This window comes from Shewanella sp. YLB-07 (assembly GCF_009377275.1).
Genome location: NZ_VOQB01000010.1, coordinates 1 through 230,686, shown reverse-complemented (window position 1 = coordinate 230,686; position 230,686 = coordinate 1). Strand labels below are relative to the sequence as shown.

The following is a 230,686-nucleotide window of genomic DNA, read 5'->3' as shown; positions in this document are numbered from 1 at the left end:
TAGAGTAAATAAGATGTACAACGAAAACCCGATCAAAAGACGTGCCTCTACCCGTATATATGTTGGAAATGTGCCCATTGGTGATGGTGCGCCTATTGCCGTTCAATCGATGACAAATACCCGTACGACCGACGTGGCAGCTACTGTGGCCCAGATCAATGCGCTTGAAAAAGTCGGTGCCGATATTGTGCGTGTTTCTGTTCCTACCATGGATGCCGCCGAAGCGTTTAAGTTGATTAAACAGCAGACCAATATTCCTTTGATTGCCGATATTCATTTCGATTACCGTATTGCGCTTCAGGTCGCCGAATATGGTGTCGATTGTCTGCGTATTAATCCAGGTAATATCGGTAACGAAGAGCGAATTCGCAGCGTTGTCGAATGTGCACGGGATAAGAATATTCCTATCCGCATAGGTATCAATGGCGGCTCGTTAGAAAAAGACTTGATGGATAAGTACAAGGAGCCGACGCCGGCAGCCTTGCTCGAATCCGCCATGCGTCATGTGGACATTTTAGATAGACTCAATTTCGATCAGTTTAAAGTCAGTGTAAAAGCTTCCGATGTATTCTTAGCCGTCGAAGCCTATCGCTTACTCGCAAAACAAATAGTACAACCATTGCACCTGGGGATCACCGAAGCCGGTGGCGCCAGAGCGGGTTCTGTCAAGTCTGCCGTCGGTTTGGGCATGCTGTTAGCCGAAGGTATAGGTGATACCTTACGTATCTCATTGGCCGCCGATCCTATCGAAGAGATCAAGGTCGGTTTCGATATCTTAAAATCTTTGCGAATTCGTTCCCGCGGTATCAACTTCATCGCGTGTCCATCATGCTCTCGTCAAGAGTTCGATGTTATCTCGACAGTCAATGAGCTTGAGCGGCGTTTAGAAGATATTGTCACTCCTATGGATGTCTCTATCATAGGTTGTGTGGTAAACGGTCCCGGTGAAGCTCTGGTATCAGACATAGGCCTGACAGGCGGCAATCGCAAGAGTGGTTATTTCGATGATGGTGTCAGACAGAAAGAGCGTTTCGATAATGACAACATAGTCGACTCACTGGAAGCTAAGATTAGAGCCAAAGCCGCTATGATCAACGAGAGAATTCCAGCCAAAGACCTCAGCAAATAAGTTCTCCCATTAGGCAGATTCAGCACGGTTTATTCTTGAGTCTGTCCTTTTGTTTCGAACAGTTTGCAAATTAACAGTTTTGAGTTTGATAATACTGCCCTGCAGGATATACTGCGGGGCGTTTTAATTTTTTAGCTAAATCGGACGAGTCTATATCGTGGCAAAACAGATCCAAGCGATTCGTGGAATGAATGACATTCTGCCTACCCAAAGCCCTCTATGGCAAAAACTAGAAGCCGTACTTCGTGAAACCGTGAGTGCCTATGGTTATAGTGAGATCCGTACTCCAATTGTAGAGAGTACTGACCTTTTTAAACGTTCGATTGGTGAAGTCACCGATATTGTCGAAAAAGAGATGTATACCTTCGATGACAGAAACGGTGATAGCTTGACCTTACGCCCAGAAGGTACAGCATCTACTGTTCGTGCGGGTAATGAACACGGTTTACTTTATAACCAAGAGCAACGCCTCTGGTATATGGGTCCTATGTTTAGACATGAGCGACCACAGAAAGGGCGTTACCGTCAATTTAATCAGTTTGGTGTTGAGGTTTATGGCATGGGGTCTGCGGATGTAGATGCCGAAGTCCTGATGCTTTCTGCCCGTCTGTGGGAAAAGCTGGGTATCACAGACCATGTGACCCTGGAGCTTAATACTTTAGGCGACCCTGCCGAGCGCGCCGCCTACCGTGAAGCGCTTATTGCTTATCTTGAGCAGTTTAAAGAGCAGCTGGATGAAGAAAGTCAGCGCCGTATGTATACCAATCCTCTGCGTGTGTTGGACACTAAGAACCCTGATGTACAGGCACTTCTGGTCGATGCACCTGAGTTGATGGATTACCTTGGTGAGGAAACTCGTACACATTTTTCACATTTATGTGAACTCTTAGACGCAGTTGGCATCAAATACGTCATTAATCCACGTCTGGTTCGTGGTTTAGATTATTATAATCGCACTGTTTTTGAGTGGGTTACCACAAGTTTGGGCTCTCAGGGCACCGTCCTTGCAGGCGGTCGTTATGATGGACTGGTCGAACAGTTAGGTGGTAAGAACACGCCAGCTGTCGGTTTTGCTATGGGGCTGGAGCGTATCGTCTTGATGCTAGAGACGCTTGAGTTGACTGATGATATTCCGGCTACTGTCGATGTGTATGTCACCGCCATGGGCGATGCGAGTAAAGTCGAAGCGATTAAAATTGCTCAGGCACTTCGCAGCGACTTACCTGGCTTGAAAGTGATGAGCCATTGTGGCGGCGGAAACTTTAAGAAACAGATGAAACGCGCAGATAAGAGTGGTGCACTCATCGCCTTAGTTATCGGTGAAGATGAATTGGCCAGTAACCAAGTCGCGGTTAAATACCTGCGAGAGAAGAAAGAACAAGCATTAGTTGCCCGTGACGGATTGGCAGCTTATATCGCAGAACTGATTTAAAGAGGAAGATTACGTGGAAATTTATAGCACAGAAGAACAACAAGTAGATGCTATCAAACAGTTCTGGAAAGATTATGGCACCTCTATCGTTGTAGGTGCCGTGGTTGGTCTGGGTGGTTTATTTGGCTGGAACTATTATTCCGAACACAAAATTGCACAAGCTGAGTTGGCATCTGAAGCTTTTCAGGCCGTGAGCGCCGGCAATATTTCTGATACCAGTATGTTAGCCGCGGCAGAAACGTTTGCCAAAGATCACAGCCAGAAAGGTTATCAGTCTCTGCTCGAGCTTATCGTTGCTAAAGCGGCCGTTGAAGCCGGCGATTTGGAGAAAGCAGAAGCCACACTGAAAAGTGTTGTCTCTTCAGCACCCGATAAAGGTTTAGTCATGGTTGCTACCATGCGCTTAGCTCGCGTTCAAGCGGAGCAAGGGCAAATCGCAACGGCTATCACGACGTTAGACCAGGTTTCTGATCCTGCCTTCACGGCACAGAGAGATGAGCTGAAAGGTGATTTTTTGGTGCGTAAAGGGGATGAAGAGCAGGCTAAAGCTGCTTATCAGGCCGCCGTTAAAAACGGTGGAACGAGTGCAAGCCCTGCGCTACAGATGAAGTTAGATAATTTGAACAAGGCATAAGGAAACGCCCATGAAGTCTTGGTGCAAAACACTAGTCGCATGTAGTCTGAGTATTGGCTTGTTATCTGCCTGTTCATCCAGCGATGTTGAAGAAGAGCCGATAAGTCCATTACCCGAAATAGAAGCAAGCGTATTTCCTGAAATAAGTTGGAGTGCGAGTGTTGGTAGTGGCGTCGGTGACTATTATTCTCGTCTTCGTCCTGCAGCCAGATATGACAAGCTGTTCGTTGCCGATAGATATGGCCAAGTCGTCGCTTTCGATGAAGCGACAGGTGATAAGGTTTGGAGTAAGAATTTCAGCTCGGCATTTAAAGATAATATCTTGGCCAAGAACAAAGGCGCTAAGCTAGCGGCCGGAGTCACTGCCGCGAGAGACATGGTCTTTATCGGTGGCGAAAGTGGTCTACTCGGTGCACTGGACGCTGAAACCGGTGATACTAGGTGGTCCAGTATTGCCAGCGGAGAGCTACTCTCAGCCCCCACGGTTGCAGAAGATGTTGTTGTCGTCAGCACCAGCTCAGGTACCTTGGAAGCCTTTAAAATTGAAGATGGTGAAAAGCTGTGGACCTATGAGTCTAAGCTGCCAACATTGACCCTTCGCGGCACAGGTTCAGCTACCTATGAAGCCGGTGGTTTCTTCGTTGGTACTGCCGATGGCAAGATTGCCGTGGTGATAAAAAATAATGGTCAGGCTGCTTGGGAACAAGCTATTTACACGCCAAAAGGGGGGAACGAGTTTACCCGAATGGCCGATGTAGATATGAAGCCCTTGATCATCGGCGACAACCTATATGCAGTGAGTTTTAACGGTAACTTGGTCTCTATGGAGCTGAGAACCGGACGTGTTGTTTGGTCACGTAAGTACTCTAGTTTCCATGAGTTGGCTGACTCAGGTGTGAACCTCTTCCTGGTGGACGATTATAGTCGCATCTACTCTGTAGATAGACGAAATGGTTTAGAGACTTGGAGTAATATCGAGTTAACTAACCGTAATTTAACATCGGCAGCCGTCTTTAAAGATTATCTTGTTGTCGGTGACTTTGAAGGTTACTTGCACTTTATAGATAAGTCGACGGGAAAACTTGTTGGTCGTATCGAAGTGGACAGTTCTGGCTTGTATAGCCAGCCCTTGGTTGTCGGCGATAGCATTTATGTTCAGACTCGTGCGGGAAAAATTGCTAGAATAACGCTTCCGTAAGCTTTATCTGAATTGATATTTAGCCCCCGGAGATTGTTCTGGGGGCTTTTTGTGTTAAGTACTTTATATTAAACACAATAAGCAAGATGTAGTATCGGCTTGGGCTAGTCATAATTAGGTCAAGACCCGAGTTATTGATATTTTATAGATTTAAAAACAGTAGATTAGAGGCAAAAAAATGATTCCAGTTGTGGCCCTTGTTGGGCGACCCAATGTCGGTAAGTCGACCCTATTTAATCGCCTTACCCGCACCAGAGATGCTTTGGTTGCCGACTTTCCTGGGCTAACTCGGGATCGTAAATATGGTCGCGCCTCCCTATCAGGCTATGAGTTTATCGTAGTCGATACCGGTGGTATCGACGGTACCGAAGAGGGCATAGAAGTTCATATGGCCGAACAGTCCTTAGCCGCGATTGAAGAAGCCGATGTGGTTCTGTTTCTGACCGATGCCAGAGCGGGTTTAACCGCCGCCGACCAGGCGATTGCGGAGCATCTTCGTCGACGTGATAAGACCACTTTTGTGGTGGCCAACAAGGTCGATGGTATCGATGCCGACTCTGCTTGTGCCGAGTTTTGGGCTTTGGGTCTGGGTGAAGTCTATCAAATGGCGGCATCACAGGGACGCGGCGTCACGAACATGATCGAGTATGCTCTGGCACCCTATGCCGAGGCGCTCGGCCTGCATCGCGACACTGACGATAATATAGAGGTTGAGGAGAGAGAATACAGCGAAGAGGAAGCCGAAGCCGAGCAGAAGCGTCTTCAGGATTTGCCTATAAAGCTGGCGATTATTGGTAAGCCGAACGTGGGTAAGTCTACCTTGATTAATCGCATCTTAGGTGAAGAGCGTGTGGTCGTGTACGACTCGCCGGGAACCACTCGAGATAGTATTTATATCCCTATGGAGCGAGAAGGGCGTGAGTATGTACTTATCGATACCGCCGGTGTTCGCCGCCGTAGTAAAGTCCATGAAACCGTCGAGAAGTTCTCTGTCATTAAGACACTAAAAGCGGTCGAAGACTGTAATGTGGTGCTTTTGGTCATCGATGCCCGCGAAGGTATTGCGGAGCAAGATCTTGGTTTGTTGGGCTTCGTGCTTAACGCTGGTCGCGCTTTGGTTATTGCCGTTAATAAGTGGGACGGTATCGATCAAGAAATTAAAGACAGAGTTAAGAGTGAACTGGATCGTCGCCTCGGCTTCATCGATTTTGCTCGCATTCATTTCATCTCTGCACTCCATGGTACAGGTGTTGGTCACTTGTATGAGTCGGTAGAAGAAGCCTATGACAGTGCCACGCGTCGCGTAAGTACGTCTATGCTGACACGCATCATGCAGATGGCGCAAGACGATCACCAGCCACCATTGGTGAATGGCCGCCGTGTTAAGCTTAAATATGCTCATGCTGGTGGTTACAATCCACCAATCGTAGTGATCCATGGTAATCAGGTTAAGAAGCTTCCTGATTCCTACAAGCGTTACATGATGAACTACTATCGTCGTTCGCTTAAAGTCATGGGCACGCCTATCCAGGTGCGTTTCCAGGACGGTGCTAACCCGTTTGAAGGCTTGCACACTAAGAGGCTTACCGTGAGTCAAGAACGCCGCCGCAAGCGCATGATGAGTCACATCAGAGATAAAGATAAGAAATAAGTTGTAGGGACTAGGTTATAGTCTCTAGGAGCTTGTTTTATCGAAGAGGCCAGTTAATTCATTTTAACTGGTTTTTTTTGCATATGGATATGCTTATCCGTGATCGCCATGGACGGTGAAGGAGGGGGTTTGTATATGGACTTTGGTGGCTTTGAATGAAGGCTTAATGCATTTTTTGATTTAGCTTCTGGCTGAAGTAGGTATTCGGAAGTGACTGTTAACTTCTACCTTCATGGTTATCTATCGCTTACCAGCGGGGGATGTGCAGAGACTTTTGCGAAACGCCGTGAATCCGTCCATGTGGGCTCTGCGATGGCATTCATGCCATCGAAGATCGCAGCCGCATTTACACTTGATTATTTTTGACTTCGTCTGTCGTTTTCTTGGCCAAGCCGCTTAAATGAGGTTTTCTAAAAATGTGTAAAATGACCCCGTTAAATCATTTATGCAATGGGTACGCTAAGGCTGTATTAATAAATATGATTGATAATGGCGATAGTCTCATGAGTAACTCTTTGCTTGTTAGGTAAATTTACAGCAAGTGGACACTTTAAAACCTCGAAAATAACTGGGAATTGTTTGTAAACACTATTTAGACATCAAAGGACTTTGATAATGATAATTCAAATTATTGCTTTATTTTGCTGCGGCACTTTTTATGGAGCCGCACTTTATATTTCTCTAGCTCAACATCCTGCAGCCTTAGAGGCTGGAGTTTCAGTTGGTGGGCGATTTTTTCCACCTATGTACAAACGTGCGGCCCCTTTGCAGATAGCATTAGCATTGTCTGGCTTTATTGCAGGTGTCTTAGCTTGGTTTAGTGGTATGGGAGTATTATGGCTAGTTGGCAGCCTGATGCTAATTTCAGTCGTGCCGATAACGTTGATACTTATCAAGCCTATCAACGATATACTCTTAGCGCCCGAAAATGACCCCGAATCCGAAAATACTCAAAACTTGCTTTCACGTTGGGGACCAAAACATTGGCTACGCACAATAGTAAGTGGGGGAGCATTTTTAGTGTATTTATTTGCAGCAGTAGGCCAGAATAATTAACTAATCTGATCGTAAATCGCCCGTCAGTAAAGGCTCACTTATTAGAAGCTGGTTAGGTAATCTAACCAGCTCAACCGAAGAGGTAACTTTCTTAAAACCTTAATTAGGTGTGAAGGCTCTCGCTAGTGATGTTGTCACAAAGACGATAATGGGATCGCTTCAGTGAATGAGAGAGGGGGCCATATCACTATCTCTGTAGGTTAACTAAGTACCAAAGCAACCTAACAAAAGATACTGAAATACTGCTTATTACACAAGTGATTCGAGTTCTCACCCAAAATCAACATTAAAGTGGTTAAACCACTTTTGATTGAACCTCTCCCTCGAGTAATCGAGTCGTTAGCATATCCCCGACGCTAACGTCTGAGGCATTCAGTAGCACTTTGCCATTTGAATCTTGAGTAATACTGTAACCTCGGCTCAGTGTCGCTAACGGGCTGACTGTCTGTAATTGGTGAGCACTGACGCTTAGGCTGCTCTCGCTGCTGGCTAACTTCTCTTTGATGGAGTCTTTGAGTCTTGACGTTAAATAGCTGAGTCTCTGGCTCTCCAATTCAAGTTTGTTTACAGGCGATTGCTGATTTAAACGATGGCTCAGTTGCTGCTGTTTGAGCGCCAGGCTGGACAGTTTCTTGTCGATAGCGGCATCTAGCCTAAATTGCATCTCATCGAAACTCTGGCCGTATTGTTGTAGACGACGCTTGGGATCTTGTCGTTGCAGGCGATGGGTTAAGGTGCTCATGCGGCTGTTGGTTTTTAGCTGGTAATGCTGCCAGCTCTGTCTGAGCCTTGAAATAAACAGCTCGAGTTTCTCACCCTTATTTTCAGCATCTTTAGATAGCAGTTCTGCGCCTGCCGAAGGTGTGGGTGCTCTAACATCGGCGACATAATCGCTGATAGTGGTATCTATCTCGTGGCCGACAGCCGAGATAACAGGTAGGGCGCTGTTATAGATGGCATGGGCGAGATCTTCACTGTTGAAACACCAGAGATCTTCGAGGGAACCACCGCCTCGGGTTAGCAAGAGCACATCGACTTCCTGTCTGGCATTGGCGATGGCGATGGCGTTACAAATAAGCTGAGCGGCAGGCTCTCCCTGTACCTGAGTCGGGTAGACCACCACTTCGATAGAGGGGTCACGTCTGGCTAACACATGGAGTACATCTTTGAGCGCAGCCCCTGTTGCCGAGGTGATGACGCCTATCTTCTGAATATTAGATGGGATAGGGCGTTTGGTATCGGCAGCAAATAAGCCCTCAGCCGCAAGCTTCATCTTAAGCGCTTCATATTGCTGCGCTAACAGGCCGTCGCCGGCGGGGAGCATGGATTCTATGATGAGTTGATAGTCGCCTCTGGGCTCATAGACACTGATTGAGCCCTTTACCAGTACTTGCTGGCCATTAATTGGCTTGAAGGTCACCGAGCGGTTGCGGCCCTTGAACATGGCACAGCGAATTTGGGCCTGATTATCTTTGAGGGTCAGGTACCAATGTCCCGACCCCGGCGCTGCGAAGTTTGAAATTTCGGCATTGAGCCATATTTTACCCAGCTCGCCTTCCAGAAGTTGACGAACTTCACCGTTGAGGCGTGAAACGGTATAAACATTATTTTTTGGCATTTTCATAGGGATTTTGCGGTTAACCGTACTTTTTTACTATTTTCCATTTACCAAGGCCAATATGCAAGGTATAATCTCGCCGCAATATTTCACTCGAAACTTACTCTATTTGGGAGATGTTGCCATGCTACGTTTAAAGAAAGAAGCACTCACTTTTGATGATGTGTTACTTGTTCCTGCACACTCGACCGTACTCCCTAATACCGCCGTTCTCAAGACTCGTCTAACTAATAAAATAGAACTTAATACCCCTATAGTGTCTGCAGCCATGGATACCGTGACTGAAGCTCGTTTGGCTATTGCCATGGCACAGGAAGGTGGTCTAGGTTTTATTCATAAAAATATGACGATTGAGCAACAGGCCGAAGAAGTCCGTAAAGTTAAGATTTACGAAGCCGGTATCGTTCAACAACCTGTGACCGTGACTCCTACTACTACCTTGGCCGATCTTAAGGTTCTGACCCTGAAGAATGGCTTCGCCGGTTACCCGGTTGTCAACGATGCTAATGAACTTGTCGGTATTATTACTGGCCGTGACGTTCGCTTTATCACTGACTGGAGCCGTACTGTCGATCAGGTGATGACACCTAAAGATCGTCTGGTCACTGTTGCTGAAGGCACTAAGCTGGATGAAGTGCAGAAGTTGATGCATTCTCATCGAGTTGAGAAAGTGCTGGTTGTCGATGGTAACTTTAAGCTCAAGGGTCTTATCACAGTAAAAGATTTCCAAAAAGCTGAGCAAAAACCTAATGCTTGTAAAGATGAGCTAGGTCGCCTTCGCGTCGGCGCAGCCGTCGGTGCCGGTCCTGGTAATGAACAGCGTGTCGATGCATTGGTTATTGCCGGTGTTGACGTTCTGCTGATCGATTCATCACATGGTCATTCTGAAGGTGTTCTTCAGCGTATTCGTGATACTCGTGCTAAATATCCTGATTTACAGATTGTTGGTGGCAACGTGGCAACAGCCGAAGGTGCACTGGCGCTGGTTGAAGCCGGTGTTAACGCTGTCAAGGTGGGTATTGGACCTGGTTCAATCTGTACGACTCGTATCGTTACCGGTGTGGGCGTTCCTCAAATCACCGCCGTTTCCGATGCTGCCGAGGCCGTTAAACATTTAAATATTCCGGTTATTGCCGATGGCGGTATCCGTTTCTCAGGCGATTTAGCTAAAGCCTTAGCCGCTGGTGCATCTTGTATCATGGCGGGCTCTATGTTTGCCGGTACCGATGAAGCGCCGGGTGAGACTGAACTGCACAATGGCCGTGCCTATAAGTCATACCGTGGTATGGGGTCTTTGGGCGCCATGAACCAAACACAAGGTTCATCGGATCGTTACTTCCAGAGCGACAATGCTGCCGATAAGCTAGTGCCGGAAGGTATCGAAGGCCGCGTTGCTTATAAGGGTAAGCTTAAAGAGATCATTCACCAGCATATGGGCGGTCTACGTTCATGCATGGGCTTGACTGGCTGCGCCACGATCAAAGAGCTGAATGAAAAAGCAGAGTTTGTGAAAATCACCTCGGCTGGCATGGGTGAGTCCCATGTACATGATGTGACTATCAGCAAAGAAGCGCCTAACTACAGCCCTGGTTCATAACTCAGCTGGCTACAATTGTTTAAAAATGGGCGGCATTGAGCCGCCTATTTTAAATATCCCATTTATGCCGATCTTAGTTGACGTAATTAGCGTTAAATTAAGATTGATACCGAAAATTAGATAAACAAATAAGGTTCCCCATGAGCAATATTCATGAGCATAAGATCCTGATTTTAGATTTTGGATCTCAGTACACACAACTCATCGCCCGCCGCATTCGTGAGATAGGCGTTTACTGTGAGTTATGGGCCTGGGATGTGAGTGAAGAGCAAATTAAAGGCTTTGCTCCAAACGGTATTATCCTAGCCGGTGGACCCGAGAGTGTGACAGCACAAGGCTCCCCTCGTGCACCTGAGTACGTCTTCAATGCTGGCGTTCCTGTACTTGGGATCTGCTATGGCATGCAGACTATGTCTGAGCAGCTTGGTGGCAAAGTTATTCAAGGTGTAGGCGAAGGTGAATTTGGCTATGCTCAGGTAGAAGTTCAAGCAGATTCTGCTCTGTTCAAGAGCATAGAAGACGCTGTCAGTGACATTGGCAAGCCACTTCTCGATGTCTGGATGAGCCACGGCGATAAAGTCTCTGAAATCCCTGAAGGTTTCGTCAGCGTTGCCAAGACCGAGACTTGTCCTTTTGCGGCCATGGCAAACGAAGAGAAAAAGTTCTACGGTGTGCAGTTTCACCCTGAAGTGACCCATACCCGTCAGGGCAAGCGCATGCTTGAGCACTTCGCTTTAGATATCTGCCAGTGTGAAGCAAACTGGAAGTCTTCTTCTATCATCGAAGATGCGATAGCTAAGCTTAAGCAACAGATAGGCGATGATGAAGTTATCTTAGGCTTGTCTGGTGGCGTCGACTCATCGGTTGTTGCCATGTTGCTGCACCGTGCTATCGGCGACAAACTGACTTGTGTATTTGTCGATAACGGTCTGCTGCGTCTCAATGAAGCCGAGCAAGTGATGGACATGTTTGGCGATCATTTCGGACTGAACATCGTTCATGTTAATGCTGAAAACCGTTTCCTCGATGCCATGAAAGGTGAGGCCGATCCCGAAGCTAAGCGCAAGATCATAGGTCGTGTGTTTGTCGAGATTTTCGATGAAGAGTCGAAGAAATGTGCTAACGCTAAGTGGCTGGCTCAGGGCACCATCTATCCTGATGTCATTGAGTCTGCCGGTAGTGCTACGGGTAAAGCCCATGTGATCAAGTCACACCATAACGTCGGCGGATTGCCAGATGATATGGAGCTAGGTCTTGTTGAGCCACTGCGTGAGCTGTTTAAAGATGAAGTGCGTAAGATAGGTCTGGAACTGGGTCTGCCATACGACATGCTTTACCGTCATCCATTCCCTGGACCGGGTCTGGGTGTTCGCGTACTTGGCGAAGTGAAGAAAGAGTTCTGTGATCTGCTACGTCTTGCCGATGCTATCTTCATCGAAGAGCTGCATAAAGCTGACCTTTATAACAAAGTGAGCCAGGCATTTACTGTGTTCCTTCCTGTACGCTCTGTTGGCGTGATGGGTGATGGCCGTAAATATGACTGGGTGGTTTCATTGCGTGCGGTGGAAACCATTGACTTTATGACTGCAAATTGGGCACATCTTCCTTATGACTTCTTAGGGCTGGTGTCTAATCGTATTATCAATGAAATCGATGGTATCTCACGAGTCGTTTACGATATCTCGGGTAAGCCACCTGCGACTATCGAGTGGGAATAGTTGACGCTTAACTCACACTTAGGTGTAAAATAGAAAGGGCGCTTCGGCGCCTTTTTTGATCCTTGAAAAAGGACGTTAATAGAACTGGTATTATCTGGTGGAATCCCCCTTGTCTGAGCAGAAAAAAGAGTTCCAAGATCAGCCCGATGAACACGCTTCACAGCTGGCATTAGATAAACGCTTCATGTCAATGGCGATGGAGATGGCCCGTAAAGCCGAAGCGGTCGGTGAGGTGCCTGTAGGGGCCGTGTTAGTCAAAGATGGCCAGGTGATCAGTGCGGGTTTCAATTACTGTATTGGATTACACGACCCTTCCGCTCATGCCGAGATGCAGTGCTTGCGTCAGGCTGGAAAGGTGATCGAGAACTACCGTCTACTGGGTACTACTCTTTATGTAACCTTGGAACCGTGCGCCATGTGCGCCGGCGCTATCGTTCATTCCCGTATCGAACGTCTGGTTTTTGGGGCAAAAGATGAGAAGACAGGGGCGGCAGGAACGGTTATCGATCTGGTCAGACACCCGGCTTTTAATCATCAGCTGCAAGTCAGTGACGGAGTGTTAGCCGATGAATGTAGTGAGCAACTGAGTCAGTTTTTCAGGCGTCGGCGCAAAGAGAAAAAAGAGCTAAGGAAGTTAGAGAAGAGGCTTGAGGCTGAGAAGTAGTAAACTCTGAATACTAAGCTTAGGTGTTTGCCTGTTTAGATTAAGGGCAAACACCTTTATTACTCAGTTGGCTGGATAAACGAGAAGAACATTTTCTGTCGGCTTAAAGTGCGTAGATGTTTGGATTTTTGCTGGGTTCTGCGTCTGGTGGTAGAGCTAAATTTCATTTGTTTCTTTTTCATTATATTTCCGTCAAATCCATTAGTACTAGTGAAAAGCATGGGTGTGCTGATTATTCTGTGTCAGTGTTTCACTTGAGTGCGTAACTTGCTTACTGAGGTTGTGCACCCGATAGTTCACTATTCTCTTTATTAGAAAGCTCGACCACTTGAGTTTCTTCGGCTCGAGCTTTCTCATCTTCTATCATTTGATTCTGATTATCTACCCAGACTAAGGTGTCATAGTAGCGGCGAATGCTGTCAACATAATGGACCGCTTCGTTACCACGAGCATAACCATATCGGGTACGCTTATAGTATTTACGTTTCTGCAGCAATGGAAGCACTTCTTTAAGATCTCTCCATGCACTGGGGTTGAGTCCCATAGACTCGGCGAGCTTACGCGCATCTTCCACATGTCCATAGCCGATGTTATAGGATGCTAAGGCAAACCACATGCGCTGATTTTCCGGAATAGAGTCCGGTAAGCGCTTTAAAATATCATTGAGGTATTTAGCGCCTCCCTTGATGCTCTGCTCTGGATCTAGCCTATTGGCGATCCCTACCTGCTTTGCTGTAGGCAAGGTTAACATCATCAGCCCCCGGACTCCTGTGGGAGAGCGAGCATTAGGGTTCCAGTGAGACTCCTGATAAGCGGTCGCGGCAAGTTTACGCCAATCTATACCACCAGCATAAAATTGGAATTTTTCTTTGTATCTCGGCAACTTGTTATCTATGGCTCGCAGAAATGCACGAGTATCGACATAATCGAAGCGCTTAACATGGGCAAAATACTTTTCGTTGAGATGTGCCAGCGTGCCAGTGCGTTTCTCTTGGTGCCAGAAGGTCAAGAGATCACTCATCAACTGATCACTTTGATGTGGGGGCAGTAACCAAACTATGGCTTGTCTTTCCTTCAATATGGGACCAGCGCGGAGCTCTGGCATAAATCGGCGGTTGATATCGAAAGTGGTCGAGTCGGCGATGGTGTAAGTTATATCGCCTCTGGCAATCATGCTCATCAACTCTTCGCTGTCTTTATCTTTTTCCTGATCCCAGAGGAGATTCGGGTATAGTTTCTGCAGTTGAGACAGGGTCTCAACAAAAGATGAGTCTGTGATGACCGTGATATTTTCTTCTAATTGAGAGATATCTTTGGGCACTCTTGTGCCTTGCTTATAAACTAAAACTTGATTAACACGATAAAGAGGCGGACCTAGACGAAACTTTTCCCGTCGATTCTGTGTGTCTGCAAGACCCGCCGCAATAAAGTCGATGTCACCATTATTAAGTGCAGTGTAAAGCTCACCTATGTTGGGGTAAGGTTTCATCTCTAAATCGAGTTGCAGATACTCGGCGAAACGTGAAGCCATCTCATAATCGAAACCAGCTTCACCTTGTCCTGTGGTGACGAAAATTTGTGACCCATAGAGAGTACCTACATTTAATGTTGTTTTAGCTGCAGGTTCTGGCATCACTTCAGTTTGTTCCACAGCCACTTTCTGGCAGCCAGCCAGTAAAGTAAGTGTAAGTAAAACAAACAGAATATTTTTCATTTATCGCTAAATCATCTCGTTCTTTTCATGGGCATAGCGGGCAATTATATCATATTGCTCGCGAACTGAATAAAAACAGTATTTTCGGTACGAAAAGTAATCGCGTCAAGGCGAAGTGCTAGTTAAGATTATGATCTAAATACTCGATTAATTCCCGTTTAGGAACCGACTGAGAACAAAATTCATACAGGTCTATTTTTCGTTACACAGAACACTGTTTTCTCCAGTAACTACGGGTGCTTTGTCTGTCATCTTTCCCTATAATGTCGCCAGTTCTGACCCTGCAATTATAATATATAAGGTGAAATGACGTGATGGAGATCATCCGCGGAGCCCCAGCTTTATCGGCGTTTAGAGTTCAAAAGTTAATGGAAGCTTGTGAAACCGCTTCGCTTCCTGTTTCTGGCATCTATGCTGAGTACGTACATTTAGCAGATTTAACTGAGTCTCTCGGCGAGAACGAGACCCAGCAACTTGCAAAACTCCTAACCTATGGCCCGGCTATCGAAGCCCATGCGCCACAAGGCACACTTCATTTTGTCACACCACGCCCAGGTACAATTTCTCCTTGGTCTTCTAAGGCTACCGATATTGCCCATAACTGTGGTCTCAATAAAGTTAAGCGATTAGAGCGTGGTATTGCTTACTATGTAGAATCTGATGTGCTAACGACCGAGCAAGAGCAGTCTCTGACTGCACTCTTACATGACCGCATGGTCGAAGTCATCCTTACTGGCTTCGAGCAGGCGGCTATGCTGTTTGTGCGTACAGAGCCAGCAGTCGTCAAGAGTGTCGACATTTTAGGTGAAGGCCGCAGTGCGCTTGAGCTTGCCAATACACAGTTTGGTCTAGCCTTAGCGAACGATGAGATCGATTACTTAGTCGAAAACTTCGTTAAATTGGGTCGTAACCCAAATGATGTCGAGCTGATGATGTTTGCTCAGGCAAACTCAGAACATTGTCGTCATAAAATTTTCAATGCAGATTGGACCATCGATGGTGAAGTTCAGCCAAAATCCTTGTTCAAGATGATCAAGAATACCTTCGCCGTTACTCCTGATGGTGTGCTTTCTGCCTATAAAGATAATGCCGCTGTGATGGAAGGCTATACTGCGGGCCGTTTCTTCCCGGAAGATGATGGTGTGTATAGTTACCACACAGAGCCTATGCATATCCTGATGAAGGTTGAAACTCATAACCATCCAACGGCGATCAGCCCATATCCAGGTGCCGCTACAGGTTCTGGCGGTGAGATCCGTGATGAAGGTGCGACTGGTCGTGGTTCTAAGCCAAAAGCCGGTTTAACGGGCTTTAGTGTATCGAACCTTAAGATCCCAGGTTTTGTTCAGCCTTGGGAAGCCGATTACGGTAAGCCTGAGCGTATCGTAACGGCTCTGGATATCATGACTGAAGGCCCATTGGGCGGCGCGGCATTTAACAATGAATTTGGTCGTCCGGCAATATTAGGTTATTTCCGTACCTACGAGCAGGAAGTAAGCAGTCATAACGGCATCGAAGTGCGCGGCTACCATAAGCCGATCATGCTTGCCGGTGGTCTGGGCAACATTCGTGGAGAACATGTACAGAAAGGTGAGATCACCGTCGGCGCTAAGCTGATTGTACTGGGTGGTCCGGCGATGAATATCGGACTCGGAGGCAGCGCTGCCTCTTCGATGACATCCGGCGAGTCAAATGAAGATCTCGATTTTGCTTCGGTTCAGCGTGAAAACCCCGAGATGGAACGTCGTTGTCAGGAAGTGATCGACCGTTGTTGGCAGATGGGTGATAACAATCCTATCCAATTTATCCACGATGTGGGCGCGGGTGGTTTGTCTAATGCGTTCCCTGAGTTGGTTAACGATGGCGAACGTGGTGGCAAGTTCGAATTAAGAGATGTGCCATCGGATGAGCCTGGCATGAGCCCGCTTGAGATCTGGTGTAACGAGTCTCAAGAGCGTTATGTGATGTCAGTCGCGCCAGAGAACCTAGATACCTTCATTGCTATATGTGAACGTGAACGTGCGCCTTTCGCTGTCGTTGGCGTCGCAACACAAGAGCGCCACTTATCATTGAGTGATGCGCATTTTGATGATAAGCCAATCGATCTTCCACTGGAGCTGTTATTAGGTAAAGCACCTAAGATGAGCCGTGATGTGGTCAGTGCCAAAGCCGAGTCTCCTGCAGTCGATCAAAGTAAGATTGATATTAAAGATGCTGTTCGCCGCATACTCAGATTACCCACCGTCGCCGAGAAGACCTTCCTTATCACTATCGGCGATAGAAGTGTAACGGGTCTTGTTAACCGCGATCAGATGGTGGGCCCTTGGCAGGTCCCTGTTGCCGATTGCGCCGTGACGGCCGCGAGTTTCGATTCATATACCGGTGAAGCCATGTCTCTGGGTGAGCGTACTCCGCTTGCACTGTTGGACTTTGGCGCTTCTGCACGTATGGCTGTTGCCGAGTCCATCATGAACATAGCCGGTACCGATATCGGTTCATTCAAGCGTATCAAATTGTCTGCCAACTGGATGTCTGCTGCGGGTCACCCTGGTGAAGATGCCGGCCTCTATGAAGCCGTTAAAGCCATCGGCGAGGAGCTGTGTCCTGAGCTTGATTTGACTATTCCCGTCGGTAAAGACTCGATGTCGATGAAGACAGCATGGCAAGAGGAGGGCGTCGATAAGTCGGTGACCTCTCCTATGTCGCTGGTCATTACCGCGTTTGGTGCAGTACAAGATATCCGCAACACAGTTACGCCAGAGCTTCGCACCGATAAAGGTGAGACTGAGCTGTTATTGATTGACTTGAGCGCTGGCAATAACCGCCTCGGTGGTTCGTGTCTTGCGCAAGTTTACAGTGAGCTTGGCGATAGTGCGCCGGATCTGAAAGATTCAAGTTTACTGCGTGGTTTCTTCGAGGTGATACAGCCGCTAGTCGCGCAGCGTGATGTTATTGCCTATCACGATCGCAGTGATGGTGGTTTATTTACCACCTTGGTTGAGATGGCGTTTGCGGGCAACACAGGTCTTAATATCGACCTTGCCGATGTAGACGGTACTGATATTGAGCGACTCTTTAATGAGGAGCTTGGTGGTGTCATTCAGGTTAGCAGTTCACAAAGTGAAGCCATCATTGCTAAGTTCAATGCCGCGGGCGTTGCCTGTCACGTTATTGGCAGCCTAACGGCTGACGATACTATAACGATCAATGATGGTGACAGAGCAATACTGGTCGAGTCGCGTACCGAGCTAAGGACTATCTGGGCCGAGACCACGCATAAGATGCAATCACTGAGGGATAACCCTGAGTGTGCCGATGAAGAGTTCAAGCTTAAGCATGATGCAAGCGAGCCTGGTTTGACTGTCGACCTTAAATTCGACCCGAGTCAAGATGTCGCCGCACCATTTATCTTGAAAGGTGCAGCACCTAAGATGGCTATCTTACGTGAGCAAGGGGTTAACTCGCATCTGGAGATGGCTGCAGCCTTCGACAGAGCAGGTTTTGAGAGTCGTGATGTTCACATGAGTGACATTCTCAGTGGTCGTGTCACCTTAGATGAGTTTCAGGGCTTAGCGGCTTGTGGCGGCTTCTCTTATGGTGACGTGCTGGGAGCTGGTGAAGGTTGGGCTAAGTCAATCTTGTTTAATACTCGAGCCCGTGAGCAGTTTACTCAGTTCTTCGAGCGTGAAGACAGTTTCTCTCTGGGTGTATGTAATGGTTGTCAGATGCTATCCACACTGAAAGAGATCATTCCTGGCACCGAACATTGGCCGCGCTTTGTACGTAACCGTTCCGAGCGTTTCGAGGCTCGTGTTAGCTTAGTGGAGATACAGAAAAACCCTTCAATCTTCTTCGAAGGCATGCAAGGCTCGCGTATGCCGATCGCTGTATCACATGGAGAAGGCCGCGCCGAGTTTGCAACGCCTGAAGCCATGGCATTAGCCGAATCCTCCGGCACTATTGCTCTGAGATATGTGAATGGTCAAGGCAAGATTGCCACCAAGTACCCACAGAATCCTAACGGCTCGCCAAATGCACTATCGGGGATCTGTAGCACCGATGGTCGCGTGACCATCATGATGCCTCACCCTGAGCGTGTGTTTAGAACCGTGGCAAACTCATGGCACCCTGATTCATGGGGTGAAGACAGCCCTTGGATGAGAATGTTCAGAAACGCGCGAGTAAAACTGGGTTAAACTGATATTTAGCAAGGTCTAAACTTAGCTTAGTTTTTTAAATTTTAACTTAAGCAAATCTTGTAAAAAAGAGCATCGAAAATTTCGATGCTCTTTTTTTATGGAAAAAAACCTATAATTTATTCACTACTAAATAGAGAGTTATGAGTGTATTAGAGAGTTAGGATGTACTAAACAGTGATAAATACATGCTTAGCTGCAGATCTGTTGGCAAGAGTGTAAATGCTGAGCTAGCGATTAGTAATAGACTCAACTAGTATATAAGTTGTTGCTTGATTAGGCTTTGGCTAACCTGTGCGGGCAGGGGTTTTTGATAGGTTTAGATATGAAAAAGCCACCTAGCTGAATCAGCTAGGTGGCCGTTTTGCGCTAACAAAACTTCAAGTAAATCTGTCTAGTCTAGTGGAAGTTTAAAGTTCTCTAGCAGTATAAAGTTCAACAAAAACACGCTTATAGTTGTTTGCTAAACGATTCAAAAATTTTTTCATAATGGTATCTCCACACAGTTAAAGGGTTATGTGAGCGGAGTTTGACTAGACCGGGCTACTTCACCGGATTACATTAGTCGCTCCTGAGCACAAGACGTATATTATTCTTGTATGGATTAATCATCAAGCGAGAAAAATTATACTTAATCATTACTAAAACTAATCAACATTGGTTTTTATTTATGGTTTATTTATATATCTTTAATGTAAACTTGATTTAAAACAATTGGTTATGATTTATTGGTTGGTTTTTAAGCCTAAAATTATTTGATGTTAATTGATGTTTGTTTTGTTTTTATTAAGGTTTGTTTAAAAAATTATTGTAAGAGGGTGAAATTCTGATTTATATTAGAGGTGGCTGACTTCCTAGCATGGTATTAAGGCTTGGTCAACAAAGTCGTGTAGTGAACTGTGTCCTTAGCCACAAAACCCATGTTAACCCTAGTGATTGATTGATTTGAATCAAATTTGAATGGTATAAAATAGCGGTGAGAATAGTCTGTGTTTTGGTTAAGTTTTTGATAATAAAGATTTAGCTTCTAGTTTGTTATTTTTTAGCCATGTACTTATCGCAAATATATATTTTGTTGTGAGCTTGGTCATGGAATTGGCTTGATTTGAACATTATCGTGCTTATTTCGAACATTTTGTAAAAAACGATATTTAGCCTCTCTTTACCGCTGCTGAGTGAGTAAAAGGCTTAAAATAAAATTCCTCAATAGGCATTAACTTTGATTGATGGGGATCTAATCTTAGTTGATGGTTGCACCACCTAAGGAGTCACTAATGATTTTAGAAGAAGTTGTTGAGCTCTCTCGCTTTCAATTTGCGATGACAGCCATGTATCACTTCTTGTTTGTTCCCTTAACTTTGGGCTTAGCTTTCTTGCTGGCTATCATGGAGTCACTCTATGTGATGACTGATAAGCAGGTTTATAAAGATATGACCAAGTTTTGGGGTAAGTTGTTTGGTATTAACTTTGCTTTGGGCGTCGCTACCGGGCTAGCTATGGAGTTCCAGTTCGGCACTAACTGGTCATATTTTTCCCATTACGTCGGCGATATTTTTGGGGCGCCACTGGCAATTGAAGGATTGATGGCCTTCTTCCTCGAATCCACCTTAGTGGGCATGTTCTTCTTCGGTTGGGATAGATTCAGCAAACGCCAGCATCTGGCGGTTACCTGGTTAGTCGCCTTTGGCTCTAACATGTCTGCTTTGTGGATCTTGATTGCCAACGGTTGGATGCAGAACCCTGTGGGATCGGTATTTAACTATGAAACCATGCGAATGGAGATGACGAACTGGGGAGAGGTGTTATTTAACCCGGTTGCTCAAGTTAAGTTTGTTCATACCGTGGCTTCTGGTTATGTTGCCGGCGCCATGTTTGTCTTGGCTATCAGTTCTTATTATATCCTTAAGAAACGAGACTTACCGTTTGCTCGTCGCTCGTTCGCGATAGCCGCGAGTTTCGGCTTAGCATCAATTCTGTCGGTTATCGTGCTCGGTGACGAATCAGGTTATAAAGTCGGTGAAGTGCAGAAAGTCAAACTGGCTGCAATCGAAGCCGAGTGGCATACAGAACCGGCTCCGGCTTCATTTACTGTTGTAGGCTTCCCTAATCAGGAAACTATGGAAACCGATTATGCCATTAAGATCCCATTTGCAATGGGGATCATAGCCACACGTTCTCTAGATGAAGAAGTGACTGGGTTACATGATCTTATTGCCGACCACGAAATTCGTATTCGCAATGGTATGAAAGCTTATGCCATGTTGACTGAATTACGCGAAGGTAATAAGTCACCTGAATTACTTGCAGCTTTTGAAGAAGCTAAAATTGATCTAGGTTACGGATTCTTGCTGAAACGTTATACCGATAAGGTAGTCGATGCGACAGAAGAGCAGATAATCGCAGCGGCTAAGGATTCTATTCCAAGCGTTGCACCTATGTTCTGGACCTTCCGAGTCATGGTGGGATCGGGGATCATTATGCTGTTCGTGTTTGCTGCTGCTTTCTGGCAAAGTACACGTCATCGTATCGAAGAGAAACCTTGGGTACTGAAAGCGGCGCTGTATAGCTTGCCTTTGCCCTGGATTGCCATCGAGTGTGGCTGGTTTGTGTCTGAATATGGTCGTCAACCTTGGACTATTTCAGAGATTTTACCAACCTTCATGTCCGCATCGAGTGTTACCGTAGGTGATCTTTGGTTCAGTATCATCTCAATTACGACTTTTTATACTATTCTGTTGGTGATCGAAGTGTATCTAATGCTTAAATTTGCTCGCATGGGACCCAGTAGTCTAAAGACGGGTCGTTATCATTTTGAAAATCTGGACGCCTAAAAGGAGATCTGATTATGTTTGATTATGAAATGTTAAGATTTATCTGGTGGGCGCTGATAGGCTTGCTCTTTATCGGTTTCGCCGTCACAGATGGTTTCGATATGGGGGTGGGTGCTCTCTTGCCTATTCTGGGTAAAGATGACACCGAACGTCGTATTATGATTAATACCATTGCCCCTCATTGGGATGGTAATCAGGTATGGTTCATCACCGCCGGTGGTGCCTTGTTTGCAGCTTGGCCTATGGTTTACGGCGTGTCGTTCTCGGGCTTCTATGTGGCGATGATGTTGGTGCTGTTTGCCTTATACCTCAGACCCGTAGGTTTCGACTACCGCTCTAAAATCGAAGATCCAAGATGGCGTTCAGCATGGGATAAGGCGCTGTTTATCGGTGGCTTCGTACCGCCGCTGATCATAGGTGTCGCATTTGGTAACTTACTTCAAGGTGTACCATTCAACTTTGATGAGTACTTGCGTGCGACTTACCATGGTGGCTTCTTCGGCTTGTTGAATCCTTTCGGTATCATCGCGGGTCTTATCTGCGTCAGCATGTTTATGATGCAAGGGGCAACCTGGTTACAGATGAAGACTGAGAGTGATTTGAGAGCCCGTTCTGCGAATGCGGCTCAGGTACTCGCTTTATTATTGTTTGTCTTGTTTGGTGCTGCCGGTGTTTGGCTGGTCAATGGTATTGACGGATATGTGATCACCTCAGCTCTCGATACTTATGGGGTTTCGGATCCAACCATGAAGACAGTTGCTGTCGAATCTGGAGCCTGGTTGGCAAACTATGACAAGTATCCTGTGACTATGATGTTCCCTGTTTTAGGACTTCTCATGCCACTCTTAGTCATCGTCGCCAGTCGCCTGAATCGTTCTGGTTTCGCCTTCTTGTTTAGTTCATTGGCTATTGCAGCCGTGATCTTGACCTGTGGTGCAGCTATGTTCCCATTCGTCATGCCTTCATCTTTGGAGCCAAACGTGAGCTTGACCATGTGGGATGCCACGGCGAGTGAAACGTCTCTGACTGTGATGACTTGGGCTGCGATTATCTTTATCCCGATAGTGCTTTCATACACTATCTACACTTACTATAAGATGTTCGGCCGTTTATCTCGCAGTTTCATCGAAGACAATAAGACGTCACTTTACTAATAAGGAGTTTAATCTATGTGGTATTTTGCTTGGATACTCGGAGTATTGCTGGCGTGTTCATTCGGCATTATCAATGCCCTTTGGCTTGAGAACACCGAGAATATGGACAGAGATACAGAGAATAAAGATTAATTATTTTTCGCTCTAGTCGATACTAAAAAAGCCCCGCCCTTGAGAAAGGAGCGGGGCTTTTTATTTATTGGAGCTATAGAAGGCTCAAGATAGAGCCAGAAGGCTCAAGGTACACGTCATTCCGGCATGCTTGTGGCCGGAATCCAGCTTGAATGATTTACAGTTTGTTTGCTTTAAGCAAGAGTCGCCTTACCAGCTATTTAATTGATATTAGATATGATATTGGCAGGTTTAGAGTAACGAGAAGTAGTAGGGGGTATGAAGCGTCCCTCTTTGTTATCTCGTCACTCGTTTATAGTAAGTCAGTAACTTATTTAGGCCCTAAATATGCTGATCTGTTGCTTTATTTCGGCGGCTATATTCGACAACTCCATGGCTGAATCGACAGTCTCGCCGGCTCTTTGTTCGCCGTCTCGGGCAAGTTCTGTGATTTGATGCAGATTGCGGGTGATCTCCTCAGCGACGGCGCTCTGTTGTTCTGTAGCACTGGCTATGCTGCTCGAGGCTATGGCGAGCTCTCCTATGCTGTTAGTGATCTGATTGAGTTGACCACTGGCCTCTTCACCTTGAGTTGCCGATGACACCCCTAGTTGCTGGCTCTGTGCCATCTGAGATGCGGTTGTTTTCACTTGAGACTGGAGTTGATTGATGGTCAGCTCTATTTCTGTGATAGACGCTTGTGTTCTCTGGGCTAAGGTGCGTACTTCATCGGCGACGACGGCAAATCCTCTGCCTTGCTCTCCGGCCCTGGCGGCCTCGATGGCGGCATTGAGCGCCAGCAAGTTAGTCTGTTCGGCGATGCCATTGATGACTTCGGTCACCTTGCTGATGGCCTCGCTCTCTTTAGTGACACTCTCGACACTGGCATGGCTTGAATTTAGCTGTTGGCTGAGTTTTGCCAAGCCTTGGACTACTAGGTTGAGTTGTCCATGACCTTCACGTGATGCCACATCGACTTGTTGGCTCTTGGATGCCCCTTCGCTGGCATGGCTGGCCACATCTCTGATTGACATCGACATCTCTTCGATGGCGGTGGCGATTTGATCTGTTTGTGTCATCAGAGATTGAGCTTCCTCACCGTTGAGTCGTGCGGTTTGCTGAGCATGTGATGCCTGAAGCTCGAGGGTGCTCACGGACCTTTGCAGCGCCAATATTAACTCTTTTAGACCATCGGCCATCTGAGAGGTACTTACAGTGATCATATCAACTTCATTTTTACTGTCTAAGTTTGGTTTGGCAAAGTCCTGGTTTAGCTCTCCTTTGCCCAACATATCCAGTTGTTGCTGCAATTTTTGTAAAGGCTTCAAGGTTCTGACGAGTACCAAAGAAAGCAAGAAGGTGATCACTATGATGCCCACGCCCGCCACCATGGCGTTAATACTGAGTAATTTAAGGCTCTCTTCATTGAGTTCACTCATTTTTGCTATGCCCACAAGATCCCAGTTCCAGCCTGGGATCTTGACGCTATAGGCATACATAGCTTGACTCTGTGAATTGGTATATTCCCATGAGCCCTTATGAGTGAGTGCCTGAGTCATGGTCAGGCCATCTAACATGTGGGCAGTCACTTTTGTGCCGACTTCATAGTGTGGGTGGGTGACGATAGATTGATCACTTTCCCGAATAAGCATGAAATAACCGGACTCTTCGAGTTTTAGTTGGTTCATTGATCGCTCAAGCTCAGTTAATGACTCTGTGATATCAAAGCCGATATATAAAATACCTATGACTTCGCCTTGGATATTTTTAATCGGGCGATACACAGTCATATAATCTCTGCCAAATAACTTGGCATAGCCTTCGTACTCTTCACCCTTGATTAAATGTGAATATCCCGGATGCTTCTTGCCCAGATATGTCCCTAAGGCGCGTTTGCCATCGGCCTTCTTCAGTGAGGTCGAAATCCGCAGGAAGTCATCACCATCGAGGACAAACACAGTGGCATTACCACCAGTGAGATTTGAGTAACGGTCGACCTTACTCTTAGAGGCATTTATCTGCTCTCTTTCGTGAGCCAGTGCCGGTGTGGCTTTTCCTAACACGCGAACGGTTTTATCTGGTTTCCTAAACTGGCCCGGGTACATTGCTCGTAAAACATCGGCGTTACGCCTAGCTAGGGCGAGTAGGTTACTGTACTGCAGCTCTATCAAGTCTGAAGTGCCATGCATTTGTGCCTGTATGGCACTGATCCCTTTGTCTTCCAACACATTGGCGGCTGTGAGATAGGAGATACTACTCAATATTCCGAATACGACGACGGTCAAAATTGACGCTAATGTCCCTATCTGTTTCGCAATTGGCCAGTTTTTATAATTCATGTAGAGGTCCACTCTTATTTTTTTGTAGTGTTAATCTAAATCACTTTAACAATCAATGAATTGATATAGATCTAAAAGCGACATGAATCAGTGTGACCTAAGTTATATTTTTCTTTTCTGTGAAGGCTAAGGGCAATGATGAGGTTAGCTCTGCATGGGGTAAAGGCAAAGAAGCCGACTTAGCTGAAGGCTTCTATAAAGATCAGTTCAGAGTATTAGAGCTTGGCGGCGATACTTGGTTAATTACTTTCATACAATCATTCCAGCGATAAAAGCCAACATCAAATAAATAAACATAAAGGCCGCAATTTAGCGGTCTTTTATACCTACCTGATAAGGGCTGTTAAACACTAAGAGACACCAATTGCTTTAATGATGAATCATCATTAATTAGGGTGTTTAATGGGCACATACAAAACGCAAACCATACAATTTTGAGGTAGACATGAAAAAGTCACTAATCGCACTATTAGTACTTTGCACAGTATTTACATTCACAGCTCAGGCTAAACTATTTCAACATACTGACCAAATCGCTGAAATACAGTTTAACGGTTCGTCTTACGAACTTGGTAAGCATGTTGGTGAGGTTGCTAAAGATCAGATATTAGATTCAATTGACCGTTTTGATTCTACCCTTGGCATGATGCTAGACGGCTTAAATGTTATCTCAATCTCAAAGAGCTTTGAGGCTAAAGATGTATTTAATCGCCTTAAGGTTGCCAGTCCTGAAGCCGCTGCTTATATCAAAGGCCTGTCAGAGTCGCTAAACCGCACTCCTGAGCTCTTATTATCAGTAGCAATGTCTGATGAGGCTATTTTAGAAAGTCAGATGAATGGCGGTATGGGATTCCTACAAACAGAAACAGAGCCTGCTTATAACCCCGCTGCACCAGCAAAATGCACTGTCGCAGCTCAAGACCAAAAGAATGGTTACGCCATGGGCGCGGCTAACTTCGATTACATGGCCGCTAACTACACTGGCTTAATTGTGCTTAAGCATACTGGCCTTGATGGTAAGACTAGTGTTATCCAAACATGGGCTGGACTTATCCCGTTCGGCGGCATCGCTAAAGGCGGTCAAATGATGCTAATGACCACTAATGCTACTGAAGGTACTGTAAGAGAAAAAGCAGGCGGTGAGATAATCGGTGATGGTGTTACACCTTCATTTTATCTCTCATGGGATGCCTACAATATTGAGAAAACTGCAGATCTAATTGATATCTTCAAAGCTAACGATAAGTACTCAGCCTATTTCTCATATACCGTTGCTGATGGCTCTGGCAAGGTTCTCAGTCTTGAAAATGGTTATCCTGCAGAAGTGCATTACTCATATGGCAATGCTAAGGCGCACACTAACCACTCGCTATACGTTGATTATGACTTTGTAGATGAAGCCTTTGCCGCTAACTCTCTGAAGCGTCAGAAAGCCGCTGATTCGTTCTTAGGAGCCAATGACAAGTTTACAGTTGAGCAGGCTCAGGATTTCTTAGGCTCTGATAAAGTTTGGAAAGGACGTGGTGATCTAATGGGTACAGTAACTTCAACTGTATTCAGTGTTACACCGACTAAAACAACAATGATCATTCAAACTGACAGTGTCGGTGCAGGTAAAGGCTCTGTAATTATTGATAACACGCCAGTACCAGCAAGCTAAATCAACACCAATGTTAAAGGCCGCAATTAAGCAGCCTTTAACATTTCCTTAATAGTCCCATATAAAACACAAATCATATTAATCCCGAGGTAGACATGAAAAAGTCAGTAATCGCTTTGTCAGTTCTTTTTGTTGCATTTGGTGCGTCTGCAAATGTGACTTATCATGAGCCTAATGCTCAGTATGAGGCGAATTTGAATGAGTTTGGCGCTGGTGTTAAGAATTGGGAGGAAGCACGTCTAGTGCCGCTTACATTGGCCGATTCACACCTTTATCATTACCATGCAGTGATCAGTGCGCCAACTGAAAAAATGCCAATGAAACTTGTTGGCGGTTTGGATGTCAGCAAGATCATGATTGATGACCTTATTCCAAACAGAAAGATTAGTTTGTATGACGTAATGCGCGATAGAGCCTCAATGCAGAATTACGTGGTAATGAATAAAAAGGGTGAGATCCTTGCCGAAGATTACTGGAATGGCACCGACAAGAACACTAAGAATCACTTAATGTCAGCTCATAAATCATTTACCTCAATGGCTCTATTTATTGCTCAGGAAGAGGGTTTTTTAAAGCTTTCAGATCCAGCGGGCAAGTACGTAACAGAGTTTAAGGGAACGAAGTTTGAAAACATCCCGCTTCAAAACTTTGCAGATATGACAACTGGTATTATAGATCTTCCTGCTAACCGTCCTGATTACCATTGGGGTAGCTATGGAGCTGGTACCACTGGCTCATGGGATAGCTCAATGCCTTCTGTTGTTGGTTACAGTGGCCTTGTAAGAAATGATGATGGTGATCTGGTACCGCCTGCGGATGCACTTGGGAATCTTGAAACATTTAGCGATTATCTAACCGAGTTCGTTAAGCACGTCGAACCTAAATATCCAGCTGGTGAAGTTTACGAGTACAAAGATATCAACACAGAGATTTTAGGTGTTGCTATCACCCGTAGCTCAGGCCTCACACTTTCTGAGTTCTTCGATAAGTACCTATGGTCAAAAGGTGGCTTTAACTCTGAAGCGACCATGTATGTGAACCAAGCTAAAGAAAGTGCAGCTTCTGGCTCTTTAAATGTCACTGTGCGTGATTTTGCCATCGGTTCTTTCTTGATGGTTAATGACGGTAAAAACTGGAAAGGCGAACAAGTACTTCCAAAAGCTTACGTAGATGCTGTTAAAAATGGCGATGATGGAGTTAAGCAGGCATGGCCAAAGGTCTCTTATGAGCATATGCTTTTTGAAAATGCTTTCTATAAAGACCAGTGGCGCACAGCTACGCATCCAGTAACAGGCCGCAAGATCTCTATGATGGTTGGTGTTAATGGCCAGTTCTCAGCCTTCGACCATGTTACAGGCAATATTGTCGCTATCTCTGGCGCATATCGTGAACCTTCAGGACTAGGCATGATGAAGCTATATTTGCTGGATACAATCTTCACTATCTTCGACACATTGGCAGTACAGCAAGCTAAGTAAGTCGAGACACTCATTAAAAGGCCGCAATTAAGCGGCCTTTATTGTACCTGTAAATAGGTGATTACTATGATTATTGGTTGTATTTAGTGTTGGATTGAATGATTTAATGCTTGCTGATGAACATGGTTCACATATCTACAATGGCTAAGAAATCATTTTCTATTCATAATCTAAGGTCTATTTATTTTCATGAGAAATCTAAGTTTTTGCTCTATCTTCCACTGTTTTAAAGACTTTGCTCACTCTAAACTTGCTTGGGGTATTTTGGCTGGCTCAGCTTTATGGCTGGAAACCAGTGCCCTATTTTTTCAGCATGTCATGGATATGGCACCATGCCTTATGTGTGTCTATCTGCGTTTAGCGACATTTTGTCTCCTTATCGCTGGTCTAATTGGCTTCTATGGTCATAGAAATAGATTCATGAGGTTTACCGCTGTTTCGATATGGGGTATGAGCGCCTTTCAGGGGCTAAGCGTGGCGCTTGAGCTCCTAGATATGCAAACTAACCCATCGCCATTTGCAGTTTGTTCATTCGTGCCTAACTTCCCTGCATGGATGCCACTGCATGAATGGCTTCCATCTATGTTTTTGCCAGTCGGATCATGCTATGAGATACCGATATACATTCTAGGTCTGTCTATGGCTGAATGGATGGTAGTAGCCTTCTGTGTGTATGCTGCATTATGCATCGCGTTTTTCATCCCTGCACTATCTCGAACGGTGGAAAAATAATCGAATGTTCATTCCAAGGTCGCAATTAAGCGGCCTTTTTTGTATCTAGCTGAAAACCTCTCCTTATACTTAAACACTCACCAGATTTTGCAATCTTATTGCCGAGTTCTCGCAGGTAACGACTCGCAAAACTTGCAGTGATAACGAAGGCGTTGAATTTGGTGTTGTCAGTCAAAGTCCTGAGCTCTATTTTGTTACTCGTGCTATCGATAAGTGTCGCGCTGCCGGCCTTGTGGTGTTTACGAGCGTATTAAAAGGGAAGGTTTCGACTTTCAAACAGCAAGTGCTGAGTTTTCTAAGCTAAAGGCTGAACAGAGTAAGAAATAAGCAGAAGGGTGATTAAGTGAAACATATATTCAAAGTTGTGGTGTTGGCAAGCGTTTAACCCCAATGGCAGCACTAGCAGATGCAGTGACAATACTATCAGTGAAGCAGATTGAACTTGGTGCTTTATTGATACAAAAAGCCCCTGCCAATTCTCTATTGGCAGGGGCAGGTATTAGGAAGCCTAAAACTTTACATTTCGCCTACTGCACTGATAACGTCATTAGCTGCAAAATCGACCCAGTCTGCAACAGAGCGCTGACGATAACCGCCTACGCCATTAGCGACATAAGATTGATATTTACATCCAATCATTCCAGCAATGCCTTTCATCATGCGATCATCACAAGCGATATCTTGTAAAAACTCTGATGAATAGTCACCACCACGGGCACCGATATAAAGCATAGAGCCCTTACAAAGACCTTCAGTGCGACCTTGTTCATTATATCTGAAGGTAATATTAGGAATTATGACGGTATCCCAGAATGCCTTAAGAGCTGATGGAACTGTCAAATTCCACATTGGAGCTACAACAATAAAATAATCGTAACTAACAAAATCAGTTGCAGCTAGACCACATAAACCATGCGGGTTCATGTAATCTTTGAGGGTGTCACCATTGATATGTGCATATTCATTGGCACATACATCAAGAGTCGTTACCTCAACTTGCGGATGCTTAGCTTTAAATTCATTTAGAGCAACTTCGCCTAATGATAGGCAAACTGAATCTTTAATTTCTTTGGAGTTAGCAGTGATATACAGAACTTTCATTGACATGCCTATTTGGTTTAAGCTTAAACTTGAATCGCACAGTATAGATAAATTTGCACCAAATCAAGTTTAAGGTTAAATTACTTTGGGTTTAATTATACTTTTCACATGAGAAAACATGAGAGCAGAATCAAATATGGGTGGATTGCTTGGGATTAGCAGTCGATTACTGAACAAAAAACTAGAAAGTATGTTCGTAGAATCAGATCTTTCAATCACTCAAATGCAGTGGGTTTTATTGCTAGAGCTAGAAATAGGGGAATATAAAACACCTGCAGCACTCGCTGACAGAATGATGAAAAGTAGAGGTGCTATAACCCAATTGATCAAAGCATTAGAACGAGCTGGAATGGTAGAGAAAAAACCAGACATAGATGATGCGCGTAGTTATTCGTTAGCCATAACAAAGCAGGGGATCGAAACTGCATCCAAAGGGAAAGCTCTGGCTCATTCTTGTTTGGAAAATGTGTTCGATAACTTTTCTAAAGATGAACTTGCTACTTTTTCTTCATTGCTAAAAAAAACTGTAAAAAACCTGAGTTAAAATATCGTGGGGAACTCTGTTCCCCGTTGCTATCATCAAGACCTTCCCTGTAAGATCTAAATTCCTTCGCTTACTTCGTTAATGCAGCAGGTATTCAAGGTATTTAACCCAAAAGATAGAGATGATCACAGCCTACATATCTTATCAATCGATCGCAATACAGGCTCTGAACATCTTCTGCAAAACACTAATAGTAACTATTAATCCTAGTGTGTTTTTGAGAAAATTAATGGTGTTTAATACCGTCATACCGCAAACAAATAACATTTAAGAGATGAGAATGACAAAATTAAACACCACTTTAATAGCTTCTATGATTGTTCTATCTACCTCAGCAGTTGCTTCTGAAGAAGTTCATGTAAATCCCAGTGATTTAACTCAAGTTAATACATTCATCAGTGGTTCTACATCTAACGAAGGTGATCTTAACGTTATGGGCGGCATTGCTGGCCAGTATTCAGAGGGTAATAACTTCATTGGCCTTGTTGAGCACACTTCAGCAACTAAGCCATCAGACGATGATCGCCTAGCTCAAAATACTCGTTTACGTTATTTCCAAGTGTTCGATGTAAGTGAAGGTGTACTTCCTCAAATAGGATTCAGTGTTGATTATATGAAGTCTTGGAAGATGAGCAGCACTGAAGATGCTAGCCTTGGTACCGATTTAATTGCTCTAGGCGCAATTGCTAAAATTCAGATAAGCGAATCAATCAGCGTGTTCCCGAATGTCGCTTATGTTGTCGGCAATGCCAAGGCTGGTGTTAATAATAGCGAGTTCGACCTTAAGGGCTATCAGTTTAACTTATTTGGTTCATGGGAACTTGATGATACAGGCTCATATATCGTGGTTCAGCCCCAATTCATGCAGCTTGATATCGATAGTAAAGATAGTAAAGATGGTAAATCAGGTGGCGCTAAGGTCGATGTACTCAAGATTAAGACTGGTGCAGGAATGGCGTTTACCGATAACGGCAAATGGTGGGTAGAGCTTAGCCATACCTACACAAAAACTAAAGGTGATGTTGAGCACGTTGGTAATAAGTTTGACATTATCGACAACGATAATAAGGTTGAGTTAGCAGTTAGTTACTACTTTTAATCGGAGCATACTCCCCCAGTCATTCAATAGTAATCGTGAAAAATCAATGATTAGTAAGAGTAATAAGGTGATTTAGATATTGTTAAATCAAGAGTCTTGCCAGCTTTATTGCTGGCTTTTTTATAGTCGAGACGCCACGACACATTTTTATTAACCTTGTTAGCATGAGACTATAACACTTGGCAGAGTTATTTTATGTGGTAGCAAGGGAGCCCAAAAATGACTCCCTTGGATGTAGTGTACTTAATTGTTTTCGGTGACTAACTCTCTTGGGTTTATGTGTGTTTTAGATTTTCTTACTGGCCTCATAATGAGTTTATACATAGTAGGTACCCAGATTAGCGAGAGTAAGGTGGTGAGCAAGGTACCTCCGGCAATCGCGATGGCGAAGGGGGGCCAGAAGCCACCACCGGCAATAATCAAGGGCAGGAAGCCGCCGATTGTGGTAATGGTTGTGGAGCCGATATGACGGCCACAGCCCGATACGACTCTGACTATGGTGTCTATATTGCCTTCTCTGGCGTCACTTTGGTCCTCAAGCTCGGCCAGGATGACGATAGCCGCATTAATGGCTAAGCCCATCAGGCCCAATAGGCCGATGATCACGGTGAAGCCAAAGGGATAGCCGAACAGGTAGACAGCCAGTAAACCGAGTCCCGCCGACTGCATCGCACTAAACAGAATAATGGCCGTTAGCCTGAATGAGTTAAATGACAAGACAACCGTTGCTAATAGTAAGGTGACGACCAACACCAAATTAGACAGTAGGTTACCTACGGCCTCATTGCGTTTAGCACTCTCACCGCCGACTTCTATATGATAGCCCGCAGGCAAGTTAAGCCCGTCTATTCGCGCCTTAGCATCATCGAGTACCTGTTGAGGCAGCACGCCGCTGACAATATAGGCTTCTATGGTATTGACCCTCTGGCCATCACGGCGAGGAATCGCACCGCGGCTGACTTGGATCTGGCTTTCGGCGAGGGCCGATAAGGGAATGCCTGCTCCGGATGAGGATACCAGGTTGATCTCAGATAGCTTGGTCTGCTGCTCCCGAGTACTGTCTTGTAGCCTGACTCTCACGGGGATCGATTCAGTTTGCTCTAAGATACTGCCGCCATTGATGCCAGTCGTGGCCATTTGGATCTGCTCGGCTATCTCAGTCAAATTGAGGCCGCTCATCAAGCTGGCATCTTCATTGACCTGAAACCATATCTTGGGGGCTCCAGCGCTTAGCGTGGCTCGCGTGTGTATCACATCCGGGGTATCGCTTAAGATGCGCCTGACTTCATCGCCTATCAGCCTGAGTTGATCTAAGTTAGGGCCAAATACCCTTAGTTCAACCGGGGCATTGAAGGGAGGGCCTTGCTCCAACTTTCTGACTAATATCTGCGCCTCCGGATTGGCGAGATCGAGGGCTTGTTGCAGCTGAGGTATGAGACGGTTAGCGGTGTCGAAGTCTTCGACTTTGACCATGGCCTGAGCGTAATTGCTCGCGCCTTGCTGGCGTTGAAGTAGATTGTAATAAAAAGAAGGTGTATTGCCACCTATGACCCAGTCTATACGGGTCACGCCCTGAGTCTCTCTTAGCTGTTGATCCATTTGTTCAACGAGATGGCGGGTACTCGCCACGCTCGCATGGGGGGGAAGATAGACTTCAATTTGGAACATATCCCGGTCTGAGGGCGGGAAGAATTGTTCTGTCATCTGACCCGAAGCAATGAAGCCTGTGATAGGTAAGATGCCTATTAACAAGCCTGATAGCAGAGGGCGCTTGAGCGCCAGGGTCAGCGAAGCGTTAAATAGCTTACTGACTTGTGGCAAACGTATGCCTCTTTGATACCATTTGTCTTGATCTCCTTCTACACCGAATCGGCCCGCTAAGCCGGCTATCAAGGTGTGAGAGATGATGTATGACCCCAGCAGGGCAAACATGACCGAGATGGCGATACCACCGACAAATTCCCCGGCTGCACCGGGCATAAGAACAATCGGGGCGAAGGCGAGCATGGTGGTGATGGTCGAGCCAGCCAGAGGTAACCATAGGTGTTTCAGCGTCGCGCCGACCGCCTCGACTCTCGATAAGCCCTGTTGTCTTCGCTGGGCGATGGCATCGACGATGACGATGGCATTATCGACCATGATCCCCAGCGCAACTACCAGGCCGGTGACAGACATTTGGTGGATAGGCAGGCCGATGTACTTCATGCACGTTAAGGTGAAGAGTGCTGTGAGAGGCAGAGATAGAGATACGATGAGGGCATTGCGCAAACCTAAGGTCAGCATCAAGACCACCAGAATAATGAGGAAACCTAAGAGTAGACTCCCTACCAAGCCGCCGAGCCTGTCACTGGTATAACTCTCTTGATCGAACAGCCATTGGATCTCGATATTGGCCGGAACCGATGCCTGCATCGCCTCGACTTCAACTCTGACTTTGGCTAGCCAGAGGTCCACCCGGGTATTATTGAGCATGCGGGCAGCCACCATCACACCTTGCTCCAGCTCTATGAGGGCAATGGAATTGGCTGGTGTCTTAGCTTGTTTTTCTATGGTCGCGATATCGCCTAAGCGGATAATCTGGCCCTGATCATCCACTTTCAACGGTACTCGGCGGATCCTCGAGAGTGAGTCGAGCTCTCCGGAGACTTCAATCAGGGCTCTGAAGTTATTGTTATTAATCTCTCCGGCAGACACCTTAGTATCGGCGTTACTGAGAATACGGGCTATGGACGCCGGGGTGAGTCCAAGCTGATTGACCTTGTTGCCATCGAGTTGTACCAATACCTCTTCGGTAGGGGCACCATAAAGCTTGACGAAATCTGTCCCGCTGAGCAGCCTGAGCTTACTCTGTAACTCTTTAGCGTAACGGTTGAGCATATCGGTACGAATTTCACCGCCGCCTTTCCAAACCAGTCCTAAAATGGCGGTGCTGGCATAGCCAATTTGATCGTCCAGTAGTGGATTCTGTGCGGCCTTGGGTAATATCGGCTTGGCATCGGCGATGAGATCTCTCGCCCTGGACCACACAGGAGCTGTATCTTGTACACTGTCTTTAAGTTCGAGTTGAATAACCGAAATGCCTGGTCTGGATGTAGATTGGATCAGTTTCAGCTCTTCTAACCTGCGTAGACGATTCTCCAATACTTCGGTGACTAAGGCCTCGACTCGTTCGGCCGATGCTCCCGGATATTGAGTGATCACCGAGGCGAAGCGGTTGGTAATATCGGGATCTTCCATTCGCGGTAAGCTGGATATTGCGCCTAAACCAGCCACTATCAAGAGGGCGATAAATAAGCTTGCTAAGCGTCCATTCTCTACTAAAGCTTTAACCATCTTGTTTACCTCGCAGCCGTGGCAGCTGTAGATGTGGGTTTGACACGCTGACCTACGACCAACTTATGCAGACCTCGATCGATATAAGCCTCATCGACATGGACCGCGCCTCGAATGAAGGCCATGTCATTCTTGGTATAGAGGATCTCTATGTCCCTTCGTTCAATATTGAAGGTTTCACGATTATCCAGGTTTAGCTCTGAACTCAGCACATACAGGTTCCAAAGCCCCCGAATGCCATCGGTGAGCGCCGAAATCGGTACCCAGAATCCTGCTTGATGGATCTCTTTCTCGTAGGCCAAATAGGCTATCTCGCCATTGAGTACCTTTGAGTCTTTCGGCAAAGAAAGACGTACCGGTACGGTTCGGGTCACTGAATTAACTTCGGCGCCAATGCCTTCTATGTGAGCCTGATAATCTGTATTGGCCACACGGAGTGATATTGTTTGTTGGGGACTCAGGTGTTGTGCCACATTAACTGGCACCCCTATGATGGCTTGAGGGTTGTTATTCTCGACTAGGGTAAAGATGGCGCTGCCTAAGTTGATGACTTCGCCTAGGTTGCTACTTCTTTTACTGATCACACCATCGAAAGGGGCGAGCAGTGATGATTTTTCTATTCTCAGAGCATTGGCATATACGGCTGCCTTGAGTCTTTTCTGACCGGCAATCAGGCTATTGAGCTGGCCCTTGAGCTCATCGAGTGTCTGCTCAGAGGTGTATCCCTGTTTTTTTAGCTCCAGACTTCTGTTTAAGGTACTCTTTGCCAGTTGCAGATCGGCGCTATTTTGTAACACGCTGGCATTGAGCTCATCTCGTTCGGCTTCGAGCAGTCGAGTGTCTAGCTGAGCCAGTAATTGGCCGAATTGAACCGAGTCGCCGCTGTCCACGGCAATGAGTTTAATCTTCCCCGCTAACTCGAAGCCTATGCCTGTGGTGTTACCGGCCTTAATCTTGCCGGTAAACTCTTGAGTATGATGATAAGAGGGGGAGAGGGTAAGCGTGGCGGTAGTCACTGTTTGCACTATTGGTGACCCAGCATGCTGAGTCACCTCACCCTGACACGCAGCAAGAGAAATGGTAAGCAGTAGGCTTATTGAAACTCTCGAGTTTGAGACGGCTGTTATAATACTCATCCTGACACGCTTCCTTGGTTAATCTGGAGTTGCAAAAAAGTTAAACTAGACTGCCTAGTCTATTTACAAAGAACTGGACTGTCTAGTCTACTTTGTGATTAAATGTGTCTGAAATATAAAAACCTTGTTAAAAGAGGCTAGTGCATGGAATCGGTTACTCCGAATGAAAATTTAACTCGAAGCGAGCAAAAACGTCTGCAAATACTCGAAGCGGCCATGGAGCTTTTTTGCGGTCAGGGCTTCCCCAATACCAGTATGGATGAGGTCGCTAAGTTAGCCGGTGTCTCGAAACAGACTGTGTATTCTCACTTTGGCAGCAAGGATGAATTATTTGTCGCATCGATAGAGTCACGATGTGTGGTTCAACGCTTAGCCGAGGATGTGTTTACCGATCCTAGTCAGCCTGAAATAGCCCTGAGTTGTTTTGCCGAGTATTTCGGTGACTTGATTGTCAGCCCGGAAGCGCTGAAAGTGTTTACTACTTGTGTGGCTCAGTCTGAGACCCACCCAGGAATATCGGCGCTCTTCTTCGATGCCGGTCCACAACACTTACTTAACTTATTGACCGGCTATTTTGAAGACGTGCACAAGCTAGGTGTTTACCAATTTGATGATTGCCGCAGCTGCGCGGTGCGACTCTGTTTGATGATGTATGGTGAGATGAGATTAAAGTTGGAGTTAGGCTTAAACGTAGATGATCTGGTCGAGGGGCGTGCTGACTACTTAACAGGTTGTATTACTATGTTCTTAAAGGCTTATAAGGTTTAGTCGCTAGAAGCAGCTTAATCCTAGGGCTTGAGGCCCAGGATTAAGCCAGATATAACTATTTGCCTAACATGGCTTTTTTGAGACTGGTTTGTGCCGGGCTGTCACCCAGCCAAATTTTCAACAGGGCTTGTCGAAATGCTTCACCTTCAATGGTGTCCTGTGGGACGCCATTTTTATAGGCTGTGACACCTGAAACCTTACTGGTTACCAGAGTAAACTGGTCACCCTCTTTTATCTCGTCACTAAATAGCGCCATAAAGGCATCTATTTGAGCTTGGATGTCTTGGGTATTGCCATCGGTCGCGTCATCGAAACCATCTATGATGGCATCACGCATCTTATCTGAGGTGATCATGCCCGAGGTGATATTTAATCGAACCGCAGACTCCTCAGCTGATATAACCCTAGCCAAATCAGCGGAAGGGGCCGTTAGGTATAAACTTCCCACATAAAGATCGATAAAAAATTTACTGCGAACGCCTGCACCATTGAGCTGAAGCTGGCTGTCATTAATAACAATCTGCTCGGCGATATCGACGCCGGATATTTCACGTGCGCTAACCTGGCTGCTTAAAGCCCCGCTTAAGACAATGGCACTCATGAGCGTGGCTAGTGTGGTTGTAGTTAAAGAATCACTGAGGGACTTCATATAACCTCTTATTTTTTGTTATTTGGTTATGGGGGGGAGCCCAAGTTAAAACAATAGCATTAACCTCTATGACCAATCTGATATTGACCATCTTGATGGATCAGTGCCGCTTGTTTGTGTTTAGGGGATATTAGCAGGGGTCCATCATCGAAGAAAAGAAAACATTTCCAATTGCGAACAAACACATCCCAACGAGTCTCGATAACCTGATACTTCTCATAACAGAAATAGACGGGAGTATTATCGGCCCAATCGAAATGAGCGGCAAATATCTCAGGAAGTGCCACTTCTTCACTGTCCCAGGCACTCTGCCAGTCATCGGCTTCAACCCAGGCTTTGTCTTTCGCGGCCCAGTCGCCTTTAGAGAACTGCTCTGCACTACTGCTACGATTACTGATCCATTTGTTCCAAACTTCCATCGCCCCTTTCTGATCCAGCGGTTTGATAAACGCCTTATCTTCATCGGTCACAGGTAGATCTTTATGGTTAAAAATCCATTTACGTTGGTATTGCTCTAGGGGGATGTAGGTATGTGCCACAAGGCCTCGCTGTCGGGGGGAAGAGATATTCAGCGGCTATTATACGGTTTGGTAGGCAACAAGGGAAACGGCGCCAGCCGATAGTCTATCCTGCTGGCGCTTATTGGTTAATTTATCTGTTAATCTGCTGCATGTAACTCAGCGCCGCTTGGTTATCTGAGTCTAAATCCAATATATTTTGAAAGCATGATTTTGCTCCGTTGATTTGGCCAACTTCAGCCAAGAAAATACCAAGCTTAAGCAGCACTGGAATATCTTCAGGATATTTCTCTAAATAATCAAGGTACACATCTAAGGCTTCTTGTGGTTTACCACTGAGCTTTAATACTTGAGCATAGTGAGGGAGGTATTCATCGCTGTATTGAATAATTTTAGTGAGATTTTCTGTTGCTAACTCGAGCTTGCAGAGTTTAAGAGCAAGATGGATTATCTGTTTAAATTCAGCCTCATGACGAAGCTCTTCTGGGGTCATTAATACTGTTTCAAGTGCCGATTCAGGTTTGTTTTCTAACATCTGCTGGTAACTCAGCGTGAGATGATAAAGCCTTTTTATTTCATGGTCAGTATCAATAAAAGGGTAGGTATATTGCACTATTTTGGAGATGCCCAATAGGTGTTTGTTGTGTAATAAAATTTGTAATTTATTAAAAGCATTGTCTATAAATGGAACAGCGGAGTCATCGCTCTTATCAATGAACTCTTTGACAATAAATTGTTCATTATACTTTTCTTTAGCAGCCTGAAGTTGGGCAAGGTTATTTGATGCTAAGTTCGCATATTGCTGTGGTTGTTTCTCTTGCCACAACAAGGCTCTTCCCCATTGTTGGTCGTCATTCCACTGTTGGAATAATGTGTTAATGTCGCTCGAGGGTTGGCACTCATTCATTCTAGAGTTTAGGCGGGTAATTGCAGAGGTGATTAGCCCTGACAACTCGTTGGCGATAGTTTCAAATGCCTTGTAATAGATACGAGTCTTCTCGTTGACATCTTGTTGTGACCACTCTTCGTTTTTCTTGGTTGAGAAAAATGAAGAGAATTCATAGTAACCGTAGAATTTTATTAAATTAGCTAAGTTTTCAAATTTTGTATTGATTTTTTGTTCTACTTTGTCGATTTTCTCCGCCAAAATAGCGATGCGTTTTGGGTTGCCATCGGCTAATTCAAGTTTATCAACAAGGCTGAGTGCGCTTGTTACTAGAGTGTTGAGTCGTCCGAGGTTTTCCTGAGTTTTTGTTAGTTCACCCAGAGTGTTATGTAGAAGGTCTAACTTTTGCGATAGGGGAACTTGATAGGTCTCAGGTTTCAACATTTGACGCTGACAATCTGTTATAGGCTCAAGAGAGACATGTTGTGGTGCGATGTAATCTATGCCATCGACTTTAGCTGCATCTTTCGATAGATTTATGTAAGTAGTGTTAGGAGCATCAGCAACGGACGCTTGCAAAGATTCTATGGCATATAAGAGTTGTTTAGGGGTCTCAGCCATTTCTTCTGAATAGGTTTCAACCCATTCAAACATCTCGCCAATATCAGGGGCTAGGCTTGCACCGTAGGTGCCTTGTGTGTGAGTTATACCTGTTTGAGAGTGGCAAAAGTCGACGCCACAAAGGAGCACCTGTTTAAATCCCATCTCGACAGCGATTTCAATCGCACTATTAGTTACGGTTGGACCAACAGATTTTATATTATCGTGATCGCAGGAGCTATTCCAAGGGAAACGTGTCCCCGTGTACAGCGAGCCCCCTCTCCATTGGCCCAAAATCTGTGGCGCCACATGATAGGAATTGATCAGTAATGCATCATGTTCTATTTGCATCAGCTCTTTGTTAACATCGAAGCTAAGGGATTGAGGATCGACAGACACGACGATATCGGTTTTTATATTCAGTTTAGCGAGCTTACCTACGACCCGAGATGCAGCAATGATCACTAATTTGTTTGCGTTCGTCTTTATCCATTCAATACTATTATCGAGTGATGGGCCGCCGCCTAATACGATGCAGGTTTTGCCGATAAACTTCTGTTTTAAGACCCTTGCTGGCAGTAAGTTTTCAGCAAGGTTGTGCAGCTGTGCTTTTACAAAAATTTTCTGTGTAAAGCCAATAGAATGTTGAAAGTATTCACTTTCAATCGCTTTTACTACCTGAGCATTAAGCGTGCAATAGGATTCGAGGTAGTTGCCCTCGACAGAGATCGCCCTGTGTATTTTGAATTTTTGTTTAACGATATAGATATTATTTTTATGTTCTGCAATAAGAGTTGTAAACTGCTTGAGTGATGTAATGTTAAAGTCGTTTTCAAGTTCCTTTGGAATATCGATATTAAGCAGAGTTAACACTTCTGATAATTCAATGAAAATATACTTACAGCCAGCAGTTAGAGGGCGCTCCATTACGTAGTTAGCCAATAGTCCTGAGTCTGATCCTATGATGATGTGCAGCGTATCTGGAGTAGATAAGGCATTTTTAAACTTTTCATCATAGAGAGAAATCGAGTCTATTTTTTCAAATGTATGACGATTCACACTGGGAAGGTAGCACTCGTTAAACTGACTAATTGCAAACGTTTTGGATATTTCAGATTGGGTATCAAGCATTATCGCCTCGTTAGTTCCATGGGCACAGACCTTGTCAATTAATTGTCATTTCTTGGCGATTAATTAAACAATCTTAAGCTGTTTACCTCATATTTCATTTCAAAAGCGATAATTGTGCCAATCGCGGAATGAAACATTAATCTATCGCAGTTTTATACAAATTTGTACAAATAGTTGATTTTCCTTCCCGAGAAGCAAAATAAGGTTAGACAATTAAAATTAAGTTACTAAAATTACAGATGTTTATAATATTAAAAATGCCAGTATTTTACCTTTAATAATTTGCTTCATTAATGCTTGCAGTCGAAAGTCATCAATTGTGGTGTAAGACTTGCAAAGACACTCGTAGGGCTAACATTAAAAATTGGCTTTGGCCAGCTGGCATAAACGATTGAATAATCGAGCCGGACTGCTTAAGCAACAATTTGGAGAGTACATGTTTGACAATAAATCGATCCTGATAACTGGCGGCACTGGCTCGTTTGGTCAGAAATATACTAAGACGATTTTAGAGAGATATAAGCCCAAGAGGTTGATTATCCTTTCCCGTGATGAATTGAAACAATATGAGATGCAGCAGATTTATAATGCGCCTTGTATGCGATATTTTCTTGGCGATGTGCGTGATGGCGATCGTTTGATGCAGGCTTTTAATGATGTAGATTATGTGATCCATGCTGCTGCTATTAAACAGGTTCCAGCCGCAGAATATAATCCCATGGAATGTATTAAGACTAACATTCATGGTGCTGAAAATGTGATTAAAGCCGCTATAGCGAATAAGGTGAAACGAGTCATTGCACTCTCAACAGATAAGGCTGCAAACCCAATTAATTTGTATGGGGCGACCAAACTTGTTTCCGATAAGCTATTTGTAGCAGGCAATAATATTGTCGGTGAGGAAGAGACGCGATTCTCCGCTGTTAGGTATGGTAATGTGGTGGGATCGCGCGGTTCTGTAGTACCTTTTTTTAAGTCTCTTATCGCTAATGGCGCAACTTCACTTCCAATCACTCATCCTGATATGACTAGATTCTGGATAACGCTGCAAGATGGTGTTGATTTCGTATTAAAGAATTTCTCGCGAATGCAAGGTGGAGAAATTTTTGTGCCTAAGATCCCATCTGTGCGTATTACTGATTTAGCACAAGCCTATGGACCTGGCCTTAAGCATGACATCGTTGGGATTCGCCCTGGTGAAAAAATGCATGAGATTATGTGCCCTGCTGATGACTCACATCATACCATTGAATTTGACGACCACTTTGTTATCACTCCCAGTATATCTTTTTTTGGCAAAGAGCATGACTATCAAAATAACCTTTTAAATGAGCAAGGCAGCCTTGTTGAAGAAGGGTTTGAGTACCATTCCGGTAATAACCCAAATTTTCTTTCAATTGAGCAAATAAAAAAACTCGAAGAGGGTGAGTGTTAATGATTCCATACGGCCATCAAAACATTAATCAAGATGACATTGATTCAGTCGTCAATGTTTTAAAGTCGGACTATTTAACTCAAGGGCCTCAAGTTCCTCTGTTTGAATCTAGTATTGCCACTTTAACTCAGGCGCGTTTCGCTGTGGCGTCTAGCAGTGCTAGCGCTATGTTGCATGTAGCGTGTCTTGCGCTAGGCGTGAGCAAGGGAGATAGGGTATGGACCAGTTCTATTACTTTTGTTTCTTCTGCAAATTGTGCGCTACATTGCGGTGCCGAAATTGATTTCGTTGATGTCGATATCAGTACAGCCAATATGTGCCCAAAGGCACTTGAACTAAAATTACAGCTCGCCGAGCAAGGCGGTACTTTGCCTAAGGTCATTATTCCTGTTCATATGGCTGGGCACAGTTGCAATATGGAGGCGATTGGTCGCTTAGCTAGACAATATAATATCAAGGTGATAGAGGATGCAGCTCATGGTATCGGAGGCTATTATCAAGGCAGAGCAATAGGTTGCTGCCAGTATAGTGATATTACAGTATTTAGCTTTCACCCTGTAAAGATAATCACGACTGCAGAGGGCGGCGTGGCGACCACTAATGATGCCGAGCTTGCTAAACGCATGAGGTTATTTAGCAGTCACGGCATCACTAAAGAGATTGAACAGCTTGTGAGGCCTGATGAGGGCGATTGGTATTATGAGCAGCAACATCTAGGTTTAAATTACCGTATGACTGATCTGCATGCAGCCTTAGGTAATAGCCAGGTGCATCGTATTGGTGACTTTATTGAACGAAGACATCAGCTGGTTGCGCGTTATCAGCAACTATTTGTAGCGATGAACCTAAAGGTTGTGACGCCACTGTCTGACAGTGTCAGTGCTTACCATCTATTAATCATTCAATTACCTGACTGTGTAGACCGAAAATTTGTTTTTAATCGCATGCGTGAGATGGGGGTCTGTGTTCATGTTCACTATTTTCCTGTGCATCTTCAACCCTACTTTATGGATCTTGGATTTAAAGCGGGCGACTTCCCTAATGCTGAACATTATTATCAGCACTGTTTAACTCTTCCCCTATTCCCGGATCTTACTTTTGAGCAGCAAGATGAGATTGTTACCAGCTTAAAAGGGCTTGTTTAATGAATGTTGCAATTATCCCTGCCCGTGGTGGCAGTAAGCGCATACCCCAAAAAAATATTAAAGATTTTTGTGGTAAGCCAATGCTTTCGTATGCAATCGAAACGGCCCTAATTAGTGGATGTTTTGATGAGGTCGTCGTCTCTACAGATTGTCCTGTAACAGCCACTTTAGCTGAGAAGTGTGGAGCAGTAGTGCCCTTTATGAGGCCCGCATCTCTCTCTGACGATCACACTGGCACAACTGATGTTATAAGGCATGCAATTAAGCAGTTAAGATTGTTAGATTATGACGTTGAGTTGGTATGCTGCCTATATGCAACAACGCCTCTTTTGCAAGGTAAGACTCTCAAGCGGGGGCTAAAGTTATTAACTTCTGATGACTCAGTGGATTTTGTTTTTAGCGCTTGTCATTTTAGCTTCCCGATCCAAAGAGCCTTGATTGAAAATGAGTTCGGAGGAATTGAGCCTTTTGATCCTAAGAGTATAGGCCAGCGCTCTCAAGACTTAACACCAACATATCATGATGCTGGCCAATTTTATTGGGGGAGGGCTGAAGCGTTTTTAGATCCAACTCGGTCAGTTTTTGGTTCTAACGGAAGAATGCTTTTATTACCTACTCATAGAGTTCAAGATATTGATACTATCGAGGATTGGTATCGAGCAGAGATTTTATATCAATTGTTAAAGGTGGAAGAAAGTAAAGGTAACCATCACAATGAGACAGCGTAATTGCATTATTTGATCCGTACGGATGCTTCAGACTCCATTGGCTCAGGCCATGTAATGCGTTGCCTTACTTTGGCTAATGCGATAATAGCCGAGGCGAAGGGTTTAGGTGAGAAGGCTCAAATTACATTTGTGTGCGCCAGTCATTCAGGTCACTTGCAGAGGATGATTCGTGAGCAAAACTTTACTGTGATAGCCATAAAACCATGTGACACTCAGCTTAAAGATGCCGAGGCTTGCCTAAGCAAACTAAATCAAAATTATGACCTGTTGATTGTTGACCATTATGGATTAGGAGCCGAGTTTGAAGTCCTGATGAGACAACAATGCCATCATGTTATGGTAATTGATGACTTAGCTGATAGGCATCATCATTGTGATGTTTTGCTAGATCAAAATCTTTTACCCAATTCAATTAACCGGTATCACTCTTTCATCAATTTTAATTGCACACCTCTATTGGGGCCTAAATACTCCATACTACGCGCTGAATTCTACAATATAAGAAGGAGTATGGTGACAGATAGCCAGCGTTTGTTAGTTTTCTTGGGTGGCTCAGATCCCGCTAATTTTAATTTAATGGTACTGCAATCTATAGCTATGATACCTGAGCCTATGAATGTTGACTTAGTACTCGGTGAGCATAACCCGTGGAACGATGAGATCATTGAATTGTTTAAAGAGGCAGATTGGCTGACTGTGCACATTCAATGTAGTTATATGGCCAAACTCATGAGTGAAGCACGCATGAGTATCGGTGCTGGTGGAAGTAGTCATTGGGAGCGGTGCACTTGTAGCTTGCCAGCTTTAGTCATGACAGTGGCAGCGAATCAGTTGGCTACCACTGCATATTTAGCCAGCTTAGGGGCATGTATCAACCTAGGAAAAGCGAAAGATATTAGCGTTATAGAGCTATCTAGGCTGTTAGTTGATCTATGGCAAGATGAAAAAAGATTAATTAACTTAAGTGATGTGGCACGGCAACAGGTTCCTACAGCTGGCACTCAGCGTGTTATTGAGCAGTTAAATAGATTTAAGCCAAGTGTGGTCCATCTAGGATATATTGGAGATCGTAATGAATAAGCAGCCTGCTATTGTAATTGGCAGCCATATCATAGGTGTAGGCAGTGCCCCTTTTGTTATTGCCGAGTTATCAGGAAATCATAGTCAGTCTATTGAAAAAGCGAAGGAGATGATTCGGGTCGCAAGTGCGTGTGGAGTTCATGCCATAAAGTTGCAAACCTACACGGCTGACACTATGACACTCAATGTCCAAAAAGGGGAGTTTGTCATCAATGATGAAGATAATTTGTGGAAAGGCGAGTCGTTACATTCACTTTATAAAAAGGCAATGACGCCATGGGAGTGGCACAAACCACTGTTTGAATATGCCAAATCCCTTGGTTTAGTGGCTTTTAGTTCGCCATTTGATGTCACTGCGGTTGAGTTTCTTGAGGCGCTTGAAGTGCCTTGTTATAAAATTGCCTCCTTTGAGAATACCGATCATGAATTACTTACAGCAGTTGCCCGCACTGGTAAGCCCGTTATCATGTCGACAGGTATGGCAAGCGAAGAAGAGTTGACTGAATCAGTACAGTTACTGCGGCGCGAAGGTTGTGAGCAACTTATTTTGTTAAAGTGCACTAGTCACTACCCTGCGGATCCAGTGGATGCCAATCTACAGACTATCCCAGATCTTGCTAATAAATTTTCTTGTCAGGCGGGGCTGTCGGATCACACCTTAGGCATAGGTGTTTCGATTGCCGCAGTAGCTTTGGGTGCAAGCGTACTAGAGAAGCACTTTGTTCTAGACCGCTCGCTCGGTGACGTCGATGCTGAATTCTCCATGGAGCCTAATGAGTTTGAGTTATTGGTGTCAGAAAGCCGCCGAGCACAGTTAGCATTAGGCAAAGTCAATTATGGGCCTGTCGGACAAGAAATTGAGTCGGTAAAGTTCCGTAGGTCGTTATACGTGGCTCAGGATTTACGTAAAGGTGATACATTTAACCGTGAAAATATCCGCTCGGTTCGCCCTGGCTTAGGCTTGCCTCCAAAGCATCTAACAACATTTATTGGCAAAGTGGTGAGCTGCGATGTTAAAGCTGGCACGGCATTAAATTGGGATATGCTCGCAAATGAGCAATAACAAGGACACGTGGCCCCCTAAGTTTGAACGTTATGGTGTGACGTTATCGCCTATTGAACCTGAACATTTAGAAATGATAAGGCAATGGCGAAATAGTCCTTCAATACAACAGTATATGCTGGATCAGCGAGAGATATCTCAAGTGCAACAGCAGGCTTGGTATTCTGGGCTAATCAAGGATAAAAGTAGACTTTATTGGTTAATTATATTCAAGAATACACCAATTGGTGTAGCTTCTATTTTAGGGGTCGATGAGACAAGGGATTCTGGAGAGCCGGGTTTGTATATTTACCCTGAACAATATCGTAGCAATATTGTGCCATTTTGTGTCGCTTTTGCATTAAATGATATGGCTTTTTTTGAGTTAGGACTTAAGCGGCTAGATGCTATTGTACTTAGCGAGAATAGTGCGGCGCTTCGATTTAACGTTAAATGTGGCTATCAGCAAAATGGTGAGCAAACCAAGGGGCAAATAGGCATGACTCTGAAACCTGACGCCTACATAGCTGCTCGCGATCCATTAGCTAGGTTTATTCGGTATTAAGGATTCAATGATGAATGAAATGTTAGCTGGCAAGAGTGTGCTGGTAACGGGGGCTAGCCGTGGTATTGGTCGAGCTATTGCTCTTACCTTTGCCGAGCAGGGCGCAACGGTTTACCTCAATGGTCGCGATCAGGCCTGCTTAAGTGACCTTAAAACCGAGTTAAGGGCGCTGTACGGTGATAGAATTCATACACTGGTGTTTGATGTCAGTGATGCAGCTCAGGTTAAACAAGGATTCCAGGCACTGTTTAAATTAACTAAAACCTTAGATGTTTTAGTTAACAATGCTGGCATTTTAGAACATGCACTGGTGGGCATGGTGTCGGACGAGCAGATACAGAAAAGCTTTGCTTCTAATACTTTTAGTGTCATTTACACTAGCCAATATGCCAGCAGACTAATGACGAGAAATGGTGGTGGCAGCATTATCAATATGGCCTCAATCATAGGCTGTGTTGGCAGCAGTGGTGACAGTGTTTACAGTGGCAGTAAAGCGGCCGTGATTGGGATCACTAAATCTCTTGCTAAAGAGTTGGCGGCAGCACAAATACGGGTTAATGCTATTGCTCCTGGGTTTATTGATACCCAGATGAATCATTCTTTGTCGGTAGAGAAGCAAGACCAAATCTTGCAATCGATTGCTATGGGGCGTAAAGGCAGCCCTCAAGATGTTGCTAATACCGCTTTATTTCTCGCGTCAGATTTGGCGCAATACGTCACGGGCCAGGTTATTGGTGTCGATGGCGGAATGTTGATTTAGTAGAGAATAATATGAACCAAGAAAAATTGATCCAATGTTTTGTTAACGCGCTGTCTGTAGATGCTACGCAAATTACTGATGAATTGGCGTATAACAGTATTCCTCAATGGGACTCAACGGCTCATATGATGCTAGTGGCTGAACTGGAAGCTGAGTTCGATGTTATGCTCGACACTGACGATATTATTGATATGAGTTCAGTGATAAAGGCAAAAACTATTTTGGCTAAATATCTGGATTAACCAGTATGGGGCGCAATATGTATTGGCAAACGCAATTTGATAGCCATATAGCTGCCGGTCGTGGAGGGAGCCCTGCATTACTGTGTGGGGATATTGAGCTTAACTACCGGCAGCTCAAGTTGGCGATACAAGCCCGACAGAAGGCGCTAACGGTAAATATTCAGTCTGGTCAGGTTTGTGCACTAGCACTGCAACCTAGCCTGACATCTGTTATCAGCTATCTGGCCTGCATGGATGCAGGTATTCCGTTGTTACTACTTGATAAACAACAAACAGATTCAGTGAACGATCGCCTTATGGATCTTTATAGGGTTGCTTGGCTATTGGATGTGACTGCTGGTGAAGATAAGGCAATTGCCCCAAAAGAAGCGCCTGTGCGGAAAGATCTTGCCCTGCTGCTCGCCACGTCGGGCAGCACTGGAGCTCCTAAAGCCGTCATGCTAAGCCGTAAAAACATTGTCAGTAATGCCTGCTCGATAGCTGAATACCTCCCAATGCGAACTAACGATATAGCGATTACCTGTTTACCTTTGCATTACAGCTTTGGCTTATCGGTACTGAATTCACATCTTTGGCTGGGGGCGTGTGTCTTGCTATCGGATGAGGCCATGTTGAGTCGGACATTCTGGCAACATGTGATCAAATATAGAGTGAATTCTCTATCTGGCGTGCCTTTTAGCTATCAGATGTTGAAAAATTTGCGAATTGAGGGAATGGATTTACCTGATTTGCGCTATCTAACACAGGCTGGTGGCAAGTTACCACATACGTTAGTCACTCACTTTACTGCTCTGGCTAAGGATAAGGGATGGTCATTTTATATTATGTATGGGCAGACAGAGGCCACCGCCCGCATCGCGTATTTGCCACCTGAGCATCTTGAGTCTCATGGTGATTGCATCGGCAAGGCTATTCCAGGGGGGGAGCTTTTCCTTAAAGATGAGCAGGGGTTGCGTATTACCAGCTCAGAGCTGGCCGGAGAGCTGTATTATCGGGGGGACAATGTGATGTTAGGTTATGCCGCTTGTTATCAAGACTTACATGGTATTGATTGTTGTAACGAGTTGGCGACAGGTGATATTGCTGAGCTGACTCCGTCCGGTTTGTATCGTATTAGTGGCCGAAAACGCCGCTTTATTAAAGTTAGAGGCAAGCGATTGTCGTTGGACCATATCGAAACTTTACTGGCTGCAAGCGTTGGCAGCAATGTATGGGCACTGGGTAAAGATGAAGAATTGCAATTAGCTTATGAGCAAGCTGAAGATATACAGGTTTTGACAAATTTTGCGATGGATCAGCTCGGGCTTCATCCTAGTTTATTTAAGCTAAAACATGTCGCTGAATTGCCTCGTTTGTCGAACGGCAAGCCCGACTATCAGGCACTTTCTACTCTAATGGAATACCAATGAAGCTGCTGCAACAGCCACCCTATGAATTGATGGCAGGGGAAAAAGAACCAGCGTTAGCTGCAGAACTTAGTGCATTATGCAGGCATCATATACTCGCATGCTCGGCTTATGCCAAGTTGGTGTCTGTACAATGGCCTGAACTGAATATTGGCGATCAAGAGTGCGCTTTAGCAGATATTCCCTGGTTATCGGTCAGATTATTTAAACAGTTTGCACTGCAGTCAGTCCCAGACAATCAAATATTCAAAACTCTCTACTCCAGCGGTACCACAGGGACGCCCTCACGCATTGTATTGGATGCAGATACTGCGGCAGTGCAGTCGCGTATCTTGGTTAAAATCATGCAGCAATGGTTAGGGAAAAAGCGTTTACCTATGCTCATTATAGATTGTTCTTCCGTGGTAAAAGATAGGGCTAATTTCAGTGCTCGCGGGGCGGGCATTCAAGGCTTATCTTTTATGGGCCGTCATCATTGTTATGCTCTTAATGATGATATGAGCCTCAATTGGCCTGCCATTACTGAATTTTGTGAACGCTTTGGCGGTGGACCTGTATTAATCTTTGGCTTTACTTTTATGGTTTGGCAGCATTGGCTGCAGCAACTGCGCATGGAAAGTAGGCAACTCAATATTCCTGAAGGTATATTAATTCATAGCGGTGGCTGGAAAAAACTAGAACAGATTTCTGTCAGTAATACTGTATTTAAGCAGCAGGTAACAGAGCTAACAGGGGTAAAACGGGTACACAATTTCTATGGTATGGTTGAGCAGGTGGGCGCTATTTTCGTAGAGTGTGAACAGGGCTTCTTACACTGTCCGAGTTATGCTGACGTTATGGTACGTACGCCAGGAAGTTGGCAGCTAGCACAAAATGGACAGGAAGGCGTGTTACAACTCTTATCAATTCTACCGCATAGCTATCCGGGTCATAGTATTTTGACCGAAGACCGAGGAGTCATCCATGGCGAAGATAACTGCACTTGTGGCCGTAAAGGCAAGTATTTTAGTGTGTTAGGGCGTTTGTCAAAGTCAGAAGCCCGTGGTTGCAGTGATACCTATCAAACAGCAGGTACAGTATAAGTATGCAGTGGCTTAATCAGAGTGAATTTCCCCCACAGGCCAGTGTCGCTTTTGCTGAGCAGGATCTGAAATATTGCCAGGCTCTTAGTCGGGCTTTATTGACACACAAGCAGAGCCGGGCGTTTCCTGACTTGGTTGCGCTGGGGTATTGGCTCAGGCGCAGTAATTTGACAAGGCTACTTGCACCATATAGACAAGGGGATGTTATCCATCGACCTTTAGGGACTGTATATCATTCAACTCCAAGTAATGTCGATAGCCTATTTGCCTATTCAGGCGTTATCAGCCTGTTGTGCGGTAATGCTAATATTATCCGCTTGTCGAGCCGAAGTGGAGGCAGTACAGATATTTTAGTTGATGTTATCTGTACATTAGCAAAAGACTTTCCCCTGCAAAATGCCAGAATTCAGCTACTGCGTTGTGACCGTGAGGCAACTGAACTTAGCAAGCTTATTGCAGGAATCGATGCCAGAGTATTATGGGGGAGTGATAATGCAATACAGATGCAGCGTAAACTTCCTATACCTGCCCATGCTCGCGAGTTAGCCTTTGGCCACAAATTCTCTTTGTGTGTACTCGATTCTATAGCGCTACTCGCTGCGAGTGATTCAGATTTAGCTGAATTGGCTCAAAATTTTATTAAGGATCAGCTGACATTTGCACAACAGGGTTGCAGTTCAGCAAAGACACTTGTTTGGTTAGGGAACACAGCTTCGATAAAGCGAGCCCAGCAACGACTTTGGCTACAATTGGACGTAAGTGTAAATAAAAAGAAATGGTTTAAAGAAAGTCATTTTTATGATGCATTTGCTAATGCCCAACAACTACTTCTACTTGATGACTGCATAAAGGGCTACCGGCAGCATGATTGGTGTTGCCGTCTACTGGCCAGCCGCTTAACAGATATACAAGCTAAAGAGCATTGTGGTAATGGTTTGTTTATTGAAATAGCGCTGACTGAGCTTAGTCAGTTAACGCCCATGTTAAAACATTATCATCAGACGCTGAGTTACTGGGGCGTTGATCACGTTAAGCTACAAAGTTGGTTAGCAGAGCAGATAATAGGAATTGACAGAATCGTACCTATTGGGCAGGCTCTGGCTTTTGATCTGCTGTGGGATGGTATGGATTTGATAGCCATGTTATCTCGCCAGTCGAGAGCCCTACGTTCGCAGATAAATTAATAGGGAAGACTGTGAAAATATTAGTGACAGGCGGTGCAGGTTTTATTGGTAGTGCTGTTATTAGACATATTTTAGATAACACTTCAGACAGTGTCATTAATGTCGATGTGCTGACCTATGCTGGTAACCTCGAATCAATACCTGGTGTCGAAAACCATTCACGTTATTGGTTTGAACCTATCAATATCTGTGATAGATCTGAGCTAGAGCGCGTTTTTAGTGAGCATCAGCCAGATGCTGTGATGCACTTGGCAGCAGAATCTCATGTTGACCGCTCAATTGACGGTCCTTTAGTTTTTGTTCAAACAAACCTGATGGGCACCTTCAACCTAGTTGATACCGCTTATCACTATTGGCAAAGTCTAACGAATGCACAGCAGTCCAGCTTTAGGTTTCATCATATTTCTACTGATGAAGTGTATGGTGACTTGGGACATACGGCTGCTCTTTTTACTGAAGCGAACTCATATCAGCCAAGTAGCCCCTATTCAGCAAGCAAGGCTGGCTCAGATCATTTGGTGAGTGCCTGGGGACGCACTTATGGCCTGCCAACGATTATCACAAGTTGTTCGAATAACTATGGGCCGTATCATTTTCCAGAAAAACTAATCCCACACATGATATTAAATGCCTTGCAAGGTAAAGAGCTGCCAGTGTACGGCAGGGGCCTGCAAGTCCGTGATTGGCTATATGTTGAAGACCATGCAAGGGCTCTTTACACAGTGCTTACTCGTGGTGAGGCTGGCCAACGCTATAACATTGGCGGCCATAATGAGAAAACCAATATCGAGGTGGTTGAAACCCTTTGTGTGCTGCTGGAAGAGATGGCACCGGATAAACCGGCAGGTATTAAACATTATCGGGATTTGATTAGTTATGTTGCAGATCGTCCTGGTCATGATATGCGTTATGCAATCGATGCATCAAAAATTCAGCGTGAACTAGGCTGGATACCACAAGAGAGTTTTGACAGCGGTATGCGCAAAACTGTGAGATGGTATTTGGATAATAGCGGATGGTGGCAAAGGGTGCTTTCCGGCGCGTATCAACTAAAGCGACTGGGGGCTAAGTGATGAAAGGAATTATTCTTGCGGGCGGTTCTGGTACCCGTCTTTATCCTATTACTATGGGTGTATCTAAGCAGTTATTGCCAGTGTATGACAAACCAATGATCTACTATCCTTTGTCGGTTTTGATGTTAGCGGGAATACGTGAAGTATTGATCATTACCACGCCAGAGGATAAGGACAGTTTCCAACGACTACTAGGCGATGGTAGTCGGTTTGGTATTGATCTGAGCTATGCTGTTCAACCCGAGCCAGAAGGGGTGGCACAAGCCTTTATCATAGGCGCTGATTTTATCGGTAGTGATAGTGTCTGCTTAGTACTTGGAGACAATATTTTTTATGGACAAGGTTTTAGCCCAAAATTAAGGCAAGCGGCAGCCTGTTGTGAAGGTGCTACAGTATTTGGTTATCAAGTAAAAGATCCTGAGCGTTTTGGGATCGTCGAATTTGACGAGAATAATTGTGCAATTTCGATAGAAGAAAAGCCTAATAAACCAAGGTCATACTATGCTGTCACAGGTCTTTATTTTTATGAAAATCAGGTTGTTAATATTGCCAAGACTATTACGCCTTCAGCGCGTGGTGAGCTAGAGATCACTGCAATTAATCAAGTCTATTTGCAACAAGGTAAACTTAAAGTGGAATTACTTGGCCGTGGTTTTGCTTGGTTAGATACTGGAACACATGAAAGTTTATTAGAAGCTGCGCAATTTGTTGAAACAATTGAAAAAAGGCAAGGCTATAAAATAGCCTGCCTAGAGGAAATTGCTTTGCTTCAGGGCTGGCTAACAGCATCAGATATTAAACAGTTGGCTAAGCCCTTTAATAAAAATAGCTATGGACAGTATATGCTCAGTTTAATCGAGAATGAAAAATGATTCAGGTAACTAAAACTTATTTACCAAATAAAGATAAGTATAAAGCTTATGTTGACCGAATATTCGAATCAGGCCAGTTGACCAATGCTGGCTCCTTGGTGCAGGAGCTAGAGCTACGACTGGCCGAACATTTAGGGGTTAAGCATCTTATATGTGTCGCGAGTGGCTCGCTGGCTCTACAAGTTGCATACAAAGCGCTTGGGTTAGAAGGCGAGGTTATTACCAGCCCATTTAGCTTCGCAGCAACGACGAGTACTTTGTTATGGGAAGGGCTTACTCCCAAATTTTGTGACATAAATCCGCAAACATTTAACCTAGCCCCTGAGCTTATTGAGTCTCACATTACGGATAAAACCAGTGCAATTGTGCCTGTGCATGTATTTGGTAATCCCTGTGACGTTGAGCAGATCCAAGCGATTGCCGATAAGCATAAGCTGAAGGTGATTTATGATGCCGCCCATGCATTTGGTGTGACATATAAAGATCGCAGTGTACTGCAGCATGGTGATATAAGTACCTTAAGCTTTCATTCCACTAAGATATTTCACACAATCGAAGGTGGAGCTATTATCACCTCGTCCAATGAGGTTGCAGCAAAAGTCAGGCTAATGATCAATTTTGGGATTTCAGGCCCCAATAAGACTGAAGGCTTGGGAATTAACGCCAAAATGAATGAGTTTGAAGCCGCAATGGGTTTATGTGTTCTGGATGATATTGCAAAAATCAGCCAAAATCGCTCTAACCATGTAGCTGAATATACTGAGGTTATTGGTGATAAGCTCACATTTCAAAAAACTAATGCTTTTTCTTCCAAATTATTTTCATATATGCCAGTGTTATTTGATACTGAGGCAGAATTGTTGCAAGTTAAGGAAGCTTTAGAGGTTGAAGGCATTTTTGCTCGGCGATATTTTTATCCATCATTGGATGTTGTTTATTCCAAAGGGGTTTTGTGCCCGGTCTCTAATGCGATTAGTCAAAGAGTTTTATGTTTCCCCTTAATGGCAGACTTACCTAAGATTGTGTTAGAAATCTTAGGTAAACTGCTGCAAAAAGTTTAGTTCATTTGTGCCAATAACGGTCTTTTTTTACAGGGATTATTGTGAAAATTTCTATTATTATTCCAGTTTATAATCAAGAGAAAAGTATTCAACATTGCCTTACTAACCTATTGCAGCAGTTACACTCTGAAAAACTAGAGATACTGGTTGTTGATGACTGCTCTACGGACAATACTTTTGCTAATGTTGCAGCCATGGCAGCGTGTTCACCGAGAGTAAAGTTATTCAAGACTGTGGCTAATGGTGGCCCTGGGGCGGCGCGAAATGTCGGCTTAGAGCAGGCATCTGGTGAATGGATAATGTTTGTTGATAGTGATGATTTACTGTCAGACAACGCAATTGAATGCTTATTACGACATTTGTCTAGAATAGAGGCTGATCTATTACAACAAAATCAAGTTGATATCCTTGGTTTTGACTTTAAATACAGTGAGAACTCAACTAATAATAGCCGTGTCTCGGGGAGAAGGGATTTAGCATCATTAACCAAGACTAAACAAGCGCTTTTGAATGATTATATTTCTCTTACGATGGATGGTTCGGTGATTTATTCGTTATTCAGTCACAAGTTAATTATGACTAATAACATCAGGTTTAGAGATGGTTTGCACGAAGATGTAGACTTCACGTTTAAGGCTTACTTTTACGCCAAGCGGATCTCTGTACTACCAGAAACCATTTATCTGAAAAATGATCGCCTAGGTTCAATCGTAAATACCTTAACGGTTGAACATATAATAGGTTTTTTTAACGCTTACCGAGAAATGTTGCGCTTCATGGTTGAGCGTAGCGCCAATACGGCGGACTTTACCCAGAAATATAATATGGGGCTGATAGGCTTAACAGCAACACGAGTGCTACTAGCTGTAGAGCAAAATAATACTGATCAAGCGCTTTATCAGACTCTTTTTGAACAAGTAATCAGTACCATGCAGCACACTGATTTGGACGGAAAGGCCTGGGAAAAGCCTGCGTTTGAAAGTAAGTATATTAAGTTATACCAGGGCTTTATCTCTTTGTTTAAACAAGGTACTGCGAATATAGTTACTAATGTAAGAGCACTGGTTGACGACTTAAAGCCTAAGTCTTGGAGTTGCTATGATCTACACCACTCTATTTATTTAGCACCTAATCAAATAAGAACATGTTGTAAACGTTATTTTGTTGAAGACAAAATAAAAGGCGATGTGGTGCTATTAGATAATAGTCAATATTCGTACGATTCCTTCAATATTGATAATGTACTTAAGGAAAAGCGTAAGCTGTATGTTGATATTAATAAAGGGGCTTCAGATGATTGCGATCAGTGCCCATTTTTAGAGTTTAAAGCATGGAGTGATATCAAAATTGAGCATGTTTCACTAGAGTATCATAGCGTTTGCAATATGAAGTGTAGTTACTGCAGCGAAACATATTATGACGGTAAGAAATGTAACTATTCTATTGAAGGCATAATCGGTGAATTAACTGCTAGACCTGAAGACTTTCAATGTAAGTCGATTGTTTGGGGCGGTGGAGAACCAACGCTAGATAAGAACTTTTCATTATTAATTAATAGCTTATTCGATGCATTCCCTAGCGTAAAGCATCGAGTTATTTCTAATGCTACTGTACTAAACGATGCATTGGCCTTAGGTATCGAGCAAGATAAAGCGATTTTAGTGACAAGTATTGATGCTGGTGATGCTGACGTTTTTTTCCAGGTAAGAAAATACCGACAATTTGACAAGGTACTAGCAAACTTAGCTCAGTATGCAACTCACCGCCCAAAGAACATCACTATTAAATATATTTTTCTGCCTGAGAATACCAGTTTGCAGCAGGTCACTGGTTTTGTTGAGAAGATAAAACAATACGGTTTACAACAGTGTAACTTTCAGATTAGTTATGATTTTAATGAATCGACTATTGATGATGATTCATTAGTTTATGTGTATATTTTGCATGGATTATTAACCCGAGCCAAGGCTTCACTCGTTTTCCTTGACGATCTATTTATGGCGAGATTGAAACCTACAAACATAAACTACCAGTATATCAGTGATAAGCTAAGTACATTGGGTTACTCATCGTTATCACCCTCCGTTAATAAGCAGACAAATATAGTTATTTGGGGGGCAGGTAAACAAACGGAATATTTACTGAACAATACACATTTCAGGGAGCAATACAGGGTGAATTATATTGTTGATGATACGCCAAGTAAAATAGGCACTCAGTTTGGGGGATTTGATATCTTATCACCTGAGGAGTTGGTTCATAACGATTACCCAATACTTATTTCCGCCTCTCAAAGCACAAGTATTATAATGCAAAGATGTCAGACGTTGGGGCTTAAACCGACACGTATAGTGCGTGATCTTATTGTTTAAGGAAGTATGACGATGCTGAGTATATCGACGAGCGAGCAATAATTGATATGTTAAAACTATTGGTGATAGGCCCTGGCCTAATTGGTAAAAAACACATAGCGCTGATTTGTGATAATCTGCGATGTAAGTTAGAAGCGATTGTGACGGCACACCCAGCCAAACATAAAGACTTGTCAGAAGACTTATGCGTTCCTATTTATAATCTGTTAGATGAGGCTCTATCACATCATCAGTTTGATGGAGCTATTATTGCGAGCCCAAATAACCTTCATGTCAGTCAAGCCAAGGTGCTGTTAAAGAACCAAATTCCGCTATTGATTGAAAAGCCTTTATCTTCGACCATTGAAAGTGCAGAAGAGCTGGTACATTTATCACAAACTGAACAAGTTCCGGTATTAGTTGGACATCATCGTACATACAGTAGCTATGTTGATGCGGCTAAAAAAATCATTACTAGTCCACAATTTGGTCGTTTAGTGAGTGTGCAAGCTAGTGCGTTATTTTATAAGCCAACTCAGTACTTTTTAGATGGTCCTTGGCGTACTGAGCTCGGTGGCGGTCCGATACTGATTAACCTTATTCACGATATAGGAATGTTACGTTCTTTATGTGGTGAGATTGCCACCGTATTTGCTTTTGGCAGTAACAGTCAGCGTCTATATGAAGTAGAGGATACCGTGGCGATTTCATTTAGGTTTACGAATGGCGCTTTAGGTACTTTTTTATTATCAGATTGTGCTGCCAGCTATAAAAGTTGGGAGATGACAAGTGGGGAAAACCCGGCTTACCCCTTTTTTCCTAATGAAGCAAGTTATCACTTCTCCGGCACAAATGGCTCGTTAGATTACCCTAATATGAAATTTAACTTCTTTGCCGACAAAGAGAAAGCATCGTGGTGGAATGGATTTGTTAAGCAAGAAAAGCACATAGATTTTGTTGACCCTCTAGAGAAGCAATTGGATCACTTTATTGATGTTATTAAGCGTAATGCTAAACCTATTGTTAGCGCCGAGAACGGCCTTATGAATATGTACGTCATAGAGGCTATTAGTCAATCAATCACTCAGCAACGACCCATCTCACTAAGGGAATAGCCTTTATGCACACACCCAAAAAAGTATTATTAGTAGATAGTGCATTTTCGGCTGTACCAATCTACCAAGCACTGTGTAAATCAGGCTTTGATGTTTGGACTATAGGTAATAGAGAGAGTGACGCTTTAGCATTAATCTCTGCAGAGCGCTGGATAAAACAAGACTATAGTGATGTAGCTCAGGTACAGGCCATAGTGGAAGAGCAAGCTTTTGACTATATCGTACCAGGCTGCACAGACTTATCTATTGAGGTTTGTCAGCAACTTAGGGGTTATAGGAACTTTTTTGATTCCGAGGAGGTGTACGCCAACTTAGGCAATAAAAAAGCATTTCGTAACTTATGTCAACAAATGGGATTATATTCTCCAGTTGAAATGAAGTTAGCAGATTTTCCTCGTGCGGGTTGTTTTATTGTTAAACCCGTCGACTCCTATAGTGGTCAAGGGATCTCTATTGTTGATGGTAATAACTTACAGGTTTTATCAACAGTTGTTGAACAGGCCGAACAGGTGAGTCGAAGCGGGCATTATATAATAGAAAGCTACATTGAAGGGCAACTTTACAGTTTTAGTGCATTATTGACAAGTCACAAAGTAGTGGAAAGCTTTATTGTCAAAGAAGGCTCATCTACAAACCCCTATGCGGTTGATACCAGCTATATTGATGAAGGTTTTCCAGAAGAGGTAAAGGCTTATTTAACCGTTGCAATGGCTAAGTTATCAGCGCATTTACAACTAAAAGATGGCTTGATTCACTTACAGTTTATACTTCGTGATAATTGTGCATATTTAATTGAAATCACTCGTCGCTGTCCAGGTGATCTGTATTCATTATTAATTGAATACAGTACAGGCATTCCTTATAGCCAGTTATATGCTGCTTATTTTACTGAGACTAAAATGGATAATTTATGTAGTCCGAGGGAGTCGAATCATATTGTTCGGCATACGGTAAGTGCAGATAAAAACCTCCCTTTTACAGGACTAGAACTGTCACATCCAATATCGTGCAAAGCCATTTTTCCACTTTCTTCGTTAGGTGAGCCGTTAGCGATAATGCAGCAAAAGCGAGTGGCGATAATTTTCGCTGAAGCTACAGATGAACAACAAAAAATCGCACTATATGATAACTTTATTGATAGAAGTCGGTATCAAGTGACAGCTAAGTAATAAATAACTTGGCTCTTGCCATATTAGGGTTTTCTCTCAACTCCCAGGCCAAGTGATGACGTGCATCGAAGAACTGATTAAATGTTGCTGACTCAGTAATAAATCGGGTGAATCGTGCATCTTCATGTAGTTTTAAAAAATACATTGCAGTGGCAAAGTAGTGGTGTGCTTTACCCTTTGCTACTGTATCGTTATCCATACCGAGTGCTAAAGCTTTGTCACATGCCCATATCTGTGAATCCAAACATGCCTCACGGCGATTGAGGTCACTTTTTATGCGACTTGTACAGTTGTTATTGTGCACACGGTATCGGCCATAAACTTGGTTAATAAAATCGATACTCCCTCCGGCATACATAGTATTGAGAATATGCCACGAATAATCGCCGACTAAACCGTATGATCCATCTATAGCATCTACCATTTTGTCATGCCGTCTAAACCCAACGGAGCTAGTGTTTAAAAAAGTGCCATACTTTACTAAATGCTCAGCATTTGCTTGCTGTGGAATGTATTGCCAATTATAAAAGTCTCGGCTCCAATAACCCAATGTTTGATTGGTGGCGCTATCAAAACTCTCTGCTTCATGGTAAACAAGCGCGCACTCTGGATGTTGCTCAAGATAATTGACCATGGCTTGGAGCTTTCCAGGTAGAGCCAGATCATCACCATCCATGAATATCAAATAATGACCAGTAGACGCCTGCATTATTTTAATTAACGAGAGCTTACCGTCCAGGTTTACTTTATTTTCAAAGAAATGCAGATTTGTATGCTGCGTAGCTAATGCCTTAATAACGCTTGCACTGTTGTCTGAAGATGCATCATCAATACAGAGTACTTCAAAATCGAAGTCAGTGATCTGGGTCAGCACACTGAGCAAACATGCTTCTATGTACGGTTCAAAGTTATATGACAGAATTAAAACGCTAACTTTCAAGATTGTATTCCTTTATTGCTTACCTCTAACTGTTTTAGAGGTGATTCTGAGAAAACTCTAGCGACTAGTTATGCTGATTGAGCTGGTAAAGGGATAGCGTAAAGTACGGTTTCAAACCAATTATCGAGGTGATGGCCGATATAAAATGTATATTCAACATCTAGGCTATCTATGAATCTAGGTAAGCGCCATAGGTCATCAAAAAAGTGGTACAAACAAATTGCTAAGACGGGTCTATGCTGCTTAATAGTGTGCTGTGCCCCCTGTAGAGCTTGATGTTCAGCTCCTTCAATATCCATCTTGATCATGGAAACAGAGTAGTTTTTGGCGGCGCTAAAGGAATCGATATCAATGACCTTAACCTTAATGTCACCTTCTGCAGTTAATGCACAAGCGGCGCCTTGTACTAGGCTTGAAGAATTAAAGCTGAGAACAGTTTCTTCGTTCCATAGTCCTTTTTCAATGAGCTCAAAACGGCAGGAGTCTTCACGCAGAGCTACGTTTTTCATAAGGTGTTTGAGATTTTCTATATCGGGCTCAAATGCAACAATTTTTGCGCTTGAGGTAAGCTTGTCAGCTAGCTCTATTGTTGAATCGCCATCGAAGGCGCCGCCATCAATGATAACACCTTGCTTATTTAATACCGATTTAGGGTGAATATATTGTGGGTAATCAGACATCGGGAAGTGGCCGCCGTGCTGATGTAGATAGTTAGCTATGTTTTGTAACACATTTAAACTGGCATCGTCTGCAACGCGGTTGGTTAGCCAATCTAATTGTTCAAGCCAGTTTGGCGATAATGGCGTGTTTGATAAGCCTGTTATACTAGCATCTGTCACATGCTTGCAATCTAGCAGTTCTAGTTGTTTGACTATCTCTTTATTCCATGTGCTGGCAATGACCACCGGGTGGTCGTTAATGATTTTCATGGTTGGGGTGCAGATTTCTATTCCAAGAACTTGCTTCCCCTGTTTCTTTTCATCATTATCATAAATGCGTACAACTTCAATATTGGATTTATGTAACCACTCGATAACTTGTTGACCACCATTTCCAGCGCCAAACACTGCTACTTTTTTATGCTGCTCAAAAAATGATAATTGTGTTGATACAAAGTTTTGAAGACTTATATTCATGAATTTAAATTCCCTTATCTCACTATATAGCACTCGGTGGCTTACTCACATTAATGATCAAATTGATTGTTTGTATTTGATGTTATCAGTTCGCAATAGCGAATCATGATGCAATTAGGTGAACATCTCAGTTGAAAGCATATGTATAAAAAACGTCCTTATCTAAGCAAGATCTCTATATAAAAAGCTTTCAGCTTCCTAGGCTAATCTAAATCGGTAAATAGTAAAGAGCAACTCTTAACAAACGTATTTAATTTCTCGGTAATGCTGACGCCCCTGTATAAGCTATGGTACTGGCTAGCTGACAAGTAGACGTGGTAACTCATACTCTAAGTCATCGGCTAGCCCAAGCCAGTCATGTCGCTCTTGAGCTGCCAACATAAGAGGCACTAGTTGTATTACTTGATTAGCTTGTTGCAGCGTAGGAAGCATCGGCTCTAGGTGGTCGATACACTCTCGTAATCGCTGGGAGCCTTCAGCTTCCTGCCCTAAGCGAAATCTATGGGCTGTTTCAATTAACTTTTCTATTAGTGTGTTTACTGTACAGTTACTCAAACTTTACACTCCCTATATTGAGCACCGTTAATACGAGCTCCGTCTAGACTTGATTGATAGAATTTTACCTGTGGTTTTAAGCGAATATAGTGCTCTAAACTTCGAAGGTATGCTCTAAAGTTGAGATCGGTGGCTACTTTGTCACCATGGCCATTTATCACCCAGTGTTTCGCTTCGGAGGCCTTTGGTCCAAGTAAGCCATCTTCCCAAAAAGCATGAGTTTTATTATTTGGATAACTAAAATCGCAACCGAAGAGAGTAATTTCCCAACTATTGAGAAAGGCCGCGAGATCAACAGCCGGGTGAATAACACTACCGTTAGTGAATAGCCTTAACTTGGGATGTTTTGCGTCCAACTCATCATAAAGTGTCGCTTTAGAGTAGGCATTGAACCTAGGCCCTGTCCAATGCTCTATAACACTTGAAGGTACTCTTGGGAAGTATACGAGTGTCACTGAGTCAGGTATCTCCTCTGGTAGGTGGGACAGAGTAATATTAGGGTCGATGCTAACTAATATATCGGGAATAATACTTTGGCTTGATAGCGCTTTAAATGCAGTATCTACCGCTATCATTAATGGCCGCTTTCCAATAGGGAGTGCTCTTTGTACTCTCAAATAGTCATAATGATCTTCTAGAGTAGGTCCTGCTCCAATGACTAAGGTGTTATGTTGGGTATGAGTCAGTCTTAATGTCGATGCATCAGGATCTAGTTCTAAATACTTTATATTTTCATTGAAGCGTTCAATCAGTTGAGGATCATCAACCTGATGTTGTTTGTTGGCATACTCACGGTTATTTTCCAGTACTAATAAATCTCTTAATATCGCATTCTCATTGTCAGCAAGAAGAAGATCTGGAGTTATTGAAATAAATGATTCGGCTATTTGATGTTGATTGGGGATCTCTATAATCGTTATGCGTCTGTCAGTTAGCCATTCCCGTTGGTCTGTGTAAGAGAGTAACAGAGCAAATAGACCTAGATTGAGCGGACAGACAGTAATGTTTGTTATCAGCTTACTATCAGTCAATAAACTGGGGACATCCCCCATTCCTATGCCATAAACGGTAACTTGTTTACAGTCTAACGGGAGCTGACTTATAAAGAGTTGGGCTTCGGACATTCGATTGTGGCGGCTGCTTAATTGGATGCCATTAACGCTGATAGTTTGATTGCTACCAGTGACAAGATTGGCATCGAGATCGTCAAAAGATTGAAACTTTAATGCTGAAGCAAGCACAGGCCAGCGCTGCTGGATAATTTGAAGATTTGTCGAAAATAGTTCAGTCATTGATTCTATCCTTGAAAGTATTACTCATCACAAGATATTAGATCACTAACTGGTCTCCCCACAGGGACTCGAACCCCGATCGATCGCTTAGGAGGCGACTGCTCTATCCTGTTGAGCTATAAGGAGACGCCTGTGATTATACTGGTTTTCGCCTCAATGAAAAGAGGGGATGAAAAGCTAATGAGTTCAGTTGCTTGTTTATCATGCGATTTAAGTCAATAACTCAGGTTTTAGCTACATTTTGATCGCAAGGTCATTAATTTGGACGTTATAAGAGGCATTCTTATCGATTAAAATCGCCGTCGCTGTTTTTTCAGTGACTTGATCGATTTTTATTTCCGCACGGCTTTTCCCTGCAATGGCGCGCATTTTATCGAAACGGTCGTTGATGTTTTGTTGCAGTATTAACTGAAACTTATCGCCGACTCGGATGCCGTGGCGTCGACCTAGGTTTAAAATGACTCTGTCATGCTGTCTGGCGACGACTTGTCCTAATACCGGTCGGCAACTCAATGTGCTATCTATGTCTTCAACTACATTGGCTAATACCTTATCGATACTCTTGCCGTAGGCTGAAGCCCAGAATCTTTGGTGATTCGAGGGGACGGTTTCTTGGCGTTCAAACTCCCAGGGAGAGGAGGTGGTGTAAGAATCGCTCCAAATCTGTTCTCCACTGATGCCATGGTATAAGGAAAGCCTGATGCGGAATTGGCGAATGGGATCACTATGCCATAGCCCCAGCATTTGGCTTTCGGCGGGATCGGTCGATATATCGAGAATCTCAGGCAGGAGTACGTATTGGCTATCGGTGATTTCGCTGAGCCAACTGGGTAGACGATAGCCACGGATATCGACGAGTTCTTGTTCAACATCTAAGCGCTCGTTGGCATGGATATGAACAAAGCTGGTCAGTGACTGAGCTTCTAGTGCATCACCGAGTCGCTGGGATAGGTCTTTCTCAAACAATCCGATATTGCCGTAGCGTAATTGAGCCCTGTCCTGAATTAAAAACTGAGGAACCAGTATTGCGGCTTTTAGCTGTTGGCTATCACATTGTGAGCCTTGTGATTGCATAACATCGACTCGGAGCATGACAGTTAGTTTTTCGCCGTCAATGAGCTCGTTGACTAATTCGACTCTGCTGGCTTGGGCTTGGTTTGTTAGCGAAAAACTGTCTTGAACGAGTTGTCCGTTACGGACTCTTTGGGTGCTGGTGAAATTGGCACCATTTTTGAGTGTGGCATAGGTCAGTGCCTGTTCTATTGCATCTTCCCTGGCTTTGCTTATGTTACCGTTGATAATATTTGCCTGGCCTTTGACCACAACCCATGCGGCATCGGCGGTTGAGGAAAAAGCGATTAAAAAGAGCCAAATTATTACAGCGATAATTTTCATGTAAGATGTCCACGTCTAAATCTATGATGGCATTTTCAAGCACACAATGGGCGTCAATAATGGGCTTTAATATTGAGGCCTGACACTATTAGCGTCGCATTTCTGACACTTGGTTAGCTCAAACTGTCTATTATCATGCTTGTAGCAAGGATTAAGACACTATTGATAAACCAAGCAATTAATATGCCATTATCCTGTCTAGAGTTTATGTCAAGAACATGTTCAAGAGCTGGTGTCGCTCATCTCTTGCTTTGTGAGTAATAACTTAGCTTAAGCTTTGTATTATTGAGCCGATAAACACCTAATAGGCAAAACAAATCTCTACTTATATTCTATATTTTGACCAAGGTGGCTTAATATTTGCTTTAAATCTTATGAAGCGTCATCGATTAACCCGAACAGTCTCATGGCACATAGGTAAATTCAGTGTCGGCAGACTTGGGTGATATTACAGCTTTGAAATAGTCAGAGACTTGAGTTAGATAATTGATATTGAGTGTTTATCCAGGAATTAAGTATGCGTAAAGCACTAGTGTTTACAGCAGCGTTACTCTTGAGTGCGTGTGCGAATAGCGGTGAAGGCCTGTCAAAAGATAACCTTAGTCAAGGCAATCAATTGCCGTCGACATCGGCCATCAACCACTTGTCTGAGCAAATTGTCAGTGAGTTGGTTGAGCAGAATGATGAGCTCGGGAGTGATCAGCCTCTGCTGGTAGCAACGCCTGTGTTACTGGAGTCTTTTAATGAGACAAATGCAGTTGGATTACAGTTGCAGCAAGGTTTAATTGCCGCCTTACATGGGCGTAAGTTTAATCTGGTAGATATCAATGTCGGCGATAACATCAGGGTTACCCCCAATGGGGACTTCCTATTGACTCGTGATTGGAAGCAACTCCCTTCTGGGATCGCCGTTGAGCATGTTCTTGTGTCGACGATGAGTATCAATACCAGAGGACTCGTGGTTAATTCCAGGATAGTGAACATAACCAATAATCGAGTGGTTTCGGCGTCACAGGGAGCATTTAATATCAACGAATTACCTGGGTACCTGAAAAAATCTGAGAAGATCACCTCAAGAGATGGTCTGTTATATAGAGATCCCGTCGGCGGATTGCAGCAAGTTCAAGTTATAGGTGGTGCACAATGAAAACATGGATAATCTTATCTTTACTGTTTATCTCAGGCTGTGCGTCACAGGACAGGTACATAGAGTGGGAAACTCAGGCTCCCGAAAGTTTTCCTAAATTAACGGCGATAGGCTATGCGCCATTAGACACTCAGCCAGCCCAGTCTCAGGCGCAAAAAGTGGTGATGGCGATGCAAGCCTCGAAGATTGCCGCATACAGAGAGTTAGCCGAACAGGTTTTTGGCCAACAGTTGTCAGCAAGCAGCAGTGTCAATGATTGGATGTTATCAAACGATAGCATTCAAGCATCTGTATCTGGTGTGATACGCGGCGCTAAAGTGGTGAAGAGTTATCCTGCCGGGGATCATTATGTGACCGAACTCGAGTTAGACTTCTCTCTAGTGTGGGCCTTGTATGAACAGCAAAATAGACCACAAAAGATAAAAGAGATCACTTACTTTTAAGCGTTAACTATTGGAGGCAGGAAAGCAGTAGGCTTGCTGTCTTTAATTTCCTTTTCGATTTCACATGACTTTCTTACCATTACTCGTTCCCTTCATGGCTTCCTGCCATTTTCTGGCACATGGCTCATGACTGTCTAGCTTAGAAAGTTCCTGTTCTGCCGAGCCGTATTTCTCTTCATAAGGTGAAGGTCTAGCTGTGTTTGGGGTCAGAGTGATGTGGGAGTGGTCTAGGTATCTCTTGGCCATTATGGGATAGGGTATATTTATCTGGCTGATAAGGCTCTTAATCGCTATCTTGAGGCTTAGTCACCGTGATGCTTAAGTTGGGGCGTTTATAGCAGAGCAGAGTGTTATGGCTGGGGAGCATCAGATGGGCTGTTAGGCTTGTATATCATTGCCCAAGGTAGATATTGTCGAGGTCTTTCCCTTGTCATTATAGGTCAAGCTAGATGCATTGCGGCTAACTTGCAGAGCCTGGGAAAAACGATTCATGCTTGCGATATTCAGTTCTATCAGGCTGGAGTTTTCACTATTCAATTGTTTACATTCATCCAGCAGCATTTTGGCCGATGCCACTCGAGCTGATAAGTGTACATCATTAATGAGTAAAGCCTTATCAACATGGAGGGATAAAGCTTCATCTTTACTTTTCAACTCATCGAGTAATCCTGCCTTGGCGCTCGCCAACGAAAGTAGAAAGTCTGCATCTTGATTGGTCAGTGCAGCTTTCTCATCTGTAATGATTACTTTAAGCTTATTAAGCAACTCGAACTGAAGTTCGACGATGTCGTTTATCTTGCTCATAAAATTACTCGTTCATTCCCTTTAGGTCATTTTCAAACTGAGCTATGTTGATAGCCAGCTTTTCTGGATCAATTTTATAGCGACCTTCTGCGATTGCCAGTTTTATTTCTTGAACTTTTTGTTCATTAATTTCTGGGAAATCAGTCATTTTTGCTTGAGTGCTCTGCAGTTGCTGTGCCTGAGAAGTCAAAGAGACTGAGTCACTCTTAGGTGGTGTACTCAGAGAGTTGACCGAGTCATCATTGGATTTTTCACTGCTTTTATTGGCAGGAGACTTTCCAATGTGAGTGTTTACTGCAGTGTTTACTTGCTTAATATCAATAGCCATATTCGGCTCCAACAATTAAAAAATAAAAGAACATAATGGTATATCGGCAGTGATACCCTGAGCTTTAATAAAAATTAAGCAAAATTACATTCTAACTTCGACCTTGCCAACATCAATGACCCTTGCGTTGACAGCTTTATTCGAATAGGTGTTCTTTATACGAATTCTATCACCTAAATTACCATCTTGCAGTGCTTCTCCGACGGTTTTTATTTCAAAGTTATCAGTACGTGCAAAAATTGAGACTGAATCTCCTTTGCAGACGAAGCAGAGATTATTACTGAATATTGGTTGATCGGGAGCCATTCTTCTTTTTACTCGGGTACCAACGACCTCGTCCAGATTGTTGAATTGCTGACCTCGTAGAAGTGTTTGCTCTACATACTTGATGACAATGTCGCTTTTAGCGATTAAATCCCCTGGGCCCAATGTTGCTCTGGCGACGACAACCGGGTAAAGAATGTCGACTCTTACGGAGATAAATATTTGCCATGGGTATTGAAGTTGTGGACTTTTACAGGTTATTTTTACTGTATTGTTGCGTTTAATGGCTCTGTTACTGGCCAATTCCGCTGTTATTGGTGGAAAACATAATGGTGGCTTAAGTCGAGTGTCTAAACTTTGCGGGGTAATATTTACTCTTGCATGCTCTGCGACATCTATTTTTTCTTCTACAGCCCCTATAGCTAATTGGGATATGGCCGATAGAGTAGGCACACTCGCAGCTTGTGTGCTTAGCGCGTGATTTGACAAGAATATCAAAGAAACGAGGACATATTTTACTTTCATAATGAATAGACTAGCTTGATGGGCTAGATTACACCTATACTTTCTTAGTGACCGAAAATTTCGCCTTTCTCTGTAATAAACTTAAGGCGCCATAAACTTGACTATAAAGGGTCAAGTTGTGAGATATTTAACACTTAAAAGTAAATAAGCAATTAGTATGCCTAGTATTCGTAAAACCATGAGTATTAGGTGACATTTAAAAGACGACAAGGCAAGCGCATTATGTCAAGTATTCTTGAGTCAGTGAACAAACGAACACAGTTAGTCGGTCAGAACCGTTTAGAGTTATTGTTATTTAAACTCAATGGTCGTCAAAGGTACGGTATTAATGTTTTTAAAGTCAAAGAGGTACTGCAATGTCCTCCTCTTACCAGCCTTCCTAAGTTAAACCCTTATGTGAAAGGGGTCGCCCATATTCGTGGTCAAACGATTTCGGTAATCGATTTGAGTGCTGCTACAGGGGGGCGTCCAGTCGATAGTATCGATAACTGTTTTATCATCATCTCTGAGTACAACAGGAGTGTTCAAGGTTTCTTGGTATGCTCGGTTGAGCGGATTATCAATATGAACTGGGAAGCCATCTTACCCCCGCCAAAGGGAGCTGGTAAGTTCTCATATCTCACGGCTGTGACTGAGATTGAAGGCGAGCTTGTAGAAATACTCGATGTGGAGAAGATTCTTGATGAGATCTCGCCGGTTAAAACTGAGATAAGTCAAGAAGTCGATGAGCAGTTGACCTTAGATAGGGAAAAACATTTCCATATTATGGTCATAGATGATTCGGCTGTAGCCCGTAAACAGATCATTAGGGCATTAGTATCATTAGGTTTGCAGATAGATACTGCCAAAGATGGCAGAGAAGCGCTGGAGAAGTTGAAAGCTATTGGCGCTGAAATGGACGATGTATCGACCGAGATCCCGCTTATTATCTCAGACATTGAAATGCCTGAGATGGATGGCTATACCTTAACTGCAGAGATTAGAGACAACCCTAAGTTGAAAAATATTAAAGTAGTGCTGCATACATCTTTAAGTGGGGTATTTAACCAAGCTATGGTTGAGAAAGTAGGAGCAAATGATTTTATTGCTAAATTTAATCCAGATGAACTTGCAGCAGCAGTAAATAAGCATTTGAGTCTATAATGATTATTAGTAGAGCGCAGTAAGTTACATTAAGCTTGTTTCTTGTGGCTCTCTCGTGTATAAAACTGCGCTCGAATTGATCTCGTTATGCTGAGTTTAGTTAAGTCGTTATAGCTGTTTTTTTGATACTAGGATATCAAGGTGCCGAATAAATCACTCGCTGAAACCGAATATACACAATTTAGACTTTTTCTGGAGCAACACAGCGGTATAGTGCTGGGCGATAATAAGCAGTATCTTGTGCGTAGTAGGTTGGCGCCTTTGATGGGCAAGTATAATCTGCCGTCGCTTTCTGAAGTTGTTAGGCACTCGATGAAACCCACTGAGCGTCAACTCAGGGCTGCTGTGATCGATGCCATGACGACCAACGAAACCTTGTGGTTCAGAGACCGTTATCCTTTCGAGCTACTATCGAGTGTACTCTTACCTGAATACGCCAAACTGGGTCGGCCTCTTAAAATTTGGTCGGCTGCTTGTTCGTCGGGGCAAGAACCTTACTCATTAGCTATGACTATCTTAGAGTATCAACAGAAGAGGCCTGGTACTTTACCTGGCAGTGCATCAATCCTAGCCTCAGACTTGTCCCCCTCTATGCTAGAGAAGTGTAAAAATGGCGAATACGATAATTTAGCCTTAGGCCGTGGCTTGTCAGATCAGAGAAAGCGTCAGTTTTTTGATTCTACGAGTTCCGGGACTATGGTTATTAAAGATAACGTGAAGAGATTCATTAACTTCAGAGCTCATAATTTGCTTGAAAGTTATACCTTACTTGGTAAATTTGACATTATCTTCTGCCGTAACGTGCTGATTTACTTCGCGCCGGAGGCAAAGGCAAAAATATTGCGGCAATTTGCTGCCGCTTTGAACCCCAAAGGGATACTTTTTCTTGGCGCTTCCGAGTCCATCGCCGGCTTAACCGAAGAATTTGATATGGTCAGATGTAACCCTGGCATCTATTATCAGAAGAAAACTTAATAGCGGACTGGACTCAGTGCCGCTAGATGGGCTGACCAGTTCTGTTCGTCATCCATTCCTCTCTCATTAGTTTGCGGCAGCTCTACGAAGACGCCATCTATCTGGCTCGCAGGGCGTTCACAGGCTCATTTCGAGCAATATTCATATCAAATTCGAGCTATCCAACTTCAAATGGCCAGCTAAGTTTTAACTTGTCAGTTTTCGGGCGTCCTTGTCGCTAGTTTGTGAGCGTCAAGCTGCCAAGTACCCATGCTGGGTACTCCTCCTTTTTTATGGCACAACTATTGCTTTATCTATGACATCGAGTTCAGGAGGCAATTTTATGGCGATTAATTTTGATAATGCATTGGGTGTGCATCAATACACACTAGGGATCAGAGCCCAGCGTGCTGAAGTTATCGCGTCTAATATTGCCAATGCCGATACTCCCCATTATAAAGCTCGTGATGTCAATTTTGATAAGGCATTACAAGCCGCAACGAGTAGGCAAGGTGGCTTGGCTATGAGCCGTAGCGATAGTCGACACTTTGATCTCGCAGCGTTATCACAACAAAATTATGGATATAGAGTGCCAAATCAGCCTGATACCGGTGATGGCAATACGGTTGATATGCAAAAAGAGCAGTCAGAATTTATGCAGAATGCACTCGAATATCAGATGTCACTCGGCTTTCTCGATGGTAAGTTTTCTGGTCTGAAGAAAGCATTAAGAGGAGATTAATCATGAGTCTATTTAATATCTTTAATGTTGCAGGCTCTGGGATGTCGGCTCAATCAATAAGATTGAATACTACAGCCAGTAATATTGCTAATGCTGATTCTGTTTCAAGTAGTGTCGATAAGACCTACCGTGCTCGTCACCCCATTTTTGAAGCCGAAATGGCCAAAGCCAGCCATCAACAGCAATCATCACCTTCAGTAGTAGTGAAGGGCATCGTAGAAAGTGATGCGCCCTTGTTAAAAGAGTATTCCCCAAATCATCCAATGGCTGATGGGGATGGTTTCATCTACAAACCTAACGTCAATGTGATGGAGGAGATGGCTAACATGATTTCGGCATCCAGATCATACCAAATGAATGTTCAGGTGGCAGAAGCGGCAAAGTCTATGCTTCAGCAAACCCTAAGAATTGGCAAATAATAGGAGGTAAAAAGTGAGCCTCATTAACCCACTTAATAATGCTCAACCCCTCGGTGGACAGTCACAAACGTCGACTCAGTCAGTTGCGCCGTCGAAACAAGCTACATCCGGTACTGTGCAGTCGGCCGCAACTCAGTCTACTGATCAGACATCAACGGGAAATCCGTTTCTTGATGCAATTCGTCTACCTGATGAGAAATCAATACCAGAGGCAAATAATCAAGAGCTGACCCAAGAGGATTTTTTCTCTCTCTTGAGTCAACAGTTGTCGATGCAAGATCCATTTAAACCTGTCGATAACGACCAGATGATTGCGCAAATGGCGGCATTTTCTACCGTAGATGGCATTAGTAATCTCAATGATGAGATTGTCAATCTTAATGCCGTAATGACCTCTAGTCAGGCACTGCAAGCTTCAGGACTGGTGGGACAGAAAGTACTGATCCCATCGGATACCGGTCATCTCTCGGAGGAAGACCCAGTGCTGAAGGGGGTCGTGAGTACGCCAGAGGCTATCGATACCATAGTAGTCCGTATCGAAGATGAGAAAGGGCAACTGGTCACTACTTTTGAAATTGATGGTAGTCAAGGCGGTAATGTTGATGTGTCCTGGGATGGATTGGATAAGAATGGCGAGGCGATGCCAAGCGGCACTTATTCGATTAAAGCCAGCGGTAGAGTCGATGGTCAGAGTGAAGAACTTGCAGTCTCTACCTATGCTCATGTTACTAGTGTCTCACTAGGTACAGCGTCTACGGGGTCAATCTTGAACTTACGTGGTATCGGTGGCATTAAACTCGGTGACGTCTTGGCGGTTTCTGAGGTGTGATATTGCTTTCTTGGCGTGCAGTAATGAATTGAATGTCAGTGGTTGGTGCTATTGGCTGAAATAAAGAATTTGAATTGAATGTCGATGGTTAATTCCATCAGCTGAAAAAATGGATTTTAACTGGGTGAATATGTTCTTGCCTGCAGTTATGAATTGAATGTCAGTGGTTGGTGCTATTGGCTGAAATAATGAATTGAATCGAGGTGAATTATGTCGTTTAACATTGCATTGAGTGGCATCGCAGCTGCGCAGAAAGATCTAAATACCACGGCAAATAATATTGCCAACGTTAATAGCATAGGTTTTAAAGAATCCCGTGCTGAGTTCGCCGATGTGTACGCAAATTCCATCTTTGCTAACGGTAAAACGGCGGTCGGTGGGGGGGTAACCACTAGTCAGGTCGCTCAGCAGTTTCATCAAGGTAGCTTACAGTTTACTAATAATGCCCTGGATTTGGCGATCAATGGTGGCGGATTCTTTGTGACTTCGTCAGAGCTCGAAGCTCAAGATCACTCTTTCACCCGAGCGGGCGCATTTAAAGTCAATTCCGCAGACTACCTGGTTGACTCACAAGGCAATTTTCTGCAGACATTTCCTGTCGATAAGGATGGAAACTCGACATCAGTTAGTTTAACCACGACTAAGCCCGTTAGGATCCCTGATACGGCGGGTAGTCCCAAGAAGACGGAAAATATCGGTATTCAGATGAACTTAAATGCCGCTGATTCTACGTTAGATCCCGCCTCGTTTGATCCTAACGATCGTGATACCTATAACAACTCCACCGCTGTGACCATGTATGACTCCTTGGGCGAGCCACATATCTTGACGACCTATTTCGTGCGTCCACCGAATGCGGCTTATACCGGTGAGAGCAACTGGGTTGCCTTCTATGCCGTGGATGGCCAACAAGTTGACCTGGCAGGCGCAGCAGGAACATATAATCAAGATACCACAGGCGATGGTGTGGCAAATGTTATAGGTACAGCTGCTGTTACAGCTGGCGGCTGGAAAGGTGCGGTGATCAAGTTCAACGATACCGGTGCTCATACCACTACCAGTCCAGATCCTATTACCACTGTGCAATTAGGAGTCGGTGGTGCCGGTGTGCTGGGCCCTGGTACCGATGGCACGCAAACTCTGACGATAGATTTTAATAATCCGACTCAATATGCCTCGACGTTCGAGGTGACAGAATTAAACCAGGATGGCACCACTGTGGGTCGTCTAACCAATGTTGAAGTCGGCGCCGATGGTTTGATTAATGCCAGTTACAGTAATGGCACAACAGTCGCTCTGGCTCGGGTGGCATTGGCGCGTTTTGCCAATGAGCAAGGCCTGACTCAAGTGGGGAACACTTCCTGGAAGGCTAGCCAAAGTTCGGGCCTGGCACTGGCTGGTGAGGCAAATAGCGGTACTTTTGGCAGCATTCGTTCGTCTGCGTTAGAACAGTCGAATGTAGATTTAACCACAGAGCTGGTGGATCTAATTTCTGCTCAACGAAATTTCCAGGCGAACTCGAGAACACTGGAAGTCAATAATACTCTGCAACAGACCATATTGCAGATCCGATAATCAGCTTCTTATTTTCCTATATGCACAAAGGTATTGCCGCTCGGCAATACCTTTGTGCAATGTGGCTACCAGTAATCTGGTTAAATCAGGAAAGACATTAACGTAAAAATTTGAATACCGATGGGAGATACTCTCATTGCCTGTTGTTATGAATTGAATTTTGGTGGTATTTAACATTCCACCTGCTGTAATCGATTGAATATAGGTAAATCATGTCATTTAATATCGCGTTGAGTGGAATTGCTGCTGCTCAAAAAGATCTAAACACCACTGCGAACAACATAGCTAACGTTAACAGTATAGGCTTTAAAGAGTCTCGTGCTGAGTTTGCCGATGTGTACGCAAATTCCATTTTCTCTAATAGTAAGACTGCCGTTGGAGGAGGAGTTACAACCAGCCAAGTTGCTCAGCAATTTCACCAAGGGAGCATGCAGTTTACTAATAATGCTTTGGATATGGCCATTAATGGCGGTGGTTTCTTTGTCACTTCTTCGGATCTTAATGGCAAGGAGCAATCCTTTACTCGTGCAGGTGCGTTTAAAGTGGATTCGAGTAACTATTTAGTTGATTCACAAGGAAACTATTTGCAAACTTTTCCTGTGGATAAGGATGGCAACTCGACATCTGTCAGCCTTACTACGACTAAGCCAGTAACGATTCCTGATACCGCAGGCAGCCCGCAGAAGACAGAGAACATTGGCATACAGATGAACTTAAATGCCGCTGACTCTACATTAGATCCCGCCTCGTTCGATCCCAACGATCGAGATACCTATAATAATTCGACTGCTGTGACCATGTATGACTCCTTGGGTGAGCCGCATATCATGACGACCTATTTCGTGCGTCCACCGAATGCGGCTTATACCGGTGAGAGTAACTGGGTCGCTTTCTATGCGGTGGATGGTAAACAAGTTGATCTGGCAGGCGCAGCTGGCACCTATCAAACGGATACCAATGGAGATGGTGCCCCAAATGGAACCGGTACCGCTGTGACTGCCGGCGGCTGGAAAGGTGCGGTGATCAAGTTTAATGATATAGGGGCTCATACGACTACCGACCCAGCCACTATTACCACTGTGCAGTTAGGAGTCGGTGGTGCTGGTGTGCTGGGTCCTGGTACCGATGGCACGCAAACTCTGACGATAGATTTCAATAATCCGACTCAATATGCCTCGACATTCGAGGTGACCGAATTAAATCAGGATGGCACTACCGTGGGTCGTCTAACCAATGTTGAAGTCGGCGCCGATGGTTTGATCAACGCCAGTTACAGTAATGGCACAACAGTCGCTTTGGCTCGGGTGGCATTGGCGCGTTTTGCCAATGAGCAAGGCTTGACTCAAGTGGGGAACACTTCCTGGAAGGCTAGCCAAAATTCGGGCCAGGCACTCGCAGGTGAAGCCAATAGTGGTACCTTCGGCAGCATTCGTTCATCTGCGTTAGAGCAGTCGAATGTAGATTTGACCACAGAGCTGGTGGATCTCATCTCTGCTCAACGTAACTTCCAGGCGAACTCGAGAACACTGGAAGTCAATAATACTCTGCAACAGACCATATTACAGATCCGATAATGTGCTCGGTATTGTGTCATTGATACAAAAAGGCATTGCCGCCCGGCAATGCCTTTCCGCCTTATAGCCTATCTTTTTGACGCCTCTTTACTCCAGCGCCAATTATTTGTGTTTATTCTGGCATGATGTTTGCTTCTGTTTTCTTACTCAGAAGTATTAAACAAATGATTGACGGAGGAACCCAGTGGATAAATTACTCTATGTCGCCATGAGTGGCGCAAAACAGAATATGAATTCGCTGGCTGTACGCGCAAATAACTTAGCCAATGCCAATACCGATGGTTTCAAAGCGGATATGGAGCAAGCTCGTTCGATGCAAGCATTCGGTGAAGGGTTGCCGACACGCGTATTTGCCATGACAGAGAGCCCATCGGCTGATTTTACTGCGGGTCCTATCAAGACTACTGGAAGAGATCTCGATATTGCCGTCAAAGGTGATGGTTGGATTGCGGTGCAGAGCGCCGATGGCGGAGAGGCATACACTCGCTCCGGCAGTTTAAGTTTTGACACTACCGGTCTACTGCGTAACGACCGCGGAAATCCCATCATGGGTGATGCTGGTCCTATCGTGTTACCTCTGCCTATCGAGAAGATAGAAATTGCTCAAGATGGCATTATCTCAGTCAGACCCTTAGGTTCTACGGCGGAAGTCATCGAAGAAGTCGGTCGCATCAAGTTAGTTAATCCTGGTAATCAGAATTTGATGCGCGGGGAAGACGGTCTGTTCAGATTGATATCTGGCGACAATGCCCCTGCGGATCCTTTTATTACATTAGAGAGTGGGGCAGTGGAAGGCAGTAATGTTAACGCCGTCTCTGAGATGGTGGCTCTGATTGATATACAACGTCAATTTGAGATGCAGGTCAAGATGATGAAAACAGCAGAAGAGATGGACCAAGCCTCCTCTTCATTAATGCGTATTAGCTAGGAGTAATATTATGCATCCCGCGTTATGGATTAGTAAGACAGGCTTAGATGCTCAGCAAACCGATATTGCAGTGATCTCTAACAACGTGGCCAACGCGAGTACGATTGGCTATAAGAAGAGTCGTGCGGTGTTTGAAGATCTCCTTTATCAAACCGTTAACCAAGCTGGCGGCATCAGCGCGTCAAATACCAAGTTACCCAACGGTTTAAATATCGGTGCTGGTACTAAGGTTGTCGCGACTCAAAAGGTATTCACCCAAGGCAACATGCTGACAACTGATAACTCCCTGGATTTGATGGTTGAAGGCCCAGGATTTTTCGAGATACAACTTCCCGATGGCACCGCGGCTTATACCCGCAATGGCCAATTTACGCTAGATGATACCGGGCAAATTGTCACTCCTGGTTCGGGTTATGTAGTTCAGCCAGCAATAACTATCCCGGATAATGCGACAAGTATAACCGTGTCTGCCGAAGGCGAAGTATCAGTTAAAACGCCTGGAACGATAGAAAACCAAGTGGTGGGCCAACTGAGCATGTCTGATTTTATCAATCCGAGCGGGTTAGACCCCATGGGACAGAATTTATACCTGGAGACCGGTGCCAGTGGCACACCCATTCAGGGGACGGCTTCACTCGATGGAATGGGGGCTATTCGACAAGGTGCACTGGAAACGTCGAACGTTAACGTGACGGAAGAGCTGGTTAATCTTATCGAAAGCCAACGTATCTATGAGATGAACTCGAAAGTTATTTCGGCTGTCGATCAGATGCTGTCTTATGTTAATCAGAATCTGTAGAGGCAAGGTTATGACCAAGCAAGGCTCATTATTAGCGTTATTACTTGGTTTCTTGTTGAGCGCTTGTAGTTCAACGAGCGGTCAGAAACCGATCCCAGACGATCCCTATTACGCTCCCGTATATCCTGAAGCGCCACCGACTAAAATCGCCGCTACAGGCTCCATGTATCAGGATAGTCAGGCATCTAGTCTATATTCTGATATTAAGGCACTTAAAGTCGGCGACATCATCACAGTTATTTTGATGGAGGAGACGCAAGCGACAAAAAGTGCCAGCAATGAGATCAAGAAGGGGACGGATTTAACACTCGATCCCATCTATGCCGGTGGCGGTAATATCACCATAGGCGGACAACCCTTGGATCTGAGATACAAGGACAGCATGAATACCAAGCGTGAATCCGATGCCGATCAGAGTAATAGTTTGAGTGGCAGCATTTCGGCCAATGTGATGCAGGTTCTCAACAATGGTAACTTAGTTATTCGCGGAGAAAAGTGGATAAGTATCAACAATGGTGATGAATTTGTGCGCATAACCGGAGTGGTGCGCTCACAAGATATACGTCCTGATAACACTATTGATTCACCAAGAGTAGCCAATGCACGTATTCAATACAGTGGTACAGGTACTTTTGCGGATGTGCAGAAGGTTGGTTGGCTCAGTTCATTCTTTATGGGGAGTTGGTGGCCTTTCTAAGGCTGCTATTGAACCTAGTCGTGATTAAGGAATTAACGCTATGAAATATAAATTTATCACTCTTTTATTGCTGATTTTTGTGGCTGCTCCAAGCCAGGCACAACGGATAAAAGACATTGCAAACGTTCAAGGTGTGCGCCATAACCAACTCATAGGCTATGGTATGGTTGTCGGCCTGCCTGGCACGGGTGAGAAGACGCGTTATACCGAGCAGACGTTTAAGACTATGCTGAAAAACTTTGGCATCAATTTGCCCGATAATTTTCGGCCCAAGATTAAGAATATCGCCGTTGTCGCGGTTCATGCGGATATGCCGCCCTTTATCAAACCCGGACAAACTATGGATGTCACTGTGTCGAGTCTGGGCGAAGCCAAGAGTCTGCGCGGCGGAACCTTAATCCAGACCTTCCTCAAGGGGGTCGATGGTCATGTCTATGCCATTGCACAGGGGAGTATGGTGGTCAGTGGTTTCAGCGCAGAAGGTCTAGATGGCTCAAAAGTCATTCAAAATACGCCTACCGTTGGCCGAATTCCTAACGGCGCCATTGTCGAGCGTACTGTTGCTACGCCTTTTTCAACTGGCGACTACCTCACATTTAACCTACGTCGCGCCGATTTCTCGACGGCTAAACGATTAGCCGATGCCATCAATGAGTTGCTGGGTCCAGGAATGGCGAGACCCTTAGATGCGGCTTCAATACAGGTGAGTGCGCCAAGAGATGTGTCTCAGCGAGTGTCGTTTTTGGCAACATTAGAGAATATTCAGGTTGAACCGGCAGCAGAATCTGCCAAGATCATCGTTAACTCACGTACCGGGACCATAGTGGTGGGCGAAAATGTGCGTCTGCTACCTGCGGCCGTGACTCATGGTGGCTTAACTGTCACGATTGCCGAAGCGACTCAGGTATCACAGCCAAATGCCTTGGCAGGTGGTCAAACCGTTGTGACTACAGACAGCACCATAGATGTCAATGAGTCAGACAGACGTATGTTTATGTTTAACCCTGGCACGACACTGGATGAATTGGTTAGGGCCGTTAACTTAGTGGGCGCAGCCCCCTCGGATGTGCTCGCTATTCTGGAAGCCTTGAAGGTGGCTGGAGCACTGCAGGGTGAACTCATCATCATCTAGTTATATGGCTAGATCTTGTTAGTCTTAACTTCCTTTAAAGATGTTCAGTTAGGGCCTGGTTCCAGGCCCTAACACTTTCTGTTCATTAGTGTATTACTCTTCAATACTTCCCCAAAAAAACCGATGTTTATTGGATTAAAACTCAGCATGCTGATGATCTGGCATGTGCTTTGCTTTATAAAAACAATACCGTCTGTTTATTGTCGGCACAACCGGGAACTCTTATGGAAAAGCTGTCAAATTCATCACACTTTTTGGACATTGGAGGTCTTGACTCGTTAAGAGCCAAGGCCCTGAAAGATGATAAGGCCGCTTTAAAGGAGGTGGCACAGCAATTCGAAGGGATCTTCGTGCAGATGCTGATGAAAAGCATGCGCTCTGCCAATGCTGTGTTCGAATCCGATAGCCCGATGAACAGCGAATACACTAAATTCTATGAGCAGATGCATGATCAGCAGATGTCGGTCAACTTATCAGAAAAGGGCATGTTAGGGCTCGCGGATATGATGATGCAACAACTGTCTCCCGAAACTAGCAATGTCACACCTGCATCTGTGCTTAGAGGCGATATGCATTCGGGTTTATCTCAAGCATCTTTCAAATCTCATGTGATGAACCGGGCAATAATGCCTGATGAAGCCATAAAAGCCGAGGACAGGGCAGATGCTAAGCCCATGAATCCCTTAGACAGTATTTTGACAGGCAAGAGTTTGCCATCTGAAGTAAGAAAGGCGGAAACGACCTTCACCGATAGAGATGATTTTGTCGCTAAGCTCTACCCCCATGCAGAAAAAGCGGCGCTAGCTTTAGGCACTAAACCCGAAGTCTTGATAGCACAGTCGGCTCTGGAAACGGGTTGGGGTCAGAAAATGATAAAAGGGGCTCGAGGCGAATCTAGCAACAACCTTTTTAACATCAAAGCGGATAAACGTTGGCAGGGTGATAAGGCCTTAGTCAGTACGCTCGAGTTCGAACAAGGTATTGCGGTACAGCAAAAAGCCGATTTTCGTGTCTACGAAGACATAAAGCAAAGTTTTGATGACTTTGTCAGCTTTATTTCTGATGGACCTAGGTACCAAGAAGCGATGAAGAAAGCCGCCAATCCCAACGAATTTATCAAAGCATTACAAGATGCTGGCTATGCAACTGATCCTCACTATGCCGATAAAGTGATCAAGGTGATGGAATCAATTAAGCCGGATATTAGGCTGCCATCTTTGGGAGCAAGGTAATGATTTTTATTTGTAACAGATATGAGTTTTCCTTTGCGCAGCAGAGTATGCAGCAAGGTGAACGGCAATTAGATAGGAGTCGAGTGTAATGTCTATGGACCTTTTAAATATTGCCCGCACCGGTGTCTTGGCTTCTCAGGCGCAGCTTGCTGTGACCAGTAACAATATCGCTAACGCTAATACCCAGGGATACCACAGGCAAGTTGCCGAACAGTCCAGTCTGGAATCCCAGCGTATGGGGGATAACTTTTATGGTGCTGGGACCTATATTTCTGATGTAAAACGCATCTATAACGAATATGCCGCTCGTGAGTTGAGGATTGGTCAAACCGGTGTCAGTGAAGCTCAGACCACTCAGATTAAGATGAGTGAACTCGATCAGCTGTTTTCACAAATTGGCAAATCCATACCACAGAGTCTGAATGACTTGTTTGCTGGTTTAAATAGTCTAGCCGATCTGCCTGCTGATATGGGCATTCGTGGCACTGTGTTAGGTTCGGCAGGCCAACTGGCGAATAACCTGAATCAGATGCAAAAGCACCTCGATGGCCAGATGAAGCAGACCAATGATCAAATCGCCGGCATCACCGACCGAATCAATGAGATTAGTAAAGAGCTGGGTCAACTAAATCAAGAGTTGATGAAGTCCCAGGGTGAAGATGCTCAGCTGTTAGATAGGCAAGATGCGCTCATTCAGGAGCTTAGCCAGTACGCACAAGTCAATGTCATCCCACTCGATACTGGTGCTAAAAGCATCATGTTAGGTGGCTCTGTGATGTTGGTTTCCGGTGAAGTATCCATGTCCCTAGGAACTATAGCTGGAGATCCACATCCGGGTGAGTTGAGAGTCGCCGCTAATGTTGGCAGTCAGAGTCAGGTCATAGATCCAATTAAGATGGGCGGTCAGCTAGGTGCGCTATTTGAATTTCGTGATGAAACGCTTATTCCGGCAGAACTTGAATTAGGTCAACTCAGCTTAGGGGTTGCAGATGCATTCAATCAGGCCAATGGCCAAGGTTTCGACCTAGATGGTGAGATGGGCCAGAACATATTTAAAGATATTAACGATCCTGCAATGGCGATTGGGCGAGTCGGTGAATTCGGTTCAAATGCAGGTTCGGCTAACCTAAGAGTCAATATTGATGATGTCGGTCTCTTGTCCGGCAGTAGTTTCGAGTTGAAGTATACCGCTCCGGCAACCTATGAGTTGAAAGATACAGTAACAGGCGCTGTCACCCCGTTAACCTTAAATGGCACTCAGCTCGATGGTGCCAATGGTTTCACCGTACACATAGATTCTGGCACTTTAGCCGATGGCGATAAATTCGAGATAAGACCCAGTTCCGGTGCCGCAGCTGGTATCGGGGTGATGATGACCGATGGTAAGGGGATTGCTGCCGCTGCACCTAAGATCACTGCAGATGCAGCGAACTCAGGTAACACTCAAGTAGAGATGGTGAGCATAGATGATCGCACCAATGCCAACTTCCCCATCACTGGCTCTGAGCTGACCTTCGAGATCAATACCACGACTAGCATGTTTGAAGTCTTTGATGCCAACGGCACATCCCTTGGTGCACCAGCAGCTTATACACCACCTTCAATTAGTGCACATGGTTTTACCTTCGATGTGGCCACAACGGTTGGTGCGACAGATAGATTTACTTTCGATCTCTCATTTGCACCTGGTGATAACACCAATGCTGTCGCCATGGCGAAATTGAGTGAAGCCAAGTTGATGAACAGTGGCGGTTCAACCCTAACGGATGTTTATGAGGGGACAAAACTGTCGGTTGGTGGCAAGGCTAAAGCGGCCGTGATTAGCTTAGGAACGGCGCAGTCTGTTTATCAACAGGCTTATACCCGGGTACAGAGCGAATCCGGGGTGAATTTAGATGAAGAGGCGGCAAATTTACTGCGCTTTCAACAGGCTTATCAGGCGTCGGCGCGGATAATGACAACGGCCAATGAAATCTTCGACACATTATTCAATGCAGTTAGATAGGAAAAGTTGATATGAGAATTTCTACGGCTCAGCTTTTTAGTCAGAACATTAATAGTATTCTGAATAAACAATCAGCGACCAGCCAAATCATAGACCAATTATCTAGTGGTAAAAGAGTCAATACAGCAGGAGATGATCCTGTTGCAGCAATTGCTATAGATAACCTATCTCAGCAAAATGCTTTGGTCGATCAATATATGAAGAATATTGATTATGCAAATAACCGCTTATCATTGACGGAAAGTAAACTTGGCATGGCCGAGACGCTGGCTAGCTCAACACGAGAGCAAGTCTTGCGTGCAGTTAATGGCACACTTTCCGATACTGATCGGCAAACTGTTGCCGATCAGTTACGTGGCACCTTAGAAGAACTGCTGGCGATTGCCAATAGTAAAGATGAATCTGGCAATTATCTCTTTTCAGGTTTTGAAACCAACGTGCAACCTTTCACGTTCGATGTTTCAGGCAATATCGTCTACAGCGGCGATAACGGTGTTAGAAGCTCCATAGTGGCCTCGGGAGTGACAATTGGCACCAATGTCCCAGGTGATAGTGCATTTATGAATGCTCCAAGTGGATTAGGAGATTTTAGCGCCAATTATTTGTCATCCCAAGTAGGTGATTTCAATGTTGAAAGTGCCAAAATATCGAATCCTGCAACATATGTCGCCGATACCTATACATTCACCATGGCGGGAGCAAATCTTGAAGTGAGAGATTCAAGCTCTACGTTAGTGACAACGGTCGCAGGCTTTGATCCATCAACACCGGTCCAGTTTAATGGCATTGAAGTAAAGCTCGATGGAATGCCTGCCGCGGGGGATAGCTTTTCTATCACGCCGCAATCCTCTGTCAGTATTTTCGATACTATTAATCAAGCTATTTCGTTGATCGAAGACCCGAATAAAGTCAATACGCCTCAAGGTAAAGCAGAGCTGGCACAAATATTGAATAATATTGATGGTGGCGTCAATCAAATTAGTACTGAACGTGGTGTTTCTGGTACAGCCCTTAAAAGCTTGGAAAGTTACAGCACTAACCACGTAGATGAAAAGATAGTTAATAGTTCGGCGCTTTCTCTGTTGGAAGATCTGGATTATGCAAGTGCAATAACAGAATTAGAAAAGCAGCAAGTTGCGTTACAAGCAGCTTCTAGTGTGTTCAGTAAAGTAGGGTCAGTGTCATTGTTTGATTATATCTAGTCCCTAATTGATAAAGTTTAATAAATTAATTTAGCCAAGCTCGATGTCTTGGCAGTATAACCAAGAAGAGGAAGTCTATTATGGCTATTACAGTTAATACTAACGTGACGTCGATGAAGGCGCAGAAAAACTTAAACATCTCTAGTGGAAATCTTGCAACCTCGATGGAACGTTTATCGAGTGGCTTGAGAATTAATAGCGCTAAGGATGATGCGGCGGGTTTAGCTATTTCTAACCGATTGAACTCACAGGTGCGCGGCTTAGAAGTGGGCATGCGTAACGCTAATGATGCCATCTCAATTGCACAGATTTCAGAAGGAGCAATGCAAGAGCAGACCAATATGCTACAGCGAATGCGTGATCTATCGATTCAAGCCGAGAATGGTGCAAACAGTAGTGCAGATCTTCAAGCCATTCAAGATGAAATAAATGAGTTAGCAACTGAAGTCACAGCTATCGGTAATAGTACGGCTTTTGGTAATACAAAGTTACTCGCCGGTGATTTTTCTGCTGGAAAACTCTTCCAAGTTGGTCATCAAAATGGAGAAGATGTGACTATCTCTGTTGGTACTTTAAATGCGGCCGTATTGTCAGTTAATGCATTGACTGTTCTAACTTCCGCAGGTCGTAACTCTGCTCTTGGGAAGATCGACTCTGCCATTAATTCAATTGATACCCAACGTGCGAAGCTTGGTGCGGTTCAAAATCGTCTGTCTCACAATATTAGTAATAGTGCTAACACACAAGCCAACGTTGCTGATGCTAAGAGTCGGATTGTGGACGTGGATTTTGCCAAAGAGACTGCAGTGATGACCAAGAACCAAGTATTGCAGCAAACAGGATCGACTATGCTTGCTCAGGCTAATCAATTGCCGCAAATCGCATTGTCCTTGTTAGGGTAATCGGTGTTTTCTAATAGTGGCTATGCATTTTATTATAGTCACTATGGAACATCATCTAGATGCTGTTAATTCAAGCCACTGAAAATAATGACTTTGTTTTCCATTAAAAAAAGTAAAAAAAATTACTAAAGTAAAAAATTCCTCTGCCGTTAAATATACTGTAACCAATTAGCTCCGCCTGGCTTAAGCAGACAGGCAAGTTTTCAAGCCAGGTATAAAGAGGAATCGATTATGGCTATTACAGTAAATACAAACGTCACATCACTTAAAGCTCAGAAAAACCTGAATGCCTCTAGTGGTAATCTAGCAACGTCAATGGAACGCTTATCTAGTGGTTTACGCATTAACAGTGCAAAGGATGATGCGGCAGGTCTTGCTATTTCGAATCGTTTGAACTCTCAGGTTCGTGGTTTAGAAGTCGGTATGCGTAACGCAAATGATGCTATCTCCATCGCGCAGATTTCAGAAGGTGCGATGCAAGAGCAGACAAATATGCTACAACGTATGCGTGATCTATCAATTCAATCCGAGAACGGTGCAAACAGTTCTGCTGATCTGACTGCCATTCAAGCTGAGATTACTGAGCTTGCAACTGAAATAACTTCAATTGGTGATACGACGGCGTTTGGTAACACCAAGCTGATGACTGGTGATTTCTCTGCCGGTAAAACCTTCCAAGTGGGTCACCAAGATGGCGAGGATGTTACCATCAAAGTGAAGGATACAGATGCAGCCTCACTTTCAGTTAACGCGATTGTTGTTACAACTTCAGCAGGTCGTGCTTCAGCCCTTGCTAAAATTGATGCGGCGATTAAAACAATTGATACCCAACGTGGAGAGCTAGGTGCTATACAGAATCGTCTTGCGCATAACATCAGTAACAGTGCCAACACTCAAGCCAACGTTGCCGATGCAAAGAGCCGTATTGTGGATGTCGATTTTGCTAAAGAAACCTCAACTATGACTAAGAACCAGGTATTACAACAGACTGGTTCTGCGATGTTAGCCCAAGCTAACCAGCTACCTCAAATAGCACTATCATTACTATAAAGAGTAATGCAGTAGGGTTATAGTTAATAGTAGAAAGGGAGGTTCGGCGACGGATCTCCCTTTAATGGTTTAGGGATAAACTAAGTCAGTTAGGAGGGGTTATGGATATCAATTTTACAAGCTCATCCAATGCGGCAGCAACTAAGATTGAAATAGGTACAGGAACTGCTAAAGCGGGTGTCGTAGAAGGTGCAGACCTTGAGCCGAACACTATAATTAAGGCTGTGGAGGAAGTAGAAAGAAGTGCTTCCGAAGAGCCAGAATTGGATGAGGAAGAGTTACAGAATTTGGTTGAAGACTTGTCCAGTATGATGTCAGTCATGCGTAAAGGGTTGGCATTTAAAATTGACGAAGATTCAGGCACAAGTGTTGTTAGCGTCATGGACATAGAGTCGGGTGATTTGATTCGGCAAATCCCGAACGAAGAAGCGTTAAAACTGGCGCGAAAGTTGACTGAGGTGACGGGTGTTCTTATGAAGACTGAAGCCTGATAGTTCTATCAAAGATTATTTAGCAGTAACAGAATATTTGTTTAGTAAGAGGTTATTATGGCATTAACGGCAACGGGAATAGGCTCCGGGCTTGATATCAACAAAATTGTCGGTGTTCTTGTTGATGCTGAAAAGATCCCAAAAGAAGCAGCGTTTGATAAAACCGAGAAATCTATCGATGCAAAAGTATCGGCTATCGGAACATTGAAAAGCTCTTTATCGACATTTCAGGATGCACTGGAAAAGCTCAAAGATGGTGGGAGTTTAAACCAGAGAACCGTTTCTACCGGTGAGAGTAGCTATCTTACGGCCACAGCTGATAAAACATCCCAGACTGGTAGTTATAATGTAAAGGTTGAGCAGTTAGCTCAGCAACATAAAGTTGCTGGCATCAATGTTGCGGATCCTAGCCTTCCCGTTGGTGAAGGGAGCCTAGATCTGACGGTTAATGGTAATAGTTTTTCCGTGACTGTAGGTGCGACCGATTCACTCGAAGATATCGCTAAAAATATCAATAGTGCAACCGATAACGTCGGTGTTACCGCGACGATTATTACCAGTGATGCGGGTAGCAGGCTGGTATTAAGTTCCGATACGGAAGGCACTGATAGCCAAATAGGCGTGGTGGCCAATGATACTGTGGGTTCGGGACTCAATGATATGTTTGGTGGGGCCAACCTTACCGAGCTTCAAGTGGCAAAAAACTCGATAATCCATGTCGATGGCCAGGAATTGACGTCTCAGACCAATGAAGTTAAAGGTGCGATTACCGGGGTAACGCTCAATCTGACAGATGCAGACTTGAATAAAACAACCCTTGTTAAAATTGACCTCGATAAGGATGCAGTTAAAGACAACGTGCAAGGTTTCGTCGATGCATATAACAGCTTAATAAGTACTATTGATAAGCTGTCGGCTTATGATGTAGAGAAAAAAGAGGCCGCTGCTTTGCAAGGGGACTCCATGATCCGCTCAATTGAATCTCAATTGAGGAGTATGATCAGCTCAAGGGTAACTGTCGGTAGTGAAACTGTGGCACTCTATGATATCGGTATCGAAGCCGATCGTTATGGAAAGCTATCGGTCAATAGTGACAAGCTCGATATCGCGATTGAAGAAAATATGAGCGGTATCGAGGGACTGTTTTCGACAGAAGATACAGGTCTTGCCAACCGTTTAGACACCTTGGTTGAAAGTTATGTCAAACCGACGACAGGTTTGATTGACAGCAGAAATAACACTTATACCAATGACAAACAACGCCTGGATGATCAGCGTGAAGCCTTTACCCTGAAAATGGAGCAATTAAATGCTAGATTGATGAAACAATTTAATGCCATGGATTTAGTTGTGGGTAAATTGAATCAGCAGTCTTCCGGTATTATAAATGGTCTGAACTCGCTACCAGGTGTAGTGAGGAGTTCTCAATAGCAATAAATTTGTAGGTACCTAATTGCAAATGTTAATAGAGCTAGATGAAATAAATAAAAACTTGACCAATTGCTTAGCATCTTTGGAGAAAACTCCTGCGGAGGACAAGAGTGCCGATGAGTTGGTTCAAAAGTTGCATGAATGCGTTGAGCGGCGTCAATTTATTCTCGATAAGGTCTTACAGTCATTAAATGCTGAAGATAAGCAGATGTTAGAAAAGCAATTGCAATTAACTCAGAAATTTGAGCAGCAAGCGCAAATTATCTTGCGACATAGGCAAGAACTATTGCATCTGGGAAGTAAAACTAAACGCCAAATTAATGTTTACAAGTCAATTGGTGCTAAATAGGTAGGTTACTATGAGAAAGTCATTACAGTCATATCGTAAGGTCTCACTCGAAAGTGAAATTTCGGTTGCGTCACCCCATAGAGTTATTCAGATGATGTTTGAAGGTGCCTTACAGAGACTTGCACAAAGTCGCTATGCTATCGAAAATAATGATTTGCAGAATAAAGGTGTGTACATAGGAAAAGCGATTGGTATTGTCAATGGACTTAACAACAGCTTAAATATGGATGAAGGTGGAGATATCTCTTCAAATTTAAGTGACCTCTATGATTTTATGTTGCGTCGTATTTCCGAAGCGAATATTAATAGCGATGTGCAAGCTATAGATGATGTTTGTGAGATTCTAAGAACGATAAAAGAGGGCTGGGACGCTATTCCAGTTGAACAACATCATATTGTCTCTCATAATGAGGCTGTTTAATTCCATTTTTATTCGGGGCGTGCAGCCCCAAATAATTGGCCGGAGTCAATTATTTGACAAATCATGATGGTTTCGTTGGATTTTTCAGCTAGAATCAAATAAGTTCAATGAATATCTATCCAGTTAAGCATTAAATGCGTCAGAGACTTGCTAATAGCTTGCTGATAATACACTATTCCTCATGGTAGTGATTTTGTTCAAATTTGTAATGGAAACACTACATCGCTTTTAAGCAACAAACACTAATAATTAATGCGAATAATAACGAGCGCTTTACGGCTTTTTTAATGATGCAAACAGATCAACGAATTCTACTTGTCGGTAACCAGTCTGAGCGAATTAATCGCTTATCATGTGTATTTGAGTTTTTGGGTGAGCAAGTTGAGTTAGTCGCAATCGATAAACTTGAACTGCGACTACGAAGTACTCGATACCGGGCCCTGGTTATTGCTGTTGACTCACAGTCTAAAGAGTTATTTCAATCTCTTGCCGGGAAACTACCTTGGCAGCCAATTTTATTGCTAGGTGAGCAGGACGGCGTCAGCGCCTCTAATATACTTGGCTATATTGAAGAACCACTGAATTATCCCCAATTAACTGAATTACTGCATTTCTGTCAGGTCTTTGGCCAGGCCAGACGTCCAGAAACTCCCACCAGTGTAAATCAGACTAAGTTATTTAGAAGTATGGTGGGTCGAAGTCAAGGGATAGCACAAGTCAGGCATTTGATTGGCCAGGTTGCTCCTTCTGACGCTACTGTGTTGGTTCTGGGTGAGTCGGGTACAGGTAAAGAGGTTGTCGCAAGAAATATTCATTATATTTCCGATAGGCGCGATGGCCCCTTTATTCCGGTTAACTGTGGCGCCATTCCTGCCGAGTTGTTAGAGAGTGAATTATTCGGCCATGAGAAGGGCTCATTTACTGGTGCTATCAGTGCCAGAAAGGGTCGCTTTGAACTCGCTGAAAAGGGAACGCTTTTCTTAGATGAAATTGGCGATATGCCATTGCAGATGCAGGTTAAACTACTTCGTGTACTCCAAGAGCGAGTGTTTGATCGTGTCGGAGGCAGTAAGCCTATCAAGGCCGATGTGCGTGTCGTAGCTGCCACTCACAGAGACTTAGAACTGATGATCTCCGAAGGGAGCTTCAGGGAAGATCTCTACTACCGACTCAATGTATTCCCCATAGAAATGCCTGCCCTATGTGAAAGAAAAGATGATATTCCCTTACTTTTACAAGAGCTGGTGAGCCGAGTTTACAATGAAGGACGTGGCAAGGTTAGATTTACCCAGCGGGCTATCGAGTCTCTGAAAGAGCACAGATGGTCCGGGAATGTCAGAGAGCTTTCCAACTTAGTCGAGCGACTCACCATCCTTTATCCTGGCGGTCTGGTCGATGTTAACGATTTACCCCATAAATATCGTCATATTGATGTGCCAGAATACTGTGTAGAGATCAGTGAGGAGGAGCAAGAACGTGATGCCTTGGCTGCTATCTTTAGTGATGAAGAGTCGATAGAGATCCCCGAAACTCGCTTTCCAAGTGAACTTCCTCCGGAAGGGGTTAACTTGAAAGATCTTCTTGCCGAGCTTGAGATCGATATGATCAGACAAGCGCTCGAACAACAAGATAATGTTGTTGCCCGCGCTGCAGAAATGCTAGGGATCAGGCGTACAACCTTAGTCGAGAAGATGCGTAAATACGGCATGGGTAAGGATTAAATAGAAGTTCCTAGGCCCCTAGGAACTAGCGCCAACCCTCTTGTTTTTTCAAATAGCCAGCTTTGCTGGCGTCTATTAGCAGCTTAATAAGTATCGTCTTAGCTATTATCCTTAAGTGAGCCTGCGAACTCGCCTCCTTTTTATCATTTGGCCCACTTCGTGCATCACCCCCGTTAGCAGCAATTTTTTGACGGAGTCGATATGTCCGTAAGTCCTCAATTACAACTTAATCGTTTGAACCAAGATTCGCCTAAATGGTTGGATACAGCGCCAGCTGCCAATATGTCGAATCGTATGGAGCATATTCTGCAGGCTATGCCATCGGGGATCATCATCATCAATGGAGATGGACTCGTCACCGATGCAAATCCGGTTGCTGTAGAGCTGTTAGGTTTACCCTTAGAAGGACTTAAATGGCTGCAGATCATCAATCGTGCATTCTCTCCTCAAGATGATGATGGTCACGAAGTCTCGCTTAAGAATGGCCGCCGGGTAAAGTTGGCCATTACTCCGTTAACCCCAGAGCCTGGTCAGCTGATAGTGCTCACCGATCTCACCGAAACTCGCTTGTTGCAGAAGAACCTATCACACCTACAGCGTTTGTCGGCATTGGGGAAAATGGTCGCAACATTGGCACATCAAGTGAGGACTCCGTTAACCGCTGCACTACTCTACGCTTCTAATCTGGCCAGTACGAAAATATCGGCGCAATCGAGAGCTCGCTTTCAGACTAAACTGGTCGACAGACTCAATGAGCTAGAGCATCAGGTCAATGACATGTTGTTGATGGCTAAGGGAAGAGGGCAAGATCAAGGAGAGGCTCACAAGGTTGTAACGATTTTAGATAATGTGATGGCCAATTGTGAGCCCATTGCTGAGCAACACTTGTGTAAATTAGTCCGAGTCGATAATTGTGTGAGTGAGTTTCTGGCTAATTCCGGTGCGTTAAGTTCTGCGATTAATAATTTGGTGATCAATAGCATAGAGGCAGGGGCGACACTTGTCGAGCTAAGGGGCTGTGAAACAGAGAGTCAGATTCAGATCCATGTCACTGATAACGGCAAAGGTTTAGATAAAGAGATGCAACAGAAAGTACTCGAGCCTTTCTTCACTACCAAGCCCCAAGGCACAGGCCTTGGCCTTGCGGTTGTTCAATCTGTAGTGGCCAATCATGGTGGTAAAATTCAATTGCGCTGTGAAAAGGGCAAAGGTTGTAAGGCATCTTTACATTTTCCTAAATTGAAAAGCTCGATGGTGCAGCCTGGCTCATCGGTTTCAGTGAGTCATTCAGTATCCGCAGTGGAGGGGGTAAAACATGTCTGAAGGTAAATTATTGCTGGTTGAAGACGATCATTCACTCAGGGAAGCACTGGTAGACACCTTGTTGCTGGCGCAATATGAATGTGTCGATGTCTGTTCGGCCGAAGATGCGATCATAAAACTTAAGGCTGAATCTTTCGACCTCGTCATCAGTGACGTACAGATGCAGGGTATAGGCGGCATAGGTTTGCTTAACTACCTTCAGCAGAATCAAGCTCAGCTTCCTGTATTATTGATGACAGCTTATGCAACCATAGATAATGCGGTCAACGCCATAAAGCTCGGTGCGGTAGATTACTTAGCTAAACCCTTCGCCCCCGAGGTGCTGTTGAACCAGGTTTCTCGGTATCTGAAACCTAAGATAGTTCAGAATATGCCAATTGTCGCCGATGAAAAGAGCCTTGCCTTGCTAAATCTTGCCAAAAAGGTGGCTTCATCGGATGCTTCGGTGATGATAATGGGGCCGAGCGGTTCGGGTAAAGAGGTACTGGCCCGATATATTCACCAACATAGCAGTCGTGATAATGGCCCTTTTATTGCGATAAACTGTGCCGCCATACCCGAAAATATGCTGGAAGCCACGTTATTTGGCTATGAGAAAGGAGCCTTTACTGGTGCATATCAAGCGTGCCCAGGTAAGTTTGAACAGGCACAGGGAGGCACTTTATTACTCGATGAAATTACCGAAATGGATTTAAGCCTCCAGGCTAAATTGTTGCGGGTATTGCAGGAAAGGGAAGTTGAACGGCTCGGAGGGCGTAAAAGCATAAAATTAGATATCAGGGTCCTCGCAACCTCCAATCGTGATCTAAAAGCGGTTGTTGCGTCAGGGGAGTTTCGCGAAGATCTCTATTATCGAATTAATGTCTTTCCACTTACTTGGCCGTCATTGAGTCAGAGGCCGGCAGATATTTTGCCTTTGGCCCGTCATCTCTTGGCTCGCCATGGTGCTAAATCTGGACTATCGGAGATACCCAGTCTGGATGAAGCAGCTTGTAGACGATTGCTGACCCATAGATGGCCTGGCAATGTCCGGGAGCTTGATAATGTCATTCAACGCGCTTTGATCTTGATGACGGGGGAACTGATTGTGGGATCAGACATTATTCTCGATACTCAGGAAGTTCTCATTAGCCAAGAACCTGTAGAGCAGCAATTATACTCAGCGAATAAACCTGTAGAGCTGGATGCGTTAGGTGATGAGCTTAAGGCACAGGAGCATGTGATCATTCTTGAGACGCTGAATATGTGTCAAGGCAGTAGGAAATTGGTCGCCGAAAAGCTGGGTATCAGTGCCAGAACCCTCAGATATAAGATGGCAAAAATGAGAGACATGGGCATAGAGATACCTGCGTAGAAAAACCCGCATAGAAAAGTTCCTAGCTCCGAGAGCACAGGTTCTAGGAACTTCCCCACCTTAATTCTGTTTAACTGTTATGGCTTATTACTCGATATCGTGTTGACGGGCCGACTCCTCTATCCTTCTTAACAACACTTGGCAAACATTTTGCATATTCTTATCTAACAGTTAAGTTCGTCAACTATTCGTCGCTTGGATTTTTAGTAAGACGATGGGGAGAAAGATATGCAGATTGGAGCCAACTCATTATTACAAGAGATGCAGTCTCTTAGTGGTGAAATTAAACCTTCTGGACTCAATTCCGGTTTCGGTTCACCGATCACCCAACAAGTCAGTAATACTTCAGGGAGCGATTTTGGTCAGCTTCTGTCCCAAGCTATCGGTACCGTTGGCGAGCTTCAAGCAAATTCTGGCTCATTGGCCACCCGTCTGGATATGGGAGATACTAGGGTGACACTTTCTGATACCGTTATCGCCAGAGAGAAAGCCAGTGTCGCATTTGAAGCGACTGTGCAGGTTAGAAACAAGCTAGTTGAAGCATATAAAGAAATTATGAGCATGCCTGTCTAGTGACGGCCAATATTGCTAAGCAATACATACGATAATTAATAGAATAAACGGGTATCAATTTTGAGTACTGACATGGTTGTAGGTTCTGAGTCTACGTTGGCAAGCGATCAGCTGGCAGGTGGAGTCCAGGAAGAAAATAAATCCGGTGGCAGCTCGTTTGGCGGGGTTGATATGCTGCGCCAGATCACCATGATACTCGCGCTTGCGATTTGTTTGGCATTGGCTGTATTTATCATGCTGTGGGCACAAGAGCCGGAATACAGACCGCTTGGGAAAATGGATACCCAAGAGATGGTAAAGGTATTGGACGCCTTAGATAAAAACAAAATCAAGTATCAGATCGATGTCGATGTTATCAAGGTGCCTGAAGATAAGTATCAAGAAGTTAAGTTGATATTGAGCCGGGAAGGGATCGATGGTAATTCGAATCAAAACGATTACCTGAGTCAAAATAGTGGCTTTGGTGTGAGCCAGCGAATGGAGCAGGCCAGGCTCAAACATAGCCAAGAGTTAAATTTAGCCAGAGCAATTGAAGAACTCAGAAGTATCAGTCGAGCTAAGGTTATTCTGGCTATACCCAAAGAGAACGTCTTCTCTAGAAACCGTGCTAAACCCAGTGCAACTGTGGTACTCAATGTTCGTCGAGGCGGGCTTGGTCAAGAAGAGGTCGATGCCGTCGTCGATATCGTCGCTTCGGCCGTTCAAGGCTTAATACCGACTCGCGTGACCGTGACAGATTCAAATGGTCGGTTATTAAATTCAGGTAGCCAAGATGCGGTGTCGGCAAGAGCACGAAGAGAGTTAGAGTTAGTACAGCAAAAAGAGGCAGAATATAGGACTAAGGTTCAATCGATTCTAATGCCGATTCTAGGGCCCGAGAATTTTACCTCTCAAGTCGATGTTACTATGGACTTTACCGCGGTAGAGCAAACTTCTAAGCGTTATAACCCAGATCTTCCAGCCCTTAGAAGTGAAATGACTGTCGAGAATGATTCAAATGGTGGCAGTGAGTCCGGGATCCCCGGTGCCTTATCTAATCAACCGCCTATGGAGAGTGATATTCCACAGGATGCGTTAAATACTGACGCACAGTCAGAATCAGCGAGTCGTGGCTCATCACATAGAGAAGCCACCAGAAATTTCGAACTGGACACAACCATCAGCCATACCAGGCAGCAGGTTGGTACGGTAAGGCGTGTCAGTGTGTCCGTTGCGGTGGATTTTAAAGCTGGCGCCGCCGGAGAAGATGGCCAAATTAATCGCGTACCGAGAACTGAACAGGAGTTAGCCAATATTCGCCGCTTACTAGAGGGCGCGGTAGGTTTCAGTACTCAACGTGGTGATATTCTTGAAGTGGTTACCGTTCCCTTTATGGATCAGCTTATCGAAGAGTTGCCAGCTCCTGAACTGTGGGAACAGCCATGGTTCTGGCGAGCACTCAAGCTGGGCATGGGCGGGGTGATCATTCTTGCATTAATTTTGTTTATCGTTAGGCCTATGCTCAAACGTCTTATCTATCCCGATAGCGTTAATATTCCTGATGAGCCTAAATTTGGTGATGAACTGGCTGAGATCGAAGATCAATTTGCATCCGATACCTTGGGAATGCTCAATCGCCCTGAAGCTGAATACAGTTATGCTGATGACGGTTCGATTTTGATACCGGATCTTCATAAAGATGATGATATGATTAAAGCAATTAGGGCGTTAGTCGCAAATGAGCCTGAGTTATCTACCCAGGTGATAAAAGGTTGGTTACAACAAGATGAGCAATAAATCAGAGAATAACGCTAAAGCCGACGGTGTCGACGAGCTAACCGGTACTGAGAAAACGGCAATATTACTCTTGAGCCTAAGTGAAGCGGATGCTGCGTCAATTTTAAAGCATCTGGAGCCTAAGCAAGTTCAAAAGGTCGGCATGGCGATGGCTGCCATGAGTGATTTTGGTCAGGAGAAAGTCATAGGTGTGCATAAGCTGTTTCTTGACGAAGTTCAAAAGTACTCATCTATTGGCTTTAACAGTGAAGAGTTTGTCCGAAAGGCCTTAACGGCGGCGCTAGGTGAAGACAAGGCCGGTAATCTGATCGAACAGATCATCATGGGCAGTGGTGCTAAGGGACTGGATTCACTCAAGTGGATGGATCCTCGTCAAGTGGCAACCATAATACAAAACGAACACCCGCAGATCCAAACAATCGTGCTTTCCTATCTGGAACCCGATCAGGCGGCAGAAATTGTTGCTCAATCTCCTGAGAATACTCGTCTCGATCTTATGATGCGCATCGCAAATCTAGAAGAGGTCCAACCCGCGGCACTCCAGGAATTAAATGATATCATGGAGAAACAGTTTGCCGGTCAAGGCGGCGCCCAGGCTGCTAAAATGGGCGGCTTGAAGGCGGCAGCAGATATCATGAACTACCTAGACACCAATGTTGAGAGTCAGCTCATGGAAACCATGAGAGAGTCAGACGAAGAGATGGCGCAACAGATACAAGATCTTATGTTTGTATTTGAGAACCTGAGTGATGTGGATGATATAGGTATTCAAGTACTGCTTCGCGAAATTCAGCAAGATGTGCTGATGAAGGCACTCAAGGGAGCCGATGATGCACTCAAAGATAAGATTTTGGGTAACATGTCTAAGCGAGCGGCTGAGTTGTTAAGTGATGACTTAGAAGCTATGGGACCTATCAGGATCAGTGAAGTCGAAGTCGCTCAAAAAGAGATCTTATCTATCGCCAGGCGTTTAAGTGATAGTGGTGAGATTATGTTAGGCGGTGGCGGTGGTGAAGAGTTCTTATAATGAAAACTGATAGTGAAGGTAAGTCAATAGAGAACGAGTCAGGTCAATCCGAGACCGAGTTCACTCATTGGCAGATCCCCGATGTCACAGTTGCTGCTCCCGAAGGTGTTTCAAACTTGTTCGGCCGTAGAACGGCACACAAAACCATAGTAGATGAACCCCAATCTTTTTTGCCCCCTACATTAACTGAGATTGAAGAGATCCGTGAGCAAGCCGAACAAGAAGGCTTTGGTCAGGGAAAAGAGGAAGGTTTTCAGTCTGGCCTAGAGTCGGGTCGGTTAGAGGGGTTAAAACAAGGCCATGAAGAGGGATTGAAACAGGGGATTGAGCAAGGTCATAGTGAAGGAGTCGAGGAAGCCAAAGTGTTAATCTCACGATTTGAGTCCTTGCTGGAGCAATTTGAAAAGCCTTTAGCCCTGCTAGATACCGAGATTGAGCAAGAGTTACTCTCCTTGACGATGAAATTAACCCGAGCAGTTATTGGTCACGAGTTAAAAACTCACCCCGAGCACATATTAGCAGCATTGAGACAAGGAGTTGATTCACTGCCGTTGAAAGAACAAGGGATCACCATTCGCTTGCATCCCGATGATCATAACTTGGTTCAAGAACTCTATAGCGCTAATCAGTTGGACAAAAACCGCTGGGAATTGGAAGCTGACCCGAGTCTGTCACCTGGTGATTGTGTCATCAACAATCAGCGAAGTAGTGTCGATATGCGACTCGAGCAGAGAATAAGCACAGTTCTGGAGGAGATGGAGCATAATGTTCAACATCTCAATCAATCTCAAGAACAGCAACAGCAAGCATTATCATCCTATAGTCAGGATGGCAAACAGAATGAGTCTGATGAAGCAGAGGAGCAATCTGAGCTTGAGCCACAACCAGAACAAGAAGATAATGGCTTACCAACACCTGAGATTAAGGACCAGCCTGATGAGCTTAAGCCATCCGGGGGTCTAGAGAGTGAGCCTAGTGCACAAAAAGAGACACTTAGCACTAATGAAGAAAACGTGTCAGCAGCTAAAGATTCAGAGGGCGTAAAACAAGATGAGCAACCGCCAAAGCCAGTTACTGAATAAAATCAGACTGCAAAATGATAGGGTTCATCCATTCGTAGCTGAGGCCAGTGGACAGTTGATCCGGGTGGTAGGCTTAACACTCGAAGCCATCGGCTGTCGGGCTCCGATAGGTAGTCTGTGTAGCATAGAGACCTTGGCTGGAGACTTGGTCGCCGAGGTGATAGGTTTCGACGATGAGTTGCTCTACTTAATGCCTATAGAAGAACTTAGAGGCGTCTTACCCGGCGCTAAGGTGACTCCCTTAGGTGAGCAAACCGGACTCAATGTTGGCCTGGAATTATTAGGCCGGGTGCTCGATGGCAATGGTCACCCCTTAGATAATTTAGGCCGATTACGAACCGATCAAAAAGCGCCAAGACATGCACCAATCATCAACCCCTTAGCCCGAAGAGCGATCACTGAGCCCTTAGATGTAGGGGTCAGGGCGATAAATGCCATGTTAACTGTCGGCAAAGGTCAGAGGATGGGACTCTTTGCCGGTTCTGGGGTGGGCAAGAGTGTGCTACTGGGCATGATGACGCGGGGCACCACCGCCGACATTATAGTCGTGGGGTTAGTGGGAGAACGTGGCCGGGAAGTTAAAGAGTTTATCGAAGAGATTTTGGGGGAAGAGGGACGTGCACGCTCTGTGGTGGTGGCAGCCCCGGCCGATACGTCTCCACTCATGCGTCTTCGAGCCTGTGAAACATCAACCAGAATTGCAGAATATTTTAGAGATTTAGGCTATAACGTATTGCTTCTTATGGACAGCTTGACTCGTTATGCTCAGGCACAACGGGAAATCGCACTCGCGGTTGGTGAACCTCCCGCAACCAAAGGCTATCCGCCTTCGGTATTTGCCAAGTTACCCAAATTGGTTGAAAGAGCGGGAAATGGTGGTCCGGGTCAAGGCTCTATCACGGCGTTTTATACTGTGTTGACTGAAGGCGATGATCTGCAGGACCCCATTGCCGATGCGGCTAGGGCAATCCTAGATGGACACATAGTCTTGTCGAGAGCATTAGCCGATTCAGGTCATTACCCCGCCATCGATGTAGAAGCCTCGATTAGCCGTGTCGCACCTATGGTGATCAGCACTGAGCATCTGGAGTCAATGCGACGTGTAAAGCAAGTATATTCTTTGTATCAACAGAACAAAGATCTGATTTCGATCGGGGCATACACTCAGGGCAGCGATCCTAGAATCGACAATGCGATACGGCTTCAGCCTGCGATGAACGCATTTTTAAGGCAGTCAATGAAGGAGACTCTCAGTTTTGATTCCAGTCAGCTCATGCTTTCTCAGTTGAGTGCTCAGTGTAAGGTATGATCAGTTTCTAGGTCCTAGGGGACTTCTTTTATCTCAGGAATAACTATGGCTAAGCAAGATCCTCTTCATACTGTATTGAAACTGACGAGTGAAGCAGAAGAGCAGGCGGCGTTGCAGTTGAAATCGGCTCAACTGGCACTGCAAAAATGCCAGAGCCAACTTGAGGCGCTGCGAAATTATCGCTTGGATTATATGAAACAGATGGAGAGCCATCATGGTAAAAATATCAGTGCCAGTTATTATCATCAATTTCACCAATTTGTACGTCAAGTAGATGAAGCCATTACCAAGCAGCTTACTTCGGTCGCAGAAGCAGATACTCAGCGGGGGCATAGGCAGCGGCATTGGCAAGAGAAACGGCAAAAACGTAAGGCGGTTGAATTACTGTTAGAACATAAAGCACAGAAGGCAAGAAAAGCAGAGATGAGACTCGAACAAAAGATGGTGGATGAGTTTGCATCACAGATGTTTTATAGAAAAAAAATTCGCTGACACAAGATCTTTTGATGCTGTTACTTGCCTAAAGAACCCTTTATATATTGGCATCTTTATTGCTTAATTTATTGATAACGTGTGGGCATTTAATTTTTTGGCCACTATTTTGACAAAGCTGTTTTGACGAGATAGTTCTGGCGTCAGTGATTCTCTTAAAAATGCGCTTACCTTGATTGGACATCAGCCTTGTTGGAGGCTTAATGCAGAAAATGACGAATATACTCTTAGCGAATAAAGAAAACACATCCGATAACCTATCTGTTGGTGGAATAAAGCAAGGTGATAAGAGTCGTACTCAATCATCTGAAAATAATGATTTTTCTGTGGCTTTAGAGCAAGCTAGTACTCAAGCGAAAGAGTCAAATCGAGCTGAAAATATCAATGTTGAAACAAGACCGGTTAAAAATGATCCACAGCTAAAGGGAGCGGGCGATGAGTCTGAGAGTGAAGCCCAATTGGATGGAACAGAAATCGATGTCAATCATGTACTGGCTCAAATAAATTGGGCCAGTAAGCTAGAGGGAAATACTAGCCTAGATAACAGCGGCGATACCTTGCCGCAGGAAGGCAATGAGAAAGCGTCAAGTCATTCAACATTAGATGATTATTTACTGAGTGTGGCAAATGATGCTGAAAATACAGATTTTAATCTTCCTGCAGAAGAGATAAAACAAGGCGAAGAGGTAATAGCCGGTGACGTTGTGATTGAGCCATCGCAGACGGTATCACTTATCGGTTTAGAGACTTTAGTCATTGATTCTGATGCTCAGCTCTTAGATCCAGAGACTCAACTCCCATTAGATAAAAACCTTATTGATAAGCTAGTACAGGAGTCTGGTTTATCCGAGGCCGAATTAACTGTATTACCCCCTGAAAATTTACTTCAGCTAATTGCTACTGTGACAAGTTCAGACTTTCAGGCTGCGAGCGTGCGATCTGCTGCTATTGTTGGGAGCGAAAGCCGCAGTGCTGGTCTGTCAGAGCCCAATGGCATCTCGACATTGTTCGAAGCACAAGTCACTGACAAGACAGCCGAAGTCAAAGATGTAGCAAAAGTGGTCCAGTCCCAACAAGCTGCAGGGATAGATGTGTTAACCCGCACGGAAAATCAAATCGAGCAAGGTAAAGATAAGCAGTTTAGTCAAATTTTAGGTGAGAAAACCCAAGTGGAAGAGTCAGCTAAGCTTCAAGGGAGCACTAAGCTGCCTGTTGAAGCTATGGCTAAGGCTGAGCAACAGCTTAAAGGGGCTGAGTTATCGGTACAGCTCAATCCCTTGAGGGCCAATGTAGAGGCATCTTCAACGCTAACGGACACAACATCCACGTCAAACTTAGATATTAAAACCTTATCTGGGATGCAAGTAGGCTCGACACCACCAAGTAAACTTGAAACTCCCCAGTTTCAGTTGGTACTAAGACAGAATAATGACACTCAGAGTCAGATGCAGGAGATGATCCAGCGTTTTTCTCCGGTCATGAAGCAACAGTTAGTGGCTATGGTGAGTAAAGGGGTCTTGCATGCTGAAATTAGGTTAGATCCACCTGAACTTGGGCCCTTGGTGGTAAGAATTCAGGTCCAGGGCGACCAGACTCAAGTGCAGTTTCATGTCGTCCAGCCTCAGACCCGAGATATTGTAGAGCAAGCATTACCTAGGTTGAGAGAGATGTTAGCCGAACAGGGGCTGCAACTCACCGATAGCCAAGTTTCTCAGCGTGATTCGGGAAAAGATCAAGGCGAAGCTGATCATTCGGAGCGGTCACAAGAAGGCTATGATTCAGAATTGGATGAAATATCTGCAGATGAGTCACTATTAAGCTCAAATCAGGCATCTAGTTATCGTTCAGGTATAGATTATTACGCGTAAGAAGGTAATCTATAGCAAAATTAGATCCTTGATGGGTAAAAAGACATTACCCCTTGGTCTATTATAGAAATATAGCAGCAGATTTAAGCCTAAAAGGGAAATCAAATGGCCGAAGAAGAATCCTTAGAGCTCGAAGAAAATGAACAGCCGAAAAGTAAGACGAAACTGATTATTTTCGGCGTTATCGGCCTGGTATTAGTGCTAGTTATTGCTGGAGCTTTATGGTTTTTCATGGGGTCAAGCGACAGCTCAGCAAACAGTGAAAATGCTGATGGCACCGAAGAAATTCAAGAGCCGATGAATGTAGGCGAAGCTTTCTATGTGGGAATGCCCAGACCATTTCTATTTAACCTGCCGGGGGCAAACCGCTCGAGACTGGTAGAGATCAAGGTTCAGTTGATGGTGCGCGGTGCTGACGATGATGTGTTAATTAAGAAACACATCCCCTTGATTGAAGATGCACTACTGACGACATTTAGCAGTGCCGATGTTCAAAAGCTAAGTACCCTTGCCGGTAAAGACGAGATGCGTCAATTGGCCTTACTCAATGTACAGAATACGCTACAACCTGTGACAGGGCGTAAAGTCGTTGAAAAAGTTCTGTTTACCGGTTTCGTCATGCAGTAGTACATGAGAACGAACCAAGAATAATTTTTAGTTTTTGAGTTTTTGCTAACCAGGTTTCAAGTCGCGCTTGTATGAGTTAGCACGTTTCCCTATTTTTGTTTAATAAAGGCATTATTGTGAGTGATCTATTAAGCCAAGACGAAATTGATGCGTTACTGCATGGTGTAGATGACGTAGATGAAGATGAAGATGAACAGGGGGAGGCTGACGCCCGCTCCTACGACTTTTCTTCTCAAGATCGTATTGTTCGCGGAAGAATGCCGACCTTAGAGATAGTGAATGAAAGGTTTGCCAGGCACTTGCGCATCAGTATGTTTAATATGATGCGCCGAGCGGCTGAAGTTTCGATCAATGGCGTGCAGATGCTCAAGTTTGGTGAATATGTTCACACTCTTTTTGTTCCGACCAGCCTGAATATGGTGAGATTTAGTCCGCTCAAAGGAACGGGGCTCATTACCATGGAGGCAAGATTAGTTTTCATTTTAGTGGATAACTTTTTCGGTGGCGATGGCCGCTTTCATGCCAAGATTGAAGGTCGAGAATTTACGCCAACGGAACGACGCATCGTTCAGTTATTGCTAAAAATCATCTTCGAAGACTATAAAGATGCTTGGGCGCCTGTGATGGATGTCGAATTTGAGTACCTTGATTCAGAGGTTAACCCAGCGATGGCAAACATAGTCAGCCCCACCGAAGTGGTCGTGGTCAGCTCTTTTCATATCGAAGTGGATGGCGGTGGGGGAGACTTCCATATCACATTGCCGTATTCCATGATAGAGCCGATACGTGAACTGCTCGATGCCGGTGTGCAGAGTGATACTCAAGATACGGATAAACGCTGGTCTTTGGCATTAAAAGACGAGATCATGGACATCAAGGTGGGTTTAGATGCCACCATAGTGGATCAAGAGATCACCCTTAAAGATGTGATGAACTTTAAAGTTGGCGATATTATTCCAGTCGATTTGCCTGAGCATATCGTCCTGCGGGTCGAAGATCTACCTACTTATAGGTGTAAGTTAGGCAAGGCTAGAGACAATTTAGCTTTGCGGATTACCGAGAAAATCCCACGACCGGAAACAGTAAAATCGGAGTTGCAATTAGTGACGCGTAAGAATAAGAGTAAAGACATTTCTGATTTATAAACCCTATCTTAGTCAAGGAACTAAATTGCTAAGGTATTAAGCTAAATTAAGTAGTTAAGGTAATAATCATGAGTACAGAAGATACAGGTGACGATTGGGCTGAAGCAATGGCTGAGCAAGCGATAGAGGAAGCTGAGGCTGTCGAGCTTGATGAGCTGACTGATGAAAGCCAGGCCTTGTCTGCCGATGAAGTGGCAAGACTCGATACCATCATGGACATCCCTGTGACCATATCGATGGAAGTTGGTCGTAGCTTTATCAGTATTCGTAACTTACTCCAACTCAACCAAGGTTCGGTGGTGGAATTAGATCGCGTCGCCGGTGAGCCTCTGGATGTGATGGTGAATGGCACCTTGATTGCCCATGGTGAAGTGGTGGTTGTGAATGATAAGTTTGGTATCCGCCTGACCGACGTCATTAGCCAAACCGAGCGTATTAAGAAGTTAAAATAAGGTAGATATGATTAACTCGTTGTTTATAAGTGGATTAGCGGTTTCCCCTACCGTCGCCTCAACTGCAGATAAGGGATCGGCAATCTCGACAATGACCAATATGTTGGGTGGGTTAATTGTTGTGCTCGCCCTCATTTTTGTGTTGGCCTATATCGTTAAACGCTTGAAATTAGCGCCATCTAGCCACAACGTATTGAAGACCTTGGCGGTTATGCCATTGGGGCAGAAAGAGAAGGTGGTATTACTCGAGGTGGGTGGCCAGCAATATTTACTCGGTGTGACTGCCCAGCAAATACAGGTCATAGATAAATTAGACACCCCCATCAGCATAGAGACAGAATCTTTTGCCGAACGATTACGGCAAGCTAAGACGAATTCATTATGAAGCGATTATCATATTTCTTCATCTTGAGTCTGTTGCTGATATCACCAGGTGCATTCGCCCTTGATGGTGTCTTACCTGCGTTGACTGTGACCACGACTCCCGATGGTGGGACTCAATACTCTGTGACTATGCAGATATTGCTGTTAATGACGGCAATGAGCTTTCTGCCTGCCATGATTATCATGCTCACCTCATTCACGCGCATCATAGTGGTACTGTCGATTCTAAGACAAGCGATCGGTTTACAACAAACGCCGTCAAACCAAGTGCTTATTGGCATAAGTATGTTTATGACTTTCTTTATCATGGCGCCTGTGTTCGACAAAATTTATGATGAAGCAGTTAAACCCTATATAGCTGAAACCATGAATATTGAGCAGGCTTTCAATATTGGCAAAGAGCCGATCAAGACCTTTATGTTGGCCCAAACTCGGGTGACGGATCTCGACACATTTATCGAAATCTCGGGTTATCAGAACATTAACTCACCCGAAGATGTGCCCATGAGCGTGTTAATTCCCTCATTTATCACCAGCGAGTTAAAGACTGCGTTTCAGATTGGGTTTATGTTATTCGTTCCTTTCCTGGTATTGGATCTTGTGGTAGCCAGTATCTTGATGGCTATGGGTATGATGATGTTATCTCCCATGATCGTCTCACTTCCTTTTAAGATCATGTTGTTTGTGCTCGTCGATGGCTGGAGCCTGGTGATGGGAACTCTAGCCAATAGCTTCGGTGTTTAGGTGGGTTTATGAATCCTGAATCATTGGTCGACATCTTCCGTGAGGCGCTCTCAGTCATAGTGACCATCGTGTCGCTAATAATCGTGCCTGGACTCGTCATCGGACTCGTGGTGGCGGTGTTTCAAGCGGCAACTTCAATTAACGAACAAACCCTGAGTTTTCTACCTCGTTTATTGACGACCTTGTTTGCCCTGATGTTTCTGGGTCATACCTTGATCCAAACCATGATGGAATTTTTTGTACGGATGGTCAATATGATCCCCCAGGTTATAGGATGATGAAAGACCTATTTATTCAAGAGACTAATACAATGAGTCAAATAGGCTAGCCACGATGGATATTCTAATGGCGACCATAATGGACACGATAGCCTCTTACATGTGGCCACTGTTTAGGGTGTCTAGCATGTTTATGGTTATGGCCGTGTTTGGGGCTAATACCACACCTGCCAGAGTCAGATTATTGTTATCGATGGCGATTACCTTTGCCATTGCACCGGTTTTACCCCCAGTGGAAAATGTAGCGCTATTTGCGGCGTCTGCGATTTTTATCACCTTGCAACAACTCCTAATTGGCATAGCCATGGGATTTGTTACCTTGCTGGTGATGCAAACCTTTGTGCTCACAGGCCAAATCATAGGCATGCAGACAAGTTTAGGTTTTGCCTCTATGGTCGATCCCTCTTCCGGTCAACAAACTCCTGTGATTGGTAACTTATTCTTACTGTTAACCACCATGATCTTCCTCGCTGTCGATGGTCATTTGGTGATGATCCGAATGCTAGTGATGAGTTTTGAGACTATTCCCATATCGGATCAAGGTCTGAGTATCACAAGTTATAGAATGTTGGCCGAGTGGGGGGGCTATATGTTTGGTGCAGCATTGACCATGTCTATTACACCTATCGTTGCGCTTTTGCTGATTAACCTGTCATTCGGTGTCATGACCCGAGCTTCACCCCAACTGAATATCTTCGCCATAGGTTTTCCCGTGACCATGGTGAGTGGTTTAGTGATCTTGTGGTTAACCTTGACCCCTATAATGGAGCACTTTGGTGAGGTGTGGACGTCAGCCCAGTTGTTGTTATGCGATATAGTGAAACTTCAATGTAATACCGATGGGACATTTTGATGTTTCAGCTTGAGCGCCTGCAGAGTCTACCTAATGGAGTGCTAGTTCATGGCTGAAAATGACAGTAGCCAAGAGAAAACCGAAGAGGCCACCCCCAGGCGATTAGAACAATCCCGGGAGAAAGGCCAGGTTGCACGCTCCAAAGAGCTGGGAACCTCGGCGGTCTTGATGTCGGCCGCGGTCGGTTTTGCCATGGTCGGCCCAAGTATTGCCAGTAGCTTAGTCACCATAATGACCACCTTGTTCACCATGGACAGGGAACAAATTTTTGACACCAATCAGATGGTTTTGGTTTGGAGCATGATAGGGCGAGAGCTTGCCTTTCCCATGGCCAGCCTGATATTTGTCATCGCTTTAGTAGCCTTCATAGGTAATATCGTTTTAGGCGGTATCACCTTCTCTACCAAGGCATTTATGCCGAAAACTGAGAAGATGAATCCTATGAAAGGATTTAAAAGAATGTTTGGCGTGCAAGCCCTTGTGGAGTTGACCAAAGGTATCGCTAAGTTTTCGGTTGTCGCATTATCCGCATACTTTCTCTTGAACTTCTACTTTAATGATATCTTGGCCCTGTCTCGGGATCATCTTCCTGGGAATGTATACCGGGCGCTGGATCTATTAGTTTGGATGTTCATCTTGCTGTGCTCATCTACCATACTCATCGTGGTTATCGATGTGCCATTTCAAATCTGGAATCACAAAAAGCAACTCAAGATGACCAAGCAGGAAGTCAAAGATGAATATAAGGACACTGAGGGTAAGCCTGAGGTCAAAGGTAAGATAAGGCAGATGCAAAGGGAGGTGGCTCAGAGACGTATGATGTCAGAAGTTCCCAATGCCGATGTTATCGTCGTTAATCCGGAGCACTATGCTGTCGCGGTGAAATACGATGCCATGAAGTCGACGGCGCCCTATGTGCTGGCAAAAGGTGTCGATGAAATTGCTTTTAAGATTAGAGAGATAGCCCGTGAACATGAGATTGCTATTATCTCTGCTCCGCCTCTGGCCCGCGCCATATATCATACGACTAAAATAGATCAAGAGATCCCTGAGGGACTATTCACCGCCGTCGCTCAGGTTTTAGCTTATGTATTCCAGTTACGTCAATACCAACAACACGGAGGCCGAAGGCCAACGGCTATTCCGCTTAAACAGCCCATACCTAAGGATTTAAAATATTAATGATACCGAGTGTTTCCTCCGTATCCGATACTTCTTGGCCATGTACCTAAGCTAGATTTCTCGGTAAAACCCAATCAATGTTGGTTATATAGTGTATTTCTGCTGTAAATTTATTCAGTTAACTTCTTAGGCATTCATTTAACGTCAGTCTAACGGTATAGTGCTGACTTATAAAATAAAAACAATATTGATAACTTAGTTATTAATGACGGAAATTATTTCCATTACTTGGCTCAAAAATTGCTTTGTTAGAGCTAGATGTCAAAAGTTTGGATTTCTTGAATGGATGTTAAAGCACGACTGGGTCAACTGAAAAAAATAAAACCTTCGAGTTTTAAAGGCTTAGGCACGCCTTTGTTTGTTCTCGCTGCGTTAGGCATGATCATATTGCCTATGCCACCATTCCTGCTAGATATTTTGTTCTCATTTAACATAGCTTTGGCCTTAGTCGTATTGCTGGTGGCTATTTACACCGACAGACCATTAGATTTCGCCGCTTTCCCCAGTGTGTTGCTTATTGCGACCTTACTGCGCCTCGCGCTCAATGTGGCATCGACTCGTATCGTCTTACTCGAAGGACACAACGGTGGTGATGCTGCCGGTAAAGTGATTGAGTCTTTTGGATCGGTTGTGATAGGCGGAAATTATGCCGTTGGCCTGGTAGTATTCTTAATCCTTATTATCATTAACTTCGCCGTGGTCACCAAAGGTGCTGGGCGTATAGCAGAAGTTAGTGCTCGCTTTACCTTAGACGCCATGCCAGGTAAGCAGATGGCTATCGATGCCGACTTGAATGCTGGCGTGTTAAACCAAGAACAGGCAAGAGATAGGCGCGCCGAAGTCACCAAGGAAGCCGATTTTTACGGGGCAATGGACGGTGCATCTAAATTTGTTAAAGGTGATGCAATTGCCGGGATCATGATCATGGTGATCAATATCTTGGGTGGATTCGTTATCGGCATGGTGCAGCATGACCTAGATTTTTCTTCTGCGGTCGAGATCTATACTCTTCTTACCATAGGTGATGGACTGGTTGCCCAGATCCCCGGCCTTTTACTCTCAATTGCTGCGGCATTGATGGTCACACGTCAGAACGAGTCCGGTGACATGGGCCAGATGATGATGTCGCAGATGCTTGACAACCCTAAGTCAATAGCGATTGCTGCTGGTGTCTTGTTTATTATGGGGATAGTGCCTGGCATGCCACATTTTGCCTTCATCTCTCTGGCATTAGTTGTCGGTTCAGTAGCTTATTTTTTATATAAAAAACAAGCGCAGGAGCGTGAAGAGTCCCTGGCGCTTGCGAAAAAACCTGCTGCGGATAAGGCAGCCGCTAAACCGAAGGAGCTGAGCTGGGATGATGTTCAGCATGTCGATACCATAGGATTAGAAGTCGGTTATCGGCTAATCCCTTTGGTCGATAAAGGCCAGGGCGGCGAGTTGCTAGGCAGGATAAAAGGGGTGCGTAAGAAGCTATCCCAAGAGCTTGGCTTTTTGGTACCTGCGGTGCATATTCGCGATAACTTAGATCTGTCTCCAAATACTTATCGTATCTCCTTGATGGGAGTTGCGTCCGGTGAAGCCGAGATAAGACATGACTGTGAACTCGCCATCAATCCAGGCCAGGTGTATGGCAAACTCGATGGCATAGAGACGAAAGATCCTGCCTTTGGCTTAGATGCGGTTTGGATAGCCCCAGAGCTTAGAGAGCATGCGCAAACCTTAGGGTATACCGTGGTAGACGCAGCAACGGTCGTGGCGACTCACTTGAGTCAGCTATTAACTAATAATGCGGCTAAGCTTCTCGGTTATGAGGAAGTTCAGCAGCTTATGGATATGTTGGCCAAACATTCTCCTAAGTTAGTCGATGGCTTCATACCTGACGTTATGCCCTTGGGAACTGTGGTTAAAGTCATGCAAAACTTACTCAACGAAGGTGTTTCGATTCGCGACCTTAGGACAATAGTACAGACATTGCTCGAGTACGGTCCCAAGAGTGCCGACACCGAAGTACTGACCGCTGCCGTACGTATCTCTCTTAAACGAATGATTGTCCAGGAGATCAGCGGGCCGGAAACAGAGATCCCCGTCATTACTTTGGCGCCAGAGTTGGAACAAATGTTGCATCAGTCAATGCAAGCGACGGGAGGAGAGGGGCCAAACATCGAACCTAGCTTGGCCGAACGGATGCAAAAGTCTTTAGAAGATGCAACACAAAGGCAAGAGATGGTGGGGCAACCTGCTATATTACTCACATCGGGCATGTTACGTTCGACTCTCTCTCGATTTGTAAAGCACACGATTCCTAACCTAAGGGTGATTTCCTATCAGGAAGTACCCGATGAGAAGCAAATTAGAATTGTTTCTGCCGTGGGTCAGTAGAGGGCATATAAGTGAAAATTAAACGTTTCTTAGCAAAAGATATGCGTACGGCATTGGCTCAGGTTAAAGATACCTTAGGCTCGGATGCCGTGATAATGTCGAATAAAAAGGTCACAGGTGGAATAGAGATCGTCGCTGCCGTGGATTATGATGAGCCTAAACCTAAGGCGCTAATTGCAGAAAAGCCAGCATTGTCTTCCACTTTTATGGATCTTGCCGAAGAGAAAATCTCCCTCGGTCTCAAGCGACCTGTTCGCTCTGAAGCTAGAGTAAAGCCAGCACCTGCGGCCGATTCGCTCCAGGCATTATTAGAGCGGCAGCAGAGTAGGGTCGAACAACACGTTTCTCAGCACAAGAGTGAAGAATTGGACATGCCTGAATGGGCAAAAGGTTTGCAGGCACCACAGTCGCTTGCTAAATCGTCACCTGAGACGCAGAATTATTCAAATAAACCTTCACATGAGACGAAGGGGAAACCTAGTCCTGAGCTTGAGATGATGCGTGAAGAACTGGCGTCCTTGAGAAGTTTGTTGACTCATCAAGTCACCGCCTTGATGAGTGAGCAGAAAAGCCGGCTTGACCCAGTTGGTGCCATGTTAGAAACTAAATTGTTGGATGCTGAATTTTCCCCGACGGTGGCAAAAAAGCTTTCTGAATTGAGCGAGCACTATACACCAGCTGATCTCGTGAGAGCATTGCCTCGTAGCTTAGCCAATATGTTGGATAATCAAGGTGATGATATAGTGCGCCAAGGCGGTGTGGTGGCCTTTGTCGGGCCAACGGGTGTAGGTAAAACAACAACCTTAGCGAAATTAGCCGCCAGATACGCAGCGCATCACGGTGCTGAGCATGTTGCTTTGGTCACAACCGATCATTATCGCATTGGAGCCTTTGAGCAATTGGCAACCTATGGCAAAATAATGGGATGTCCGGTTAAGCAGGCTCATGACCTCAATGAGTTGGAACAAATACTGTATCAATTCCGTAATCGCAAGCTAGTATTGATAGATACAGCAGGAATGGGCCAAAGAGACATGCGTTTATTCCAGCAACTTGATAATTTAGCTGCAAATAGCAGATTACCTATACGCAGTTATCTGGTACTGTCCTCTACAGGTCAAAGAAGAGTTTTAGAAGAAGCGGTGACACAATTCAGTCGAATACCATTATCCGGTGCGATACTGACGAAATTAGATGAATCCGTTTCCTTAGCCCCAGCATTGAGTGTTTTGATACAAAGTGGGTTACCATTAAGTTATGTGACTGATGGGCAAAGAGTTCCAGAAGATATGCAAGTGGCCGATACATTCGCGCTAGCAAACAAAGCGCTGTCGGTGTTAGATAATAAACCAGCAGTCAGAAATAGTGAACGGTCAGATGAAAGGGCCTATGCATTTGAGTAAAGCAATGAGTCGGGATCAAGCAAGTGGTTTACGTATGATGAATCAACCTTATAACGAAAAAGTAAAAGTAATAGCCGTGTCAGGTGGTAAAGGAGGTGTGGGTAAAACCAGTGTTGCCATCAATACCGCCGTTGCGTTAGCCGAGAAAGGTAAGCGTGTACTCGTCTTGGATGCCGACTTAGGTCTGGCCAACGTGGATGTCATGCTCGGCCTGCGCGCCGAACGTAATTTATCCCATGTCTTATCTGGTGAAACCGATTTAGACGATATCATAGTGCGTGGACCTAAGGGGATTGGAATTATTCCTGCCACTTCGGGTACACAAGCCATGGTTGAATTGTCTGCGGCACAACATGCCGGGTTAATTCGGGCTTTCAGTGAGATGAAAACGCAATTCGACATACTCATCGTCGATACCGCAGCTGGCATTTCCGATATGGTACTGAGTTTTTCCAGAGCCTCTCAGGATGTACTGGTTGTGGTTTGCGATGAACCTACATCGATTACTGATGCTTATGCGCTAATTAAGATACTTAGCAGGGAACATGGCGTCTTCCGTTTTAAAATAGTCGCCAATATGGTGCGAAGTTTACGGGAAGGGATGGAACTCTTTGCTAAGCTTAGTAAAGTTACCGATCGATTTTTGGATGTTGCACTTGAATTAGTTGCTACCATTCCATTTGATGAGAATTTACGAAAGTCGGTACGTAAGCAGAAATTAATCGTTGAAGCATATCCTAAATCGCCAGCAACGATTGCTTACCATGGTTTAGCGAATAAAGTCATTAGTTGGCCTATACCGCAGCAACCTGGAGGCCATCTAGAGTTCTTTGTTGAGCGTTTAGTACAGCGACCTGAGTATCAAGAGGATAGAACGAGTGAGTAAAGCCTCTGCGTATACTTGTTTAGATAATAAAGCTTTAATCGTTGAACAATACGCACCGCTTGTAAAAAAAATAGCTCACCATTTACTCGCTCGTTTACCTGCATCGGTGCAACTAGACGATTTACTACAAGCAGGCATGATGGGGCTACTCGAAGCTTCATCGAAGTTTGACGATAACAAAGGGGCTAAATTTGAGACTTTTGCGGGTATTCGAATCCGTGGGTCTATGCTAGATGAGATACGTCGTGGGGATTGGGTGCCGAGATCTGTGCATCGAAACCAGAGACGAGTCGCTCAGGTTATCGATGAGCTTGAACAGGAACTTGGCAGAGATGCTAAAGATGACGAGATAGCTCGAAGACTGGACATGACCTTAGATGAATATCATCATATTTTAAATGATGTTTCAGTAGGGAAAATAATTGGCATTGAAGATTTAGGCGTTTCGGTCGATGTTATTAGTCACGATGATGGGGTTAAGGACGATACCTATGAAGCGATTGCAGAAGATGAATTTCATTCTGCACTAGTAGCAGCAATTAAGTTATTACCTGAAAGAGATGGACTGGTTTTGTCGCTTTATTACGATGAAGCTTTAAATTTAAAAGAGATTGGGGCCATTCTAGAGGTTAGTGAGTCACGGGTTAGCCAGATATTAAGTCAGGCAATGCTCAGACTAAAAGCTAAACTTAAGCATTGGACAAAAAAATAACGATTACATGAGCAATAATTAAGAGCTCCGCGGAGGAAACTTTGGACAAGAATATGAAGATTCTCGTTGTTGATGATTTCTCAACAATGAGACGTATCATCAAGAACTTGTTAAGAGACTTGGGTTTTAACAATACTCAAGAAGCAGATGACGGTTCGACAGCACTACCTATGTTACAGAAAGGCGATTTTGACTTTGTTGTGACCGATTGGAATATGCCTGGTATGCAAGGAATCGATCTTTTAAAAGCGATTCGTGCAGATGATGAATTGAAAAATATCCCTGTATTGATGGTAACTGCAGAGGCTAAGAGGGAACAGATCATCGCCGCGGCTCAGGCCGGGGTTAATGGTTATGTTGTTAAGCCCTTTACGGCAGCGACATTGAAAGAGAAGTTAGACAAAATCTTTGAACGACTCGGCTAACCAAGGTTGTGATATGCAGGTGAATACTTCAGGGCTCATTTCGTTAGAGCAGGCAAATAAGCTTGTAGACTTGCTGACTCAAGGCGAGCAGTCGCTCGCTGACGATTTAATCAGAGATATTGCTGCGCCTATTCAAAAGGAACTGTTTGACGAGGTAGGAAGGCTCACGCGTCAGCTTCATAGCGCGATCGTCGATTTTCAGGTTGACGATCGACTGGTTGAGCTAACCAGTACAGAGATTCCGGATGCTAAAGAGCGGTTAAATTATGTCATAGATATGACTGAGCAAGCCGCGAATAAAACCATGGATGCCGTTGAAGAATGCCTGCCTTTAGCTAATGCACTCACGACCAATATCCAATCGGTTAAACCTGCTTGGGATCGTCTTATGAGACGTGAAATTGAGCTAAGCGAATTTAAAACCTTGTGTCACGACGTTCAACAATTTGTCGAGCGCAGTGAATTAGATTCGATCCGTTTGAAAGATCTGTTAAACCAAATCTTACTTGCCCAAGATTTTCAGGATTTAACCGGGCAGATGATAAAAAGGGTTATCGATCTCGTCCGTGAAGTAGAAAATAATTTAGTCTCGATGCTGACGGTATTCGGTGAACAACCCGTCAGTGAAAATCCGACAATCATCGACAGCAGTGTCGAGGCCGAAGGGCCAATCATGAACGCTGAACAACGTGACGATGTCGTCACAGGTCAAGATGAAGTTGATGATCTGCTGTCGAGTTTGGGTTTTTAATTAGGAGCCATATTAATGTCATTCGATGTTGATGAAGAGATACTGCAAGACTTTTTGATCGAAGCCGGTGAGATTTTAGAGCTTTTATCTGAACAGTTAGTCACGTTAGAAAATAACCCCGATGACTCGGAGTTGCTTAATGCAATTTTTCGAGGCTTTCACACTGTCAAAGGTGGAGCGGGATTTCTTAGCTTGTCTCCAATGGTCGATGTTTGCCATGAAGCTGAAAACACCTTCGATCTGCTGAGAACCGGCAAACGAGAAGTTTCTGCCGAATTGATGGATATTATTCTACAGGCGGTTGATGCCATCAACGCTATGTTTGTGCAGACGAAGGCTGGACAGCAGCAAGAGCCTGTAGATGCGACTTTGTTGGCTAATTTGAAATCACTGAGCTCAAGTACTCCACTTCCTACTGCCGCCGCGCCCAGTGACGCGTCAATTGAACTATTTGATGAGACGCCACTCGCGGATGATTCAGGTATAGAATTGTTTGATTCCGCTCCTCAGCAGACAACGAGTATTGCTGGCGAAGGTGGGATAGATGAAATCAATGATGATGAGTTTGAGGCGCTGCTCGATGCGTTACATGGTGGTAAAAGCCCATCTGCAACTAAGCAAGCTGAAGTTAGCGTGCCAGCACCGAGCCAATCCGATGACATTACAGATGATGAGTTCGAATCTTTACTCGATGAATTACATGGATCGGGTAAAATTGAGAAGAAAGCATCGAGCGCGAGTGTTGTTGATGCCACCCCAGCTGTAGATTCTGATGATATCTCTGATGACGAATTTGAAAAGCTACTCGATGAACTTCATGGCGCGGGTGGCGGACCCAATGTAGGAGGTGCGGCTCCAACACCAGCTGACAAAAAATCTATGTCAGTGGCTAAGCCAGCGGCTCCTGCAGCCAATCCTGTTGCTGCCAAAGCCGCACCCAAACCCGCTGTGCCAGAGAAAAAAGCGGTCGCTAAGTCAGCGCCAGCCAATATGCCTCAGGCTGAAACAACCGTACGTGTAGATACTGCCAGACTCGATCAGATCATGAATATGGTTGGCGAACTCGTATTGGTACGTAATCGTTTACTGAGCTTAGGTGTTTCCCGTGATGATGAAGAGATGTCAAAAGCGTTAGCTAACCTTGACTTGGTTACGGCGGATCTGCAGGGCGCGGTGATGAAGACCCGCATGCAGCCGATCAAGAAGGTCTTTGGTCGCTTCCCGCGCGTTGTGAGAGATCTTGCCCGTAGTTTGAACAAAGATATTACTCTCACCATGATAGGTGAAGACACAGATTTAGATAAGAATTTAGTCGAGGCTTTAGCCGATCCTCTGGTTCACTTAGTGAGAAACTCAGTGGACCATGGTATCGAGATGCCAGCTGAACGTGAGGCAAGTGGTAAATCCAGAACTGGTACGATAACACTCTCGGCGAGCCAAGAGGGCGACCATATCCTGCTTAAAATTGAGGATGATGGTGCCGGTATGGATCCTAAAATGCTCAAAGAGATCGCCATAACTCGCGGCGTACTCGATGAGGAAGGGGCTGCCAGGATGTCCGATCAAGAGGCTTATAACCTCATCTTCGCCCCTGGATTCTCCACTAAAGTCGAGATTTCTGATATTTCCGGCCGTGGTGTCGGTATGGACGTAGTTAAAACCCGTATTGCTCAGCTGAACGGGACTATTCATATCGATTCTTTAAAAGGTAAAGGGACAGTATTAGAGATTAAGGTTCCCTTAACCTTAGCCATCATGCCGACCTTGATGGTAGAAGTCGCCACTCAAGTGTTCGCTTTACCACTGTCGAGTGTCAGTGAGATATTCCATCTCGATTTGACTAAGACCAATATCGTCGATGGCCAATTGACTGTGATTGTACGACAGAAGGCGGTGCCCCTCTTTTATCTAGAGCATTGGTTGAGTCGAGTGCCGTCTAATTTGAAGCACGGTGATAAGGCCAATGGTCATGTGGTTATCGTCCAGTTAGGCACCAAACAGATAGGTTTCGTTGTGGATTCATTAATTGGCCAAGAAGAAGTCGTTATCAAGCCTCTTGGTACCATGTTGCATGGTACTCCTGGTATGGCTGGGGCTACCATCACATCAGATGGTGGTATTGCATTGATCTTAGATGTACCTGGCTTACTTAAGCATTACGCAAAAAAATAAATAAAATAAGCAGTATAGGAATTTGAATGGGCATTAAAGTTCTCATAGTCGACGATTCTAGTTTTTTTCGTCGAAGAGTCAGTGAAATAGTGACTAAAGATCCTGATTTAGAGGTGATAGGTACCGCTGTGAACGGAGCAGATGCCGTTAAGTTAGCAGCAGAGCTTAAGCCACAAGTCATCACTATGGATATCGAGATGCCCGTCATGGATGGCATCACCGCAGTGCGTGAGATTATGGCCAAGACACCAACGCCAATCTTGATGTTTTCATCGTTGACCCATGATGGTGCGAAAGCGACACTCGATGCCCTAGAAGCCGGGGCATTAGACTTCTTGCCTAAACGTTTCGAAGATATTGCCACCAATAAAGACGATGCGATTTTATTGCTGCAGCAACGCATAAAAACCTTAGGTCGTCGGCGCATATACAGGCCGATAGCGCGGCCAAGTACACCGAGTTCTCCTAGCACAAAAGCTAAATTGACTAGCGGTTTATCTACATCTGTGCGTGGCGTCAAAGAGACAGCCACTAGCCCAAGGACTGCCAGTCTAGTGCGGGCCTCGGGTAAAAAATATAAACTGTTACTGATAGGTACCTCGACAGGGGGCCCAGTTGCTTTACAGAAAATCTTAACTAAATTACCTGCTAACTACCCTCATCCCATCTTGCTAATTCAGCATATGCCAGCGGCATTTACCCCGGCATTTGCCAGTAGGCTGAACGGATTATGCAAGATTGACGTCAAAGAAGCGCAATCGGGAGATCAGCTGAAACCTGGTACGGCTTATCTCGCGCCTGGCGGCATGCAGATGATGTTAGAAAGAGGTGGCGCTTATGGCAGGCTTAAAGTGCTCGCCGGCAGCGCCGATATGAATTATAAGCCGAGTGTCGATATTACTTTTGCTTCTGCATCAAAAATTGCCGGGCGAGATACCTTAGCCGTGGTGTTAACTGGCATGGGAGCCGATGGCAGAGAAGGTGCACGCATGCTCAAGAGCGCAGGTGCAACAATCTGGGCTCAAGATGAGGCTAGTTGTGTGGTTTATGGCATGCCACAAGCGGTTGCTGCGGCTGGGCTGTCGACATTGTCGATAGGCTTAGAGGATATGGCTGATTCGATAATTCGAGAGTCAGGTAATGGCTAAGTCGCAGAGGAAGCTAAGCACCTCCTCTTTGCTGATCATTTTTTTGCTTACACTCGCTGTGTTTGTTTCAAGCTTTCTTTATCTTGATATTCGTCATAAGAATGAACTTTTACTGTTAGAAGTTGAGCGATTACAACAAAGCCAGGTGTTACTTATGGTACCCGATGAGCAAGCTCAAGCCCTTGCTACTTGGATGGCACAGCACCCGGAAGCGACTCAGGCATTACTGTCTCAGGTCAAGCAAGGTGAAAAGGTGACATTGGAAGTGGGTCCCGGCGTTAACAGCACTGAAGCTCAAGCGGACAGTCCTGTTGCCTCTCAACGAGTGTTAGCTGATGAGGACAATACTCAGTTTTCAGTACCCAAATCTTTGGAACAAGTGCCTTTGGCGCAGAGTCCTTCTGGACTAAGAGCCAAATCGAGTGATGGAACTCACAAGCAGCCACCCGAGCAAGTCGAACAAGCTATTAGTTTGATCGCGAATGATTTAAGCTTAGATGACTTCGGTGAGACGTTATCGAATGCTGCCGACACCTTGCCTAAGGGGGCGACACTTTCAGTCGATGAAGATGGCGTAAAGGTTATCAGCTTACCTCATGGCGGAATTAGAGTGACGACGCGAGAGAATAATTAGAATGTCGTTATCAGTATATGTTAGGGGATTTTATTGAAAGTCTGGACAATCGCGAACCAAAAGGGTGGGGTTGGTAAAACGACTACGGTTGCCAGTCTGGCCGGTTCTCTCGCCAAACGTGGCCAACGTGTACTGATGATAGATACCGATCCTCATGCTTCACTGGGTTATTATCTGGGTATCGATTCTGAGGAAGTACCCGGCTCTCTCTATAATGTGTTTTTAGCCCACAAGGAGTTAAGTGCAGAGTTAGTAAAGCAACATATTATTTCCACAGCCGTAGATGGGATCGATCTTCTCCCATCGACCATGGCGCTAGCGACAATAGACCGCTCCCTCGGACATCAGGAAGGTATGGGGCTCATCTTAAAGAAAACCTTAGATTTGGTAAAAGATGATTATGACATCGCCTTGATCGATTGCCCGCCTGTATTAGGGGTGTTAATGGTCAATGCGCTCGCGGCAAGTGAGCATATTATTGTCCCGGTACAGACTGAGTTCCTTGCGATTAAGGGACTCGACCGCATGATAAAAACCATGATCTTGATGGGACGTTCTAAGAAGACAAAATACAGTTTTACCGTAGTTCCGACCATGTACGATAGGCGTACCAGAGCCTCTTCTTCAGCGCTTAAACATTTAGGAGAAGAGTATGGTGAACACTTATGGCCGGATGTTATTCCAATAGATACTAAATTTAGGGATGCCAGTTTGGCCCATCTTCCTGCTTCACATTATGCTGTCCATAGTCGTGGCGTAAAAGCATACGAAAGGTTACTAGACTATCTGCTTGTTGGGGCGTTATCTCATGTCAAGCTTAGTTGATGAAGCCGTATTCGATTACTTTAATATTTTGCTCACAGAAGTTGAAGAGCAAACTGAAGCTGAGCGTGATCAAGGAGCCGTTGCAAAACTGACCTCTAATGAAGCTAAAGCTAAGATCGCTTCAGTTGCTTCTAACCAAGGTAGAGTAAATAGCAGAGAAACAATCGTACTTGGTAAAGAGCGAATAAGTCATCTTCGTCAAGAAGAGATATTTCCTAGTAAAGCTAAGGTTGCCGAGCTCAGTCCTGCAGTTTCAATATTGACTCAACCTAAGCTGAAAGAGATTGAGCCTCAGCTAGATAAACAGGCCTTGGAGCAGTTACTGGCACCCGTCTTTAAGACTAAAGTTGAAGTACCTGCTGAAGTAAAAGTTAAAGTACAAATTGAAGCTAAAGCCAAAGTTAAAACACAGGTTGAAGCCAAAGCTAAAATTCAGCCTCAAATTATACAAGAAGTAGAGATTCAGCAGCTGGTTGCCGTGACTCCGCCAAAAGTCACAAAAGATCTGCTGGAAACCCTCGATGATGAGTTTCAGGTACTATTCTTTAAGGTAGCTGGATTAACTTTAGCCGTGCCCTTGGTTAGCTTAGGTGGGATTGTTAAGTTAGAGCGAGTTAATCACATCATGGGTCGACCCGATTGGTATAAAGGTGTGCAAGCTCACAGGGGATCACAGTTAAATGTCGTCGATACTTGTGCTTGGGTTATGCCGGAAAAGTATGATAGTGCATTAGCTGAAACCGTAAATTATCAATATGTTGTATTATTAGAAGATAGTAACTGGGGATTGACTTGTGAATCATTGGTCAATGCAGTAAAAATTAAGAAATCAGCGGTCAATTGGCGAAGTAATGCGGGTAAGCGTCCTTGGTTAGCTGGAGTGGTAAGAGAGCAGATGTGTGGCATTTTACATGTACATGCACTGATAGAGTTATTAAATTCAGGTTTAAGTAGTCAAGACCCTGTTGGTTGAGGTAGATATGTCAGACGCAAATAATGTAGCAGTAGCAGTAAATAAAGATGACGAAGTGTTGCAGTGGGTAACCTTTAGACTCGATAACGAGACATACGGTATCAATGTGATGCAGGTTCAGGAAGTGTTGAGATATACCGAGATTGCGCCTGTGCCAGGGGCTCCTCATTATGTACTTGGTATTATCAACCTTAGAGGTAATGTCGTCACAGTGATCGACACACGTTCACGTTTTGGATTGGCTTCGTCCGATGTTGATGATTCGACCCGAATCGTGATCATCGAAGCCGAGAAGCAAGTGATAGGTATTTTAGTAGACAGTGTGGCTGAAGTGGTTTATTTACGCGCTTCTGAAATTGATAGTGCTCCGAATGTCGGTACCGAAGAGAGTGCTAAATTTATCCAAGGTGTGAGTAACCGAGAAAATGAACTACTCATCTTGGTTGATCTTGACAAACTTTTATCAGATGAAGAATGGATGGAAGTGTCACAAGTTTAATGTCTATTGAATTCCCAATGTCTGGTTAGTAGGCATTGGGAATACCTACCCTATTTAAGAGTCTCATTCATGATCAGTGATGGAATTTTAATCGCAGCTTTAGTATACGTGATTGCTTGTCTTGGCCTTGTCTTGTATCAACAGAAGCAAACGAGTAAGTTGCGTGTGAAAGTTGAAGCCTTGACCTTGCTAATAAAAGAAAGTGATCGTCAGCGTGAAACCGTCAAACGTGAATTACAAGAGTTAAGAAGTGGCACAATAGGTGTTGGGCGTCGGATGTTGGAGCTTGAAAAGCGTACATCGAAGCAAGACGCCAGGCTTGATGAAGTGAATCAACAAGACCCTCAAGCAAGACTCTATTCGAGAGCGATGAAGATGGTTGATTTAGGCGCCAGCATAGATGAACTGATTCAAGAATGTGAGCTACCAAAGGCGGAAGCAGAGCTCATCATTCGGTTACATGGGAAAGGGTAGGGCTAAGAAGACGCTCCGATTGTCAGTTGTAGGACCGGCTTTAGCCGGGAGAGAATAAACCCACAAGCCATCGGGGCTAAAGCACCCTCCTACAGAGAAGGCGAGAATCTTTTCTAGCCAACTGGTTGGCGTCGTCTTTGTATTAATATAGTCTGTGCCTTTCCAGGCTCCGCCGTCATCTTAGATTTAAATATCATCTCAGCTTTACCAGGGCATAGCCCGTCAAACAGCTTGCGAAGCTGGCGTCGTCTTTGCTGTTAAATCATCTTTGTTTTAATCCCATCTTCGCTCGTCAAACCTCTTCCAGGATCTTCTGATGCATGTTGTTCCATTGCTCGGGAAATTTTCCATCCAAAGTATATGCAAAGGCGATTAATTCAGCGATTAACAGGTATAGCTCTTTTGGGATCTCTTCACCGAGTTCCAAGCGCTGTAAAAAATCGCTCAAGTGAGCATCTTTATGGATATGTACGCCGGCTTCTTTGGCTAGTGCGATTATCTCATCGGCGACAACTCCCTTTCCCGTGGCAGTGATCACAGGAGCTTGCTGGCCGTCATAACTTAAAGCTACGGCTTCTCGTTCGGTTTTGGCTTGAGCAGCACCGTCCTCTTTGGCTTCTTCTTTATCGTCATTCATTTTGCTTTCGGTTCCTATTTAACGATCTGTTTAATACCATTTTTTAAATGGGTTCATTAAGCTTTGATCTTAACTAAAAAATGTTCACCCGGTAGTAAGCTTGCGGGTACTTTCGTCAGCTTAGTTTCTATTCTATCTGGCGTGAAGCCAATATCTGATAGCTTATTCATTAACGGTGGTAATAGCGCATCTATCTTCTTTAAGAGTGTGTCGTTACTGCCATTGAAGGTCATATTTATTCTGTTATCTGTAACTTGAGCTTGTATTAACAGTGGCCCCTTGGTTAAGTTGAATTTAAGTTGAAGGCGCCAGCTATTCGCCTTAGGGTTATCGTCGTCATCTTTGTCTTCACTAAGGTGTCCTTCTAACGCTTCCTGATGTTGATTGAGTGAGTAGGGTAGGGTGAAATACCAATTTACTTGAGTACCTGTGTCATTACTCGCTTGCGAATAAAGACTCAAGTTTGAGAACAATTTACCCAGGGCCTCAGTTGCTCCGGCCTTGTCTAACAAATTCAGCAGTGAAGTACTTCCCCCGAGTTGAGCTTGCAGCTTTTGCAAATACTTTTGCGCCGGCCCACTGAGCTTGTCTGTATTGCCGCTGGCATGACTAGCCTTGACCCCTAGGAGTAACTGGAAAAGAAGACCGATGGAGTTGATATGAGTCAAGGGACTAGCAGAAATAGACAGAGGGTTGACTTGAGAGTGAAGACTCGCTATTGCTGAGAGCTCGTCTTTTATGGTACTGGGTAACGCTAAGGCATTCAGGGATAAGGGCCGCAGCTGCGGCAGTAGCTTGGTTAGGTTAGCTAAAAGGCTGTTTGCAGGCTTAGTTGTAGCTTCTACTACAGCCTGTTTACCGCTGAATTTTCCGTAGGCTTTTTGAATTGATACTTGCATCATATTTTGTTTACTAGGCTGTATAGTATCAGGCTCGGTCTTGGTTGTTTTAACACTGGAGGTTGAAGTCGTGCTGGTTAGGTCTATTGCTTTATGAGTCTCTTTACTCAGAACTTTATTTAGTTCTGTGCTCTGAACTTTACCTGCCTCTTTACTTAGTTGTTTGTTGGTTGTCTCGTCAGAGGCTTGTACCGATGGCTGCTTTTTACTGTTAGCAACCGCTAATGTCTGTGAGTGGTTACTCTTCAGCTCAGTCTGCAACTCTGGAGGTAAGGCTGATTTACCGGGCCCTTGTGAATTGTCCATAGAAGCTTGGCTTAACATTTTAAAGAGCTGGGTATAGATGTTGCCTATTTCAGGCTTGGCGAGCACTATCTGCTCCCCCTTAATGGGGGTCGTTGGATTCTTGGTCGTTTCAGGGGTTAATTTGATCTGTAGTTCATCTATCACGGGGCTTAGCGTCAGTAACCAATGTTTGTTCTGGTAATGAATGCTTGGGATGACACTTAACGGGTTTGGTTTGGCTTGATTAAACTGAGCGTTATTGGCGATCTCAGATACAGTCATATTTGAAATAGGCACGCTGGTACCGTTTGAAAAAATAAGCTTGTTATTACTTAATTGAGTCATAGGTAACGGATAGCCCTGAGCTCTGCTACTCAAGACTTTCATCTGCTGGATATCTAAGCCTTGTTGATTCAAACGCTGCTTTAGCGCTATCGGTAGTGCAATGCTAACGGACTTGCCCAGAGCGAGTAATATGTTCTTTATCTGATTCTGATAAAGCCCGTGTTGTGAGTTTGCCGTTAGCCTACTGTCGATAACCGAAGAGCCAGAAGTCGTCGCCGTATTTATGGTACCTCCAAGTCTACCTTTATCGCCGGTAACTGCAGATGGTAAGTCTAAAACTTGTTGACTGGCGACTAGCTGGTAACTCGTTGCGACAGCGGCCACTTGTCTATGTTTTATCGATGAAAATGAGACTAAATATCTGCTCCCATCTACAGAGAGATGATCAGTTTTTGGCGAAAATTGTATTGTGGCAGGTTTAAGAGCTAGACTTTGTATCTCTGCTGTAGTTGGCGTTAATTTTACATTTGCTTGACTCGTAGATGATATCCTTAGTGCCTCGCGGTTGAGTACATCTTGGGTCAGTGCATCTTGTTTTAGTACTTTTGGGTCTAGGACTTCTTGATTGTGAGCGCGAGGAAGCGGTGAGCCCTGCGTTGTTTGAGCTTGCCGATTTTCAACTTGTGTTTTAGACAGCGTAGCCCCTGCTTTAGGTACTGAGCTTAATGGGTCAGACATCGAGAACTCCCAGAATTGATCATTAAAATTTACACTTTTTTTGAATTTAAGTTTGATCTATTTTTATTGCTAAGTATCCTTAGCGATCTTGTAACTAAAATCATACTCACAAGTCTAGTTATTAACAGGTGTAGAAAATTTTTACTGGCTACATCTGGTTATCGACATATTTCGATGTGTCTTTAGTTTTATGTCGAAGCTGAAAAGGATTCAGTTGCATTATCGAAGAGAGAAATATGAAGTTAAAATGGATAGCATCGGTCGTAGTGGCACTTGGTCTGAATCATGGAATTCATGGATTAGTGTTTGCTACAGAATCAGCCACCGAGCAAGGCAATAATTCCCAACCTGAAGTATTGGCTGTAAACCCGTCTAGCCAAGATCAAGTGGTTGTTCTTTATAATGATGACAGAGATCCACTTGAAGGATTTAACCGAGCCATGTGGGACTTCAACTATTTGTTTATGGATAGGTACTTTTATCGTCCAGTTGCCCATGGATATAAGGATTATGTACCAAGACCGGTAAAAACCGGCATCAATAACTTCGTAACGAACTTTGAAGAACCCAGTTCCATGGTTAACAATACCTTACAGGGTAAGTGGGGATGGGCTGCCAATGCCGGTGGCCGTTTTACGATCAATACTACATTAGGTCTGTTAGGTGTCATCGATGTGGCCGATATGATGGGTCTGCCACGTAAACAAGACGAGTTTAATGAAGTGCTTGGTTATTATGGGGTTCCTAACGGTCCGTATTTTATGGCACCTTTTCTCGGGCCTTATGTGACCCGTGAACTCGCCTCAGACTGGGTCGATGATCTATACTTTCCATTATCAGAGCTTACAATGTGGCAGTCACTCGTTAAATGGGGGCTGAAAAATCTGCATAGAAGAGCCGCTGCCATCGATCAAGAACGCTTAGTCGATAATGCATTGGATCCATATACTTTTGTCAAAGAAGCTTATTTTCAACATATGGATTATAAAGTGTATGATGGAGATGTTCCGGTAGATCAAGATGAAGATGATTTGCTCGATGAATATATGCAGGAGTTAGATTAAGAGAAGACTCAAAAACTACTAGTTTCTACTCGGTATAGTAGCCAGAGCCTTCTAAAAGGACCATAGATGGCGCTAGAAGAGTTAGTTATATTACTTGTCGAAGACGATCCTGTTTTTCGCCGAATCGTTGCCACCTTTCTCAACAGTCGTGGAGCTAAGGTCATTGAGGCGAATGATGGTGCACAGGGACTAGATAAATTTAAGCAGTATGCATTCGATATAGTGCTTGCCGATCTGAGCATGCCTATCATGGGAGGCCTAGACATGTTGAAGAAGATGTCTGAGCTCAACCCAGATACCCCCTCTATAGTTATCTCCGGCAATCAAGTGATGGCCGATGTGGTCGAAGCATTGCGTCTGGGTGCCAGTGACTATCTGGTTAAGCCAGTATCGGATCTATTTCTGATCGAAAATGCCATAAAACAATGTTTAGAATCTAATGTGTCCAAAGAAGTACATTTAGAAGATTTAGAAGAGCTATCCTATCAAGAGCTTCAGGATAATTTGGTGCTGTTAGAGCAAAATGAACAAGCTGCCAAGAGCGTACAACAGCAGTTATTCCCTCCCTCTCAGATAAACTATTTAACCGCCAAGGTTGACTACAGCTTATATAAATCCGATGAGGTCAGCGCTTACTTCATTGATACCGTAAATGTCGGTGATAACCATCTTGTGATGTATATGGCCCATTTTCATCCTCAAGATAATCGGGCGGCATTTGCCAGTGTTCTGCTCAAGAGCTTCGTTAACCAAAAATTGAAGTTATATCGAAATGGTACGACCCAAGCGATTATCGAGCCATACAATATGCTGAGTTATCTTAACGAGCGTATGACTAAGTCTGGATTAGATATTTGTATCGACATTGTCTATGTTGTCATCGAGCTGACTCAATACAGGGCATCGATTGCTCAAGCCGGTAATGGTCTTCGCTGCTACATTCGAAATCAACAAGGATTAACCCCCTTAGCCCTTCCTGACTCCCTCCAGTTAGGCATTCTGGATTGGGGGCACCCTAGTGCCCAATTCAGAACTTTAATGCCTGGAGAGCGGCTCTGTATCGTTTCATGTAAACCGGAACACAAGAAGATGCTATTAGATAATCAATTCCACGGTCTGGCCTACGACACCGAAATTCCCACCGGCGGATATATGCAGGTGTCGTTCTAAACAAGATCCTAGGCGGACGCTACTTTGGTGGAGCTGAGATGATGCTGCGCTGGTGGGGCTGATATGATGCTTCGTTGGAAGATCAAGGGCAGCTTGTATTCGTTGTAGGAGCGGCTTTAGCCGCGAGAGAACAAACCAACAAAGCTTCGTGTTTAAAGATGCCTCCTACAGAAAAGCGTACGCTGCGCTTCGAACTGCTTGCGATGCAAGTGTTTTCTTCGGTTTTCTAGCCAACCTGTTGGCGTCGTCTTAGCTTCAATACCTTTAGTGCTTCTCTAGGCCGCGCTGTCATCTTTACTTTGTTGGCGTCATCTTCGCTTTACATTCCGTCTTTGCTTTAAAGCATCTATGCTTATTAAAAATAACTCAAGGATGAGATATATGCGATTTGAAAAGCTAGAGTTATGGAAGAAGGCATGTAATTTGTCTTGTTCTATCTACGAAATAACTCGACACTCAAACGATTATGGCTTTCGTGATCAGATCACACGGGCTGGATTATCTATACCTTCAAATATAGCTGAAGGTGTTGAGCGTCCCTCAGCGAAAGAACAAATTCGATTTTTGTATATCGCAAGAAGCTCAGCCGCTGAAGTTATTACACAGTTATTTATCGGAATGAAAATAGGTTATATCAATAATGAAATCGGGCATTGTTTGATAAAAGATATAAAAACTATTGTCACTATGATTACAGCACTCATTAAAAGTAAGCAAATGAAAGGTTAAGATGACTAGAGCTGAATTATGCTGCGATTGTCTGTTGTAGGAGCGGCATTAGCCGCGAGAGAGAACACATCAGCAAAGCTTCGGGCCTAAAGACCCTCCTACAGGAAATATGATGCAGTGCTGGTGGGGCTGGCCGGTAATTTATCCCGGTATAACCGCCCTCCAGAAAAGAGTACGATGCGCTTCGAACAGCTTGCGAAGCAAGTGTCGTCTTCGGTTTTCTAGCCAACTTGTTGGTGTCGACTTCGCTTCAATATCGTCAGTGCTTCTCCAGGCTAGGCCGTCATCTTTGTTTTATCAGGCCATAGGCCGTCTATTATCATAAAACAAAAACGCCCGTTGATTTCTCAAAGGGCGTTTATATCAATTTTTTATCAGGTTAAAAGCGACTTAATGCTTTATCCCTTCATGGTCTGCAGTGACAGCCATCTCTTCTTCGAGTGCTTCTTCTTCAGTATGAACATGATCACCTTCGGCGCCGTGCATCCAACTTACTAGCTTGTCAGCCATAAAGTACAGCACTATGCCTGAAAGAGCTGACGTGATGGCGATACCAGCGAAGATGGCCATTGCATTAGCAAGTTGCTCTTCTTTTGGACCGCCATGTCCGATAAATGAACCCACGAAGCCACCAATCTTGTTTGCAGCAGCAACGAATAGGAACCATGCACCCATCATAAGAGATGCGATACGCAGTGGAGCAAGTTTAGTCACCATTGAAAGGCCGATAGGAGATAGACAAAGCTCACCCATGGTATGGAAGAAGTATGCACCGACTAACCACCACATGCTTGACTTACCGTCAGGATTTCCGCCCATTTCAAGTACTGCACCTATCATAAATAGGAAACCAATACCGAGCAGGACAAGACCTAGGGCAAATTTAACCGGAGAGTTTGGCTCGTTCTTACCTAAGCGGATCCAGATAGATGCAATGACAGGTGCGAAGATAACGATAAACATAGCGTTAAGAGACTGGAACCAAGTGGTTGGTACTTCCCAGCCACCGATCATACGGTCGGTAAAGTCGTTGGTGAATAAGTTCATCAAACCACCGGCTTGCTCGAAACCAGCCCAGAAGATGATAGTAAACAGACCCATGACCATGATCACCTTGATGCGATCGCGTTCAACACTCGTTAAAGGCACTTTCTCTACATCAGTCTTTCCTGCAGCTTTAGCTTTATCTCTTTCAAGTTTTGCGGCTGGGTATCTACCGATATCACCGAGTAGACGTTGTGCGAAGAAAAATTGAATGATCAAAGAGAAGACCATACCGATACCGGCACAGAGGAAGCCCATCTGGAAGTTGCCGTCATAGGCGCTGACTACCGAGCCTACGATGATACCCGAGAGGAATGCACCTACGTTGATACCCATGTAGAAGATGGTGAATGCGCCATCACGACGATGATCACCTTCTTCGTATAAATCACCTACCATGGTAGAGATGTTTGGCTTAAACAGGCCGTTACCTAGAATTAGCACACCAAGACCAAGATAAAAGGCTTGGATTTCCATTCCTGGTACCCAGGCGTGTGGCGTACCTAGAATGAATTGACCTGCAGCCATTAAAGCGCCACCAATCATGATTGAACGTCGTTGGCCAAGGTAGTTATCGGCTAACCAGCCACCAATGAGGGGAGTTAAATAAACTAAACCGGTGAAAGTACCGTAAAGAGAGATGGCATCGGCACTTGTCCATCCTAAACCATGACCACCTTGCGATTGTACACTATCTACCAAATACAGTACCAAAATGGCACGCATTGCGTAATAACTGAATCGTTCCCATAACTCTGTTGTAAACAACAGGAACAATCCCTTCGGATGCCCGAGCATCGTCCCTTGGGGTTTTGTTACGCTCATTAAGTCTTCCACCTTGCTTGTGATTGCCTGCGGGACAATTGTCACCACAGAAAAATTGTTATTGCTTTATTTTACAGTCTTGTAACTTAGCTTAGCGATATCTAGTTAAGCTTATGATAAATTGTAATTTAACAACCATTGTTAACAACAACTTAGCTACAGACTATTGTTATATTTTAATATTTGGTGCTATATTTTCTACGAAACCCTACTTATATACCCTTTTCTTATTGCTAATGTCAATTTTGAAGGCTTGAATGCCGAGTATTTAGACAGGTTAGAGTGTAAAGATGAGATGCTGGGCAGACATCACAATCTAGAAGGGGCTTCAAACATAAATTATCAATCCCTCCCGGCTAAAGCCGGTCCTACATAAAGATAACCGTCTACCTTGTAGGAGGAGTCTCAGCACAGAATCTTTCATCCGTCTCAGTTTGTCCAGCGTAGCGTCGTCTTCGTTTCAGTCACCATCTCAGCTTTCACTGGCCCCGCCATCTTCTTTGCTTTGCCAGCGCAGCGTCGTCTTAGCTTTCAATCACCGTCTTTGCTTAAACAGGCGCAGCCATCATCCCATCATCTATGTTTTATCCATCATCTCAGCCCTTCCTATCACTATCTCTGCTCTGGGAACTTGGCGGCTAAAGCATGTTTGGCGTTGTCATCACCATGAACGATACGGATATGTCTGGGCTTATGGTGCATACGTTTCACGAAATTGACGAGATTATGCTGGTCTGCATGAGCTGAATAGCCACTTATGGTGTGTATTCCTGCCTTTATATCTATTTTGTCACCATTAATATAAACATAACCGCCTCGAGGGCCGTAAGTTTGTATTTCTCTACCAAGAGTGCCTTTAGCCTGATAGCCAACGAAAATGACATCTGCAGTAGATTTTGGCAGAAACTTTTCAAGGTAGTTCATTATCCGACCACCACTACACATGCCACTCGCTGCAATCACTATCGCTGGCTTATTTCGGTTAGCGAGATAATTAATTGTACTTAGATGTTCCTCATGGCTATCAACCGTATATAACTGCTCGAAATCAAGAGGGTGGCGATTTAAGTTGAGTTTCTTCTTGGCTTCATTGTCCCACAGGCGTTTAAACTGAATATATTGTTCAGTGAACTTGGCGGCGAGTGGCGAATCAACAATTATCTCCATCTGTGACCAGAGAGGATGGGTACGTTTTTGATGAATGATCTGCTCAAGTTCATAAAGCAGTTCCTGAGTGCGACCAATACTAAAAGCCGGGATGAGCACTACTCCATTGTCGGATACCGCTTTCTCAATCACTTGTTTTAAGCAATGGGTTCGTTTCTGACGACTCTCATGGTTTTTGTCACCATAGGTGGATTCAATGATCAGAGTGTCGGCGCGGTAAGGGCTCTTAGGGCTCGCAAGTAGTGGTGTATAGGTAGCGCCAAGATCACCTGAGAACACTACTCTATGTTTATTTACTCGGCTATCAACTGCAGCATTAATTGCAATGCTAGCTAGTTTATTGGCATTGTCTTCATCGCTAAGGGCGTTAATGTTCAGGTCACTGAGTTCTATCTCAACATAAGCGGAACCTAAGATGTGTCCGGCAGGCTTAAACTTAGCTTTAGCCGTATTAAAGCTTGAATAGATTTCATCTGATGAATTCAATGCTATAGGCTTAACTGGCAGAGGAAACCATAGGTTATATTCAATAGGAATAATCAGTTGCTGTAATTTATTAAGATAAAGCTTAATGAGGCGTTTATTCTTGGTAACACCCACTTTTAGCGCATCTGCAATCACTATGGGTAAAAGCGCAGCCGTTGCGGTAGTGGCATAAATAGGCTGATTAAACCCAGCAGCAAGGAGGTAGGGGATACGGCCGACATGATCGATATGACAGTGAGTGACGAGCAGAGCCACTAGGTTATCAATGTCAAAATTGACCTCTAATGTATTAGCGTTCGCCTTACCAGCAGTTTCAGCGCCTTGAAACAGACCACAATCAATTAATACGGCAGACTCTGAATTGATATTCAGTTGATGACAAGAGCCTGTTACACCATCAACAGCGCCATGATGAATGATATCTACATTCTGAAAATTCGACATAATACCTTCCTTGTATTATCTGTAAGTAATCTAATGTATCCGAAAAAATATAGGAATTACAAACTAGAATCCATTCAAAACCTATTAGCAATAATCTAAATCAGCCCAAATATCCGCCTTTCCTAGTTTATCGCGGCTAAAGCCGCTCCTACTTTAAACGCGCTGCGACTATGGAACGCTTCGCTCACGGAACGGCCTTCGTCCTGACGGATAACAGCAGGCTACGCCGTCCTCTTTGTTTGATGTAGGAGGGGCTTCAGCCCCGAATCTTTTATTCCGTCTTAATTTTTATAAGTCACGGTGCGACTATGGAACGCTTCGCTTGAAGCTTTTACGGTAAACGAAGTGTTCCGTCATCCGTCTCCGCTTTTACAGCGCAGCGTCATCTTTGTTTGATGTAGGAGTGGCTTCAGCCACGAGTCTTTTCCCATATCAGCATCGCGTTTTCTTCGCTTTCTCCCATTTTATCTTTCGATCTTTTTCCCCTTTTACTCTAAAAACAATTCTGCTACCATTTTCTACCAGTGTAAGGATTTATGCACAGATACATTTGTGCTGTCAGATTAGAGTCAGAAAAAATGAAAGCTTGGTACCTCCTTTATTGTAAACCCCGCGGTGAAGCAAGAGCCGTACATAACCTCACTTTACAAGAGATAGAAACTTATCTACCGACAATCGGAGAGGAAAGAAAGGTTAAGGGTCAAGTCAAAGTCAAACGTATACCTTTGTTCCCTGGTTACCTATTCATTTATTTTGATCCGCAAATAACCAGTGTTGCTCGCATTCACTCAACCCGTGGTGTAGGGCGTATCGTAGGTTGCAAAGAGTTAATGACCACGGTCGATGACAGTATTATTCACAGTATCAAGATGCGTGAGCATAAACTGCTGTCCGAGCTTCTTCCTGAGTACAAGGCTGAAGGGGCTGAATCTGACGGATTGCACGATTCCGATATTGAGTTTACACAAGGTGAAAAAATACGCTTTACCGAAGGTCCATTCGCAGAACTGGAAGGCATCTTCGAAGAGAAGAATGGCGACAAACGTTGTCATGTACTATTCGAAATCATGGGGCAACAAAAACGTGTATCAGTCCCTAAAAAAAGTATCAAACCGATTTAATGACACTATGTGCAGGGACGAATGAAATTGTAGGAGGGCTTTAGCCCCGAATCTTTCCCATCATCTAATCTCTCATAGGCCCCGCCGTCCTCTTCGCCTCGTCTTTTTTTATGTGCCCAAAGCCTCCCGGCTAAAGCCGGTCCTACATCTAACCGGTATAGCATCATATTTTTTGGAGGACGCGTCTTTAGCCCCGAATCTAGAATCCCGTCTCAGCTTTCACAGGCTACGCGGCCCTCTTTGTTTGATGTAGGAGGCCCGAATCTTTCCCATCGTCTTTGCTCTCCAGACCGCCTTAGGTTTACCAGCATCGCGTCATCACAGCTTTCCCTTACATCTCAGCTCCCCCTCTCTTTTCCCATTTTTCTTGTAAGAGATCTGCCATAGCTCTCTTTAAATATTGATATATTTATAGACTTAAATTAAACAAACCAAACTAAAGTGGCCTGATTTCATGTGAATTTACCCTTGTTATTTTGTTGCCTGTTTCTTGGTTGAATGTAACTTGAGCGTTTGGAGGGTGGAAGTTCTGCATCGAAACATGCATGCGGTAATAATGAGCAGCATTAAAATAAAAAATCGAGTACAATATGCCGCTTCATTTGTTTGTGTTTTTACCGAAGACTGAATCAAGGCAGAAACAAATAAATGGGGTCATTAAAATAGTATTAATTCTATTAGGCCAAAAGTTCTTAGCAACGGAGTACAAGAGTGTCGAGGTAAGTTTTAGCAACTTTACTTTGTTTTCTTAGCACCTCTATTCAGAACAAAAATATGAATTTACGCTACGGCGTAGGGCACTCTGGAAGCCGCAATCCATGGGCGGTAGCGTGTCTAAAAAGCAAAGTTATCAACAATTGCCGTTACCCAAATTCCGTAAGTGAAGCGTTCCTCAGGTCGTAGACCGTTCGTCTTCGCTTCAACTTAAAACTTCTTTCGACGGAGAACATCGGTGTTACACAAAACCAAAAAAATAATCATTGCAGGTATAAGTGCACTCGTTTTGTTGAGCACACAGGCGCAGGCTGTAATGCCGTCTCCTCAGATGATAGAACAGTTCAAAAAGCTCCCTGCTTCAGAGCAGCAAAGACTCGCAAAGCAATACGGTATCGATCCGTCGATGATAAGTGGTGGTTCTAGCCAACAGCGTCAGCTTGAAAACCCACAGTTAGTTAATGAAAGACAGCTGATAGATAACCGAGGTGGAGAAGGTAAAAAAGCCAAGCTAGATTTTGATGAAGATAAGGCTAAAGCAGAATTAAAGCTATTTGGTTATGACTTGTTCCAGGGCGAGCCTACAACATTTGCGCCAGTATCTGACGTGCCAGTACCGAGTGAATATATGGTTGGGCCCGGAGATAACATCAAAGTTCAACTCTACGGCAAGGATAACAAAGAGTATGACTTGGTTATCAATCGCGAAGGAGTAATTCAGTTTCCAGAACTAGGGCCTATTAATGTCGCAGGCTTAAACTTTGAAGAACTCAAAAAGCAGTTAACTACACGTATAAATCATCAGATGATCGGCATAGAATCTAATATCACCATGGGTGAGCTACGTTCGATTCGAATCTTTGTTGCTGGTGATGCTTACAAACCTGGTTCATATACTGTTTCGAGTCTATCAACGATCACACAAGCTTTGTTCGTGTCAGGCGGTGTAAACGAAATTGGATCACTGCGTAACATTCAGTTAAAACGTAATGGAAAGTTAATAGGCACCATGGACCTTTATGACTTGCTTATGAGAGGAGATGCATCAGGAGATAAGCGTTTACGTTCTGGTGATGTCGTGTTTATACCTTCTGTGGGTGGGCTTGTTAGTGTGACAGGTGAAGTGCGTCGACCCGCTATCTATGAGTTGAAGGAGCATGAAACCATAGGAGATATCATCTCTATGGCTGCAGGCCTTAAACCTGGGGCCTATCCTAGAAGTAGTAGTGTTGAGCGATTTAATAGTAAAGGTTTAAAAACAGTAACGAACCTAGATTTAACCACTGACAGCGGAAAAGCCACCAAAGCTCACTCTGGAGATGTTGTTAGAATCAAGAGTGCATCGAACCGGTATGAAAATGCCATCACTGTTATCGGTGCAGTAGTTCGACCAGGTAAGTACCAATGGTACCAAGGGCAGAAAATCAGCGATCTGGTTCCATCAATATGGGGCGACTTACAAGCCTCGGCTGATCTTGATTATGGTATTATCGTTCGTGAAATAAATGACTATGGTGATGTTGAAATCTATCAGTTTGCGCCAGGGCTTGCTATTAGTGATAAAGTCGCTTCCGACGACTTGTTATTAAAATCTCGAGATAAGGTGATATTCTTTAACTTCAGTGACGAAGCCCAAAATCGCTATGAATTGAATAAACTCGTAAAAGAGAGAGTTGCAAAGATTACTAAATTAGCTGGCGATTCTCAGATCGATAATGACATATTCAGCGCAGGTTTCTCGCAGTTACAAAAACAAGGTTTAGAACAACGGAGTCAATTAGGTGGTGTGATTATTGCCCAAGAGGCACCTGAAAACGATCAAACTGCTGCAATCATTAGCGAAGTCAACAAGATGTTGATTAACCTTTTTGATGATAAAGACCTGATTAAGCTAAGTGGTGTGATGAATAGAGGAGAGCTACTTTATCCAGTAGTCATGAAGCTAAGTAGTCAGGGCCGCACGGGTAAGGGCGTCATGGTAGTTGTCGTAAATGGTAAAGTGCGACATCCTGGAATATATCCTTTAGCGGTTAATGCCAGAGTCAATGACTTGATTAAGGCTGGCGGCGGTCTTAAAGAAGGTGCGTATACCGCCAGAGCAGAACTGACTAGAACTGTGACAGATAATACAGGCTCAAATATTAAGCATGTAAATATAGATCTTAAAAGTGCAATTCAAGGAAATATTGCTACTAATGTTCTTCTGAAAGGCCGTGACATATTAACAGTCATGACCACGCCTGAGTGGCAAGAGAACAAAACAGTTGAAATCCGTGGTGAAGTTAAATTCCCTGGAGTTTACAACATTCGTCGCGGTGAGACACTTAAAGACGTACTAAAGCGCGCTGGTGGTTTCACCGAATACGCATATCTTCCATCATCCGTATTTGTACGTGACTCTGTACGCTTGCAAGAGCAGTTAGAGATTAAGAAACTCGCAGATCAACTAAGGCGTGACATTGCCACTCGTGGAGTATCTAAAGACGGTAATGTTGTCAATTATGCCGATGCACAGATGATGTTGACAGATTTAGAGAATATTAAAGCAGTCGGGCGTCTCGTTGTAGATCTGTCTGCAATTTCAATTGGCATTGAACAAGCAGATCTGCAGCTCGAAGACTCAGATGTGTTATATATTCCTTCGACTAAGCAAACTATTGCTGTAATGGGGGAAGTACAGCATGCTGCTACTCACAGATACAAACAAGGCTTAACACTGGAACAGTATCTTTCTATGTCTGGCGGAGAAAGGGAGCGTGCAGATGGCGACAGAACCTATGTTATCAAGGCTAACGGCTCAGTGATGATGCCGAGTAACTCAATGTGGTTTAGTAATGAAGATGATCTTCAACCTGGTGACACTATTATTGTTCCTCTAGATACCGAGTATAAAGATAACCTATCTCTCTGGACTCAAGTTACCCAAATACTAGCTAACACAGCTGTTACATTTGCCACGGTTGCAAATCTTTAACCTGTAGACGAATGCGGCAAAAGTTGAATGCTGTGCTCACGGGAAAGGACAGTGTCTCCATGAAGTTGCTTCAGTCATCTGTAAATGAGGTTAGTAAAGCTTAGCCTCCACATTTGCTTAACCGTATGCGTAGAGTTAGATTTTTTCCAAATCAAGGATGAGTATGAAACTTCAAAGGCTAGAAATTGGCAATTAAGTTTTCAAACTTTTTGTTTACTAGATATAAAGACAAAAAATTACGAATCGGGGCATCAAAGAGCAAACAACAGGTCCCACTTGCTGAATTGGTGACATAAGCCAAGATGGGTAGAGAATTGACTACTTTGATTCAAGTTTCATTAATGACTTATTAAAAGGTTCAGAAGAAGGTTTTGCTATGCTCGTTGGGGTGATTAAAAGTTCCGAACTCCATGTTGAAACAATTTCCGATAGTTTACCTTTAATTTTATTGTTTCTTGTAAACTAAAAGTTTGATAAGTGAGCGGTAATCGAGAAATCAAATAAGGAGACAAGTTTTAAATGTCTAATGAAATAAATAGATATAAACAAGAGCAACAGTTGAATCCAGCTCAGCTGATTGACGAAATTGACCTTCGCGAACTTATCTCTGTCATTTGGCAAGGTAAATGGCTTATCATTGCCATCACTGCCGTTTTTGTTATCGGTTCAGTTATTTTTGCGATTAACCAACCTAACATCTATAGGTCCGAAGCTTTGCTAGCCCCTGTAAGCAAAGAGCAAAGGGGAGGGTTAAGTGGACTTGCTAGCCAGTTTGGTGGTCTTGTAAGTATGGGGGGCATCAATTTTGGTAATTCAGGAGTTGATGATTCTCAAATGGCTATAGAAGTGATGAAATCACGCCTGTTTGCAAGTCAGTTCATTCAGAAACATAATATTCTACCAGATTTAATGGCTTCAAAAACCTGGGTGGCCGAATCAAATTCATTAATTTATAACGAAGAACTATATTCTGTTCAGACTAATACATGGGTGAGCGGCGTTAAAGCACAATCAAAAGCTGGGCCATCTATGCAAGAAGCTTTCAAAAAGTTTAATAAAATCTTTACTGTCAACTCAGAAAAAGGCAGTGGTATGGTAACTGTCTCTGTTGAACATTTGTCGCCATTCGTTGCTCAACAATGGGTTAATTGGTTAGTAGAAGACGTTAATATGGCTATGAAAGAGCGAGATGTTTCAGAAGCCATGAGAAGTAGTGACTTTCTTAATAAACAAATCTCGGAAACAACAGTAGCTGATATACGCTCTATTTTGTATAAATTAATTGAAGAGCAGGCAAAAACGATTATGTTTGCAGAGGTGCGTGATGAATATGTTTTTACAACAATCGACCCAGCACTTGTTCCTGAAGAAAGGATTAAGCCAAATCGAACGTTGATTTGTATTTTAGGTTTTATGCTTGGCGGTGTCCTAGGATTGACATTGGTTTTAGGAAGGTTTTTGTATAGAAGTGAAAGACTAAAATTAGCTTCGCTAGCATGATTATTTCGAGTTTATTCCCACTTAATACTTATATTAGTATTTGCAAAAAAGTTCTGTGCTATGGGGATAAAAATGTTTATAAAAATATTAGGTTATGTGAAATCAAATGACAGTTGCGCTAATAACAGCTAGGGGAGGTTCTAAAGGACTTCCGCGGAAAAATATATTACCTCTTAATGGAGTCGAGTTGATCGGGTGGTCGATAAAGGCTGCTTTGCAATGCAGTCAGATTAAGCAAGTTTTTGTGTCTACAGAAGATGAAGAAATTGCTGAAGTTAGCTTAAAGTATGGTGCCAAAATAATACGAAGACCTGAACAGTTGGCTAGCGATATGACTAATAGCGAATCAGTTATTGAGCATGCTATATCTTGGTTAGAGCAGCAAAATATTTTTTGTAAGGATATGGTGTTATTACAGCCTACATCTCCTTTAAGAAATTCAAAGCATCTTAATGAAGCGCTTAATCTCTTTTATACAAAATCGGCAGACTGTGTGATTAGCGTATTTGAGCCCTGCCATACGCCGATAAAAGCATATATTGAAAATGATGATGGTTCAATTATTGGATTGTATAACGATATGGCGCCTTATAGTAGAAGGCAGGACTTACCTAGAGCATTTCAACCAAATGGTGCCATATACGCCTTTTCTATTGAAAAGTTTAAACGGAAAAATCATATACCAAGAAATAATGTTTTTCCGTATATAATGTCTGAGTCCGATTCAGCTGATATTGATACATTAGATGACTTAATTAAAGTTGAACAAAGAATGAAGGAAATGAACAAATGAAAAATCCTGTATTTGAAATCTCAGGGCGAAAAGTGGGCTTAGATTACGCTCCTCTTGTTATAGCCGAGATCGGAATTAACCATGAAGGCTCATTGAAAACAGCATTCGAAATGGTCGATGCTGCTATTGAAGGTGGGGCTGAAATTATTAAGCATCAAACTCACGTAGTTGAAGATGAGATGAGTAATGAAGCAAAGAAAGTGATCCCAGGAAATGCTGATATTTCTATTTATGAAATAATGGATCGCTGTTCATTGAATGAAGAAGAAGAAACTAAGCTAAAAGAATATGTAGAATTGAAAGGTGCAATTTTTATAAGTACTCCTTTTTCACGTGCTGCAGTAGAACGATTAGAAAGAATGGGTGTATCCGCTTATAAAATTGGATCCGGAGAGTGCAATAATTATCCTTTACTGAATCTAATTGCTAGCTATGGTAAGCCTGTTATTTTGAGTACCGGGATGAATGATATACCATCAATTGAAAAGTCAGTAAAAATCTTCAGAAAACATAACACACCTTTTTGCCTTTTACATACAACTAATTTGTACCCGACTCCTGATTATCTGATCAGAATAGGTGCTATGATTGAGCTACAGAATGCCTTTCCTGATGCTGTTGTTGGGCTTTCTGACCATAGTATTGATAATCTTGCGTGTTTGGGAGCTGTTGCCTCGGGAGCATCAGTGCTAGAGCGGCATTTTACAGATTGTAAAGAGCGACCAGGGCCAGATATTTGCTGCTCAATGGATGCGTTGGAGTGTAAAAATCTAATTGAGCAGTCTGCTAGAATGGCTAAAATGCGCGGCGGTAAAAAAGAAGCTGCTAAAGAAGAACAAGTAACTATCGATTTCGCTTATGCTAGTGTTGTTACTATTTCTGAGATTAAAGCTGGTGACGAATTCACATGTGATAATTTGTGGGTAAAACGTCCAGGTACAGGTGATTTCCTTGCTGATGACTATGAAAATATTTTAGGGAAAATTGCATCACAACAGATAGCTAGTAATGTTCAGTTAAAGAAAGAGTTTATAGAATAATATGCATAAAAAAATATTGTTTTTGACAGGCACTCGTGCTGATTTCGGTAAGTTAAAGAGCTTAATTTTTAAAGTTGAGCAATCAGAAAAACTCGAAGCACATTTATTTGTTACTGGAATGCATTTAATAGCGACATATGGAATGACAGCAAAAGAGGTTGAAAAATCAGGCTTTAGTTCTATTTATAAATATATTAACCAGAATTCCCATGATTCTATGGATATGATACTCGCCAAGACTATTCAAGGTTTATCTGATTATGTGAAAGAGTTACAGCCTGATATGATAGTTGTACATGGTGATCGTGTAGAGGCTATGGCTGGAGCTATTGTTGGCTCTTTGAATAATATTTTAGTTTCTCATATTGAAGGTGGTGAAGTATCTGGAACAATTGATGAGTTAATTCGTCACTCGGTATCTAAAATGTCACATATTCATTTTGCATCAAATGAAAGAGCAAAACAGCGCTTGATGCAATTAGGGGAAAGTGAAAATAGTATACATGTCATTGGCTCTCCCGATTTAGATATTATGACATCACCTAACCTTCCGTCTTTAAAAGAAGTTAGGGATAGGTATGATATACAGTTTAGTGAATATTCTGTATTTATGTATCATCCAGTAACGACAGATATATGTAATCTACCAAGTAATATCGAAGCTACGGTAAATGCATTGATTGCTAGTGAGAGAAATTATGTAGTTATATATCCGAATAATGATCATGGTTCCGATATTATTATTAAAGAATTGATGCGGTTAAAAGATAAGCCTCAATTTAGAGTTTTTCCAAGTTTACGTTTTGAATGTTTTTTGAGATTACTTAAAAACTGCCAATTTATGATAGGTAATTCGAGTGCAGGTGTAAGAGAAGTACCCTTTTATGGTATTCCCTCAATAAATTTGGGTTCTCGTCAAAATAATAGATCTGGTGCTGAGTCAATAATCAATGTAAATGAGGACGAGAAAGAAATTCTTTCCATGATCAAGATGATTAATAATCTGTCGTTTAATAAAACTATAGAGTTTGGTCATGGACAAAGTGATATACTTTTCATTGAAGCCTTAAATAGTCAGGAAGTTTGGAATACTAATAAACAAAAAGTATTTATGGAGAAGGGGCTATGAGAATACTACATATCGCTGCATTCGAGGGGAATGTAGGTGATAATGCAAGCCACATTGGTTTTCAAAATATTTTAAATGAAATTGATGTGGATTGTAAAATTGATAGATTGGAAATTAGAAAGGCATATAATAATTATAATGGAATTGATAAAGTTATATTTAATGAAGATTTCTCTTTTTTAGCCAATAAATATGACTTAGTGGTATTTGGTGGGGGAGGTTTTTTAGATTATTGGGTGGAAAACTCACATAATGGAACAACTATAAATATTCCCAATTATATTTTTGACAAAATAGAAACACCGATATTGATAACTAGTGTAGGATGTAACCCGCATAGAACTGTACCAGAAGAGAATTATAAAAAGTTTAAATTATTCCTTGATTATGTTTTGACAAATAAAAATATTACTATAGCTTTGAGAAATGATGGCTCGATAAATTCCATAGTGGATGATTTTGGTGAAAAGTATTTGGCTTGTTTTTCTTTTATTTTAGATAATGGCTTTTTTTATGAACCTATGAGTCATAAAACTCTACCTATTGATGGTAAATATGTTGCTGTAAACATAACAAATGACCAACTCGAAATGAGCGGCATAGAGCTATCTGATGCGAATTGGTATTATAACGAATTAGAATTAACCATTAACGAATTAATAGCAAGAGGCTTTAAAATCGTCTTTGTCCCACATATACATCAAGATATTATTGCCATTAGTGAGTTGTTAAAAAAATTACCAGCTAATACTATAAGAAAATCAACAGTAGTAGCACCATGTGTTCAGGGAGATGAAGGGACAGATTTTATATTTAATATCTATAAGAATGCAGATCTTGTTATTGCATCGAGATATCATTCTAATGTTTGCTCTTTAAAATTTAATGTACCAACTATAGGCTTATCTCCATTAGCGAGAATTTCATACGTCCATTCACAACTGAGTGTATATGAATCTTCGTTTTATATTGAGAAAGGCTTTTCAAAAAAAATCGTTAAACTTTTAAATGAAAAGTTAATAAAAAATTTAAATTTAATAAAGTTTAAATCTGAAAAAGAAAAAACATTAAGGTTTTATAAAGAATACTTCGAAAGTTTAACTGTTTGTTGAGTTTTGTTGAGTTTTTTTGAGTTTTATTTGTATTATTTAGAGTTTATTATATGAGTAGTGTTAGTAATAAAAAAGTGTTGGTCTTATTCAATTGTGTTGAGAATTTTTCAAGGTTTCAAAAAAAGTTAGTATTAACTTTAAGTAAGAAAAATGATGTATCAATAGCAGTTGATTCTTACTATAGTAAGGATGAGTCTTCACTTGACGAGTTGGATTCTAATATTATAAATTTTGAGGCTTTTTTTAAATGCCATATTCTTAATTTAGATATTTTAAGGAAATATAAACAGTACCCTTTGAATCATGCATTACTTTCTGATTTTGAGCGAGCTGATGTATATTGTTATGGAAAAAAAAGAAATAATGAGTATTATCTTACATTACAATCTGCATTATTAAGTTTTTACGAAGATGTTTTTCGTAAAAATAATATTGAGCTTGTTTTATATGAGAATATTTCGAATTCATTTAGTTATTTCTCTTGGATTGTATGTCAAGAACTTGGTGTGAAATATCTTGGTGTTACGTCCTCAAGAATACCAGGTCGCTTTACTATAGATAGTGGTATAGATTATGAGTCCGCTAAGGTAGAAAGGTTACTTAACAGGGATGGTTATTCTTCCAAACCGGAAGATATCGAAAGATTGAAATCCTATATGGATAATATAGAAACAATCGTGCCTGATGGTATAAGATTAGGAAAACATCGAAATTTAAGTTTATCGGCAAGGTACCTAAATTTTAGAAAATTAAGAAAAGTACTAATTTCACTGAAGTATGTTTTCAGAGATAATAAATTTTCATTTCAAATTGGAAACCCACTCAAGCTCTTGTACTGTTCAGGAAAAAGAAGTTTATATAGGAAAATAAAAGCAAAAAAGCTTATCAAAATGTATGATGAAATAAATAGTGATGACAACTATTTATTGTATCCAATGCATTTCCATCCTGAATCATCGACGTCTGTTAGAGCATCATCATATTTGGATGAATATGAAGTAATTCGAAATATTGCATTTGGATTACCGTCTGGTTACATTTTATATGTCAAAGATCATCCAAGTAGCTATGGATATCCAAAACTTGAATTCTATTATAAAATACAAGCCTTACCTAATGTTAAGCTTATTTCGCCTTTTGAGAACACTAAGGTATTAATTAAAAACTCTAATTCTGTTATTACACTCACGAGTACAGTAGGTTATGAAGCATTACTTTTAAATAAAAAAGTTTTCCTATTTGGTGAAGTATTTTATCAGTGCCATATGAATGTTGTTAAAATTGTAGGTGTAGATAAATTAAACGATTTATTTATTGAGAATTTGGAACTCGAATCAATAGTAGATCCTGAATACAATTTAAAATTTCTTATTGCTTACTTTAGTAGTACATATGAAGGTGAACTAAATTTTTCAGCTTCTGATAGCGAATTAGATATTTTTGTAACGGTTGCAATTGATGCTATATACAATGAGCTTAAAATTTATAGTCAATTATATATTCAATAACATGTAGGCTTATCCTAGTCTAAGTTATTCTTTATTGTATGGTAAGGGGTATACCTTTTCTATATGTTGAACTAACTAAAGTTTAAATTTGAATGTAATTTCTGTTTAGATAATTTGTTAAGGGTTCATACTTCTAATTGATAGTATTTACTATGTTGGTGTAGAAATGAAATTAAAACTGATCGGCACATTTACCCTATTATCATATGTAAATCAATTGGGTAATGTACTGATAAACTTTTTATTTATTGGTATGCTTACTCCTTTAATGTTAGGTGATATAGCACTAGCTAAAATATGGATGAGGTCTGTAGACTACGGTCATCTTGGTTTAAGGCATTCTATTGATCGTTATACACCTATTTGGGATATTCACTCGAACAGTACATTACTTTTTTTAACATTATTGATTACTAGTATTAGTTTTATCATTATTTCTATTTGCGCTCTTTTATTTTTAGACGATATGCATTTGGTTTTTTCTTTTCTCTTATGGGGATATGCATTATCAGTTGCTACGGTTTTAAAAAACTTCAATAGAGCTCTATCCCAAGATAAAGAGATGATGATTGTTTATACTTTTTGCCCCGTGATATTGACTATTAGCCAGGCACTTGTTTTGTTTTTGTTTGGTTTTGATTCATTTCTATCATTTACTATTGTCATTAGTCTAGTATCTGTTTTCTACTTGATTAATAGAAATCGATTTGATATGAAATATTCAATGAAATCTTCTCTATTAATCTTATCAAAGGTAAAGTCATCTTCTTTTCTTCTTTTGGTTAATTCTATTATTTTGTTTTTCGGCTTTGCTGTAGATAGAATATTTTTAGCGAGTTTTTCTGATAAGACTGTGTTGGGACTGTATTCAATTGCACTTTTTGCTTTTTCTCTCATGCAAATAGTACCTACTACAGTGTCACAATTTTTCTTTCCTGATGTTACAAAAAAAACAGTTAGAACAAATAAAATTTTCTATCCTAGAGAGTTTACCGTTATTGCTATACCAACAATAACGACTCTTATATTGGTATATTGTATAATACCGTTCGGCTTGGAGTTCATTAATAAAGAATATCTAGTGTTAGTTGAGCCTACAAGAATGGTTACCTTTGCTGTTTTACCATATGTATTTATTCCAATATTCATACAGGTATTTAATGCGTTAGATAAGAGGAAAGAGCTAATACTAGTTTCATTATTATCAATTGTTATTTATACTTTTTTGTTATTTATTACTCAGTATTATGTTAGTGATTTTTTGGGGGCGTTTATAATGCTCAAAATATTCTATTCCTATTTTTTGTGTTTTCTTTATTTAGTGTTTTTAATATATATAAACAGAACTGGAATAAAAGTTTTTTATAAATGTGGGGAAGAAACCCATTGATATACAAATTTCTAAAGCATAAGTTTGACCTTTACTCTTTAACATTGTGGGGGGTTGTTTTTATAAACCCCTTCATGAGTGCATTATGTTCTGTTTTTCTTAAAAATAAAGGTTTATATCAATTAGCTTTCTCTCTATCTCTTATCTTTGTATATTTTCCAATTAATTATGATGTGAGGAATAATTTTTATCAGATTTTATACTATTCAAGTTTTGGTTTGAATTTTTATAATTTTTTACCTGACTTTTTTATTAGAATTGTTGGCGTAAACTATATTTCTGTGTTTTTCCTATATGTGTTGGTGTCATCAATTATATGGGTTAGCTTGTGTAATAAAAAAAATCTGTTTTCTAATTATAGTTGGATGGGGTGGGTTTTATTTCTTTCTTTTTTTGAGTACAGCCAATTGATTGGCCTTAATAGAATGCTATTAGCCTATATGATATTTTTTTACGCAATCTTTATTGTGGGAAATAATAGGATTATTAAAACTAGTCTAATAATATTATCCTTAACGGTTCATAGTTTTACAGTCTTAGTTGCTTTTATTTATTTGTTTTCCAAGTTAACTTTAAAGTTCAGAGTTCGAGCACCTTTCATACTAGTATTAATATTTTCACTTTTACTATTCTCAAGCTTTTTTTGGGATTTATTGTTTCAGTTTTTTAATGATGTTGGGTATTTAGGAAAGCACATAGCTTATTATATTGATGGAGTTTCAGACGTTTATTCCAGCGAGAGATCAAAAATGATTGTCCATTCGGTAAGATATATAGTCATGTTGTCAGGATTTTTCTGCTTTTATAAATTTTTGAATTCATGTTCATCTAGTAGCGCACACTTTTCAAGGTTTTGTTTGTTTTTATTGTTTGCTTGTTTGTTCTTTTCATCAAAGGAGCTTTTTTTTCAGAGGATATTCATTGTTTATGTATTAGCTGTAATTGTGTTTGTATTTACTTTTTCTGTATCAAGAAATGCAATGTTGCTTTTAACTTTTTCTGTTGCATTGAATTTCTCTATGCATAGTATAAATATTTACGGTGTGATTTTTTCTGATAATAGGTACGCCGATGTAGTTAGTGATAATTACACTCGAGATTCGATGGTGTTGAAACCTTTCTATATGCCAACAGTTTTTTTATTATACTTTGAAGAGTTTGGCTACTCTGATTCGTTAGTAAAAGATATTACAGTAGAGTAGTTTATAAAATGAAGTTGATATTTGCTGGGAATTTACACTCAGGCGGAGCGGTTCAAGTCGCCACATCATTTATATTTGAACTAGTGAAGTCAAAAAATGACAAAAAATTATCATTGGTTGATGTAGTGGTTTCATCTCAGATCGATTATGAGCTTTCTCGTTTAGGCTTAGACTTTAGCTGTTTCAATAATTATGTTGTTAAAGATTATATTGGAAGGAAAATACCTTCTGATTTTAAATTTTCAGGTTCTATGTATGATTGTTGCTTCATTATTTTTGGTCCAATTTACTACGATTTGAATTCCAAGAGGTATATTGTAGGGTTTGCTCAGCCTTGGATTGCTTATCCAAAAAATGATGCCTATTTAAAGTTGAATATTGTCTCTAGGGTAAAAAATCTAATTAAGTATGCTGTTCAAAAAAGATACTTTTCAAGTTATGATCATTTGGTAGTTGAGCATCAGCATGTAAAAGATGCTCTGATTGCACAAAGTTTTAAGATGCCTATATCTGTAGTATCAAATAGCTGCTCAAGAGTATTTGATGAACCACATATGTGGGAAGATATTGTTTTTCCTCTTTTCAATAATACTTTTCCAACTCTGGGGTTTTTAGGGTATCCTCATATCCACAAGAATTTGGATGTTTTGCTTGAAGTTGGACAAATTCTAGAAGAAGAATATAATTTCCCTATCAATTTCTTGTTTACTCTGACTGATTTACAAATGTCTAAATTAGGTTTCGATAAACGGAAAAACTACTTTACTGTTGGCCCGATTAGCTCAACTCAATGTCCTATTTTTTATAAAAAAATAGATGCGCTTATCTTTCCAAGCCTACTTGAATGTTTTTCCGCAACTCCGATTGAAGCTATGAAAATGGGGAAACCAATATTTTCGTCTAATTATCCATTTGTTAGTCAGGTGTGCGGTGATGCGGCATTTTATTTTAATGCGTCCTCTGCAAAAGATATTGCTAGAGTCATTTATAATAATTTACAAAATTATGATTTGCTAAATGAAAAATGCGTGCTCGGGAAAAAAATTGTAAATGATATTCCAACAGCCGAAATTCGTTCTGGCTTATATTGGGATATTTTATCTAAATAAATTATGAGAGTTTTTTATGTTTAAAGAAAATGTGTTATTAATTACCGGTGGTACAGGTTCGTTTGGGAATGCCGTTCTAAATAGATTTTTAAACACCGATATAAAAGAAATTCGTATTTTATCTCGAGATGAGAAAAAACAAGATGATATGCGTAAAAAATTCAACTCAGATAAATTGAAATTTTATATTGGCGATGTCCGTGATTATCAAAGTGTTTCAAATGCAATGCGCGGTGTAGATTATATTTTCCATGCTGCTGCTCTTAAACAGGTACCTTCGTGTGAGTTCTATCCGCTTGAGGCTGTTAAAACCAATGTGCTCGGTACTGAAAATGTACTTGAAGCTGCGATTAATCATGGGGTCCATAAAGTGGTTTGTTTAAGCACTGATAAAGCAGTGTATCCTATTAACGCAATGGGTATCTCAAAAGCGATGATGGAAAAGGTTATTGTAGCTAAGTCTCGTAATGTCCCCGAAGGGATGACTATTTGTACAACTCGCTACGGTAATGTAATGGCATCTCGTGGTAGTGTCATTCCACTATTTTGTCGTCAAATTATAGAAGGTAAACCGTTAACGGTAACAGATCCGAATATGACACGCTTCATGATGACACTTGATGATGCTGTTGATTTAGTATTACATGCTTTTGAAAATGGAAAAAACGGCGATATTTTTGTACAGAAAGCACCAGGTGCCACAATTGATGTACTTACTCAAGCTATTATTAATTTAATGGGTAAACCAGAGCATCAAGTTAATGTGATTGGAACACGTCATGGTGAAAAACTATACGAAGCACTTTGTAGCCGTGAGGAGATGTTTGTAGCTCAAGATCAAGGTGATTATTATCGGATCCCTGCAGACAACCGTGATTTGAACTATGCACAGTTTACTGAAGAAGGTGAACAAGACCTTTCTACAGTTGAAGATTATAACTCACATAACACTGTCGGTTTAGACGTTGCTGCAATGGAAGCACTTTTACTAAAACTTGATTTTATGAGAGAAATAAAGGCTGGTAATCTAGTTGTTCCAGAGGGCGTATAAATGAATATTGTTGTAACAGGAGCAAATGGTTTTATAGGAAAAAACTTACTTGTCACTTTATCTGAGATCGGCTTTACTTCCATTACAACTATTACGCTTGAAGATACTAAAGATGATATCTTAGCAAAGGTAGAAAGTGCTGATTTTATTTATCATCTAGCGGGTATAAATCGTCCAAAACATGAAGACGAATTCAAAAGTGGTAATGCAGATTTAACTGCCTTAATAGTAAATCACCTTATCAAGTTAGATAAAAAAACACCCCTTGTTTTAACGTCTTCAATTCAGGCTGAACTTGATAATCCTTACGGGGTAAGTAAAGCGGTAGCAGAAAATATTCTAAACTCTTACAGAGATGTAACTGGTGCAACGATCTATATTTATCGTTTACCTAACGTATTCGGTAAATGGTGTAAGCCTAATTATAATTCAGCTATTGCCACTTTTTGCTACAATACAATAAATAACTTACCTATTACCATTAACAATGCAGAAGCGGAGCTTCGACTTGTTTATATTGATGATGTTTGTAAGCAATTTGTCCGTTTGTTAGACGACTCTATTGTAGATACTAACAATTGTGAGATATCACCTGTTTATAAAACAACAGTTGGTGATGTTGCTGAGTTACTGTCTCAGTTCAGAGAGAGCAGAAGCAATCTAGTTACCGAGAAGGTGGGTACGGATTTTGTTCGCGCACTTTATTCAACCTATCTAAGTTACCTTGACCCTGAGCAGTTTGCTTATTCAGTTACTAGACATAGTGATGAACGTGGCACTTTCGTTGAAATGCTTAAAACGAAAGATTCGGGTCAGTTTTCATTCTTTACAGCTCATCCAGGGATCACTCGTGGTGGTCATTACCATCACTCAAAAACTGAAAAATTCCTTGTTATAAAAGGTAAAGCTTTGTTCAAGTTTCAGAATATCATCACGGATGAACGTTATGAGTTAGCCATAAATGGTGAAGAATCAAAAATTGTTGAAACTGCACCAGGCTGGTCACATGATGTGACTAATATTGGTGATGATGAGCTAATTGTCATGCTGTGGGCTAATGAGATTTTCGATCGAAATAATCCAGATACTTTTGCTAAACCACTTTAATATTAGGTAATTAAATGAAAAAATTAAAAATTATGTCAGTGGTTGGTACTCGTCCTGAGATTATTCGACTGTCACGTGTTTTAGCCAAATTAGATGAACATTGTGAACATGTTCTAGTTCATACTGGTCAAAACTATGATTATGAACTTAACGAAGTTTTTTTCAATGATCTCGGTGTACGTAAGCCTGACTACTTTTTGAATGCCGCAGGAAAAAATGCTGCTGAAACTATTGGACAGGTGATTATCAAAGTTGATCAAGTATTAGAGGAGGTTCAACCTGATGCTATGTTAGTATTGGGTGATACGAACTCTTGTCTTTCAGTTATTCCAGCTAAGCGACGTAAAGTACCGATCTTCCATATGGAAGCTGGTAACCGCTGTTTTGATCAACGTGTACCTGAAGAAACAAATCGTAAAATTGTTGATCATACTGCGGATATAAACCTGACATACAGTACTATTGCTCGTGATTACCTTTTAGCTGAAGGTTTGCCTGCTGATCGTGTAATTAAAACTGGAAGTCCAATGTTCGAGGTATTAAATCATTATATGCCTAAAATTGATGCTTCTGATGTATTGTCACGTCTAGGGTTAGAAAAAGGACTGTTTTTCGTCGTTAGCGTACACCGTGAAGAAAATGTAGATTCTCCAAAGCAATTAGCTAAGCTAGCAGAGTCCCTAAATAAAGTTGCTGCGCATTATGGTTTTCCAGTGATTGTATCAACGCATCCACGTACAAGAAATCGCATCGAATCCCAAGGTATTGATTTCCATAAAAATATACAGCTACTTAAACCTTTAGGTTTTCATGATTACAACCATCTTCAGAAAAATGCGAAAGTTGTATTATCTGATAGCGGTACCATTAATGAAGAATCCTCAATCATGAATTTCCCTGCATTAAATCTGCGAGAAGCTCATGAGCGCCCAGAGGGCATGGAAGAAGCTTCGGTAATGATGGTAGGTCTAAGTGTTGAGCGTATTATGCAGGCGTTGCAAGTATTGGAATCTCAACCAAGTGGTGATGAACGTCTTCTTCGTCCTGTGTATGATTACAGCATGCCTAACGTATCTGATAAAATGGTAAGAATTATTCATTCTTATACGGATTATGTTAAGCGTGTGGTTTGGAAAGAGTATTAAGGTGAAAAAAAAAGTCGTAATTCTTGCCGAATTTATTGGTGAAAATCATAATTCAACAGCTTATTATTGGTCACAAATCACTAAATATTTGAATGGTGATTATGAGATTGTGCTTATTGTTCCAGAGAATGAGCACTCATTGGCATTCGCATCAAAATATAATATTAAAACACGGTTTGTGAAGATAGCTGTGCATAATAAAAATAATTTGTTATCGCGGCTGTTAGGGCAAGTTAAGCAAACAATGAGCTTTCTTTCAGTGATTAAAGAGGAAGTGTACAGCGCAGACCTTCTTTTTTCTGGAACAAATCCTATCGTTACTATGGCAAGCTTAGCTGTTTTAAAATTGAGATATAAGTATCAATGGTTGGTATTGGTTCATGATGTATTCCCAAATAATCTTATTCCTGCTCAGGTCCTTTCTGAAAATAGTTTTTTCTATAAGGTGCTTATTTATTTATCAAAAAAAATGTACAGTTCGCCAGATAGTCTGATTTGTATAGGACGTGATATGAAAACGCTTTTACAAGAAAAAACTGGAAGCTGTGAAAAAATATATTATATTCCTAACTGGGCTTCGACAGAAAAAATTCCCTCTTTAGAAAAAGCGGACAATGAAATTATCAATGACTTAGGTTGGCAGAATCAAATTGTTTATCAATTCTTTGGTAATATGGGCCGGCTGCAAGGAATGGATAACCTGCTCAAAGCGATTCAACTATCAAAACATAAACAGGCGAGATATTTATTTATTGGCTGTGGCTCAGAAGCTGATTACGTAAAGAAAACATTAGAGAAAATCAACAATGAAAGTGGTTATGAAAAAATATTCTTTTATGGACCTTTAGATTTAGAAAAAAATCATATTGGATTAAGTGCGTGCGATGTTTCGCTGGTAACATTATCTGGTAACATGTTTGGCTTAGGGGTACCGAGTAAAGCTTATTTCTCGATGGCTGCGGATAAACCTATTCTCTATGTGGGAGATAATAATTCTGAGTTGTCTATCTTGTTATCTGAATATCAAGTCGGTTGGGCTTGCGAGGCTGCTAAACCAACACTTTTAGCTGAACAACTTGATAATGTCACAGATACATTGCAAATGAGTGATACGCCACTAATGCAACCAAGGAAGTGTTTAATCGATAATTTTTCAGAAACGTTGGCATTAACCAAAATTAAAAGGGTTGTTAATACAATGATGGTATCATGAGTATCTTGTTAACAGGTGGCACAGGGTTTGTCGGGAAAGTATTATTACAAAAGTATAATATAAAAAAACAGGTTGTAAGAGAGGGGAGGAAGCATCACTATTCATCTGTATATAAAATTAAAACACTAAATGCAGAAACCAATTGGCAAGGTGCATTTTCTGATATTGATTCAATCATTCATCTTGCTGGGCTCGCTCACTCTAATTCATTCAGCGAGCAGGATTATCAGTCTGTCAATGTTGAGGGAACTTTACATTTTGCCAACGAAGCGGCTAAGGCTGGGGTTAAACGATTTGTATTTGTTAGCTCAATTGGTGTGAATGGTACTTCAACGTATCGAACGCCTTTTTCTGTAGAGTCTAGTCCACAACCACACAACGCCTATGCTCAATCAAAATACGATGCTGAGTTAGGATTAAAACATATCGCTAATGAGACAGGGTTAGAGGTTGTGATCGTACGACCTACTTTGGTATATGGTCCTAATGCCCCAGGTAACTTTGGTGTGCTCAGTCGCCTAGTAAATAATTTTCCATTGCTGCCTTTTGGTCTTACTGATAACAGACGTGATTTTATTGCAGTGCAAAACCTTGCTGATTTACTGGTAACTTGTGCTAAACACCAAAGTGCAGTAGGAAAAACTTTTTTAGCATCTGATGGTAAAACTGTGTCCATTAAAGAGTTTACTAATGCGATTGCTGAAGGACTGGGAAAGACAACTATGCAATTCCCAATTCCTACTAATATGATAAGGTTTGCTGCGTGTCTATTGAATAAAAAATTAATGGTCGAACAATTAGTGGGTAATTTACAGGTAGATTCATCGAATACTAAAAAAATTCTAGGGTGGAGTCCTCCATACACTATGAAGCAAGCTATGACTTCACTTTCAGAGAATAACAAATGATACGTATTATAGATTTTTTTGCAGCTTTTTTAGGATTGTTGTTACTATGGCCAATCTTACTGTGTGTAGCCATTATCGGTATATTTGATACAGGATCGCCTATTTTTGTTCAAATTCGTGTGGGAAAGAATAAGAAACCATTTAAACTTATTAAGTTTCGTACTATGGTTGTAGAAACTAAATCAGTTGCTAGTCATTTAGCTAATCATGCTTCCATTACAAAATTTGGTAGATGTCTTCGTAAAACTAAAATTGATGAGTTGCCACAACTCGTTAATGTACTTAAAGGTGAAATGAGTTTGGTAGGGCCTCGTCCAAATTTATTCAATCAAAATGAATTAATTCAAGAACGTGATGCATTAGGGGTGTATAATGTCCTTCCTGGAGTAACAGGTTTGGCACAAGTTAAAAATATAGATATGTCTACACCAGGACTCTTAGCTCAAACCGATAAAGAAATGATAGATACATTAACAGTTAAAAATTATCTCAAATTTATTCTCATGACTATTACAGGAAGTGGTTCAGGGGATGCTGCTAAACCTAATTAACACTCGTTATAATATTCAGGGGTAGATTATTAGAACAGAATATTACGTGTTCTATATTTTCTGACGATTTATTTTAAACTCCAGAGAAGTGTTTTTAGCATCGATATTTTATTATTAATCAATAGTTGTTAAGCAAGTTAAGTAAGCGGATGATTAAACTGGAAATCATTAGATGGGGCAAGTATAAATACTATCCTTACTATCCTTACTATCCTTACTATCCTTACTATCCTTACTATCCTTACTATCCTTACTATCCTTACTATCCTTACTATCCTTATAAAGCACGGTGGTCGGAAGTGTCTGTTGCCCATTTCATATTCGAAATACATTTGAGCATAACCAGTAAGTGTTTGGAGAGAGTAATCATTTTAAATTAAAAATTTCATGAAGTATAACCGACCTACTCAATTACGAGTCAGTAACCGATTTTGATGTAATTATCTTCCAAGAGTGTAGTAACACAAATAAACAGCATATGATTCGCTATGTCGAGTAGGCTGTTCAATATAGGGGGCAGTGAAAGCTATTTTGTAGCTGTAATACTTGATTTGTAATGGTGATCGTTGAACAAAGCCACTGAGCGTCTAAAGAGATATTCCTTTCTCTTACTTGCTAGTTATTTTGAAATTGGTTGTATTCGTTGGAGTATTCTCATTAGCCAACACAGGTAACCTTAGATTGTTCCGTGCCTTATCAGCTGATAGATGTTAAGTAGCCATCTATGTAAATTCATTAGCAAGTGTGTTCACAAAATAAATGGAACTTAAGACCTCGATAATACATCAGATTAGGCTCAATAACTGCTGAAATATCCTTTACCGCTCGTATTCTATATGTTGTTTCAAATACGTTTCATTTGGTTCTGATGTTACTAGGCATTAAGACGCTTGTCTGTTTTTCGAGGTGATGGGACTGATAGTTTCACTATACTTCGGCTACCGTCCGACAATATTCTCGAAAAGCACCCAACAAATTTGACCTTCACCGCACGTGACGCGAAACTATAATGGGTTAAGCCTATTTGATAATTATAAAAATGATCACTCCCACTCTACTACTGGGATGTTGGGGCTTTACCAATTACGTTGCTGAGGAGTTTTATAGTAGGTTTACCATTACATCTTATTGTTCAGCTTGATATTTCAGTATGATGGAGAAAGTAATGATATAAATTGGTGTTCAAATAGGAAGAACTAACAGCTGATCGGTTATTGAATAATGACTTCATAACAGATAAGGATAGGCCGCGCGCAGCAGCGTCCTTATCCCAAGTGTTGAACAGCCCGAACTTGCTAAAATCGCTACCTTTAATAGTAAATAGCAGATCGAGAGTTCGATCTATTTGAGGTGAGGATTAGAGTGTGACTTTTTTAGCCAGTACGATCTATTAGCATCAAAAATACTAAAATAATCACTGCTATGTTAGTTGGTTATCTGTTTAGACTCTCCTTCATTCGTTGACCCCATTATCCCTATCTTCTAGTAATAAGTCTCAGCGCTAAGCTGTGATCATAGAACTTGTTGGTCGGCCATTTTCCAAATGACTTCGGTGTATTCCCATAAAACACATCGGTTGCTGACAGCAAGGGTAAGGCCTTACCGTTAGCCTCCTGATTATTTTTGCTAGTGATGGAAATGTTGCACCTGCGACAGCTAACATAAGCTGTATTTGTTGCCGTAGTTTGCTGCAATTCCCTCGAAGTACCCCATAGTCCCTTACTCGTCGTAACCCTTTTGGTAGCACGTGTTGTAGGACTAACCATAAACAATCCTTCGCGGTAAGGTACGTACTTTATTTGTCTGAGTTTGACTGTCTAGATAGTCGAAGCTGACGTGGCCATCGATGTCACTGATAATATTCTTGTCGGGCAAACACCTCGATAGAGATAACGTGACAGATATTGCTGTGCTGGTAAGCTTTTACCGACGTGTCGGCAGTTGAGCACCCATTTTTTTGGGAATGATGCTGGCAGTTTGATATCTAGTTGCTGTGTCAGCTGCTCTAGCAATCGTGCCCGCCAGACCTTGGTAAGGTTAGAGGCGTTAAACAGGTACTTGCCTTTGTTCTTTTGCCACTGTTTTTTGTCTTTGTTAAAGCTGCCAGCAGGGATGATGAAGTGGGTGTGGGGATTAAAATCATGCCGCCGACTGTGAGTATGCAATATGCCTGTAAAGCCAATGTCGCCACCCAGTTTATTTGAACGCGTAGCAAAGTACTTTGAGTACACTGGCTGCGACTGAGAACATGGCTTGATATATCTGCTCTGGTTGATACTTTGCGACATCAAACGGTAAGGTAAAGGTGACCATGTAGTAATCAACTGGCAGTAACTTGGCTTGTTGCTTCAGCAACCAATCTGGCGTGGTGTTGTGCTGATATTGTGGGCAACTACGATGGCCGTATGAGAGCGGAAGTCAGCGGTATGAGTAAAACTCTGGCAAGCTCATTGGCTGACTCTTTGGGTGTTGGCTCGGCAACTGAGCATGGCCTGTATCGCTTGGCGTATCGAGGGAGTGATTTGCCGTTTATACACTTGATTAAACTCCTCAAGATGGTCGCGTAAAATGTCGATGAACTTCATGTGCCACACTTCCATTTCAGCACCAAATGGTCAGCGAGTTGGTTAATGGCTTTGATGGTGTTCTTGCGGGTAATTTGAGTGAGTCTGGTATAACGCGCGGTGATGTTAAGGATGTTAAGGATGTTAAGGCCGAGTAAGGTTTGAACCGAGCGTAAATCGAGACGTTGCTCTAACAGGTGTGTCGCATAGCTATGACGTAGGTTATGCGGGCTTATGGATTTATGAATATTACACTCTCCGATAACCCGCTTCAGTGCTTTTTGAATACCGCCTTTATCTATCAATGAGTCTGGTTAGCTATCTTTGCCGGGAAACAGAAAGCGAGGATGACTATGTGTCTGCCAGTAAAACCGCAGCGCAATCAAGGTTCGTTTAGGTAAGGGGACGAGTTTGTTATTCACATGGATGTGATTTTTGCAGGAGCAAGAAAATTGCCCTGCTGCCTTTAGCATCACGAATATGCACCTGCATCAACTGCGAATCGATATCACCGACACGCAATGAAACAGCCTCACCAAGCCTTAAGCCCATACTATAAAGGGTCAAAAAGCAGACCTGATAACGCAGTTGGCGGGTGAGACTAATCACGATAGCGACTTCTGCTGGGGTAAGGATGTCGGGTAATCGTTTCACTTGAGGCGGCTTGATGATATTAAATCACTCCCAGTTTTGGTTGAACACATGCCGATAGAAAAACTGTAAGCCGTTACGGTCTAACTTCACTGTGCTCCATGAATGGGATGCGATTAAATCGACGAAGTAACGCTTCAAATCATCAGTCGTGAGATTATCGGGGCAACAGTCAAAGTACGCAGCAATACGTCGTACTGCACGACTATAAGCATCGATGGTTGCGGGTCGCTTGCCTTGCAGTGTTAAGTTGGTAAGGTTTTGTTCATAAAGAGAATCAAAGCGTTGCTGTTTGGATGTGTTCATGACAATACTCCTAGATTTACGACCAAGCTTGGTCGCTTCTAGAAAGTATTTAAGATGTGAGAGCAAAGATGGTTTTTATCTCTTCTGCCGCGAAGCGGCTTCGTTCAACAAACTGTTAAAACTATATTCATTGAACACAAAATGTATCATTAATAAGTTTGATAGTGATGGGGGCTTTAATTGTCTTTTGTATCGCTTGTTTTTTTAGTTTTTTTTCCATTGGTTTTTGTTGGCTATTGTCTTGTACCTACTCGTTATCGTTGGGTATTGATGCTGCTAATCAGTTATGGCTTCTATGCTTATTGGGATTGGCGGTATATACCACTGCTTTTTTTCTCATCATTAATTGACTATTTTTGTGCGTTGAAAATGGGGCAAAAAGAATGTACATCTGCGAGAAAAAAATATTTGCTAATAAGTTTATTCGTTAATCTAGGTATTTTATTTTGTTTTAAATATTGGAATTTTTTCGGTAGTAATGCAAGTTCATTATTTAGTCTCGATTTAGAATTACATGATTTATTACTTCCTTTAGGGCTATCTTTCTATACATTACAAACACTGAGTTATACGTTTGATGTCTACTTAGGTAAGATTAAGCCAGAAAAGCATCTAGGTTTTTTTTGTTTATTTGTTTGTTTTTTTCCTCAGCTCGTTGCCGGTCCAATTGAGCGAAGTCGCACGTTACTTCCACAGCTGAAGTCTCTATCCTTACCTACCTTGTATCAATTCCGCTATGGTTTGCTGCTCATCGTCTGGGGCCTTTTTGTCAAACTGGTTATTGCGGATAACTTAAGCGAAAGCATTAATTCTGTATACTTTAGTGAAGTGCGATTCTCTGTTTGGGTTTATTGGCTTACTGGTGCACTGGTTACGCTAAAGATTTATTGTGACTTTATGGCATATTCTGAGATCGCAAGAGGTGTGGCATTATTGTTTGGTGTTAGGCTAACGATCAATTTTAGAAGACCATTGTTTTCATCAAACCTGAGGTCTTTTTGGCAGCGATGGCATATAAGTTTAACTCGGTGGATTGGAGATTATATTCAAATCCCGTTACTTAGGCGCTTTCCTACAGAGCCTCTACGCTCAGTAGTTACTGTTTTTACTTTAATTATTATTGGTCTTTGGCATGGAGCTAGCTGGAATTTTATTCTCTTTGGTTTATTCCATGGTGTTGTAATGATTTGTTGGTTCCCGATATCAAAAATTGTCACTCAATCATTTGGTTTTTGTCTCAATTACTCTGGTTTCTATAGTAGAATTTGTTTAGCTATAGTCTTGATGTTCAGCGCTCCAATGTTTTATATTCAAGATACTCCAATACTACTTTCAGTGCTTGGTTACATGGTAGTCCCTTCTTACTGTACTGAGTTTTCAGATGTATACGCAGTTCATGGGAAATTAATGCTTTTTAAGGCTTTTGTAGGCCTTGGTTGCCTATTTGTTTATAGCTTTCATATCGAGTGCAAACAGCTGGATATTATCGCTGAGATTGCTAACTTGGTATCTTATCTACGTTGGGGGGCTGCTATGTTGATGCTGATTTGCATTTTTATGATAGGGGGGTTTATAGATGAACCATTTATCTACTTTCAATTTTGAATATTTGAGTAGGTTTTTAGGGAGCATATTACTAGTATTTTTATTGTTGTCTGTAAGCATGAATGCTTCGCTTTATTTTCTCCACGATTATGTGAAAGTGACCAAACTGTCATTATTTCAGAAGGAGCCTCATACTTTTACCGCTTTAGCCCTTGGAACCTCGCACAGTATTGGTTTTAATTTTCCTTCATTAGGTGTTAAAGGGGTTAATTTTCATGATGGTGGTGGAGATATAGAAGAGGTCTTATTTAAATCCAGCATTATTCTGGGTCACGCTGTCAATATTGATGTGATTTTTTTGTCAGTTTCGCCTGGTACTTTGCATATGTCTCAACTTTATATTAGTCGAGATATTAAAAAGCGTAAAGGAAATGTAATTAGTAATCTTCCCTTATCCTATGAAACGTTTTCTTATGATTTTGAAGCGAGTCTTCAAACTTGGGTTTTACAACTTTTTCCGATTTTTGAAGTTCGGCAGGTATTTATGAAATTATTAGAGCCCGTTGCCTTGGAAAGGACTGAGGAGGTAATAGTAAAGCCTTGCTTTTGGTTAGCAGAAGGTATTATAAATAAAAAGACACTTCTGCTTGGTGGCTATAGAATGGAAACTATGAAAGCTGAATGTATCGCTGAATATGCAAATACTACAGTTGCTCATCATAGTACTCTTATTGAGTTGTCGTTGATGGCTGAACCTGAACTGCCTGAAAATAATGTGGGACGGCTGAGTTTACTGGCCGAGATACTAGAAGAAAGGAAAGGTCGATTAATTCTAGTTGTCCCTCCCCTTACCCGAGAATATTATGAGGATGTAAGGATTCAGAAGTGGCTCCCTGATCATCATAAGCTATTAGCTAAACTGGCCAAACACAACAATATTGAGGTGTTTGATTTTCATGATTTCTTTTATGAAGAGATGGATGGTGGCACTAATGATTATTTTTATGATGACGATCATTTAGCCTTACCTGGCGCAATTAAGTTTAGTCAAGCACTAAAAAGTGCAATGGAGGAAACGCAGAGTTTATAGAGCAAGGATAGCTCTAATAAGTCAATTTGATGGAGAACGGTTGACATTTTGTGTAACCCCCAAACACCCGAATATTGAATATTTTAGGGGCGATCTTTGAATTCTGTCGATAGGCGCTGTTTAACCAGTTGATTTTTATGTGATTTTATGTTCGATCTTCAAACTCAATCATAATGCGATTCGTGATACTTTTTTCTAATCGCTATGGTTCACTTCTTCGAGGCTTGCGTTTACGCTAAGTTAACGACTTTCTTTACTGGGTAATCATTTCGAAAGAGCTTACGATTCTTGATAACTTTCCTAATCACACTGTTCTAAGTGCTCGATAGCATTGATGTGTAGATGGCTACCGGGTGTCTTGAGGGTCATTAAATAGCGCATCAAGATTAGCCTTGTGCTAGGGTACTGAGATATGGGGATATTTTTCGTCCCATTTCTCGCCATAATGTTCTAAATTATTCGGTTACTGACTGGTAATTCTCTTTAAATCGGCTGCCACTAATTTGTAGTTTTTGTACGGCACAAACTTCATCGAGTTTCTCACCATACGACTATGCAAAGCTAAATTAGAGTGTTCGAAAAGATGATTTATAATATCAGGAAAGCCTTTTAAGCCATCGATACAGGCGAAGAGAATACCTTTGAGCCCACGACTTTGAAGCTCTACCAGCACGTTTAACTAAAACTTAACACCTTGTTTTTTGCTACCAACATACCAAGTCATTATTTATGGCCTTATTGTTTTCCTTAATTTAATCATAATACAGTCAAAGTAAATGATAGGATACACTGCTTCTAGCAGACAGATAGACATTAAAGAACACGGTCAATGACCGATTTTGGTGACGCGAGAAATTAGCATGAGGTGATGTCAGCATCATACATTTCATCGAAAGAGGCGATGATATCTCACGTTATCATGTCCTTGGCGTGGGGATTTAATATTTTATCGTCCATAGAGGTAAAACGGCTTTGGTTCTTTTTAACTATCTCATGCGCAAAGCTACCATTTCGGTTACGAGTTAGTGTCTAACTTGAAACATCCGCCTTCGGTCTTTACTTGCTTGTGGGAGTAACCGTTGTGACCGCAATCTTATCGTTTTTGATAGCTAAGTGATGAACAAATTCAACATTTAATCACTCAACAGTGACTTTGGTTTAAATTCCTTCAGGCTTGTTTAGCGAATGTTTCTAGTTCTTTTTTGTTCATAATCTACCTCCCATTGACCCACATGGGATACTGATTGAAAGGTAGTTACATAAAAATTACAGGCTTGAATTTTTATAATTAGTTTTTTCTAGAAGAGTCAAAGTGTTCTCAAGCTTTTCTATTTTTTTGCTTTGCGATTCGACTTTATCCATTAGAGATTTAATCGCTGCTAAAGAAATACCTGATGTATCAGTAGGTGAGATATGCTTGTTATCCACTCCATAGTTGAAAATTTCATAAAACTCTTCGGCCATAGGACCTATATGAGTGACTTTTCCCGCATCACGAATATATGACCATGTAAATATATCGATCTCACTCAGCATGTTTAATATCTTGTCACCGTCAATAATATTTATATTGTTTTTTGTTGAACGACTTGAGCCTGGGCTAATTGTTCCTTGAGCAGTTATATTTCCTCCAACCCATAAATCACCTGCTTGTTCTATGTTGCCATTTGCTAATAAATGCCAAGAGAATTTATTTCCTTGTGTTGCTTGTGATAGTCCATTATTCATATAAATATCGCCTGTGTTATAGAGGGCATATCCAATTAATGGGTTATCTTTGTTTAGTAGGGTCATTGAATTGCCATACACGTCCGCCAGCCCTAATTCCCATTGATCTGTTACGACATCATTTTCATTAAATAGGATCTTAGGATCATTGGCTTTTCTGATTGTTACTTGACCATCTGTGAGCATCAAATCACCAGATTCAATATCTAATTTCGCATCTGGTGTTGTGTCGCCAATACCAATATTACCGTTGGCTGCAATGTTAAATGCATTAGACGGTGCACCAGGAAATATCCTAAACGGCAATGTGGAACCATTAGTTGCATCACGTATAAAGAAGTTTGCTTCGTTACCGGCGACGTCCCAGGTTTGCGGTGTAAAACCTGAACTGCCGTCTTGCTCTAGACGTAGGGTAGGGGTGTTACCATCTTTGATATGCATCTGAACAACTGGGGTGCTTGTTCCTATACCTATTTTGCCCCCATCATCCACGAATAGAGAGTGTGTTGGTGCATTAGCTTCAATGGTAAAGGGTGTTTTGCCACCATCTATATCGTCTATTGAAAATTTGTTTGCCCCACCGTTTGCACTATCATTGACAGTGATTTGCCAATCGTTTCCAGGAAAGCTAGCTGTGCTACTGGTATCGATAAACTTTATTCTAAGATTATTCTCTTTCAGTCTTAACGTATCGAAGCCGAATGACTCACCATTTACACAGTCAAACCCTATACAAGCGCTACCATCAACAATCAGATCATCTAAGATGACTTGATCGGCAAGCACTGAAGAAGCCATAGTCATTGAGATAGCCAAGCTGAGCGGGAGTACTGTTAATGTTATTTTCATTCTATTACTAATGCTCATATTCTTATTCATTGTAATTACCTTTGCTATTCTAAGTTAGTAAGGAATAGCCAACTTACTTGGCTAACTGCTCGTCCACGATCTCAAAATTATTCTTATCAACCATTTTCTCAAGCATCTGATCAACTTTTGGCTCCTGTCCTAGCTCTCCTTCATACTCAAGCTCTTGAACAAACTCACTGTCTCTGACATTGAAGTATCCAGATTTAGTCTCTACTTTTCCTAAATTTCTGGTTGCTCCCTGCCTACCTGTTTTACGATCATTTACTATCTCTACTTCGCCTAGCTGACTATATTCAATTTGATAGCTGTAGTTGCCATCTTTGATTATGCCTAGCTGTTCTATGTCGAGCTCGGTATTGTTAGCACTCACTTTCATCTGCTTTTCAAACCCATTAGGGCCTGTAATGGTTACCGTGGCTTCATCAAATTTATCTTCACTGCTCAAAGCACTAATTTCTAATTGAGAACCGCTCGCAACTATAGGTTTTGCTGCAATAGCAAAGCTTGAAAGACTTAAGGAACTTGAAATACAAAGGGCAATTAAAAGAGGTTTCTTATATGCGTTTATCATATTTTTACCTGCATATTAAAATAATGAGTTAATTTTAACCTAATGGTAACAATAGGCAATAAAAAACTATGGTTTCACGTCAAAGGTTTGACCACTTATAGTTGTTTGGCTAACAAGTAACCAAATGATTTTTGATTCTTATATTAAATTATGGCGGGGTGGTGTGATGTATTATATTGATAAGTATAGATATTTTGCGCGTTTCCTTTCTGCGTGAAAGTGGGTGTTTTGTATTGAGTACTGGCAAGATTAATTAAAAAGGGGGATAACAATAATTGAATCAAGTGTTATCATTATGTTTATTGGTATTTATTCTTATATTTGAGTTGCGTTCTTTTATTGTGCTAATAAGAGATTTATAAAAGGAATTACAATGAAAAACACCTCCTGGCAGAAGAAGTGTCTTTTAAGGGCTGTTAATGCAGTTTTTTATATCTCATTATTGTTGGTCGCAAAGTTTGCAAGTGCTGCAGGTACCGATTTAACTTTAGTGGGCATGTTTAACACGACGCCAATAGCATCGGGTCATGTCAGTACGCTGACTTATACCTTAACGAATACCTCAGCAAGCTCAGCATCAGATATTGGGTTTTTAGCGAGTCTACCAGCTAGTCAACTGATTGCTGGACAAGTTATGGGGGGGACTAGTTGTACGGATGGTAGTTTTACAGCCAATGCAGGGGAATCAACTTTTACAGCGAGTAATTATCGGTTAGGTGCGGGTGCAAGTTGTAGTTTTTCATTTAATATTACAGGAACAGTTACTGGCGCAACTCTTGTTACCGGGCTCACTTCCAGTCTAGGAAGTGGATCAGACTCTTCCACCACGCTAAATATCGATGGGACTCTATTTACTGTTGGTGTATCTCTTGCCGCATCAACGATTTCTGTTGGTGCGATTAACACTATTAATTATACATTTTCAAATACAGGCAGCTTAATTGCTGGAGGTACGGCATCTATTAATCTACCAGCAGGAATTACCATTGCTCCTGTAGCCAACTTTACCACTGATTGTAGTGGGGTAGTCGTTAATGAACCGGTTGGTGATGATTCCATCACAGTTACAGGGGTAATGCTAAATTCCGAAACTTCATGTACCGCATCTATTGATATATTAGCCGATACCCCTGGTACGTTTGATCTTATTTGGAATGATGCCTTTGTTACTTTTCCGTCTTTAATTACATCTGGTTTGGTAGGGGTTTCTTTTGACGTTCAACGAGAATTTCTTAATCTAAGCTTTTCCCCAATAACTGTCGTACCAGGTTCTGCAGCTGGTACGCTTGATATTACGGTGACCAACTTTGATCGAAGCTTCGCTGCTACTGATATTACTTTTTCTGATGATTTAGATAGTGCACTAACAGGTCTTGTAGCCACAGGTTTGCCGCTTGCGGATGTTTGTGGTTCAGGTTCTAGTATTTCAGGTTCTTCTAGCATTACTTTAACAGGGGGAAGCCTTGCCACCGAAGGGAGTTGTAGCTTCTCCGTTCCAGTGACGATTCCTGCGAATGCTGCTCAGGGAGCGTACACGAATACCGCTACGGGTATATCTGCAATACTCAATGGCTCAACAACGAATTACACAGATGCGAGTAATGCTTTGGTGGTGTCGAATGCGCCGAGTCTTACCGTTAGTGTTGTTGAACCATTTTTAACTGCAGGCGACACGGTGACTTTACGCCATGTTCTAACAAACCTAGATACCGTTAATGCGGCTAGTGATATTAGTTTTACAACCGATATAAGTGGTATAGACGGGATCGTGTCTCCGACGATACCTGCGGCTGGTAGCTGCGGCGGGAGCTCAGCTTTTAATTTGATATTCGCTCAAGACAATGCACCTGTTGTTGAAGGTGTTGTAGTGACCAGTGCGGACCTTGCCGCTGGTGATAGTTGTACTTTTGATATGGTGCTAACTTTGCCAACCAGTTTAGCTGCAGGCAGTTATAATATGTCAGTAGGCACTATATTATCGACCATCAATTCACAGTTAATATCGAGTGGGTCACCGTCTGCAAATGTTGCAATTAACATAGATACAGCCCCTTCAATGAGCTTTTCATTTGCCGAAGGCACGGTTCTACCTGGTAGTGCTGGCGTTATAAACTTCTCACTCCATCATGACTTTGCATCTTCCGCTTCTGCCACTGATATTGGTTTTACTTTAGATCTTGATGCCGCAATGACTGGCATGGTTGCAACAGGGCTACCTAGTGGGGATATCTGTGGCTCGGGTTCAAGTATCAGTGGGGCAGGGCTAGTTACGTTTACAGGAGGAATACTGGCTGCGGCTGAAACTTGTGAGTTTTCGGTTTCGATACAGTTACCAGCAGATACTGTTGGGGATGTCACTCTTACAAGCTCAGTTATCAGTGCTCAAGTTAATGGCAATAGCGTCAGCAACAGTATAAACAGTGCCGATCTGAGTGTCAGCGGTGTGAGCTTTAGTAAAAGCTTTAATATTAGCTCTGTGTCTGTTGAATCAATCAGAGTGGGCGCAAGTGGTGCGGATGTCGACCTAACTTACTTGATAACCAACGCAGTGGGAGCAGGCGACGCTACAGCTATAAGTTTTTCTGAAGATTTTTCAAAGCTCAATATCGGTGCAAGTGTTACTTCTATTGCTCAGTCTAATTTTTGTGGTGCTTCAAGTTCTGCCGCTGGTACGACTATGTTATCGGTGTCAGGCGTTGAAGTGAGTGCTGGCTCCCAATGTGCTTTAACGGTGACGGTACATTTCCCTGCAGGGACTTTAGCTAATTCTTACACCACAGCCTCTAGTACTTTAATGGCAACCATAGGTGGGGTTGTGTTTATTAGCCCTGCCATAGATAACATCAGTGTTAACGAGATCACCGTTGCTTCAAGCGTTGATGTCACTAGCCCTACATCAAATACCTCTGTCAACATGACTATCAATTTTTCCGATAACGTGACTGATTTTATTCAATCGGACATTACCGTTATCAACGGGACGTTATCTGGATTTAGCGGTTCAGCAAGTAGCTATAGTGTTGTTGTTACTCCAATTGCCGATGGGGTGGTGACTTTATCGGTTGCGGCAGGCGTTGCAATTGATGCTCTCGATGCCACTGTGACGAATACGGCAGCTGTTGACGTCGAGTTTGAATACCAAACGACTCCATTAGTCCCAACTCCTAGTTTAGCGATTAGTGCACCTTCATCATCATTAGCCAATTCCGGGCCAGTGACATATACGGTAAGTTACTTTGATGTAGAGCAGGTCAATTTAACTGCTGCTGATATCACGCTTAATAAAACAGGTAGTGCTAATGCGGACATCACTATTGTCAATGGTGATATGAGTACTGCGACGGTCAGTTTAACTAACCTTAGTGGTGAAGGCTCTTTGGGTATCACTATTGCTGCAGGAACGGCTCGTTTTAGTACTAATTTATCACCTGCAGCAGGACCCAGTAATATTTTTTCAGTCGATGTAATTCAGCCAACGGTTACAGTTACAGGCCCTTCTAGCCCTCAAATAAATTCTTTTGTTGTGAATATCAACTTTGATGAAAGTATGTCGGGTTTTACTGTTGATGATATTACGGTTACCAACGGTACATTATCTGATTTTCAAACTGTGAATGCTGCTAGTTATACTGTTCAAGTTGATGTAATGGGGGAGACAAGTGTTTCTGTGGAAGTTGCTGCTGGTGTAGCAACGGACAGTACAGGTAATGGAAATACGCAATCAAATACGTTTAGTATCAATTATGATGATGTTCAGCCGACAGTAACCATTAGTGGTCCATCGGGTACGACTACTACAGCATTTACTGCCACTATCGGTTTTAGTGAAGATGTCACAGGTTTTGACATCGGGGATATCATTGCAGCTAATGCGGGGTTGAGTAGTTTCACTGTGATAGATGCTGCAAATTATTCTGTTCTGGTTACCCCTGTGGTGCAAGCGAGTGTCAGTTTGGATATTGCTCAAGGTGCTGCAGTCGACCTTTCCGGTAATGGCAATATAGTAGCAACAAGTTATGCCGTTGTTTATGACTTTAATGATACACCGGTCATTTCTGGTGTGGCATCGACATCGGTAGATGAAGACTCATTGTATAGTTTCTCTCCAACCTTTAGTGATGCAGATATTGCAGATGCACTTTTATTTAGTATTACCAATAAACCTTCTTGGGCCTCTTTTAGTTCTGTTGATGGCACACTTTTTGGTACACCAACCAATGATGATATAGGTACAACTTCCGGTATTGTTATCTCGGTTTCCGATGGTGCTTTATCGGCTTCGTTAACTGCATTTAGCATCGAAGTCATCAATACCAATGATGCACCAGTTATATCGGGTACGCCTTCTACGTCTGTAAATGAAGATGTTTTCTATAGTTTTACTCCTACAGCAGCAGATGTAGACACAGCCGATTCACTAATGTTTAGTATCATCAATCAACCTACTTGGGCAACGTTCAGTTCTGTCGATGGTACGGTTTCAGGGACGCCAACTAATGATGATGTAGGAACTACTGCTGGAATTGTTATTTCTGTTTCTGATGGCGTTGAGTCCGCCTATTTATCTGAGTTCAATATTGAAGTATTTAATGTTAATGATGCTCCAGTGTTTAGCTCATCACCTGTTATCCAAGTTGCAGCGGGTGTCATTTATTCTTACCCACTAGCTGCGACAGATATTGATCCTACTCATTCAATTAGTTTTGAGCTGGCTAGTGGACCTGAATGGTTAAGATTAAGCAATGATTGGGTGGTGCAGGGAACTGCTCCCGAAGAAGCAATAGGTGAGCAGTATAATGTGGTTATTGCTCTTTATGATGGCGAAATCGAGTCGCCAGTGCTGCAAGAGTATGTCCTAAGTGTTATCGCGCCAATTGACACTGAAATATCTTCTCATTTCTATTTTACTCCCGCACCAGCAACGGCTGATCAAGCTGTCAGTTTGGTCTTAGAGTTAACTAACCTTGGGTTCATTCCTGCTGACAATATCATTTTTGATATTGTCATTAGTCACGGTTTGACCATAGATACACTGCCAGCTGCTTGTATTGAAACTGAGTCTAACACCCTAAGCTGTCAGTTAGATTCTGCTATTGAAGCTGGAGATGTTGCTAGCACGCTTATAGCTTTGATTGTCGATGATGTTGGTTCTGGGTTTACTTCTGCTGAGGTGGTGATTTCTGGTGGAAATCTAGACGGAGTTGTAATCGATGACAATGCTCAATTGCTACTCGCCAATGTGCTGTCAGTGCTTCCTGGCGAGTTGCTGATAAGTAGCCCGTCTAGTGTCGGCTTCGCAGTGGATATTGATGGAGATAGTTTCGTAGATCTGCTTAGTTATGATGCTAACACTATGATGACATCGGTTTTAATTAATGATGGCAATGGTCAACTTATTCCCTCTACGAGTTTAGCGATGAGCCAAGAGGTTAAATCTCTATTGGTGGCTGATGTAGACGGCGATGGTAACCTTGACCTCATTACTGCCAGTGGGAGTGATGCAAACAGTGTTGTTTATCTGCTAGGTGAGCAATTGCAAGTGCAATCAAGTGTGGTACTCGATGCACTGAGTGCTGATTTTATTTTAGTGGCAGATTTGGATAACGATTCATCGGTTGAGGTTATTCTTGCAGGCTTTGCTCAAGTTGATATTGCTGTGTACTCGCATGTTGGTACAGATGAGATGACGGTTAGTGTCATTAATGTTTTTGAGCTTGTGCAGGAAAATAGCTCAAGTAATTTGAGTGTTTTAGGTGAAAAAAATAGCTCAGATAACTCAACAGCTAAAGTTGCAGATAGTGACAAGGCCCCCGCTCTAAGCTCGGATACGGGTGTGACATCCTTAAGTCTCGTTGAAAGTAGCGAAGGTCTCCGTTTACTTGTTGCCGGCGATATGAGTGCGCCAGTGTTAGTCAATATGGATGAGACGCAATGGACATCTGTCGCCGTTCCTAGTATTACCCAGCCAATTGAGATAATGGCAGTTGCTGATGTCGATAGTGATGGTATTTCTGACGCCTTTATCTATGGAGACACTGGGTGGAAGCTCATTATCAATGTGTTTGAAACTGACTTTATGGTTAGTGATGTCGAATTCCCTGATGCGGATGAGGTTTTAGTATCAGATCTGAATGATGATGGTGTTAATGAGATCTTGTTTATCATGCCTCAGGGCGTGAGTATTTGGCATTATTATAGTCTGAATGACATCCGTGTTGATGATGCTGTGATTGTAACTGATGAACTCGCTCAGTTAGTGTTATTGGATATCGATAATGATGGCGACTTGGACATTATTACCTTTGATGGACAAGCTGGTGTGTTTCTTTGGTATTTGAGTCTAGATGGTGGTTTTGGTTTGCAAGAAACAGATGTTTCGATTTTTGCTGATGGACCTAACTTCCCTCAGATTGATGTAGCATCGCCTGTAACATTCAGTATCAGTAACCTCTCTAAAGCAATGGCTACAGAAGTCAGCGTATCAATCAGTGTTGGAAGTCGTTTTGAATCTTCTAATATACCTGGCAATTGTATTGGCCAAGATGGCAAGTATGTTTGTAGCTTAGGAGAGCTTGCAGGCGGAACTCGTAAAGAAATTGAGTTCTGGATCACACCTAAATCTGTTGGTGAGTTTTCAATTATCGCGACCGCTAAACCGCTTGAGTTTGATATCAATGAAAACAATGACACGGTTGAGCTTGTGTTAGATGTTCAGGGGAAGAACGATAGTGAAAGCAGTAGCGGTAGTATGCAGGCCTGGGCTATTTTCTGCTTGTTAATGCTGGTTGCATATAGAAGAGTTTATGTACGAAAGAGCTTCTCTCTGTAGGTTTGCATGTTTGTAGGAGGGCGCTTCAGCCCCGAGTCTTGGATAAGTCTCTTGGCCATCTGATAGTTTCCTCCCGGCTAACGCCGATCCTACATAGGTTTACAAATTGTAGGAGGAAGCTTCAGCCCCGAGGCTATGAAATATGTATTTAGGTTATTTTATTAGTCCTCTCCCGGCTAAAGCCGGTCCTACATAGGCTCATATGTAGATGGTGCCCGTTTATTGGAAAGGAACGGTTGTAGGAGGGTGCTTCAGCCCCGAGGCTTGGAATAGGCCTTTTGGACATTTGATAGCTTCCTCCCGGCTAAAGCCGGTCCTACAGAGGTTTGTATCTTGTAGGAGGGCGCTTCAGCCCCGAGGCTATGAAATATGTATTTAGGTTATTTTAATCGTCCTCTCCCGGCTAAAGCTGGTCCTACATAGGTTTGTATCTTGTAGGAGGGCGCTTTAGCCCCGAGGTTGCAGATTTGTTGGCATCTATGTTGTTTTTTGATATCTTGAAATTGATAAATATTTAATAAAAATATGTCGGCCTCTCTTGCTGTTTATTGTGCTTTAAGGAGAAGGTAACGGCAAAAGGGAGTTGTATATGCGCAGTATAAGCAATGGAATTCATTCTAGTTTGGGCTTTAGTGATAATCCAGTTCGAAAACTAGCCGTCAGTATCAAAGCCGCAATGTTGGGTCTGGTGCTAATATCATCGGGTATAGCCGCAAATGTTTACGCCGAAGATCAAATTGATATCAGTCAACTAGATGATGGCATATTAAAACTGATGGGTAAGTTAGAGTCGGTGAAAGACCCTAAATGCCACGCTACAGCAACTCGTCTCGAAGGTCTTATCTATGGCACTCCATTATCTGCCAATGCCAGATATGCTAAAACTGAACTGCAAAAACGACTCGTTCGTGCTATTTGGCAAAAAGCTGCGAGTCTTTATCCTGATGCCAGTCAACTGACACTTTCTCAAGTCAATGCAGCAAGTGAACTTCTATTTCAAACCAAGCTAAAGCAAGGCTTTCCTGATATTAATCAGTCTTACTGGTCAGTAAGTACTAATGGCGTCATCACAGAAATTAACAGTCGTGATCAACAGCATTATGGTTCGATTGCTTATACCTTGAGAGCCATGCTTGCTGTGCAGCAAGATGTGTTGCTCGATTTTGATATCGAACTTCCAGGGCTCAGTGATGATGCGACCAAAGCCATCACTGAAAAAGTTGATTTAGTCACTTTGTCACTGTTAAAAAGAGCCGACACTCTTGCCCGAGATGCGGATAGTTATGAAGTTTCGGCGCAGATGGTTACCCAAAGTTGGCGTGTTATTTTCCCGTCTCTGGATTCTTCTGCAAATGAAAGAGTTGCAAACAGTTCATCAACTAAAATCGTGAAGTCAGGTTTGTTACTGCCCTTGATTGAGCAGAAAATTGCAGCTTTCGAACAATACAATGAGGTCAATCAAACCCTTTTCGCACGTAATCTTCAAGTGTATTTTGCGAAACTCGCTTTGCCTAAAGACCCAGCTAAAAAGGCCGCATTTAAGCAATATTTCACCGAGGCAATGATAGCATTCTCAGGCACGCTTTATCTTGATGCTCAGGCTCGAGTCAATAAGGGGTCAACAATTAAAGAATCTGATGTCGCAGCGTCAGTGCAAAGTTTGCTTCCTCATAGCATTAATGAATATGAAGATGTGATTTTTTATCCTAATTATCCCAAGGATAAACAAGTTGTCATAGAGTCTTATGATATGGACTCGTTCAGAGATTCAGGTTTGCATTGGCTTTACTTTAAAGAGGCATTGCTCGATGCTAAATCGTTAGTCAAAATTGAAGCAGACCCTTTTGCTGCTGAACTTCTCAGTGAAGCGATCGCTCACTATGGTGTGCTGCTGCTTAGAAATACAGGCTTTGAAGGAAAGCGCTTAAAGCAAGAGGTGCTAAGTGCTGAGCTTGTGGCCCTGAGTTATGAAGAAATCATGTCAGATCTACAGACCTATCAAAGTTATCAGCCACAGAAGCTTGTAAAAACAGGAATTATTTCTGCCGGTGGCAACGGCGGCGACACACCTCAGACTCGTTATTTTATTAATGTGACAGATAAGCAAGGTTTTAAAGCCGAGCACCGCTCATCAGACTGGCTAAGTCGTCAATTACGTAGCTATCTAAGCAAGAGTTCTGAAACTGGCATTATCACTATCCCTCCTGCATTTGGTGGCGGTGGTGTTGCGGCTGAAGATATTAATAATGACGGGCTAATCGATATCCTCATTTTGAGTGGCCTTGGTAACAAGCTCTATCTGAATAAAGGCGGTTATTTCGAAGATATTACGGTTTCAGCTGGTCTTGATAATCACAGTAAGAGAAAAGGTTCAGAAGACACCGCTGGTGAGCCTAGACAACCTTTGATAGCCGATTTTGATAATGATGGCGATCAAGACATAGTGATCACTTATGTCGATGAAGCTCACCGGGTATATCGTAATGATGGCGCGGGTAAGTTTACCGAAGTCACCGCTACTGCTTCACTCGGTGGCGCAGGCCTTGTAGGCGGCCCTGCAACGACGTTTGATGTGAACAACGATGGCTTACTTGATATCTACATCGAATACTTCGGCAATTACCTCAAGGGCGAGCTTCCAACCCTTAAACGTAGAAATGATAATGGTGGCGTCAATGTGCTATTCATCAATAAAGGTGGTTTCAAATTTGAACAGGCTAAGGATGCGTTAGGCGCCAATAACTCCGGCTGGGGGCAGGCGGTAACACATACAGATTTGAATATGGATGGCTGGCAAGACCTCATCGTAGGTAATGATTTTGGGGTGAATGCTTATTATATCAATCAGCAAGGGAAGGGTTTTGTCGATTATGCTGCCAAACTAGGTACTGACAAGCCGTCATATACGATGAATTTGAGTTTAAGTGACCTTAACCGTGATGGTATCCCGGATATTTATGTGTCGAATATTGTGACCATGAATAAAGATCAGAAGTATGTCACGCCAAGCGAGGACACCAGTGCCGAGTTTAATCCCGATCATTTAGCCAATATGCGAGTCGTCGAAGGCAATGATCTGTTTTTGTCCACTTTTACCGATAGCGGTGCAATTAAATATCAGCACAGTGACTTGGTTGGCCGAGGTTTTTCATCAACAGGTTGGGCATGGGATGCTGACTTTTTCGATGTAGATAATGATGGGGATGATGATCTCTATGTGCTCAATGGCATGAATGACTATTATGTCTACTCCACTGACAATCCCTATTACAACGATCCTATGACAGGCGAAAGCTTAGCCGTTAATTTCCCGGATGCTGCTAAAGCCAGCAATGTGTTTTTTCTCAACAGCGGCGGAAAATTATCGAATGTTTCAGCGTTAAGCGGACTGGACATGATAGCTAACTCGCGATCGGCTTCTTATCTGGACTTTGATAATGATGGTGACTTAGATGTGGTTGTGAATAACTACCATGATACGGCGCAGCTATTCGAGAATCAGGCGCAGAAGCTCAATAATAACTGGATTAAAATCACCTTGCAGGGATCACCTCAACATGGTGTGAATCTCGATGGCATAGGGGCACAAATTGTCGTGGGTTATGAAGGCGATGGTTACTCATGGCGTCAAGTCAGTGGTAGCCAGGGCTATATGTCAGTACATCCTAAACAGCAACATATAGGGTTAGGTAAAGCGACTTCGGCTAATCTTATGGTGATCTGGCCTAATGGAACCAGGCAACATATTAGTAATGTGAAAGCTAATCAGAGTTATACGGTTCGTTATCCGGAGAGGTAACTTAGGAGCGGTTTCGGGTTAAAGATAGAGCTAAGAAAGTCTCGATAACGCAGTTTCGAGTTAAAGATAGGGCTAAGAAGTCTCGATGAAGCGGCTCCGAGCTAAAGATAGGGCTAAGAAGGTTTCGAGTCGCGAGGTACAAGCTAAGAACACTGCAAAGGATGTTGCGAAAATAGTCGGGCTGACGGTTGGCTTTGATTGGTAATGCTTGTGTAGGAGGTGGCTTTAGCCCCGAGGCTTGGGATATGTATTTAGACCATTTTGATAGGTTTCTCCCGGCTAAAGCCGATCCTACATTGGTTCATATGTAGATGGTGCCCGTTTATTGGAAAGGAACGGTTGTAGGAGGGTGCTTTAGCCCCGAGGTTTTAGTTAGGCTATTTTGATAGCTTCCTCCCGGTTAAAGCCAGTCCTAGATAGGTTTGTATCTTGTAGGAGGGCGCTTCAGCCCCGAGGCTATGAAATATGTATTTAGGTTATTTGATAGGTTCCTCCCGGCTAAAGCCGGTCCTACACTCTGACATGTCCGTAATGGTTAATTATTTTTGGTGAGAGATCCCTCCGATGTATTCAAGGTTTTTTCTTATATCATGTTTTTTGTTCTTCATTAGCATTGGTCAAATCAGTGCGGATTCCGTGAGTATTAATAAGACAGTGCTTAACGATACTGACTTGATGATCGCTTTTGAAAGTCGTAAACCTTGGCTCGTTAATCGTAAGATTGTTAGTTCACAAACATCAACGCCTAAGTATCTTAATAACTTAATTAATTCAGAATCTCCTTATCTGCTCAGTCACTCTCTTCAGCCTGTTGATTGGATTGAGTGGCAACCTGATTTTGAAACTGATTTTCAAAGCGGTGGTAGGCTGGTCTTTATTTCAATTGGCTATTCTACCTGTCATTGGTGTCATGTGATGGCAGAAGAGAGTTTTGCTAATACTGACATCGCAGATATTCTAAATCAGTCTTACATCAGCATTAAAGTCGACAGAGAGCAGTGGCCGCTGGTGGATGAGCGTTTTAAATCTGCATTGGAACTATTGAAAGGTGAGGCCGGCTGGCCTCTCAATGTCATATTGACGCCAGATGGCAAGATAGTTTGGATTGACTCTTATCTTAATAAAGATAAGTTTACTAAAGTGATCCAAGGACTTGCTAAGAGATGGGAGAAGCAACCAAAAGTTATATCTAGTTTGGCGAATAGAGTAGACGCTATAGTAAATCCTGATCCACTTCCTACTTCTAATCCAGAAACAAATCCGCTTTCAAAAAGTGATTGGCGAAAGCTATTACCTGAGCAACATCAGTCAGTTTATCAAGCTTTACTCAATGAAGAACGCCTCAGTGAACCGCGTTTTTTTCGAGAAATCTGGCAACTTGGTTTATTGGATGAGTATTTACGAACAGGCAATAAAGCTTATTTAGAGGCTGTAGAAAATCAGCTTTCTGAAATATTGCTAAGTCCGGTATTTGATGCAATAGATGGTGGTTTTCACCGTTATACTGTAGATAGTAAATGGCAGACCCCTCACTTTGAGAAGATGCTTTATACCCAAGCGAATATGATCAGCCTGTTAGCAAGAGCTTACGGAATTACAGGTAAACAGCATTACCGTATTGCAATGGAGCAAACCATTGATTGGGTCGAGCAGTGGTTGCAGAATGATTCAGGTTACTCTTCAGCTGTATCGGCTCTCTCTGAAGGCATAGAAGGTAAGTACTATCATTTTAGGGAATATCAGTCAGACTCTGGCATTGTAAATCGGGTTGGATTCAAAGCTTTAACAGGAGTCATCAACGAAACTCAAAGCGGAAATAATCAGAATGTCTTAGTATCACTTGATTCGTTAGATTCTGATTGGCGTAAGTTGCCTAGTTATCAGGAATTAACAAAATATCGTAAGCAAAAGGTAAAGCCAGAAATTGATGAGAAAGTCATAGTCAGCTGGAATAGTCGTTACGCGATTGCACTTCTCGACGCTTTTGAGGTAACAGACAAAGCAGAATATTTAGATAATTCCTCCCACTTACTTGAGTTGCTTTGGCAAAGTGCAATACTTGATGAAAAGTTATACAGGATAGTGTTTTTGAGGCGTGCATCGATACCAGCACAGCTAGAAGATTATGCTTTGTTTGCAAAAGCTCAGTTTCGTCTGGCTTTCTATCAGCCTTGGCAGGGTGAAAGCATATCATCTGGTATTGAAACTAGGGCATTTGGGGATGGTTCAGCAGTTACAAGGGGGAATTGGTTATTAGAGCAAATGATGTCCAATTTTGATGACTCTGATGGGAAAGATTTGTATGCCACATTATCCCGTTTGAATATAGATGGCGAACAGACATCAGTTTATACCTCAGTATATAGAGCTCTGTCTCTAGGAAGTTTATATTCTCAAAATCCGGCTTATAAGCAAATATCTAGTCAGCTCAGCAAGAGTCATAGTCCCCTCTTAAGTGAATTGTTTAAGAATTATAGTTTCGTTGGCAGTGTGGCTGATGGCTTAGTGCCTGCTAGGTTGAGCAATACCCTTTTTGCTAGAGGGCATGGCCGTATAACAGCTCAGTATAGTGGTGGTTTTCTGCAAACTAGTATAGAGAAACACTTTAACAGCGGAATAATTCAAATAGTTTTTACTATGGAAAATGGATGGCATGTTAATGCTAACCCAGTTTCAAAGAATCGGCTTATCCCCACAAGGGTTAAGTTAGGTCGAGGTGTTTCAGACTCACAAACTGATACGGACATTCGATATCCAGAACCTATAATTCGAAAGCTTGGCTTTAGTGATGATAAACTTGCACTTTACGAGGGCCGATTTGAGATCTTTCTAGAAGGAGGAATAACCCAAGAGGGGGAGCAGCAGGAAAAACTAAAGTCTATTGATATTCGAGTCCAAGCTTGCTCCGATCAACTTTGTTTGTTGCCTGAAACCATAAAACTGAATCTGTAATTTTCTCTAAATGAATGTGTGGCTGGAATGATTAAAACTAAAGAGAAAATCCTGGCTAATGTTATGTAGGCATAGTGTGCTGATTATGTTGGCTACTGGTTTTTTTGTGTCGAAACTTGCTTGGAATGCCCTCTAAACTGAAGTGAACTTAATATTTTATGCTATTATTCTTTGTCTATGTTCTATTAAATAAAAACTTGAGTTGTATTTGATATGTTGAGCCTTTTTAATTCGGAGCGGAAAATGGATTTTTTGCAAGTTTTCTTTTCTTTAGATCGTACCTATAAACGCCTTGTTAGTGTTGCTATTGATACTGTGTGTTTAGCCTTATCATTTTGGCTAGCGGTTATGGTACGTACAGATACGGTTGATTCTCTGACTAATACTGGATATTGGTTTTTGATAGCACTTGCTTGTCCTATCAGTATTCTAGCTTTTGCTAAATTGGGACTATACCGAGCAGTGCTAAGGTATCTGAGTTTACAGGCTTTAACTGCAATATTTATCGGTGTTGTTATCTCGACAGTCAGTTTAGTTTTTATCTCCTATTTTGCAGATCTTGGCTTACCAAGAACAGTACCTATCATCTATGCAGCATTTTCTCTTGTGTTAATCGGTGGCTCAAGAGGGGTCATACGCGCCATTGTTGGTTCAGGCATGAAGAAGGAGGGTGAGCCTGTAATTATTTATGGCGCGGGTGTAAGTGGTCGGCAACTCGTTACAGCTCTTATGCAGAGTCATGAATATTACCCTTTTGCTTTTGTCGATGATGATAAGTCGACTCATGGTAGTGTGGTACAAGGCGTCCATGTTCATTCACCTTCGATAATACGAAAATTGATTAAGCAGAAGCAAGCCACTAAAGTTTTACTTGCAATACCAAGCGCTTCTCGTCTTCGTAGAAAAGAAATTTTACTATCATTGGAACCTCTAGCCGTGCAAGTATTAACTCTTCCTGCTATGGCAGATTTGGTCAGTGGCAATAAACTTTATAGTGATATTAAAGAAGTTGAAATTGATGATCTTCTGGGGCGTGATGCTGTAGCACCTAGACAAAATTTACTTGCTGACAACATTTTTGACAAAGTTGTTATGGTGACTGGGGCGGGGGGGTCTATTGGATCTGAGTTATGTCGTCAAATTTTAAAGCAAAAACCCAAGAAGCTAGTATTATTCGAACTATCTGAATTTGGTCTATATTCAATCGAAAAAGAACTTTCAACCACAGCTTTAGAAAGTGGATTGGATGTTGAGATCTTACCTATGCTAGGCTCTGTGCAACGTGAGAATCGAGTTCTCGCAGTGATGGAATCTTTCAAGGTACAAACGGTTTACCATGCCGCAGCCTACAAACATGTGCCGTTAGTTGAGCATAATGTTGTTGAGGGAGTGCGAAACAATGTATTTGGCACCATGTATACCGCAAGAGCTGCAATTGCCGCAAAAGTAGGAACATTTGTATTAATCTCAACAGATAAGGCTGTGAGGCCTACTAATGTTATGGGGACGACTAAACGTTTGGCTGAGTTGTCATTACAGGCGCTGGCTAAAGAGAATCATTCAACGCGCTTCTGTATGGTACGTTTTGGTAATGTCTTAGGGTCATCAGGTTCTGTAGTTCCACTGTTCAGAAAGCAGATTGCAGCAGGTGGTCCGGTCACTGTTACACATCCTGAAATCACTCGTTTCTTTATGACTATCCCAGAAGCATCTCAGTTAGTGATACAAGCTGGTGCTATGGGAAAAGGCGGGGACGTGTTTGTTCTTGATATGGGCGAGTCGGTTAAGATTGTCGACTTAGCATCTAAGATGATCCGCTTAAGCGGCTTTGAAGTTAGAGATACTACTAATCCCGCTGGCGATATCGAAATTGACTTTACAGGGTTAAGACCGGGTGAAAAGCTCTACGAAGAACTCTTGATTGGCGATGATGTTACTGGTACTGGTCATGAGCGTATCATGACCGCAAATGAAGCTTACCTTTCTTGGGAAGAGCTAGAGCTCATTCTTAGTAAACTTGATATGGCATGCCATGAATTTAATCATGAGTTGATTCGAGACATATTGCTGAAGTCACCAACAGGGTTCAATCCAACTGATGGTATTTGCGATCTTGTTTGGAAAGTTAAGAATGAACAAAAAACTCAAGAGGTGACCAATGGCAAGGTTATTTCTTTAGTTTCTTAATCTATCATTTAGTAGCAACGGTTCCTTTGATAAAAGGAGCCGTTTTGTTTTAAAGTATATGTTTCAAAAGGTTTGATTTTTATGAAAGTTGTTATTCCTGTAGCTGGGCTTGGTACGCGTATGCTTCCTGCTACCAAAGCCATCCCTAAAGAGATGTTGCCTTTAGTCGATAAGCCTTTAATTCAATATATTGTCGATGAGTGCGTTAAAGCTGGGGTTAAAGAGATTGTGCTGGTAACTCATGCCAGTAAAAATGCCATCGAGAACCATTTTGATACTTCTTATGAGCTAGAATCAACGCTCGAGAAGCGGGTAAAGCGGCAGTTACTGGAAGAAGTACAGGCTATTTGTCCTAAAGACGTGACCATAATGCATGTGCGTCAAGGTGAGGCTAAAGGGTTAGGGCATGCTGTCTTGTGTGCTAAGCCATGTATTGGTAATAATCCTTTTGCTGTGGTTTTACCCGATGTGATTTTAGATGAATATACAGCTAATCAAACCAGTGAAAATTTAGCGGCCATGATTGGCCGTTACAAGTCTACTTTGGCGAGTCAGATCATGGTTTCACCTGTGCCCGATGAAGACGTCAGTAAGTATGGTATTGCCGATTGTGATGGCGTGGGTTTGTGTGCTGGTGAGTCAACAGCTATCTCTAAGATGGTCGAGAAACCAGCTCTTGATGAGGCTCCATCTAACCTTGCGGTTGTAGGCCGTTATGTTTTATCTGACAAAATCTGGGATCTTCTAGCAAGAACACCTGCTGGTGCCGGGGATGAGATCCAACTTACAGATGCCATCGATATGTTGATCGAATCCGATACCGTAGAAGCATTTCATATGACAGGTAAGTCCCATGATTGTGGTGATAAGCTTGGCTACATGACTGCATTTGTAGAATATGGCCTCAGAAACGATAAGTTAGGTACAGAGTTTAGAGCGCAGTTGGAACAAATTTTAGCGAAAGACTGAGTTTAGTTTTGTTTTTTTGTAGGAGGGTCTTTAGGCCCGAGGCTTTGCTTATTTGAACCAATCGCGGCTAAAGCACGCTCCTACGAAGAGGTGTGGCGGATATCGCCATCGACCACAGAACGCTGCGCTTACAGAATGGCCTACGGCCACATGAACACTGATGCCCGCTTCTATTTATTTAGGGCGGGCTTTTTGTTATTTGGGGTTTGGGGCTTTAGATGTAGGAGGGTCTTTAGGCCCGAGGCTTTGCTTATTTGAACCAATCGCGGCTAAAGCACGCTCCTACGAAGAGGTGTGGCGGATATCGCCATCGACCACAGAACGCTGCGCTTACAGAATGGCCTACGGCCACATGAACACTGATGCCCGCTTCTATTTATTTAGGGCGGGCTTTTTGTTATTTGGGGTTTGGGGCTTTAGATGTAGGAGGGTCTTTAGGCCCGAGGCTTTGATTGTTTCAATCAATCGCGGCTAAAGCACGCTCCTACAATGTGTTCTTTCGCGGCTAAAGCCGCTCCTACAAATCATGTAGGACCTACAAATTAAACCGTCTCTGCTCCTTTAGCTTGTGTCGTCTTAGCTTTCTAGGCATAGCCGCCATCTTTGTTCTTAATACCATCTTCGCCTCAATAGCGAAGCGTCGTCTTAGCTTTCTAGGCATAGCCGCCATCTTTGTTCTTAATACCATCTTCGCCTCAATAGCGAAGCGTCGTCTTAGTTTTTCAGGCTCAGCCGCCGTCTTTGCTTTCATACCATCTTTGCCTCAACAGCGTAGCGTCGTTTTAGCTTTTCAGGCATAGCCGTCATCTTTGCTCCTCTTTCCATTCCTCAAAATTCGTTTCTGCACTTCATATTTCATTTTGATATAGATAAACCCTGTTTATAACTTTTAATCCTTACCCGTGCTGCTATTATCTCCTTAAGTTAAAAGTTTCTGGTTATCGACACACTAAATTGATAGTTGTTGTTAATTAGGTTTGATTAGGGTTTACGCGGAAGTCGATATGTCTACACATCTAACTCATCTTAAACAGCTTGAAGCTGAATCGATTCAAATTATGCGTGAAGTGGCCGCAGAGTTTGATAATCCTGTAATGCTCTATTCTGTGGGGAAGGACTCATCTGTATTACTGCATCTGGCGCGTAAGGCGTTTTACCCTGGCAAGATCCCGTTTCCATTGATGCATGTCGATACGAACTGGAAGTTCAAAGAGATGATCGAGTTCAGGGATAAGATGGCAAAGAAACATGGCTTCGAACTGATAGTCCATAAGAATCCTCGAGGTATCGAAATGGGGGTGGGTCCGTTCACCCATGGTAGTGCTAAGCATACTGACATAATGAAAACCGAAGGCCTTAAGCAGGCATTGGACATGCATGGATTCGATGCCGCCTTCGGTGGTGCTCGCCGCGATGAGGAAAAATCTCGTGCTAAAGAGCGTGTCTATTCTTTCCGTGATAGTAAGCACAGATGGGACCCTAAGAATCAACGCCCTGAGCTGTGGAATATCTATAACGGTAAAGTCGATAAGGGCGAAAGCATTCGTGTTTTCCCGTTATCGAACTGGACCGAGCTCGATATCTGGCAGTACATCTATCTAGAAGGTATCGAAATCCCCTCGCTGTACCTGGCGAAAACTCGCCCTGTTGTTGAACGTGATGGCACGCTAATCATGGTCGATGATGAGCGTATGCCGATAGAAGAAGGTGAAGTGGTTCAACAGAAGATGGTTAGATTCAGGACTCTAGGTTGCTACCCGCTTACCGGTGCAGTCGAGTCTGAAGCGACTACCTTGCCTGAGATAATTCAAGAGATGCTGCTGTGTACAACCTCTGAGCGCCAGGGTCGAGTGATAGATAATGACTCTTCAGGGTCTATGGAAAAGAAGAAGATGGAAGGCTATTTCTAAAATTGATAAGCGATTTTAGTAATAGGACCGGCTTGCGCCGGGAATAGATTTTTGTTGTTAAAAGCTTCGCGGCTAAAGCACGCTCCTACGGCGAATGTATAGAATTTAGATTAACTATGAGCAAGATTTTCGAAGCTCATAGATAAGGAACAGAGATGACCACAAGTTCGAATTTGATTGCTTCTGACATTGAAGAGTATCTTCAAGTCCACGAAAACAAAGATATGTTGCGAGTGCTAACTTGTGGCAGTGTCGATGATGGTAAGTCTACTTTAATCGGGCGCTTGTTGTTCGATAGCAAGATGATCTTCGAAGATCAGATGGCGGCGATTGTTAAAGACTCGAAACGCTTTAACACCACCGACGAATCATTCGACTTAGCACTGCTTGTCGATGGACTGCAGTCTGAGCGAGAGCAGGGCATTACCATAGATGTGGCTTATCGCTATTTCACTACCGAGCAACGTAAGTTTATCATTGCCGATACTCCGGGTCATGAGCAGTATACTCGTAACATGGCGACAGGTGCCTCAACCTGTGATTTAGCGATTATCTTGATCGATGCTCGCCATGGCGTCCAAGTTCAGACCAAACGTCACAGCTTTATTTGTTCTCAGTTAGGTATCAAGCACGTGATCATCGCCATCAATAAGATGGATGCGGTGGATTATGATCAGGCCGTTTATCAGAACATTAAGAAGGATTATCGTGAGTTTGCCAAAGCATTGTCATTCTCTGATGTCCGCTTCGTGCCAATATCGGCCTTGAAAGGCGATAACGTTGTAAACGAAAGTACGAATATGACTTGGTATCCGGGGTCTACCTTACTCAAGTTGCTTAATACTGTTTCGGTTGAACAAGATAGAAGTGAGTCGTTCCGCTTTCAGGTGCAATATGTTAATCGACCCAATTTAGATTTTCGTGGATTCTGTGGAACCATAGGTTCGGGTGAGATCCGCGTTGGCGATACTGTTGTGGCTTTGCCGTCTAATAAAGAGACGCGTATTAAGTCAATCGTCACATTCGATGGTGATCTTGAGAAAGCCTCTGCGGGGCAGGCTATCACCTTGACCCTCGAAGATGAGATTGATGTCGGCCGTGGTGACATGCTAGTGCGCCCACATGATAAACCACATTCACTCAGCAACTTCGAAGCTGACGTGGTTTGGATGACAGAAGAGCCTTTGTGTGTCGATCGTGAGTATGCTATTAAAGTCGGCAGCAAGTCCGTCTATGGTTATGCCGACGCCATCAATCACAAGATAGATGTTAATACGCTCGAGAAGCAAAAGGCACAGCAACTTGAACTCAATGAGATAGGTAACTGCCATTTTGCCGTCACTGAGCCAGTGCAATTTGATCCCTATGATGTTAACCGTGCTACGGGGGCATTTATTATTATCGATCGTCTGACTAATGTAACCGTTGGCGCAGGGATGATCCGTAATCCAATATCTTCCAAGATCGCTTCAGCCAATCAGTCGGCTAAGCACAGCTATTCGGAGTTTGAATTAGAGATGAATGCTTTGGTGCGTAAGCATTTCCCACATTGGGAAAGCAAGGATATCTCTTTGTAGGAGGGTCTTTAGGCCCGAATTTGTGGTTGTTTCAATCAATCGCGGCTAAAGCGCGCTCCTACAACAGAAATAATCATAGGAATCTATGTCTCTAGATGCATATTTAACCATTGGAATATTTGTCGCGACAATCGCGGGACTTATTCGTTTTCAGAGCCGCCCAGCTGTGGTGTTTGGTGTGGCTCTGTTAGCCTTGGTCGGACTTAATTTAGTCTCGAAAGAGCAACTGCTGTCGAGCATGTCTAACCCTGGTTTGGTGACTCTGGTGCTGTTGATCTTATGCTCCTTTGCCTTAGAGAAGACTCGCTTGCTTAGGGTGATTGCTTCTAAGGTGATAGTGAGCAGTTACAATTCAACCTGGCTGAGGCTCTTCGGAATTACAGCGTTAAGCTCGGCCATGCTCAATAACACGGCCGTGGTCGCGACCTTGTTATCGCCAATTCGAAATAATCCGCATCATTTTTCCAGCAAATTGTTATTGCCTCTTTCCTACGCCGCTATCTTAGGGGGAACGCTCACCTTAATTGGTACATCCACCAACTTGATCGTTAACAGCCTCTATATCGATGCTACTGGCAAGTCACTCAGTTTCTTTTCGTTTACTGCAGTAGGCATCATGTTGGTATTAGGCTGCGGCCTGGTATTAAGACTGGCCTCTCGCTGGTTGCCTGATATCGAGCATAAAGAAACCTGCTCCAAAGGCTACTTTATCGATGCTAAAGTTGTCGCTGGCTCCGAGCTTATTGGCCGTTCGGTCGAAGATAATGGCCTTCGACATCTTGAATCGCTGTTCTTAGTAGAAGTCGTTCGGGACGGACGCTTGATAAGCCCGGTAACACCGACAGAAGTCTTGCTGCTTAATGACAGGCTTATTTTCAGTGGCGATATCACTAAGATGATGCAGTTGAGTCAATTCTCCGGTTTAGAGATGTTTGCCGAGAAAAATGGCTTACTGGACTCAAATTTAACCGAAGTGGTGGTGAAGCAAGAAAGTGTACTCATAGCTAAGACATTGAAAGGCTCTGGCTTTAGGGCTTTGTTCGATGCCGCAGTTGTGGCGATTCGCCGTGACGGGGAGGAGATCTCGGGTAAGCTAGGCGAGGTCGTCATCAAGGCGGGAGACTTTTTGATATTAGCCGTAGGTGAAGACTTTAAGGCTCGAAGAAATATCAGTAAAAACTTCATTGTTATCAGTGGTGTTGAGCCTGAAGTTCGTATCAATGGTGCCAAGGCGTGGCTCTCAATCGGTGGCTTTGTATTGACCATTGCACTTGCTGCCACGGGTGTCATAGAGATGCTGCAAGGGATGTTGCTTCTGCTTGGCGTGCTTATTTTTAGTAAATGTCTCAACGTGAACGAAGTGGTGAGACGTTTCCCCGTCGATATTTGGTTAATTGTGTCGACGGCTATCTTGCTATCACATGCATTAGTTAATAATGGCGTCGCCGATTTAGTGGCTCAGTGGGTGAATAACGTAACGGATAAAGATCACCTCTATCTGGCTTTGATACTGGTTTATGTCGCAACCTGGTTGATGACTGAGCTTATTACCAATAATGCTGCCGCTGCATTAATGTTTCCTATCGCTTACAGTATCGCCTTAGGTTTTGGTGTGGATATATTACCTTTTGTTATGACCGTCGCTTTTGCGGCGAGTGGCAGTTTCATTAGCCCTTATGGTTACCAGACTAACTTGATGGTGTATAACGCCGGACATTATCGAATAATCGACTTTGTAAGAGTCGGACTGCCAGTGAGCCTGACTTATGGCGCCATAGTACTCATGGCTGTACCTGTGTTTTTCCCGTTTATGTAGGAGGGCCTTTAGGCCCGATATTTTGCTTGTATCAATCATGGCTAAAGCACGCTCCTACGGTGTGTGGGATTGAATCGGTATATATTGTTTCTATCTTTTGTAGGAGGGCCTTTAGATGTAAGAGGGTCTTTAGGCCCGAGGCTTTTGCTTGTTTCAATCCTTCGCGGCTAAAGCCGCTCCTACAGGGAGAATATTTAATCCACCGGGAGAGGCATCAGCTTAAAGGTGTATCACCGGAAATAATCAAAATTGGATATGTGATGACAGTAAAGATAGATAAAATAGAAGAAGCGTCTCCCTATAAGAATGTTGAGACGCAAGGCGAGTCATCCTCCGACGTCGTTTGGCATCAAGCTAGTGTGTCACATGAAGAGCGAATAGCGAGTAATGGCCATCGCCCAGCCGTGCTTTGGTTTACTGGCCTAAGTGGCTCAGGAAAGTCTACGGTGGCTAATGCAGTTGATAAGATGCTGCATGACATAGGTTGTAAAACCTACCTGTTAGATGGCGACAACGTTCGTCATGGTTTAAATGGTGACTTGGGTTTCTCGGATGAAGACAGAGTCGAGAACATTCGGCGTATTGGTGAAGTGTCCAAGTTGTTTGTCGATGCAGGTCAGCTGGTCTCAACAGCATTTATCTCACCTTTTCTTGCTGATAGAGAGCAGGTTCGAAGTCAGTTAAAGAGCGGGGAATTTATCGAGGTGTTTATCGACACGCCGATTGAAATATGTGAGCTAAGAGACCCAAAAGGTTTATACAAGAAAGCCCGTGCAGGTGAGATTAAGAACTTCACCGGCATAGATTCAGCCTATGAATTACCAGTGAGCCCAGAAGTACACGTTAAAACAGCTGAACAGTCGGTGGAAGCTTGTGCGAAGCAGGTGATAGATTACCTGAAATCACATGCTTATATCGATATGTAGGACCGCAAAAACCATCGCGGCTAAAGCGCGCTCCTACAATGTGTGTTTGATATCATCGGTAGGTGTTGGTGTATGTTCTTATCTTGTGTAGGAGGGTCTTTAGGCCCGAAAAGAATTAACAAGAAAATCATCGCGGCTAAAGCGCGTTCCTACAATGTGTGTTTGATATCATCGGTAGGTGTTGGTGTATGTTCTTATCTTGTGTAGGAGGGTCTTTAGGCCCGAAAAGAATTAACAAGAAAATCATCGCGGCTAAAGCGCGCTCCTACAATGTGTGTTTGATATCATCGGTAGGTGTTGGTGTATGTTCTTATCTTGTGTAGGAGGGGCTTTAGCCCCGAGAAGAATTAACAAGAAAGGCATCGCGGCTAAAGCGCGATCCTACGGGGATAGGGTTTAATCGACCAGTGTTGGTGTAATGGGTTGTATTGGTCTTATCTTGTGTAGGAGGGTCTTTAGGCTCGAATTTTCCATGCCGATAATAAAATATATCGCGGCTAAAGCATGCTCCTACGGTGTGTAGGGTCTCATTTAAAGGGTGCTTATGAATTATGATATCTTTAACGGTGATGCCGATGGCATTATCGCCTTGTTGCAGCTTAGATTGGCGAACCCGATTGAGAGTGAGTTGGTGACAGGCGTTAAACGTGACATCCAGTTACTGGAGAAAGTGACTGTGAGGTCTGGAGATAGCCTTACTGTACTTGATATCTCAATGGAGAAGAATCGAGATGCTCTGCTCGGTGCTCTTAAAATCGGTGCGACTGTGTATTACGCCGATCACCATAGATGCGGTGACATTCCTCAGCATCAGCATTTACAAGCTCACATCGATTTAGATGCTGATACCTGTACGGCACTAATCATAGATAAGTTGTTAGAGGGACAATTTTATCTTTGGGCGATCACGGCCGCTTTCGGGGATAACCTTATCGCTAAGGCCAATAAATTAGCAGAAGAAGCGGGTTTATCTAAGGAGCAAGCAGCGCTGCTCAATGAGCTCGGCACCCTGATTAATTACAATGGTTACGGCAGTAAAACTGAAGACCTTCATTTTCATCCCGCAGATCTGTATCTAGCCTTGCTTAAGTATCCCAATCCTTTCGATGTGATAGCCGATGCTGATTCACCTTTCTACCAGCTTCAAAGCGTATATAGACAAGACATGGATAAGGTATTGGCCGTCGAGTCTTGCCATCGAAGTGCAAACTTATCAGTCTTTGAGTTACCCGATAGTGCCTGGGCGAGACGCATCAGCGGGGTGTACGGTAACTACCTGGCTAATCTAAATCCTGACTCTGCCCATGGGGTGTTAACCGATAATAATGATGGCACTTTTACCGTGTCTTTAAGGGCACCATTAAGCAATAAGCAGGGAGCTGGCGATATCTGTAGCCAATTTGATACCGGTGGCGGTCGGGCCGCAGCCGCAGGGATCAATGCATTAGCTAAAACAGAACTGGATAGATTTATTAAAACAGTAGAAGAGTTTTATACATAAGTTGCATTTTGTGTGTGGGGTTTAATCGACCTATGTAGGGCATTGTTTGATTATGTAGGAGGGTCTTTAGGCCCGAATCTTTTGTTTACATCAATCCTTCGCGGCTGAAGCACGCTCCTACGGTAAATCTTTTGTTTACATCAATCAATCGAGGCTAAAGCTGCTCCCTACGGGTAAATATATGCAATCCCAATGAGAGTAATTACCAATGTTGTCTACTAAATTCGCTCTCAATGGGTTAGCCACTATGTACCTCATCACTTCTTTTATCTCTTCATCTTGCCTTAAGCAATGATCGTAAAATCCGGCTTGCCACACTTTAATATTCCGTTTTAGATGAGTATTTATCTGTTTTGCACTTCGACCTTTGATTTTCCCTACGGCATAACTTAAATCAGTGACATCATTGAGTGTGAATAGCCAATGCAGGTGATCTGGCATCAAGGTATAGCCTATAGTCGATGTTATCTTTTGGTCATCAGACAATCTCAAATTATTAATGACTATTCGAGCGCTGCCAAAATCACTAAACAATGGCTCTCTATCGTGAGTATTTGTTGTAACGAAATAGATATTGTTCTCTTGGCTATATCTTCCAAGCCGCAAGTCACTGCCATGTTCCATAATTAGCTTTGTTCTGATTGAAATCAATTTATTAATTTTAGAAGAAAATCGCGGCTAAAGCGCGCTCCTACGGTTTAATTGAATTGAATTGAATTGAATCGGAGCGTACAGGTTTTATCTTTTTTGTAGGAGGGTCTTTAGGCCCGAATCTTTTGTTTGCATCAATCCTTCGCGGCTAAAGCCGCTCCTACAGTGTGATAAGATATCACCTATTTTTCTGTTAATTTTTGAGTTGTAAGCCAAATATGAGAAAAGGCATTATTTTAGCTGGTGGTACTGGGTCCAGGTTGTTTCCTATGACTCAGGTTGTGAGTAAGCAGTTACTGCCAGTTTATGATAAACCTATGATCTATTATCCTATTTCGACTCTGATGCAGGCTGGGATAAGAGAGATTCTACTTATTTGCAGACCGGTTGATCTGCCTCTGTTTCGTGCCCTGTTGCAGGACGGTACTCAATGGGGCATTTCGCTGCAATACGCCGAGCAATCAGAGCCCAATGGGCTTGCTGAGGCCCTTATCATAGCGGAAGACTTTCTCGATGGAGGACCTAGCGCCTTAATCTTAGGCGATAATCTCTTTCATGGTGATTCGCTAACTCCGTTATTGGCTCAGACCTGTGCTATTGAACCCAGCGCTGCATTATCTGGTGCTACTGTGTTTGCATATCACGTGTCTAATCCTCAAGATTATGGCGTGATTAGCTTCGATAAAAGTGGGCGTGCACTCTCGATTGAGGAGAAACCAGTTAAGCCACAATCTAAGTATGCTATGCTTGGGCTGTATTTCTTCGATAATAGAGCCTCTGATTTTGCTAAACAAATTACTCCTTCCGGGCGAGGTGAGCTCGAGATTGTTGATCTGGTTAACATGTACTTAAGTTCCAACGCTTTAAACGTGAATATACTGGGCAGAGGCACTGCCTGGCTTGATACAGGCACTCCTGATGCTTTAGCTGAGGCGACTCAATTTATTTCTGCCATAGAAAAGCGACAAGGCCTCAAGATAAACTGTCCTGAAGAGGTCGCTTACCGTCTAGGCTTGATTGATGATGCACAGTTGAGAGAGCTGGCTAAGCCCTTGCTCAATAGCGGTTATGGTGAGTACCTCTTAGGTTTGCTTCAAACCTCTCATTAATAAGATAACCTTCGCGGCTGAAGCACGCTCCTACGGGGGATTGGGTTTAATCGACCCATGTAGGTGTATTGAGTTACATTGGTCTTATCTTGTGTCGGAGGGGCTTTACCCCGAGAAGAATTAGCAAGGCAAGGCTTCGCGGCTAAAGCAGGCTCCTACGGGGGTGTGGTATTGGCTCTGCATTCCTGTTGTGGCACCTTGGTTTTATTCGATATCTTTCCTATCTGCTTCTCGATCGTATCGAAGGCATCACACAATTGTTCTGGCCAGAACAATTGTGTCAGCTGTTTGTATTCTTGGCTCTCTTCGGCTGAAATATAGAAGCTGTTATCGGATCTAAGCTTCGTTAGCAAATCTTCAAAGTTATCTAAGGTTTTTGAGTGTCCTATTCCAAACAGGGGCAAGTTGTCTACATAGTCATAGTTGTCACTTTTAGTATGACTGTTTTCAGTCTCTGTTTTTGTCTCAGTCTGTGTAAGTAAAGCGCTTGTTGAAGGCTTCGTTAAAGTTGAAGCTGCTGTTTTTGACGTTTCGTCTTTTCTTACATCAGAGCTGGTATAAAAAATTGTGGGTGTTTGATAGAGCAGAAAATCGATACACAGAGATGATTCATCTGTGATCAAGAGGTCTATTTCATGAAAAATATTATAGATATCCTGCCAATGAGAAATATCTATGATGTTGGCATAGTTCTTAAGCTGTTTAGCCAGATGGGCTTGGCTAGGATTAAATCGGATCAGAAACAGCTGATTATTTTCCTGTAACTGAGTCGAGAGCGATTGCCAGTTGATTCCCCCTATGTATCGCTTGTTTGGCTTTATGTTCTTCTCTGAGCTTTGTTCTGCACTTTTTTCTGTTTTTTGATCATTCCCTCTCTCAGCCTGTCTTCCAATGTCTCTCTTAGTACTTATCTTTGCATCCCGGGGGGAGTCTATCCAAGTAGGGCGGTAGAGGATCACTTGATTATATTGTTGGTTAAATAATTGAGTAATAGACTGCTTTTTCTCCGGGTAACGTCGGTAGTAGTCGGTCCTTGGGTTTCCGCTGCGATGGATTTGTGATGTGGGTAGCCTAAACGCCGATGAGAAGAGCACATCCATCACTGGGCTAGGGCTGAACATGATATCGGGTTTGATATAGGCCTGATGGTACTTTAAGGAGTTGAATAATTTATTTTTCAAGTCAGTTGCCTGGTAAGTTGTTGCTAGTGGACCCGAGATGATGTCGAATTCAATTTTCTTGAGTGGCGATCCATGCCAGAGATTGACCTTAGTTGCACCTTTGGCCAAGTATTGGCTTATGTCCCCTATGTAGCTGGTGTAAAAATAGTACTTAGCGGTCAAACAGTGGAATATTCCTCTTATGCTTCTGCGGTGATAGGCTTCAAAGCCATCACCTCTGAGTTGGCTAACTAGCTCCTTGTCACCACTTATCCAAATTGACCGGATAAAGTCAGTATTTTGCCAGTGAAGGTACAGGTATTTGGCATTATCGGAAAATCTGTCTTGGTTACTTCCTATTACGGCCTTAGTGGCTCTTGGACATAGGCCCGAAGTGTAATAGATGGCTTTTCTTAATAATAAAAAAATAATGGATTTCATCAGACTTCTCCTATCATTGCCGATCTACTCGAAAGCACGCCAGAGCAAGTGTAGGTATTTTGTGGCTCTAAGATCTGCATCGAATTCGAGCTCTAATAATTGTCGCTCCTCTTCGGGAGCGGTATGGTCTAGCAGTAACTGTACAGGCCCCAATACGCCTAGGCGTCGCTGCTCTTTTCCTGTGGCGTATCTTGCTTCCGGCGAGTCACCAAAAAGATCTAGTCTTCCGGTTAACACGTGATACAACTGGGGTAGTCTGGCGGTGATCGCTGAGGGAATGTTCCACCTCCAGGCCGGAAACGTCTGACCGAGATTATCGATAAAAGTGTCAGAGATCGTTGAATCTTCAGCTTGTTTCATTAAGGCATTTCTGATGGATGAATATAAGGTCAGTAATGGCCACAGGGGCAGACTCGTTACCAGCAAAATGAGTAGCAGGCCTTTGGTTATGGAGCCGGTTTTATTCTTACCTGGTTTAGCTTGGCTCTCGTTTGCACCGATCAATGCTTGATCATTTATCTGGATTACCCCCGAGTTTTGAAGGTTGATCAGTAAGTTTTTGCATAGGATGCTATTTTTTACTTCTAATTTTTCACCCACATAGGTATTAGGCAGTATGATGCAGTTTTCTAAAGTAGACTCTTTATCGATCAGGCAGTTGCTGCCGATCACTATACATTCCTTCAGCTGAACCTTGTCTTCTATTCTACTATTTTCACCTATGATCCCCCAGCCATCTTGCTCATTTAACGGACCTGTACGGGCCTTCGCACCAACATAAAAATCTTGCTGTGGGTTGGCCGATATGTAACTTCGTTCCGATGGAGAGAGTGATGGAAGCTCGTTAGTCGCTAGACTCAAGTTGGCGTCCATATAAGAGCGAAAGCTATCCAACATAAAGCAGCGTCCATGTAGGACGAGTGTCACTACGCTAGTGCTGTCAAAGTGTGGCGAAAATGGCCAGTCTATATCGGCGATATAGGGGAGCGCGGCGGGAAGTAGCATCATGCCTGCATTTTGGTTTTCCATCTTCGCTTGGACAAAGTCATCGGAGAAATCCATAGAAAAATCGATAAATTGGGCTATAGAGGGCGAACGAAATATGTCACCCCGTACGAGTAGCAGGCTTTCCTCGGATGAAAGTGCTAAACGTTTTAAAATCAGACCTGTCTCTTCCTCTGGTTTACTCAAGAAGTAATCTATTTCCAGGCCCCACCTCTCACCTTGACCCAGATACTGTTCAATCTCTTTGGCTTGAGAGGAGACAATTAACTTTATTTTGGTGATACCAGATTTGACTATATCCTCTAAGGTATATTCGATCACAGCCTTATTCCCAATGGGGAGCAGGGCCGGGCTGTAATGGCTATTTAGAGGGGCTAATTCATCGCCAGATCTATTTGCGAAAATAATGGCTTGCATGTGCTGCGCTCCCAGATAAAAGTTTGTGTTATCGGTTGACTGCCATAGTCGTGTTTTATTTATGCTTTAATTGATGACCTTTATTTACTCGCTTGCTCATTCATTCTTACCAGAGTGCTCTCAACTTCATTGTTTTAGTCACCCTTTGACACACTAGTAGGCGCCGCGAGCCCAAATGACTGCGGGTATGGTCTTAATGAGTAGCCAGATATCGGTGACAAAAGACTGTTGATAGATATAGTCAATATCGAGCTCAACCTGTTGCTCGAAGGGGATATCGGAGCGGCCACTGACTTGCCAGATACAGGTGATACCGGGCTTTACACTTAATCGTCTTCTGTCGTGGAGGCTATATTGTTTAACTTCAGACTCGAGGGCCGGCCTTGGGCCCACCAGGGACATGTCTCCGTGGATGACATTCCACAGCTGGGGGAGCTCATCGATAGACATCTTTCTGATCAACTTGCCAATTAAGGTGATTCTGGGATCTTTTTTCATTTTAAACAGGACGCCTCCAGGTACTTCGTTGGCCGATTGCAGTCTGTTGAGACGGTACTCGGCATCTTGATACATGGAGCGAAATTTCCACATAGTAAAGAGGGCATTATGTTTTCCTGCTCTTCGCTGACTAAAAAATACCGGGCCTTTAGATTCAAGGCGTATAAGTGCCGAGACGGTAAGCAACAGAGGCAGTAACAAGATAAGAAGTGTTATTGCGCCGACTAAGTCGACCCCTCGCTTTAAGCCTGAGTTAAGTCTTGCTAACACAAGTTGTCGCTGACAACGGTTTATTGCCTGACGGTTTTGGACTTGGTTATTCGTAAGGTTGAGGAGTTTACTGCTTAAAGGTGTTTCTACGGGTTTAAACCTGGCATCAGACTTTTTATGTGAAGCTCTCAAAACTTCACAGGTTGAGTCTGGCTTACTCGCTTGCCTCTTGATTGAAACTGATTTACTCTGCTTGGGGCTGAATATTTCGAGTAGAACACGATACAAGAAGAGTGGATTGCCTAAGAGGTAGCGTCTCCACATTCTTACGGGTTCCTCGGCGAGTCGGCATATCCACTCCATACCAAGTTGCCTAACCCACAAGGGGGCTCGTTTGATGTTTCCTGAGTAAAAGTCGAATAATCCGCCGACGCCTATTCCTACGGCAATGTTGAGTTTAGCTTGATGGGCCTCAAGCCAGACTTCCTGTTTAGGCACTCCCATGGCTACCAGTAATACATTGGCACCAGAGTCGTTGATTTTATCTATCACAGCCTGATTAAGCTTAGGCGTGTTTAAAAAACCATGGTGTGTTCCTGCTATCTGTAAATTGGGAAGTGTTCTCTGCATATTGACAGCGGTTTTAGCGGCTACGCCGGGTTCACCACCGAGAAGAAAAACCGATAGCCCCTTGCTTGATAGCTGCTCACATAATCTGGGAAACATATCTGTGCCATTGAGGTTATCTTTTGGTGAGTAGCCCTTCCATTGGCTCGCCAAACGTATTCCTGAGCCATCGGCAAACACCCTATGGCAACTCGTGCGTAAACATCTAAGATAATTAGGGTCTCTAGCGCTTATGTTGAGACAATCGGCATTGACGAACGCATATTGAACCATGCCAATGGGCGTATCCATCGAGAGAGGATTGAGTTTGGCTAGTTGGTGATTTAATGCATGTTGAGTAATATTTTCCAGCAACTCGTCCATGGTGAGATTATCTAGCTTAAGCCCGAACAGGGGGATGTGAGCTACGGCGCTGCTAGTTTTATTTGGGGTAAAAACTTGAGTCAGTGAGATCCTTAATGCAGCGAACAAGTAGATCATAGGGTTTTTATGTGCCTTGCATACCTCTGCATCTTGGCTTTCAAAATTGAGGCCGACCCTTTGGTGCATCTGCTTAAACGTCAGTATCCCAGGTTTTATATATGATTCTCTTGTTTGAATGTGCTGATCGTCTTTATCGGACGTCATAGCCGAATGTGATTTGAAGTTAAACTCTATCTCGCTACCGACGAGTGAGAGATCTCCTCCTAACAAGTTGATTAAGTAAGGCCAGCGGCAGCAGATCCCTTCCCCTGTAAATTGATATAAATCTATTTGCTTTCCTCTGGTACCATAAATGTTAATTCGCTCAATGGCTGCGCCATATCGGCACCTGCGATAGAGATATTTAAGAACTAGCGCAGGGGCTGCCGCCAGAATGAGTAATACAGCCATCGAGATATCGACCGCCCTAATGGCGTATCCATTGGTACTTTCAGCGTCTATTTGTGTCTCTGATAGCATTGTTTCTGCCTTATTGTTTATTGATAAAGCTATGGTGATTTATTTAGATAATGCATAGGTCAGGCCATATTTTAAAATCATTTGTTTACAGTTGATTACAGGTTTTTATCCGGCATCACTTCTGGGGGAGAGATGAAACGTTGCAGTTTGCATGGGAGAGCTTGCAAAGCGCAACGCGCTTTGTTGATTCGCTAAGCAGGTTTATGATATTAAAGATGATTTAACCCCATCTTTACTTATTCGTACTTTTTGAACATGGCCCATAAAATATTGGCCAATATTTTCAAATATTTTATAGAGAGCCGAAGGCAGCAGCCAAAGCAGGTAGGCCGCTGTTAATGTGACACAGGTTCTACTGGTTTCATTCAGTAATATTGATGGAGAGATCCTCAAGGCACTATTTATCAGCTTTATTGCATTTTTACCCTGACCATTGCGTATCGCTTGTCTCGCGAGATACCTGTGTTGGTAAGCCCTTGCATCCTGTTCATGTCGTTTTAACAGTTTTGGCGCGAATTGCTTCGCTTTATCTATCATCATCTCCCACGAGGCGAGCTGCTTCATGATGTTTGATGATACGCCTCGCTGGCTGAGTCGATAAAAAGTAAGGGGGGCGGGGATCCCCTCCATCTTCCACTCTGTGGTTGCCATTATTCTGAGCCAACATTCAATGTCTTCAGATTGACGAAAACGCTCATCGAAGTAACAAGTATAATTTTCGCTATGGTTTAGCGCTTGAAAACGGATGTCGTTGAGTGCTTCACGACGAATAACGGCTGCTGAGCCATTTCCTACCGGGTTACGACACAATAGATGAGCCGCTGTGATCCCTGTCAGCTGTGGCATCTGATAGAAATGAATTAACCTGCCTTTATGACTCATAAAGCTTGAGCGAGAAAAACTGATCCCAACCTTAGGTGATTGACTCAGGTGCTTGACATGCATCTTGAGTTTATCCGAATGCCACATATCATCGGCATTGAGAAAGGCGATATATTTGCCTATGGCGTGACGAATCCCCGTGTTTCTTGCCGCGGATAGGCCTTTATTCTCAGTATGATTTACGATGCGAATTCTATGGTCATGTATTGAATGGCAAATATCTACACTCTTATCTGTCGAACCGTCATTAACCAGAATAAGCTCAAAGTTAGTAAATGACTGTATTAATACGGAGTTAATGGCACTCTTGACGAAGTGCTGTACATTATAGATAGGCATAATTACTGAGACTCTAGGCGTCATTAGGAAGCTCCTGTTCAAATTCTTTTGCCATTTTTTTATTTTCTTTATTATTTGAACTGCTGTTGTTTTCCTTACATACACTTGATTTTAAGATGAAAGACTGAGCGTAGTAACTGACGAACACCGTAGTGAACAGTTGAGTGAGGAAGACACCTAAGGCCACTTCCTTTAATCCCCACTGGCTGAAAAACCCAATAGTGAGGACTAACAGCAAGGTGAAACCCATATTTAATTTAAGGTTGATTCCTTGCATATTGATATTGGTCAATAGCTGGCTGGCGGCTTCACCATAAGGCCTGATAAGACCGCATAAGCTAAATAGAATAAATACGGGAAATGCTCCGGCATCAAGCCAATGTTCGCCATAGACAAACGGCAGGTATAGAGGGGCAAATACAAGCTGCAGCACTATTATTGGAACGGCGATTTTGAGGCGCTGTGAAAGGGAGTGCCAATAACGGTTTCTAATTTCACTTTGGCTGCTACTGTATTTATCGCTAGGTGGATTCGTGTGGGGATCAGGTTTAACCTTACTCGACGAGCCCTGTCCCATAGCAGCACAGATCCCTAAACTGGCGGTGACGGCAAAAAAGTAAACCCCAAGTGCTTCCAGTCCGAGAAAATACCCCACAAGCAAGTAATCTATGTTGTTCCTTAAGGCGATACTCAGATCATATAAGCCAATATGCGCCCCCATATGTAGCATGTCATTTGTGGATGGCGCACGTTCGGTGAATTTATGCGTAATTTTCTTTATCTCTTCAGCATCCCTCAGGTTGGCGATGAGTTTGATACTTATTGCCAAGTTTTGAAGATCGGCTAGACTTGTATCGTCCTTCATCTTGGCGAGGCTAGCCACCTGATGTGACACGCTTGTGGTCTCTATTCCTGAGCGTGAATTGATAGCGTGATTTTGATAATAAAAGTGCTCGGCAGGAGGACACTGGGAGTCTGAGCCATAAACTAAGGAGGTATGATTCCTGTGGATCCCGACCCATATAAGGATCACTAATACCTTAGGTATGATAATGGCCCAGATCCCCAAACCGAGCAAAGCTAAACTGGCAGTGAGTACCCCATCTGCTATGGTCTGCCACATAATGGCTTGACCGACGACAGGTATCTCGTTTGTCTTTAGGTTAGATGTCGCATGAAGCATGCCCAATGGAAGCAATAAATAGCTTGTTGCCATGAGTATCATAGGCGGGATTAATGTTGAATCCTGATGGAGAAATGCGAGAGGCCAGCTGAGTAAGCTCATGGCAACAAATGCGATAATTGCGACGAACCAATTTATCTTATTCGCAATAGGCAGGGCTGAATGGAAGGTCTTATCATCCATTTTTAGCAAGGGTACTGAGGTGATGCGTCTGGTTGGGGCACTGATGAGTTCGAAGCTGGCAAGTATGATGGCGACTTCACCGAAAACTTCAGGTGTCAGCAGACGGGCCAAGATGATGCTAGATGCAAATCTAATGCTCCGACCCAGTACTTGTGCCGAGCCAAGAGAGAACAGGCCCTTGGTGAGCCCTTTCCTAGTTTCCCGTTGGGAATTATCAAGTACTGGCATCAGCTTTCCTTAATCCTCAATATAGACATAAACGAAATATAAATCGGGTTTTCTATAAAGAGTTATACATAATTAGTGCCAGCTGCTGCGTTTTTGGCTAAGTGATTTAAATTTATTTTTTATTCTAATACTTTAGTGAGTGCTTGTTGGTTTTTATACTATTTTCTAGCTGATAATATTTCGCTGTTTGCAAATATTATCTATTTTCAAGCTGACTTGAACTGGTTATCTTTGCAAAATGCGAATGAACTGAGTTTTTGTTCGACAAGATGTGTTCCAGCATTGACCTAATTACTTCTCTCATGAAGGACGCGCCCTCCATAATAGAGACAGGTTCTAGTGTTCATCGAATCGTTGGAGCTTAGCTGACTTGTGACTGTGTTATTTTTGTTTTTACACAGGTTCCTATCTTCATTATCGATCGTGACTAAGCAGACTACGGCTGCCAGGTTTAGTAAGAGAAATATACTGAGTCTCTTGAGCGTATCGCCATCTAATTCTTCCATAATTAGCTCCTAGATATTCTATTATTTTTAGCCCTTAGCGTAATATGCTCTCATTGCTCAATAAGCTATCAAATGTTATCAGTGGGTCTTTTTCCTGTCTTGATGTTCAGTTATTGCTAGCAATCATTGAGTACATATATGTTCGATTGCCGCATCTCGGTCTTCGAAAATGGTGAACACATGATGTAGCCGCGTGAGTTCGATCAGGGCGCGTACTCCAGCCGAAGGAGCGAGCAAGACCACCTCTCCTGAATGTTTCTGGGTGAGTTTATGTGCCGAGATCAAAATAGACAGACCACTGGAGTCGATATATTCCACTTGATGTAGATCCATCACCAGCTTGGTACTGCCAGTTTCAATTTGACGAGAAATAGCGGCTCTGAGTGTAGGCGTCTGAGCCATTATCATCTCCTTAGGTAAGGTAACTAAGCATGCATTTTCGAGTGCCAAGGGAGAGAACTTCATAACTAGCTCCTTAAAAAATTATCTTGTTTTGATCGATACTTAATAATGTATAAAGCACAAGTTAGGCCAAGTCTTAATTGACTGATTATATTGATTTTAAACTCTTGTCGGTGTGTCTTCATGCAAGCAAGGCACTTCGCTCTTGTATAATTTGCCTTGCAATTTGCAAAGCTAGAAACCGTTAAATTTTATAGGAACGTAGGTATTCGATATTGTAGGACCGGCTTTAGCCGGGAGGGTTTTCTGAAAGGTTCTGGTCTAGATACCTCCTACAAGGGAGGTTTTAGGGGATAAGCTCGGGCCTGAAGATTCTTCTAGAGGAGAGAAAACATCATGAAACCTCGGGCCTGAAGACCCTCGTAGGAGCGGCTTCAGCCGCGAGAGAACACTAAACAAGCGGCTACAGATAACCGAACACTTGGTTCACAGAAGGCTGCGCTGACAGTCAAAGAATGAAGACCGGAGCGGCTTTAGCCGCGAGAGAGCCTCGGGTCTGAAGGCCCTCCTACATCTGAAGAACCTCCTAACAGGAGATCAGCGCAATAGGCTTAATCTGAGGTGAGTGCCTGCGACTGAGGCCTGGAACCTCATCTGATCCATCCAGCTCTGTATGATCCATAAGCCTCTCCCCGAGAGTGAGAAAGGAGAGGGGCAATCGACCTGATCGTCTATGGGGGTGTAGGGTGAGTTATCGAGCAGATCTATGGTGATGATCTCTTGATCGCAATGTAAAATTACCACTATCTGTTCCAGACGGCTGTCGGTATGCTCTAAGACATTGGATAATGCTTCAAGAATGCAGGTTATGACTTTAAACCTCTGTTGGGTACGAACGCTGTTTTGTTGTAAAAACTGCTCGAGCTCAGCACATAAGAGCTTACTGCTCCAGATTTTTTGAGATAGATTTAATTGTATGCTGTTCATATCGCCTCCAACTGGCCTGGGCTAACTTGTTTATATTGAAATGTTCGGGTTGAGATCATGTTTCATGGTTTTGTAGATATAACTGATTGATGATTGATTCATCTTGATCCACTTTTTCCTTTTTCATGTTGAGTCCTGGGAACTTATCTGAAAAGTCATTCCACTATCAGAATGATACTGAGCGATATCTATTTCTACTGTATTCAGTTTCGAGGTGGAAATTATCATGATTGAGATATCATCCTGGGGGGAGTTTTGTTGCCAGAGCTCGATGGCGTGACTGAGATGATGCAAGAGAGATTCCGGTGATAGTTGGTGTGCATCGGAGCAGGCCTTGAGCAACCTCTGTTGGCCAAACTCGCCATAGGTGGGGTGTTGGCACTCATATAATCCGTCTGAGTAGAGCATTAGGTGCTGTTCACTGCTTAAGAAGAATGAGTTGTACTGGTATTGAAATTGATTGTCGATTCCTAGGGGAATACCTGAGTCCAGGCTCATCATGGTGGCGCTATCATTATCGAGTAAGATTGGCTGTGGGTGCCCGGCAATCGTTATTCTCACCTGACCACTGTCTGTATTGGCAATTCCCAGAATCAATGTGGCGAACCGCCCGGCATTTTCAGGGTCTTCAAAGTCAGCATTAAGTTCAGTCACAATTAACGCCGGATCTAAGCTGTCCCAGTGACAACTCTTACAGCTAAGCCTCTGGGCTAATGTAAAACTTTGCATCGAAGCTGCGATGCCGTGGCCGGTGACATCGAGCAGATAGAAACCTAGATGAGAATCGTCGATGTTAAAGCATTGGAATATGTCGCCAGCCAGGTCTTGGGCAGGCTGAAATCTGGTAGCCAGACTCCATTGATTGATAAGCTTGCTCGATGTCGGCAGTAACGAGCCCTGCAGCCTGGCGGCGCTATCGAGATCTGCTTGAACTTGTGCTAAGTAGGCTTGCTCCTTAGACAGGGCGTTGTTGAGTGCCAGGTTCTGATCGGTCAGGTGCTGCTGCATCTTGACGATGCGCGCCGCAGCTAACAGCCTCACTTTCAATATGCTAGGTATAAAAGGTTTGGTGAGAAAGTCATCCGCCCCAGATTCGATGCCTTCTACCATGTGTTTTGCCTGGTTGTTGGCGGTTAGCAAGATGATGTAAGGCGGAAATGGTGCCTGCTTGAGCCGTTGGCATAACTGGGGGCCGGTCAAACCAGGCATTCGCCAGTCACTGATCACAATATCGGGCATCTCGCTTTGATATAACTCGATTGCTTCCTCACCGCTAGCGCAGCTCGAGACATCCATTCCCATGCTCCGCAGTAGATTGACAATAAAGTATCGCTCGCTCTGAGTATCTTCAACCAGTAAGACTGAAAGTGTGTCTAACCGAAACTGGACTGCAGCTGTGGACATTCCATGTGTTGCATTTGAAGTCATAAGCAGGCTCATTACCTAACTATGTGGTATCAAGATAAAGGCAATCTTTGTGCCATGGCCTGAGTTTATGACCCTATCTAGTTGTTAGTATTTATAAAGTATTCTGCCTGTGATGATGTTGCTGTATTTGCAAAGGTATTAATTGCAAAATGCAAAAATGTGATACATATTGGATTAACCGATTGTTTTATTATGAGAAAAAGATGTTTCTGCCGAATTTATTGGTATGTGTCTAATGGATGGTGGTACGCCCGCTGAGATTTGGCATAGGCCTTGCTCCAGTATTGAGGATAGTCACTGGTAAGGATACGCATAATGAAAATATCACAATGGCTCAACACACATCTGTTCCTCCCTATTGCCTTGTTTTTTTGTGGTGTTGTCACGACGCAAGCATCTGATACAAAACACACAGTTAACGAATCTTCGATTCTCACATTTGGCGTGGTGCCGCAACAAGCCGCTAGCATGCTGGCAAGAAAATGGTCTCCCTTACTGGCAGCCTTGTCGCAAAATGCAAATTTTCAATTGCATTTTGCGACAGCTCCCGATATTCCCACGTTTGAGAAGCGCTTGGCCAAGGGGGAGTACGATATTGCCTATATGAATCCCTACCACTTTACCGTGTTTAATGAATCACCCGGATATCTGCCTCTGGTAAAAGAGCAAGGTAAAAAAATAAAAGGCATTATCGTCGTTCAGAAAATATCAACGGCTCATTCCCTGTTAGACCTCGATGGACAGTTACTGGCCTTCCCGGCTCCTGCCGCCTTCGCCGCGAGTGTGCTGCCCAGGGCCAATTTGAAGATAAAGGGAATTAACAATCAAATAAAGTATGTGGGATCACATGACTCTGTTTATCTCGCCGTAGCCCAAGGGTTAGTAGCTGGGGGAGGAGGGGTCAAGAGAACCTTTAAAACCATGGATAAAGAGGTGACTAAGCAGCTGCGAGTGCTCTGGGAAACGCCAGGATACACTCCCCATGCAGTGGCTATTCACCCAAGAGTGCCCGTCGGTGTCAGAGAAGAATTAATGATAAAGTTCACTCAATTTTCTTCGACTCAAGAAGGAACCGTACTACTGGAAGGGCTTGGCTTTAAACCTTTCGAAGCCGCCAAGAGCAGTGATTGGAATGATGTGAGAGCCTTAGGCTTAGGGGATTTCTCTAAGCCCTTAGAGACGAATGATAAATAAGCATGAGCCGCTTATTGTTTGTAGATAAGAGATAAGAGATAAGAGATAAGAGATAAGAGATAAGAGATAAGAGATAAGAGGGAGGTTACTAATGACGTTTAGACTAAAAACGGTATTAGGCATCGCGCTAATAGAGGGCGTGCTTTTGATGCTGCTGGTTTATACCAGTGTCGATTATCTCAAGAGCTCTAATCAGGCTGAGATTGAAAAACGTGCCCGTTCAGTTGTGACGCTATTTGCAGCAGCGGCCAAAGATGCGGTTATCAGTACTGATGTCTCTACCTTGCAGGAGTTGTCGAACGAGTTACTCGAAAATACTCAGGTCTTATATGTGGAAATTTATGATCGTAATAACTTGCTCGTAAGAGCGGGAGAACCGGCGTTAATCTCGGCTAACGCTCAAGAAGCCAGTGAAGAGGCACTAGCTAATCTGGGTGGCGGATTTGTCGACATAGAAGACGGTGTACTCGATGTGAAGGCCGACATTATTGAGTCAGGGTTTATGTTCGGTCATGTTGAGCTGGGGATTAGCATCCATGAGTTCGATCTGTTTTTAGCAAAAGCCACAACGCGTTTTAGCTCGATTGCCGGGTTAGAGATGTTGTTGGTTGCGCTTTTTTCTTGGTTATTGGGCAGTTATTTGACCAAAAACTTGAGTGAGTTGAAACGGGCATCTAAGAGAATACTCCAGGGGGAAACTGGGGTACAAATTCCTGTGAATAGCCATGATGAGATAGGTCAAACTACCCGGGCATTCAATCGAATGATTGAAAAAATTGAGAAGAATGCTCAGGAGCTTGAGAGTGCCAACATCCGACTCAGTACGATTTTAGAGGCCGCTGTGGATGGGTTTATCATCATAGATACCAAAGGGATCATCGTTCAGGTTAATCCAGCCGTCGGCCACCTTTTTGGTTATGACCAGGATGACTTGATTGGCCAGAACGTATCCATTTTCATGCCTAGCCACGAACGACACATGCAAAATGATTTCCTGATGCGTTTCATTAACTCTAAAAGAGGGGTGCTACAAGGCAAGGGGAGGGAGCTGGTGGCACAACATAAGAGTGGTAAGCTTTTTCCCATCGACCTGTCTGTCTCTAAGATGTTGATTGATGGCGACGTCATGTTACTGGGCTTAGTGAAAGACTTAAGTGATATAAAACGAAAAGAGGAGGAGGCTAAACGGACCGAGTCTATTTTGCTCGCGACACTCGAGGCGAGCCAAGATGCATTAATAACCATAGATATCACAGGGCGTATTCAAGAGTTCAATGAAGCGGCCAGTCATCTGTTTGGCCATAGTCGTGAACAGGCTCTGGGTGAGATTTTAGAGGATCTGATATTTGTCGATATCGAGAGAAAGGCTTTTAAGGAAGGACTGGACATTTTCAGGAAAACTGGTAGTGGTCCAGCGATAAAGAAGAGCGTAGAACTCATGTCTATTCGGGCCGATGGTACTAACTTTCCGGTTGAGATGAAGATGATCCCGGTACAACTCGGTGATGAGATCTTACTCACCGCCTTCTTACACGATGTTTCAGAGCGTATGCAGTATGAGACTGAGTTAAAACAGGCTAAGGAGCAGGCTGAATTAGGCAGTAAGGCTAAATCCAGATTCCTTGCCACCATGAGTCATGAAATTCGCTCCCCATTGAATGCCGTGTTAGGTGGAGTGGAACTGATGCTTGACTCTAAGCTGAATAAAGATCAACGCATCTATGCACACACGGCTAAAGAGGCCGGTACAGCCCTATTGAGCACCATCAACGATATTTTAGATTTTTCCAAGATTGAAGCGGGACAGATGGTGTTGGAAAATATGAGTTTCTCGCCTGCTAAGATGGTGGCTCAAGTGATGCAAATCTTAGCGCCTAAGGCTAATGATAAAGGGGTCAACTTAGCGACATTTATTAATCGAAATGTCCCGGATCTTGTCAAGGGAGATGCCCAGAGATTGCGTCAGGTACTGCATAATCTCGTCGATAATGCAATTAAATTCTCCAGTGGTGGCTGCATTTCTGTAGAAATGTGGATTCCTGATAGCCATCACCAGGAAGTGCAACTGCACTGTGCTGTCACTGATGAAGGCATTGGCATTAGTCTGCCAGCTCAGAAGAAACTGTTTCAAGAGTTTAGTCAGGTCCATGATCAACATAATACCAACTACAAGGGCACCGGATTAGGCTTAGCCATTTGTTCCGAGTTAATCACCATGATGGGGGGGGAGATCGAGCTGAGTAGTCGCCTTGGACACGGTAGTTGTTTCAGGTTCAACGTACGTTTACAGCTAGAGGAACAAAGAGACAGTTATCTTACCCATATTCCTGCACATGCCAGAGTATTACTGATTCATCCGGATAAGACCTTTTCTCATCTGGTCAGAAAACAGTATAGCCAGTATGGGGTGCAGACCGTCAATGTGAGCCAATTAACGGACATCTTTAAAATCGAAGCAGTGAAAGGCAAGTTTAATCTTATACTGATCGATGACACTAGTTTATCTCAGTTGAGTTTAAACTTATCGAATCAATTTAAGCGCGATTTTCTGTTCGAAGATGGCTTAATTGCTGCACTCATGTCGGGGTTAAGCCCTGAAATGCCTGTGGTCTTGGCCGATATTGGTTTAGAACAAGTGATCAACAAACCCTTGAGCCGAGAGATGTTGCTAGGTTTGCTCAGTGGTGAGAGTCAGGATGAATCAGATATCAGAGAGGTCGAGACCCTATTACCTGAACTGACATTGAGGAACAAACGTCTATTGCTAGCAGAAGACAGCCCCTCAAATCGAGTCATAGCCGGGGCCATGTTAGCTAAATCGGGTTTCGAGGTTGAATTTGCCCATAATGGAAAAGAGGCCGTTAAAATGTCAGCCGAACATAGCTATGGCTTGATATTGATGGATATGCGTATGCCTGAGATGGACGGTGTTGAGGCGACCAGAGAGATATTACTCGCTCGGCCCGATACTGTGATATTAGCCATGACGGCTAATGTGTCGAAAGAGGACGTAGAGTCTTGCCTCGACGCTGGGATGAAAGCCTTTGTCGCGAAACCAGTTAATCAGGTCGAGCTGGTAAAGGCTATTAATAATTGGCTTCCCTCCTCAGATGTCGTTGAGTTGCCAAGCAAACATACTCAGGCAAAAGGGATAAATACCGACAAAGCTTGTGAAGCTAGTGTTCAGGAATTAAGCTTGGTTAAAGAAGCTACGATAGACGACATTATGAATGCTAAAGCTGATAGCCCACAAATGATAGATAATGAAACAGGCATTGTGGACAAATTATTCGATGAGATGGTGCTGTCTGAGCTGGTCGATGCCCTTGGACAAGAGTCTATGAAAGGCATGTTCAATGTCTATCTTCAAGAGACCCACGATCGTTTAGAAAAGTTAAAATCACTGAAACTGTCGATGAATTTTAACGAGATAGATGATCAGGCTCATACCTTGAAAAGCAGCTCTGGGAGTTTTGGTGCCCAAGCCCTCTATGAAGTGGCTAAATGTCTGGAAAAAAGTGCCCGAGATAAAGATAAAAGTGAAGTAGAGTCTTATATGCTAGAAGTACAGGAGATTGGAGAGCAGACCATAAAGGCCTTCAGGCAGCGCTTTGCCGCTTAGATTTGGCGAACTAGATTGATCGATAAGAATATGGGTAAAACCATAAGTAAAGAAATTGATAAAGGAAATAGGTAAAGAAAATATGGAAGTTAAGCACTCATTTACCGTTTTACTTGTTGAAGATAGCATGTCGTTGGGGGCATTGTATACTGAGTATCTACGCTCCGAAGGAGCGAAAGTTACCCATGTTAATCATGGGGAAGATGCGTTAAGTGAACTGACGACTTGGCAGCCGGATCTGCTAGTGCTGGATATCAAGCTACCCGACATGTCTGGCATGGAGATACTGCAGAAAGTTCAATCTCAGTATCCAGATATTACCGTTATTATGATCACCGCCCATGGCACAATTGATCTTGCCGTTGAATCTATGAAATCTGGTGCTTTCGATTTCATTATTAAGCCTTTCGATGCTAAACGCCTCTCCATCACAGTTCGTAATGCGCTGAAACAGAGACAGCTTGTCAATTTAGTCGCCAATTATGAGAAAAGCTTACCTAAGGCCAATTATATGGGGTTTATCGGTGAATCCCTTGCGATGCAAACCGTATATAAGACCATAGATTGCGTCGCCAATAGTAAGGCTTCGGCTTTTATCATAGGAGAAAGTGGTACCGGTAAAGAGGTCTGTGCTCAGGCCATTCATCATGCCGGCAATCGCCGTGATAAACCTTTTATCGCACTCAACTGTGCCTCAATTCCTAAAGATTTGATAGAGAGTGAGATCTTTGGTCATACCAAGGGCGCGTTTACCGGAGCCGTCGCTAACCGAGATGGCGCAGCGACTCGTGCACATGGAGGTACCCTGTTTTTAGATGAAGTATGCGAGATGGAACTTGAGCTTCAAAGCAAGTTTTTACGATTCATTCAAACGGGGATCTTTCAAAGAGTCGGTGGAACCAAGGAGGAGAAAGTCGATGTGCGTTTTGTCAGTGCGACTAACCGGATCCCTTGGGATGAAGTGATAGCCGGCAGATTTAGGGAAGATCTATTCTATCGCTTGCACGTAATCCCCATTGAGTTGCCCGCATTGAGAGTGCGCGGAAAAGATGTGCTGTTACTCGCTCACAAATTCTTAAAAGAATATAACGCCGAGGAAGGTAAGCAATTTAAAAGTTTCAGTGGTGATGTGAAAAAAATTCTACAGACTTATCATTGGCCGGGAAATGTCCGCCAACTGCAAAATATTATCAGACAGATTGTTGTACTTAACTCCTCCGATATTATTGATGAGTCTATGCTACCTACGTTATTTAAATCAGACTCGGGAAGCGGTCAGACTCAAATTAAGCCAGTTATCTCCATCGCGAGTGCTAATCAGGCTTCGGCAATCAAGAACTGTGAGTCACTTGCTATAGATGAGCTGGCTAGAAGCAACAAGTTGCAAGCAGCAGACTCAGAAATAGTTAAAGCTGAAACAATCATTCCACTCTGGCTGTCAGAGAAACAGACGATTGAGGCGGCGATTGAGCAGTGTGATGGAAATGTACCTAAGGCTGCGGCCATGTTAGACATCAGTGCCTCGACTATTTATCGAAAGCGTCAGGGATGGGATGAATTACAAGACGCTGTTTCTGAAAATTAGGCTAAGTGATTATAAAAGCGTAGAATCTTGGGCACTGATAAAGTATAAGAAGAGCCATTATGAAGTACCTTGTTGACACTCACGCCCACACCATTGCCTCTACTCATGCTTATAGTACGGTTCATGATTACATTGCTGTGGCGAAAGAGAAAGGTTTGCGGTTATTTGCGATAACCGATCATGGCCCGGATATGGCCGATGCCCCTCATTTCTGGCATTTTGTCAATTTGAGAGTACTGCCCAGAATTCTAGATGGCGTTGGTATTTTAAGGGGCATCGAGGCGAATATTAAAAATGATGCAGGAGAAATTGACTACTTTGGGGATTACCTGCAAGAGTTAGATATTGTGCTGGCCGGCTTTCACGAACCTGTGTTTCCCCCTGCAGATAAGCAGGCCCACACCCAGGCAATGATTAATACCATCGAAAGTGGCAATGTGGATATTATTACTCATCCGGGGAATCCGGCTTATCCTATCGATATCAAGGCTGTGGCCATCGCTGCGGCCAGATCTCATGTGGCACTTGAAATCAATAACTCCTCGTTTAAGATGTCCCGAAAAGGCAGTGAGGCTAACTGCGTCGCAATCGCAAAAGCCGTTCGAGATGCTGGTGGCTTGCTAGTGATGGGCTCAGATTCTCATGTTGCCTTTAGCTTAGGTGAGTTCTCACAAGCGCTGGAAATCATAGACGAAGCGGAATTTCCTGCTGAGAGAATATTAAATAGAAGTCCAGAGGCGCTGCTCACATTTCTTTCCAAAAGAGGACATAAGACTCTGGATGATTTTGCTGAGCTTTATCAAGAAAGGTTCTAGGAAAGAGGCTCTAGGTTTTATAAAGCTAGAAGGCAATGCCTATTCGATTAGCAGTGTTCTATTAGGTAATATAAAGCGGCTGGCACAAGTGCCAGCCGCTTTATATAAGCAAGGACGCCGACGTCAATTAACTCACGTACCGAGCGTCACATGACATAGGAGCTTATATTAAAAACTTCTTTCCCAGGCGGCGTACACCGTCGTATCCCAGTCATCACCACCGCTAGTCATATATTCACTATAACCTAAGGTGCCACCGACTTTTAGCGTACCTTCATAGAAGGGTCTGTGATAGCTGGTATCGAACTGAACCATACGTTCATACTCGCCAGGTGATACCGGGTTGCCCCCCTCTGGATTAGAAGTATCTGTGCCATCGAAGTTGAGTTTTAGGTACCTCAGCTTGTTGGTGATACTTTGCCCGCCACCAAGTTGGGTGATCCCCCCAACAACTAATGTACGTGAATCATTGTCATAGGTACTGCCTAAGCTCTTGCCATAGTAGCGGTAGCCATTTTTGTAGAAGCCGTGCTCATACATGCAGTTGTAAATCTTGTCATCAAGGCCACAAGAGGCTGCCGTGTCAGCATATTCGATGAAGATTCGGGTATTGATATTGGCCAACACGAAGTCAATCCCGCCCATGTTAGACGCGTTAATCAGCTTGTTCTTACCGTTATGATAATCTTCATGGGTACGCTCATAGTAGATACCGTAGGGGATACCGAAGGCGGTATCTGACCAGCGAAAATCATAGCCGGCGAGCATGTTTTCCTGGCCATTTTCAAGGTCTGCCTCATTTCCACCACCATTAGCTAACCCATCCCACCAGTCACTTAAGCTATTGCCGTAGCCTTCACCGCCCCATTGCATGGTCCAGGAGAAGCCGACCTCCAATTTTGAGATGGGTCTGAGTGTACCGCGAGCGCCCCAATGCCTGGCTTCAGGCACGTAACGGTCGCTCTCCATTTGACTAAAACTGGTGGTGAACGTCCATGGACCAACCCAGTTGAGCCAAGGTGTTTCGAAGGCTTGGCTGTTATTGCGGCTAAAGGTGATGCCTGGCATAGGTCTGGCGTTGGTGGTTTGAATGAGACCCGTATCCCAACCTGGTCCCCAGTACTTTTGCTGGGCACCGGCGCTGACAATCCAGTTACCTAGCATGACGGCGGCGAAGCTGTTATCTAAACGCGCGCTATTTCCATCGATAGGATCGTAATGATAGCTGGCAGAAACTCTGCCACTGAACCAGTCTTTGGTGACTTCGGCATTCAATGTGGTTTCCGCTTTATCTCGGTAGTCATGACCAAAACCTAGAAAGCGAGCATTATCTGTTGCCGCTGCCAGTTTCACTTCGGCATTAAAGCTCTGATGATCTTTGTTATAGGCGGCCATAACACGGTCATAAGCGCTGGCCTGCATTGATGATAATTTTTCAACTTCAGCCTTATCCATATCTTGCTTTAGCCCTGCCCACATCAAGGGGTAGGTCGTCACTGGCTGCAAAATAATGCCGGTATCGGCGAGCAATTGAATGTCGGCTCTTAGGGCAAGGTCGTCAGGTTCGACCCACCAGGCGGCTTGTGCCGATGCACATGTAAGAAGTAGCAGTCCAGATAATATTTTGAGTTTCATTGTGATCCCTTATGTCATTGGCGGGAATTCTAAGGGATTTAAGTCATGTGTGACAGTATTGAGATGATAAACAGTGAAAAATATATTTTTTGTATCGTTGAGATTTGACGCATGTTTGTTTTATGTGTGTTTTGTTTTTGATGTGGATTTGGAAAGAGATGAGTGAATAAAGAGATGAAACATATTCTCAATCGATAATGATTTGTTTTTATAAGTGTTTCTTAGGATCCATCGAGCCGCCATATGTCCCATCTCTGTGAGAGGGTAATCGATTGTTGAGAGTTTGGGATAGATATAATTGGCTAAACTGATATTGTCGAAGCCCACAATGTATATCTGCGAAGGAATATCGACATTGAATTGCCTGGCAGCATCCATGGCTCCTGCGGCCATCTCATCGTTAGCACATATAAGTGCGGTAAAGGATTGCTCTGCTTTCATCAAGGCTTTAAATCCTTGGCTGTCACCTATTTCCAAGTTGTCTCCCTCATAAACCAGAGAGAGGGTAAACTCTAAGACTCTGCTAATGCCTGTTTGTGACCCACTCATCATGGCACTGTAGAAGGGATCGTGTAGCTCAGGAAGTAGCACTCCGATACTATTAGAGCGACTGGAGGCGAGAGATTGAGCGATAGCGTTCGGCCTGTAATCAAGTTGTTTCATGGCATTGAGCACTTTCTTCTCGGTTTTTCACTCACCTTAGTATTTTTATTCATTACTCTGGAGACCGTGGCTAACGATACTCCAGCTAGCACAGAGACATCATAAATTGTTGCCATATTTTTCCTTATTGTTCTTTCATGATTATTTTCTGTTATGTTATTCTTTAACTTGCTGATTTACCCATGTTTATCCAAGTTTGTTGGCCTTGCCTTTAAGTAGGTCAAGATTCCTACCTAAGGGATTGCTCCATTGAGTGCATCACCTATAGTTTGATTTTGTTTGCTGCTAAGCGGGTAAAACATTACTAATACAGCAGCGCTAAATGCAAACATGGCAGGGTTCTAACTCATGAGAAGTTACCCAGCCAATGCTTTTATGGTGCCGACTTCAGCCTGGAATCCTCTGTATGAAAATACCTTGGATCGGGTGAAAAGTGCTCATTTTTCTTCTAGAAAGAGGGTGATGACTCGATATCGAACCCGAAAGCTAAAATCTCTATTTTAGCTCAGTCGATGGTGAATACGATTGCAGTAGACTAAGGTGACTATCTTTCACTTGTGGCTTAACTTAATCTGGTGAGTATAGATGAGGTCAACTAGTACTTTTTCGATGTACTTTGATGAAAATGTTATTAAATATCTTAGAGGTTTACAGGCATAGTTATTATGCGTGCAATAAAAGTTGAGCGTGCCAGTCAGGCTAAAATAGTTAGCATTAATAAAGAGTCGATAGTGGAGTAAACAGATGTTGCGAATGGGCGTTGATCTTGGTGGGACTAAAATAGAGCTGGTAGCCTTGAATGCACAGGGGAAAGAGCTGTTTAGGAAACGTTTACCTACACCTAGGGAGTATGAGGCTACACTCGATACCATAGTAAGTCTAGTGGAGGAAGCCGAGACTAGATTGGGCATGACGGGAAGTGTCGGTGTTGGCATCCCAGGTGTTATCTCGCCCTTTTCAGGCTTAGTCAAGAATGCAAATTCGACCTGGATTAATGGCAAACCTCTGGATATCGATTTAGGTCTGCGTTTGAGTCGTGAAGTCAGGGTCGCTAATGATGCTAACTGTTTCGCCGTCTCTGAAGCCACCGATGGTGCGGGCGCTGGCAAAGGTGTGGTGTTTGGCGTCATCATAGGCACAGGCTGTGGCGGAGGTATCGCCATCAATGGCCGGGTACACAGTGGCGGCAATGGGATATGTGGTGAGTGGGGCCATAACCCGCTGCCATGGATGTCGAAAGAGGAGTTTAATTCCACCTCGTGTTTCTGTGGTAATCATGACTGCATCGAGACCTTTATTTCCGGCACTGGCTTTGTGCGTGATTATAACCAGGCCGGAGGCAATGTGACCAAAGGCTCTGAGATCATGGAGTTGGTCGATGCCGGTGATGTTCGGGCTGTGGCAGCGTTTGAGCGCTACTTAGACAGGTTGGCCAGATCCCTTGCCCATGTGATCAATACGCTAGACCCTGATGTGGTCGTGTTGGGGGGAGGCATGTCCAATATCGATGCCATCTATCCTAAATTACCCGAAATATTGGCGAAATATGTACTTGGCGGCGAGTGTCGTACCCCAGTGGTGCAGAACCTTTATGGTTGTTCATCTGGAGTGCGGGGTGCCGCCTGGCTGTGGTAATAAAGTACCTAAAGCTGCAGAGATAACAACTTATGTTAGACTAGCCCAAAATTCGATTCACTGGGCTAGCAACATGATGTTTTGGCTTAAAAAAGCAATCTCGCAACTCTTTATGCCAATTCCTTTGGTTGTTCTCTTATTGCTATTTTGTATCGTTATGCTGAGGAACCGTAAACTGGTTCGTTTTGTATTGGCTGTCGCCATTGTCATTCTAGTTTTCCTGAGTAGCTCGGTGGGGAGTAATTTATTAACGGCTTCTCTAGAAAACCAATATAAAGTCAATAACCAAGCAATCGGCGCCGGCTGTTTAGTTATGGTACTCGGCAGTGGCCATGATGATGAGATCCCCGGGGCCGCCGTTCATCAGTTATCTGCCACGGCTTTGGCTAGATTAACCGAGGGGGTGCGCCAGTATCAATTGGGCAAAGATTGTATTTTGATTGTCAGCGGATGGGGAGGAAGTGCATCTAATACCCCTCATGCTAAAATCATGGCTGAATCTGCCATGCAGCTTGGGATCCCTAAAGATCGAATTATTACTTTCCCATTAGCTAAAGACACCATAGAAGAAGCCCAATATCTTAAATGGGATGTGGGTACCTATCCATTTAGGCTTGTCACCTCGGCGACTCATATGCCAAGATCTATGGCCATTTTTCAAAGCCAAGGTTTACGCCCGGAAGCCGCCCCCACAGACTTTATCACCAGACAAGGTTATTGGTGGCAGCTGGATGCTAATAATTTACTCTCTTCTCAGCGCGCCATTCATGAATATGTCGGCAGGCTCTGGTTTAAGCTTAAATATGAAAGTAATTAGGCTTGTGTAAAAAATTGAAACCCAATAGCAATAATAGATCTTTTTAGGATAACTCTTGGATATTGAATTAGTACAGATCAACTCGAAATTGAAACCCAATAGCAATAATAGATCTTTTAGGACAATTCTTGGATATTGAAGCGGTACAGATCAACTCGAAATTTAAGCGTAATAGCAGAACCTTGACTTTAGTCGGCGCGATACTACTGACAATCGGCATAGGCTTGTTTTTGTCTTCTACAGCCATGTTTGCCCCAGGTATGCTCTGCTTCTCATTAGGAGTGATATCTTTAGTGCTCGGGGTGTCCAAAATTCTTGAGCCTGAAATCAGCCTGGAGCTTAACCAGCAAGGGCTTAAATATCACCACAGACGCGGCAGTATTTTTATCCAGTGGGATAATGTACAGAGAATAGACATTCCCCGTGGGCTCGACGGTTTCGAGTCTATCCCATTGCCATACATAGGCCTCAAGCTCAAGCGAATCAACCCAGTCCTGGATATCATCCCCGGTCGACTGGCCACAGGCCTGTTAACCGAGCAGCGACCATTGCTGATGTCTGCGGTCACCCTGGATGAAGACTTAATTGAGTTGGAAACCTATATGAACTCAGAGTTTACCCCATTAGTGGTCAATGATGAGCGCTACAGAGGTGTGTTGGCTATGTTCGGTCACAGATGTGAAATGTTAAGTAAAAACATGGGGTTTCATATTTATATCCCCATAGACTGCCTGGACAGACCCGCAGATGAGTTTGTGAAACTGCTCAGAGAATACCTGTTAAAGGTAAGGCAACTCCAAGAATAAGTGTGTCGCTGGAGTAGGCGCCATAGGAAGGCGCCTGGAACTATGTTTCCACAGATGATGATTGTGAGTTGCGCTGGGTTAATTCAGTTTGCTTGCAGCTCACCTTGAATATCTGCTTTAGGCTCAGTGTGACTGTCTTCGCCTAGTGAGATCGTGTTCAATAAAGCGATATCTTCTCTTACACGCATACCGATAAACTGACCTCCCTCAAATATCTCCATAGATTCACAGGCTATTTCACCTTCAACTGTGCCTGTGCTGGTGATATTGAGCTTTTTACATTTTAGCTTGCCCTTGAAGTTACCTGAGACTTTTAACTCCTCACAGTTTACTTCTCCATCAACATAGCCATCCACTTCTATGGTGATTTTTCCCGTTGAGCTCACTTTTCCGTACACTTCACCACCTATGAGTGCTTCTCCGGCAAAGTGACTCTCGCCTGAGAGTTTAGTGCCCTGGGCCACGAAGGTAAGTCCTGTGCTGCTTTTCTTATTTCCGAACATAATGCTCTACAAATAGGTCATGAATAAACTGATATTAACCTTAAATTTACAGTAAACAAACCACTAATATTTGGCACATTTAAGTCATTTTTTTGGCTGTGGCTTGTTTTACTTAGCTAGAGCAATAGCTAAGTTTATTGGTTGAGGGACAGTAATTTGATGGCATTTGTGGGGCAGGGGGCTGCACAGGCGCCGCAGCCGGTGCATAGACCTGTGTCTATCATAGGTTTAGGCGCCTGGCCTATGGCGGATTCAAAGCTGATGGCGCGCTCATCGCAGGCATCTTTACAGCTTTGGCACCAGACGCCTTTATACGCCAGACAGGTCTCCTGTACCACAGCCTTTAACTTCCAGGGGGCTTGTTCGGTATCGAGAAACAAGGGCTCGGGGCAAACTTCGGCACACTTCTTACAGAAGGTACACTCGTCATCGGCAAAGTTAATCTCAGGAAAACCACCATCACCCCGGATAATTATCTGTGTCTCGCAGGCCTTGATGCACTTATCACAGCGGGTGCAGATATCGGTAAACTCGATATCTGTTTTACTCCATGGCGGCCGTATGGCATTGGACTTTTTTCGACTGAAAAGGCGTCGACGACTCTGATTAATATTACTCATTTGATACTGCTTCATTAAGTGAAAAACTAAGGTCCTGGAACCATCTTATATTCAAGCCTAGAACCTAGGACCTTAACTTATAGTCTATTGCCCATAGCCGTTAGGATTACTCGACTGCCAGTGCCAGCTGCTACTGGCCATATCTTCTAGGCTATGAGTCGCTTTCCAGTTAAGTTCGCTCTGGGCTTTATCTGGGTTGGCATAACAAGCGGCAATATCTCCTGGGCGGCGTGGGACAACTTGATAATTGATGGGCTTACCGCAGGCCTTCTCAAAGGCTTTCACCATATCGATGACGCTGTATCCTTGGCCTGTACCTAAGTTATAGGTTACTAATCCAGATTGAGTGTTGAGTTTATCTAACGCCCTTAGATGACCTACGGCCAAGTCGACCACATGAATATAATCACGAACCCCGGTGCCATCATGGGTGTCATAATCATCACCGAATACACTGAGTTTATCACGTTTTCCCACGGCTACCTGAGCGATAAACGGCATCAGATTGTTGGGTATATCATTAGGATCTTCACCTATACGGCCACTTGAGTGGGCGCCCACAGGGTTAAAATATCTCAGTCTGGCTATGTTCCAGCTTGGGTCTGAATGATGCAGATCTTGTAATATATGTTCGACCATCAACTTGGATTGACCATAGGGGTTAGTTGCACCTGTGGGAAAGTCTTCGGTGATAGGTAGGCTGGCAGGATCGCCGTAAACCGTGGCCGACGAGCTAAAAACGAGATTTTTGACATCGTTAGCCGCCATGACTTCGCATAGCACTAAGGTGCCGGTGACATTGTTCTCATAATAGCGTAATGGCTGGGCCACAGATTCACCAACGGCTTTGAACCCAGCGAAATGGATCACAGATTGGATTTTATGGTCGCTGAATACCTTCTGCAGGAAGGCTTTATTGAGCACATCACCTTGATAAAATGTGACTGTTCTTCCGGTGATCTCTTCTACTCTATGTAAGGCTTCGATGCTTGAGTTAACTAAGTTGTCGACGATTACCACGTCTTGTCCCGCATTTAACAGCTCTACCACTGTATGGCTACCGATATAACCCGCGCCACCTGTGACTAATATGGTCATGACTGCTTTTCCTCGTTTAGCTCTGATACTAGATTGATTAGGTATTGTTTGAAATCTTGGCCTATCTCTTTATGGCGTAGGGCATGTTCTATGCCTGCCTGCATATATCCCAACTTGTTGCCGCAATCGTGGCTCTTTCCCTTCATGTAATAGGCATTTACCGTCTGCTTTTCCATCATCATAGCGATGGCATCGGTGAGTTGAATCTCATCCCCCGCACCTGCAGGAGTCTTAGCCAGTAATGGCCAAATATCTGCGGGTAGGATGTAACGCCCGACGACGGCGAGGTTTGATGGAGCCTCATCTATGCAGGGTTTCTCGACCAGCTGAGCTAAAGGTGCCGAATCACCGGGTGTTAACTGATGGCCATTGACGTCGGCGATACCATATTGATTGACTTGCTCTAAAGGCACGCCTTCAACCATGATCTGGCCGACATTGGTTGAGTTAAATAACTGCACCATTTCAGCCAGGTTATCTTGACTGAGGTCGCAGCTGGCTTCATCGACGATAACATCGGGTAATAGTACGGCAAAGGGCTCATCTCCGACCACTGGCTTAGCGCATAAAATAGCATGGCCTAATCCTTTTGCCTGGGCTTGCCTGACACTGATCACAGTTACACCGGGCGGACAGATTGACTGCACTTCGGTTAATAGTTGGCGCTTCACTCGTCTTTCTAGCTGGGCCTCGAGTTCGAAACTGGTATCGAAATGGTTTTCAATCGGATTCTTACTGGCATGGGTAACCAGAACGATTTCATTGATACCTGCGGCTATGGCTTCATTGACAACATATTGAATTAGCGGCTTATCGACGACGGGCAGCATCTCTTTTGGAATGGCCTTCGTCGCTGGAAGCATCCTTGTTCCTAGTCCCGCAACCGGGATCACAGCTTTACGTATTTGCGCTTGTTTCATTTTTATCCTTTGCTCAGTTGCCTAATTCGGTTGCAAAATCAGCTTAACGTGCTGAGTTTAGTCGCTTATCACGAATTTAGTCAGTGATAATTACAGCCTCATTGCTCTATTTTAATAAACTGACAAGGAAAAGCCATGTTAATAGCCTACTTAGGAGTAAAAGTGTGTTTCTATAATATTCCGTAAAGTTAAAGGTACAGGTAAATGTCATTAGTTTTAGTCGTTTGTGATACTCACTACTTAGGCTGTAACAAAAAGGTTACAAAGGAGGCGTGGATTTAGGCAAAGAATAAACTGTGAGGGAGTTAACAAAAAAGCTCGATTGATCGAGTATGAATAAGGGAACCATAATGAGTAATGTAAAAAGACATGAGTAAAAATACAGAGTATGTGGCTCGATTACCAGATGCAGATGGTCACATAGATTACCCTCAAGCAGAACATGAGATCTGGCAAGCCTTGTATTCGAGACAATTGGGGAATTTATCTGAATACGCCTGCAACGAGTATCAACAAGGTCTGATTGATTTGGGCTTATCGGACAGTAATATTCCACAGCTGCAGGATATCGATAAGGTGTTGTTAGATACGACGGGCTGGAAAACCGCTGCCGTGCCAGCATTGATCTCTTTCGAGCGCTTCTTTGAGCTGCTGGCTAATCGAGAGTTTCCTGTTGCCACCTTTATCCGCAGTAAAGATGAATTTGATTATTTAAGAGAACCAGACATTTTCCATGAGGTGTTTGGCCATTGTCCCCTGTTGACCAACGCGTCGTTCGCTAAGTTTTCACATACTTATGGAAAATTAGGTTTGTCGGCTAGCAAGGAGGACAGGGTATTACTGGCTCGTTTGTACTGGTTTACCGTCGAGTTTGGTCTGATCCGCAATCGAGACGATTCATTGTCAATCTATGGCGGTGGTATATTGAGCTCACCGGGAGAAACCTTATATGCGATGGGGGGTGAGCCACAGATTAAACCTTTTAACCTCGTTGATGTGTTAAGAACACCTTACCGCATCGATATCATGCAGCCTGTCTATTATGCCGTCGATGGCTTATCGTTTCTCGATGAAATCGTTGAGATGGATATCATGGGAGCCGTAGCAGAAGCTAAAAAGCTAGGCATGTTTGCTCCCCTGTATGAGCCGAAATCTAAAGCCAGCTAAGTGATACAAAAGCCTGCTAGTAATATAAAAGAAATTTATCTACTAAGTGTCATATTTGTCACTTAGTTTAAGATCATTAAATAAGAAGGAAGAATAATGTCCAAGTTATCGGAAATGAAATGTGAGGCGTGTCAGGCCGACGCACCTAAAGTCTCTGACGGTGAACTCGCAGAGCTGATAAGAATGATCCCCGATTGGGGAGTCGAAGTGCGTGATGGTGTGATGCAGTTAGAGCGCGTCTACAAGTTCAAAAATTTTAAACTTGCCATGGTATTCACCAATGCTCTGGCGGAACTGGCCGAGGCAGAATTTCATCATCCGGGGATCTTAACTGAATGGGGCAAGGTCACTGTGACTTGGTGGTCTCATTCAATCAAGGGGCTACATAAGAACGATTTCATCATGGCGGCCAAGACCGACCAGTTAGTAAACTAACACTTATTAATATAAAATCAGTAGGTTAGTTTATCTAGCCTGCTCATTTTTTTCAAAACAGCTCCTCGTACTGTAAACAAGACTTGCCACATTTATCATAACCTTCTAACGTATAAGCCTTTGATGAACTGCTGAAAGCCGAGTTTCATATTTGAAATAGACGGCTTTTTATTTGTGAGTTATCCCAATAACGATATTATTAATAAAGGGAAATTTGACAGTATGCGCCTTGAAGTATGTTGTTTGGACCGGGTCGGTCTGGCCAAAGACATTTTGATGATTTTAGAAGGTTACGGCATCAACCTTATCGCGATAGATGCCAGTAACCAAGGTTTTCTCTATCTCCAGTTCGCCGAAGTCAATTTCGATGTGCTCAGCGAGTTATTGCCCCTGATCAGGAAAGTGGAGGGAGTGCATGATGTCCGCACCGTCTCCTTTATGCCATCGGAGCAGGAGCATTACGCCTTAAAAACTTTGCTCAAAACTCTGCCCGACTCTGTGTTTTCTCTCGATGTGAAAGGCCGGGTGCGGATCGTGAATGAATCTGCACTCATGACTGTGGGCATGGCCGAACATGAAATAATAGATGAACCGCTCAACCACTGGGTTCAGGGGTTTAACTTTAGTCGTTGGCTCAGTGAGGGCTTAGTGCTGGCTCAGGCGACCCGAGTCAACATAGGACAAAATGAATATCTAGCCGAGATGCTACCCATCTATCTGCCTGATGAGAATGAGAAAAGCATACTCGCAGGCGCTGTAGTCTCGTTGAAATCGCCAGCGCGAGTGGGCAAGCAGTTCAATGCTCTTCAGAGTCAAACTGTGGGTTTTGAGAACGTTCTTGTGACCAGTGACAAGATGAAAGAGGTGCTGGTTCAAGCACGTCGTATGGCTCAACTCGATGCGCCTCTGTTGATCACCGGGGAGACGGGGACAGGTAAGGAGCTGATGGCCAGGGCATGTCACGATGCCAGTATGCGTAGAGAGCATCCCTTTATCGCCATCAACTGCGCGGCCCTGCCGGACAGTGCCGCCGAAGAGGAGTTGTTTGGCTTCGTCAGTAACGGCACTGTGGTGAAAAGAGGTTTCTTCGAGGAGGGCAAGGGCGGTACTGTCTTTCTCGATGAGATTGCCGAGATGTCTAAATCGGCTCAGGTTAAGCTGCTACGCTTACTCCAGGACGGAACCTTCAGACGGTTAGGTGGGGACAATGAGGTGAGAGCCGATGTCAGGATCATCTGTTCGACTCAGAAGAATCTGGCTGAGTTGTGTCAGACCGGCGAGTTCAGAGAAGATCTGTTTTATCGAATCCATGTATTGAGTTTTCATATGCCTTCACTGCGTGACCGCAAGGTTGATGTGATCCCGCTGACGGAGATGTTCCTCGAGCATTATAGCCAACAACTGTCTATTCCAATCAGGCGTATTTCGGCTCAATGCCGGGAGCATTTACTCAACTATGCCTGGCCGGGGAATGTTCGTCAGCTTAAGAATGCCATCTTCAGGGCTGTGTCTATGTGGGATGGCTCTGCCGAGTTATCGGTGGAGCACCTGAAATTGCCTTCCTACGCGGAAGGATTCGGTTATTTTGACCATCAATTTGAGGGAAGTTTAGATCAGGCGATGAAACAGTTTGAATCCAGCCTGCTAAGACGACTCTACCCAGCTTATCCAAGCACGCGTCAGTTGGCTAAGAAGCTGGGGGTTTCACACACTGCTATCGCCAATAAGCTCAGAGAGTATAAGATCAGCAAGCAAAAATAGATGTAAAAGCTTATTGCCACGTGGTGACGTTTTTTTCAGCATGTTTTCGGTGAAAAGCCCCTATTTTAGCTGGGTGGAATGAGTGTAATTATATCTTTACGGAATAGGGGCTTATCGAGGCTCATGTGATTTCGGTCACGCTATTCCTATCTGGCTATGCTTAAGGTACTTATATAGCCATTATTGCAATAGACATGACACCCGACTGAGATCAGAACTCAGTCGGGTGCAGATTTAGGATAGGAGCGGGTATGAAGTTAGCCAGTTATAACAATGGTCGTCGTGATGGCCAGTTGATGTTAGTGAGTAAAGATCTTTCTAAAACTGTGGCTGTGCCTGCAATTGCTCATACGATGCAGCAGCTAATCGATGCCTGGGAGCTGCTGCAGCCACAATTGCAAGAGCTGTATGAAGCGTTAAACTATGGCCTGATCGATAATGCCGTCGATTTCGATGAAGCCAAGTGTTTATCCCCTCTACCCCGTGCTTTTCAATGGGCCGATGGCAGTGCTTATGTTAATCACGTTGAGCTAGTACGTAAGGCTCGTGGTGCTGAGATGCCGGAGACATTCTGGACCAATCCTTTAGTTTATCAAGGTGGCTCAGATTGCTTTATCGCGCCTAAAGCCGATATTCCATTGGCGAGTGAAGAGTGGGGCATAGATTTTGAGTCCGAAATAGCCGTTATTACCGATGATGTACCCATGGGCGTGTCAGCAGATTCTGCACATAAGCATATCAAGTTGCTGATGTTAGTGAATGATGTGTCTCTACGTAACTTGATCCCGGGTGAATTGGCTAAGGGCTTTGGTTTTTTCCAGGCCAAGCCATCGAGCAGTTTCTCTCCTGTGGCGGTGACGCCAGATGAGCTTGGTGCTCGCTGGGAAGACTCGAAAGTGCACCTGCCACTTATCACTCATTTAAACAATGAGCTGTTCGGTCGCCCTAATGCCGGCGTCGACATGACATTCAACTTCAGTCAGTTGGTGTCACATGTTGCCATGACCAGACCTTTAGGTGCTGGTGCCATCATAGGTTCGGGTACTATCTCAAACTATGATCGTTCGGCGGGTTCCAGCTGTTTGGCCGAGACGCGCATGCTAGAAACGATTGCCGATGGTAAACCATCGACCACATTTATGAAGTTTGGCGATCGGGTGCGTATCGAGATGCTCGATGATAATGAGCAGACTATTTTCGGTTCAATCGATCAGCAAGTCGTCGAGTATAAAGGTTAACTTTTATAATATTTGATAGAGCGGGACTAATTCAATTGGATTAGTCCCGTTTTTTTTAGCTCAGATTTTAAAGCTCAGATTTTTAAGGAAGTATGATGTTGAAACTATACGGATATTGGCGTTCGAGCGCCGCATATAGAGTCCGAATTGCCTTGAACTTTAAAGGACTCGATGCCGACTTGTTATCAGTGCACTTGGTGAAAGATGGCGGTGAGCAGCATAAGGCCGACTATGCCAAGATAAACCCCCAGGAGTTAGTGCCGACTTTAGTCGATATAGATGACAGTGGCAATGAGTTCGTGTTGTCACAATCTATGGCTATTCTCGAGTATCTGGAAGACTGCTATCCACAGAGTGCTCTGCTTCCTACAGAAGCCAAATCTAAGGCACATGTGCGAGCTCTCGCATTGTCTATAGCCTGTGAAATTCACCCGCTCAACAATCTTAAGGTGCTGCAGTATTTGGCTGGAGAGATTGGAATCGCCGATGAGGCTAAATCTGTCTGGTATCATCACTGGATCCATGAGGGATTCGGTGCATTGGAGCAACAACTCGAGAAGCATGCTGGACGTTTCTGCTTCGGGGACAGTGTGAGCTTAGTGGATCTTTGCTTAATCCCACAGGTGTACAACGCCCATCGCTTCAAGGTGGATTTGACTCGCTATCCTAATATTTTGCGCGTCACCGAAAATTGTAATCAACTGGATGCATTTATCCAAGCCATGCCAGAAAACCAGTTTGATGCCAGTTAGCTGAGGCTAGTCTGTTGGTGTATAAACGAATGTTCTACTTCGTCATATAGAGTCAGGTTGAACTGACTCTATATGACGAAGCTATATAAGAGTTAGTCATCTCGAGTGAGTACTTCTAATAGCTCAATCTCGAAAGATAGATTAGAATTGGCAGGGATCATAGACCCTATTTGACGCTCTCCATAGGCGAGATGAGCCGGGACCTCGAGCTTACGCTTACCGCCGACCTTCATCCCCATTAAACCGATATCCCAGCCCTTGATCACTCGGCCCGTGCCGATGACACATTGAAATGCCCTGCCCTTGTCGTAAGAAGAGTCAAATTTAGTCCCATCTTGCAAAAAACCTTCATACTGGGTGGTGATTAAGGCGCCTTTGACTAATTCTTTGCCGTCGCCAATCTTTATGTCTGTTACTTGTAATTCACTATTCATCTGTTTGTCTCAGTTAATACCAATCGGTATAAATACTTTTATTCTGGCTATGTTGCGATGCCTATTATACCAGTAGGCATTATCACGCATATAAATTTAAACTAAACATCACCTGTTTTTCATCAAGAAATCGACGAAGGCTTTGTCTGCCTGGCTGATGGGGCGTTGTTTTTTCCAGGCGATATGCAGATCGAGAAATACTGGAGGCTGGAAGGGTTTAGCCAAAATGTCATCCTTGTCGCCGATCACCATCTCCAGCACGCTGGTGATGGCAAAGCCTTGTGACACCACCTGTTTAATAAGGTTGATAAGATTCGTTTCGAAGGCGATATTGGCTCTGAGTCCCAAGGACTTAGCTTGGGTTAACATCCACTCCCGATGAAAGTAGCCGGGTTTGAACATCACCAACTCATGTTCGAAGAAAGCCGCTAAGCTGATGTTTTTCTGTTCTGCCAGTGGGTGCTCAGGTCCCATGGCGACCACCATCTGCTCCTTTAGCAACAGGTGGCTGTCAAACTCCGGACTAAGATCTTGGGCGGTGATGATGGCAATGTCCACCTCTTCACGGGCAAGCATCTTGAGCGAGTCCCGGGTTCCTCCTTCGAACAGGCACAGTTTAAGATCTGGGTATTGATGGCGAAATGCCATCAGACGTGAGGGGAGGTAGAAGGAGCCAAGCATACCCGGAACTCCTATCCTGACCTCTCCCTTGGTCAAGTTTGCCATTGACTTGATGTGGGCCTCGGCTTGCTTGAGTTGCTTGATGATCAACAGAGCATGTTGATGCAGCGCCTTACCTTCAGCGGTAAGACTGAGCTGTTTGCTACCGCCCTTCCCTGAGCTAGCTCTGTTCACCAGAGTGACGCCTAAGGAGCTCTCAAGGCGTTTGATACTTTGGCTTAAGGCCGGCTGGGCCATATTCAGGCTCTGCGCAGCCTTAGTGAAGCTGGCTGTTTTTACCAGGGCATCAAGATGCTTAAGTTGTCGTATGTCCATAACAAAAATCAATGACTTTGATTGCTTTAATCTATTATTGTTATGTTAACCTCGGTGCTAACCTATGTCTATGGAGTTCGATCATCGACTTGTATGGGCCTATGTCTTTAACTGATAACATTAATAATAAAAACAAAGAGGTAAGGCTTATCTGGGGCCTATCTATCGCCTCGGTTGTTATCTATATCAACCTGTACTTAGTGCAAGGTATCTTGCCCTTGATTGCCGAGACCTTCGATGTTGATATCAGTCACTCGACCATATTACTCTCGGTTACCAGTTTTGCCATGGCGTTTTCACTGCTGTTTTATGCCTTGTTATCCGACAGGGTCGGACGTAAGAAGCCCTTGATGATCAGCTTATATCTGCTGCTGTTGACCGATGTCATGATGATCTTTGTGACAGATTTTCCATCTCTTGTACTCTTACGGCTGTTACAGGGAGTCTTGCTCGCGGCCGTTCCTGCCATTGCCATGGCCTATTTTAAGGACGAGCTGAGCCAAGCATCCATGCTAAAGGCGGGGGGGATCTATATCGCAGCGAATAGCATAGGCGGGATCTCCGGACGTTTGATTGGTGGCGCACTGTCATTACACTTGCATTGGCAGCAAGTGATTTTGGTTATCTTAGTTATCTCGATTGCTGGTGTGCTCTTGGTGCATTATCTGCTGCCCAATACCACTAAGTTAAAGAGCCAAGAGGAGCGCAGAGCGAGGGGCGGCATGCTCAGGGCTGAAGATCTTAACGGTTTTATGGTGCATCTGCGTGATGCTAAGCTCAGACAAATTTATTTGGTTGGTGGTTTAGCTTTTTTAGTCATGGTGAATCAATTTAGCTTCATTCAGCTTCATCTTATGTCGGCGCCGTTTAGTTGGGGCCGCTTCGAGGTGACCCTTATTTTCCTCTGTTATCTGAGTGGTACTTGGGCGTCTTATCATTCTGGTCTTTGGATTAAGCGCTTCGGGCGCAGGGCTCTGTTTCGATTATCTCTGTTGCTGATGTTTTTAGGATCCTTGATGACTTTAGTCGATATCGGCGTGTTTATCTGTTTGGGTTTCCTGATGACAGCATTCGGTTTTTTCTTTATCCACAGTGGTTGTAATGCCTGGGTAACCCACAGGGCAAAGCGTCACAGAGCCAAGGCGACATCGCTTTATCTGTGTAGTTATTATCTGGGAGCCGCATTGGGTGGACCTTTGTTGATGCCATTTTGGCATCATTGGGGCTGGCAAGGCGTGGTGCTTGGCTCAAGTTTGGTTATGGCGGTCTTGAGTCTGGTTTTACTGAGACTGACTAAACATGAGCCGATGATATTGTCAGTCCATGCTAATAATAGCTAATTATCATCTTTACACCGATTGGTATTAGCTACTGGGCTAATCGCATTGATTTAATTTTTGTATAAAGTGTTTTCTATCCAGACTGTATTTTTGCATCTTGTCATATAAGGTTTTACGGGGGAGATCGAGTTGTTCCATGGTGAGCTTGATGCTGCCTTTATTGTGGCTTAACGCCTCTTCTATCAAGAGACGCTCAAAAAATTCGACTCTTTGCTGCAATGACATGCTGGCATTGAGTTTGGTTGAGCTATTGATGGCGGAGGTGAAGGCGGCTTCACCACCCAGTAGTACATAGCGTTCGGCAAGATTTCTCAGCTCTCTGACATTACCTGGCCAGTCGTGAGAGGAGAGTTGTGCTGTCTGTACTGAATCTAGTGGGATCAAGGCCTTGTGGTAGCGAGATGAGGCGATGCGGGAAAAATGCAGGAAGAGCAGAGGGATGTCCTCTCGTCTTTCGCGAAGAGCGGGAATGGGGACTGTGACCAAGTTTAGTCGATAGAGAAGATCTTGTCTGAATTCACCGGTTTGGCATAGGGCGTTGAGATCCACTTTAGTGGCGGTAATCACTCTGATGTCTAGCGCTATGCTCTTGTTTGAACCCAAACGTTCAATTTTCCTGTCTTCTAAGACGCGCAAAAGCTTTATCTGCAGCGACATAGGGGTACTCTCTATTTCATCAAGAAACAGAGTTCCGCCGTTGGCGTATTCAAATTTGCCTATGCGGGTCTTGTCGGCGCCGGTGAAAGCTCCGGATTGGGCGCCAAACAGCTCACTTTCTATGATGGTTTCGGGGATAGCGCCGCAATTGATAGCCACAAAGTTAGCCTTATGGCGGATACTATGATCGTGCAAGTATCTCGCCACTAACTCTTTCCCGGTTCCGGTTTCCCCCTCTATTAATACATCAGCTGGCATATCGATAACTTGGTGTAAAGTGTGCAACATCTGCTTGATCCCCGGACTATGGCCTAAAATTCTTGGACCCGGGAGACTTTTAGATTCCAGCTCTCGTTTCAGTTTTCGGTTCTCTAAGGTTAAGCTTCTTTTCTCCAGTGCGCGCTTTACGACATCCAAAATATGTTCATTGTTAAAAGGTTTCTCGAGAAAGTCATAGGCGCCTTGTTTTAATGCCGAGACGGCCATGGCAATATCGCCAAAACCAGTGAGGAGAATGATGGGAAGGTCATTGTCCTTGGCAATGAGGCTCTGCATAAGTGAGATACCATCGAGCGTAGGCATATTCACATCACTGATAAGCACGCCTGGCCAGTCTATATCGATGCTATTGAGTATGGATTTAGGCTCGCTGCTGGCCATTGCCGAGATACCTTCCAACTCAAATAGTTGCACCAGAGCCGAACCGATAAATGGCTCGTCGTCGACAATGATCACGCTGAAATTGTTGAAGTTAGCTTGAGTGCTTTTGCTCATTGAATGAGTCTCCTTGTGATGCATGATCTGGACTTGCTTTGTTGCTGCTATAAACGGGTAGGGTGATTTCGAAAATTGCGCCGCCTGTTTGCGCATTGGAGACCCTGATACTACCTTGCATTGAGTCAATTATCCGTCTTGAGATCGACAAGCCAAGGCCAAGGCCCTGACGATCACTGGTGGTAAAGAAGGGCTCAAAAATCTTCTCCATCTGGCTCTCTTGCACCCCAGATCCAGTGTCTTGTATCTTGATACACAGCTGGCTTTCAAGCACTAAGGTTAAGCTGAGCCTCTTAGGAGCACTGCGCTGCATGGCGACGATGGCATTACTCATTAAGTTAACCAGTACCTGCTGTAACCTGACGTTGTCAGCCCAGACCTGGCCGCTTATCTCATTGGCTCGATAGAGCAGCTCAACCCCTTGCTTGTCTATCTCAGGTTTTATGATGGTAAGAGCATCTTGAATGCATTGATTGATATCAGTCGCACTGTCTCTGGATTGGCTCTTGCGGGTGAAACTTTTAAATTGGCCCACGATCACGGCGAGTCTGTCGGTGAGAGATATGATGGTATTAATGTTGTCAGTCACCATCTCAGTCTGGTTTCTTGATATCATGGTCTTAGTGTTTTGTGCATAACTTCGGATCGCCGCCAGGGGCTGATTTATTTCGTGATTGATGCTCGCCGATAGGTTGCCTATGACGGTAAGTTTAGCGGCCTGGATCAACTCATCCTGGGTTTCGTTGAGTTTCCGGTTACTGGCTTGTAAATCTTGAGTTCTGGCCTGTACCCTCTGTTCCAACAGATCGTTGGCTTGTTGGATCTTGAGCAGGTTTTTACGTCTCTCGTAGCCAAAAAGGGCGGCTAAAGCCAAGAGTAGATATAGGGAACCATATAAGGTCATCAATAGGGGAAGAGACTGATATATGGGCGTTAATGGCGCCATGATATGCACGCTCCAACCGGCCTTTGCCATAGCTTTATGAGTCTCCATATAATCGAACTGGCCCTTAAGTGAGCTAAATGCATACAGATTATGCTCATCGGTGGCGCCTGCATCGTAAAGGGGACTGAGAGTCAATTCGTTAATGACCCTGCTGGCGTAGCGTTTTGATGCATGGATGGCATATTGTCTCGATTGATCCAATGGGGTCAATGACCGTAAGCGCCAGTGATTAATACTCGATAGAAAGATAATATTATCAGGATCGGTTATGGCAAATTCATAACCACCTGCTCGCGCTATTCCGGTGCTTTGCTGTTCTATCTCTGTGATATCGAGCTTAACAACGATAACCCCTAAGATGCTTTGTTGCTCATAGACTGGGTAGGAAAAATAAAAACCGCGTTTGTTCGATGTGGTTCCTACTGCATAGTATCTGCCGAGTTGACCGGAAATGGCTTGCTGATAGTAAGGTCTGAAGGAGAAGTCCTTGCCAATAAATGAGTAACTTTTCTGCCAGTTACTGGCGGCTATTGATACTCCTAATGCATCGACTAAATAGATATCCAGCGACTCGGTAATGTGCTTTATCTCTTCTAAATACAGGTTAAGCTTTTGTATACTCTTACCGTCTTGCTGATTCAACAAGGCATTCTTTAGTAAAGGGTTTGTTGACAGTACATGGGGAATGCTCTCATAGCGGGAAAGCGAACCATCGAGAAAATTGACCAGCTCGGTCATCTGCTGTTTAGAGCGTTCGGCCGTGTCCTGATAGCCTTGCTCTAAGTAGAACCAATGGGTTGCCTTTAGTGTGATGGCAAGTCCGCCGAGGAGTATGATGGTAATGAGAATATTTTTTTTTGTTCTTAGTGAAAACGACATAGAGCTATACACATCCTGGTGAAAACATAGCGAGTCTGACTCAGTCAGTTATTGATTTAGCTCATTAACTATACTCTGGGAGAGACTCGCTTTAAACCTTTAATCAATTCAAAAATAAACGACTTTTAGCTCCTTAATAGCCATTAAGTTTATCTATGTACTCAGGCAAGAAGAGGGAGATCTGTGGCACATAAGTGATCAACATCAAGAAGAAGAGCAGCAACAGTAGCCATGGCAAGCAAGACTGAATCACCCAGCCCATGCTTTTGCCGGTAATTCCGGCAGTCACAAACAAGTTAAGCCCCACTGGGGGGGTGAGCATACCGATTTCCATATTGACCACCATGATGATCCCTAAGTGAATTGGATCTATGCCTAGCTGAGTGGCGATAGGAAATAAGATGGGCGCCATGATGAGTAGAATGGCCGAAGGCTCCATAAAATTTCCCGCAGCGAGTAGGAGTAAATTAACTATGATCAGAAACCCCCATGGCGGCAGTCCCATGCCTACTATGGTTTCTGCAATGAGGTGGGGGATACGTTCTGTGGTCAACACATGGGCAAATAACATTGCATTGGCAATGATGAACAGCAACATGATACTGACCTTAGCCCCGTCACGGACAACACGGCGGATCTCCTTGTCACCAGGTGTCTTTATCACCGCGAGTAGCATATAACCAATATTGCGCAGCGCAGCGACGGGGATAGATTCCTGATTATTTTTCCAGGCCACATTCTTCATCGGACCTATGTCTCTATAGCCAAATACTGCGATAAAATAGGCGTAAACACAGGCCACGGCTGCGGCTTCTGTCGGGCTGGCAACACCGCCGTATATAGACCCAAGTACAATGAGAATGAGTGCTAAGCCCCCCATGGCTTTGGCACCAGATAATGTTAAGGCACCGATACCAGGGAAGGGTCTGGACGGTAACTTTTTTACTCTGGCAACGATATAGATTGCCAGCATGAGCAGCAGTCCCATCATCAGGCCTGGAATAAGACCTGCCATAAACATGCGTGCAGCAGAAACCTCGGTAGCGGCAGAGTAGACCAACATGACGATAGAGGGAGGAATGAGTATCCCCAAGGTTCCCGATGTGGTGATCACGCCAGCGGCAAACTTCTCAGGATAGCCTGCGCGGACCATGCCGACGATAACGATAGAGCCAATGGCGGCGACGGTTGCCGGTGAGGAACCCGATACGGCGGCAAACAACATACAAGCCATGACTGAGGCCATGGCTAAGCCCCCGCGTATATGACCCACGCTGTCCATGGCAAAGTCGATGATCCGCCTAGCTACCCCACCAGTAGAGAGAAAGGCCGATGACAGAATGAAAAAAGGGATGGCGAGTAGGGTGTAGTGCTCAGATGTGGATTCATAGAGTTTCAGTGCCACCGATGCCAATGAATCATTGGAGAAGAGCAATATAGTTAGCATGCTGGAAAAGCCCAGTGCGATAGCAATAGGCATGCCTAACATCATACAGATGAGTAGGGTGATGAACAGGGTTGCTATGGTCATTATTTTTCATCCTTATCATTAGGACTTTGAATCACATTTTGTCGTTTATCCGCTTCGGCTTTATTGTCTTCATCGAGTCCGAGCGCCTCCTTGACAGTGTCAACAAGATGCATACTGTCTTCTGCCTCATCGGCTAAGGTAAAGCCTTCGGTCTTGTTTTTTACTATGGCGATGAAGAGCTCAAAAAAACGCAGAAATAGTAATCCAAAACCCAATATTAAAATGCTTTGGGATAACCACAGAGGCACGGCTGGCTCCTCTACATCGATACGCAAGGTGTCCCAGGCGAAATCCGGATCCAAATTTTTGATGAGTAGATTAGGTAAGTCGAGGTCTTCCATAGGGATCCCGACTTCGTACATCTTAAGCAGGTAATCCCAGCTGCCTTTGAGAAACATAACGCAGTAAATTAGACAAATGGTGGTGGCAATCAAGCCAGCAATTTTTCTTCCTCCTTTGGGAAGCTTAGTCACAAACGCATCTACACCTATGTGAGCGCCCACTTTAACGCCATAGGACATGCCAAAGAGGACAAACCAGGCACAAATCGTGAGTGTTAGCTCCTGTATCCAGAGAAATCCGGTATTGAAGAAAAAACGTGCTATCACCTCAATAAATACCAGTAGCGTCATCGAGGTGATCAACAGGTTAAGAAATCCCTCCTCGAAATGAGAAAATAAACGGTTCATTACAGCCTTACTCCCCTTATAGAGCGGCTCAGGCGATGGTCCACTGAGAGCCGTTTTCATTCATTATTATTTTTGTTTTAATTTACTGTTTGTTCGACTCGACGGCGGCCTGGATCAGGTCTTTGCCAATTTTAGCCTCAAACTGGGACCAAACCGGTCTCATCGATTCTACCCAGAGGTTTCTTTGCTCAGGGGTTAACTCAATGACCTTTGAGCGTTTAGAGGTGATGATAGACTCTCTGTCCTTTTTGACTTTCGCTGCGGCAATTTGGTTACCGAAAGCGATAGCTTCATCGAGTGAAGACTTGATGATTTCACGCTTGTCATCGGGTAGGCTTTTCCAGAAAGTGTTAGAGGTGACAACCATATAGTCGAGAACGCCGTGGTTACTTTCTGTGATATATCCTTGAACTTCGAAGAATTTTTTGGAATAGATATTAGACCAGGTATTCTCCTGTCCATCGATTGCACGTGTTTGTAGTAAGGTAAAAACCTCTGAGAAGGGTTTCTTTACTGGAATGGCATCCAAGGTTAAAAATTGTGCGGCTAATACATCTGATGCCATGATCCTAAACTTCTTACCACGTGCATCAGCTGGGACTACCAATGGGCTGCTAGCTGAGAATTGTTTCATACCATTATGTAGGTAACCTAATCCGACTATGCCTTTTCTCTTCATGGCATTAAGCAGTTTCAGACCCGCATCACTCTGCTGGAAACGGTCAACTGAATCCATATTTTCAAACAGGAAGGGCAGGTCGAACAGTTGTAGTTTCTTGGTATATCGCTCGAACTTAGACAGAGAGGGAGCAACAAACTGAATATCATTGAGTAGTAGGGCTGAAATTTCGTTATTGTCGCCAAATAGTTGAGAGTTAGGGAATACATTTACCTGGTATTCACCGGGGAGTCTTTGTTCAACGAGTTCCTTAAACTTGAGTGCCATCTGGCCTTTAGGGGTATTTTTAGCTACCACATGTGAAAACTTAATTTCAACGGGGGCTGCTAGAGCATGAATGCTACTGGTTAACAGGCTCGCGACTGTGATTAGTGTTGACAGTATTTTTAGTGGTTGTAGTTTGGCACTTGACTGACTTGTCATCTTTGTCCCTTAGATTTCATTTTTATTGGTGGGATACGGCTTAGCTTCCCTGAGAAGGTTCACATAATAAAGAGCAAGGTATGTGCCAATGATGATGTTGGCTGGTAGTTGTAATGTTATCAGTACGTTGGATAGTTGAGTTGGGGATTTGAAGTCATTTATGTGTGATGAACCGCACAAAACAATATAGCTAATGGGTGAGGAACCACCCATTAGCTAGTGCTGGATATAAAAATTTATGCTTGTTTCTCTGTAAAGGGCCAAATCTTTGCCTTAAAGTGTCCATGGTAGAAGATGATGCCTGCCGTGAAGGTAATTGATGACCCCAATAGCAGTGCCCACTTCACATCAAACATAGAAACCACACCGCCTATCAAGGCTGCGAGTAAGTTCCCCAGGCAGAAAATGGTCACTAGCATGCCCATCAACTTGCCTTGAGCCCGATTCTCATAGGAGTGAGAAAGATAAGAGGGGAGGAAACCGTTGTAAATGGCGATGCCGGCACCCATCAAGGCAAATGTGATCAGGTAAGTTTGATCGATAAAAAAGGGTAATGCGGCAAGAGCTGAGCCGAAAATGACGATTCCCAACAGACCCGCATGAGGGTGATCTAGTTTTCTCTGTATGATGGGGTTGATAAAAATACTCGTTAGAATCATGCATGTAGTCAGAAATACGGTTGCCCAGCTGATATCCACAGCAAGATAGCCAAACTCTCTTACCAGATACAAGGGATAATACTCATAATAAAGATTGACCCCCATGGTCAAGAAGAGATAGAGCAGAAAGAAACGTCTCAGATCGGGTTGCGATAGTAGAGACAGGCTTGAGCCTGTCTCGGCATTTGTGTCGCGTTTATCTAGGCTCTTAGGCAGTAAGAAATGACTGATCAGAGCGCAGATTAGACAGGCGAGTGCAGCTACCCAGAATACCATATCTATACCAGCCATAATGAGGTATCCCCCAGCCAAGGGACCGAGAAGGTAACCGCCATATCCCATAGAGCTGATCAGAGAAAAACTACGTGTTTTGTCTATGATGGGATGGAGATCGGCTGCAATTGCACGTGCAATAGAAATATTACCTTCACATAAGCCTGTTAGTAAGCGCGAGATACAGAAGAGGAGAAAATTCTCAGAAACGGCGGCAATAGCGGTTAAACTATATCCTACCGCACTGCCCAATAAGGTTAGACTTAATAATTTTCTACGGCCGTAATTATCTGATATTGCACCAATAACGCTACTGCCGATAATAATTCCTAGTGGGTAAATCCCTAACACTATGCCTAACAGTAACTCAGAAGGTAGATTTAAGAATTGAGTTAGTGGTGAGGTCCCTTCAGCAAACAGTGGTGCCAATATCGGGTAGGGTAGGGCTATGCCGGCAACACTGATTAAGGTGACCAGTAGGGTAATTGATAGGATTTTATTGCCACTCCGTTTCTCGTTTTTTGAGTCCGAATTTATCGCTTGTAAGCACGGCTGGCTGTCCTGAAATTGACTCATATAGATAACTTTTTGGCTGAAAGTCATTTTACTATTGCATCAAAAACAGGTTAAGTAAAGTCATTGCTTTACTTAATTGTAAGTGAGAGCCGTTATTGGTTATTTTTCAGGGTTGATTCGTTTGGAGATAGCGTCACTCGGGAGTAATTCTAAATGGCCCAGTTCGTCGAAATACCAGCCAGTGATAAATCCTTTCTGTCTCATGCTGACGAGATTTTGCATGACTTCTTTCGCTTCAACTAACGCAGAGGCTTCATCGCAGTTATGAGTTAGCTTAAGGTAAGCTGCTATGCTGCTCAGGGAGGCGGATTGACTGACATCTGCCATAGGATAGATCTCAATTTATGTTATATCTGAAGAATAGTTGAACTTAGGTAGAATGGGGCTGAAATGGCTTTCATATCGGGAAATATTATAGCGACTAGCTGTGTTATTCGATAAATAAAGGTCATCGAAATTAGCTGTAGAAATTCGATTTTATATTAATTTTTTAACGGAATTAATTATGAGGGATTTACAATTTGGATAGGCTGAAAATGGTGGTCGATACTGGGCTCGAACCAGTGACCCCCTCCTTGTAAGGGAGGTGCTCTCCCAGCTGAGCTAATCGACCTGGGACTTTCATTTTGTACTGTGTATTTTCTTAATCACTTACTCTTAATAAGAGGTAAGAAAATGGTGGTCGATACTGGGCTCGAACCAGTGACCCCCTCCTTGTAAGGGAGGTGCTCTCCCAGCTGAGCTAATCGACCTGGGACTTTCATTTTGTACTGCGTATTTTCTTAATCACTTACTCTTAATAAGAGGTAAGAAAATGGTGGTCGATACTGGGCTCGAACCAGTGACCCCCTCCTTGTAAGGGAGGTGCTCTCCCAGCTGAGCTAATCGACCTGGGACTTTCATTTTGTACTGTGTATTTTCTTAATCACTTACTCTTAATAAGAGGTAAGAAAATGGTGGTCGATACTGGGCTCGAACCAGTGACCCCCTCCTTGTAAGGGAGGTGCTCTCCCAGCTGAGCTAATCGACCTGGGACTTTCATTTTGTACTGTGTATTTTCTTAATCACTT

The 230,686-nt window shown here is 43.4% G+C and carries 185 protein-coding genes, 5 tRNA genes and 2 pseudogenes; 134 read left to right on the top strand and 58 right to left on the bottom strand.

All coding sequences use genetic code 11. From position 1 onward, the window contains the following. The first annotated feature begins 13 nt into the window (after positions 1 to 13). The 6 genes from ispG to FS373_RS21020 all read left to right on the top strand — a co-directional run bounded on the left by ispG (position 14) and on the right by FS373_RS21020 (position 7,100). Entirely contained in the window at positions 14 to 1,129 is a 1,116-nt protein-coding gene (gene ispG, locus FS373_RS21045) for a flavodoxin-dependent (E)-4-hydroxy-3-methylbut-2-enyl-diphosphate synthase (protein ID WP_144045770.1), read from the top strand. Positions 1,130 to 1,286: 157 nt separating this feature from the next. Then, a complete protein-coding gene (hisS, locus tag FS373_RS21040; protein WP_144045771.1) occupies positions 1,287 to 2,561 on the top strand; it encodes a histidine--tRNA ligase in 1,275 nt (424 codons plus the stop codon). A 13-nt stretch (positions 2,562 to 2,574) separates the two neighbouring features. Next, on the top strand, positions 2,575 to 3,195 hold the full coding sequence (locus FS373_RS21035) for a tetratricopeptide repeat protein (RefSeq protein ID WP_144045772.1): 621 nt from the start codon (positions 2,575 to 2,577) through the stop codon (positions 3,193 to 3,195). A gap of 10 nt (positions 3,196 to 3,205) precedes the next feature. After that, complete coding sequence (bamB, locus tag FS373_RS21030) at positions 3,206 to 4,393, top strand: outer membrane protein assembly factor BamB (RefSeq protein WP_152830519.1); 1,188 nt, start codon at positions 3,206 to 3,208, stop codon at positions 4,391 to 4,393. 178 nt (positions 4,394 to 4,571) lie between these two features. After that, the gene (gene der, locus FS373_RS21025; protein WP_144045773.1) at positions 4,572 to 6,044 is read left to right on the top strand and encodes a ribosome biogenesis GTPase Der; all 1,473 of its coding nucleotides are present in this window, start codon (positions 4,572 to 4,574) and stop codon (positions 6,042 to 6,044) included. Positions 6,045 to 6,659: 615 nt separating this feature from the next. Further along, on the top strand, positions 6,660 to 7,100 hold the full coding sequence (locus FS373_RS21020) for a DUF1772 domain-containing protein (protein ID WP_144045774.1): 441 nt from the start codon (positions 6,660 to 6,662) through the stop codon (positions 7,098 to 7,100). Positions 7,101 to 7,395: 295 nt separating this feature from the next. On the opposite strand, the gene xseA is transcribed toward FS373_RS21020, so the two are convergent. Continuing rightward, on the bottom strand, positions 7,396 to 8,724 hold the full coding sequence (xseA, locus tag FS373_RS21015) for an exodeoxyribonuclease VII large subunit (RefSeq protein WP_144045775.1): 1,329 nt from the start codon (positions 8,722 to 8,724) through the stop codon (positions 7,396 to 7,398). A gap of 118 nt (positions 8,725 to 8,842) precedes the next feature. On the opposite strand from xseA, the gene guaB reads away from it, so the two are divergent. The 3 genes from guaB (at position 8,843) to tadA (ending at position 12,697) form a co-directional block, all read left to right on the top strand. Further along, a complete protein-coding gene (gene guaB, locus FS373_RS21010; RefSeq protein WP_144045776.1) occupies positions 8,843 to 10,315 on the top strand; it encodes an IMP dehydrogenase in 1,473 nt (490 codons plus the stop codon). A 140-nt stretch (positions 10,316 to 10,455) separates the two neighbouring features. After that, the gene (guaA, locus tag FS373_RS21005) at positions 10,456 to 12,033 is read left to right on the top strand and encodes a glutamine-hydrolyzing GMP synthase (protein WP_144045777.1); all 1,578 of its coding nucleotides are present in this window, start codon (positions 10,456 to 10,458) and stop codon (positions 12,031 to 12,033) included. A gap of 184 nt (positions 12,034 to 12,217) precedes the next feature. Then, positions 12,218 to 12,697, top strand: a complete 480-nt coding sequence (gene tadA, locus FS373_RS21000; protein WP_144048907.1) for a tRNA adenosine(34) deaminase TadA — start codon at positions 12,218 to 12,220, stop codon at positions 12,695 to 12,697. A 271-nt stretch (positions 12,698 to 12,968) separates the two neighbouring features. Here tadA and mltF read toward each other — a convergent pair whose 3' ends face one another. Then, a complete protein-coding gene (mltF, locus tag FS373_RS20995; protein ID WP_144045778.1) occupies positions 12,969 to 14,411 on the bottom strand; it encodes a membrane-bound lytic murein transglycosylase MltF in 1,443 nt (480 codons plus the stop codon). 314 nt (positions 14,412 to 14,725) lie between these two features. On the opposite strand from mltF, the gene purL reads away from it, so the two are divergent. From purL to cydX, 4 genes are all read left to right on the top strand, one after another. Next, positions 14,726 to 18,607, top strand: coding sequence for a phosphoribosylformylglycinamidine synthase (gene purL / locus FS373_RS20990; protein WP_152830539.1), 3,882 nt, complete (start codon positions 14,726 to 14,728; stop codon positions 18,605 to 18,607). Positions 18,608 to 19,881: 1,274 nt separating this feature from the next. Continuing rightward, positions 19,882 to 21,438, top strand: a complete 1,557-nt coding sequence (locus tag FS373_RS20985; RefSeq protein WP_144045779.1) for a cytochrome ubiquinol oxidase subunit I — start codon at positions 19,882 to 19,884, stop codon at positions 21,436 to 21,438. A gap of 14 nt (positions 21,439 to 21,452) precedes the next feature. Next, positions 21,453 to 22,592 (top strand): cytochrome d ubiquinol oxidase subunit II, encoded by a 1,140-nt coding sequence (cydB, locus tag FS373_RS20980; RefSeq protein ID WP_144045780.1) that lies wholly within the window; start codon positions 21,453 to 21,455, stop codon positions 22,590 to 22,592. A gap of 15 nt (positions 22,593 to 22,607) precedes the next feature. Then, complete coding sequence (cydX, locus tag FS373_RS20975) at positions 22,608 to 22,724, top strand: cytochrome bd-I oxidase subunit CydX (protein ID WP_012324199.1); 117 nt, start codon at positions 22,608 to 22,610, stop codon at positions 22,722 to 22,724. 314 nt (positions 22,725 to 23,038) lie between these two features. Here cydX and FS373_RS20970 read toward each other — a convergent pair whose 3' ends face one another. Beyond that, complete coding sequence (locus tag FS373_RS20970; protein ID WP_144045781.1) at positions 23,039 to 25,042, bottom strand: methyl-accepting chemotaxis protein; 2,004 nt, start codon at positions 25,040 to 25,042, stop codon at positions 23,039 to 23,041. A gap of 445 nt (positions 25,043 to 25,487) precedes the next feature. On the opposite strand from FS373_RS20970, the gene FS373_RS20965 reads away from it, so the two are divergent. The 3 genes from FS373_RS20965 to dsbB all read left to right on the top strand — a co-directional run bounded on the left by FS373_RS20965 (position 25,488) and on the right by dsbB (position 28,912). Then, positions 25,488 to 26,702, top strand: coding sequence for a C45 family autoproteolytic acyltransferase/hydolase (locus FS373_RS20965; protein ID WP_152830518.1), 1,215 nt, complete (start codon positions 25,488 to 25,490; stop codon positions 26,700 to 26,702). Positions 26,703 to 26,797: 95 nt separating this feature from the next. Continuing rightward, positions 26,798 to 28,180, top strand: coding sequence for a serine hydrolase domain-containing protein (locus FS373_RS20960; RefSeq protein WP_152830517.1), 1,383 nt, complete (start codon positions 26,798 to 26,800; stop codon positions 28,178 to 28,180). A gap of 189 nt (positions 28,181 to 28,369) precedes the next feature. Beyond that, entirely contained in the window at positions 28,370 to 28,912 is a 543-nt protein-coding gene (gene dsbB / locus FS373_RS20955; RefSeq protein ID WP_152830516.1) for a disulfide bond formation protein DsbB, read from the top strand. 516 nt (positions 28,913 to 29,428) lie between these two features. On the opposite strand, the gene FS373_RS20950 is transcribed toward dsbB, so the two are convergent. After that, positions 29,429 to 30,013 (bottom strand): NAD(P)H-dependent oxidoreductase, encoded by a 585-nt coding sequence (locus FS373_RS20950; RefSeq protein ID WP_194165913.1) that lies wholly within the window; start codon positions 30,011 to 30,013, stop codon positions 29,429 to 29,431. A 118-nt stretch (positions 30,014 to 30,131) separates the two neighbouring features. Here FS373_RS20950 and FS373_RS20945 point away from each other — a divergent pair, with 118 nt between their 5' ends. Both FS373_RS20945 and FS373_RS20940 read left to right on the top strand, forming a co-directional pair. Further along, positions 30,132 to 30,557: a MarR family winged helix-turn-helix transcriptional regulator gene (locus FS373_RS20945; protein WP_144045786.1), complete on the top strand. Its 426-nt coding sequence runs from the start codon at positions 30,132 to 30,134 to the stop codon at positions 30,555 to 30,557. 280 nt (positions 30,558 to 30,837) lie between these two features. Then, positions 30,838 to 31,656: a porin family protein gene (locus FS373_RS20940; protein ID WP_227993080.1), complete on the top strand. Its 819-nt coding sequence runs from the start codon at positions 30,838 to 30,840 to the stop codon at positions 31,654 to 31,656. Between the two features lie 243 nt (positions 31,657 to 31,899). Here the strand turns inward: FS373_RS20940 and FS373_RS20935 are convergent, their stop codons facing one another. Continuing rightward, a complete protein-coding gene (locus FS373_RS20935) occupies positions 31,900 to 34,989 on the bottom strand; it encodes an efflux RND transporter permease subunit (RefSeq protein ID WP_152830513.1) in 3,090 nt (1,029 codons plus the stop codon). Positions 34,990 to 34,994: 5 nt separating this feature from the next. Next, on the bottom strand, positions 34,995 to 36,125 hold the full coding sequence (locus FS373_RS20930; protein WP_152830512.1) for an efflux RND transporter periplasmic adaptor subunit: 1,131 nt from the start codon (positions 36,123 to 36,125) through the stop codon (positions 34,995 to 34,997). A gap of 144 nt (positions 36,126 to 36,269) precedes the next feature. Here FS373_RS20930 and FS373_RS20925 point away from each other — a divergent pair, with 144 nt between their 5' ends. Beyond that, positions 36,270 to 36,893: a TetR/AcrR family transcriptional regulator gene (locus FS373_RS20925; protein ID WP_144045788.1), complete on the top strand. Its 624-nt coding sequence runs from the start codon at positions 36,270 to 36,272 to the stop codon at positions 36,891 to 36,893. A gap of 55 nt (positions 36,894 to 36,948) precedes the next feature. Here the strand turns inward: FS373_RS20925 and FS373_RS20920 are convergent, their stop codons facing one another. The 3 genes from FS373_RS20920 to FS373_RS20910 all read right to left on the bottom strand — a co-directional run bounded on the left by FS373_RS20920 (position 36,949) and on the right by FS373_RS20910 (position 40,677). Then, positions 36,949 to 37,542 (bottom strand): chalcone isomerase family protein, encoded by a 594-nt coding sequence (locus FS373_RS20920; protein ID WP_144045789.1) that lies wholly within the window; start codon positions 37,540 to 37,542, stop codon positions 36,949 to 36,951. Positions 37,543 to 37,601: 59 nt separating this feature from the next. After that, the gene (locus tag FS373_RS20915; protein WP_322619544.1) at positions 37,602 to 38,081 is read right to left on the bottom strand and encodes a DUF2947 domain-containing protein; all 480 of its coding nucleotides are present in this window, start codon (positions 38,079 to 38,081) and stop codon (positions 37,602 to 37,604) included. A 112-nt stretch (positions 38,082 to 38,193) separates the two neighbouring features. Further along, complete coding sequence (locus tag FS373_RS20910; protein WP_152830510.1) at positions 38,194 to 40,677, bottom strand: motility associated factor glycosyltransferase family protein; 2,484 nt, start codon at positions 40,675 to 40,677, stop codon at positions 38,194 to 38,196. 436 nt (positions 40,678 to 41,113) lie between these two features. Here FS373_RS20910 and pseB point away from each other — a divergent pair, with 436 nt between their 5' ends. From pseB to FS373_RS20825, 17 genes are read left to right on the top strand one after another with little or no spacing between them, the layout of a single operon-like run. Next, a complete protein-coding gene (gene pseB / locus FS373_RS20905; protein ID WP_144045792.1) occupies positions 41,114 to 42,112 on the top strand; it encodes a UDP-N-acetylglucosamine 4,6-dehydratase (inverting) in 999 nt (332 codons plus the stop codon). Continuing rightward, the gene (pseC, locus tag FS373_RS20900; RefSeq protein WP_144048909.1) at positions 42,112 to 43,257 is read left to right on the top strand and encodes a UDP-4-amino-4,6-dideoxy-N-acetyl-beta-L-altrosamine transaminase; all 1,146 of its coding nucleotides are present in this window, start codon (positions 42,112 to 42,114) and stop codon (positions 43,255 to 43,257) included. Before pseB ends, pseC begins: the two co-directional genes overlap by 1 nt. Next, on the top strand, positions 43,257 to 43,985 hold the full coding sequence (pseF, locus tag FS373_RS20895) for a pseudaminic acid cytidylyltransferase (protein WP_144045793.1): 729 nt from the start codon (positions 43,257 to 43,259) through the stop codon (positions 43,983 to 43,985). The genes pseC and pseF overlap by 1 nt, the downstream gene beginning before the upstream one ends. After that, a complete protein-coding gene (gene pseG, locus FS373_RS20890; protein WP_144045794.1) occupies positions 43,986 to 45,065 on the top strand; it encodes a UDP-2,4-diacetamido-2,4,6-trideoxy-beta-L-altropyranose hydrolase in 1,080 nt (359 codons plus the stop codon). Beyond that, positions 45,058 to 46,128, top strand: a complete 1,071-nt coding sequence (pseI, locus tag FS373_RS20885; RefSeq protein WP_144045795.1) for a pseudaminic acid synthase — start codon at positions 45,058 to 45,060, stop codon at positions 46,126 to 46,128. Before pseG ends, pseI begins: the two co-directional genes overlap by 8 nt. Next, positions 46,118 to 46,672: a GNAT family N-acetyltransferase gene (locus tag FS373_RS20880; protein WP_144045796.1), complete on the top strand. Its 555-nt coding sequence runs from the start codon at positions 46,118 to 46,120 to the stop codon at positions 46,670 to 46,672. Before pseI ends, FS373_RS20880 begins: the two co-directional genes overlap by 11 nt. 10 nt (positions 46,673 to 46,682) lie before the next feature. Continuing rightward, on the top strand, positions 46,683 to 47,432 hold the full coding sequence (locus FS373_RS20875; RefSeq protein WP_144048910.1) for an SDR family NAD(P)-dependent oxidoreductase: 750 nt from the start codon (positions 46,683 to 46,685) through the stop codon (positions 47,430 to 47,432). Positions 47,433 to 47,443: 11 nt separating this feature from the next. Beyond that, on the top strand, positions 47,444 to 47,674 hold the full coding sequence (locus FS373_RS20870; RefSeq protein WP_144045797.1) for an acyl carrier protein: 231 nt from the start codon (positions 47,444 to 47,446) through the stop codon (positions 47,672 to 47,674). A gap of 17 nt (positions 47,675 to 47,691) precedes the next feature. Further along, a complete protein-coding gene (locus tag FS373_RS20865; RefSeq protein WP_194165912.1) occupies positions 47,692 to 49,083 on the top strand; it encodes an AMP-binding protein in 1,392 nt (463 codons plus the stop codon). Beyond that, on the top strand, positions 49,080 to 50,162 hold the full coding sequence (locus FS373_RS20860) for an acyl-protein synthetase (RefSeq protein WP_144045800.1): 1,083 nt from the start codon (positions 49,080 to 49,082) through the stop codon (positions 50,160 to 50,162). The genes FS373_RS20865 and FS373_RS20860 overlap by 4 nt, the downstream gene beginning before the upstream one ends. A 2-nt stretch (positions 50,163 to 50,164) precedes the next feature. After that, positions 50,165 to 51,346 carry an acyl-CoA reductase gene (locus tag FS373_RS20855; protein WP_144045801.1) on the top strand — a complete coding sequence of 394 codons (1,182 nt, stop codon included), beginning with the start codon at positions 50,165 to 50,167 and terminating at the stop codon, positions 51,344 to 51,346. 11 nt (positions 51,347 to 51,357) lie between these two features. After that, entirely contained in the window at positions 51,358 to 52,419 is a 1,062-nt protein-coding gene (rfbB, locus tag FS373_RS20850) for a dTDP-glucose 4,6-dehydratase (RefSeq protein WP_144045802.1), read from the top strand. After that, positions 52,419 to 53,291, top strand: a complete 873-nt coding sequence (gene rfbA / locus FS373_RS20845) for a glucose-1-phosphate thymidylyltransferase RfbA (protein WP_144045803.1) — start codon at positions 52,419 to 52,421, stop codon at positions 53,289 to 53,291. The genes rfbB and rfbA (FS373_RS20845) overlap by 1 nt, the downstream gene beginning before the upstream one ends. After that, positions 53,288 to 54,352, top strand: coding sequence for a DegT/DnrJ/EryC1/StrS family aminotransferase (locus tag FS373_RS20840; RefSeq protein WP_152830508.1), 1,065 nt, complete (start codon positions 53,288 to 53,290; stop codon positions 54,350 to 54,352). Before rfbA (FS373_RS20845) ends, FS373_RS20840 begins: the two co-directional genes overlap by 4 nt. Positions 54,353 to 54,393: 41 nt before the next feature. Next, a complete protein-coding gene (locus FS373_RS32610; protein ID WP_152830507.1) occupies positions 54,394 to 56,724 on the top strand; it encodes a glycosyltransferase in 2,331 nt (776 codons plus the stop codon). A 47-nt stretch (positions 56,725 to 56,771) separates the two neighbouring features. Further along, positions 56,772 to 57,818, top strand: coding sequence for a Gfo/Idh/MocA family protein (locus tag FS373_RS20830; protein WP_152830506.1), 1,047 nt, complete (start codon positions 56,772 to 56,774; stop codon positions 57,816 to 57,818). A 5-nt stretch (positions 57,819 to 57,823) separates the two neighbouring features. Next, positions 57,824 to 58,987, top strand: a complete 1,164-nt coding sequence (locus FS373_RS20825; protein WP_152830505.1) for an ATP-grasp domain-containing protein — start codon at positions 57,824 to 57,826, stop codon at positions 58,985 to 58,987. Here the strand turns inward: FS373_RS20825 and FS373_RS20820 are convergent. The 6 genes from FS373_RS20820 to FS373_RS20795 all read right to left on the bottom strand — a co-directional run bounded on the left by FS373_RS20820 (position 58,980) and on the right by FS373_RS20795 (position 64,305). Further along, positions 58,980 to 59,927, bottom strand: coding sequence for a glycosyltransferase family 2 protein (locus FS373_RS20820; RefSeq protein ID WP_144045808.1), 948 nt, complete (start codon positions 59,925 to 59,927; stop codon positions 58,980 to 58,982). The genes FS373_RS20825 and FS373_RS20820 overlap by 8 nt on opposite strands. A 68-nt stretch (positions 59,928 to 59,995) precedes the next feature. Beyond that, positions 59,996 to 61,063: an FkbM family methyltransferase gene (locus FS373_RS20815; protein WP_152830504.1), complete on the bottom strand. Its 1,068-nt coding sequence runs from the start codon at positions 61,061 to 61,063 to the stop codon at positions 59,996 to 59,998. Positions 61,064 to 61,360: 297 nt separating this feature from the next. Next, positions 61,361 to 61,618 carry a hypothetical protein gene (locus FS373_RS20810; protein ID WP_144045810.1) on the bottom strand — a complete coding sequence of 86 codons (258 nt, stop codon included), beginning with the start codon at positions 61,616 to 61,618 and terminating at the stop codon, positions 61,361 to 61,363. Then, positions 61,615 to 62,910, bottom strand: coding sequence for a motility associated factor glycosyltransferase family protein (locus FS373_RS20805; RefSeq protein WP_152830503.1), 1,296 nt, complete (start codon positions 62,908 to 62,910; stop codon positions 61,615 to 61,617). Before FS373_RS20805 ends, FS373_RS20810 begins: the two co-directional genes overlap by 4 nt. Before the next feature lie 50 nt (positions 62,911 to 62,960). Next, positions 62,961 to 63,036: transfer RNA gene (locus FS373_RS20800), tRNA-Arg, on the bottom strand. Positions 63,037 to 63,144: 108 nt separating this feature from the next. After that, positions 63,145 to 64,305, bottom strand: coding sequence for a flagellar assembly protein T N-terminal domain-containing protein (locus FS373_RS20795; RefSeq protein ID WP_144045811.1), 1,161 nt, complete (start codon positions 64,303 to 64,305; stop codon positions 63,145 to 63,147). A 517-nt stretch (positions 64,306 to 64,822) separates the two neighbouring features. On the opposite strand from FS373_RS20795, the gene FS373_RS20790 reads away from it, so the two are divergent. Together FS373_RS20790 and FS373_RS20785 are read left to right on the top strand one after the other, a co-directional pair. Then, positions 64,823 to 65,452, top strand: a complete 630-nt coding sequence (locus FS373_RS20790; protein WP_144045812.1) for a FlgO family outer membrane protein — start codon at positions 64,823 to 64,825, stop codon at positions 65,450 to 65,452. Then, entirely contained in the window at positions 65,449 to 65,895 is a 447-nt protein-coding gene (locus tag FS373_RS20785) for an LPP20 family lipoprotein (RefSeq protein ID WP_144045813.1), read from the top strand. The genes FS373_RS20790 and FS373_RS20785 overlap by 4 nt, the downstream gene beginning before the upstream one ends. Positions 65,896 to 66,273: 378 nt before the next feature. Here FS373_RS20785 and FS373_RS20780 read toward each other — a convergent pair whose 3' ends face one another. The 3 genes from FS373_RS20780 to flgA form a co-directional block, all read right to left on the bottom strand. Further along, complete coding sequence (locus FS373_RS20780) at positions 66,274 to 66,699, bottom strand: flagella synthesis protein FlgN (protein ID WP_144045815.1); 426 nt, start codon at positions 66,697 to 66,699, stop codon at positions 66,274 to 66,276. A 4-nt stretch (positions 66,700 to 66,703) separates the two neighbouring features. Beyond that, positions 66,704 to 67,027 carry a flagellar biosynthesis anti-sigma factor FlgM gene (gene flgM / locus FS373_RS20775; RefSeq protein ID WP_144045816.1) on the bottom strand — a complete coding sequence of 108 codons (324 nt, stop codon included), beginning with the start codon at positions 67,025 to 67,027 and terminating at the stop codon, positions 66,704 to 66,706. A gap of 84 nt (positions 67,028 to 67,111) precedes the next feature. After that, the gene (gene flgA / locus FS373_RS20770) at positions 67,112 to 67,816 is read right to left on the bottom strand and encodes a flagellar basal body P-ring formation chaperone FlgA (protein WP_144045817.1); all 705 of its coding nucleotides are present in this window, start codon (positions 67,814 to 67,816) and stop codon (positions 67,112 to 67,114) included. 222 nt (positions 67,817 to 68,038) lie between these two features. On the opposite strand from flgA, the gene FS373_RS20765 reads away from it, so the two are divergent. From FS373_RS20765 to FS373_RS20515, 51 genes are all read left to right on the top strand, one after another. Next, entirely contained in the window at positions 68,039 to 68,959 is a 921-nt protein-coding gene (locus FS373_RS20765) for a chemotaxis protein CheV (RefSeq protein WP_144045818.1), read from the top strand. Between the two features lie 135 nt (positions 68,960 to 69,094). Beyond that, positions 69,095 to 69,934: a CheR family methyltransferase gene (locus FS373_RS20760; RefSeq protein WP_185977068.1), complete on the top strand. Its 840-nt coding sequence runs from the start codon at positions 69,095 to 69,097 to the stop codon at positions 69,932 to 69,934. 322 nt (positions 69,935 to 70,256) lie between these two features. Next, positions 70,257 to 70,655 (top strand): flagellar basal body rod protein FlgB, encoded by a 399-nt coding sequence (flgB, locus tag FS373_RS20755; RefSeq protein WP_144045820.1) that lies wholly within the window; start codon positions 70,257 to 70,259, stop codon positions 70,653 to 70,655. 2 nt (positions 70,656 to 70,657) lie between these two features. Further along, complete coding sequence (gene flgC, locus FS373_RS20750) at positions 70,658 to 71,074, top strand: flagellar basal body rod protein FlgC (RefSeq protein WP_144045821.1); 417 nt, start codon at positions 70,658 to 70,660, stop codon at positions 71,072 to 71,074. A 13-nt stretch (positions 71,075 to 71,087) separates the two neighbouring features. Continuing rightward, positions 71,088 to 71,903, top strand: a complete 816-nt coding sequence (gene flgD / locus FS373_RS20745) for a flagellar hook assembly protein FlgD (protein WP_144045822.1) — start codon at positions 71,088 to 71,090, stop codon at positions 71,901 to 71,903. A 210-nt stretch (positions 71,904 to 72,113) separates the two neighbouring features. Then, positions 72,114 to 73,478, top strand: coding sequence for a flagellar hook protein FlgE (gene flgE / locus FS373_RS20740; protein WP_152830502.1), 1,365 nt, complete (start codon positions 72,114 to 72,116; stop codon positions 73,476 to 73,478). A 212-nt stretch (positions 73,479 to 73,690) separates the two neighbouring features. Continuing rightward, the gene (gene flgE / locus FS373_RS20735; protein WP_144045823.1) at positions 73,691 to 75,052 is read left to right on the top strand and encodes a flagellar hook protein FlgE; all 1,362 of its coding nucleotides are present in this window, start codon (positions 73,691 to 73,693) and stop codon (positions 75,050 to 75,052) included. A 184-nt stretch (positions 75,053 to 75,236) separates the two neighbouring features. Continuing rightward, positions 75,237 to 75,980, top strand: coding sequence for a flagellar basal-body rod protein FlgF (gene flgF / locus FS373_RS20730; protein WP_144045824.1), 744 nt, complete (start codon positions 75,237 to 75,239; stop codon positions 75,978 to 75,980). Positions 75,981 to 75,990: 10 nt separating this feature from the next. After that, on the top strand, positions 75,991 to 76,779 hold the full coding sequence (gene flgG, locus FS373_RS20725; protein WP_144045825.1) for a flagellar basal-body rod protein FlgG: 789 nt from the start codon (positions 75,991 to 75,993) through the stop codon (positions 76,777 to 76,779). Positions 76,780 to 76,789: 10 nt separating this feature from the next. Continuing rightward, positions 76,790 to 77,476, top strand: coding sequence for a flagellar basal body L-ring protein FlgH (flgH, locus tag FS373_RS20720; protein ID WP_144045826.1), 687 nt, complete (start codon positions 76,790 to 76,792; stop codon positions 77,474 to 77,476). Positions 77,477 to 77,516: 40 nt separating this feature from the next. Further along, positions 77,517 to 78,608, top strand: a complete 1,092-nt coding sequence (locus FS373_RS20715) for a flagellar basal body P-ring protein FlgI (protein ID WP_144045827.1) — start codon at positions 77,517 to 77,519, stop codon at positions 78,606 to 78,608. A gap of 224 nt (positions 78,609 to 78,832) precedes the next feature. Further along, a complete protein-coding gene (flgJ, locus tag FS373_RS20710) occupies positions 78,833 to 79,840 on the top strand; it encodes a flagellar assembly peptidoglycan hydrolase FlgJ (protein ID WP_144045828.1) in 1,008 nt (335 codons plus the stop codon). A gap of 88 nt (positions 79,841 to 79,928) precedes the next feature. Further along, complete coding sequence (gene flgK, locus FS373_RS20705) at positions 79,929 to 81,845, top strand: flagellar hook-associated protein FlgK (protein ID WP_144045829.1); 1,917 nt, start codon at positions 79,929 to 79,931, stop codon at positions 81,843 to 81,845. An 11-nt stretch (positions 81,846 to 81,856) separates the two neighbouring features. Continuing rightward, the gene (flgL, locus tag FS373_RS20700; RefSeq protein WP_144045830.1) at positions 81,857 to 83,047 is read left to right on the top strand and encodes a flagellar hook-associated protein FlgL; all 1,191 of its coding nucleotides are present in this window, start codon (positions 81,857 to 81,859) and stop codon (positions 83,045 to 83,047) included. A gap of 80 nt (positions 83,048 to 83,127) precedes the next feature. After that, positions 83,128 to 83,949, top strand: a complete 822-nt coding sequence (locus FS373_RS20695; protein ID WP_144045831.1) for a flagellin — start codon at positions 83,128 to 83,130, stop codon at positions 83,947 to 83,949. 231 nt (positions 83,950 to 84,180) lie between these two features. Beyond that, positions 84,181 to 84,999, top strand: a complete 819-nt coding sequence (locus FS373_RS20690) for a flagellin (protein WP_144045832.1) — start codon at positions 84,181 to 84,183, stop codon at positions 84,997 to 84,999. A 101-nt stretch (positions 85,000 to 85,100) separates the two neighbouring features. Then, positions 85,101 to 85,490 carry a flagellar protein FlaG gene (locus tag FS373_RS20685; protein ID WP_144045833.1) on the top strand — a complete coding sequence of 130 codons (390 nt, stop codon included), beginning with the start codon at positions 85,101 to 85,103 and terminating at the stop codon, positions 85,488 to 85,490. Between the two features lie 57 nt (positions 85,491 to 85,547). Continuing rightward, on the top strand, positions 85,548 to 86,921 hold the full coding sequence (fliD, locus tag FS373_RS20680; protein WP_144045834.1) for a flagellar filament capping protein FliD: 1,374 nt from the start codon (positions 85,548 to 85,550) through the stop codon (positions 86,919 to 86,921). Positions 86,922 to 86,949: 28 nt separating this feature from the next. Continuing rightward, a complete protein-coding gene (locus FS373_RS20675) occupies positions 86,950 to 87,270 on the top strand; it encodes a hypothetical protein (RefSeq protein ID WP_227993091.1) in 321 nt (106 codons plus the stop codon). A 10-nt stretch (positions 87,271 to 87,280) separates the two neighbouring features. Further along, positions 87,281 to 87,691 carry a flagellar export chaperone FliS gene (fliS, locus tag FS373_RS20670; RefSeq protein ID WP_144045836.1) on the top strand — a complete coding sequence of 137 codons (411 nt, stop codon included), beginning with the start codon at positions 87,281 to 87,283 and terminating at the stop codon, positions 87,689 to 87,691. A gap of 287 nt (positions 87,692 to 87,978) precedes the next feature. After that, positions 87,979 to 89,412, top strand: coding sequence for a sigma-54 dependent transcriptional regulator (locus tag FS373_RS20665; RefSeq protein WP_144045837.1), 1,434 nt, complete (start codon positions 87,979 to 87,981; stop codon positions 89,410 to 89,412). Between the two features lie 201 nt (positions 89,413 to 89,613). Then, complete coding sequence (locus FS373_RS20660; RefSeq protein ID WP_144045838.1) at positions 89,614 to 90,735, top strand: sensor histidine kinase; 1,122 nt, start codon at positions 89,614 to 89,616, stop codon at positions 90,733 to 90,735. Continuing rightward, a complete protein-coding gene (locus tag FS373_RS20655) occupies positions 90,728 to 92,089 on the top strand; it encodes a sigma-54-dependent transcriptional regulator (RefSeq protein ID WP_144045839.1) in 1,362 nt (453 codons plus the stop codon). The genes FS373_RS20660 and FS373_RS20655 overlap by 8 nt, the downstream gene beginning before the upstream one ends. A 228-nt stretch (positions 92,090 to 92,317) precedes the next feature. Further along, entirely contained in the window at positions 92,318 to 92,662 is a 345-nt protein-coding gene (gene fliE, locus FS373_RS20650; RefSeq protein WP_144045840.1) for a flagellar hook-basal body complex protein FliE, read from the top strand. 72 nt (positions 92,663 to 92,734) lie between these two features. After that, positions 92,735 to 94,438, top strand: a complete 1,704-nt coding sequence (gene fliF / locus FS373_RS20645) for a flagellar basal-body MS-ring/collar protein FliF (RefSeq protein WP_185977070.1) — start codon at positions 92,735 to 92,737, stop codon at positions 94,436 to 94,438. Beyond that, positions 94,428 to 95,465: a flagellar motor switch protein FliG gene (gene fliG / locus FS373_RS20640; protein WP_152830500.1), complete on the top strand. Its 1,038-nt coding sequence runs from the start codon at positions 94,428 to 94,430 to the stop codon at positions 95,463 to 95,465. The genes fliF and fliG overlap by 11 nt, the downstream gene beginning before the upstream one ends. After that, positions 95,465 to 96,547 (top strand): flagellar assembly protein FliH, encoded by a 1,083-nt coding sequence (gene fliH / locus FS373_RS20635; protein WP_144045843.1) that lies wholly within the window; start codon positions 95,465 to 95,467, stop codon positions 96,545 to 96,547. The genes fliG and fliH overlap by 1 nt, the downstream gene beginning before the upstream one ends. Continuing rightward, on the top strand, positions 96,516 to 97,856 hold the full coding sequence (fliI, locus tag FS373_RS20630; RefSeq protein WP_144045844.1) for a flagellar protein export ATPase FliI: 1,341 nt from the start codon (positions 96,516 to 96,518) through the stop codon (positions 97,854 to 97,856). Before fliH ends, fliI begins: the two co-directional genes overlap by 32 nt. Positions 97,857 to 97,901: 45 nt before the next feature. Further along, positions 97,902 to 98,348 (top strand): flagellar export protein FliJ, encoded by a 447-nt coding sequence (gene fliJ / locus FS373_RS20625; RefSeq protein ID WP_144045845.1) that lies wholly within the window; start codon positions 97,902 to 97,904, stop codon positions 98,346 to 98,348. 203 nt (positions 98,349 to 98,551) lie between these two features. Then, the gene (locus FS373_RS20620) at positions 98,552 to 100,216 is read left to right on the top strand and encodes a flagellar hook-length control protein FliK (protein WP_227993076.1); all 1,665 of its coding nucleotides are present in this window, start codon (positions 98,552 to 98,554) and stop codon (positions 100,214 to 100,216) included. Between the two features lie 105 nt (positions 100,217 to 100,321). Beyond that, complete coding sequence (gene fliL, locus FS373_RS20615) at positions 100,322 to 100,843, top strand: flagellar basal body-associated protein FliL (RefSeq protein ID WP_144045847.1); 522 nt, start codon at positions 100,322 to 100,324, stop codon at positions 100,841 to 100,843. Positions 100,844 to 100,959: 116 nt separating this feature from the next. Next, positions 100,960 to 101,988 (top strand): flagellar motor switch protein FliM, encoded by a 1,029-nt coding sequence (gene fliM, locus FS373_RS20610; RefSeq protein ID WP_144045848.1) that lies wholly within the window; start codon positions 100,960 to 100,962, stop codon positions 101,986 to 101,988. A 68-nt stretch (positions 101,989 to 102,056) separates the two neighbouring features. Further along, the gene (gene fliN, locus FS373_RS20605; protein ID WP_152830497.1) at positions 102,057 to 102,440 is read left to right on the top strand and encodes a flagellar motor switch protein FliN; all 384 of its coding nucleotides are present in this window, start codon (positions 102,057 to 102,059) and stop codon (positions 102,438 to 102,440) included. 7 nt (positions 102,441 to 102,447) lie between these two features. Then, positions 102,448 to 102,825 (top strand): flagellar biosynthetic protein FliO, encoded by a 378-nt coding sequence (fliO, locus tag FS373_RS20600; RefSeq protein WP_152830496.1) that lies wholly within the window; start codon positions 102,448 to 102,450, stop codon positions 102,823 to 102,825. Beyond that, a complete protein-coding gene (fliP, locus tag FS373_RS20595; RefSeq protein WP_152830495.1) occupies positions 102,822 to 103,568 on the top strand; it encodes a flagellar type III secretion system pore protein FliP in 747 nt (248 codons plus the stop codon). The genes fliO and fliP overlap by 4 nt, the downstream gene beginning before the upstream one ends. Before the next feature lie 8 nt (positions 103,569 to 103,576). Beyond that, positions 103,577 to 103,846 (top strand): flagellar biosynthesis protein FliQ, encoded by a 270-nt coding sequence (fliQ, locus tag FS373_RS20590; RefSeq protein WP_144045852.1) that lies wholly within the window; start codon positions 103,577 to 103,579, stop codon positions 103,844 to 103,846. Between the two features lie 55 nt (positions 103,847 to 103,901). Then, positions 103,902 to 104,699, top strand: a complete 798-nt coding sequence (fliR, locus tag FS373_RS20585) for a flagellar biosynthetic protein FliR (RefSeq protein ID WP_144045853.1) — start codon at positions 103,902 to 103,904, stop codon at positions 104,697 to 104,699. Between the two features lie 48 nt (positions 104,700 to 104,747). Then, a complete protein-coding gene (gene flhB, locus FS373_RS20580; RefSeq protein WP_144045854.1) occupies positions 104,748 to 105,881 on the top strand; it encodes a flagellar biosynthesis protein FlhB in 1,134 nt (377 codons plus the stop codon). 282 nt (positions 105,882 to 106,163) lie between these two features. Further along, positions 106,164 to 108,263, top strand: coding sequence for a flagellar biosynthesis protein FlhA (gene flhA / locus FS373_RS20575; RefSeq protein WP_152830494.1), 2,100 nt, complete (start codon positions 106,164 to 106,166; stop codon positions 108,261 to 108,263). An 11-nt stretch (positions 108,264 to 108,274) separates the two neighbouring features. Continuing rightward, complete coding sequence (gene flhF / locus FS373_RS20570; RefSeq protein ID WP_144045856.1) at positions 108,275 to 109,666, top strand: flagellar biosynthesis protein FlhF; 1,392 nt, start codon at positions 108,275 to 108,277, stop codon at positions 109,664 to 109,666. Between the two features lie 4 nt (positions 109,667 to 109,670). Next, positions 109,671 to 110,552, top strand: a complete 882-nt coding sequence (locus FS373_RS20565) for a MinD/ParA family protein (RefSeq protein ID WP_144048911.1) — start codon at positions 109,671 to 109,673, stop codon at positions 110,550 to 110,552. Continuing rightward, positions 110,545 to 111,264, top strand: a complete 720-nt coding sequence (locus FS373_RS20560; RefSeq protein WP_144045857.1) for an RNA polymerase sigma factor FliA — start codon at positions 110,545 to 110,547, stop codon at positions 111,262 to 111,264. The genes FS373_RS20565 and FS373_RS20560 overlap by 8 nt, the downstream gene beginning before the upstream one ends. A gap of 41 nt (positions 111,265 to 111,305) precedes the next feature. Then, positions 111,306 to 111,689 carry a chemotaxis response regulator CheY gene (gene cheY, locus FS373_RS20555; RefSeq protein ID WP_012324268.1) on the top strand — a complete coding sequence of 128 codons (384 nt, stop codon included), beginning with the start codon at positions 111,306 to 111,308 and terminating at the stop codon, positions 111,687 to 111,689. Between the two features lie 13 nt (positions 111,690 to 111,702). Continuing rightward, on the top strand, positions 111,703 to 112,440 hold the full coding sequence (locus FS373_RS20550; protein ID WP_144045858.1) for a protein phosphatase CheZ: 738 nt from the start codon (positions 111,703 to 111,705) through the stop codon (positions 112,438 to 112,440). Positions 112,441 to 112,455: 15 nt separating this feature from the next. After that, positions 112,456 to 114,612 carry a chemotaxis protein CheA gene (locus FS373_RS20545; RefSeq protein WP_152830492.1) on the top strand — a complete coding sequence of 719 codons (2,157 nt, stop codon included), beginning with the start codon at positions 112,456 to 112,458 and terminating at the stop codon, positions 114,610 to 114,612. Between the two features lie 26 nt (positions 114,613 to 114,638). Continuing rightward, positions 114,639 to 115,760 carry a protein-glutamate methylesterase/protein-glutamine glutaminase gene (locus FS373_RS20540; protein ID WP_144045860.1) on the top strand — a complete coding sequence of 374 codons (1,122 nt, stop codon included), beginning with the start codon at positions 114,639 to 114,641 and terminating at the stop codon, positions 115,758 to 115,760. Further along, positions 115,753 to 116,394, top strand: a complete 642-nt coding sequence (locus FS373_RS20535) for a hypothetical protein (RefSeq protein ID WP_152830491.1) — start codon at positions 115,753 to 115,755, stop codon at positions 116,392 to 116,394. Before FS373_RS20540 ends, FS373_RS20535 begins: the two co-directional genes overlap by 8 nt. A gap of 33 nt (positions 116,395 to 116,427) precedes the next feature. Next, positions 116,428 to 117,219, top strand: a complete 792-nt coding sequence (locus FS373_RS20530) for a ParA family protein (protein WP_144045862.1) — start codon at positions 116,428 to 116,430, stop codon at positions 117,217 to 117,219. After that, positions 117,203 to 118,192, top strand: a complete 990-nt coding sequence (locus FS373_RS20525) for a chemotaxis protein CheW (RefSeq protein ID WP_144045863.1) — start codon at positions 117,203 to 117,205, stop codon at positions 118,190 to 118,192. Before FS373_RS20530 ends, FS373_RS20525 begins: the two co-directional genes overlap by 17 nt. A 7-nt stretch (positions 118,193 to 118,199) precedes the next feature. Then, positions 118,200 to 118,691 carry a chemotaxis protein CheW gene (locus FS373_RS20520; RefSeq protein ID WP_144045864.1) on the top strand — a complete coding sequence of 164 codons (492 nt, stop codon included), beginning with the start codon at positions 118,200 to 118,202 and terminating at the stop codon, positions 118,689 to 118,691. 69 nt (positions 118,692 to 118,760) lie between these two features. Beyond that, positions 118,761 to 119,165 (top strand): DUF2802 domain-containing protein, encoded by a 405-nt coding sequence (locus tag FS373_RS20515; protein ID WP_144045865.1) that lies wholly within the window; start codon positions 118,761 to 118,763, stop codon positions 119,163 to 119,165. Positions 119,166 to 119,457: 292 nt separating this feature from the next. On the opposite strand, the gene FS373_RS20510 is transcribed toward FS373_RS20515, so the two are convergent. Then, the gene (locus tag FS373_RS20510) at positions 119,458 to 119,802 is read right to left on the bottom strand and encodes an EscU/YscU/HrcU family type III secretion system export apparatus switch protein (protein ID WP_152830490.1); all 345 of its coding nucleotides are present in this window, start codon (positions 119,800 to 119,802) and stop codon (positions 119,458 to 119,460) included. Between the two features lie 56 nt (positions 119,803 to 119,858). Then, entirely contained in the window at positions 119,859 to 122,009 is a 2,151-nt protein-coding gene (locus tag FS373_RS20505; RefSeq protein ID WP_152830489.1) for a hypothetical protein, read from the bottom strand. A 236-nt stretch (positions 122,010 to 122,245) separates the two neighbouring features. Between FS373_RS20505 and FS373_RS20500 the strand changes: the two genes are divergently transcribed. From FS373_RS20500 to FS373_RS20490, 3 genes are all read left to right on the top strand, one after another. Then, a complete protein-coding gene (locus FS373_RS20500; RefSeq protein ID WP_144045868.1) occupies positions 122,246 to 123,073 on the top strand; it encodes a VacJ family lipoprotein in 828 nt (275 codons plus the stop codon). Positions 123,074 to 123,139: 66 nt separating this feature from the next. Beyond that, the gene (locus tag FS373_RS20495) at positions 123,140 to 124,243 is read left to right on the top strand and encodes a response regulator (protein ID WP_152830488.1); all 1,104 of its coding nucleotides are present in this window, start codon (positions 123,140 to 123,142) and stop codon (positions 124,241 to 124,243) included. 381 nt (positions 124,244 to 124,624) lie between these two features. Beyond that, positions 124,625 to 124,972: a four helix bundle protein gene (locus FS373_RS20490; protein WP_144045870.1), complete on the top strand. Its 348-nt coding sequence runs from the start codon at positions 124,625 to 124,627 to the stop codon at positions 124,970 to 124,972. Positions 124,973 to 125,362: 390 nt separating this feature from the next. On the opposite strand, the gene FS373_RS20485 is transcribed toward FS373_RS20490, so the two are convergent. Beyond that, the gene (locus tag FS373_RS20485; protein WP_144045871.1) at positions 125,363 to 126,841 is read right to left on the bottom strand and encodes a peptide MFS transporter; all 1,479 of its coding nucleotides are present in this window, start codon (positions 126,839 to 126,841) and stop codon (positions 125,363 to 125,365) included. Between the two features lie 612 nt (positions 126,842 to 127,453). Next, positions 127,454 to 128,938: an MBL fold metallo-hydrolase RNA specificity domain-containing protein gene (locus tag FS373_RS20480; RefSeq protein ID WP_152830487.1), complete on the bottom strand. Its 1,485-nt coding sequence runs from the start codon at positions 128,936 to 128,938 to the stop codon at positions 127,454 to 127,456. A gap of 578 nt (positions 128,939 to 129,516) precedes the next feature. On the opposite strand from FS373_RS20480, the gene rfaH reads away from it, so the two are divergent. The 16 genes from rfaH (at position 129,517) to FS373_RS20400 (ending at position 150,505) form a co-directional block, all read left to right on the top strand. After that, positions 129,517 to 130,059 (top strand): transcription/translation regulatory transformer protein RfaH, encoded by a 543-nt coding sequence (rfaH, locus tag FS373_RS20475; RefSeq protein ID WP_152830486.1) that lies wholly within the window; start codon positions 129,517 to 129,519, stop codon positions 130,057 to 130,059. Positions 130,060 to 131,011: 952 nt separating this feature from the next. After that, the gene (locus FS373_RS20470; protein WP_322619543.1) at positions 131,012 to 133,747 is read left to right on the top strand and encodes an SLBB domain-containing protein; all 2,736 of its coding nucleotides are present in this window, start codon (positions 131,012 to 131,014) and stop codon (positions 133,745 to 133,747) included. 519 nt (positions 133,748 to 134,266) lie between these two features. Further along, complete coding sequence (locus FS373_RS20465; protein WP_152830485.1) at positions 134,267 to 135,247, top strand: Wzz/FepE/Etk N-terminal domain-containing protein; 981 nt, start codon at positions 134,267 to 134,269, stop codon at positions 135,245 to 135,247. A gap of 106 nt (positions 135,248 to 135,353) precedes the next feature. Next, positions 135,354 to 136,040, top strand: coding sequence for a cytidylyltransferase domain-containing protein (locus tag FS373_RS20460; RefSeq protein ID WP_152830484.1), 687 nt, complete (start codon positions 135,354 to 135,356; stop codon positions 136,038 to 136,040). Continuing rightward, entirely contained in the window at positions 136,037 to 137,080 is a 1,044-nt protein-coding gene (locus tag FS373_RS20455) for an N-acetylneuraminate synthase family protein (protein ID WP_152830483.1), read from the top strand. Before FS373_RS20460 ends, FS373_RS20455 begins: the two co-directional genes overlap by 4 nt. 1 nt (position 137,081) lies before the next feature. Continuing rightward, positions 137,082 to 138,209 carry a UDP-N-acetylglucosamine 2-epimerase gene (gene neuC / locus FS373_RS20450; protein ID WP_152830482.1) on the top strand — a complete coding sequence of 376 codons (1,128 nt, stop codon included), beginning with the start codon at positions 137,082 to 137,084 and terminating at the stop codon, positions 138,207 to 138,209. Beyond that, the gene (locus FS373_RS20445) at positions 138,206 to 139,321 is read left to right on the top strand and encodes a polysaccharide pyruvyl transferase family protein (protein ID WP_152830481.1); all 1,116 of its coding nucleotides are present in this window, start codon (positions 138,206 to 138,208) and stop codon (positions 139,319 to 139,321) included. Before neuC ends, FS373_RS20445 begins: the two co-directional genes overlap by 4 nt. A 50-nt stretch (positions 139,322 to 139,371) precedes the next feature. After that, positions 139,372 to 140,829 carry a hypothetical protein gene (locus FS373_RS20440; RefSeq protein ID WP_152830480.1) on the top strand — a complete coding sequence of 486 codons (1,458 nt, stop codon included), beginning with the start codon at positions 139,372 to 139,374 and terminating at the stop codon, positions 140,827 to 140,829. Between the two features lie 166 nt (positions 140,830 to 140,995). Then, positions 140,996 to 142,219, top strand: coding sequence for a hypothetical protein (locus FS373_RS20435; RefSeq protein WP_152830479.1), 1,224 nt, complete (start codon positions 140,996 to 140,998; stop codon positions 142,217 to 142,219). Between the two features lie 1,210 nt (positions 142,220 to 143,429). Continuing rightward, positions 143,430 to 144,530, top strand: coding sequence for a glycosyltransferase (locus FS373_RS20430; protein WP_152830478.1), 1,101 nt, complete (start codon positions 143,430 to 143,432; stop codon positions 144,528 to 144,530). A gap of 16 nt (positions 144,531 to 144,546) precedes the next feature. After that, on the top strand, positions 144,547 to 145,581 hold the full coding sequence (locus FS373_RS20425; protein WP_152830477.1) for a polysaccharide biosynthesis protein: 1,035 nt from the start codon (positions 144,547 to 144,549) through the stop codon (positions 145,579 to 145,581). Continuing rightward, positions 145,582 to 146,688: a UDP-2-acetamido-2,6-beta-L-arabino-hexul-4-ose reductase gene (wbjC, locus tag FS373_RS20420; protein ID WP_152830476.1), complete on the top strand. Its 1,107-nt coding sequence runs from the start codon at positions 145,582 to 145,584 to the stop codon at positions 146,686 to 146,688. A 14-nt stretch (positions 146,689 to 146,702) separates the two neighbouring features. After that, complete coding sequence (wecB, locus tag FS373_RS20415) at positions 146,703 to 147,833, top strand: non-hydrolyzing UDP-N-acetylglucosamine 2-epimerase (protein ID WP_152830475.1); 1,131 nt, start codon at positions 146,703 to 146,705, stop codon at positions 147,831 to 147,833. A gap of 1 nt (position 147,834) precedes the next feature. Then, positions 147,835 to 149,046 (top strand): glycosyltransferase family 4 protein, encoded by a 1,212-nt coding sequence (locus FS373_RS20410; RefSeq protein ID WP_322619542.1) that lies wholly within the window; start codon positions 147,835 to 147,837, stop codon positions 149,044 to 149,046. Further along, positions 149,043 to 149,954: an NAD-dependent epimerase/dehydratase family protein gene (locus tag FS373_RS20405; protein WP_152830473.1), complete on the top strand. Its 912-nt coding sequence runs from the start codon at positions 149,043 to 149,045 to the stop codon at positions 149,952 to 149,954. Before FS373_RS20410 ends, FS373_RS20405 begins: the two co-directional genes overlap by 4 nt. Beyond that, positions 149,951 to 150,505, top strand: coding sequence for a sugar transferase (locus FS373_RS20400; protein WP_152830472.1), 555 nt, complete (start codon positions 149,951 to 149,953; stop codon positions 150,503 to 150,505). Before FS373_RS20405 ends, FS373_RS20400 begins: the two co-directional genes overlap by 4 nt. Before the next feature lie 1,501 nt (positions 150,506 to 152,006). On the opposite strand, the pseudogene FS373_RS20390 reads toward FS373_RS20400, so the two are convergent. The 4 genes and pseudogenes from FS373_RS20390 to FS373_RS32195 all read right to left on the bottom strand — a co-directional run bounded on the left by FS373_RS20390 (position 152,007) and on the right by FS373_RS32195 (position 154,026). Further along, positions 152,007 to 153,090: pseudogene (locus tag FS373_RS20390) on the bottom strand (transposase). After that, complete coding sequence (locus FS373_RS32205) at positions 153,087 to 153,374, bottom strand: tyrosine-type recombinase/integrase (protein ID WP_227993073.1); 288 nt, start codon at positions 153,372 to 153,374, stop codon at positions 153,087 to 153,089. The pseudogene FS373_RS20390 and the gene FS373_RS32205 overlap by 4 nt, the downstream one beginning before the upstream one ends. Before the next feature lie 109 nt (positions 153,375 to 153,483). Then, positions 153,484 to 153,723 carry a tyrosine-type recombinase/integrase gene (locus FS373_RS32200; protein ID WP_322619541.1) on the bottom strand — a complete coding sequence of 80 codons (240 nt, stop codon included), beginning with the start codon at positions 153,721 to 153,723 and terminating at the stop codon, positions 153,484 to 153,486. 24 nt (positions 153,724 to 153,747) lie between these two features. Continuing rightward, complete coding sequence (locus tag FS373_RS32195) at positions 153,748 to 154,026, bottom strand: site-specific integrase (protein WP_227993069.1); 279 nt, start codon at positions 154,024 to 154,026, stop codon at positions 153,748 to 153,750. Between the two features lie 180 nt (positions 154,027 to 154,206). Here FS373_RS32195 and FS373_RS20380 point away from each other — a divergent pair, with 180 nt between their 5' ends. Together FS373_RS20380 and FS373_RS20375 are read left to right on the top strand one after the other, a co-directional pair. Further along, positions 154,207 to 155,631, top strand: a complete 1,425-nt coding sequence (locus FS373_RS20380; RefSeq protein WP_152830470.1) for an MBOAT family O-acyltransferase — start codon at positions 154,207 to 154,209, stop codon at positions 155,629 to 155,631. Continuing rightward, on the top strand, positions 155,603 to 156,661 hold the full coding sequence (locus tag FS373_RS20375; protein WP_152830469.1) for an SGNH/GDSL hydrolase family protein: 1,059 nt from the start codon (positions 155,603 to 155,605) through the stop codon (positions 156,659 to 156,661). Before FS373_RS20380 ends, FS373_RS20375 begins: the two co-directional genes overlap by 29 nt. 463 nt (positions 156,662 to 157,124) lie before the next feature. Here FS373_RS20375 and FS373_RS32805 read toward each other — a convergent pair whose 3' ends face one another. The 3 genes from FS373_RS32805 to FS373_RS20360 form a co-directional block, all read right to left on the bottom strand. Then, positions 157,125 to 157,334: a transposase gene (locus FS373_RS32805; protein ID WP_152830468.1), complete on the bottom strand. Its 210-nt coding sequence runs from the start codon at positions 157,332 to 157,334 to the stop codon at positions 157,125 to 157,127. 593 nt (positions 157,335 to 157,927) lie between these two features. Next, the gene (locus FS373_RS20365) at positions 157,928 to 159,268 is read right to left on the bottom strand and encodes a tail fiber domain-containing protein (RefSeq protein WP_152830467.1); all 1,341 of its coding nucleotides are present in this window, start codon (positions 159,266 to 159,268) and stop codon (positions 157,928 to 157,930) included. Positions 159,269 to 159,311: 43 nt separating this feature from the next. Continuing rightward, a complete protein-coding gene (locus FS373_RS20360; protein ID WP_152830466.1) occupies positions 159,312 to 159,830 on the bottom strand; it encodes a hypothetical protein in 519 nt (172 codons plus the stop codon). Positions 159,831 to 160,203: 373 nt separating this feature from the next. Between FS373_RS20360 and FS373_RS20355 the strand changes: the two genes are divergently transcribed. The 5 genes from FS373_RS20355 (at position 160,204) to galU (FS373_RS20335) (ending at position 176,566) form a co-directional block, all read left to right on the top strand. Beyond that, the gene (locus FS373_RS20355) at positions 160,204 to 166,659 is read left to right on the top strand and encodes an Ig-like domain-containing protein (RefSeq protein WP_152830465.1); all 6,456 of its coding nucleotides are present in this window, start codon (positions 160,204 to 160,206) and stop codon (positions 166,657 to 166,659) included. Positions 166,660 to 167,248: 589 nt separating this feature from the next. Then, positions 167,249 to 170,458 carry a CRTAC1 family protein gene (locus tag FS373_RS20350; protein WP_227993066.1) on the top strand — a complete coding sequence of 1,070 codons (3,210 nt, stop codon included), beginning with the start codon at positions 167,249 to 167,251 and terminating at the stop codon, positions 170,456 to 170,458. A 636-nt stretch (positions 170,459 to 171,094) separates the two neighbouring features. After that, entirely contained in the window at positions 171,095 to 173,410 is a 2,316-nt protein-coding gene (locus tag FS373_RS20345; RefSeq protein WP_194165911.1) for a thioredoxin domain-containing protein, read from the top strand. A 243-nt stretch (positions 173,411 to 173,653) separates the two neighbouring features. Further along, positions 173,654 to 175,597 carry a polysaccharide biosynthesis protein gene (locus tag FS373_RS20340; protein WP_152830463.1) on the top strand — a complete coding sequence of 648 codons (1,944 nt, stop codon included), beginning with the start codon at positions 173,654 to 173,656 and terminating at the stop codon, positions 175,595 to 175,597. A gap of 81 nt (positions 175,598 to 175,678) precedes the next feature. Next, the gene (galU, locus tag FS373_RS20335) at positions 175,679 to 176,566 is read left to right on the top strand and encodes a UTP--glucose-1-phosphate uridylyltransferase GalU (RefSeq protein ID WP_152830462.1); all 888 of its coding nucleotides are present in this window, start codon (positions 175,679 to 175,681) and stop codon (positions 176,564 to 176,566) included. A gap of 535 nt (positions 176,567 to 177,101) precedes the next feature. Here galU (FS373_RS20335) and FS373_RS20330 read toward each other — a convergent pair. Then, positions 177,102 to 177,317: a hypothetical protein gene (locus FS373_RS20330; protein ID WP_152830461.1), complete on the bottom strand. Its 216-nt coding sequence runs from the start codon at positions 177,315 to 177,317 to the stop codon at positions 177,102 to 177,104. Between the two features lie 253 nt (positions 177,318 to 177,570). Between FS373_RS20330 and cysD the strand changes: the two genes are divergently transcribed. From cysD to FS373_RS20305, 5 genes are all read left to right on the top strand, one after another. Then, on the top strand, positions 177,571 to 178,476 hold the full coding sequence (cysD, locus tag FS373_RS20325; protein ID WP_144045897.1) for a sulfate adenylyltransferase subunit CysD: 906 nt from the start codon (positions 177,571 to 177,573) through the stop codon (positions 178,474 to 178,476). 155 nt (positions 178,477 to 178,631) lie between these two features. Beyond that, positions 178,632 to 180,053 carry a sulfate adenylyltransferase subunit CysN gene (gene cysN, locus FS373_RS20320; RefSeq protein WP_152830460.1) on the top strand — a complete coding sequence of 474 codons (1,422 nt, stop codon included), beginning with the start codon at positions 178,632 to 178,634 and terminating at the stop codon, positions 180,051 to 180,053. Between the two features lie 85 nt (positions 180,054 to 180,138). Continuing rightward, the gene (locus FS373_RS20315) at positions 180,139 to 181,869 is read left to right on the top strand and encodes an SLC13 family permease (RefSeq protein WP_152830459.1); all 1,731 of its coding nucleotides are present in this window, start codon (positions 180,139 to 180,141) and stop codon (positions 181,867 to 181,869) included. Between the two features lie 260 nt (positions 181,870 to 182,129). Further along, positions 182,130 to 182,795 (top strand): adenylyl-sulfate kinase, encoded by a 666-nt coding sequence (gene cysC / locus FS373_RS20310; protein ID WP_152830458.1) that lies wholly within the window; start codon positions 182,130 to 182,132, stop codon positions 182,793 to 182,795. Between the two features lie 544 nt (positions 182,796 to 183,339). Continuing rightward, entirely contained in the window at positions 183,340 to 184,296 is a 957-nt protein-coding gene (locus tag FS373_RS20305) for a DHH family phosphoesterase (RefSeq protein ID WP_152830457.1), read from the top strand. A gap of 144 nt (positions 184,297 to 184,440) precedes the next feature. Here FS373_RS20305 and FS373_RS20300 read toward each other — a convergent pair whose 3' ends face one another. Continuing rightward, positions 184,441 to 184,920, bottom strand: a complete 480-nt coding sequence (locus FS373_RS20300; RefSeq protein ID WP_152830456.1) for an REP-associated tyrosine transposase — start codon at positions 184,918 to 184,920, stop codon at positions 184,441 to 184,443. 245 nt (positions 184,921 to 185,165) lie between these two features. Here FS373_RS20300 and rfbA (FS373_RS20295) point away from each other — a divergent pair, with 245 nt between their 5' ends. Next, a complete protein-coding gene (gene rfbA / locus FS373_RS20295) occupies positions 185,166 to 186,056 on the top strand; it encodes a glucose-1-phosphate thymidylyltransferase RfbA (protein WP_152830455.1) in 891 nt (296 codons plus the stop codon). 155 nt (positions 186,057 to 186,211) lie between these two features. Here the strand turns inward: rfbA (FS373_RS20295) and FS373_RS20290 are convergent, their stop codons facing one another. The 8 genes from FS373_RS20290 to FS373_RS20255 all read right to left on the bottom strand — a co-directional run bounded on the left by FS373_RS20290 (position 186,212) and on the right by FS373_RS20255 (position 197,470). Further along, positions 186,212 to 187,657 (bottom strand): CDP-glycerol glycerophosphotransferase family protein, encoded by a 1,446-nt coding sequence (locus FS373_RS20290; protein WP_152830454.1) that lies wholly within the window; start codon positions 187,655 to 187,657, stop codon positions 186,212 to 186,214. A gap of 24 nt (positions 187,658 to 187,681) precedes the next feature. Beyond that, complete coding sequence (locus FS373_RS20285) at positions 187,682 to 189,079, bottom strand: nucleotidyltransferase family protein (RefSeq protein ID WP_152830453.1); 1,398 nt, start codon at positions 189,077 to 189,079, stop codon at positions 187,682 to 187,684. 153 nt (positions 189,080 to 189,232) lie between these two features. Beyond that, entirely contained in the window at positions 189,233 to 191,356 is a 2,124-nt protein-coding gene (locus FS373_RS20280; RefSeq protein ID WP_152830452.1) for a WecB/TagA/CpsF family glycosyltransferase, read from the bottom strand. Between the two features lie 201 nt (positions 191,357 to 191,557). Further along, positions 191,558 to 192,601 carry a glycosyltransferase family 2 protein gene (locus tag FS373_RS20275; RefSeq protein WP_152830451.1) on the bottom strand — a complete coding sequence of 348 codons (1,044 nt, stop codon included), beginning with the start codon at positions 192,599 to 192,601 and terminating at the stop codon, positions 191,558 to 191,560. Continuing rightward, positions 192,591 to 194,171: an oligosaccharide flippase family protein gene (locus tag FS373_RS20270; protein WP_152830450.1), complete on the bottom strand. Its 1,581-nt coding sequence runs from the start codon at positions 194,169 to 194,171 to the stop codon at positions 192,591 to 192,593. Before FS373_RS20270 ends, FS373_RS20275 begins: the two co-directional genes overlap by 11 nt. Positions 194,172 to 194,800: 629 nt before the next feature. After that, entirely contained in the window at positions 194,801 to 195,142 is a 342-nt protein-coding gene (locus FS373_RS20265; protein WP_144045908.1) for an STAS domain-containing protein, read from the bottom strand. Between the two features lie 534 nt (positions 195,143 to 195,676). After that, on the bottom strand, positions 195,677 to 196,066 hold the full coding sequence (locus FS373_RS20260) for an ATP-binding protein (RefSeq protein ID WP_144045909.1): 390 nt from the start codon (positions 196,064 to 196,066) through the stop codon (positions 195,677 to 195,679). A gap of 123 nt (positions 196,067 to 196,189) precedes the next feature. Next, positions 196,190 to 197,470, bottom strand: coding sequence for a PP2C family protein-serine/threonine phosphatase (locus FS373_RS20255; protein WP_416221774.1), 1,281 nt, complete (start codon positions 197,468 to 197,470; stop codon positions 196,190 to 196,192). Between the two features lie 339 nt (positions 197,471 to 197,809). Here FS373_RS20255 and FS373_RS20250 point away from each other — a divergent pair, with 339 nt between their 5' ends. The 4 genes from FS373_RS20250 to FS373_RS20235 all read left to right on the top strand — a co-directional run bounded on the left by FS373_RS20250 (position 197,810) and on the right by FS373_RS20235 (position 204,710). Continuing rightward, positions 197,810 to 198,688 carry a phosphate/phosphite/phosphonate ABC transporter substrate-binding protein gene (locus FS373_RS20250; RefSeq protein WP_144045910.1) on the top strand — a complete coding sequence of 293 codons (879 nt, stop codon included), beginning with the start codon at positions 197,810 to 197,812 and terminating at the stop codon, positions 198,686 to 198,688. A 91-nt stretch (positions 198,689 to 198,779) separates the two neighbouring features. Next, positions 198,780 to 202,310: a PAS domain S-box protein gene (locus tag FS373_RS20245; RefSeq protein ID WP_152830448.1), complete on the top strand. Its 3,531-nt coding sequence runs from the start codon at positions 198,780 to 198,782 to the stop codon at positions 202,308 to 202,310. An 82-nt stretch (positions 202,311 to 202,392) separates the two neighbouring features. Continuing rightward, entirely contained in the window at positions 202,393 to 203,895 is a 1,503-nt protein-coding gene (locus tag FS373_RS20240) for a sigma-54-dependent transcriptional regulator (RefSeq protein WP_144045911.1), read from the top strand. Positions 203,896 to 203,954: 59 nt separating this feature from the next. Beyond that, positions 203,955 to 204,710: a phosphatase gene (locus FS373_RS20235; RefSeq protein WP_144045912.1), complete on the top strand. Its 756-nt coding sequence runs from the start codon at positions 203,955 to 203,957 to the stop codon at positions 204,708 to 204,710. 168 nt (positions 204,711 to 204,878) lie between these two features. Here the strand turns inward: FS373_RS20235 and FS373_RS20230 are convergent, their stop codons facing one another. Together FS373_RS20230 and FS373_RS20225 are read right to left on the bottom strand one after the other, a co-directional pair. Next, positions 204,879 to 206,345 (bottom strand): capsule assembly Wzi family protein, encoded by a 1,467-nt coding sequence (locus FS373_RS20230; protein ID WP_152830447.1) that lies wholly within the window; start codon positions 206,343 to 206,345, stop codon positions 204,879 to 204,881. A gap of 120 nt (positions 206,346 to 206,465) precedes the next feature. Next, positions 206,466 to 207,124 (bottom strand): annotated as a pseudogene (locus FS373_RS20225) (LacI family DNA-binding transcriptional regulator). Positions 207,125 to 207,752: 628 nt separating this feature from the next. On the opposite strand from FS373_RS20225, the gene mak reads away from it, so the two are divergent. The 3 genes from mak to FS373_RS20210 all read left to right on the top strand — a co-directional run bounded on the left by mak (position 207,753) and on the right by FS373_RS20210 (position 210,266). After that, complete coding sequence (gene mak / locus FS373_RS20220; protein WP_144045913.1) at positions 207,753 to 208,643, top strand: fructokinase; 891 nt, start codon at positions 207,753 to 207,755, stop codon at positions 208,641 to 208,643. Between the two features lie 73 nt (positions 208,644 to 208,716). After that, positions 208,717 to 209,460, top strand: a complete 744-nt coding sequence (locus tag FS373_RS20215; RefSeq protein ID WP_144045914.1) for a YdcF family protein — start codon at positions 208,717 to 208,719, stop codon at positions 209,458 to 209,460. Positions 209,461 to 209,588: 128 nt separating this feature from the next. Then, the gene (locus FS373_RS20210) at positions 209,589 to 210,266 is read left to right on the top strand and encodes a DUF2982 domain-containing protein (RefSeq protein ID WP_144045915.1); all 678 of its coding nucleotides are present in this window, start codon (positions 209,589 to 209,591) and stop codon (positions 210,264 to 210,266) included. Positions 210,267 to 210,349: 83 nt separating this feature from the next. Here FS373_RS20210 and FS373_RS20205 read toward each other — a convergent pair whose 3' ends face one another. The 4 genes from FS373_RS20205 to galU (FS373_RS20190) all read right to left on the bottom strand — a co-directional run bounded on the left by FS373_RS20205 (position 210,350) and on the right by galU (FS373_RS20190) (position 213,407). Further along, positions 210,350 to 210,769, bottom strand: a complete 420-nt coding sequence (locus tag FS373_RS20205) for a bactofilin family protein (RefSeq protein ID WP_152830446.1) — start codon at positions 210,767 to 210,769, stop codon at positions 210,350 to 210,352. Positions 210,770 to 210,903: 134 nt separating this feature from the next. Next, a complete protein-coding gene (napF, locus tag FS373_RS20200; protein WP_144045917.1) occupies positions 210,904 to 211,389 on the bottom strand; it encodes a ferredoxin-type protein NapF in 486 nt (161 codons plus the stop codon). An 84-nt stretch (positions 211,390 to 211,473) separates the two neighbouring features. Further along, the gene (gene galE, locus FS373_RS20195) at positions 211,474 to 212,487 is read right to left on the bottom strand and encodes a UDP-glucose 4-epimerase GalE (protein ID WP_144045918.1); all 1,014 of its coding nucleotides are present in this window, start codon (positions 212,485 to 212,487) and stop codon (positions 211,474 to 211,476) included. Beyond that, positions 212,484 to 213,407, bottom strand: coding sequence for a UTP--glucose-1-phosphate uridylyltransferase GalU (galU, locus tag FS373_RS20190; protein ID WP_152830445.1), 924 nt, complete (start codon positions 213,405 to 213,407; stop codon positions 212,484 to 212,486). Before galU (FS373_RS20190) ends, galE begins: the two co-directional genes overlap by 4 nt. A gap of 369 nt (positions 213,408 to 213,776) precedes the next feature. Here galU (FS373_RS20190) and phhA point away from each other — a divergent pair, with 369 nt between their 5' ends. The 5 genes from phhA to maiA all read left to right on the top strand — a co-directional run bounded on the left by phhA (position 213,777) and on the right by maiA (position 218,760). Further along, entirely contained in the window at positions 213,777 to 214,574 is a 798-nt protein-coding gene (gene phhA, locus FS373_RS20185; RefSeq protein WP_144045919.1) for a phenylalanine 4-monooxygenase, read from the top strand. A gap of 96 nt (positions 214,575 to 214,670) precedes the next feature. Next, positions 214,671 to 215,009, top strand: a complete 339-nt coding sequence (locus tag FS373_RS20180; RefSeq protein WP_144045920.1) for a 4a-hydroxytetrahydrobiopterin dehydratase — start codon at positions 214,671 to 214,673, stop codon at positions 215,007 to 215,009. A 222-nt stretch (positions 215,010 to 215,231) separates the two neighbouring features. Next, positions 215,232 to 216,770, top strand: coding sequence for a transcriptional regulator TyrR (gene tyrR, locus FS373_RS20175; protein ID WP_144045921.1), 1,539 nt, complete (start codon positions 215,232 to 215,234; stop codon positions 216,768 to 216,770). A gap of 251 nt (positions 216,771 to 217,021) precedes the next feature. Further along, positions 217,022 to 218,008, top strand: coding sequence for a fumarylacetoacetate hydrolase family protein (locus FS373_RS20170; RefSeq protein ID WP_152830444.1), 987 nt, complete (start codon positions 217,022 to 217,024; stop codon positions 218,006 to 218,008). Between the two features lie 98 nt (positions 218,009 to 218,106). Further along, positions 218,107 to 218,760, top strand: a complete 654-nt coding sequence (maiA, locus tag FS373_RS20165; protein ID WP_194165915.1) for a maleylacetoacetate isomerase — start codon at positions 218,107 to 218,109, stop codon at positions 218,758 to 218,760. A 92-nt stretch (positions 218,761 to 218,852) separates the two neighbouring features. Here the strand turns inward: maiA and FS373_RS20160 are convergent, their stop codons facing one another. Next, positions 218,853 to 219,194, bottom strand: coding sequence for an FKBP-type peptidyl-prolyl cis-trans isomerase (locus FS373_RS20160; protein ID WP_152830443.1), 342 nt, complete (start codon positions 219,192 to 219,194; stop codon positions 218,853 to 218,855). Between the two features lie 108 nt (positions 219,195 to 219,302). Next, positions 219,303 to 220,190: a LysR family transcriptional regulator gene (locus tag FS373_RS20155; RefSeq protein WP_152830442.1), complete on the bottom strand. Its 888-nt coding sequence runs from the start codon at positions 220,188 to 220,190 to the stop codon at positions 219,303 to 219,305. 101 nt (positions 220,191 to 220,291) lie between these two features. Here FS373_RS20155 and FS373_RS20150 point away from each other — a divergent pair, with 101 nt between their 5' ends. Then, complete coding sequence (locus tag FS373_RS20150; RefSeq protein ID WP_152830441.1) at positions 220,292 to 221,530, top strand: MFS transporter; 1,239 nt, start codon at positions 220,292 to 220,294, stop codon at positions 221,528 to 221,530. Positions 221,531 to 221,566: 36 nt separating this feature from the next. Here the strand turns inward: FS373_RS20150 and FS373_RS20145 are convergent, their stop codons facing one another. From FS373_RS20145 to FS373_RS20095, 11 genes are all read right to left on the bottom strand, one after another. Next, positions 221,567 to 222,961 carry a sigma-54-dependent transcriptional regulator gene (locus FS373_RS20145; protein ID WP_152830440.1) on the bottom strand — a complete coding sequence of 465 codons (1,395 nt, stop codon included), beginning with the start codon at positions 222,959 to 222,961 and terminating at the stop codon, positions 221,567 to 221,569. Further along, the gene (locus FS373_RS20140; RefSeq protein WP_152830439.1) at positions 222,939 to 224,786 is read right to left on the bottom strand and encodes a sensor histidine kinase; all 1,848 of its coding nucleotides are present in this window, start codon (positions 224,784 to 224,786) and stop codon (positions 222,939 to 222,941) included. The genes FS373_RS20145 and FS373_RS20140 overlap by 23 nt, the downstream gene beginning before the upstream one ends. 133 nt (positions 224,787 to 224,919) lie before the next feature. After that, on the bottom strand, positions 224,920 to 226,317 hold the full coding sequence (locus FS373_RS20135; protein ID WP_144045927.1) for a TRAP transporter large permease: 1,398 nt from the start codon (positions 226,315 to 226,317) through the stop codon (positions 224,920 to 224,922). Beyond that, a complete protein-coding gene (locus FS373_RS20130) occupies positions 226,317 to 227,006 on the bottom strand; it encodes a TRAP transporter small permease (protein ID WP_227993062.1) in 690 nt (229 codons plus the stop codon). The genes FS373_RS20135 and FS373_RS20130 overlap by 1 nt, the downstream gene beginning before the upstream one ends. Before the next feature lie 82 nt (positions 227,007 to 227,088). After that, positions 227,089 to 228,108: a TRAP transporter substrate-binding protein gene (locus tag FS373_RS20125; RefSeq protein ID WP_144045929.1), complete on the bottom strand. Its 1,020-nt coding sequence runs from the start codon at positions 228,106 to 228,108 to the stop codon at positions 227,089 to 227,091. 236 nt (positions 228,109 to 228,344) lie between these two features. Further along, on the bottom strand, positions 228,345 to 229,616 hold the full coding sequence (locus FS373_RS20120; RefSeq protein ID WP_144045930.1) for an MFS transporter: 1,272 nt from the start codon (positions 229,614 to 229,616) through the stop codon (positions 228,345 to 228,347). 99 nt (positions 229,617 to 229,715) lie between these two features. Beyond that, positions 229,716 to 229,943, bottom strand: coding sequence for a hypothetical protein (locus FS373_RS20115; protein ID WP_144045931.1), 228 nt, complete (start codon positions 229,941 to 229,943; stop codon positions 229,716 to 229,718). A gap of 210 nt (positions 229,944 to 230,153) precedes the next feature. Continuing rightward, positions 230,154 to 230,229 (bottom strand) — tRNA-Val (locus FS373_RS20110). A gap of 63 nt (positions 230,230 to 230,292) precedes the next feature. After that, positions 230,293 to 230,368: transfer RNA gene (locus tag FS373_RS20105), tRNA-Val, on the bottom strand. Positions 230,369 to 230,431: 63 nt separating this feature from the next. Beyond that, positions 230,432 to 230,507 (bottom strand) — tRNA-Val (locus FS373_RS20100). Positions 230,508 to 230,570: 63 nt separating this feature from the next. Further along, a tRNA-Val gene (locus tag FS373_RS20095) sits at positions 230,571 to 230,646 on the bottom strand. Positions 230,647 to 230,686 lie beyond the last annotated feature (40 nt).

Bases quoted from the DNA above. Each gene is read 5' to 3' on its own strand.
- ispG (WP_144045770.1), top strand. From the start codon at position 14: ATGTACAACGAAAACCCGATCAAAAGACGTGCCTCTACCCGTATATAT.
- bamB (WP_152830519.1), top strand. From the start codon at position 3,206: ATGAAGTCTTGGTGCAAAACACTAGTCGCATGTAGTCTGAGTATTGGC.
- der (WP_144045773.1), top strand. From the start codon at position 4,572: ATGATTCCAGTTGTGGCCCTTGTTGGGCGACCCAATGTCGGTAAGTCG.
- FS373_RS21020 (WP_144045774.1), top strand. From the start codon at position 6,660: ATGATAATTCAAATTATTGCTTTATTTTGCTGCGGCACTTTTTATGGA.
- xseA (WP_144045775.1), bottom strand. From the start codon at position 8,724: ATGAAAATGCCAAAAAATAATGTTTATACCGTTTCACGCCTCAACGGT.
- guaB (WP_144045776.1), top strand. From the start codon at position 8,843: ATGCTACGTTTAAAGAAAGAAGCACTCACTTTTGATGATGTGTTACTT.
- guaA (WP_144045777.1), top strand. From the start codon at position 10,456: ATGAGCAATATTCATGAGCATAAGATCCTGATTTTAGATTTTGGATCT.
- tadA (WP_144048907.1), top strand. From the start codon at position 12,218: ATGTCAATGGCGATGGAGATGGCCCGTAAAGCCGAAGCGGTCGGTGAG.
- mltF (WP_144045778.1), bottom strand. From the start codon at position 14,411: ATGAAAAATATTCTGTTTGTTTTACTTACACTTACTTTACTGGCTGGC.
- purL (WP_152830539.1), top strand. From the start codon at position 14,726: ATGGAGATCATCCGCGGAGCCCCAGCTTTATCGGCGTTTAGAGTTCAA.
- FS373_RS20985 (WP_144045779.1), top strand. From the start codon at position 19,882: ATGATTTTAGAAGAAGTTGTTGAGCTCTCTCGCTTTCAATTTGCGATG.
- cydB (WP_144045780.1), top strand. From the start codon at position 21,453: ATGTTTGATTATGAAATGTTAAGATTTATCTGGTGGGCGCTGATAGGC.
- cydX (WP_012324199.1), top strand. From the start codon at position 22,608: ATGTGGTATTTTGCTTGGATACTCGGAGTATTGCTGGCGTGTTCATTC.
- FS373_RS20970 (WP_144045781.1), bottom strand. From the start codon at position 25,042: ATGAATTATAAAAACTGGCCAATTGCGAAACAGATAGGGACATTAGCG.
- FS373_RS20965 (WP_152830518.1), top strand. From the start codon at position 25,488: ATGAAAAAGTCACTAATCGCACTATTAGTACTTTGCACAGTATTTACA.
- FS373_RS20960 (WP_152830517.1), top strand. From the start codon at position 26,798: ATGAAAAAGTCAGTAATCGCTTTGTCAGTTCTTTTTGTTGCATTTGGT.
- dsbB (WP_152830516.1), top strand. From the start codon at position 28,370: ATGAGAAATCTAAGTTTTTGCTCTATCTTCCACTGTTTTAAAGACTTT.
- FS373_RS20950 (WP_194165913.1), bottom strand. From the start codon at position 30,013: ATGAAAGTTCTGTATATCACTGCTAACTCCAAAGAAATTAAAGATTCA.
- FS373_RS20945 (WP_144045786.1), top strand. From the start codon at position 30,132: ATGAGAGCAGAATCAAATATGGGTGGATTGCTTGGGATTAGCAGTCGA.
- FS373_RS20940 (WP_227993080.1), top strand. From the start codon at position 30,838: ATGACAAAATTAAACACCACTTTAATAGCTTCTATGATTGTTCTATCT.
- FS373_RS20935 (WP_152830513.1), bottom strand. From the start codon at position 34,989: ATGGTTAAAGCTTTAGTAGAGAATGGACGCTTAGCAAGCTTATTTATC.
- FS373_RS20930 (WP_152830512.1), bottom strand. From the start codon at position 36,125: ATGAGTATTATAACAGCCGTCTCAAACTCGAGAGTTTCAATAAGCCTA.
- FS373_RS20925 (WP_144045788.1), top strand. From the start codon at position 36,270: ATGGAATCGGTTACTCCGAATGAAAATTTAACTCGAAGCGAGCAAAAA.
- FS373_RS20920 (WP_144045789.1), bottom strand. From the start codon at position 37,542: ATGAAGTCCCTCAGTGATTCTTTAACTACAACCACACTAGCCACGCTC.
- FS373_RS20910 (WP_152830510.1), bottom strand. From the start codon at position 40,677: ATGCTTGATACCCAATCTGAAATATCCAAAACGTTTGCAATTAGTCAG.
- pseB (WP_144045792.1), top strand. From the start codon at position 41,114: ATGTTTGACAATAAATCGATCCTGATAACTGGCGGCACTGGCTCGTTT.
- pseC (WP_144048909.1), top strand. From the start codon at position 42,112: ATGATTCCATACGGCCATCAAAACATTAATCAAGATGACATTGATTCA.
- pseF (WP_144045793.1), top strand. From the start codon at position 43,257: ATGAATGTTGCAATTATCCCTGCCCGTGGTGGCAGTAAGCGCATACCC.
- pseI (WP_144045795.1), top strand. From the start codon at position 45,058: ATGAATAAGCAGCCTGCTATTGTAATTGGCAGCCATATCATAGGTGTA.
- FS373_RS20880 (WP_144045796.1), top strand. From the start codon at position 46,118: ATGAGCAATAACAAGGACACGTGGCCCCCTAAGTTTGAACGTTATGGT.
- FS373_RS20875 (WP_144048910.1), top strand. From the start codon at position 46,683: ATGAATGAAATGTTAGCTGGCAAGAGTGTGCTGGTAACGGGGGCTAGC.
- FS373_RS20870 (WP_144045797.1), top strand. From the start codon at position 47,444: ATGAACCAAGAAAAATTGATCCAATGTTTTGTTAACGCGCTGTCTGTA.
- FS373_RS20865 (WP_194165912.1), top strand. From the start codon at position 47,692: ATGTATTGGCAAACGCAATTTGATAGCCATATAGCTGCCGGTCGTGGA.
- FS373_RS20860 (WP_144045800.1), top strand. From the start codon at position 49,080: ATGAAGCTGCTGCAACAGCCACCCTATGAATTGATGGCAGGGGAAAAA.
- FS373_RS20855 (WP_144045801.1), top strand. From the start codon at position 50,165: ATGCAGTGGCTTAATCAGAGTGAATTTCCCCCACAGGCCAGTGTCGCT.
- rfbA (WP_144045803.1), top strand. From the start codon at position 52,419: ATGAAAGGAATTATTCTTGCGGGCGGTTCTGGTACCCGTCTTTATCCT.
- FS373_RS20840 (WP_152830508.1), top strand. From the start codon at position 53,288: ATGATTCAGGTAACTAAAACTTATTTACCAAATAAAGATAAGTATAAA.
- FS373_RS20830 (WP_152830506.1), top strand. From the start codon at position 56,772: ATGTTAAAACTATTGGTGATAGGCCCTGGCCTAATTGGTAAAAAACAC.
- FS373_RS20825 (WP_152830505.1), top strand. From the start codon at position 57,824: ATGCACACACCCAAAAAAGTATTATTAGTAGATAGTGCATTTTCGGCT.
- FS373_RS20815 (WP_152830504.1), bottom strand. From the start codon at position 61,063: ATGAATATAAGTCTTCAAAACTTTGTATCAACACAATTATCATTTTTT.
- FS373_RS20805 (WP_152830503.1), bottom strand. From the start codon at position 62,910: ATGACTGAACTATTTTCGACAAATCTTCAAATTATCCAGCAGCGCTGG.
- FS373_RS20795 (WP_144045811.1), bottom strand. From the start codon at position 64,305: ATGAAAATTATCGCTGTAATAATTTGGCTCTTTTTAATCGCTTTTTCC.
- FS373_RS20790 (WP_144045812.1), top strand. From the start codon at position 64,823: ATGCGTAAAGCACTAGTGTTTACAGCAGCGTTACTCTTGAGTGCGTGT.
- FS373_RS20785 (WP_144045813.1), top strand. From the start codon at position 65,449: ATGAAAACATGGATAATCTTATCTTTACTGTTTATCTCAGGCTGTGCG.
- FS373_RS20780 (WP_144045815.1), bottom strand. From the start codon at position 66,699: ATGAGCAAGATAAACGACATCGTCGAACTTCAGTTCGAGTTGCTTAAT.
- flgM (WP_144045816.1), bottom strand. From the start codon at position 67,027: ATGGCTATTGATATTAAGCAAGTAAACACTGCAGTAAACACTCACATT.
- flgA (WP_144045817.1), bottom strand. From the start codon at position 67,816: ATGAAAGTAAAATATGTCCTCGTTTCTTTGATATTCTTGTCAAATCAC.
- FS373_RS20765 (WP_144045818.1), top strand. From the start codon at position 68,039: ATGTCAAGTATTCTTGAGTCAGTGAACAAACGAACACAGTTAGTCGGT.
- flgB (WP_144045820.1), top strand. From the start codon at position 70,257: ATGGCGATTAATTTTGATAATGCATTGGGTGTGCATCAATACACACTA.
- flgC (WP_144045821.1), top strand. From the start codon at position 70,658: ATGAGTCTATTTAATATCTTTAATGTTGCAGGCTCTGGGATGTCGGCT.
- flgE (WP_152830502.1), top strand. From the start codon at position 72,114: ATGTCGTTTAACATTGCATTGAGTGGCATCGCAGCTGCGCAGAAAGAT.
- flgE (WP_144045823.1), top strand. From the start codon at position 73,691: ATGTCATTTAATATCGCGTTGAGTGGAATTGCTGCTGCTCAAAAAGAT.
- flgG (WP_144045825.1), top strand. From the start codon at position 75,991: ATGCATCCCGCGTTATGGATTAGTAAGACAGGCTTAGATGCTCAGCAA.
- flgH (WP_144045826.1), top strand. From the start codon at position 76,790: ATGACCAAGCAAGGCTCATTATTAGCGTTATTACTTGGTTTCTTGTTG.
- FS373_RS20715 (WP_144045827.1), top strand. From the start codon at position 77,517: ATGAAATATAAATTTATCACTCTTTTATTGCTGATTTTTGTGGCTGCT.
- flgJ (WP_144045828.1), top strand. From the start codon at position 78,833: ATGGAAAAGCTGTCAAATTCATCACACTTTTTGGACATTGGAGGTCTT.
- flgK (WP_144045829.1), top strand. From the start codon at position 79,929: ATGTCTATGGACCTTTTAAATATTGCCCGCACCGGTGTCTTGGCTTCT.
- flgL (WP_144045830.1), top strand. From the start codon at position 81,857: ATGAGAATTTCTACGGCTCAGCTTTTTAGTCAGAACATTAATAGTATT.
- FS373_RS20695 (WP_144045831.1), top strand. From the start codon at position 83,128: ATGGCTATTACAGTTAATACTAACGTGACGTCGATGAAGGCGCAGAAA.
- FS373_RS20690 (WP_144045832.1), top strand. From the start codon at position 84,181: ATGGCTATTACAGTAAATACAAACGTCACATCACTTAAAGCTCAGAAA.
- FS373_RS20685 (WP_144045833.1), top strand. From the start codon at position 85,101: ATGGATATCAATTTTACAAGCTCATCCAATGCGGCAGCAACTAAGATT.
- fliD (WP_144045834.1), top strand. From the start codon at position 85,548: ATGGCATTAACGGCAACGGGAATAGGCTCCGGGCTTGATATCAACAAA.
- FS373_RS20675 (WP_227993091.1), top strand. From the start codon at position 86,950: ATGTTAATAGAGCTAGATGAAATAAATAAAAACTTGACCAATTGCTTA.
- fliS (WP_144045836.1), top strand. From the start codon at position 87,281: ATGAGAAAGTCATTACAGTCATATCGTAAGGTCTCACTCGAAAGTGAA.
- FS373_RS20665 (WP_144045837.1), top strand. From the start codon at position 87,979: ATGATGCAAACAGATCAACGAATTCTACTTGTCGGTAACCAGTCTGAG.
- FS373_RS20660 (WP_144045838.1), top strand. From the start codon at position 89,614: ATGTCCGTAAGTCCTCAATTACAACTTAATCGTTTGAACCAAGATTCG.
- FS373_RS20655 (WP_144045839.1), top strand. From the start codon at position 90,728: ATGTCTGAAGGTAAATTATTGCTGGTTGAAGACGATCATTCACTCAGG.
- fliE (WP_144045840.1), top strand. From the start codon at position 92,318: ATGCAGATTGGAGCCAACTCATTATTACAAGAGATGCAGTCTCTTAGT.
- fliF (WP_185977070.1), top strand. From the start codon at position 92,735: ATGGTTGTAGGTTCTGAGTCTACGTTGGCAAGCGATCAGCTGGCAGGT.
- fliG (WP_152830500.1), top strand. From the start codon at position 94,428: ATGAGCAATAAATCAGAGAATAACGCTAAAGCCGACGGTGTCGACGAG.
- fliH (WP_144045843.1), top strand. From the start codon at position 95,465: ATGAAAACTGATAGTGAAGGTAAGTCAATAGAGAACGAGTCAGGTCAA.
- fliI (WP_144045844.1), top strand. From the start codon at position 96,516: ATGAGCAACCGCCAAAGCCAGTTACTGAATAAAATCAGACTGCAAAAT.
- fliJ (WP_144045845.1), top strand. From the start codon at position 97,902: ATGGCTAAGCAAGATCCTCTTCATACTGTATTGAAACTGACGAGTGAA.
- FS373_RS20620 (WP_227993076.1), top strand. From the start codon at position 98,552: ATGCAGAAAATGACGAATATACTCTTAGCGAATAAAGAAAACACATCC.
- fliL (WP_144045847.1), top strand. From the start codon at position 100,322: ATGGCCGAAGAAGAATCCTTAGAGCTCGAAGAAAATGAACAGCCGAAA.
- fliN (WP_152830497.1), top strand. From the start codon at position 102,057: ATGAGTACAGAAGATACAGGTGACGATTGGGCTGAAGCAATGGCTGAG.
- fliO (WP_152830496.1), top strand. From the start codon at position 102,448: ATGATTAACTCGTTGTTTATAAGTGGATTAGCGGTTTCCCCTACCGTC.
- fliP (WP_152830495.1), top strand. From the start codon at position 102,822: ATGAAGCGATTATCATATTTCTTCATCTTGAGTCTGTTGCTGATATCA.
- fliQ (WP_144045852.1), top strand. From the start codon at position 103,577: ATGAATCCTGAATCATTGGTCGACATCTTCCGTGAGGCGCTCTCAGTC.
- fliR (WP_144045853.1), top strand. From the start codon at position 103,902: ATGGATATTCTAATGGCGACCATAATGGACACGATAGCCTCTTACATG.
- flhB (WP_144045854.1), top strand. From the start codon at position 104,748: ATGGCTGAAAATGACAGTAGCCAAGAGAAAACCGAAGAGGCCACCCCC.
- flhA (WP_152830494.1), top strand. From the start codon at position 106,164: ATGGATGTTAAAGCACGACTGGGTCAACTGAAAAAAATAAAACCTTCG.
- FS373_RS20565 (WP_144048911.1), top strand. From the start codon at position 109,671: ATGAGTCGGGATCAAGCAAGTGGTTTACGTATGATGAATCAACCTTAT.
- FS373_RS20550 (WP_144045858.1), top strand. From the start codon at position 111,703: ATGCAGGTGAATACTTCAGGGCTCATTTCGTTAGAGCAGGCAAATAAG.
- FS373_RS20545 (WP_152830492.1), top strand. From the start codon at position 112,456: ATGTCATTCGATGTTGATGAAGAGATACTGCAAGACTTTTTGATCGAA.
- FS373_RS20540 (WP_144045860.1), top strand. From the start codon at position 114,639: ATGGGCATTAAAGTTCTCATAGTCGACGATTCTAGTTTTTTTCGTCGA.
- FS373_RS20535 (WP_152830491.1), top strand. From the start codon at position 115,753: ATGGCTAAGTCGCAGAGGAAGCTAAGCACCTCCTCTTTGCTGATCATT.
- FS373_RS20525 (WP_144045863.1), top strand. From the start codon at position 117,203: ATGTCAAGCTTAGTTGATGAAGCCGTATTCGATTACTTTAATATTTTG.
- FS373_RS20520 (WP_144045864.1), top strand. From the start codon at position 118,200: ATGTCAGACGCAAATAATGTAGCAGTAGCAGTAAATAAAGATGACGAA.
- FS373_RS20515 (WP_144045865.1), top strand. From the start codon at position 118,761: ATGATCAGTGATGGAATTTTAATCGCAGCTTTAGTATACGTGATTGCT.
- FS373_RS20510 (WP_152830490.1), bottom strand. From the start codon at position 119,802: ATGAATGACGATAAAGAAGAAGCCAAAGAGGACGGTGCTGCTCAAGCC.
- FS373_RS20505 (WP_152830489.1), bottom strand. From the start codon at position 122,009: ATGTCTGACCCATTAAGCTCAGTACCTAAAGCAGGGGCTACGCTGTCT.
- FS373_RS20500 (WP_144045868.1), top strand. From the start codon at position 122,246: ATGAAGTTAAAATGGATAGCATCGGTCGTAGTGGCACTTGGTCTGAAT.
- FS373_RS20495 (WP_152830488.1), top strand. From the start codon at position 123,140: ATGGCGCTAGAAGAGTTAGTTATATTACTTGTCGAAGACGATCCTGTT.
- FS373_RS20490 (WP_144045870.1), top strand. From the start codon at position 124,625: ATGCGATTTGAAAAGCTAGAGTTATGGAAGAAGGCATGTAATTTGTCT.
- FS373_RS20485 (WP_144045871.1), bottom strand. From the start codon at position 126,841: ATGAGCGTAACAAAACCCCAAGGGACGATGCTCGGGCATCCGAAGGGA.
- FS373_RS20480 (WP_152830487.1), bottom strand. From the start codon at position 128,938: ATGTCGAATTTTCAGAATGTAGATATCATTCATCATGGCGCTGTTGAT.
- rfaH (WP_152830486.1), top strand. From the start codon at position 129,517: ATGAAAGCTTGGTACCTCCTTTATTGTAAACCCCGCGGTGAAGCAAGA.
- FS373_RS20465 (WP_152830485.1), top strand. From the start codon at position 134,267: ATGTCTAATGAAATAAATAGATATAAACAAGAGCAACAGTTGAATCCA.
- FS373_RS20460 (WP_152830484.1), top strand. From the start codon at position 135,354: ATGACAGTTGCGCTAATAACAGCTAGGGGAGGTTCTAAAGGACTTCCG.
- FS373_RS20455 (WP_152830483.1), top strand. From the start codon at position 136,037: ATGAAAAATCCTGTATTTGAAATCTCAGGGCGAAAAGTGGGCTTAGAT.
- neuC (WP_152830482.1), top strand. From the start codon at position 137,082: ATGCATAAAAAAATATTGTTTTTGACAGGCACTCGTGCTGATTTCGGT.
- FS373_RS20445 (WP_152830481.1), top strand. From the start codon at position 138,206: ATGAGAATACTACATATCGCTGCATTCGAGGGGAATGTAGGTGATAAT.
- FS373_RS20440 (WP_152830480.1), top strand. From the start codon at position 139,372: ATGAGTAGTGTTAGTAATAAAAAAGTGTTGGTCTTATTCAATTGTGTT.
- FS373_RS20435 (WP_152830479.1), top strand. From the start codon at position 140,996: ATGAAATTAAAACTGATCGGCACATTTACCCTATTATCATATGTAAAT.
- FS373_RS20430 (WP_152830478.1), top strand. From the start codon at position 143,430: ATGAAGTTGATATTTGCTGGGAATTTACACTCAGGCGGAGCGGTTCAA.
- FS373_RS20425 (WP_152830477.1), top strand. From the start codon at position 144,547: ATGTTTAAAGAAAATGTGTTATTAATTACCGGTGGTACAGGTTCGTTT.
- wbjC (WP_152830476.1), top strand. From the start codon at position 145,582: ATGAATATTGTTGTAACAGGAGCAAATGGTTTTATAGGAAAAAACTTA.
- wecB (WP_152830475.1), top strand. From the start codon at position 146,703: ATGAAAAAATTAAAAATTATGTCAGTGGTTGGTACTCGTCCTGAGATT.
- FS373_RS20405 (WP_152830473.1), top strand. From the start codon at position 149,043: ATGAGTATCTTGTTAACAGGTGGCACAGGGTTTGTCGGGAAAGTATTA.
- FS373_RS20400 (WP_152830472.1), top strand. From the start codon at position 149,951: ATGATACGTATTATAGATTTTTTTGCAGCTTTTTTAGGATTGTTGTTA.
- FS373_RS32195 (WP_227993069.1), bottom strand. From the start codon at position 154,026: ATGAACACATCCAAACAGCAACGCTTTGATTCTCTTTATGAACAAAAC.
- FS373_RS20375 (WP_152830469.1), top strand. From the start codon at position 155,603: ATGAACCATTTATCTACTTTCAATTTTGAATATTTGAGTAGGTTTTTA.
- FS373_RS20365 (WP_152830467.1), bottom strand. From the start codon at position 159,268: ATGAATAAGAATATGAGCATTAGTAATAGAATGAAAATAACATTAACA.
- FS373_RS20360 (WP_152830466.1), bottom strand. From the start codon at position 159,830: ATGATAAACGCATATAAGAAACCTCTTTTAATTGCCCTTTGTATTTCA.
- FS373_RS20355 (WP_152830465.1), top strand. From the start codon at position 160,204: ATGAAAAACACCTCCTGGCAGAAGAAGTGTCTTTTAAGGGCTGTTAAT.
- FS373_RS20350 (WP_227993066.1), top strand. From the start codon at position 167,249: ATGCGCAGTATAAGCAATGGAATTCATTCTAGTTTGGGCTTTAGTGAT.
- FS373_RS20340 (WP_152830463.1), top strand. From the start codon at position 173,654: ATGGATTTTTTGCAAGTTTTCTTTTCTTTAGATCGTACCTATAAACGC.
- galU (WP_152830462.1), top strand. From the start codon at position 175,679: ATGAAAGTTGTTATTCCTGTAGCTGGGCTTGGTACGCGTATGCTTCCT.
- FS373_RS20330 (WP_152830461.1), bottom strand. From the start codon at position 177,317: ATGAAAGCAAAGACGGCGGCTGAGCCTGAAAAACTAAGACGACGCTTC.
- cysD (WP_144045897.1), top strand. From the start codon at position 177,571: ATGTCTACACATCTAACTCATCTTAAACAGCTTGAAGCTGAATCGATT.
- cysN (WP_152830460.1), top strand. From the start codon at position 178,632: ATGACCACAAGTTCGAATTTGATTGCTTCTGACATTGAAGAGTATCTT.
- FS373_RS20315 (WP_152830459.1), top strand. From the start codon at position 180,139: ATGTCTCTAGATGCATATTTAACCATTGGAATATTTGTCGCGACAATC.
- cysC (WP_152830458.1), top strand. From the start codon at position 182,130: ATGACAGTAAAGATAGATAAAATAGAAGAAGCGTCTCCCTATAAGAAT.
- FS373_RS20305 (WP_152830457.1), top strand. From the start codon at position 183,340: ATGAATTATGATATCTTTAACGGTGATGCCGATGGCATTATCGCCTTG.
- FS373_RS20300 (WP_152830456.1), bottom strand. From the start codon at position 184,920: ATGGAACATGGCAGTGACTTGCGGCTTGGAAGATATAGCCAAGAGAAC.
- rfbA (WP_152830455.1), top strand. From the start codon at position 185,166: ATGAGAAAAGGCATTATTTTAGCTGGTGGTACTGGGTCCAGGTTGTTT.
- FS373_RS20290 (WP_152830454.1), bottom strand. From the start codon at position 187,657: ATGAAATCCATTATTTTTTTATTATTAAGAAAAGCCATCTATTACACT.
- FS373_RS20285 (WP_152830453.1), bottom strand. From the start codon at position 189,079: ATGCAAGCCATTATTTTCGCAAATAGATCTGGCGATGAATTAGCCCCT.
- FS373_RS20280 (WP_152830452.1), bottom strand. From the start codon at position 191,356: ATGCTATCAGAGACACAAATAGACGCTGAAAGTACCAATGGATACGCC.
- FS373_RS20275 (WP_152830451.1), bottom strand. From the start codon at position 192,601: ATGACGCCTAGAGTCTCAGTAATTATGCCTATCTATAATGTACAGCAC.
- FS373_RS20270 (WP_152830450.1), bottom strand. From the start codon at position 194,171: ATGCCAGTACTTGATAATTCCCAACGGGAAACTAGGAAAGGGCTCACC.
- FS373_RS20265 (WP_144045908.1), bottom strand. From the start codon at position 195,142: ATGAAGTTCTCTCCCTTGGCACTCGAAAATGCATGCTTAGTTACCTTA.
- FS373_RS20260 (WP_144045909.1), bottom strand. From the start codon at position 196,066: ATGAACAGCATACAATTAAATCTATCTCAAAAAATCTGGAGCAGTAAG.
- FS373_RS20255 (WP_416221774.1), bottom strand. From the start codon at position 197,470: ATGTCCACAGCTGCAGTCCAGTTTCGGTTAGACACACTTTCAGTCTTA.
- FS373_RS20250 (WP_144045910.1), top strand. From the start codon at position 197,810: ATGAAAATATCACAATGGCTCAACACACATCTGTTCCTCCCTATTGCC.
- FS373_RS20245 (WP_152830448.1), top strand. From the start codon at position 198,780: ATGACGTTTAGACTAAAAACGGTATTAGGCATCGCGCTAATAGAGGGC.
- FS373_RS20240 (WP_144045911.1), top strand. From the start codon at position 202,393: ATGGAAGTTAAGCACTCATTTACCGTTTTACTTGTTGAAGATAGCATG.
- FS373_RS20235 (WP_144045912.1), top strand. From the start codon at position 203,955: ATGAAGTACCTTGTTGACACTCACGCCCACACCATTGCCTCTACTCAT.
- FS373_RS20230 (WP_152830447.1), bottom strand. From the start codon at position 206,345: ATGAAACTCAAAATATTATCTGGACTGCTACTTCTTACATGTGCATCG.
- mak (WP_144045913.1), top strand. From the start codon at position 207,753: ATGTTGCGAATGGGCGTTGATCTTGGTGGGACTAAAATAGAGCTGGTA.
- FS373_RS20215 (WP_144045914.1), top strand. From the start codon at position 208,717: ATGATGTTTTGGCTTAAAAAAGCAATCTCGCAACTCTTTATGCCAATT.
- FS373_RS20205 (WP_152830446.1), bottom strand. From the start codon at position 210,769: ATGTTCGGAAATAAGAAAAGCAGCACAGGACTTACCTTCGTGGCCCAG.
- napF (WP_144045917.1), bottom strand. From the start codon at position 211,389: ATGAGTAATATTAATCAGAGTCGTCGACGCCTTTTCAGTCGAAAAAAG.
- galE (WP_144045918.1), bottom strand. From the start codon at position 212,487: ATGACCATATTAGTCACAGGTGGCGCGGGTTATATCGGTAGCCATACA.
- galU (WP_152830445.1), bottom strand. From the start codon at position 213,407: ATGAAACAAGCGCAAATACGTAAAGCTGTGATCCCGGTTGCGGGACTA.
- phhA (WP_144045919.1), top strand. From the start codon at position 213,777: ATGAGTAAAAATACAGAGTATGTGGCTCGATTACCAGATGCAGATGGT.
- FS373_RS20180 (WP_144045920.1), top strand. From the start codon at position 214,671: ATGTCCAAGTTATCGGAAATGAAATGTGAGGCGTGTCAGGCCGACGCA.
- tyrR (WP_144045921.1), top strand. From the start codon at position 215,232: ATGCGCCTTGAAGTATGTTGTTTGGACCGGGTCGGTCTGGCCAAAGAC.
- FS373_RS20170 (WP_152830444.1), top strand. From the start codon at position 217,022: ATGAAGTTAGCCAGTTATAACAATGGTCGTCGTGATGGCCAGTTGATG.
- FS373_RS20160 (WP_152830443.1), bottom strand. From the start codon at position 219,194: ATGAATAGTGAATTACAAGTAACAGACATAAAGATTGGCGACGGCAAA.
- FS373_RS20155 (WP_152830442.1), bottom strand. From the start codon at position 220,190: ATGGACATACGACAACTTAAGCATCTTGATGCCCTGGTAAAAACAGCC.
- FS373_RS20150 (WP_152830441.1), top strand. From the start codon at position 220,292: ATGTCTTTAACTGATAACATTAATAATAAAAACAAAGAGGTAAGGCTT.
- FS373_RS20145 (WP_152830440.1), bottom strand. From the start codon at position 222,961: ATGAGCAAAAGCACTCAAGCTAACTTCAACAATTTCAGCGTGATCATT.
- FS373_RS20140 (WP_152830439.1), bottom strand. From the start codon at position 224,786: ATGTCGTTTTCACTAAGAACAAAAAAAAATATTCTCATTACCATCATA.
- FS373_RS20135 (WP_144045927.1), bottom strand. From the start codon at position 226,317: ATGACCATAGCAACCCTGTTCATCACCCTACTCATCTGTATGATGTTA.
- FS373_RS20130 (WP_227993062.1), bottom strand. From the start codon at position 227,006: ATGAACCGTTTATTTTCTCATTTCGAGGAGGGATTTCTTAACCTGTTG.
- FS373_RS20125 (WP_144045929.1), bottom strand. From the start codon at position 228,108: ATGACAAGTCAGTCAAGTGCCAAACTACAACCACTAAAAATACTGTCA.
- FS373_RS20120 (WP_144045930.1), bottom strand. From the start codon at position 229,616: ATGAGTCAATTTCAGGACAGCCAGCCGTGCTTACAAGCGATAAATTCG.
- FS373_RS20115 (WP_144045931.1), bottom strand. From the start codon at position 229,943: ATGGCAGATGTCAGTCAATCCGCCTCCCTGAGCAGCATAGCAGCTTAC.